The organism is Pseudomonas sp. A125 (genome assembly GCF_055409485.1).
On sequence record NZ_JBUZVP010000003.1, the window covers coordinates 168,556 to 362,207 of the forward strand.

The window sequence follows — 193,652 nt, forward strand, 5'->3', positions numbered from 1 at the left end:
CGCCTGGCAATGCCTCAAGGGCGTCGAGCAAGGCCTGTGCGACACCGACCGCTGCCACTACTACAAGATCGCCGACCAGCTGTACCTGTTTGTGTGGCGCGAAAAAATCATCCCCACCCTCGGCCTGGTGCTGATCGACCTGCAACAGCACCGCAGCGACGGCAAGATCTTTGGTTATGCCGACGCGTCCTTCGATGAGCTGTCTAACTTCCCTATCAGCTCCTACTGCCAGGTGCTCAACCGCACGGAGCATCCCGATGACTGAGCCGCGCACGATTGTGATCACCGGGGCGGGCACGGGCATCGGTGCTGCGTGCGCCCGGCTGTACGCCGCCGACGGTGCGCAATTGGTCCTGATCGGCCGTCGTCGCGACCCGCTGGAACAGGTTGCCCGGGACACCGGCGGCCTCGTGTTGGTAGGTGATGCGGCCTGCCCGCAGACGTGGGAGGGTTTTGTCACGCAGATTCGCCAACGCTATGGGCGGATCGATGTGCTGCTGGCCTGCGCGGGCGGGCATGGCGTTGGCAGCGCCACCGACACCAGCCCGCAGACCTGGGAGGCGGCGCTGCGCAGCAACCTCGACAGCGCCTTTTACAGTGCCCGGGCGTGTTTGCCGCTGCTGCTGGAAAGCGCCGGGAATATTGTGCTGATGGGCTCGATTGCCTCCCTGGGCGCCGGGCCTGAAGTGTGCGGCTACACCACGGCCAAGCATGCCTTGCTCGGACTCAATCGCTCACTGGCCCGGGATTACGGCCCGCACGGCGTTCGGGTGAACGCCGTGTGCCCCGGCTGGGTCCGCACACCGATGGCGGATGAGGAAATGCAGCCGCTGATGGATTTTCATGGCGAGACGCTGCAGCACGCCTATGACCGGGTGTGCGCCGACGTGCCGTTGCGCCGGCCGGCCAGCGCTGAAGAAATCGCCAGGGTGTGCCGCTTCCTGGCGTCCAGTGACGCGTCGATTATTACCGGGGCAACGTTGGTGGCGGACGGAGGCTCAAGCATTGTCGATGTGCCAACGCTGGCCTATGCGCGTATGGAGCTTTCTGATGGTTGAAGATCTGGATTTCAGCGGTCGCAGCGTATTGGTCACCGGCGGCGCCCAGGGCATTGGGCGGGCCATTGTCGAGGCCTTTGCCCTGCGAGGTGCGCGGGTAATGATCGCTGATCTGCAACTGGCCCAGGCACTTGCGCAAGCGCTATGCGGGCGCGGCTGCCAGGTGGAAGCAGTGGCTGTGGACCTCGCAGATGCAGCTGCGGTATTCGGGCTGGTTGAAGGGCTGGAACAACGTTGGGGGCGGCTGGATATTCTGGTGCATAACGCCGGGTATTTTCCGCTGACGCCGTTTGGCGAAATCACCCCGGCGATTCTCGAGCGTACTTTGGCGGTGAATCTCTCGGCGTTGTTCTGGCTGACCCAGGCGGCGCTGCCGATGTTTCGTCGCCAGGGCCGGGGCTGCGTGCTGGTCACGTCTTCAGTCACCGGGCCCCGGGTCGCGTTTGCGGGGTTGAGTCACTATGCGGCGTCGAAGGCCGGGGTCAACGGCTTCATTCGCAATGCGGCGCTGGAGCTGGCCGGTTTGAATGTGCGAGTCAACGGTGTGGAACCCGGCATGATCGCAACCCCGGCTATGGGCAATCTGGGGGATGACCAGTTGAACGCACAGATTGCCAGCCGGGTGCCGCTGGGACGGCTGGGTGCGCCGGCAGATATCGCCGGGGCGATGCTGTTCCTGGCATCGGACCTGGCGGGCTACATCACTGGGCAAACGCTGGTGGTGGATGGCGGCTCGACCTTGCCGGAGGTTTAACGAAACATCCTACCGAACTGCCGGATAACCTCTACTCCCCCGCCCTGAGAATGTCTGCAAAGTCCCTCGCCTGATCACACAGCGCGAGGGAACGCCGATGTTTTTTTCGATTAACGCCCTGCCCGATGGGGCTGCTTCTTGAATCCCGCCATTGGCTTTCTGGTCATGGCGGCGATGGACCCGAAGACGCGCGACGTCGATGCGGTTCTCAACGACTTCACGCATTGCCTGAACACCTACGACGCCTGGGCCGAGAGCTTCTGGAGCTTTTCGGCACTGGACGTCGAGCAGGTGTTCAAGGTCGGCGACGAGGTTTCGCTGGTCGCACCCATCACCCGTTCCTTGTATCCCAGCAGCACCGTCGCGACCTGCAAGGCCAACGCGCCGTTAACCCTGGTGCATATGTTCCAGAGCACGCGGTTCGTGCCCATCGGCAATACACCGGTGATGCTCCAGGAAATCGCACCAGACGGTGGCCCGCTCGGCGCCCCCCTCCATAAAACCATCGGCCCCAGCGGCATGCTCGAAGTCACCGAGTGCACCGTCGACAAGCAGTACCGGGTCAGCTTTTATCCCAACGTTTCCCGGGACCATGTCAAGGCGCTGTATGCCTCCTATCAGTCCGAGATCAGCTCGCTGGAAGGCCGCTTGCGTGGCGAGTGGACGAGCACGTTCAAGCCGATATGGGAGAGCTATTCCAAGGCCGGCTTTGTCGAGCGCTACACCTCGCTGCAAATGGCGTACGCGCAAGGGTTTGGCAACGTGCTTTACGGTCTCTGGGACGGTATTGCGCAGCTGTACCAGTGGTTGGCAGACATCAAGCCCAACAGCGAAAAGCTTCTGCAGTACCTCTCCCAGGCCGAGCTTGCGGCGCTGCTGAAGCTCAGTAATGAGGCGATTGCCAAAGGATTGTTGATTCTCAGCGACGAGCCGCTGCTGTTCGTCTACCTGTCCGCGATGGTCAGTTGGCTGCGCATGCTGCCGCCGCATTACATGCTTGAGTTGCTGGGGGAAATCACTACCGAGGTGCTGCTCAACCTGCTGTTGCTGTGGGCCACCGGCGGTATGGGTGTGGCGGTACGGCTGGGCGCGCAGGTGCTGGGCAAGGTCAAGTCCGAGCGTGCACGGGAATGGCTGGAGCAGATTGCCAAGTTGGGCGGTACGGCTCGGATGGATGGGCATGCCGAGGTGCTTAAGCCGGTAGCGCTTCAGAGCCATGCAGTGCCGGTGAAAGCGGCGGCGGTGCCGTTGAAGGTGGGTCCAGATCAGGTTTCGAATCCGGCACCGATGGTGCGGGAGCCCAAGACAGCGCGTACGACGCTGGTGAAGCAGGAGCCTGTGGATGATGCGCCGGCTTCAGCGAAAAACCCTGGCGGTGATTCAGCGGCCAGTGCGGACAAGACCGCAACCAATGGCTGCCCGGTATCGATGGTTACCGGTGAGGAACTGCTGACCCTCACGGACGGCTCGTTGGAGGGTGTGCTGCCATTTGCCTGGACGCGGCTGTATCGCAGCAGTGCGGTTGAGGTGGATTGCGGGCTGGGGTTTGGCTGGAGTCATTCGCTGGCGCAGCGGTTGGTGGTTAGCGGTGAATCGGTGGTGTGGACCGATCACGAGAACCGCAGCACCACCTTTCCCCTGCCCTCTGCTGCACGACCGGCCATCACCAACAGCCTGGCGGAGGCGGCGATTTATCTGGGCGCTTTGCCTGATGAGTTGGTGCTGGCTCAGACGGCCCTTTTCTACCACTTTCGCGACGGTGTGCTGACGTCGATCAGTGACGCGTACGACAACCGGCTGCGCATTTCCCGCGATTATTCAGGGCGCATTCAGCGGATCGATAACGGCGTTGGTCATGGATTGATGCTGCGGTATGACCGCGGGCATATCGTTGCGGTCGACTATCAGGTGCAGCGGGAGCTGGACTGGATTACCGAACAGAACGTTGTTTCCTACAAGTATGACGACGCTTGGCGGTTGATTGAGGCGACCAATGCTGTCGGCGAAAGCGAGCGTTATCGGTACGACGATCAGCAGGTGATCCTGGAGCGGGAACTGGCTGGTGGGGCGAGTTTCTTTTGGGAGTGGGAACGGTCTGGCAAGGCTGCAAGGTGTGTCCGGCACTGGGCCAGTTTCTCGCAGATGGACACGCGGTATGTGTGGGATGACAACGGCAGTGTCACCGTGCACAACGCCGATGGCAGCCAGGAAGTGTACGTGCACGACCAGCGCGCACGGCTGGTGCAACGGATTGATCCAGACGGCGCGCAGCACTTCAAATCCTACGATGAAAAAGGCCGGCTGACGGTCGAGCAGGATCCGCTGGGGGCGGTGACAGCGTATCAATACGACGAAGCCGGTCGGTTGATTGCACTGTTTCCCGGGGACGATGCGCCCACGTCCTACGAGCATGACAACGGGTTCGTACGGGTTGTACGCCGTGGTGACGCGGTGTGGAAATACCAGCGTAACGACCAGGGCGATATCACCCGCAAGACGGATCCGGATGGTAACTACACCGAATACACCTACACCAAACACGGAAAACTCTCCGGCGTCTGGTATCCGGACAACAGCAGCCAGCGGCTGACCTGGAACGAGCGTGGTCAGCTCACCGAGGAAAAACTGGCCAATGGCGGTGTGCGGCGTTATCGCTATGACGACCTGGGGCGGCAGGTTGCCTGCGAGGATGAGCATGGCGCACTGACCCAGTACCAATGGGACGCTGTGGGCCGTTTGCTGAAGGTGATTCAGCCCGACGGTGGCACTCGCGAATTCAGCTACAACCCGTACGGAAAAATCACCGCCGAGCGCGATGAACTGGGTCGCGTAACTCGCTATGAGTATGCGGACGGCCTGCACCTGATCAGTCTCCGGGTAAATCCCGACGGCACCCAGCTCAAATACCGTTACGACAATGTCCGGTTGTTACTCACCGAGATTGAAAACGAGGTTGGGGAAACCTATCGGCTTGAGTACCACGCCAACGGCCTGATCCAGCAGGAAACCGGGTTTGATGGCCGCCGTACCGCCTACGTTTATGACCTCGCCGGGCACCTGCTGGAAAAGACCGAATACGGTGATGACGGCAGCCAACTCGTTACCGGTTATCAGCGAGACAGCTCCGGTCGCCTTGTACGAAAAACTCTGCCGGACCGCAGCATGGTCGATTACACCTACGACCGCCTCGGCAATCTCCTCAGCGTCGATGACGGCCACTGGCCGCTGCACTACGAATACGACCAGCAAGACCGCCTCACCGCCGAACACCAGGGCTGGGGCACCCTGCGTTATGGATACGACGAATGCGGCCAACTCGAAAAACTACGCCTGCCCGATAACAACCGCCTCACCTTCTTGCACGACAAGGGTGGCGACCTCGCCACCGTCGAGCTGAATGGCAAACCGCTCACCTCGCACCTGTTCAAATCCGGTCGCGAACACCAGCGCCAGCAAGGCCAGCTCCTCAGCCACTACCACTACGACGACCAGGGCCGCCTGCACGCCCACGCCATCACCCAACAGGAACAACGCCACCAGCGCCGCCAGTACGACTACGACAAACGCGGCAACCTGACCCGCATCCTCGACACCCGTAAAGGCCAGCACGACTACCACTACGACCCGCTCGACCGCCTGACCCGCGCCAACCACTCGCACGACCGGCAGGAACGCTTCGTCCACGACCCGGCGGGCAACCTGCTGATGCAAGACCGCGTCGGCCCGAGCGTGATCAAAGGCAACCGCCTGTTGATGCAAGGCGACCGCCATTACGACTACGACGCCTTCGGCAATCTCCTGCGCGAACGTCGGGGCCGCGCGCAACAACTGGTCACCGAGTACCGCTACGACTGCCAACACCGACTGATTGCTGTCATCCAGCCGGACGGTACCCACGCCAGCTACCGCTACGATCCCTTCGGGCGGCGAATCGCCAAAACCCTAAAAGGCCAGACCACCGAGTTCTTCTGGCAAGGCGACACCCTGATCGCCGAACACAGCGCCGATCACCACCAAAGCTACATTTACGAACCCAACAGTTTTCGCCCGTTAGCGCTGCTGAAAGGCTACGGCCCGGAAGCCGTAAAACCCTTCCACTACCAACTCGACCACCTTGGCACGCCACAAGAACTCACCGCGCCCGATGGCGAAATAGTGTGGTCAGCGCATTACCGCGCCTATGGCCAAATCGCGAAGCTGGACGTCAATACCGTCACCAACCCGCTGCGCTTCCAGGGCCAATACTTCGACCCGGAAAGCGGGCTGCACTACAACCGCCATCGCTACTACAATCCGGACGTTGGTCGCTACCTGACGCCTGATCCCGTGAAACTGGCGGGTGGACTGAACGGCTACCAGTACGTGCCTAACCCTACGGGGTGGGTGGATCCGCTGGGGCTGAATACCTGTCCGGGTGCGAACGGTTGTAAACCGGATGTCGGGGTTGGGGATCCGCCCGAAAAAGCTACGGTTAACGAAGGGCAGCCTGCTTTACCTCGTCTGACACAGGCCGAACGACGCGCACGAATTGATGAGCTTGGCGAGGCGAATGCGTACCGCCGTCTTGATGAACTTGAACAAACAACACCCGGAGCGCATTTTCTGGAAAAGCATGGCGCACAGACTACGCTGGCCTCTCAACTCGAAAGGGTAACGACGGGTAGAAATCCTACCACCGGGATAGTTGAGATACACGATAGAGGAAGGAGAGTTGGACAACCAAGACCGCCTTCTGCCGCCACCCATTTCCTTAGCCATCGAGATCAATTAAATGCTATTTATCGGGCGCAACTTATACTCAAGCGAACAAACATAGGTACATCTCGCGAACCAATGGACATGGGGAAAATCATCGGAGAAGGATACAAGAGAGATGGCTCTGAATACGGCCAACAAAGGAAAGCCATCGTCATACTAGATACAAATGGAAATCCTAAAACCGCTTACACGGACTTTTAAAAATGAAATTAAAACCCAAACTTTCGATCATTAGAAGCCTGCTATTCACCTACAATATCGAAAACACTAAAGACCTTGAGCGGGAGGATATAATAGTCTCCAAAGACGTCAATGACGACAAACAACTTGCGGAGTTATTTGACGAGCTTACCAAACCTGAATACATCCTATATAACAATGAAGAACGGCAATGGTATATCGACACACTCGATCACTTCCTGAGCACTGGCGAAACTTTCGACTCCGTATTCTACCTACTTGACACATACTTCGATGACGAAATTTCCGATCAGCGCCAGTTTATGAGAGTTTTACTCGGGTGTTTGATCCGATATCAGACAGAAGCCACGGAAAGTATTAAATAGTCAGAAACCATTAACGCGGACAACACCAAAGGGGGGACTTTCATAAAGCACTCCCTTCCTCTCTCGCACACCTCCAGTAAAACTTCACCCCACCTGCTGCAACCGCCCAGCCCGAAAATCCTTCGGCGACACTTCAAACTGCTTCTTGAACGACCGACTAAAGTGCGCCGAATCCGTAAACCCCCACTTATACGCAATCGACGTAATCGACTCGCTGCGCAAAAACGGGTTGGTCAGATCATCCGCACTGCGCTTCAACCGCGCCCGCTGGATATACCGGCACACGCTGTCATCCTGTTCCTCAAACAACCGGTATAAATGCCGCACCGAGATATTCAACCGACTCGCCAACCCCACCGGGCTCAGTCCGGGCTGGGTCAGTGATTCATCAATGACCTTCTGCACATAGCTGCGCAGATTACTGCCCTGCAATCCACCACAATCATCCCGCTCGTCATCTTCCTGCTCAAACGCCGACCCCAGCAGCGAGACAAACGCCGCCTGCAACGCCTGCCCCTCGCCGACCGCACCTTCGCCGTTCAGCGCGTCTTTGCACAGTTGGTCCATCAGCACGTGCAACATGCGTCCGCAGGCTTTGCTTGAGGAGATCTTGCCGAAGGTCTTGGGCTGGCTGCCGAATTGTTTGCACACCTCTGCGCGGGACAACGACAGGGATGCGTGTTCGATCAGCCCGAAGGGGGTGATGTCGATGGAGCCCACCGAGTCCATTAGTAACAATTCGCCGGGGGCCAGTTGTACGCTCTGGCCGTCTTGGGTGATCTGGCAGTAGCCGCTGCGCTGGCTGACCAAAAAGCAGTTCTGGTCGTCATCGTGGTCGGCGCGGGCTTTGGGGCGTTTGATCAGGCCGGCGTTGGTGCGCAGGTTGGCCAGGGGTAAACCGCCGCGGGAAAAGGTGCTGATGTTGCCGATGAACAGCGAACGGTTGAAGGCCAGTTCTGTGTCGAAGTGACCGCAAACCGCGCGCAGATCCCGGGTCCAGAGGTCCAGCCCGTCTTGCCCAATCTGTTGCATGCTCATGGTTGTTTCCACCTTGGCTTTTTGTTTTTGTCGGGCAATAGTTAACATGTTATCTATATGCGCGCAACAAGTACGTGTCTGCCAAAGTGGTTGCACTATTGATGCCAAACCTGGCGGTCAGTGGAGCTGTAAAGCGCGCTGAAAACCGCTCAAGGCGTCCAGCAGCCAGGCCCGTTGAACGCTGCTCACGGCGATATAGCGCCGAAACGCCGGCATGCGATTGACCACCTCGCTGCCGCCCATATGCTCAAGCCGTACGCACCACTGCTGATCCACCAGGTCGATGCGCAGGCGCTTGAAGTCCAGCGGCATCAAGGCGCGATGCAGCGCGCTGCCCTCCTGCAGTTGGGCTTGCAGAATGCCTGAAACTTCCTTGTCTCCCGAGCGCTGCCGACAGCGGATTCCGGTGCGTCGAACGGCCCCGGTGTGGTGCAGTTCGAAGCTCGCCGTGCCCTGCTGCGAGGCAGGGATGCGCAGTACGAATTCGGTCATCACCAGGTGCATCAACAGTTGCGACTCGGTGCGCTCGACGATCTCCAGATGTAACCCGAGACCGTCCAGGGCAACCCGCGCCGTCGTCGGTCCACACACCTCATAACCGGCCAGGCCGAGGTTACGTCGCAGATGTTCCAGCGTAACGCCGGGCCGATACCCGGCAGGCGCCCGCCGGGCACTAAACAGTTCAGAGAGTTTTTGCAGCATGGCTGATATACCCGTTGTGTGGCTGCGGCTCATGGGCGAACTCCTTGGCCAACACCTCTTCCACCGAGGCGGGCTTGAATGGATTGACCTTCTGCACAACAAGCGTCCAGAACAGCGCGTACGCCGCCGTGCACCCGAGCATCACGCCAAAGGGAATGTAGATGTCGGCGGGGTTCATGCCGGGCGGGGTGATAAACCACATGCCCAGCAGGATGCCGATGCTCGACAGAATCTGCGGCAGCGGAAACAACGGCGAACGGTAGGCGCGGGGCAGATCCGGACGGCGAATCCGCAGGATCACCACCGACAGCGTCACCAGCAGATAAGCAAAGCTCCAGGCACACACGGCCGCCAGCACCAAGTGCATGATGTTGTCGGTGTTGCCGCCCAGGTACAGCGCGTGCAGGCACGGGATCAGCATCGCCACCAGGATGCACAGCAGCGGTGTCTTGAAGCGCGGGTGCAGGTAGGTGAAAACCTTGGGCAACGCGCCGTCGACGGCCATGCCATACAGGATCCGTGGCACACCGGCCATCAAGGTATTGATGGTCGCAGCACCGGCAAACAGGAAGCCGATGCCCAGCCACATCGGGCCGATGCTGCCCATCACCTGCTCGGCGAATTTCGGGATGGCCATCGGCGTGTCCAGCAAGTGCACGCCGCCAGCGGCATCAATCAATACGTTTTCCACCTGGCGCTTCATCGCCGCGCCATAGATAAACATGCAGGTAGCCACGCCCAGCAACCCCAGCACCATCGCCTTGGGCATGACCTTGGCCGAGTTGCGCAGGTCCGGCGCCAGCGGCGTGACAAATTCGCAGCCGACGAACATGAACATCGCCATGCCCACCAGCGACAGGATGGTCATCAGGTCGGTACCGACCAGGGACTCACCGAACCAGCCGTCCAGCTGTACCGCCGGGGCCGCGACCAGGCCCAGCACGCCAAACACCATCAAGGTGGTCCACATGCCGAAGGTCAGGATGATCTCGGCCCGGCCAAACGCGCTGACGCCAAACGCATTCAGTACCCCGAACACCACCACAAAACCCACTCCCAGCAACCACGAGCCGCCGGCGGATTCCGCCAGGGTGTTGAGGTGTTCGAAGTTCACCAGCGCCATTACCCCGGACAAGATGGTTTCGGCGGTGCCGGCAAACACATGCACGATCAGGTAGGCCGACAAGGTGCCGGTGATCGCAAAGAACCGGCCCATGCCGCAGTTGATGTAGTCGTAGACCGAGCCGGTGGTGGGCAGGATCGAGGCGGCTTCGGCGAAGGTGGTCGCCTGGGCCAGCATCATCACCACCGCGATCAACATCGCCACCGCGAAGGCGCTGCCGCCGATGCCAAAACCCATGGTCGCGGTGAGGATCACCGGGCTGGCCATGATCAAGCCAATGGTGCTCGCAAGCGCCGTGGGAAAGCCCACCGTGCCGCGTTTCAAGTGTGCGGTGAGCCGGTCGTTGATCGACATGGTGCAGATCCTCAAGAAGCGGATTTTTAGAAGTGCTGGCACTCTGCGCCCCGCCCTGGCTGATCGTCTTGCTCCTGGCTGCCGCCGGTTTTGTTGCTGCCTGCCACCGCTGCGCCGCTGGCGGCCTGGGTCAATTTCCTGGCACGCAGGGGAAAGACTTGGCCCGGTGGCGCTCGCCCTAATGCTCCCTCAATTCACCTTGTTGGGGACTATAACAATGCAGCACTCACAACAAACCCGTCGCCTGTACAGGGCCGTCAGCCTGGGCATCGCGCTGATCATCAGCGACTCATCGGCCCAGGCGTTCGAGCTGTATGCCGATGACGACACCCAGGTCACCGGTAACTTCCTGGCGGTGTACGGGATGTTCAACAGCCGCAAGAACTACGACGGCACCACCGGCGGTTCTACCTGGCGCGAAGGTTTTATCAAGTACGGTTTGAGCATCGACCAACGCTTCGGCGCCCTGGGCAGCGTATATGGCACGGCCAACCTGGTCAGCTCCGGCACCTGGGGCGATGGCGATGCATCCGGCGTGACCACCGGCAGCGAGCGCACCACCAAGTTCGACGAGGCCTTCGCCGGCTGGCGCTCGGGCGAGCTGTTTGCGGGGCTGGGCAAGGATGGCGTCGACCTGTCATTCGGCCGCCAGGTCATCATGCTCGGCGACGGTTTCATCATCAACGACGACGGCCCGAACCTGGGCAAGGGTGTGGGCGACGGCCAGTTCAACCGGGGCGGCGCCTACTACATCGCCGCGCGCCATGCCTTTGATCAAACCGCCGTGTTGCGCCTGGGAGGCAAGGACGGTGTGCACGGCAGCGTGATGTGGATCAAGTCCGACAACCGGGCCCAGGCCAACACCGAAATGGCCGCCGGTACCCTGGACTACACCGCCGCACCCGGCACCCTGGGGTTGACCTATATCCATGGCATCAGCGTCGACGACCGTTATGCCAATGAGCTGCAAAAACAGCGCGCCGGGATGAACATCTACAGCCTGCGGGGCGCCGGTAATGCCGGGATCGAGAACGCGCACTTTTCCTTTGAGTACGCCTGGCAGGACAAGGACGCCGGCCCGGAAAAAGCCTGGTACACCGAGGGCGGTTATACCTTCGCCGCGCTGCCGTGGGCGCCGGACCTGACTTACCGCTACAGCCGCTATTCAAAAAACTGGGATGCGATGTTTTCGGGCTTCAACCGTGGCTACGGTACGTGGGTGCAGGGCGAAGTGGCCGGCAACTACTCGGGGCCGTTCAATACCAACACCGAGGTGCAACACGTGGCATTGAAGGTCAAGCCGCTGGACAGCGTGACTGTCGGCGCGCTGTTCTTCGACTACAAGACGTTGAGCAAGGGCGGCATGCTCAACCTGGACGGCCGCGAACTGGACCTGTACGCCGAATGGGCGGTGAGTGAGCACCTGATCGTCACGCCGCTGCTGGGCCTGTACAAGCCCAACAAGGATGAGCGCAACGGCGGCAACCAGGTGGGCGGCAACGGCACCAATGTCTACAGCCAAGTCACCGTGGCCGTGCCGTTCTAGCGCAAATCCAACGAGCTGATGAAGATCAAATGTGGGAGCTGGCTTGCTGTGGTGAGCGGGCTTGCCCCGCGTTGGGCTGCGAAGCAGCCCCATCAATCTGTGGTGAACCCGACGGGGGGCAAGCCCCCTCACCACAGCAAGCCAGCTCCCACATTCAAGCGGCGTCAATCCTCAAGAGAGGTGTTCGCCCTACGGTTGCCGCTCCTCGATCCGCGCATACGCCCCCTGGTGATAGAGCAACGGCGCACGACCAAAATCATCGAAGGCCACGACCTTGCCGATCATGATCCAGTGATCGCCACCATCCAATTGCTGATATTTCTCGCAGTGAAACCGCGCCGAGCAATCGGCGAAGACCGGAGAACCGCCCTCCCCCGGTTCGAACTCAATTTCAGCGAAGCGGTCATCCCTGGGCCGGGCGAAGTTGTTCGACAGGTGGATCTGGTCGGCCGCCAGCACGTTGACCGCAAAATGGCTGGCCTGCTCGAACACCTCGTGGCTGTTGGAGCGTTTGTCGATGCTCCACAGCACCAGCGGCGGGTCCAGGGACACCGAGTTGAAGCTGTTGGCGGTGACGCCCACCTTGCGCCCGCTGGCATCAGCCGCGGTGACCACCGTGACACCGGTGGCAAAGTTGCCCAGGGCCCGGCGAAAGGCCCGTGGGTCGAAACTGTTATCAGACATGCAAGACTCCCGGACTGCATCAACGCGCAGTCCTGATTGGTGTGATGGCCGGGTCGGCGTCAAATCATGCTCGGATCAGGCTCGAGCCCCATCAGCTCACGCCCCAGGATCTGCGCGCACACGTCGTAGTCGGTGTACGCGTGGGCGCCGGTCATATGGGAATCACGGAACAGGCGCTGCATTTCGTTGTGCTCAAACCACGCATTGCCACCGGCTGCCTCAAACAGGCGGTCCACTGCCTGGATGCACATTTTGGTGGCATACGCCTGGTTGGTGCGCCAGAACGCCAGGGTTTCGCGGCTGGGGTAACGGTGCTGTTCACTGTGTTCGGCATGTTCCTGCCAGGTTTTTTCCAAAAACGCCCGGGCAGCCGCCACCTGGTGCGTCGACTCGGCCAGGCGCATCAGCGCCGGGGTCGCGGCGCCTACCGCCGCACCGGTGTAGGCACGGACGCGGGTCCTGGTTTTCTCGCAGAACACCTCAAGCATGCGCTCGGCCACGCCCAGGCTCACGGTGGAGAAACCACTGGCGAAATACGGCCGGTACGGCGAGTAGAAAATCTTGCTGTCGGGGTACAGACCGAAGCCTGCGGACTTGCCTTCCATCATGTCGCGGGCTTTCTGGATGCGATGTTCAGGCACCCGCACGTTGTCGATGATCAGGGTCTTGGTACCGCTGCCTTTCATGCCGGCGGCGAACCAGTCATCGCGAATCTGATAGTCGCTGCGCGGTAGCACCGCGAAGCAATAATCCTGGGTGCCCTCGGCGTTTTTACGGCGGAAGCCGACAATTGCCCATTCAGCATGATCGCAACCACTGCTCCAGCCCATTTCGCCGCTGAACAGCACGCCGCCTTCAACCTCTTCGGTGCGGCCAAACGGCGCGATGCTGCTGCTGGCCGTGGCATTCGGGTTATCGCCCCAGACTTCCTGCTGCAGCTTGGCGCAAAAAAGCCCCAATTGATGGCTGTGGGTGCACAACAGGCTCATGGCCCAGGCGGTGCTGGCACAGGCGCCGGCGAGCAACGCGATGCAGTCGGCGAATTGCGGCAGGGAGATTTCCATGCCGCCAAACGGTTTGGGTTGGAAGGCACGGTGCATGCCGATGCTCTTGAGTAGCGCAATATTCTCGTCGGGGACTTTGCGGTCCTGCTCGGCCTGGAAGGCGTTGGCAGCGATGGTCGGCAGAATCGACTTGAGGTCTTCGAGGAGCGGGTTTGGCTTTTTCATGGACGGCCCTGCTTATTATTGGAAGTCCGGCTGGCGTTCAACATCAACGAACGGCGCTGGATGCGAGGCCAGTATGGAACGCAGGACAACCCCGGCAAATGCACCTTCCACAGCCAAGATTGCACTTTCCACAGGCCTGGCAGCCACAGACATGCCGCCCGGCAGGCACAGACAAGCCTGGGCCGCCCATGCTGGTTAACCTCGGGCTTTTGCGAGCAGGAAAACCCCATGAGCGATATTGCGCTGCTGCCTGAAGTCCAGGCGTTCCTCCGTCGAAACCACGCCTTGTTTATCGACGGCGGTTACGTCCAGAGCCATTCCAGCCAGACTTTGGAGTTGATCAACCCGGCCACCGGCGAGGTGATCGCCCAGGTTGCCGATGCTGACTTGGCTGATATCGATACGGCGGTGGAATCGTCCCGCCGGGGCTTCGGGCAGTGGTCCCAGGCGGCGCCGGCAACGCGCGGCAACGTGCTGCTCAAACTCGCTGACCTGCTGGAGCAACACCGCGAAGAACTGGCGCAGATCGAAACCTGCCAGTCGGGCAAGATCATCCAGATTTCCCGAGCCTTTGAAGTGGACCAGGCGGCGCACTTCCTGCGCTACTACGCCGGCTGGGCCACCAAGATCAGCGGCCAGACCATCACCCCGTCACTGCCCTCCTTCGCCGGCGAACGCTACACCGCGTTCACCCTGCGCGAGCCGGTGGGCGTAGTGGTGGGCATCGTGCCGTGGAATTTCTCGACCATGATCGCCATCTGGAAGCTCGCCTCGGCGCTGGTGACCGGGTGCAGCATCATCATCAAGCCCAGCGAGTTCACCCCGCTGACCATCCTGCGCATCGCCGAACTGGCCATCGCGGCAGGCCTGCCGGCGGGCGTGCTGAACGTGTTGACCGGCGGCGGGCATGTGGGTAAAGGCCTGGTGGAGCACCCGGGCACCGACAAGGTCTCGTTTACCGGCTCGGTGCCCACCGGCATCGCCGTGGGCCGCAGCGCCATGGGCGCCGGGTTAACCCGGGCAACCCTGGAACTGGGGGGCAAAAACTGCGCCGGGTTTCTGCGGGATGTGGACCTGGACAAGGCGGTCAACGGCATCATCGAAGCCGGCTTCCTGCACTCCGGCCAGATCTGCGCGGCCGCCGAACGCTTCTTCGCCCACCGCTCGCAGATCGAGCCGATCATGGACAAGCTGGCGCAACGCCTGGGCCGGTTGAACATCGGCTCGCCGCTGGACGAGCGCACCGAATTCGGCCCGGTGACCAACCGCCAGCATCAAAAGAAACTCGAATGGTTCTTTGCCAAGGCCCGTGCCGAAAACAATACGATCGTCCACGGCGGCAAGCTGATCGACGGGCCGGGCTGCTATGTAGAGCCCACCGTGATTCTCGCCAACACGATCAACGACACCCTGCTCAACGAAGAAACCTTCGGCCCGATCGCCACATTCTTCCCCTACGACACCGAGGAAGAACTGCTCGAACTGATGAACAACACCCCGTACGGCCTGAGTGCCAGCCTCTGGACCAACGATTTGAGCAAGGCCCTGCGCATGGTGCCGGCGATCAATGCGGGCACGGTGTGGGTGAACATGCACACGATGCTCGACCCGGCGGTGCCGTTTGGCGGCAACAAGTCTTCGGGGGTGGGACGTGAATTTGGCGCAGCCTTTATCGAGGACTACACAGAGCTCAAGTCGGTGATGATTCGCTACTGATCATCGCGTTCAGGGTGTGGGTGCTGGTGCGCTCGGTCGATACCCCACGCTTGAAAAGTGGGCACGGCCCACTGTAGGCGCTGGCTTGCCGGCGATGGCATCAGTTGGGTGTAGCTGATGCACCGAGTTGTCTGCATCGCCGGCAAGCCAGCTCCTACAGAAAAGCAGCTTGGTGTTGGCTCTGGCTTCTTCCACTCGAGCTGCTGTGTGCTTGATCTAAAGGCCCCGTCAACCATGACGGCCAAAAGTAACCGCGACGGGCCCGGGGGCCAAATGGGCAGACCGCCAGGCGGGAACACTCTGGCACCTCTCTAAATACCTGTACAAATTTATTATTTTGTACAAGTATCAGTCACATCAAACCCTCTCCGGGAGTAACGCAATGACCCGTCTATTGGTTTCGCTGGCCCTGGTGCTTGGTTTGGCCAGCTGTGGCAGCGTCGATGTCAAACACTACGCCGACCAGCAACCGCCACTGGACCTGGTGCGTTTCTTCAGCAAGCCCGTCAAGGCATGGGGGATATTCGAAAAACGCTCGGGTGAAGTCGCCAAGCGCTTCGAAGTCAATATCGCCAGCCATCGCGACGGTGAGAACCTGATTCTCGACGAACGCTTTCTCTACAGCGACGGCACTCGCCAACGACGTGTCTGGACCCTGACTCCCGACGGCCCGGGCCACTGGCGCGGCCGCGCCGACGACGTGGTCGGTGAGGCCAAGGGCGAAGTGGCCGGCAACGCGTTGCGCTGGCGCTACGTCCTGAACCTGCCGGTTGATGGCTCTGTGTACGAAGTGAGCCTCGACGACTGGATGTACCTGATGGACGAGGACACGTTGATCAATCGTTCCAGCATGTCCAAGTTGGGTGTCGAGGTGGGCCAGGTGACGTTGTTCTTCCGTCGCCAGTCTTCGGCAAGCTCCGACTGAAGCAATCCTGATAAGCAAGGAGTGAACCATGAACCTGCAAGCCCTGACCCAACTGGCCACCCAAGGCGATGTACGTGAAATGGAGTTGCTGTCGCTGGAAGGCGGCTTCTATCTGGCACGCGTGCGGCTGGACCACGGCCAGTTCACGCTGCTGGACGCCGCGGCAAAGCCCCTGCACTTTCGCTCCGTCAATCACCTGCGTGAGGTGTTGCAGTCGGTCCCTGCATTCCCCTGCACCCTGGTGCATCAGTGCGCCCATGATGAAATGTGCGGCCGGCGTGAAGGGCCTGTTGAGCCACTGCGCACGCCGTTTTCCCTGGCGGCGCCCTGGTGATGCCGGCCGTTCGCAACCTGTGCCTGGTGCTGGGCGACCAGTTGTCGTTTGACCTGGCCTCATTGGAAGGCTTGGATACCCCGCTTGATGCAGTCTTGATGGTCGAGGTGATGGAGGAAGCGAGCCATGTGCCCCACCATCCGCAAAAAATCGCGCTGATCTTCAGCGCCATGCGCCATTTTGCCGAGGCGTTGCGCGAGCGTGGCGTTCGGGTGCAGTACGTCAGCCTGGATGACCCGCAAAACACCGGTTCGGTACCCGGCGAATTAGGCCGCTGGCAATCGCTGATGCAAGCACATGAACTGCACCTGACCGAATGCGGCGACTGGCGCCTGGAACAATCGCTGAAGGACAGCGGTTTACCGATCCAGTGGCACGCCGACGGCCGCTTCCTGTGCAGCCGTGACGAATTCGCCGGCTGGGCTAACGGCAAAAAACAGCTGCGCATGGAGTACTTCTACCGGGAGATGCGCCGCAAGAGCGGGCTGTTGCTCAACGGCGACGGCACGCCGGTCGGCGGCGCCTGGAACTTTGATGCAGACAACCGCAAGGCGCTGCCCAAGGGCACCAAGGCGCCCTACCCGTTACGTTTTGGCTCGGATTCAATCACCCAGGACGTGCTCGTGCTGGTGGCAAAACACTTCAGCAGCCACTACGGTGCCCTGGACACCTTCGATTACCCGGTGACCCACGCCGACGCCCAGGCACTGTGGGACTATTTCCTGGAGTACGGCCTGGCCGGGTTCGGCGACTACCAGGACGCCATGGCCAGCGACGAGCCCTTCCTGTTTCATGCCCGCATCAGTGCGGCGCTGAACATCGGCCTGCTGGACCTGCGCCAGCTGTGCAGCGACGTGGAAGCGGCCTATTGGTCGGGCAGCATCGCGCTGAATGCCGCCGAAGGTTTTATCCGCCAACTGATTGGCTGGCGTGAATACGTACGCGGTGTCTATTGGCTGAAAATGCCGGACTACGCCGCGGGCAATGCATTCGGCAACACCCGCCCGCTGCCGGAGTTTTACTGGACGGGCGAGACGCAGATGAACTGCATGCGCCAAGCGATCGGCCAAAGCCTTGAACATGCCTACGCCCATCATATCCAGCGGCTGATGGTCACCGGCAATTTCGCCTTGCTGGCCGGGATCGTGCCCAGCCAGATATGCGAGTGGTACCTGGCGATCTACATGGACGCGTTCGACTGGGTTGAACTGCCCAATACATTGGGCATGGTCATGCACGCCGACGGTGGCTACCTGGGTTCCAAGCCTTATTGCGCGAGCGGCCAATACATAAAGCGCATGTCGGACTATTGCCGCGGCTGTGCTTACAAAGTCACTGAAAGCACCACCGAGAATGCCTGCCCGTTTAATGCGCTTTACTGGCACTTCCTGATGCGCCACGGCGACCTGTTGCGGGGCAATCAGCGCATGACCCTGCTGTATAAAAATCTCGACCGCATGCCTGAAGCCAAGCAGGACGCCCTGTGGGAGCGGGGCCAGAGGCTGCTGGAAAAGCTGGATGCGGGTGAAACGCTGTGAAATTTTCCGGCCGCTGCGAATTGTTGTGAAGCCGGCGATAAATGGCCAATTGCCCATGCTAACGTCGGCCTCGATGTCATCCAATCCATTGAGGGAGCAGCGCCGATGTCTACTACCGTAACACCCGCCGGTGGCGGACCGACCACTCAAAAAGCCTCAACATCGGTGTTCAACGACAAGTTGAACATTGCCAAGTCGAGCAAGGTGGTCGCCGATTACATGCGTCAAACGGGCAAGTCGGCCATTACCAAGCAAGAGCTTTCACAACTGGCCAGCAATGCCTCGGGCAAGGTTCCTGCCGATGTGAGCGCTGCGGCCCAGTACATGGAGCGCCATCCCGACGTGTTCACCGCGATCGAAACCCATGACGTGGCCGGTGCCGATAACCTGTCCGGGGTGTGGAACTTCGATTGGGCAGCCAACGGTGGGCTGAACGGCACGGCCACCGATGCCATTGCCAAGATGCAGGACACCTTCGACTTTGCGATCGCCAAGTCGGCGCAGATCACCGAGATCTCTACCGGCAAAAAAGCCGAGCTGGATTCGACCAAGCAGCGGCCGCAGAACTGAATCTCCAGCAGCAACAAAAACCAACGCAGGCGCTGGCTTGCCGGCGATGCAGGCAACTCGGTATTTCTGTCACACCGAGGTGATGCAATCGCAGGCAAGCCAGCTTCCACAGTTGTCAGAAATGAAACGCAACCCCCGTGGTCACGTTGAACGCATCCCCCACATAGAAGTTGGCCGAGTCCTGGCCCTTGGCGTCGTACGCGGTGTTGGTGGCCGTGGCGTAGCGTTTGTTGGTCAGGTTGCGCGCGTCGACGAACACTTCCCACTTCTTGCTGGGGGCCTCGTAGCCCACCTTGGCCCCCCATAACGTATAAGACGGCGCACTCAGTGAGTTGGCAAAATCTACGTAATAGCTGGACGCCGCCCGGGCGTTGAGCTGCGCGTAGAAACCGCTGCCCTGGCGATATTCCAGCTCGGCCTGGTAGACCTGGCGTGGCAGGCCCGGCAATTGGTTATCGCCAAACACCGAGTCGTTGCGGTAGTGGAAGTCGTTGAAAGTGTAAGCCTGGCGCAGGGTCACGGTGTCGCCATTGCCGCCGTCCCACAACTGCGCATTCAAGCCCGCTTCGATGCCCTGGTGAATCGTCGCGCTGCCGTTGGAGGTGGCGATGAGTTGATCCTGGGTAGCGGTTGCCTGGCGCACCACCACCGACAACAGTTCTTTCTGCACCCACGAGCGATAGACCGTCAGGCTGCCGTCGAAAATGCCGTGGCCGCCGCGAATACCAAACTCCACGGTGTTGGCTTTTTGTGGCCGCACATCGCGAATGTAAGGGGTGCCGGTGCTACCCAACTGCCAGGTAACCGGTGGGTCGACCGAGCGGCTGACGTTGCCGAACACTTCGAACTCCGGGGTCAACTGGTAGCGCAAGCCGATCCGCGGGGCGAGGTCGGTCTCGTCGTACTCAACCCCACTGGGGAATGCACTGGTATTGGTGCTGGTGCTGTATTCGATCTGCGCCTTGCGCTTGATATCAATCAGCGACAGCCCGGTGGACAGCCACGTACGGTCGTTCAGTTGCAGTTCGTTGCCGAGGGAAAACACCGTGTCGCGTGAACCGGTGTAGTTGGTTTTCTGCTGGGTGATACCGGTGGCCTTGCTGTGGGACTTCACGTCGGCCAGGTACGCCAGGGTATTGCTGAACGTCACACTGCTGTCGCTGCGCAGGCCAAAGAAGGTGTCGGCGGTGCGCAGGTAGCGCAGTGTCAGGTTGACGTCCTGGGAGCGCCATTCCTGGGGGGTTGGCGAGTAGCGCCAGCCGTTGTCCAGCGGGTAATCGTTGTAGCCCAGGCCGACTTCGAGCTTGGCATTATCGTCGAAGGTATAGGTGGTGGTGCTGCCCAGCAGGGTCGAGCCGTCCTTCTTGCGCCCGATGGGCACGAGGTTGCTCGTGGGGTCGTGCTTGAGTTGGTATTTGGTCAGGGTATTGCCCTGGCTCAGGGTTTCTTCCTTGTAGCGAATGTAGAAGCGCGTCTCCAGTTGCGGGCTGAACACGTGGCCGAAGTTGGCGACGATGCCTTGGCCCTTGTTCGGCGTGTTGTCCTGGTAACCGTCTCGCTCGTTGTGCTGGATGCTGACGTAGTAGTCGTTGTCACCGTCCACGCCACCGGTGCTCAGTTGCTGCTTGCGATAGCCGAAGCTGCCGGCTTCAAAGCGTGCGTAATTGCCGGGGTCGGTGCGGCCGGTCTTGCTCACGAAGTTGATCGCGCCGCCCAATGACAAGGCCGAATAGCGGAAGGCATTGGCGCCGTAGAGCACCTCGGTGTGGTCCACCGAGGCCATGTCCAGCATGTCTTCCTGGGTGCCGCCCGGGCCGGTCAAGGGCAGGCCGTCGTAGAGGAATTTGATCCCCAGCACGTAGCCTTGGTAGAAGGTATTGAGGCCCGAACCACGGATCGAAATCTTGTTGGCGCCCGAACCGCTGGTGGCCTGGGCGAATACCCCCGGCTGCAACGCCAGCACATCCTCGGCATTCGCCGCCCGGCCCTGCTCGATTTTGCGGTTGTCGATCACTGCGGTTTTGCCGGGCACCCTGGCCAGCTGTTTTTCGGCCTTTTGCGCTTCGCTGGCTTGCGCGCCGGTGACCACCACCGTAGCCAGGGTAGGGTCGGCCTCGGCGGCAAAAGCCGTGCCCTGTACCAGCATCAATAGCACGCCAAGGCTGGAAGCGGTGGCCAATGACTCAAAAAAACGAGCGCGTGGTTTAAACAGTTGCCGCATGAATTAAATACTCCTGGGTTCTCTATTGAGTGGGAGCATCTATTCGTATAGTCGCGCTCTGGTTTCAACTTTGCAGAGTTCGTGCCACGTCAAAACTTCAATAAATAAAGGCCCGTCGACTTCGTTATCCGCCCCGTGTTCAACACTTTGCTGCGGGCCTGTTCATTTTCCAACACGCGCGAAAAAGCACTATTAATTATATAGTTAAGCGATAACGGCATAACGCGCGCGCCCCCCGCTAGAACTGTGCAACGCCAAACACCTGTTCAACAAACTATGCACTTTTGACACGCGCCGCTCTTAGACAGGCATCAAAAAACCCAGGTTATCCGCCTCTCGTTACGTGGTACGTCTCTTGCTCTATTAACGGCGCTTGAAACACATTAATCCGAACACTATCGGGTCGAACTTTTATTGATAGGGATCGCCATGCAACTGCTGACCTTACCTCCCTCGCCCGCCCTCGCCACCTCCATCCGCGCCACCGCACAGGTATTCGAAGACCCCAGGTCCAAGGCCCTGCTCAGGCATGTAGAACAAGTGGCGCCGAGCGAAGCCAGCGTGCTGATCATTGGCGACACCGGCACCGGCAAGGAGCTGGTGGCGCGCCATATCCACAACCTCAGTGGCCGCAAGACGCAACCCTTCGTGGCGGTGAATTGCGGCGCGTTCTCCGAATCGCTGGTGGAAGCCGAACTGTTCGGCCACGAGAAAGGCGCGTTCACCGGCGCCCTCAGCGCCAAGGCCGGCTGGTTTGAAGAAGCCAACGGCGGCACGCTGTTCCTGGATGAAATCGGCGACTTGCCGATGTCGATCCAGGTCAAGCTGCTGCGGGTACTACAGGAGCGCGAAGTGGTGCGCCTGGGGTCGCGCAAAAGCATTCCGATCAATGTGCGGGTGCTGGCGGCGACCAACGTGCAGCTGGAAAAAGCTATCAATGCCGGGCATTTTCGCGAGGACCTGTTCTACCGCCTGAACGTGGTCAACCTCGAACTCAGCCCGCTGCGGGATCGCCCCGGCGATATCCTGCCGCTGGTGCAGTACTTCATCGACACTTACACCCGCCGCCTGGGGTATAGCGAGGTCATCTTGAGCAAGGAAGCCGAGCAACGGCTGGCCACCTACAGTTGGCCGGGGAATATCCGCGAGCTGGAAAACGTCATCCACCACACCTTGCTGATCTGCCGCGATGGCGTGATCCAGGCCGATGACTTGCGCATGTCCAACCTGCGCATCGAACGCCAGGAAGACAGCACCACCGCCCATGACTTGCTCGACCAGGCCTTCCAGCGTCTGTTCGAAGAGCAGATCGACAACCTCCATGAACAGGTCGAGCGCAGCCTGCTGACCGCCGCCTACCGGCTGTGCCACCACAACCAGGTGCACACCGCCGAGTTGCTGGGGCTGAGTCGCAACGTGACCCGTACCCTGCTGATCAACCTCGGTGAGCTGAAGGTCAACAAACGACGACCGTTGGCCAGTGCCAAGGATGATCGGGTGCTACACCTGTCGATCTGAACCTCAACACGCGGCGTACCCGATGCGCCGCGTGATCACAGCGCCACTTCATCCAGCGCATCGCTGAACTGGCGACTCCACAACCGCGCATATTGCCCGCCCTGGCGCAGCAGCTGTTCATGGCTGCCGTCCTCGATCACCCGGCCATTGTCGAACACCAGGATCCGGTCCAGATGGGCCACGGTGGACAGCCGGTGCGCCACCACCAGCACGGTCTTGTCCTCCATGATTTCGTCGAGCTTGTCCTGGATAAAGCGCTCGGTGATCGAGTCCAGGCTGGAAGTGGCTTCATCCATCACCAAAATCGGCGCGTTTTTCAGCAACACCCGGGCGATCGCAATGCGCTGGCGCTGGCCACCGGACAACTTGACCCCACGCTCACCCACCAGCGACTCGTAGCCGTGTTCCATGCTGTCGATAAACTCACTGGCGCCGGCGCGGTGAATGGCCTCGGCGACTTCGTCCATCGAGGCGTCCAGGCGGCCGTAATGGATGTTTTCGCGAATGCTGCGGTGGAACAGGCCGGGCTCCTGGGGAATCAGGCCGATCTGCTGGTGCAGCGAATGCTGGGTAACGTCGCGTACGTCCTTGCCGTCCACCAGCACCTGGCCTTGTTGTACGTCGTAGAGGCGCAGCAGCAGGCTCAACAGTGTCGACTTGCCGGAACCCGAAGCGCCCACCAGGCCGACTTTCTGGCCGGCGGGGATGACGATATTCAGCTGCTCGAAAATCGGCCGGCCGGCGCCGTAGCTGAAGCCTACGTCGCGAAATTCGATATCCCCGCGCTTGACCAGCAGTGCCTTCGCACCGGGCTGGTCGATGACTTCATGAGGACGAATCAGGGTACGCACGCCGTTGGCGATATTGCCGGTGGCCTCGAAGAACTCGAGAAAGCGCCGCGACAGGTTGCCCACGTCGCTGATGATCAACAGCGACAGGCTGGTGGACATCACAAACGCGGCGATGTCGATGCGGTGACTGCGCCACAGGTAGAGGGCAAGCAGCAACAGGCCCAGCTTGAGCACCACGCCACAGCTGGTCTGGAACCAGCGGATGCGCTCCATGTAGCCGAGGGAGCGATAGGCCGCCGTCACCTCCTTGTCGAGGAAGGTGCCCAGGTAACTGTGCTCGAACGCATGCCGGGCGAACAGGCGGATATTGGCCAGGTTGGACACGGCGTCCACGACCTTGCCGGTACTGGTGCTGCGCGCTGCCGAATACTGCTGCGCAAGGGGATGACTGCGCCGCGCAAGCAGGTAACAGATGCCGATAAACACCACGGACCAGCCGGCCATGAACAAGGCCAACAGCGGTGATGCCGTCCACAGCAACGCCGTGGCCAGGCTCAGCGTTACCAGCAGCGGGATCAGGTCGAACAGCAGGATGCTCAACGTCTGGTTCACCCCAAGGGTCACTTCGGACACCCGGTGCGCCAGCGCGCCGGCAAACTCATTGCTGATAAAACGGTGGGAGTGCTGTTGCAGGTAGGCGAATACCACATGAGTCACCGTGCGCCGCTGCAACGGCAACACATGGATATGGCAGCCCGCCGCCGCGCGGGTGAACACCACCTCGCACACCAACAGCACGGCGAACAGGGTCAAGGGCCAGCGCAGCACCTCAAACGCACGCTCTGCCTCCAGCCCGTTGCTGACCGTACGGGTGATTTGGCCCAAGCCCCAGGGAATCAGAATCGAGCACACCACGGCGGCAATCTGCAGCAGCAAAATAGCCAGGTACCAGCCTTTGAAATGACCAATGAAATGTCGCACAAAGGCTGCCGGGGTCGACGGCAAGTGCTGGACATTCCAGGTGCGAAACAATGAGAAAGACGAGCTCATGGCCAATGACATTCCTGAATGACGCCTGTGGCCGCGCAGCTTTCAGGCAAAAAATGGCACCGTTGGTGCCTGATGGTCAGCAAATGGAACAGACAACCGATCACTTGTGGCAGGACGCTGCTGTGGCAGGGAGCTTGCTGTGGCGAGGGAGCTTGCTCCCGCTGGGCTGCGCAGCGGCCCCAAAATCCTGGGAGCGCTTCGCACTCCAGCGGGAGCAAGCTCCCTCGCCACAGCAAGCTCCCTCTCCACAGCAAGCTCCCTCGCCACAGCAAGCTCCATCGCCACAGCAGCTCCCTCTCCACAGCAAGCTCCCTCGCCACAGGTTCAGTGTTACGTTCGGGATTGGTAGCGAACTTCTTCCAGCTCACGACCGCCACGCGTGAGGGTGCGGCTTGATTCGGCCTGTGCTACCCATCCGGCGTTTTGGTAAAAACGTATGGCCCGCCGGTTTCCGGCAAGCACCCACAACGTCGCCGTCTCCAGGCCCTGGCTGGCGAGATGTTCCAGGCCTTTGAGCCACAGCGCCCTGCCCACTCCGGTTCCCCAATGCTCGGCAAGCACATACAACGCTTGCACTTCGCCAGTGTCGTCGGGATCAGCATCCTCGTCACGGCTCGGGCTCACGACAATCCAGCCCACCACACGCTCCTCCACCAGCGCGACAAACACCGCTTCGCTTCCCTGTTCAAGCGACTGCCGCCAAAAGGCTTCGCGCCTGGGCTGTGTCGCCTCCAGCGAAGCCAGGTAGCCCGCCGGCATCAGCTCATGGTAAGCCTGTTGCCAACTGCGGATATGCACCCAGGCGATGTCACCCGCGTCCTCGATACGTGCCGTACGAATCATCCGACATCCTCTGCGCGTCTTGCATAGATCGCCGAGCCTGCCTGCGGCGACAACCTACGGTAGACCAACCCCGACAACGCACACAACAACCCGGCACTCGCCATGATCCAGGCGATATCGCTCTGCTCGACCGTGGCATGCCCACGCACGGCCATGATCAAGCCGAGCAACGCCGCCGCGACGCCCACCGACAAACTCAAGGTCAGTTGAATGGTCATGGCTGACAGGCTACTGGCACGGCTGGATTGCTCCGGCGGCACGTCGGCGTAGGTCAACGCCCCCAGCGTGCTGAATTGCAGCGAGCGAATGATCCCGCTGCCAAACAGCACCAGCACCACGATCCAGTACGGCGTGGACACCTCGAACAGGCTGCACGCCAGGATGGTCAGGCCGGTGAGTACGGCATTGCTGATCAAGGTACGCCGAAAGCCGAAGCGGCTGACGATCCGTACCGCCAGCATCTTCATCAGGAACGCGCCCACACCACCGGCCACGCTCAGCAGCCCGGCCTGCAGCGGGTTAAGCCCGAAGCACAGCTGAAATAGCAGCACCAGCAAAAACGGCTGTGACGCACTGCCGATGCGCATCAGGTTGCCGCCCCAGAAACTCACCGCAAACGTCGGGATTTTCAGCAGTGAAAAATCGATCAACGGGTGCGCCGTGCGCCGGGCATGCAGAACATACAGCCAGGCACTCGACAGCCCACCGCCAATCAGCAGCAACGCCCATTGGCGCGGCAACAGGCCGTGGCCCAGCACCTCGAAACCGAACACCAGCCCGCCCAGCGCCACACCACTGAGCAACAGACCGGGAATATCCAATGGCTGGCCGGGCACCCCGGAGTAATCCGGGATGTAGCGCAACACCAGGATCACCCCGAGCACGCCGATCGGCAGGTTGATCAGGAAGATCCAGTGCCATGACAACACCGTCACCAGCAGCCCGCCCAACGGCGGCCCCAGCAATGGCCCCACCAGCGCCGCCACCGTCAGGTAGGACATGGCGCGCAGCAGGTTTTCCCGCGCCGACCAGCGCAGCAAAATCACCTGCCCCACCGGCACCATCATTGCCCCCGATGCACCCTGGGCCAACCGCGCCAGGGACAATTGCAGCAGCGAACCCGAACAGGCACACGCCACCGACGCCAGGGTGAACAGCACGATCGCGCTGATAAATACCCGACGCGGCCCAAAACGGTCGGCCGCCCAGCCGCTGACCGGCACGAACAGCGCCACCGCCAGCAGGTACAGCGACACCACCAGGTTCATGCGTACACTGGGTTCGCCAAAGTCCCGCGCCATCTGCGGCAGCGCCGTCAGCACCGCAGTGGCGTCGATCAGCTCCATGAACAGCGCACAGCCGATGATCATCGGCACCCGGCGAGAATGACCGCCGGCCACCTCGCCCAGAGCCTGTGAAACATTACGGTCGAGGGCTGTGTTCAAAACAGCCCCGATGTCGGTGGCGGCGTGCCCTTGAGTTGCCAGGCGCCCACGGCCGCGGCTTTCCAGTGCCGGGGGTTGTGGTTGGCCACGGTGCGCGCGTTGCGCCAGTGCCGGTCCAGGTTGTGGGCACGGCCAGTGGTGGAAGCGCCACCCACGTCGAACACCAACTCGGCGGCCTTGAGTGCCGATTCCGCCGCGATGTATTGCGCTTGGGCCACATCCACTGCCGCCTGGTCCACGGCCACCGAATCAAGATCCGCAGCCCAGGCGCGGTCGATGGAGTCGGCCGCGTGCAGCACCACCGCTTCGGCGGTAAAGGCCCGGGCCGAAACGTCGCCCACACTCAGTTCCACATACGGGTCATCCACCGAGCGCGTGGCGCTGCTGTGCTTGATCGGCCGCGCATGTTCCTTCGCAAAAATCACCGCATCATTCAGCGCATTACGCGCAATACCGGCCTGCACCGCCGCGAGGAACACTTGCAGGAACGGCGTGACAATCGTGCGCTTGCCTTCCTCGACGGTGCGCGTGCGGATCTCGCTGGCCAACACCTGCACATCATGCAAATGGGTGGTGCCGCTGGCGGTCAGGCGCTGGCCCATGGCGTCGAAATCATCCAGCAGCTCCAGGCCCTGGCGGTCGCGGGGCAGGATAAACGACACCGGTTGGTCATTCTCGTCCAGGGCCACGGCGCTGACCCAATCGGCATACAACGAACCGGTGCTGTAGTACTTGCTGCCCGAGGCACGAAAGTGTTCACCGTCGGCCACGATGCGCGCGCTGATCGAACCGTTGGCGCCGCCGACTTCCCAGCCGGCATTGCCAATCACGGCGCCTTGCAGATAACGCTCGAACCAACGCTCACGCTCCTCCTGCGCGCCCTCTGCACGGGAGGCCAACAGGCCTTCGACAAACCCGAAACCGGGGCGCAGGGCCTGGGCCACGTTGGAGTCGGCTGAGGCGATGCGAATCAGCAAGGCTATCGCGTCCTTGACCGAACCACCGGCGCCGCCAAAACGCTTGGGAATCCGCACGGTAAACAGCCCGGCCTGGGCCACCTGCGCCACGGCCTCGTACGGCAGTTGCCGGTCGCGCTCGCGTTGCGCAGCGCCGGCGGCAATCTGCGGCAGGATGCGGTCGGCGCGGGCATTCAATTCAGCCACCGTCACAATCGACGGTGTGGGTACAGCAGACAACTTGCTCATGGCACTTCCTTGATTCAGGTCTAGATGGCGATTTTCCACAGGCGCGATTCATCAAACAGCCAGCCGGGGTTTTCCGGCTCCAGGGCCGGCACCACCAGTTGCGTACCGCTGCCAGGCAGGCGCGGCACTGCGCCCAGCAGGCGCCGGGTGTATTCGTGTTGGGGCGATTCGAACAACGTTTCAACGCTGGCGCTTTCCACCACCTGGCCGTGGCGCATCACCAGTACCTCGTCGCTGACGTGACGGATAACCCCCAGGTCGTGGGAGATAAACAGGTACGCCAGCCCCAGCGAGGCTTGCAGGTCGGCCAGCAGATCCAGGACCTGGGCCTGCACCGACACGTCCAGCGCCGACACCGGCTCGTCACAGATAATCACTTTGGGATTACTGGCAATCGCCCGGGCAATCGCCACACGCTGGCGTTGCCCGCCCGACAGTTGCAGCGGCCGGCGCTCGGCCACCTGCGGCGCCAGGCGTACCTGGTCGAGTAACTGCGTCACCCGTTGTGGCTGTTGCTCGGCGGCGATCCCGGCAACGTCCAGCGCATCACTGAGGATCTGCCCGACGGTCCAGCGCGGGTCGAACGAACTCAGCGGGTCCTGGTAGATCACGCTGATGTCGCGGCGGTGCAAACGTCGAGTCTTCTCCTCCACCCGCCCAGGCCCGGCCGCCGCCCATGGCTGGTTGAGAAAACGCACCTCGCCGGCATCCGGTTGCAGCAGCCCGAGGGCGATGCGCGCCACGGTGGTCTTGCCCGAGCCGGACTCACCGACGATGCCCAGGGTACGGCCGGCACGCAGTTCGAAGCTGACGTCGTCCACCACCTGGCGCGACTGTTGATCGGGCCCGATATAACGTTTGCCCAGGCCCGATGCCCGCAGCAACACCGGCGAATCCGGGCCCGGCCGAGGTTGCGCAGCAGTGGTGCTGCGTTCCGGCGACAGGCGTGTGCCACGGGCATGCTCGGCGGGCACCGCATCCAGCAGCGAGCGTGTGTAGGCGTGGCGTGGGTTGAGCAGCACCTGGTCCATCGGGCCCTGTTCCACCACTTCACCATGGCGCAGCACCAGCACCTCATCCGCCAATTGCGCGACCACCGCCAGGTCATGGCTGATGATCAGCAGCGAATCGCCACGGGCCTTGATCTGCTGCAACACGTGCAGGATCTGCGCCTGCACCGTGGCATCCAGCGCGGTGGTGGGTTCATCGGCAATCACCAGGCCCGGGTTCAATGCCAGTGCACTGGCAATCAGCGCGCGCTGGCGCAGGCCGCCAGAGAGTTGATCGGGACGCTGGCGCGCTCGCAGGTGGGGTTCGGGTACGCCCACCAGGTCCAGCAGTTCGATCACGCGTTGGCCACGGCTGCGACGGTCGCCCCAGCGATGCGTCTCAAGCACCTCAAGAATTTCCTTGCCCACTGGCCGCAACGGGTCGAGTGACACCAATGCGTCCTGCAAGACGAAGCCAATGCCGTTGCCACGCAAACGGCGCCAACCGCGCTCGGACAGCCTGAGCAGATCCACACCGGCATAGCTCAAGGTGCGCGCCGTGACCTTGGCGCCCGCGCCGGCGAGACCAATCAGGCTGCGGGCGGTGACGCTTTTACCGGAGCCGGACTCGCCCACCAGCGCCAGGGTCTTGCCCGGTTCCAGGGTAAACGACAAATTGCGCACCACCGACTGCCCGGCAAACTCGATGGACAGCCCTTCGACGATCAAGCGTTTCTGGTCGCTCATGAAAGACGGCCCTCCAGGCGTTGTTGCAGGTAACGGCCCGTGACCGTGGTCGACAGGGTGGTGAGTACGATGAACAGGCCCGGGAAGAATGTGAGCCACCAGGCGTTGGCGATAAAGTCGCGGCCCATGGACAACATGGTCCCCCACTCCGGCGCGGGCGGGCGGGCGCCAAGGCCGAGAAAACTCAAGGCCGAAGCCCAGACAATCGCCTGGCCCACGCCCATGGTCAGTGTCACGATCAAGGGGCGCATGGCGTTCGGCAGCAATTGGCGCAGGATGATGCGCGACGGCGGATGCCCAAGGGCGCGGGCCGCCTCGATGTAGCCCGCGTTGCGCACCGCCAGCACCTGGCCTCGGACCATGCGCGCGTAACCGGGTGCACTGCCAAGCCCGGTGGCGACAATCAGCGGGCCGATGCCGCTGCCGAAGATCGCCACGAACAGCAGTGCCAGGATCAGGCTCGGGAACGCAAACAGCACTTCCAGCAGCCAGCCCACGCCCCGGTCCAGCCGCGTGCCGCCAAGCCCGCCCAACAGGCCGAGCACGATGGCGATACTCATGGCAATCGCGGTGGCTGCCAGGCCGATAAACAGCGACTGACGGGTGCCGTAGATCACCCGTGAAAAGATATCTCGCCCCGACTGATCGGTGCCGAACCAGTGGGCCCAACTGGGCGAATGAAACGCATCGCGAGGCACGATGGCCAGCGGGTCGCTGTAGGCGAACAGCTGCGGCACCAGCGCCGCGACAATCACCAGCAGCAGAAAGGTAATCGCCAACAGCGGGCCAGGCCGCAGCGTGCGGGGGGTGCGCTGAATCCGCAGCGCGGGCAGCGGAGTTTCCAGGGTCAAGCCGCTCATGCTGGAAGCTCCTGTTGGCGAGGGTCGACCCACAGGTACAGCAGGTCGACCACTATGTTGGCGAGCACGTAGCCGGCGGCAACCACCAGGCTGATGCCGATGGTCAGCGGCAGGTCCTGTGCCTGCACCGCCTGGTACAACTGGCGGCCGAGGCCCTTGCGGGAAAAAATCACTTCGATCACCACCGCGCCGCTGATCAGCGCGCCGATGGCCCAGCCCGACAGCGAAATGCCCGGCAGTACGGCGTGGCGCAACGCATGTTTGAAGCGCACGTTGAAATCACTCAGGCCACGGGTTCGGGCGGTCAGGATGAAGGGTTCGTCGAGGGTCAGATCGAGGGATTCGCGGGTGATCTGGGCGATAAACCCGGCCAGCGGAATCGCCAGGGCGAACGACGGCAGCACCAACGTGCGCCAGCCGTCGCTGCCCGCCGGCGGGAACAGCCGCAGGCCGAACGCAAACACCGCCAGCAGCAGGATCCCCAGCCAGAAATGCGGCAATGCGGCAGCCAGGGTTTCGGCCAGCGAGGCCAGGCTGGCCACCCAGCGGCGGCGCCCGGCCGTCAGCACTGTCAGCGCCAGCACCAGAATCCAGGCCAGTGCTAGAGAGGCCAGGGTCAGCTCCAGGGTCGGCCAGGATTGCTCGGCAAGCACTCGAGTCACCGGCAGATGCTGGGAATAGGAAACCCCCAGGTCACCCTGCACCAGGCGCCCAAGGTACAACGCGTATTGCACCGCCAATGGCTTGTCCAGGCCGTACTCGCGGGTGGCTTCGGCGATGGTCTCGGGGGTGGGGTTGCCGCTTGGGCCGCCAAGGATCGCCTGCACCGGATCGCCGGGCATCAGGCGCAAGGCAAAGAAGGTCAGCGTGGCCACCGCCCAGAGCACCAGCACGCCGCCGGCAAGGCGCCACAGCGCCCGTTTGCCGAGCCGGGCCAGGCGCTCGCGCCGGGGGTTGGCAAGTGATGTGCTGCTCATTTGTTCACCCATGCGTCATAGAGACAGGTCACCGCCAGCGACGGCTCCAGCCGCACGCCCTGGGTGGTCTTGTAGATACCCAGCCGCGTGCTTTGCGGGTAGGTGGTCAGTTGCAGGTACTGGCTGGAAGCGATCTTCTGCGCCTGGTAATACAGGGCCCGGCGCTGCTCGCTGTCCTGGGTGGTGAGGGCCTGCTGGATCAGCGAGTCGAAGGCCGGGTCACTGAAGCCTGCGGTGTTCTGGTGGTAACCCCCCACGCCTGCCGGGCGAATGAACTCACTGCCGAAGATGATCCGCAGCACGTCGGCGGTGTTGGTGTTCCAGTAGCCGAGACGGATGTCGTAATCCCAATCAGCCTGGCGTTTGGTGGCCTGCACGTCACTCATTTGGTCGACGATCAGCTCGAAGCCGGCCTGCCGGGTGGTGGCTTGTACCTGCTCCCACAGGGTGTATTCCGAGGGTGGTGTGCGGTTGCCCATCACCACGTGGACTTGCAGGCGCTTGCCGTCCTTGGTGCGGTAGCCCTCGCTGTCGCGTTGGGTCCAGCCGGCTTGATCCAGCAACTGCGCGGCGCGGGCCGGCTCGTAGTCCTGGGCATGCTCGAACTCCGGGCTGTAGAAGCGCGTGGCCGGGCTCAACGGGCCGCCGGCGCGCGGGAATTCGTTGAAGTACACACTCTTCAACGCGCCCTCGATGTCGGCACTGCGCACAAAGGCTTCGCGCACCCGCAGGTCATCGAACGGCGCACGGGTGATGTTCAGCGTGCCGTTGGTGGGGTTGCCGGGGCGTTGGGCGACCACCAGGGTCAGGTCCGGATTACGCCGGGCGGCCTCGTGGGATTCGGGCGGCAACGCTTCAATCACATCGACCTCGCCGGCCTGCAACGACGCGAAGCGCACCGAAGGCTCCTGGATGAACTTCCAGACAATCCGGTCCAGCCACGCCGGGCCCTGGTGTTTGGCGGTCGGTGGTGCCCAGTTGTAATCTGGATTGCGTACCAGTTCGACCTGGCTCTGGCGGTCCCAACGTACGACCTTGAACGGGCCGCTGCCCACCGGGCTTTCGCAGTTTACGTCGCGCGAGCGTAGTAGCGCCGTGGGGGACTCGATGCCCAGGAACCCTTGGGCGAGCACTTCAAGAAACGCGGCGTAAGGTGTGGCCAGGTGGACCACGGCGGTGTATTCGTCGAGCACGTCGGTGCTGCGGTATTGGCGAATGTAGCCGCCTGCGGTGCTGGACTGGGTCTTGGGGTTGGCCATGTGGTCGAGGTTGGCCTTGACGGCTGCGGCGTTGAACGGGGTGCCGTCGGTGAAGTGCACGTCGGTGCGCAGGTGGAAGGTGTAGGTCAGGCCGTCCGGGGACACTTCCCAGGTCTTGGCGAGCCAGGGGCCGATGCGGCCGTCGGCGTCCATCGAGACCAGGGAGTCCAGGTACTGCTGGGCGACGAACACCTGGGGCATGTCGCCGGCCACGTGGGGGTCGAGGCAGGTGGGTTCGCGGTCGGTGGCGTAGACCAGCGTGCCGCCTTTTACCGGTTGGTCACTGCGGGTGACGGTCGAGCCGCTTTGGCCGCAGCCCAGGAGCAGGCCACAGAGTGTGGCGGTGCCGATAAGGAGCAGCGGGCTGGATCGTCGCGGGTAATTGGCGGGTTCTAGCATGATGAGTGAGGCCTGAAGTCCGGGGATTGGGTCATTGCACAAGGCATGCCGGGTTTTCTGGCCTGTAAACAGGGGGGGTTGGGGGTTCCGGCGATTGCGGAAAACGACAATGTGTGTGGGAAGTGTTGGTCAGCCAACAGCCAGGCCTTGGGGGGGATTTTTGGCGGGCCGGCTTGAGCGGTGTGAAGCAAAGGCAAAATCAAAAGCCAGAGCCAGAGCGGGCACGGTCAAATGTGGGAGCTGGCGTGTCGGGCCGTCGCATCGCTGCGATGGCATCGCCTCGGTGTACCTGAAAAATCGAGGTGTCTGCATCGCAGGCAAGCCAGCTCGCACAGAAAAGCAGAGCTGCCCCATCAGCGGGGGTACTCAACCCTCACCCCACAGAAATTACCAAAGGCACCCGATAACGCACCAACGGCAACGGCTCATCATGTTCCACCACCGTCTTTTCAGTATGTGGCTCAGTCACAAACCCAAGCGCCCGGTAGAAACCCAGGGCACGCCGATTCCCCTGCACCACCCAAACGGTCGCACTGGCATACCCAGCCTCAACCAACTGCTCCCGAACCCGCCCCCAAAGCTGCGTGCCAATCCCCTGCCCCCAAATCCCGGGCAACAGATTGAGCGCACGCAACTCTCCAGTGGCCGGCGACGCATCCACATCCCGACTGCTGCCAAAGGACGCCCACGCCACCAACTCCCCCTCCAGCTCCACCACCCACACCGACAATGTGCCGTCGGCTATGGCCTGGGCCAGAAAGACCGTGCGCTGGGACACGCCGTTGTTCAGGTCAGCAAGAAAACGCTCGGACAGAATCTCCCGATAGGCCGCCTGCCACGTCTGCAAATGAATGAGCGCCAACTGCGGCGCGTCTTCTACCCGCGCCGGTCTGAAATGCAGGGGTTCCTGCAGCCCTCCACTCACGACGAAAACCGCAACGGCAACGCCGGCTGAAGCAACGCCGCCGGATCCCGATAACGCGCGCCAAAATGATCATGCGGCAACCGCGCCTGCCCAGCCCCGAACAACCGCTCCCGCAACGTCTCGCCTTCGTTATACCGCTCACGAAACCGCCCACGACGACGCAACTCCGGCACCACCAACTCAATGAAATCCCGCGCCGTTTCAAACGACAGGTACTGCCGCAAATTGATCCCGTCGATCCCATCCTCATCCAGCCACTTCTCAATGGCGTCCGCCACCACCGTCGGCGTACCCGCCACAAAAAACCACTCTCGATTAAAACCGCCCAGTTGCGCCAATACCGCGCCCACCGTGGAGTCCAGCTTGTACCGACTCAAACTCTCCCACCCCTTGACCTGACGGCTGACCAGATCACTGATCAAGGTATCGCGCGGATACGCCGTCAAGTCGATCGCCGACTGCCCATGCGCCAGCGACGCCTCGACACTCACCAGCTTGCGGTAGCTATCAAGCTTGGCACTGACCTCCTCATCGGTACGCCCAACGATCACCCCAGCCATCACGATAAACTTCAAACCCGCCGGATCGCGATCATGCTCAACCGCCTTCTGCCGCATCGCCTGGATATTCGCCCGCACCGCCGGCGCATCGTTGCCGCCCGTAAACACCACCTCAGCGTGCCGCCCGGCAAACTCGATACCCGCCGGTGAACCCGTGGCCTGGAACAGCACCGGCGTACGCTGCCGCGAGGGCTGGCACAAGTGCGGCCCGGCAACCTTGAAGTGCTCACCGACATGGTTGATGTAGCGCACCTTATCCGGGTCGGTGTAGATCCGCCGCTCGCGGTCGACGATCACCGCGTCGTCGTCCCACGAGCCCTCCCAGAGCTTGTACAGCACGTCGAGATATTCGTCGGCGATCTCGTAGCGGTGATCGTGAACCACCTCAGTGTCGTGCCCAAAGTTGCGCGCGGCATTCGGCAGGTACGAGGTGACGATGTTCCAGCCCACCCGGCCCTTGGTCAGGTGATCGAGGGTACTCATGCGCCGCGCAAAGGCGAAAGGCGGCTCGTAGGTGGTGGAAAAGGTCGCACCAAAACCAAGATTCCTGGTTACCCCGGCCATCGCCGGAATCACCAGCAGCGGGTCGTTGCTGGGGATCTGCATGCCTTCACGCAGCGAGGTTTCGGGGCCGTCGCGAAAACGGTCGTAGGTGCCGATCACGTCGGCCAGGAACACCCCGTCGAAGGTGCCGTATTCCAGCAATTGCGCAAGCTCGGTCCAGTAGTCCAGGTCGTTGAAGCGGTGCCGGTTGTTGTCCGGGTGTACCCATAAACCATGGACGATGTGGCTGACGCAGTTCATCTCAAACAAATTCACGTGCAGTTGCTTGGGCACCAGGAGCACTCCTTTCGTAGGTACTTTTTCCAACACGTCAGATCGCGACGTTCAGGTAGAACGGGATTGGCGTGTAGTCGGTTTCAAGGGTCGGGATCGCGTCGATCAGCGCGCGGGTATAGGCATGGGCCGGGCGGTCGAACACCGCGCGTACCGAGCCGGACTCCACCACTTCGCCGGCCTTCATCACCAGCACGCGCTCGCTGACGTGGTTGATTACGCCAAGATCATGGGAGATGAACAGGCAGGCCAGGCCGAGGCGGCGCTTGAGGTCATCGAGCAGCTCCAGTATCTGTGCCTGTACCGACACATCCAGCGCCGATACCGGCTCATCGCAGATAAGGATTTGCGGCTCGCAAGCCAACGCCCGGGCTATCGCGATGCGCTGGCGCTGGCCGCCGGAGAGTTCGATGGGGCGGCGCGATAATGCGCTGGCATCGAGGCGTACCAGTTCCAGCAGTTCCAGAGCACGGGTGCGCCGGGCATGGCGCGGTACACCGGCCACTACCAGCGCTTCGTACAGCACACGCTGCACGGTGTAGCGCGGGTCGAAGGAGTTGAGCGGGTCCTGGAACACCACCTGGACCGCACGCCGGGCCTCGCGTTTTTGTTTAGCACCGAGGTCGGACCAGCGCTGGTTCTTGATCCATACCTCGCCGGCATCGGCGGTTTCCAGGCCGAGTATCAGGCGGGTCAAGGTGGTCTTGCCGCAACCCGATTCGCCCACCACGCCCAGCGTCTCGCCACGCCGCAGTTGCAACGATACCTGGTTCAGCACCGTGCGGGTTTTGCCGTCGGGGCCTACAAAGGTCTTGCACAGTTCCCGTGCTTCCAGCAGGACTTCACCCTGTGGTTCAGGCTCGGCTTCAACCACCGCAAGCAACCGGCGCGGGGGCTGGAAGTGCACAGCCTTGGCCGCCCGCAGCAGCAGTTGGGTATATGGATGACGCGGGTCTTGCAAGACCTGTTCGGTGCTGCCCTCCTCCACAATCACCCCATGGCGCATCACCGCCACACGGTCGGCCAGGCGCGAAACCACGGACAGGTCATGGCTGACCATCAGCAGTGCATTGTCTTCACCACGCAGGCTTTCCAGCAGCGCAATGACTTGGGCCTGCACCGTGGCGTCCAGTGCAGTCGTCGGCTCATCGGCAATGATCAGCCGTGGATTGCAGGCAATGGCCGAGGCGATCAGCGCACGCTGGCGCAAACCACCGGAGAGTTGCCACGGGTATTGGCTGGCACGCAGCTCCGGCTCCGGCACGCCCACATCCCGCAGCAGCTCCAGTACTCGCAGGCGGCGCGCTTCCAGCCCCAATGCGGTGTGCAGGTGCAACGGTTCCTCGATTTCGGCACCGACGCGGCGCAGCGGGTCCAGTGCGCCGAGTGCGTCCTGCATCACAAAACCAATGCTCGCGCCCCGCAGTTGCCGCCAGGCCCGCTCATTGAGCTGGCGAAGGTCGATACCCTGGAACGCCAACTTGGCGGCCTGGACACGGGCGTCCTTGCCGGTGAGGCCGGCCAGGGTGCGGGCGGTGACGCTTTTGCCCGAGCCAGACTCCCCGACAAGCGCCAGGCATTCACCGCGGTGCAATTGCAGACTGACGCCGTGCAACACCGGCTCGGCCTGGCCAAAACGTACCGTCAGGTCGCGAATGTCGACCAGCGGGCCGAGGGTATGGATGTTCATCGTCATAGGGGCTTTCCTTCGCTGCGGCGCAACAGTTCGCGGCCGATGGCACTGATGGAAACAACGGTTAGCGTGATGATCAGAGCAGGCCAGGCGACCAGCCACGGCGCGTTAGCCAGGAAGCTGCGCCCGATGGACATCATCGCCCCCCACTCCGGCGCAGGTGGCGGTGCGCCAAAACCGAGGAAGCTCAAGGCGGCGCCGGCGGTGATCGCACCGCCGATGCCGATGGTGGCGAGGATCAGCACCGGTTTGAATGCATTTGGCAGGATGTGCCGCAGCACCACTGCCAGGTGCGATTGGCCGAGGGTAACGGCGGACTCGACGTAACCTGCGTTGCGCACATTCAGCGTTTGCGCCCGTACCAGTCGCGCATAACGCGGTACGCCAGCGATGCCTATCGCGAGAATCAGGTTGGCCGTGCCCTGGCCGAAAAGCGTGATGATCACCAGCGCCAGCAACAGGTCGGGAAACGACAGCAGCACGTCGATCCCGCGCATCAAGGCGCCATCCAGCCAGCGCGGTCCAAGGCCGGCGATCAACCCCAGCAAGGTGCCCCAGGCCAGTCCCAGCGCGGTGGCCGCAAGCCCCATAAACAGCGACGAGCGCACGCCATAGAGCAACCGGCTGAGTACGTCCCGCCCATTCTCATCGGTGCCCAGCCAATGCACGTTGCTGGGTGCCTCAAAGGCCATGCGCGCCGAAGCATCCAGCGGGTCATATGGGGCCAGCCATTGCGGAACAATAGCGGCCAACAGCAGCAGCGCAACAAACACCCCGGCGAGCAACAGGCCCGGCCGCAGCTGGGTCAGCCCGGCAAGACCCGGCGCACGATGGGCGCTCAACGTTTGAATGGTTTGCGTCATGCCAGGCTCCTCGTTCTAGGGCGCGGGGTTGGGAATGCGCTGGTGGATGGCCTGCACCTGCGCCTTGATCTCGTCGCTCAAGGTCAGGTCCAACGCGCCGAGGTTGTCGCGCAATTGCGCCAGGCTGGTTTGCCCGGTGAGCGCGCTGGTGACGAAGGGTTTGTCGATGATGAACGCCAGCGCCAGCTGGGCCGGGGTCCAGCCATGCTGCCGGGCAATGTCCACGTAGCTGCTGATGGCGTCCTGGGCCGAAGCGCTGTCATAGCGATTGAAGGTGCGGTACACCGCCGACAGCCGCGAACCCTCGGGGCGTGCACCGCCCAGGTACTTGCCGGTGAGCGCGCCGAAGGCCAGCGGCGAGTACGCCAGCAGGCCGACGCCTTCGCGATGGGTGAACTCCGAGAGGCCGCCCTCGTACAGGCGATTAAGCAAGCTGTAGGGGTTTTGTACGCTGGCAATTCGCGGCAGACCGAGGCGCTCGCTTTGCTTGAGAAATTGCGCCACGCCCCACGGGGTTTCGTTGGAAACCCCGATGTGCCGTACCTTGCCGGCCTTGACCTGATCGGCAAGCACCGCCAGGGTTTCCTCGATGGCGACGCTCTGGGTGTCGGCCTGATACGGGTATTCGCGCTGGCCGAAGATGTTGGTGGTGCGGTCGGGCCAGTGCAGTTGGTAGAGGTCCAGGTAGTCGGTGTTCAGGCGTTTGAGGCTGCCGTCCAGCGCCTCGACAATGTTGCGCCGGTCGTGGTGGCTGAGGCCATCGCGGATGTGCTGCTGGCTGTTGGGGTCTCGTGCCGGGCCGGCGATTTTGCTCGCCAGGATCACCTCGTCACGTCGACCACTGGCCGCCAGCCAACTGCCGATATAGCGCTCGGTGGTGCGCCAAGTTTCAGCCTTGGTTGGTGTGGGGTACATCTCGGCGGTGTCGATAAAATTGATGCCCTCAGCCAGCGCCAGGTCAATCTGCTGATGGGCGTCGTGTTCAGTGTTCTGGTGGCCCCAGGTCATGGTGCCCAGGCCCAGCACGCTGACCTGAATGTCGCTGCTGCCCAGTTGGCGGTAACGCATGGGTAATCCTTTTGTGTTCAAGGGTTGAAGGCTCATACCGCGCTCGCTTCGTCGCGGGCGGCCTGCTGCTCGGCGTCGGCGGCTTGCAGGCTGCGCCAGGCGGCATTGGGGGTGACGTCGTTGAGGTAGTAATTGCCCAGGGCCCGCTCGCGAAAAATCGCCGGGTTGTGGGAGGCCAGGGTTCGCGCGTTGCGCCAATGCCGGTCGAAGCGCCGCGACTCGCTGGTGGCAGAGGCGCCGCCGACTTCGAACAGCAACGTGGTGGCTTCCAGCACCTGTTCCAGCACGATCTGTTGCGCCTGGAAGGCGCGAATCTCGGCCTCGGTGTAATGCTGTTCGTTGGCGTAGCCGCCCTGCTCCGCTTCGTGCGCTTGCTGCAGCACCTCGGCGACGGCCAGCACCTGAGTGCGGGCGGCATAGGCCAGGCTCGACAGCCGGCCGATCACCCGCTGTACCAGCGGATCGTCCTTGGGACTGGATTGCCCCGGTACGCCAAACGCACGGGTGCGACCCTTGACGAATTCGGTGGCGTCGCGCAGCACCGCGTTGGCGATACCGGCGAGGGTCGCCAGGTGGAACAGCTGGTAGAACGCACTCAGGTAGGACTCGGCGCGCAGCTCGTCTTTCTTGAAGCGCCGCACGATGTGCTGCGCCGGTACGTCGACCGCCTTGAAGCGCGTGGTGCCGCTGCCGGTGAGGCGTTGGCCGAAGCCGTCCCAGTCGTCCTCGACGGTGACACCCGGTGCATCGGTACGTACCGCGAGGCTGACAAAATCCTCGCCATCCAGCGCGACGGCGGCGATCCAGTTGGCGTACAGCGTGCCGGTGCAGTAGTACTTCTCGCCATCCAGTTGCCAGCCGGAGTCGACTGCGCTGAGAGTTACCGAGTTACGGGTGGTGTCGGTGCGCTCGGCCATCGCGGCACCCCACAGTTCGCCGTCGACGACTTTGGCGAACCAGTAGTCCTGGGAAGCGCTGTCGCGGCTGGAAAGCCGGCCTTCGACGAAACCGAAATGCGCGCGCACGATCTGTGGCAGGTTTGAGTCGGCCTCGCCCAGCTCGATCAACAGGCGGAACAACTGCGGCAGGCTCGCACCCAGGCCACCCAAGGCCTGCGGCACGCGCAGGGCTCCAAAGCCGGCCTCGCGCAGCCATGCCACCGCGTCATGCGCCAGCTCGCGCTGCTGTTCACGGGCGACGGCGGTGTCGGCTATCCGGGCAAATACGTCAGCGAAACGCTGGTGCAAGTCGGCATAACTCACTTCAGTGGAGATCGAAGCACTCATGGTTTTTCCTTCTTCAAAGGCACTCACGCTGGATTGGCCCGGGGGTCAATCCAGCGGTTGATCAAATCAACGGCCAGGTTCACCAGCACGTACACCGTGGCCGCGAGCAGGGTCACGCCCAGCACCATCGGCACGTCCTTGTTGCTGGTGGCGTCGAGCATCAAGCGCCCGATGCCCTGGCGTGCAAACAGCAATTCCACCACCACCGCGCCGCCCAGCAGGCTGGCGAACACAAAGCCGGCCAGGGTCACCAACGGCACCAGCGCGTGGCGCAAGGCATGGCGCAGGCGCACGGCGGTTTCAGACAAGCCGCGTGCTCGGGCCATGGCGATAAAGGGTTGCTCCAGGGTGTCTTCCAGGGACTGACGCAACAGCTGGGTCAGCACCGCCGCTACCGGCAATGCCAGCGACACGGTAGGCAGAATCAACGAGCGCCAGCCCACGGAACCGGACGGCGGTAGCCAGTGCCAGTGAAACGAGAACACCAGCAACAGCAGCATGCCGATCACGAACGAAGGCGCGGAAGACAGCACCAGCTCGGTGCCTGAGACGGCTGAGCGAACCCAGCGCGAACGGTTGGCGGTGAGGATCGCGCAGACCAGTGCCAGCACCACTGCGAGCAACGCAGCGCTCAGAGACAGCTGAATGGTTGAGCCGATCTGCTCGGCAATCGCCTGTTGCACCGGGATGCGCAGACGGTAGGACTCGCCCAGGTCGCCATGGGCCAGGCGCATCAGATAATGGCCGTATTGCACAATCAGCGGTTGGTCCAGGCCATATTCAGCACGCACCCTGGCCAACAACTCCGGCGTAGGCAGCGCTCCGGGGCCACCAAGGACTGCCAGGGCAGTGTCACCGCCGCTGAAGTTGACAGCCAGAAAGGTCAGCGTCGCCGCGCCCCACAGCACACCAACACCTGCCAGCAGGCGCCAGCCAATGGATTTGAACAGGCTCATGGTTGCCCCCGGTCCAGCCAGACGCTGGTGAAAAATGGCACGTTGTGGGAGGTATCAAAAATCACGCCCTGCACTTGGCGACCATAGGCGCTGAGTACTTGGGCCTCAAGGGAGGGCACCGAGGGCACGGTCTCGGTCAGGCGCTTTTGCGCTTCACCGTAAAGCGCCTGCAACTCGACCGGATCGCGGGACCGACGCGCAGCGCTGAGTACTCGATCCAGCTCGGCGTCGCGAAAATGCCCGACGTTCTGGCCGATTCTTTTGTCGGTACTGATGGAGTCGCTGTGATAGAGCACGAACAGGCCATCGGGTGTGTTGGTGTGCCAGTAACCGTCCGCCAGTGCCTGGAATTGCCCGGCGTAGCGCCTTTCGATTACGCGCGTCAGCGGCAGTAGCTCGATGGGCATTTCGAAGCCGATTTTTTTCAGGTCGGCCTGGATAGCCACCGAGACACTGGGGGGAAAGGCCGGGTTACTGAAGGTCAACAGGGTCGCCTTCAGGCGCTCCCCGCCTTTAGTGCGATAGCCCCCGGCATCGCGCCCGGTCCAGCCGGCATCGTCAAGCAAGGCATTGGCCGCCTTGACGTCGTAGGCCAACGCCTCTTTGTTGGGTTGATAAAACTGCGTGTTCGCCGCCAGAAAGTCGGCTTTGGCGATGTATTCGCCGAAGCCGGAAATCCATGCCAACCCTTCGCTGTCTATAGCCTTGGCCACCGCACGGCGTACCCGCACATCATCAAAGGGTGGCTGCTCGACGTTGAACACCATGCTGCGGCTCGGGTTGCCTTTGCGAATCCGGCTGCGCATCACCAGGTCGGGGCTGGCGCGAATCGCGGCAGCATTCTGGGCCGGCGCGTCGATGGCGAAATCCGACTGGCCGGACTCAAGTGCCGTGAAGCGAATCATGGCTTCGGGGACATAGCTCAACTCGATACGGTCCAGGTACGCCTCCCCCTTATGGCGCGTCACCGGCGGTGCCCAGTGGTAGCCGGGGCGCTTGATGAACACCGCGCCCTGGTCACGGGTATAGCTCTGCAAGATGAAGGGACCGCTGCCGATGGGGTGTTCGGCGATGGTCTTGGGCGCTTCACGGATCTGCTTGGGCGAAATCATGCTCAACCAGGACTGCGCCAGCACGTCGAGAAATGGCGTGTAGGGTTCGCGCAAATGGGCTTCGAAGGTGAAGTCGTCGATGACCTTGCCATCCAGATACGGCGCGATATACGCCGCTGCCAGCGGGGACTTGGTCGCCGGATCGCGCATGTGTTCCAGGTTGGTTTGCAGCGCCTGGGCGTTGAATTTTTCGCCGTCGCTGAAGGTCACGTCGTCGCGCAGGTGAAAGGTGTAGGTCTTGCCGTCTTCGGAAATGTCCCAGGAGCGGGCCAGCCAGGGGCTGATATTGCCCTGCTCATCCTGATACACCAGGCAATCGAAGAGGATTCGGCCCATCCACTGGATGTTGCCGTTGGACAGTGCGTGAACATCGAAACTGTCGGCGTCGGAAGCGGCTGATACACGCAAAGTTCCCCCGCGACGCCCCGATGACAACTCATGAAAGTCCGCCTCAGAATAAGTCACCACACCATTGGTGACGATGCCGTCGGCCGCCGAAGTTTCATGTTTGGGTGCCGCAGCCGGCGAACAGGCAGTGATCGCCAGGCACAGTGAAATAACCGCCGAAAGTTTCAGGATGGTTGTCAATTACGCTTCCTTAGAGAAACTCTATAAACACCGAAAGTTTGCAACTACAGGGTGTAATGCAGCGAGCATGCCAGTCTTCAACAAATGCGATCCCGACGACAAAACAAGCCAAAAACCCTTACAAACAAAGGCCATACAACCAAACACTTATATCGTTATACCCGATAGACAGCCTTGAATTGTTGGCAGCCTTACACACTGCTTATCAACTGTCTGGTTCGCGACAGTTGTAGCAAAACCGAGCCACCAAGTTGGCTGTTTAGAATCAAACAGTGGTTCAAAACAAAGTACCGCGCAGAACACTTCGACCTCACTAAGCCACCGTAATTCTTGATAAATAGCGTTGGCACAGAAACTGCTCAGAGCGAAACAGGCATGACTATTCGAATAGAAAGCTGGGGCTCATTTATCTATTCACAAGGAACACGCTTAATGGATCAAATCTTTCGGGGAGAGTTGCAAAAGTTGACACTTGCCGTGCGGCAAGCAACTTGGCTGGCGATGCTGGGACTGGGTTCAGCCGTGGTATTTTCAGCCGGCGTACAAGCCGATGACGAAGTCGCGCCATCCACCGGGACGCGGCTGAAAACAGTCACGGTAGAGGCACAAAAAATCACGCCCGTTGAGGCGGCGAAGAGTCAGTTGTCCGAAGTGCCAGGGGGCACCAGCGTGGTGGACAGTGAACAGGTGGGCAAGGGGCGGACCGCTACCTTGCAGGACACCCTCGCCTATCAGCCGGGCGTGTTTGTGCAGTCCACCGGCGGTAATGACGCGGCCAAGATTTCCATCCGTGGATCGGGCGCCAACACCTCGCCGGGGTATTTCCGCGAGGGCATCAAGTTCCTGTTCGACGGCCTGCCGATCACCGGCCCAGGCGGCACACCCTACGAATTCCTCAACGGCTCGGGGGTGAACTACACCGAAATCCTGCGCGGCGCCAACGCCTTCCAGTACGGCGCGTTGAGCCTTGGCGGCGCCATCAACTTCGTCAACCAGACCGGCTACACCGCGCCCGGCCTGCGGGTGCGCGCGGAAACAGGGAGCTACGGCTACAACAAACAAAGCCTGAGTGTCGGCGGCGTCGAGGGTGCTTTTGATTACTATCTCAATGCCGACAACTACCGCAGTGATGGCTACCGCGACTACAGCCTGTCGAAAAGCCAGGGCGTGGTGGCCAACTTTGGCTACCGCTTCAGCCCGCAACTCGAAACCCGGGTGATGCTGCGTTACCGCGACGAGTTCCACAACGACCCAAGCGCCACCACCCTGGACGCGGTCAAGCATCACTCCGACCGCGCCAGCGCCACCGCCGAAAGCAGCGGCGCCGGCAGCCGCCGACCCGGCAGCGTATGGGCCGGCAGCAAGACCACCTACACCTTCGACGACGACGCCACCCTATCGGTGGGTTTCGTCTACTACCAGTACGCCCACAACAACAGCCCGAACAGCCCAAGCAACCCCAGCTACTGGGACTGGCATGACCTGAGCGCCGTGATCAACTACGACCGCCGCGACACGCTGTTCGGCCACGAAAGCCGCTCCAGCCTGGCCTTCACCTCCACCGAACACCTCAAGGGCCAGGTCGACTCCACCTTCGCCAACAAACAGACGCGCAAGTTCGTCGACTATAGCTCCTCGTTCGACCACGTGTTCTCCCTGGGCAACGACCTCGAACTGGTCGACGGCCTATGGCTGACCAGCGGCGTCTCGGCGATCAACGTGCGCCGCCATGCCGACGTCAAGGAGTCGCTGGTTGCCAACACCACCACTTACCCGAGCGACGTGACCTACGACAACTGGAGCCTTGCTCCACGAGTCGGTGTGCGCTACGAGTTCAACCCACAACTGCAAGTGTTCGCCAACGTCAGCCGCTCCGTCGACCCACCGGCGTCGTGGGAATACTCCGGCTCCGGGCCGACTTCGCCGTATGTACGGCCACTGGTGGAACAGAAAGCCAACACCGTGGAAGTCGGGATCAAGGGCTCATCAGGCATCTTCGACGGCAGCCTGGCGCTGTACCGTTCGTGGGTGCAAAACGAATTACTCAACGTGCAGATCATTCCGGCGACGTCCAGCGCTGCGGCGGTGACCGGCGCGTTCAACGCCACACCGACGATCCACCAAGGGATCGAGGCCGGGTTGAATACGCGCCTGTGGGAAAACACCTCGGGTGAAAAAATCACCCTGCGCCAGGTGTATACCTACAACGACTTCTACTACCGGCACGACCCGACCTTCGGCGACAACCAATTGCCGGGGATTCCGAAACATATCTACCAGGGCGAAGTGCAGTATCAGCATCCGGCAGGCTTCTATACCGGAGTGAATGTGCAGTCGGCCTCGCGCACAGCGGTGGACTATGCCAACAGCTTCTACGCGCCCTCCTACACGATCTTCGGGGCGAACGTGGGGTATGAAACGCCGAGTAAGGACTGGAAGGTGTCGCTGGATTTGAAGAACCTGACCAATCAGAAATACGTGACGGCGGTGCAGCCGTTGTATGACGCGAAGGGGCAGGATACGGCGTCGTTGTATCCGGGGGATGGGATTGGGGCTTATGTGGCGGTGGAAATGCGCTACTAGCAGGCCTTTATGAACCATCGATGGTTGAGCTTACGGCGTAGCCTCAGCCATCGTGCATCAGCGTTGATCACTGAAAAAAGGACGCCACCGTGAGAGGCGTTGTATAAAGCTGACCTTCAACCCATGGAAGGCCATACCAGGATGCTCGAAAAAAGCTTGACGACCGCAATCGTGCTTGGCGTCTTCAGCCTGTCTGCGACTGCGGACAGCTTTACAGAACTCAATACGCCAGACAAGTCGGGGTACATGTGGGGACAGCTATACAAAAACACCAAAGCGGCGTGCGGAACACTGCCTCAGGATCTTGAGGATGATTATGCAAAATCCATTCAGCTGCTTTCAGAGGCGAGCCCGGAATTTGAATCCACCTATCAGGATGGCCTGAAGCCCGGTATCAAAAAGCCGCCGTCTCGCTCTGCTGAAGAACGGGAAAGCGATTGCAATACGGGCCGGTCAGCCATGAGAACCCAGGTCAAGCTGGCACGGTTCTGGTTTATGGGGAGTTGGTGAGTCGCGGCATAATCCCGGGACGCAAAAAAGCCGGACTGGCGACAGTTCGGCTCAATTACTGAAAAATATGGTCGGGACGGAGTGATTCGAACACTCGACCCCTAGCACCCCATGCTAGTGCGCTACCGGACTGCGCTACGCCCCGACTAGGCGTGTTACTGGGTTCGCTTCGCAACGAAGCGATCAGGAATATACCGCAAGCTTTTGAAATGTGGAAGTATTTTAAAAGCCGGAATTATTTCTTTAAAACCACCAGCACATCTTCCAGTTCGGAGATCATCTGGCGGATCATTTGCTTGTATTGGGTGGTGTCATCTTTTGCTTCATCACCGGACATACGCTGGCGCGCACCACTGATGGTAAACCCCTGGTCGTACAGCAACGCGCGGATCTGTCGGATCATCAGCACATCCTGGCGCTGATAATACCGACGGTTCCCAGTGCGTTTGACGGGGTTGAGTTGAGGAAACTCCTGCTCCCAATAGCGCAGCACGTGCGGCTTTACCGCACAAAGCTCGCTGACTTCACCAATGGTGAAGTAGCGTTTGCCAGGGATGACGGGCAGTTCGTCGTTATGACTTGGTTCCAGCATAAGCCTCAACTCGGGCCTTCAACTTCTGCCCTGGACGAAAGGTGACCACACGGCGAGCCGTGATCGGGATTTCTTCTCCCGTTTTTGGATTGCGGCCAGGCCGCTGGCGTTTGTCCCGCAGGTCAAAATTGCCGAAACCGGACAATTTGACCTGTTCGTTGTCTTCAAGAGCGTGCCTGATTTCTTCAAAGAAGAGCTCGACCAATTCCTTGGCCTCGCGCTTGTTCAGGCCCAGCTCTTCATACAGACGTTCCGCCATCTCAGCTTTCGTCAAAGCCCCCATACGTCACTTCCTTAACGTGGCGTTCAACCTTTGTTCGAGCGAGGTGAGGATATTTTGCGTCGTGGTATTCACCTCATCGTCATTAAGAGTGCGCGATGGATGCTGCCAGGTCAAGCCAACTGCAAGGCTTTTTCTATGCGGATCAATGCCTTTACCCTGATAAACGTCAAATAGCCTGAGGTCTGTCAGCCATTCCCCTGCATTTTCACGGATTACGTCCAAAACAGCACTGGCCGCAATACCTTGATCGGCGATCAGCGCCAAGTCACGTCGTACTTCAGGGAAACGCGACAACTCGCTGAATTTAGGCATTTTGCCCGAGGCGACTTCAGCCAAGACTAGCTCAAAAACGAAGACTGGACGGTCCAGCCCCAGGGTTTTCGACAGTTCTGGGTGAATTGCACCCACGAAGCCCACCAGGCGACCTTCACGTTCGATACGTGCTGTCTGGCCCGGGTGCAACGCCGGGTGGCTGCCCGGGGTGAACGTGAAGGCATCCAGTGCACCGGCAAAACCCAAAACCGCTTCCACATCAGCCTTGACGTCGAAGAAGTCGACGGTGTCGCGACCTTGCGCCCAGCCTTCCGGCAGACGGCTGCCACAGACTACGCCAGCCAGCATCGGCTCTTGCTTCAGGCCATCGAGTTGGCCAACAAAACGCAGGCCGCTTTCGAACATGCGCACGCGGTCTTGCTGGCGGTTCAGGTTGTGGGACAGCGCTTTAACCAGGCCCGGCCACAGCGACGAGCGCATGGCGGCCATGTCGTTGGAAATCGGGTTGGCCAACAACAGCGGTTCGACACCCGGGTTGAACAGTTCGAATTGCTTTGGATCGATGAAGCTGTAGGTCACCGCTTCCTGATAACCACGAGCTACCAGCAGCCGGCGCAGTTCCGGGAGGTGCGCACGGGCTTCGGCCTTCGGTTGTGGCGCCAGGCGCGCTTGCGGGTAACGAACCGGCAGGCGGTTGTAGCCGTACAGGCGGGCCAGTTCTTCGATCAGGTCGACTTCCAGGCTGATATCGAAACGATGGCTTGGCACTTCGACGTGCCACTGCCCTGCTTCACCCGCGCAGATACCGAGGCCGAGTGCCGACAGCAGGCGCTCGATTTCTACCGGGTCAATCACCAAGCCGAGCATTTGCTCAACGGCCCTGGCGCGCAGGATGATCGGTGCAACCGACGGCAGGTGCTGCTCGCTGACGGTTTCGATGATCGGGCCGGCTTCGCCGCCAGTGATTTCCAGCAGCAGGCCAGTGGCGCGCTCCATGGCTTCACGGGCCAGTTGCCAGTCCACGCCACGCTCGTAGCGGTGCGAGGCATCGGTGTGCAGGCCGTAGGAACGGGCCTTGCCGGCGATGGCGATCTGATCGAAAAACGCGCTTTCGAGGAATATGTCACGAGTGGTTGCGGACACGCCGCTGTGCTCGCCACCCATCACGCCGGCAATCGCCAGGGCGCGGGAATGGTCAGCGATCACCAGGGTGTCGGCACGCAGGCTGACTTCCTGGCCGTCGAGCAGCACCAGCTTCTCGCCTTCCTCGGCCATGCGAACGCGGATGCCACCGTTGATTTCGGCGAGGTCGAATGCGTGCAGCGGCTGGCCCAGCTCCAGCATCACGTAGTTGGTGATGTCGACGGCAGCATCGATGCTGCGCACTTCGGAACGGCGCAGACGCTCAACCATCCACAGCGGGGTTGGCTTGGACAGGTCGACGTTACGGATCACGCGCCCCAGGTAACGTGGGCAGGCGTTGGGTGCCAGCACTTCGATGGAACGCACTTCGTCGTGCACCGCAGGAACGGCAGCAACCACTGGGCGGGTGACGGGCGCGGCGTACAGCGCGCCGACTTCACGCGCCAGGCCAGCGAGGGACAGGCAGTCGCCGCGGTTCGGGGTCAGGTCGACCTCGATGCTGGCGTCTTCCAGTTCCAGGTAAACACGGATGTCCTGGCCCACTGGCGCGTCGGCCGGTAGTTCCATCAGGCCATCGTTGCCTTCACCCACTTGCAGCTCTGCCTGGGAGCACAGCATGCCGTTGGACTCGACACCGCGCAGCTTGGCCTTCTTGATCTTGAAGTCGCCCGGCAGTTCGGCACCAATCATGGCGAACGGGATTTTCAGGCCCGGGCGCACGTTTGGCGCGCCGCACACGACCTGGAAGGTTTGCGCGCCATTACTGACCTGGCACACACGCAATTTGTCGGCATCCGGGTGTTGCTCGGTGCTCAACACCTCGCCCACTACCACGCCGCTGAAAACACCGGCGGCCGGCGTAACGCTATCGACCTCAAGGCCGGCCATCGACAGACGGGCAACCAGCTCGTCGCGACTTACCTGCGGGCTTACCCAGCCACGCAGCCATTGTTCACTGAATTTCATCCTGCTCTCCTAAAGATCCGTTACGACTAGCGAAATTGCGCGAGGAACCGCAAGTCGTTGTCGAAGAACAGACGCAAGTCGTTCACGCCGTAACGCAGCATGGCCAGACGCTCAACGCCCATGCCGAAGGCAAAGCCCGAGAATTCTTCCGGGTCGATCCCGGACATACGCAGCACGTTGGGGTGAACCATGCCGCAACCCATCACTTCCAGCCAGCCGGTCTGTTTGCAGACGCGGCAGCCTTTACCGCTGCACATCACGCATTCCATGTCGACTTCAGCGGACGGCTCGGTGAACGGGAAGAACGAGGGACGAAAACGCACCGCCAGCTCTTTCTCGAAGAACACCCGCAGGAACTCTTCGATGGTGCCTTTGAGGTCGGCGAAGTTGATGTCGCGATCAACCAGCAGGCCTTCGACCTGGTGGAACATCGGCGAGTGGGTGATATCGGAGTCGCTGCGGTACACACGGCCTGGGCAGACGATGCGGATAGGCGGCTTCTGCGATTCCATGGTGCGGACCTGTACCGGAGAGGTATGGGTGCGCAGCAGCATGTTCGCATTGAAATAGAAGGTGTCATGCATCGACCGGGCCGGGTGATGGCCTGGGATGTTGAGCGCCTCGAAGTTGTGATAGTCGTCTTCGACCTCAGGGCCTTCGGCAATGCCGTAGCCAATGTGGGTGAAGAACTGCTCGATACGTTCCAGAGTCCGGGTAATCGGATGCAGGCCGCCCGAGGTCTGGCCACGGCCAGGCAGGGTCACGTCAATGGACTCGGCGGCGAGCTTGGCCGCAAGATCGGCCTCCTCGAGCGACGCCTTGCGCGCATTGAGAACCTCTGTAACACGCTCCTTGGCCACGTTGATCAGCGCACCGACTTGCGGACGCTCTTCAGCCGGCAAATTCCCCAGGGTCTTCATCACCTGAGTCAATTCACCCTTTTTGCCAAGGTAGTGAACCCGGATTTGCTCCAGGGCATTGATATCTTCTGCGCTTTGCACAGCCTCTAGTGCTTGAGAGACCAGCGCATCCAGGTTTTCCATGTACAGACTCCAGATACAAAATAGGGGAAGAGCTTGAAGGCTCTTCCCCTATTTAAGACGTTTAACACCGTGGGCCGCGGAAGCGACCCACAGTGACTGTCGGGGGTACTTAAGCCAAGGTGGCTTTAGCTTTCTCGACAATCGCAGCAAACGCCGCTTTTTCGTTCACTGCCAGATCAGCCAGAACCTTACGGTCGATCTCGATGGACGCTTTTTTCAGGCCAGCGATGAAACGGCTGTAGGACAGACCGTTAACACGTGCACCAGCGTTGATACGAGCGATCCACAGAGCGCGGAACTGACGTTTTTTCTGACGACGGTCACGGTAGGCGTATTGGCCAGCCTTGATAACCGCTTGCTTGGCAACACGGAATACGCGTGAACGCGCGCCGTAGTAGCCTTTAGCAAGTTTCAGAATTTTCTTGTGGCGCTTACGCGCCATGACGCCACGCTTTACACGAGCCATGAGTTACTTCCTCTATTCTTGACTAAAATTAACGAAGGCGCAGCATGCGCTCGACTTTTGCAACGTCAGACGGATGCAGCAAGCTGCTACCGCGCAGTTGACGCTTACGCTTGGTCGACATTTTAGTCAGGATGTGGCTCTTGAAAGCGTGCTTGTGCTTGATACCGTTAGCAGTTTTCAGAAACCGCTTAGCAGCACCACTTTTAGTTTTCATCTTTGGCATGTTCGGTACTCCGCATTCAGTTGATAAACATAATCAGAAGGCCTGCCGTGCCCTATTGATTACTTCTTCTTTTTCGGGGCGATGACCATAATAAGCTGGCGTCCTTCCATCTTAGGATGCTGTTCGACCGAACCGTACTCGAGCAGGTCACCTTCAACCCGCTTGAGGAGTTCCATCCCCAGCTCCTGGTGGGCCATCTCACGGCCGCGGAATCGCAAGGATACCTTGGCCCTGTCCCCATCACTCAGGAAACGTACCAGGTTGCGCAGTTTTACCTGGTAATCCCCTTCCTCCGTCCCTGGACGAAACTTGATTTCTTTTACTTGAATCTGCTTCTGGTTCTTCTTCGCCGCGGCAATCTGCTTCTTCTTTTCGAAGATCGACTTGCCGTAGTCCATCACCCGGCAAACGGGCGGGATTGCATCGGCGGAGATTTCCACCAGGTCCAATTTGGACTCTTCAGCAATACGAAGCGCTTCATCAATCGAGACGATGCCAATCTGCTCGCCGTCAGCGCCAATTAACCGAACCTCGCGTGCCGAGATATTCTCGTTGATCGGGGCTTTCGGTGCAGCTCGTTTATCTTGTCTCATTTCACGCTTAATAATAATTACTCCGAATCTGGGCGACCACGCCGGGAAACCGCTTGCGCGAGGAACTCAGCGAACTGGGCGACGGGCATCGAGCCCAGGTCAGCACCTTCACGAGTACGCACAGCGACAGTCTGCATCTCGACTTCCCGATCTCCGATAACCAAAAGATAGGGAACCTTGAGCAAAGTATGCTCGCGGATTTTAAAGCCGATCTTTTCATTTCTCAAGTCGGACTTGGCACGAAATCCGCTTTCATTGAGAGTTTTTTCAACTTCAGCGGCAAAATCTGCCTGTTTATCAGTGATATTCATGATCACTGCCTGGGTCGGAGCCAGCCACGCAGGGAACGCACCCTCGTAGTGCTCGATCAGGATCCCGACGAACCGCTCGAACGAACCAAGAATCGCCCGGTGCAGCATAACCGGGTGTTTACGGCTGTTATCTTCGGAGACGTATTCGGCTCCAAGACGGATCGGCAGGTTAAAATCGAGCTGCAGGGTACCACACTGCCAGACGCGACCAAGGCAATCTTTCAGCGAGAATTCGATCTTCGGACCGTAGAACGCGCCCTCGCCCGGCTGCAGGTCGTACGCAAGCCCCGCACTGTCCAGTGCTGCGGCCAGTGCAGCTTCTGCGCGATCCCACAGCTCGTCGGAGCCAACGCGTTTTTCCGGACGAGTGGACAGCTTCATCTCGACTTCGGTGAAGCCGAAATCGCGGTACACGTCCATGGTCAGCTTGATGAACGCAGCGGATTCGGCCTGCATCTGCTCTTCGGTGCAGAAGATGTGCGCGTCATCCTGAGTGAAGCCACGCACACGCATGATGCCGTGCAGTGCACCCGATGGCTCGTTACGGTGGCAGGCACCGAACTCGGCCAGGCGCATCGGCAACTCGCGGTAGCTTTTCAGGCCCTGGTTGAACACCTGTACATGGCACGGGCAGTTCATCGGCTTGATGGCGTAGTCGCGGTTTTCCGACTGAGTGGTGAACATGTTGTCGGCGTAGTTGGCCCAGTGCCCGGATTTCTCCCACAGGCTGCGGTCAACGACTTGCGGCGTCTTGATCTCCAGGTAGCCGTTGTCGCGCTGAACTTTGCGCATGTACTGTTCAAGCACCTGGTACAGGGTCCAGCCGTTTGGGTGCCAGAACACCATGCCCGGCGCTTCCTCCTGGAGGTGAAACAGGTTCAGGCGCTTGCCGATCTTGCGATGGTCGCGTTTTTCGGCTTCTTCGATGCGCTGGATATAGGCCGCCAGTTGCTTCTTGTCAGCCCAGGCAGTGCCGTAGATCCGCTGCAGTTGTTCATTCTTGGCGTCACCGCGCCAGTAGGCACCGGACAGCTTCGTCAACTTGAACGACTTGAGGAAGCGCGTGTTCGGCACGTGCGGGCCACGGCACATGTCGACGTATTCTTCGTGGTAATACAGGCCCATGGCCTGCTCGTCTGGCATGTCTTCCACCAGGCGCAGCTTGTAGTCTTCGCCGCGAGCGGTAAACACGTCGATCACTTCGGCGCGCGGAGTGACTTTCTTGATGACGTCGTAATCTTTCTCGATCAGCGCGTGCATGCGCTGCTCGATGGCCGCCAGGTCGTCGGGCGTAAAAGGACGCTCGTAGGCGATGTCGTAATAGAAGCCTTCATCGATGACCGGGCCGATCACCATTTTCGCCGTCGGGTACAGCTGCTTGACCGCATGGCCAATCAGGTGCGCGCAAGAGTGGCGAATGATCTCCAGCCCCTCTTGATCCTTGGGCGTGATGATTTGCAGGCTGGCATCGGCGGTGATCAGGTCGCTGGCATCAACCAGCTTGCCGTCGACCTTGCCGGCCACGGTGGCCTTGGCCAGGCCTGCACCAATGGATGCGGCGACCTCGGCTACGGAAACCGAATGATCGAATGAACGTTGACTGCCGTCGGGAAGAGTAATAGTTGGCATGGCGCCTCCTCTCCTAGTGGTGACCCCTACCAAAGGTCACGTGGGTTGGGATGAGCCAGTACAAGATCCAACACCAGGCCGTTCAATGATGAACGCCTGCCTTACAGCGGCAGGAGCCTTTCGGCCAACCGATAATCGAACCAGAGTGACTGGAGTTAAACAAAAAGAACCTGGCAGGCGGCAAAGGGCACACCGGGAAATAGCCAGGCGAAAGATGCTAGCACAGATGAACGGTCATGACGCCCGCCCGGCCTCAGGAAACGCAAATTCCCGGCTTTATATGGGCAAAAGTGAACTTGAACTGTACGGCGGGCCTCAAACACACCGAGAATCACCGTTCGTCCACGACTCCAGGAGCATTTAATCATGCGTTTTACCTCGACTTTCGCCCTTGCCGCATCCCTGACCCTCATTTCCCTGGGCGCACACGCCGCTGCGCCTTCGAACTGGCCTGCCGGTGCGCGGGAAAGCTTCGTCAAGGATTGCAGCGCAGCTGCCAGTCAGAACGTTGATGCCAAGACAGCCAAAGACCACTGCGAATGCGGTGCCGACAAAATCAATGCCGAATTGAGTACTGCCGAGATCAAGGAACTGATGACCAATCAGAACGCGTCGCCGGAACTGAAAAACAAGGCCGTTGGCGCCATTTCGTCGTGCAAGGTCGTCAAGAAAAAGTAAACCTGGCGCCTCGGCAGCCCCCGTAAAACACCAAAAAACGCCCCAAAAACTGCCATTTCTCACAAATTACGCAGCTTTTACGGCTTTTTTTAACAGCTGGTATTTCATGCGAAAGCCCCGTAGTTCGGGGCTTTCAGCCAACCAAGGCATGAAACACAACGCGATTGACTAGCAAACAATGCCTTGGGGGGGCTCCCAAGCCGAACATTTCGACTATGATAGCTCGGTGTGCCCAGTTGGCCTGAGCAGCACAGCACTACTGAAAATATATGTTTCTTGGAGATACACCATGTCTAATCGCCAAACCGGCACCGTTAAATGGTTCAACGATGAAAAAGGCTTCGGCTTCATCACTCCTCAAGGTGGCGGTGACGACCTGTTCGTACACTTCAAAGCTATCGAAAGCGACGGTTTCAAAAGCCTGAAAGAAGGCCAAACCGTTTCCTTCGTGGCTGAGAAAGGCCAAAAGGGTATGCAAGCTGCACAGGTTCGCGGCGAGTAATTCTCTGCTGAGCCAAAAAACCCCGTCCATGTGACGGGGTTTTTTATGGGCGCTATAAAAGCCTTGGGCTAATCAGCCGCAATTGACCCGATTGATCACCAGGTTGTCGTCGGTGTTGAGGTTCAGGCGATCAGAACGGTATTCCAGAGTGACCATGTCATCGGGCTTGAGAATGCGTGCATTCTGCGCACCGGCGCGGCTGCGGGCCTGCTCCAGCAGTTGTGGCGAAGCCTTCTGGCCAACCGCGAATTCGGCAGCCTTTGCCTCACAGCGGCTGTGACCAGCATCGGCCGCGGCCGTGTCTTTGGCTGGCTCAGAGGTACCCGGGGTGCTGCAACCCGACAACACAAGCGCAGCCAACAAAGTACCGAATGATGCGAGCTTCCCAGGCATGAAGCCTCCTTTGAGAAAAAATGGACAGAGATCGTGCGACCGTGGTTTGGCCGATTGGTTTCAGAATTGTCACAATGGGCCATGGGCCAGTCTGCCTGACTCGACACGCGCCACAGGCGAATCAATCGTCACCAGATATGAATGCAGTCAGTAGATGTCGATGTAGTCAAACGGCGGCTTCGGCCAGTTTTGCTTGAGCGCGTTGAAAATCTGCATCACCCACACCTCATCGCTGGCTGCCACGTTGCCGACATAACCGGAACCCGCAGCCCAGGTTTCGAGGCGGAACAGCAGGCCGTCGATATCAACACCGCCCACCACGCCCGAAGAGATGTAGGCAATGCCCGCCCTGGTGACACGCAATTGGGTGTGAACGTTGTCGCTGGCAGACGCAAGCATCTGGCGAACAGCCCCCAGCGTGAGGTTATCGGGGTTGGTCAAATCAATCTGCACGCGGTTTGCCCTGGCAATTAAACAGGCGGGCAGTGTCGCACAGCCCTGCCCTCATGCCTAAGTAGCAGTGCCAAACGTCGCGCAAAATGGTTAACTCCACACGCCAGATAACGCACCAACAGCCTTTCAGCCTCGCGAGACATCCATGACCACCGTGACGATCCATGCCGACATCAAAGCCAAGTGGCCCCATGGGCAGGGCTCCTACAGCCCCGGAAGCCCGGAAGAGTTGGCAATCATCGGTATTGATCTGCTGGTGAAGGCATTGGGCACCCAGGCCGCACAGGCATTTATCGGCCAGGTATTCGAGAAATACCCAGCCGATCACCCGGGGGCGCACGACCCCGAACGCGAGTAAGAACCAGCCGGCGAACGCCGACCGGCAAACCGCTTTACTTCAGGCGGCCGAGGCGCTCGGTCAACAGGTCGAAGAAGCCTTGGGCATCGCCGTTTTCAACCCAGAACGCATTCTTGGGCTGTTTCAAACCGTCATACCAATCAACGATGGTCTGGCCAAAGGTTGGACCTTCACGGCTGTCCACCACCACATTGACCTCACGGCCGCTGAACAGCGAAGGCTTGAGCAGATAGGCAATGACGGTAGCGTCATGCACCGGGCCACCCGGGATGCCGTAGTGCTCCATGTCGCCCTTGACGTATTCATTGAGAATATCGCCCACCACTTTGCTCGCGTTGTTGTTCAGTGCAGCGATTTGCTTCAGGCGCGCTTCGCTGGTCAGCACCTTGTGGGTCACGTCCAGCGGCAGGTAAGTCAGCTTGACGCCACTTTTAAGCACGATTTCGGCCGCGATTGGGTCTGCGAACAGGTTGAACTCGGCCACTGGCGTGATATTGCCACCGTTGAAGTGCGCGCCGCCCATCACCACCACTTCCTTGATGCCTTGAGTAATCTCCGGCGCTTGGGTCAATGCCAGCGCCAGGTTGGTCTGCGGGCCGAGCATGGCGAGGGTAATGCTGTGGGGCTTGGCGGTGCTGAGAGTCTTGATCAGGTAATCAACGGCGTTGCCTTCGGCCAGGCCTTTTTTCGGCTCATGCACGGTGACACCGGAGATACCTTCCTTGCCGTGGATGTTTTCGGCATAGATCGGCGTGCGCAGCATGGGTTTCGGGGCACCGGCGTATACCGGAATATCCTCGCGCCCCGCCCACTCCCGGGCCAGCCGTGCATTGCGCGAGGTCTTGTCCAGGCGCACGTTGCCAGCCACGGTGGTCAGCGCGCGGATCTGCAGCTCATCGGGCGAGGCCATGGCAAACAGCAAGGCAACTACGTCATCGGCACCCGGGTCGGTGTCGATGATCAGGTCGATTTTTTCCGCCGCGTGGGCGCTTGCAGCGGTCAGCACGGACAAAAGCAGCACACTCCGGAACAGGTGTCGCAGGGTTTGGGTACCACGTTGCATGACGCACTCCTTGTCGTTGAGAAATTCTAGAACGTTACGCCGGAGACCAGCGCAATATTGCAATAAGGCTGGCACTCGCCGGTGCGCACCACCGCCCTCGCCTTGCGGCTGAGATGTTTGAACTCTTCATGGCTGACCAGGCGGCGCTCGCCGAGGGCGGCCTGCTCGGTCAGGGTGTTGAGGTCCGTCAGGGCCGGCGGTTGCTTGAGCAGGATTTCTTCCGCGAGCACGTGGCTTTCCACCTGCATTTCGCTGAGCACGATGCGCAAGGTGCTGACGAAATCCGGGATGCCTTTGGTCAGTGCCAAGTCGATCAGTTCGACGCCCGGCGGCACCGGCAGGCCGGCATCACCGATCACCAGAATGTCGCCATGGCCGAGGGACGCGATCAGCCGCGACAGCGCAATATTGAGCAGAGGAGTCTTTTTCATGAGGGCACAAAACCTTGGACGTCGTGCGATGTGGGAATAGAGGGTTGTGCACCGGCGCGGGTCACCGACAATGCGGCCGCCACCTGGCCAAAACGAATGGCTTCAGCCTCGCTCTTGCCGTTGGCCAGCGCCGCCGCAAAACCACCTACGAAGGTGTCGCCGGCAGCCGTGGTATCGACCGCCTTGACCTTGGGCGCCACCAGGTGCTCAAAGCCTTTGCCATCGGCAAACAACGCGCCCTCGGAACCCAGGGTAATGATTACTTTGCCGGCGCCGGCCTTGATCAACCGCGTTGCGGCGACCTTGGCGCTGTCCAGGGAGTCGACCACCACGCCGCTCAAGGCCGAGGCCTCGCTTTCGTTGGGGATCAGGTAATCGATGGCGGCGTACCAATCTGCAGGCAGCGGGCCACTGGCCGGTGCCGGATTCAGGATCACTGTCTTGCCCAGTTCGCGACCGCGCTTGAGGGCATGCCCCACTGTGTCCATCGGTGTTTCAAGCTGGCAGACGATGACGTCGGCGGCCTGCAGCACACTGTCAAATGTCTGCAGCTTGGCTGGCGTGAGCTCGCCATTGCCGCCGGCGACGATCACGATCGCATTCTGGCTGCTGTCATCCACCACAATCAGCGCCACGCCACTGGAACCGTCGACGCTGCTGACGGCCTGGCAGTCAATCCCCTCCACCAACAGCGCATCGCGCAATTGCGCGCCATAGGCATCCGTGCCCACGCAGCCGACCATTGCCACCTGCGCACCCAGCCGCGCCGAAGCGACCGCCTGGTTCGCGCCCTTGCCGCCCGGGACGGTGGAAAACGATTGGCCGATCAGGGTTTCACCGGCGCGGGGCAGCCGGCTGGCCCGGGTGACCAGGTCCATGTTCAGGCTGCCTATTACCACTACTTTTGCTGGCATACATCAGTACTCATCAATTCGGTTCAGCGGTATTGGGCAAACACGCCGGCCAACGGCGCCGTCGACTCGCGCAAGACAATACTCGGCGTCACGATGCGTTGATCGATCGGCAATTGGGGTGTCGCAATTCGTCGCAATAAAAGCTCGGCCGCCATCTCTCCCAACTGCAGGATCGACTGGCCCACCGTGGTCAGCGCCGGGTACACGTACTGGCTCATCTGGATATCATCAAACCCGATCACCGACAGCTCGCCGGGCACCCGGATATTGCGCTCGGCAGCCGCGCGCAATACACCGAAACCGATCATGTCGTTGCCGGCAAAAATCGCGCTGGGCGGGTTATCCGCCAGCAATTGGGCGGCAGCAGCGTAACCACCGGTGCTGGTGAAATCACTTTCCAGCACACGGCCCGCAAGGGCTTCAAGGCCCGCCTCGGCCAGGGCGCGGTAATAACCCGCCATACGCATCTGCGCGACTCGGGTATGGCCCGGACCACCAATGCAGGCTATGTCGCGGTGCCCCAGGTCCAGCAAGTGTCGGGTCGCCAGGTAGGCGCCCTGTTCGTGGTCGATACGCACCAGGTCCACATCGATCCCGTCAAGCGCACGGTCGACGATGACCATGGGCGTGCGCACCGCTTTGAGGCCCGTCGCCAGGCCGCTGTCGTCGCCGCCTACCGAGGTCACGATCAAGCCGTCGATGCGTTTTTCCAGCAGCACCCTCAGGTAGCTGCGCTGCTTTTCGGCATTATCGTCGGAGTTGCAGAGGATCACGCAATAGCCGTTCCGTTCGCAGTAATCCTCGATGCCCCGGGCCAATTCCGCAAAATACGGGTTGAGGCTGTTGGGCACCAGCAGGCCGATGGTCGCCGTGGTCTTGGCCTTCAGCGATCGCGCGACCGCACTGGGCACGTAGTCGAGCTGCTTGATGGCAGCCTCGACCTTGATCCGTACGTGCTCACTGACCGGGCGCGTCTTGTTTACCACATGGGACACGGTGGTGTAGGAAATCCCTGCAAGCGCGGCCACATCCTTGATCGTTGCCATGGCTCAGGCTCGCCGACTGGCGCGCTGGCTGCGGTAAGTATCCAGCACCACCGCGATCACGATCACGGCACCGGTGATGATACGTTTGGTCGGTTCGGTGGCGCCAATTTGCGCCAGCCCTGCCGCCAGTACCGAGATAATCAGCACGCCGAAGAAGGTACTGATCACCGAGCCACGCCCGCCCATCAGGCTGGTGCCGCCGATTACCACCGCAGCGATGACTTGCAGCTCAAGGCCGGAACCGGCGTTTGGATCCGCCGCTTCAAGGCGCGAAATCTGAAACAGTGCCGCCACGCCGGCCAACAGGCCCATCAGGCTGAACACCAGGATTTTGTACGGCTTGGGATTGATCCCAGCGAGGCGCACGGCCTCCTCGTTGGTGCCGATGCCGATCAGGTATCGACCAAACACAGTACGCGTCAACACCAGTTGCGCGGCGATGATCACCAGCAACGCAATGATGAACGAAGGTGAGATGCCGAAGGCCACCGGGTTGGACAACCAGGCAAATGAATCACCGATGTAGGCGGTGCGCGAGCCGGTCATCTGGTACGCCACGCCGCGGGCCATTTCCAGCACGCCGAGTGACACGATGAACGACGGGATGCGCCACGCCACCGTAATAGAGCCGGTAATGGTCCCGGCCAACGCCGCGCAGCCCATGCCCAGTATGGCGGCCGGTAACACACTCCAGCCCCAGCCGAGAATCGCCACGCTGACGGCCGAAGCGGCCAGCGCCAACACGGAACCTACCGACAAGTCGATGCCACCGATGATCAGCACGAAGGTCATGCCAACCGCCAACACCATCAGGTCGGGAATCTGGTTGGCCAGGGTGCTGAAGGTGTCGTACGAGAGGAAGTGGTCGCTCAGGAACGAGAACAACGCAATCATCGCCAGCAAGGCACCGGCCAGGCCCAGGTAGGTGCCCAGGCCATAGAAGTTGCCGCCACGTTTTGCGGGAGAGGAAGTGGTTTTCATGGGGTATTCCTAGGCGCTGCGTCGTTGAGCAGCGCATCACGTTTCTGATAGCCGGCAAATGCGGCCGCAAGCAATTCGTCCTGGGTCCAGCTGTCGCGCTCGAAGGTCTCGATCAGGCGCCCGGCGGAGAGCACGCCGATACGGTCGCAGATCAGCATCAGCTCACGCAGGTCGCTGGACACCACCACCAGCGCTTTACCCTGGCGGGTCAAGTCGCCGAGCAAGGCGTAAATATCGAATTTGGCGCCGACGTCGATTCCCCGGGTGGGCTCATCGAACAGCATCACCGCGCAATCGCGCTCCAGCCAGCGGCCAATCACCACCTTCTGCTGGTTGCCGCCCGACAACTCCGACACCAACTGCGCCGTGCTGGAACTGCGGATGCGCATGGCGTCGACCTGGCGCTTGGCCAAGGCCGTTTCGTCACGACTATTGACCAGCCCACCGCTGGAGACCTTAGGCATGTTGCCCAATGCGATATTGGCGCCGATCGATTGGGTCAGCAGCAGGCCTTCGCCCTTGCGGTCCTCGGTGATCAGGGCGATGCCGTGACCTACCGCGTCGACGGGCGAACGAATGCTGACAACTTGCGCGGGTGTGCCCAGTGCCACCGTGCCGCTGTCGGCGATATCGGCGCCGAAGATCAGGCGCAACAACTCCGTACGGCCAGCCCCGATCAGGCCGGAGATGCCGTAGATTTCACCGGCACGCACTTCAAAGGACACATCGCGGACCTTGTCCGAGCGGGTCAGGCCTTTTACCGTCAACAGCGGCGCGCCAATGGTGCGCGGGCCCAGGTCGATTTTCTCGCCCAGTTCGCGGCCCACCATCAGCGTGACCAGTTGCTCACTGTTGTAATTGGCCATCGGCTCGACACACACCAGCTTGCCGTCACGCAATACCGCAATGCGCTGGGCGACACGGGCCAGTTCTTCGAGCCGGTGGGAAATATAGATGATCGACACGCCCCGGGCTTGCAGGCGGGTAATTTGTTCAAACAGCATCTCGACTTCACGGGCAGTCAACATCGCCGTGGGTTCGTCAAGGATCAGTACGTGGCAATCGCCAATCAGGTTGCGGGCGATCTCGACCATTTGTTGGTGGCCGATACCGAGGCTGCCGACCAGGGTGTCCGGGTCGATGGCGTCCAGGCCAACCTGGGCCATGGCTTCGATGGCGGCCTTGCGCAGTTGCTTGCGGCTGATCCAGCCACCGTGGCTGGGCAGGTTGTCGAGGAACAGGTTTTCGGCGACGGTCAGGGTCGGCAGCAGGTTGAGTTCCTGCATGACCATGCGGATGCCCTGCTCTTCAGCCTGGGTCCGGCTGCCCGGCGTGTAGGCCTGGCCATTGAACTGCATCTGGCCGTCGGTCGGTGTAACCAGCCCGCCGATAATCTTCGACAGGGTACTTTTACCTGCGCCATTCTCACCGGTAAGCGCCAACACTTCCCCACGATTGAGCGTCAGGGTGATGTCGGATAGAACCGGTTGGGCATAGGTCTTGCCGATACCGCTGACCGAGAGGACAGCGTTCGGTGCGGAAGATGACATAGGAACGTCTCCAGGCGTCCGCTCGGGGTGAGCGGACGCTGTTTGGTGCTGCCGGGAATTACTTCTTGAGGATGAGTTCGACCGGGGTTTCGATCATGCCATCCACGGCATCGACTTTTTCACCCTTGACCAGCTTCAGGGCGTTCTGGATACCGAAAACGGCTTGCTGGGCAGCCGCCTGGTCGGCGGTGGCCAGGACACGGCCGTCCTGCAGCATCGGCTTGATGGCCTCGATGTTGTCGTAGCCCACCACGAGCACTTTGCCGGCCTTGCCAGCGCCACGCACGGCGGAGACTGCGCCCAGGGCCATGTTGTCGTTACCGGCCAACAGTGCCTTGATGTTCGGGTTTGCCTGGAGCATTGCAGCGGCAATCGCGTTGCCCTTGTCGATTTCCCACTCACCGGACTGGGTGGAGACGATCTTCATGCCGGCGGCATCCATCGCGTCCTTGAAGCCCGCGGTACGCTGCTGGGCGTTGGTGGTGGTGGACACGCCTTCGATGATGCCAACCTGGTCACCTTTGGTGAGGTGCTTGGCCAGTTCTTCACCGACCAGGCGAGCGCCCTTGCGGTTGTCGGGGCCCACAAACGGAATATCCAGGGATTTGCTTTTCAGCACGTCCACGTCAAGACGGTTGTCGATGTTGACGATCTTGATGCCCTTATCCGAGGCTTTTTTCAGCACGGTAACCAAGGCTTTCGAGTCGGCGGGAGCAATGACAATCGCGTCAACCTTGGACAGGATCATCTGATTGACGATATCAATCTGCGCGGAGGTATCGGTTTCGTTCTTGATCCCGTTGGTGATCATGTCGAAATCAGCGGAGTGCGCCTTCTGGTATTCCTTGGCACCGTCTTGCATGGTGACGAAGAATTCGTTGGCGAGGGACTTCATGACCAGGCCGACCTTGGGTTTGGCGGCGGTCTCGGCAGCAAATACAGAGGAAAGAGGCAGGGCGGCGGATGCGGCAGCAAGCACAGCGACAGCAAGAAGACGTCCAGCAAATGGCAGCTTCATGGGTTCACTCCGATCTTATGATTATTGTGAGCAACGCTTGCACCGAAGAACGCTTCGGCAGCCATCCCACCCGGGCGACTGATACGAGCTTTCACGACACTCAAGGAGCATCCCGTGAAACATCTCGCAAACGTTTGCGTTAGGTCAAACTATGAGAAGCTTGTGGGGATTTGTCAACGGAAGAAAACAGCCTTTTGATGAATTCGCTCTACGCCCTGCCCTCGCGGCCATTGGCTGTCCTGCGTTAAACATTGGTACGGGTTGATCGTTCTCTGAAACGACAGGTCCCGGTGTGCCTGCTACGTATTACCCCATCACTTTTCCGTCATCCTTTTCGGACAACCGAACAGTACCCTTGGATTTATTCGGAAAGCCGGACGCAAAACCCAAAACCTCGGCTGAAACTCAAACAAAAACCCATATAAATCAATACGTTAAATTCTATCAAATAACAAAATACCGCTGGTACAAATCCTGCTCTTACTCAGCACCTCGTGGCGTTCAGAACCGCCCGGGTGTTTATAGATGAACCTGCATCGGCACTCATCAAAAACTAGAGAGAAGAATAATGAAATCTGCTTTGAAAACTTTCGTACCGGGCGCGTTAGCCCTCCTGCTGCTGTTCCCTGTTGCCGCTCAGGCAAAAGAAGCTGAAACCAAGCAAAAACTGGCCAACGTGGTGATCCTCGCTACCGGCGGCACTATCGCCGGCGCTGGTGCCAGCGCTGCCAACAGTGCCACCTACCAGGCCGCCAAAGTCGGCATCGAACAATTGATCGCCGGTGTTCCTGAGCTTAGCCAGATCGCCAACGTTCGCGGCGAGCAAGTATTGCAAATTGCCTCTGAAAGCATCACCAACGAAAACCTGTTGCAACTGGGTCGTCGCGTGGCCGAACTGGCCGACAGCAAGGACGTCGATGGCATCGTGATCACCCACGGCACCGACACCCTGGAGGAGACCGCCTACTTCCTCAACCTGGTGGAGAAGACCGACAAGCCCATCGTCGTGGTCGGCTCGATGCGCCCGGGCACCGCGATGTCGGCTGACGGCATGCTCAACCTGTACAACGCCGTTGCCGTAGCCGGCAGCCAGGACGCCCGCGGCAAAGGCGTACTGGTGACCATGAACGACGAGATCCAGTCGGGTCGCGACGTGAGCAAGATGGTCAACATCAAGACCGAAGCGTTCAAGAGCCCCTGGGGCCCGTTGGGCATGGTCGTAGAAGGCAAATCCTACTGGTTCCGCCTGCCGGCCAAGCGCCACACCATGAACTCGGAATTCGACATCAAGACCATCAAGAGTCTGCCAGACGTCGAGATCGCCTATTCCTACGGCAACGTAAGCGACACGGCCTACAAAGCCCTGGCCCAGGCCGGCGCCAAAGCCATCATCCACGCCGGTACCGGCAATGGCTCGGTGTCTTCCAAGGTCGTGCCAGCCCTGCAGGAACTGCGCAAGCAAGGCGTACAGATCATTCGCTCTTCCCACGTGAATGCTGGCGGCTTCGTTCTGCGTAATGCGGAACAGCCTGACGACAAATACGACTGGGTGGTTGCACACGACCTGAACCCGCAGAAAGCCCGCATCCTGGCCATGGTCGCCCTGACCAAGACCCAGGACAGCAAGGAACTGCAACGGATGTTCTGGGAATATTGATCGCTCCCAGGCCCGGCCGGCAACGGTTGGGCCATCCCGCTCGTGGTACGCCACGAGCGGGTTCAACTGACTGCGCTTTAACTGCGCACAAAAAATCCTTTATAAACAATGCCCTCCTACATCAACTCGACAAAAATATTGTCTGAAGAACTTCTTGGATTTTAAGCAGTTGCGAAATTGCCTACAGTTAAATACTGTATGCACGTACAGCCCAATAAGGAATCTTCCGTGGCAAAGCCCTCTTCCGCAGCACCGACACCTCCTGACGCGTACCAACGCCTGGCTGTTCGCGTGCAAAAAATCATCAACTCCACCAATGCCCAGAAAAACAAGGCCGCGTTGATTTTCCGTTTGCCGCAGGAACCGGAAGACGAGTGGGCACGACTACTGGAGGAAATTGCAGAGAACGATAACGTCACCCTCGCTTATCGCGATGATGGCGGCGTGCAGATTTTCTGGGTTGTGCCGAAGGAAGATTGAGTCAATGAGTGTCCGTTTTATCAGTGTGTTGTTTGTATTTTTTGCTGTCACCGCCCAGGCGCAAGCCCCCAAGACATTCAGCGAAGCCAAGAAAATCGCCTGGAAGCTGTATGAGCCGCAATCCACCGAGTTTTATTGCGGCTGCAAATACAACGGTAACCGGGTAGACCTGAAAGCCTGCGGCTACATCCCGCGCAAAAACGCCAACCGAGCGGCGCGCATTGAATGGGAACACATTGTTCCGGCCTGGCAGATCGGCCATCAGCGCCAGTGCTGGCAGGACGGCGGGCGCAAGAACTGCACCCGCAAGGATGCGGTATACCAGCGCGCCGAAGCAGACCTGCACAACCTGGTGCCGAGCATCGGCGAGGTCAATGGTGACCGCAATAACTTCAGCTTTGGCTGGTTGCCGGTACAAAGCGGGCAATATGGCTCGTGCCTGACCCAGGTGGATTTCAAGGCCAAGAAGGTCATGCCCCGCCCTTCCATTCGCGGGATGATCGCCCGTACGTACTTTTATATGAGCAAGCAGTATGGGCTGCGCCTGTCGAAACAGGACCGTCAGCTCTACGAAGCCTGGAACAAGACCTACCCGGTACAACCCTGGGAACGCCAGCGCAATCAAACCGTGGCCTGCGTGATGGGGCGCGGCAATGAATTTGTCGGCCCGGTGAACTTGAAAGCCTGCGGCTGAAGGTAAAAAAAGCGGGGGCGCCATGGCCTCCCGCTTACCGGTTGGTTACTGCGCAACCTTGTGTTCGATGACCTCGGACACGGTGTCATTTTTCTTCGCAGTCGCCAGTTTTTCAGTCAACTGCACCTGCTTCGCCTCGGCCTCGGCCTTGGTGCTGAACGGGCCCATCAGTACCTGGTCCTTACCGTCTTCCTTCGCCAGATAGAAACTGAAACCGTGTTCGAGCAGCCACGCCGTCAGGTCAGTGATCGCCTGCAGCTTGTGATCCGGCGGTCCCACCCATACATCCCATTCCTGGGACGCGATCGCACCGACCGCAGGTTGGGCCTGGGCAGGCGCCTCGACAACGGCAGGACTGGCCTTGGGGGTATCGACGCTTTTACCTTCACCGCAACCGGCCAGTGCCAACACCGCAATTGCCATCGCTACTTTACGCACTACCCTGCTCCTTAGAGGATCAAAGAGGCGACTTTATCATTCACTGGCTATTCTGGCCGTCATAAACGTTGGCTTAAACAATGCGAATGATGTATCGCAGACCTGTATGATGGCGCCATGGGAATTAATGCCGCCTCTATGCGTCCTAAAAGAGGCAGCCACAGGGAAGCGCTTCGCAGTAAGCTACACACATCCGACATCTGCCCTGTCTGAAACATGTGTCCTTCAAAGCAATCAAGGAGAAGTCCATGCTGATACTCACCCGCAAAGTCGGTGAAAGCATAAACATCGGTGATGACATTACGATCACCATTCTGGGCGTTAGCGGCCAGCAAGTAAGAATCGGCATCAATGCTCCAAAGGACGTTGCCGTGCATCGCGAGGAGATCTACCAACGTATCCAGGCGGGTCTGACAGCTCCGGACAAAAACCAGACACCTTGAAGCGCCTCCAGTAGCCAGCCCTTTCGTTCACTGTAACGGCTGGCGAAAACCTCTTTTGGCCTGTTCGCGGCTTACCGTGACCAGCGCGTCATATGCCCTGCTCCCCGTGCCAGGCTATCGTCAGCCCAGGCCGACGCCGCGCGCCATGCCGCTCGCCGCAACCATCATCAACACAATCATCAGTGCCTGGATATGGCTGATGCGCGCAAATAACCCCGCCCGGTTTAAATCAAGCGGTGTGCCACGCGCCAACCTGACTCGCCAATGGACCAACCGGATCATCGGCGCAACTTCCAGCAGCAAAATAATCAGCAGCAACGCCATCTTCACGTGAAACAACGGCTGGTGCAGGTAATATTCAGTGCCCTTCTCGTAACCGCCAAAGGCTCGAAGGCCGCCGGTTACCAATAACGCCAGGGCGCTGACTCCCCAAATATTGTCTGAGATCAACACGCGGCGTACGGTAGAAGGCTGATTATCCGCCAGGCATCGCAAAGCTTTGCCCCGGGCCAGCACTGCCGACAATGCCATGGCGAATGCCAGCAAATGGATGGCTGCCAAAAACCACTTAACGAACATAGGGCGTACTCCTCTTGTGTAATAGGCAGGAACACTTCTCAGTAATAGCCGCAAGCAGCCTTCTACGCAGGCAAGCACTCACCAGCACGCGGAACTTGTCGGGGATTGGAGAGCCAAATTGCGTAATCAATACCCTTCGGTCTGCGGTGCACTCAGGAGCACGCTGATGAGACGAGTGGGCAAACAGCCTTATATATCCAAGTCCTGGCTGATCGTCGTGCTGATCAGCCTGGCGTTTATCGGGGTCGAGTATGGCCTGAGGTTTGAGTTCGAAGACAACCGCCACGCCCACTCCTGGCTGGACCTGGTGCTGTTTTTGGGTGCTTACCTGTTTATTTTCTGCGTCAAGCCGATTCATGCCGTCATTCATCGAAAGCTGGACCGACGTGCCCCGCAAGATCGCCACAACGCCTCGCCTTGATGTTTGCGCCAGCGGCAAAGGCCGGCCCGGGTAACCGGGCCGGCCTTTTTCACATCAGGCGCCCAGGCGCTGTAAATGCAGAAGGCCGGTTTCGTCTCGCCAGGCCTGCAGGTGCTCATACCCGGCAATCGAGGCATGGTCTGTGGCCATGGGTGTGAGGTGCGTCGAGGTCACCACCATCACATCCGCCCCCGCCGCTTCGCCGGCACGAATCCCGACGCTGGCATCTTCAAATACCAGGCAATCCTGCACCGGTACTCCCAGCCGCTGCGCACCCAGCACATAACAGGCCGGGTCAGGCTTGCCGCTGGCGACATCCTCTGCCGTTACCATCACCGCCGGCGGCTCAATACCGGCCGCCTGCATACGCCGTAGAGCCAAGGCCTTGGGCGCAGAGGTGACCAGCGCCCATTGATCGCCGGGCAGCGCGTTGAGAAATTTCACCGCACCGGCAATCGCCACCACGCCTTCCACATCCTCGAGTTCGGCCTCGGTGATCCACTGTGCCTCCGCCTGAGGGTCGACCCCGGGCAACGCCTGGCGGGTGATGGTATCGATGGCCCGGGCGCCATGGATGGTCTTAAGGAAGGCTGCGACGTCCAGCCCATGGCGTTCAGCCCAGGTGGCCCATACACGCTCGGCGGCGGCAATGGAGTTCAGGAGTGTGCCATCCATATCGAACAGGAAGGCGCGGTAACGATTGGCGAATACAGCTGAATCGCGGGTGGACACTGCTCGGCTTCCTCTTGCTTTCGTCACCCGGTGTTGGGTGCTGACGAACCACTTGCCTGGTGCAATCTACGGATCGGTCCAAACGCTGTAAACCTTCCCGTGGTTTTGTATCGGACTGTATGGAAACCCTGCCCGGATACGCGAACCTGCAGTTCACCACGCCCGGGCACACATGGCGGATACACCCCGGGGATTAACTACGACCACCAGCCAGCCCGGCTGACTTACTCGCAGGAGCACCCCCATGTTTAAACTCTCGAAAGCATCTTCCCTGATATTCGGCCTGGCTGTAATCGCAGGCCTGGGGCTCTCGTCCATGGCGTCGGCCAGCAGCCATGCCGCCGTAGCCAAGGCCCAGCCATCCCACTTGCTCGCCGAGGGCGGCGCCGACCGCCTGCATGAGCGTGGCCTGGCAGAAGGTGGCGCCGAGCGCCTGCGGGAAGCCCGCATGGCCTGATGCGTCACCGACCACCCTTGAACCGGGGCGGCCTTGCAACTGCCCCTTGCATTACAAACTTGTCATTAAGCTGTAAGTGTTGCCAGCACTCTCACTTCATACAGTGAAGTCGTCAGTCACCCACACCGGGTGGCCCAACTTCCCACTGATAGAAGCGAGCCCGCCCCATGAAACCTGCAAGCAAACTCTGCCTGATCGCCGCCAGCCTGTTGATGCTGGGTGCCGGCGCCGCCGTGGCTGGCCCGATTGCACCGGTAAAAGCCAACAACGTGGTGCTGGTACACGGCTCCTGGGCTGACGGCTCAAGCTGGTCCGAGGTGATCACCCGCCTGCAGGCCGCCGGCTTGCACGTGACCGCCGTGCAAAACCCGCTGACCTCGGTGGCAGATGACGTCGCCGCGACCAACCGCGTACTTGATCAACAGGACGGTCCTACCGTGCTGGTCGGCCATTCCTACGCCGGCACCGTGGTCAGCGACGCCGGAGTCAACCCTAAGGTCAGCTCCCTGGTGTACGTCGCCGCCCGCGCCCCCGACGCCAATGAAGACTTCGTCGCCCTGTCCGCCAAATACCCGAGCACACCCGTACGTGCGGGTGTGGTGGAGCACGACGGTTACCTGACGCTGAATCAGGACGCCTTCCTCAAATACTTCGCCGCCGACGTGCCCCGCGCCAAGGCCATGGAGCTCTTCGCCGTCCAGCAACCCATCGCCAAGACCCTGTTCAGCGGTCGCACCGTCAACGCCGCGTGGCACACCAAGCCGTCCTGGTATGCCGTGTCCAGCAACGACCAGACCATCAACCCGGACCTGGAGCGCTTCCTCGCCAAGCGCATGAACGCCACCACCATCGAAGTGCCGTCGAGCCACTTGTCGCTGGTGTCCCACGCCAAGGAGATCAGCGACCTGATCCTTGAAGCGTCTGGCCGCCAGCCTTAAGCCCTTCATTACGAACTTGTCATCATCCTGTTGGCTGGCTGTTTGTGTCGCCTGGTTACTGTGAACTCACTGCCGGATACCGGCAGCCAACCCTTAAAGAGAGATACCGCCATGAAACTGTTTATCCTCGGCTTTGCTGCCCTTGTCGCCACCGGTTCGGCCTTCGCCGGTACCACTGCCGCCACCTCGATCATCCATGACAAAGCCGGCTTCTTCATGCACATGGACGTGGCCAAGGTGCTCTCCAGCACCGACACCTACGGCCAGTGCGGCATTGTCCCGGCCCGCCTCGACTACCTCGACAGCCAGGGCCGCGAACACGTGCTGGACTACCAGGTACAGGGCATCGGTTGCCCCAATGACAATTGATCGGGCTACACTTGCGCCACGCACAACCGGCACATCACCAGGGCAACTCCCATGAATATCCTCGTAGTCGAAGACGAGCCCAAGGCGGGCAACTACCTGCTAAATGGCCTTCAGGAACTGGGTTACTCCGTGAGCCTCGCCCGCGACGGTGTGGACGGTTTGCACCTGGCCCTGCAAACCCCGTTCGACGTAATCGTGCTGGACGTAATGATGCCGAAGATGGACGGTTGGGAAGTGCTGCGCCGCCTGCGCAAGGAAGCCGACACCCCGGTGCTGTTCCTGACCGCCCGGGACGACATTGCCGACCGCATCAAGGGCCTGGAACTGGGCGCTGACGATTACCTGATCAAGCCATTTTCCTTCGCCGAACTGGTGGCGCGCCTGCGCACCCTGACCCGGCGCGGGCCTAGCCGTGAAGAAGAACAACTGCAGATCGCCGACCTGCAGATCGATGTACTCAAGCGCCGCGTCACTCGCGGCGGCGTGCGCATCACCCTGACCAACAAGGAATTCGCCTTGTTGCACTTATTCGCTACCCACCAGGACCAGGTGCTGTCGCGCTCACTGATCGCATCAAGAGTGTGGGACATGAATTTCGACAGCGACACCAACGTGGTCGACGTGGCCGTGCGCCGCCTGCGCCTGAAAATCGACGACCCGTTCCAGCTCAAGCTGATCCACAGCGTGCGCGGCATCGGCTACCGCTTCGACACGCAACCATGAGCAAGCCCCGGCATTACTCCCTGACGCTGCGCCTGGCGCTGATCTTCGCCTTGCTGGCGTTTGCCCTGCTGGCGACCCTCGGCGTGGCGCTGTACCGCGAGCTTGAGCGCGAGCTGATCCACCGTGACGACGCCGCGCTGATTTACCGGGTCGACCAACTGCGCAACCTGCTGAACGACAGCAACACCCTGGACCTGATCAAGACCAAGCCGGAGCTGTTCCAGAACATGCTGGGCAACCGCGAGTCGGTACTGAGCATCGCCGCACCAGGTCAGAAGCCGTTGCTGGAAGTGAACCCCGGCAACATTGACATGCCCGACGTTGCCCCGGTACCCAAGGACCACACCCTGGAGTTCGCCGACGTGCAACACTTGCCCGGCATCAACGGCGTGCCTTTCTCCACGCTGGCCGCCACCATCGACTCCGGCGACCTGGGCAGCCTGCAAGTCACCACCGGGCGGCTGATGACCGAGCGCACTGCCGTGCTCGCCAGCTATAGGCTGAGTGTCTACATCCTCGCCAGCCTCGCCGCGATGGTGCTCGCGGTGATCGGCTACTTGCTGGTGCATCGCGGCCTGCTGCCGCTGCGGCGCCTGGCGGTGCATGCCCAGGGCATCGGCGTCGGCAACCTCGCCGCACGCCTCGACAGCCACGGCGCACCCAAAGAGCTGCTGCCGATGATTGACTCCTTCAACACCATGCTTGAGCGGCTGGCCAAGGGTTTTGTGCAATTGGGCCAGGTGTCCACCGACATGGCCCACGAACTGCGCACGCCCATCAACAATTTGCTCGGCGAAACCCAGGTGGCGTTGCAGCAACACCGCAGCGTCGAGGCCTACCAGCAACTGCTGGCCTCCAACGTGGAAGAACTCGAACGCCTGGCGCGCATGCTCGACAACATGTTGTTCCTGGCCCGCACCGACCCCGCCAGCGCGCTGCGCCAACGCCAGGAACTGGATGCGGCCGACGAAGTGGAACGCATGGCCGACTACTTCGAAGGCCTGGCGGGCGACGTCGACATCAGCATCCTCGCCCAGGGCGACGGCGTGATCTGGGCCGAACCGATGCTGCTGCGCCGCGCCTTGGCCAACCTGTGCGCCAACGCCATTAAATATGGGGCGCCGAGTTCCGAACTGTTGATCCAGGCCACGCCCAATGCACAAGGCATCAACCTGAAAGTCAGCAACCTGGGCACGACCATCCCGGCGGAGCATTTGCCGAGGTTGTTCGAGCGGTTTTATCGCGTGGATGAATCCCGGGAGCGCTCGGCGCACTCCAATGGGTTGGGGCTGTCCATCGTCGCGACCATCATGCAGTTGCACAACGGGCGCTACAGCGTCAGCAGCGAGGACGGCGTGACGTGCTTCGAGTTGTTTTTTCCAAGGCGCGAAACCGACAACCTCAGCTGACTTGCCCACCCGTTTCAGTAATATCCACCGGGGTATTCCAGGCCGCCAGCACTGCAATCCGCAACCCTTCAACCTGAGCCGCCAACGCCATCGAGGGCGGCTCCGGCAGGCGTCCCGCCACCTGTTCGGGCAGCCACGGCACATGGATGAAACCGCTGCGCACCGCCGACCCGGCAAGCGCATGCTGCAACAGGTAGAACACCTGATTGCACACGAAGGTACCGGCGGTTTGCGAGACACAAGCCCCAATGCCGGCCTCACGCACAGCCTTCACCATGGCCTTGGCGGGCAAAGTGCTGAAGTAGGCTGCGGGGCCACCGGGCACCACATCTGTGTCGATAGGCTGCTCGCCCCGGTTGTCCGGGATCCGTGCGTCGTTGAGATTGATCGCGACCCGTTCGATGGAAATATCACTGCGCCCGGGGCCCAACCCGGTCGCAATCACCATCTGCGGGCGATGCTCGGCCAGCAGTTCAGCCAGGCGCTCGCCCGCAGTGGCAAAGGCGCAGGGCAACTGCCCCGCGACAATCCGCACATCGGTGTCCAACTGCACACCGTCCAACAGGCGGACTGCCTCCCAGGACGGGTTGATCAGGTCATGGTCAAACGGTTCGAAACCCGTCAGCAATACAGTACGCATCACAGCCTCACATCAGCAGGTAGAGCAGGACAATATTGACCACCAGCATCATCAATGCGGTCGGCATCTGCGCCTTGATAACCGCGTTTTTATCCGGCAGCTCAAGCAACGCCGCCGGGACAATGTTGAAGTTCGCCGCCATCGGTGTCAGCAGCGTACCGCAGTAGCCGGAGAACATCCCGATCGCAGCCATCACCGCCGGGTTGCCGCCGTAGATACCCACCAGCACCGGCACGCCGACGCCGCCGGTCATCACCGGGAAGGCGGCAAAGCCATTGCCCATGATCACGGTAAACAGCGCCATGCCGAGCACATAGACCATCACCGCTACCAGCTTGTAATCCAGGTTGATGTAGGTGGTGGTGACGTGCGCCACGGCCGTACCAACCCCTGCTTCGTTGAACAACAGCCCGAGCATCGCGAGCATCTGCGGCAGCACCATCGCCCAACCCAGCGCTTCGGTCAGGCGGCGGGACTCGCGAAGGGCTTGTACCGGGGTGTCACGTGTCAGCCAGCACGCCAGCGCCAGCGCAATCAGGCAGCCAATGCCCAGGGACACAAAGGTGGTGTTTTTCGGGTCCAGCAGCGGTACACCGCCAATCTCGGTGTGTTTGAGCAGCACCGAGCCGATCACCGTAGTCAACGGGATGGCCAATGCCGGAATAAATAATTTATGCCCCAGGCGGCCAGCGCTGGCCCGCGCAGCCTTGTCATGCAACTGGGCGTGTGCACCGCGGCCTACGCCGCCCAGGCCCGCGATGAGCGCCATCACCACTACACCCACGCCGACCACCACCGAGGGCAGACGCTCCCCGACTAAAAACGGTATGGCAAACAGCAGCCAGAACAACGAACTCGACCAGCGCTTGGGGTGGGTTCGGTCCATCAGGATCATCCCGGCGGTGATCACCAGCAGAACGCCGGCCAGCCAGTACAGGTATTCAATGGAGATAATCATTGCACCACCTCCGTCGGCCTGGCCGAGGGCAGCGCTCGGGTCAGCATTCGGTCGAAACGGTGCAAGCGGATGGCGTGGATAATGAACGCGCAGATGGCCGTCGGGATGCCCCAGACCGCAATGTGCAAAGGCTCGACGTCAATCCCCGAACCCAGCAGGAAGGTGTGCATCAGCGCAATCGCACCAAAGGCCACGAAGATGTCCTCGCCAAAAAACAGCCCTACGTTGTCGGTCGCCGCGCACATGGCCAGGACCTTGTGGCGAAGCTTGTCGGGAAGTTTGCCGTAGCGTTTTTCTGCCGCGCCTTCCGCCATCGGCGCCAGCAACGGCCGCACCATCTGCGGGTGACCGCCCAGGCTGGTCAGGCCCATGGCCGCTGTGGTTTCACGCACAAACAGGTAGATGATCAACAAGCGCCCGACGGTGGCCCGTTCAAAACGCGCGATCCAGTTTTGTGCATGCAGCCGTAATCCATGGCGCTCCAGCAAGCCAATCACGGCCAGGGGCAATAAAAGGATCAGTTGCAAGGCCCGGGTCTGGAGGAAACCGTCACCCATGGTGGCGAGGATCTTTTCCAGCGGGAAGTGGGCGGCAAACCCGGTGGCAATCGCCGCTGCCGTAACGACCAACAGCGGGTTGATGCGCAACACAAAGCCAACCACGATGACGAGTACGCCAATCAGCGGCCATAGGTTCACAACAGTTTGCATGGCGGTGAGGTCCTTAAGTGCGCGCTGCGGCGCCAGTAAAGCAGGGAGTGAACAAAGGGGTTCACTGCAAGAAAACGGCGCGCAGCCCGGCTCGGTTTTTTATTGTTGACCTGGAAGGTCGAGCGTCAGTGGCGGCATCTTTGCTGCTCGGGGCGGGAGGTGTCCAACAAGAAAAACTGTTGCTGCAAACCAATAAAGTTTGTGGGTGTTAGAGGGCATTTGGCAGTCATCGCTTGCCAGACGGCAAGCGGTTCAAGCATCGTAGCCGCCCCACCCGATGGGGTGGCCCGCCCTTTCTCAATTGTTGTGGATACGCAAATTCAATGAAAACCTCCAAGGCGCTCTACGCCCTGTCGTTCGCTGTTGCCCTCTCGATGCTGGGTGGCTGCGCAGCCAAGGTAAAAAGCGGCGGTACAGACGCGCTGGCCATTGCGGAACCGGCCAAACAAAACCTGGTAGTAAGCTTCAAAGGCAATGCCACCGTCGAGCAAAACCAGGACTGGCCACTGCTCAAGCAACAATGGGGCGCGGCCCTGCAAACCGAAGCGCAGCAGGCCGGTTATAGCCTCAAGGAAACGCCAACCATCAACACCGGCAGCACCGATGGCGTGGGCATCACCATCAACGTCAGCAAGTTTCGCTACCTGACTGCTGGCAGCCGCTACGCGGCAGGTGCCTTGGTGGGTAACGCGTGGGTCTTCTCGAAGGCTGACTTTTGCGACTTGAAGTCCGGCGCACCCCTGGGCGCACGAACCTATGAAACCGAATCTTCGGCCTGGGAAGGCGTGGCGTCGGCCATGACCCAGAAGCAGGTCCAGGCGATTGCCAAACAGGTCATCCGTGATATCAAGAACGCCAAGGCGCAGTAATCGCCTGGCGGGCATCCATATGTTTTGTGTACCTGTGACGGCGCCGGGCTGAAAACGCCCGGCGTTGGCATTGCTCTCTGAAGAGGCTCAGGTACTTGAAGTCTGACCAGGGCTGGACGGCCTGGTCACCCTATAACGCTCAGAGGCGCGTTCAAGAGTTTTTCGCAATGGGCCAGACTTGCGATAGCTCTTTTTATTCCGGCTTGAGCAACGCCTCATAGTCCGGGCTGATCTCCGCCAGAATCATCAATGCTGCAGCGCCCAGCGCCACGGCGTCGTGCCCGGCGGTGCCCATTTGAATGCGGGGGTGCAGGCGATCGGAGCGGCTGCTGATGGAGCGGCTCAAAGGCTCGAGGCGGGCGATCAGCCGGACCAGGATCGGTTGCGGCAGGAAACCACTGATGAGGATGGTTTGCGGGTCGAGTACCGATTCAAGGATGTTGATGGCCTGCTTCAACGCGGGTGCCGCTTCGTCGAGCCAGGCATCGACGCCCTCATTGAATTCCTGGTCATTCATGTCCCACGCCGCCAGGTCCTGCTCGGCCGGGTGCCCCAAATGCTCCAGCAGCGCAGCAATGGAAATATAGCGCTCCAGGCAGCCGTGATTACCGCAATAACAGGCCTTGCCGTCAGGCACCACGGTCATGTGGCCGATCTCGCCGGCGTTGTGCCAATGCCCGGAATACAGGCGGTTATCCAGGTACAGGCCAGCCCCCAGGCCGCTGCCGATGAACAGATGCACGAAGTTATGCAGGCCGCTGGCGATTCCATACAGACGCTCGCCCATGGTCGCCGCGGTGGCATCGTTTTCAATCAGCACCGGCAAGCCGATGTCGCGCTGCAACCGCAGCGGGATACCCGGGTCGTCCCAGCCGGACATTGCCGTGGGGCCCACGCAGGTCATGCCTTCAACGCTGAAAGGCCCTGGCAAGGCAATGCCAACACCGAGGAAACGCCCGCCCGGGCGTTGCCGGCAGAAGTCTTCTACGCAACCCACGATCAGCGGCAAGGCCTGTTCGAACGTCGGGTAGCTGACCGTCAACGTCACTTGCGCCACCGTTTCGCCGAGCAGGTCGAGCAGCACGCCAATGATGCGATGCTGCTCAACGTGAAACCCGATCGAATAACCGCCCTCGGGGTTCAGCGACAGCGGCACGGGTGGCTGGCCACGTCCGCCCTTCTCTGCCGCGTGCGCCAGCAAAACACCTTCTTCCTGCAGCTCGGTGACGATGTTCGACACCGTCTGCGCCGTCAGCGAGGTCAACCGTGTGAGGTCGGCACGGGTCAGGCGGCCGCTCTGTCGAATGGCTTCCAGGATCACCCGGCGGTTGTGCTGCCGGGCATGTTCGGCGTTGGTGCCGGTGGTCACCGCACGTTTGAGCTTGGGATTTTTCATGGGGTGATAATCCGCCGCCCCGATTAATTAAATCAAGTTGAATTAATACTCGAGCCGTGCTTTTCTTAGCACCTCGCACGATTGCACCTACAGCAATCTCCGATTACGCCCCATAAAAACAATGACGGGTCGATAGAAGCCCTTGATGGCACGCAACCTCTTTGCAACTGCCCCCAACCCCTTCTGTCATCCGATTAAGAGGTCGTTCCCCCATGAGCACGTTGACACCCGTCGATCCGGACTTGCCCAACGGCAAACGCAAAATCGGTCTGTTCCCCGCCATCACCCTGAACATGAGCCAGATGTGCGGCGTGGGTCCGTTTATCACCATCCCCACCATGATCGTGATCATGGGCGGCCCCCAGGCTTACCTCGGCTGGATCCTCGGCGCCTTGCTGGCCCTGTGTGACGGCCTGGTGTGGGCCGAACTCGGCGCCTCCCTGCCCGGCGCGGGCGGTACCTATAACTACTTGCGGGAAGCCTTCGGCAAGCGCACAGGTAAGCTGCTGCCGTTCCTGTTCGTGTGGACGGCCATGTTGTTTATCCCGCTGATCATGTCCACCGGCATCATCGGCTTCGTGCAGTACCTGACGTGGTTCTGGCCGAACATGAGCCAGACCGCCGGCAACCTGATTGGCCTGGCGGTGATCTGGCTGGTGATCGTGATGCTGTGGCGCAAGATCGAGTCCATCGCCAAATTGAGCATCGTGCTGTGGGTGATCATGCTGATCAGCATCGGTGCATTGATCGCCGCGGCCTTCACCAACTTCCATGCAGACCTAGCCTTCAGCTTCCCCGAGGGCGCATTCAACCTCGGCGACAGCAGCTTCTGGCTGGGCATGGCCGGCGGCTTGACCATCGGTATTTATGACTACCTGGGCTACAACACTTCGGCGTACCTGGCCGGTGAAGTCGAGCAACCAGGCCGGGTGATTCCCAAGTCGATCGTGTTTTCGATCCTCGGCATCCTCGCGGTCTACCTGTTGATGCAAGTGGGCGTCCTGGGCGTGGTGGACTGGCACCGCATGCTCGACCCCGAATCCCCCGCCTATAAATCGGTGGCCTCGGTGGTGCTCAGTGAAACCTGGGGCAGCACCGCCGCCGGGATCGTCACCGTATTGATCCTGATCACCGCCGTGGCCTCGGTGTTTGCCGGGCTGCTGGGCGGCTCCCGGGTGCCGTTCGAAGCGGCGAAAGACAAGGTGTTCTTCAACGCCTTCAGCAAGGTCCACCCCAAGCACGAATTCCCGACCTACGGCATCCTGAGCATGGGCCTGCTGACGTCCGTAGGGTTCATGATTGGACGCCTGACCGACCTGAACACGCTGATTCAGCTGCTGACCACGGTGATGATCCTGGTGCAGTCAGTGGCGCAGATCATCTCGCTGCTGGTGCTGCGCAAGACCAAGCCGCACCTGGCCCGGCCGTACAAAATGTGGCTGTACCCGGTACCGGCGATTATCGCGCTGCTGGGTTGGGTTTATATCTATATGGCGTCCAACCATAACGCCCCCGGCGCCTACCCTATCCAGTGGTCGCTGGTGTGGGTAGCGGCCGGCAGCGTGGCCTATCTGCTGTGGGCGCGCGTGCAAAAACTGTGGCCTTTCGATAAGTGATGAGCGTTATGCACGAACCATTGGAAACAACGGGCGCTGCGGCGCCCCCGCAAGGGCTGCTGCTGGCGATTGATGTCGGCGGTACCAAGACTCAAGTGGCTTGCTACGACATTGCAAGCCGGCGCATGAACACGCGGATCCTCGCCACCCATGCCGACGGTTTGTCCGGCGCGCCGGCACTGCAACGCATCCTGGATGCTGCGCAGGCCTGCGTGGCCGAGTTCGACAGCCTGCCGGTGTTGAGCGTGGCGGCGGTGTTCCCCGGCGTGGTGCGCGGGCCCACCTTACTGATGGCGCCCAACACACCGGGCTTCGAGCACCTCGACCTGCAAGGGTTGATCGCCCGGGCGTTTGGCAATGCGCCCGTGGCCCTCGATAACGATGTGAAGGCCGGCGCCCTGGCGGAAGTGCGCTGGGGTTCGCTGGCCGGGGTCGACAACGCGATCTACCTCAATCTGGGAACCGGCCTTTCGGCGGCGGCGATTGCCAACGGCAAACTGATTCGCGGGCACAACGGCGCCGCCATGGAAATCGCCTACCTGTTGTCACCGTTTCTCGACCCGACGCAGCCTGATCAGTGGCGCACCTACGAGCACGGCGGCGCACCGCTCGAAGAACTGTTTTCCGGTAATGCCTTAAGCGAGTTGGCGGTGCAGATGCTCGGGCACGGGCATCAGGCGCTGGACCTGTTTTCCAGCATTGATCCGCAGGTACGCCAGGCACTGGAGCTGCGCATCGCTGCCTGTGCCGTGCAAGTGGCCAACCTGGCGGTGGCGCTGGATGTGGAGCGCATCGCGATTGGGGGCGGCCTGTACCGCCAGGCCTCGACACTGGCGCCGATTCTCGAACAACTGATCCGCCGCGTAGTGCCCTTCCCGCCCACCATTGCCGCCGCGCATTTCACCCACGACGCGCCGCTGTGGGGAGCCCTGAGCATGGCCATGGAGGCCGTCGGCCTGAACGCCATCGCGCAGCAGGTACTCAATGCCGGCAACACCCTTTATCAGGAGCTGAGTCATGTCATTGATGCAGAGTGAAACCGCGTCGATCCCGGCGATCCTGCAACGCATGCTCGATGATGACCGCGCTGTGCGCACACTGGCCGCGCAGTTGGACAGCGACTTACCCGAACTGATCATCACCGTCGCGCGCGGCAGTTCGGACCACGCCGCCGCCTATTTCAGCTACGCGATGATGAGCGTGGTGGGTATTCCCAGCCTGTCGATCCCGCTGTCGTTGGTGAGCCTGCAACACCCGCCGCTGCGTCTGAAAAAATCCTGGGTGGCCGCCTTTTCCCAGTCCGGCAAAAGCCCGGACTTGATCGACAGCGTGAAGTATCTGCAACAACGGGGTGCGGCCTCGGTCGCACTGGTCAACACCGCAGACTCGCCACTGGCGGCCATCACCGGGCATGAAATCCTCTTGCCCGCCGGCCTGGAGCAAAGCGTGGCGGCGACCAAAAGCTATGTAGCGATGTTAATGGCAAGCGCTCAAATCGTGGCCCGCCTGGCCGCCGATAACACCTTGGGCCAAGCGCTACTCTCGCTGCCACAGCAGATGAATGAAGCCGCGAGCGAGGACTGGTCACCGGTGCTCAACGTACTGCAAAGCGCCGACAAGATGATCGTGATCGGTCGCGGTGCTGCCCTGCCGATTGCCCAGGAAGCCGCGCTCAAACTCAAGGAAACCTCAGGTATTCAGGCCGAAGCGTTTTCCAGCGCCGAGGTCCGGCACGGGCCGATGGAAATCATTGAAGAAGGTTATCCCGTGCTGGTGTTCGCCCCTTCGGGGCCCGAGCAAGCAGGCACCCTGGCGTTCGCCGACGACATGCGCGCACGCGGCGCCAAGGTGATGGTCGTGGCGCCACGGGGCACCGCTTGTGCGGGGTTGCTGCCCAGCGTTCCAACCGCGCATCAATTGCTGGAGCCGTTCACCATGATCCAGGGGTTTTACTTGATCGCGGCGCAACTGGCCGTGGCGCGCGGGCGTAATCCGGATCAGCCGAGGTTTTTGCAGAAGGTCACGCAGACGCATTGAGCCAAGGCGGGTATTCACCCGGCATCCATGGAAATAGCCCGGCATTAGAGGCCGGGCAATCCATCGTCCATCAGAGTTTCTTGAGGGTTGCCTGGGAGACTTCCTGAAGCCCTGCCTCAGTGATTTTCTTCCAGTCGCTTTCAGTCACCGCCTGCATGCTTTCCTTCTTGCGAGTGATCACCTCCAGCGTGTTGGGCGCTGAGGTTTCGATTCGCAGATGAGATTTGTTGTTCACGTCCACCGAAAAGAAGCCTGGCGTGAACCACGACCAGAACTCTACGATATGTACCTTCACGGGCTCTGCACCGCTGCCATTGGCTTCAGTTACCACTTCATAGCCGGCCTGCTTGTAAGCCAGGGCTACGGACTCACTGACCAGTTGCGACACCGTACGACCTGACGGCAACAATACATCGCCAAGGCCTTTTCCATAGCTGTTGCGCTTGCGGGCGATGGCGCGCTCGGTGATGGATTTATCCGTGACTTCGTCGTTTTTCAGCGAAGGAATGTCGGCTTCGGGAGGGTCAATCTGGAACACGCGCTCGTCCACAGCGCTGATCAGCACCTTTTTGCCATTGCTGGCTGCCGCGACATGACCGGCGCTCAACGGCGCAACAGTCACATCGACTTCCGAACGGCTTGTGGCGCAGCCCGCCAACACCATCAGTGCCACCATCCCCAACGCTACCCGAACACTCATCTGAATCACCTATTCCATATCGCCGTCATTGGCTAGGCCGGGATCGGCCGCTGGGGATTGTATCCGAGTAATGGCAATTCAGCATCACCGTGCATATTGGTATTAACTGCTGGTTGCCTGCCGATACTGGCGCGGCGTAAACCCGGTCAACGCCTTGAACTGCCGGGTGAACGCGCTGTGGTCGGTATACCCACATTGCAGCGCCATTTCGGTGATCGGCATCTCGGTATGCAGCAGCCGGTGCGCATGTTCCAGGCGCACCTTCTGGATCATCTGGCGGGGCGTCAGGTGGAACACGCGCTTGCAGTAGCGCTCCAGCTGCGCCACTGAAATCCCGGCGATCCGCGTCAGTTCACCCAGCGTGACCCGCCGATTGAAATTCGCCCGAATGTACTCATCCACCGCCGCCAGCCGTTGATACGCCGGGTGGGTTTCACTGGCGGTTTGCAGGTCGACCGAGATGCCCGCCAGGCCGATGATTGCGCCGTCGCGGCTATACAGCGGCGATTTGTGCGTCAGGCACCAACCCGGCTCGCGGGTCCCGTACAGGTGCAATTCCAGTTGGTCTTCCAACACAAATCCCTGCTCCAGAACCCGGCGATCCTGTTCGGTATAGCCGGGCCCCGGTCAAGGCCGGCGAATTCGACCGTCCCCGCCAACCGCAGGCCTTCGGTCACGCCCGCCCAACATGCAGCGCGCGTGGCAGTTGCATCGGTTGAGCCAGGGGTTGTTCCGACGTGATTTGAATGCTGAAGACGCGACACCGTGGATGGGGTTTCGGCCCTCCATGCCGGATTCGCTGCCGATTATCGACAAGGTGTGCAAGGGCAAAGTGTTGCTTGCGTTTGGGCATCAGCACCTGGGGCTGACACAGGCGGCGGTGACGGCGGAGTTGATTGCACGGCTGGTGTCGCCTGTGGCGGCAATGTCCAATGGGCTGCCGGCACTCGAACCCTACCGGCTGGACCGTTTTTGAGGTCATAAGAAACGTCTTGCTACTGTTTGGCACTATCGGCGATACCTGGCAGGTAACTATCGTGCATGACCTTACGGTGATGCCCCGCTGAGAACCTGCCTTGAACAACACACCTTTTATGCAGCCCTGCCAATTGATGCGCAAAACGCTCTGGAGCGTCACTTGCGCCATCCTTGCGCTTTTGCTTGGCAACGCCGCGTTCGCTGACCAGGGCATGCCGCTGGGCCAGAAGTCATTCGAAGCGTACCGCCTCGATACCCTGCAATGGCTGCGCGAGCATCGTGATTTCCAGGGCTGCGACAAGGAAGCCGAACTCAACTGGAATGCGCCCCAGGAGTGGCGGCCGGCTGGCGCGCCCAAGCGCGGTATCATTCTTGTGCATGGCCTGGGCGATTCCCCTTGGTCCTTCCACGATATCGGCAGGGCACTGGCCGCACGCGGCTTTCTGGTAAGGACCGTGCTGCTGCCCGGACACGGCACACAACCGGCCGACATGCTGCAAGTGCGCATGGAAGACTGGCGCCGGGTGGTAGACGAACAGGCGGCGATACTGCGCGCAGAAGTCGGCGAGATTTACCTCGGTGGCTTCTCCACTGGCGCCAACCTGGTGCTCGACTACGCCTACAAACACGACGACGTCGCCGGGCTGTTGCTGTTCTCCCCCGCTTTCCAGTCCAGCATGACCTACGATTGGCTGACACCGTTTATCAGTTGGGCACGCCCCTGGCTGCTGGCGCCCGACGCGAGCCGGCCACAACAGAGCCTGGTGCGCTACATGACCGTGCCCACCAATGGCTTCGCCCAGTTCTACCGCAGCAGCCGAGTGGCTCGCCAGGACCTGGCGCATCGTACCTACGACAAGCCGGTGTTCATTGCCGTCGCCGCCCACGACTCAGTGCTGGACACCCACTATGTGCTGGAAACCTTTCAGCAGCGCTTCAGTAACCCTCACAGCCGCCTCGCCTGGTACGGCACCCTGCCCGCGGATGCCTGGGACACCTCGCGCGTAAAAGCACGCACCGACTACCTGCCGGAGCTGCGGATCAGCCAGTTCTCCCACATGGGGTTGCTGTTCTCATCCGACAACGCGCTTTACGGCGAACATGGCAGCCTGCGTTTTTGCTGGAACGGCCAGGCGCAAGAAGCCACCCGGGCGTGCGAACAGGGGGCAGATGTGTGGTACTCGGACTGGGGTTACCGTGAGCCGGGCAAGATGCATGCACGGTTGACGTTCAATCCGTACTTCAACTGGCAGCTTGGGTTGATTGATGAGGTGTTGGGCAATCTTGCGCTGGCGGGGGAGAAAACCGTGCGTTGAAACCCTTTCACATCCCTTTCACAATTAAACGCCTATGGTTTATCTGCTCCTGGTGAAACCCTAAAGCCCGCGCTCCCCATCGCGGGCTTTTCTTTGCCTGTGATTTACCCAGCGTCAGCCCGCAACACCCAGAAACGGTAGCGCCAGATACAACTTGATCACGATCGCGTTAGTGATATCGATGAAAAACGCCCCAACCATCGGCACCACCAAAAATGCAATCTGCGACGGTCCGAAGCGTTGGGTTACTGCCTGCATGTTCGCAATCGCCGTTGGCGTAGCGCCGAGCCCGAAACCGCAGTGCCCCGCAGCCAGCACCGCCGCATCGTAGTTGCTCCCCATGACCCGGAACGTCACGAAAATCGCAAACAGAGCCATCATCAACGCCTGGGCAGCCAACAGGATGAAAATCGGCAGAGCCAGCGCGGCCAGGTCCCAGAGCTTGAGCGACATCAACGCAATCGCCAGGAACAACGACAGGCTGACGTTCCCCAGCACCGACACTTCGCGCTCAAACACTTGGTGCCAGCCCAGTGCCGACAGGCCATTACGCAGCACCACACCGACAAACAAGACACACACGAACGTCGGCAGCTCAAATGCCGTGCCCTGGATAAACCCACTCAGGAATGTGCCCACTTGCAGGCTGATCGCGAGCAGCGCCAGGGTCTCGATAAACGAGAACGAGGTGATCATGCGTTCTTGATTCGGTTGCTCAAAACCCTTTGGCCCAATCGGTTGTACCGGCCCCACGCCCGGCACCTGGACCCGCTTGATCAGTAAACGAGCGACGGGGCCACCAATCAGGCCGCCGAGCACCAGGCCAAAGGTCGCGGAAGCAATCGCCAGCTCGGACGCCGAGGCCACCCCATACTTGTCGCTGAACACCGCGCCCCAGGCCGCACCCGTGCCGTGCCCGCCCGACAGCGTAATGGAGCCCGCCAACAACCCCATCAGCGGGTCGAGCCCCAGCGCCGTGGCCAACGCGATCCCCATCGCGTTCTGGACCACCAGCAGCGTCGTTACCACCAGCAGGAAAATCCCCAACACCCGCCCGCCCTTCTTCAGGCTGGCGAAATCCGCGTTCAAGCCAATGGTGGCAAAGAACGCCAGCATTAGTGGTGTCTGCAGTGAAGCGTCAAACCGGACCTCGATGTCAGCGAGCATACGCAAAGCCAGGAGCAGCACCGCCACCACCAAACCACCGGCCACCGGCTCTGGAATATTGTAAGTGCGCAGGAAACCAATTCGAGCGACCAACCCGCGCCCGAGTAAAAGCACCAGGGAGGCGGCGACCAGCGTGGAATAAAAGTCGAGTTGAAGCATGGGGCAGCTCTCTGTAGTTATTTAGGGGAATCAGGCCCGGACTATCGATCCTTCGGGACAACGCGGTAAGAGTAGTAGTACGACGCCGTATCTAACCTCGGAAAGGTCTTAATTTGGCGGAACAAAATCCGTGGTGTGCTTCTGAAGGGGCACGACGCAGAAATCGAGTGCATGAGGATGGCGCCGAACTGGCGTTTGAATGGGCACGTCACAAATTCCGGGCAACAAAAAAGGGCCCACCTTTCGGTGAGCCCTTCTAGACCGCCCAGCAGAGCGGATTTTGTTTGGTAGGCGCGATTGGACTCGAACCAACGACCCCCACCATGTCAAGGTGGTGCTCTAACCAACTGAGCTACGTGCCTGCTGTGAGGCGGCATTCTACGGAATTCCCAAGGGGTGTCAACACCTTTTTTGCACCTAAGCCTATGAATATGCGAATTTTTTATTTTCGGCCGGTACAACCGGATTTTTCCGGCAGCTGGCAGCGGATTTTCAACTCAGGTAGGATCGGCGCACTCGTAAAAAATATAAAACAGAGGTTCCAGGATGGCGAACACCCCCTACCCCCAGTCGTATTACGCCGCGTCTGCGAATGCGGTACCTCCCCGCCCTGAGCTGCAAGGTGAAGTCGAAACTGATGTGTGCGTGATTGGTGCGGGCTATACCGGGCTTTCCAGCGCACTGTTTCTGCTCGAGAACGGTTTTCGCGTGACGGTATTGGAAGCTGCCAAGGTGGGTTTTGGCGCCTCGGGCCGCAACGGTGGGCAGATTGTTAACAGCTATAGCCGTGATATCGATGTGATCGAGCGCAGTGTCGGCCCCAAGCAGGCGCAATTGCTGGGTGAGATGGCGTTTGAAGGCGGCAGGATTATTCGCGATCGCGTAGCCAGGTATCAGATCCAGTGCGACCTGAAAAACGGCGGTGTATTCGCCGCCCTGAACAGCAAGCACATGGGCCATCTGGAATCGCAGAAGCGCCTGTGGGAGCGCTACGGCCACACTCAGCTGGAGCTGCTGGACGAGCGGCGCATTCGTGAAGTGGTCGCCTGTGACAACTATGTGGGCGGCCTGCTGGACATGAGCGGGGGGCACATTCACCCGCTGAACCTGGCGCTGGGTGAAGCGGCAGCAGTGGAATCCCTGGGCGGCACCCTCTACGAGCAGTCGGCGGCGATTCGCATCGAGCGCGGCGCCAATCCGGTGGTGCATACGGCACACGGCAAGGTCAGGGCCAAGTTCATTATTGTCGCGGGCAACGCTTACCTCGGGAACCTGGTGCCGGAGCTGGCTGCCAAGTCGATGCCGTGCGGCACGCAGGTCATTACGACCGCGCCGCTGGGCGATGAGCTGGCAAAGACGCTGCTGCCGCAGGATTACTGCGTCGAAGACTGTAACTACTTGCTGGATTACTACCGGCTGACCAGCGACAAGCGCCTGATCTTCGGCGGTGGCGTGGTGTATGGCGCGCGGGACCCGGCGAACATCGAGGCAATCATCCGCCCGAAGATGCTCAAGGCCTTCCCGCAGCTCAAGGATGTGAAGATCGACTACGCCTGGACCGGTAATTTCCTGCTGACCCTGTCGCGCCTGCCCCAAGTCGGTCGCCTGGGCGACAACATCTATTACTCCCAGGGCTGTAGCGGCCACGGCGTGACGTACACCCACTTGGCGGGCAAGGTACTGGCGGAAGCATTAAGAGGCCAGGCAGAGCGTTTTGATGCGTTTGCCGACCTGCCGCACTACCCGTTCCCGGGCGGCCAACTGTTGCGCACGCCGTTTGCGGCGCTGGGAGCCTGGTATTACGGGCTGCGGGACAAGCTGGGGTTCTAATCCCGGATCGCGGGGCTGGCTTGCCGGCCCCTGCGCATCCAGCAGCGAGCTAAATCGCAGACACAAAAAACCCCGGTCTTTCGACCAGGGTGTTTGCTATCGATCCAACCAAGCCAAGGGCTTGCTTTGGCGTCTCAGGGCGTTCAGTGGGCCCTGGAACAGATATGGCGCAGCGGACGGGACTCGAACCCGCGACCCCCGGCGTGACAGGCCGGTATTCTAACCGACTGAACTACCGCTGCGTATCGCTCAGACTGCCGAAGTGTCACCTTCAACCGCCTTCAAACATCTGACTGATCAGCCTTGGCTGTTCAATCTCAAATCTGAACCATCAGACCTGGAAAATATGGCGCAGCGGACGGGACTCGAACCCGCGACCCCCGGCGTGACAGGCCGGTATTCTAACCGACTGAACTACCGCTGCGCGTCGGTGCAACCTTTAACGTTGCGTCTTGCCCGAAGGCAAAACTCTCAAGAAGTGGTGGGTGATGACGGGATCGAACCGCCGACCCTCTGCTTGTAAGGCAGATGCTCTCCCAGCTGAGCTAATCACCCTTTGCTTCGTTGAGGCCGCGAAATTTACGCAGGTAGCGGACCTAAGTCAATAGCCTGCTTGAAGTTTTTCTGAAAAAGACAAAATCACTTCAGGACTGCGACCCGCCCTACTCGCTGTAAATCATCTTCTTGCTCATGCCACCGTCGACCACGAACTCCTGCCCGGTGACAAACCCGGCATTGCGCGACAGCAACCACGCCACCATCGCCGCCACGTCCTCCACAGTGCCTACCCTGCCCGCCGGGTGCTGCGCGTGATCAGCGTCCGTCAGCGGCTCGGCACGGCGTGCAGCCGGGTCTCGCGCATCGATCCAGCCCGGGCTCACGGCATTGACCCGCACTTCCGGCCCAAGACTGATGGCCAGCGCGTGGGTCAGGGCCAGCAAACCACCCTTGCTCGCCGCGTAGGCTTCGGTGTCCGGCTCCGACTGGCGGGCCCGGGTCGACGCCAGGTTGACGATGGCGCCACCATGAGCCCGCAGGTACGGCGCGCAGTGCTTGGCAAGCAACATCGGCCCACTGAGGTTCACCGCCATTACCCGGTTCCAGTAAGCCAGGTCGAGGCTTTCCAGGGTGATATTGCGCGGGTCGGCCACGGCGGCGTTACACACCAATGCATCCAGGCGTCCGAACTGGCCAAGTACTTCGGCCACGCCAAGGGCGACCTGCCGCTCATCGGCCACATCCATGGTGATAAACCAGGCGTTGTCGCCCAGCACCTTGGACACCTTCGAACCGCGCTCGCGGTCCAGGTCCGTGAGCACCACCTGCCAGCCTTCGCTGATCAACCAGGCGGCAATCCCCAGGCCAATGCCACGCGCCGCGCCGGTGACCAGCGCGACGCGCCCATTACTGGCGCCCGCGGCCTCCATGGACCACTCGATCACAGGGCCGCCAACCCACGGGCCAGATCGGCCTGCAAGTCAGCAACGTCTTCCAGGCCCACCGCGACGCGGATCAGGCTGTCACGAATACCCGCCGCTTCACGCTCTTGCGGCGCCAGGCGACCGTGGGAGGTGGTGCTTGGGTGAGTGATGGTGGTTTTGCTGTCACCCAGGTTGGCGGTAATGGAAATCAGGCGGGTTGCATCGATAAAGCGCCAGGCGCCCTCTTTGCCGCCCTTGACCTCAAAACTCACCACGGCGCCAAAACCACGCTGCTGGCGCTGGGCCAACGCGTGCTGGGGGTGGCTCTTGAGGCCGGCGTAGTGGACTTTCTCGATACCGTCCTGCTGTTCCAGCCACTCGGCTAACGCCTGGGCGTTGGCACAATGGGCCTTCATCCGCAGGCTCAGGGTTTCGAGGCCCTTGAGGAAGATCCAGGCATTGAACGGGCTCAGGGTCGGGCCGGCGGTGCGCAAGAAGCCCACCACTTCCTTCATCTGCTCGCTGCGCCCTGCAACCACGCCCCCCATGCAACGGCCCTGGCCGTCGATGAACTTGGTGGCCGAGTGCACGACGATGTCGGCGCCCAGCTTCAGCGGCTGTTGCAGCGCCGGGGTGCAGAAGCAGTTGTCGACGATCAGCATCGCGCCCTTGGCGTGCGCCACTTCGGACAATGCAGCGATGTCCACCAACTCAGCCAAAGGATTGGACGGCGACTCGACAAACAGCAATTTGGTGTTGGCCTTGATGGCCGCGTCCCAGCCGGACAGGTCCGCCAGTGGCACGTAGTCGACTTCAATGCCAAAGCGCTTGAAGTACTTTTCGAACAGGCTGATGGTCGAACCAAACACGCTGCGCGACACCAGCACGTGATCGCCGGCGCTGCACAGGCTCATGACCACCGCTAGAATCGCGGCCATGCCCGTGGCAGTCGCGACAGCTTGCTCGGCGCCTTCCAGCGCAGCGATACGCTCTTCGAACGCACGCACGGTCGGGTTGGTGTAGCGCGAATACACGTTGCCCGGCACTTCACCGGCAAAGCGCGCAGCGGCGTCGGCGGCGGTGCGGAACACGTAGCTGGAGGTAAAGAACATCGGGTCACCGTGCTCACCTTCCGGGGTGCGGTGCTGGCCGGCGCGCACAGCCAGGGTATCGAAAGCTACGCCATCGAGGTCGCTGTCCAAGCGACCGGCATCCCATTCCTGACTCATGCTCTACTCCTCAACTCGAATGCTTTATCAAAGATACAAAACCGGCCCCTCAGGGCCGGTGTCTACTCAGTTGTTGTACAGGTCGATGATCGCGCTGACCGCCTGGGTCTTGATCTTCGAGGAATCGTTACGGGCCTGCTCGATCTTGTTCAGGTAGGCCTCGTCGACATCGCCGGTGACGTACTTGCCGTCAAATACCGCGCAATCGAACTCCTCGATCTTGATCTTGCCACCACCGACGGCTTCGATCAGGTCCGGCAGGTCCTGGTAAATCAGCCAGTCGGCGCCGATCAGGTCCGCAACGTCCTGGGTCGAACGGTTGTGGGCGATCAGTTCGTGGGCGCTTGGCATGTCGATGCCGTACACGTTCGGGTAACGCACGGCTGGCGCGGCGGAACAGAAGTAAACGTTCTTTGCCCCGGCTTCGCGGGCCATCTGGATGATCTGCTTGCAGGTAGTACCACGCACGATGGAATCGTCCACCAGCATCACGTTCTTGCCGCGAAATTCCAGCTCGATCGCGTTGAGCTTCTGGCGTACCGACTTCTTGCGTGCGGCCTGGCCGGGCATGATGAAGGTACGGCCGATGTAACGGTTCTTGACGAAGCCTTCGCGGAACTTCACGCCCAGGTGGTTCGCCAGCTCCAGCGCTGCGGTGCGGCTGGTGTCCGGGATCGGGATGACCACGTCGATGTCGTGGTCCGGGCGCTCGCGCAGGATCTTGTCCGCCAGTTTCTCGCCCATGCGCAGACGCGCCTTGTACACCGAGACACCGTCGATGATCGAATCCGGACGCGCCAGGTAGACGTGTTCGAAGATGCACGGGGTGAGTTTCGGGTTCAACGCGCACTGACGGGTGTGCAGCTTGCCGTCTTCCGTGATGTAGACAGCTTCGCCCGGCGCCAGGTCGCGGATCAGGGTGAAGCCCAGCACGTCCAGGGACACGCTTTCGGAAGCGATCATGTACTCGACGCCTTCGTCGGTATGACGCTGGCCGAACACGATCGGACGGATACCGTGGGGGTCGCGGAAACCGACGATGCCGTAGCCGGTCACCATCGCCACGACGGCGTAACCACCCACGCAACGGTTGTGCACGTCAGTCACGGCGGCGAACACGTCTTCTTCGGTCGGCTGCAGCTTGCCGCGCTGGGCCAGCTCGTGAGCGAACACGTTCAGCAGGACTTCGGAGTCCGAATTGGTGTTGACGTGGCGCAGGTCAGATTCGTAAATCTCCTTGGCCAGTTGTTCAACGTTGGTCAAGTTGCCGTTGTGCGCCAGGGTGATGCCATACGGCGAGTTGACGTAAAACGGCTGGGCTTCGGCCGAGGTCGAGCTGCCCGCAGTCGGGTAGCGCACGTGGCCAATGCCCATGTGCCCGACCAGGCGCTGCATGTGGCGCTGATGGAACACGTCACGCACCAGGCCATTGTCCTTGCGCAGGAATAACCGGCCGTCGTGGCTGGTCACAATACCGGCAGCATCCTGGCCGCGGTGCTGGAGGACGGTTAGCGCGTCATACAGCGCCTGATTCACGTTCGACTTACCGACGATACCGACGATGCCACACATGCGACGCAACCCCTACTTAATGAATCTTGACTGAACACAACTTACTGAGGCGTTTTGGCCGGTAAGAGGTGTTCCTTGAACGGAAGATCAGCGGGTATGCTGATCCCGCTGGCCAGCCACTGACTGCTCCACCCCAAAATGAGGTTTTTGGACCAATCTGCAACCAATAGAAATTTTGGCACGAGTACAGACTCTTGCCACCACGAATCCTGCTGTACCGGCCCCAGGCTCAACAGCCCGACCGCCACAACCACCAGCAAGCCGCCACGCGCGGCGCCGAAGGCCATGCCGAGAAATCGATCGGTCCCGGAGAGGCCTGTGACGCGTATCAATTCGCCGATAAGATAATTGACCATTGCCCCCACCAACAACGTGGCGATGAACATGATGGCGCAGCCCGCGATGACGCGAGCCGAAGGTGTCTCGATGTATCCGGCCAGGTAGACAGACAATGAACCGCCGAACATCCAGGCTACAACTCCTGCGATGATCCATGTCAGCAGCGACAGTGCTTCTTTAACGAAGCCGCGGCTCAGACTGATCAACGCGGAGATGGCGACGATTGCAACGATCGCCCAATCAACCCAGGTAAATGGCACAGTTCAGCCTACAGACGGATAAGGCGGCGCATTTTAGCAGAGCGCCGGGCTATCGGTAAGCTGTGATTAGCAGTGCATTTGAAATCAATGAGTTGCGCCAGATAAATGCAGGAGCCGGCTTGCCGGCGATAGCGTCCTCGAGGCCGCCATCGCCGGCAAGCCGGCTCCTACAGCTTTAACCGCGCTCTGGCTGGAAGCGAACCACAAAACCCTTGAGGTTCTGCTGGCGGTCCAGCAGGTCCCGCAGGCGATCGGCTTCGGCACGCTCGATCAACGGCCCGATAAAGACCCGGTTCTTGCCATCGGCACTGCGGATATAAGCGTTGTACCCCTGAGTGCGCAGCTTTTTCTGCAAGGCGTCAGCGCTTTCGCGGTTAGCCAGGCTGGCCAGCTGGATCGACCAACTGATCGGCAGGCCATTGGGGTCAATGCGGCTCTGACCCACGTCCGGCTTGCCCGGTGCAGCGGGTTGCGGTGCTACCGGCTTGGGTGCAGGCGCTGGCGCCGCTGGCTTGGCCGCGGCCGCAGGAGCCGCAGGCGCTGGCTTCACCACCGGGACGCTCGCCTGAACCGGCATCGAAGGTGCCTGCTGCGCAGCCACCTCGTCATCGCCGGGCACTGGCTCTTCCTGCGGTAGCGCTTGCGGCTCGGGCACCACCACCGGTTCAACCTGAACCTGAGGCACCGCAGGCGCCTGGGGCGCAGCCGGCGCTTCGACAGTCACCTGGCGCTGTTCGTCCTGACGGGAAAACAGCATTGGCAGAAAAATCACCGCCAACGCCACCAGAACCAGGGCCCCAACCATTCGCTGCTTGTATGCGCTATCCAGTAATGCCATGTGCAGCTTCCTCCGTGGAGCGCCGGGCCAACCATTCGAGCGCCTCGGCAACACAATAAAATGATCCGAACAACAGAATCTCATCCTCAGGCGTCGCAATCGCGCACTGGGCTTCCAGGGCGGCTGTCACGCTTGCATGGGACGTCACCGACGCCCCAAGGTTCTGCAGTGCAATCTGCAACTCGGTAGCAGGACGACTGCGCGGCGTATCCAGCGGCGCAACGGCCCAGGCCTGGACGTTGCCCAGCAAGGGTGCAACCACACCGTCCAGGTCCTTGTCGGACAACAGCCCGAACACCGCGAGGCGGCGACCGGCAGGTGCAGTGCGCGCCAGGCGCTTGGCCAGGTATTCGGCTGCGTGAGGGTTATGCCCTACATCCAGCAGCAGGTTCAGACGCTTGCCATTCCAGTCGAAGCTGCGCCGATCAAGGCGCCCCACCACACGAGTAGCCTGCAACGTAGCGGCAATCTGCTCGGCATGCCAGGGCAAATCCAGCAACAGGTAGGCTTGCAGCGCGAGCGCGGCGTTTTCCATCGGCAGGTTCAGCAGCGGCAGGTCGCGCAACTCAACGGTTTGACCGCGCGCATCAAGCCCGCGCCATTGCCAGGACCGGTCGCCAATCTCGAGATTGAAATCACGCCCACGCAGGAAGAACGGGCAACCCAGCTCGCGCACCTTGTCCAGCAAGGTATGCGGCGGGTCCAGGTCACCACACAGTGCAGGCTTGCCCTGGCGGAAGATCCCGGCCTTTTCATAGGCCACGGATTCACGGGTATTACCAAGGTAGTCGGCATGATCGACACCAATGCTGGTGATCAGCGCCAGGTCGGCATCCACCACGTTGACCGTGTCCAGGCGCCCGCCCAGGCCGACTTCCAACACCACCACATCCAGTTGCGCACGCTCGAACAGCCAGAACGCCGCCAGGGTGCCCATCTCGAAATACGTCAGGGAAATTTCGCCACGCCCGGCATCGAGTGCGGCGAAGGCTTCGCACAGCTGCTCGTCAGTGGCTTCAACGCCATTGAGTTGCACCCGCTCGTTGTAGCGCAGCAGGTGCGGTGAGTTGTACACGCCGACCTTCAGGCCCTGGGCTTGCAGCAAGGCTGCAACAAAGGCGCAGGTAGAACCCTTGCCATTGGTGCCGGTCACCGTGATCACACGCGGCGCCGGCCGGCCCAACCCGAGGCGGGCCGCTACCTGTTGCGAGCGCTCCAGGCCCATGTCGATGGCTGACGGATGCAACTGCTCAAGGTAGGCGAGCCATTCGCCCAGGGTACGTTGGGTCATATGTTTGCAGGCACCGGTGGCACGATGATTGGTTCTACTTTAGGCGCGACGTACACCGGTGTCGGCAGGCCCATCATTTGCGCCAGCAGGCTACCCAGGCGCGGGCGCAGTTCGCCACGCGCAATGATCAGGTCGATCGCGCCGTGCTCCAGCAGGAACTCGCTGCGCTGGAAACCTTCTGGCAGTTTTTCGCGAACCGTCTGCTCGATAACCCGTGGGCCGGCGAAGCCGATCAGGGCTTTGGGCTCACCGACGATCACATCACCCAGCATGGCCAGGCTGGCGGAAACGCCACCGTAGACCGGGTCGGTCAGCACGGAGATGAACGGGATACCTTCTTCACGCAGACGCGCCAGTACCGCAGAGGTCTTGGCCATTTGCATCAGGGAAATCAGCGCTTCCTGCATCCGCGCACCGCCAGAGGCCGCGAAGCAGATCATCGGGCAGCGGTTTTCCAGGGCGTAGTTGGCGGCACGTACAAAACGCTCGCCAACGATGGCGCCCATGGAGCCACCCATGAAAGAGAATTCGAACGCGCAAACCACTACCGGCATGCCCAGCAGCTTGCCGCTGACGGAAATCAGCGCGTCTTTTTCACCGGTCTGCTTCTGGGCTGCGGTGAGGCGGTCTTTGTATTTCTTGCCGTCGCGGAATTTCAGACGGTCAACCGGCTCCAGGTCAGCGCCCAGTTCGGAGCGACCATCGGCGTCGAGGAAGATATCAATGCGGGCGCGGGCGCCGATACGCATGTGGTGGTTGCACTTGGGGCAAACATCCAGGGTCTTTTCCAGCTCCGGGCGGTACAGCACCGCGTCGCAGGATGGGCACTTGTGCCAAAGACCTTCAGGAACCGAGCTTTTCTTCACCTCGGAACGCATGATCGAGGGGATCAGTTTGTCTACTAACCAGTTGCTCATGCTTTCTTTCTCCAGTACCGGTGGCTAGAACACAGCCCCGCGTATGCCCTTGAGCTAAATTCATATGTGGCGATGACACAAGCTGGACGGGGTCAGACCTTCGACCTGCCATTTCCTGCCTGTGCCCTCAGCCTTCCAGACAACCTGCAGTGCAGGGTTGCCACTTCATTTCCGGGCCTCCCACAGGCGGCGCCGGGCTGTTTTACACAGTGGTAGTTATGGACGGCGGCAGACTGCCAGCCGTCACATCGTCCCACTGCTGTCGCGCACGGCCTGCATGAATGCGCGAATCTTTGCGTGATCCTTGATGCCCTTGGCCTGCTCCACCCCACCGCTGACGTCCACGGCATACGGCCGAACCTGCTCAATAGCGCGTCCAACGTTGCCCGGGTTCAGACCGCCCGCGAGGATGATCGGCTTGCTCAAGCCTTCAGGGATCAACGACCAGTCAAACGCCTCGCCGGTACCGCCTGGAACGCCTTCGACGTAGGTGTCGAGGAGAATCCCGCGAGCCCCGGTGTAGGCAGCGCACGCCGCAGCGATATCGTCGCCGGCCTTGACCCGCAACGCTTTGATATACGGACGCTGATAGCTTTCGCACTCTTCAGCGCTTTCATCGCCATGGAACTGCAACATGTCGAGTTGTACGGCATCGAGGGTTTCATTGAGTTCGCAACGGCTGGCGTTGACGAACAACCCGACCGTGGTCACGAATGGCGGCAGCGCGGCAATGATCGCCCGCGCCTGCAATACATTCACCGCCCGTGGGCTCTTGGCATAAAACACGAAACCGATGGCATCGGCGCCCGCCTCGACCGCCGCCAACGCGTCTTCTATGCGGGTAATCCCGCAAATCTTGCTGCGAACGGCAGACATGTCGATGAAACCTCAGGGCGTGTCCGGGAAAGTCCCGGATGGTAACAAATGCTTTTGAGGGCGTCAGCCGCCAAGTTCGCTGAAACCTGTGAGGAAGTGTGGCCCGATGAACCGCTGCGGCAGTTCGAACTCATCGCGGTACTCTACATCCACCAGGTAAAGGCCGAACGGGTGCGCAGTGACGCCGCCGGTACGGCGAATCCGGCTTTCCAGCACTTCTTTGGCCCATTCGACCGGGCGCTCGCCGGTACCGATGGTCATCAGCACCCCGGCAATATTGCGCACCATGTGGTGCAGGAAGGCGCCGGCGCGGATATCCAGCACGATCATCTTGCCGTGGCGCGTCACCCGCAGGTGATGGACTTCCTTGATCGGCGACTTGGCCTGGCACTGGCCGGCACGAAACGCGCTGAAATCATGGATACCCACCAAATGCCGGGCGGCCTCGGCCATGCGCTCGGCGTCCAGCGGGCGGTGGTTCCAGGTGATTTCTTCGTTGAGATGGGCCGGGCGGATCTGATCGTTGTAGATCACATAGCGATAACGCCGGGCGATTGCCTTGAAGCGCGCATGAAAGTCCGCCGGCATCACCTTGGCCCAACTGACGCTGACGTCGTGGGGCAAATTGATATTGGCGCCCATGACCCACGCCTTCATCGAGCGCTCGGCCTGGGTATCGAAGTGCACCACTTGCCCGCAGGCATGCACACCGGCGTCGGTGCGCCCCGCGCACATCAGCGATACCGGCGAGTCGGCGACTTTCGACAAGGCCTTCTCAAGGGTTTCCTGCACCGTCGGCACACCCGAGGCCTGGCGTTGCCAGCCGCGATAGCGTGAGCCTTTATATTCCACGCCCAGGGCGATTCTGAAAAAGCCTGCGGCCGCCATTTCGGCGGCCGCGTTATCTATATTTGCCAAGAACTGAGAGCCTGATGAGTTGCGCAAAGGCAGCCATTATAAGGCCGCGCGCCGAGCGTGGGGCTTTTTGTAGGCGCTGGCTTGCCGGCGATGGCGTCAACCGGGTGTACCAGATACACCGAGGTGCCTGCATCGCCGGCAAGCCAGCACCTACAGAGCAAGGTATCAAGCCAGGCGGCCGAGCATTTCCTTAGCTTCGCCTTGTTGGCCGTCATCGCCCTCCTTGAGCACTTCGGCAAGGATGTCCCGCGCGCCATCGGCGTCGCCCATGTCGATGTAGGCCTGGGCCAGGTCGAGCTTGGTGGCCACTTCGTCGGTACCGGAGAGGAAGTCGAACTCGGGCTCATCACCACTCAGCACCGCGTCTTCGGCGGTAAAGGACGGTTCGATCGGTGGATGCTCCAGGCTTTGCGACAGGCGATCCAGTTCGGCGTTGACGTCATCAAGCTCCGAGGCGAACGCATCCGGCTTGGCCGCTGCAGGCGCCTCGGGCTCGTCAGCCAGGGACAGGTCGAAATCTTCCGGCAGGTCGAGGTCGTCCAGGTCAGCGGGCGTCAGGGTTGGCGGTTCTACCGGCGGCAGGTCCTTCATCTGGCCTTCAAGGCCAAAGAGGAAGTCGTCGTCGGATTGGGTCGACGATGGCGGATCGAGTTGCAGGTCCAGGTCGAAGTCCGAGAGGTCTTCCTCGCCGGCCTTGGCCTCGGTCTGCTGTTGCAGCAGCGATTCAAAGCTCAGGTCCTCCGCCTGCGGGTTGACCACGGCAGGCGAAGCGGCTTCCAGGTCATCCAGGCTCAGGTCGAAGTCGGTATCGAACGCTTCCGGTTCCGCCTCGGGTGCAGGAGCAGGCGGCGCGGGTTCGTCCTTGAGCAAGTCTTTGACGTACTGGGCGTCCAAGGCCGCCGCCGCGACGGCAGCGCTGACGCCCGCCGCCAGCACGGCCATGGCCGGGAAACGGCTTTTCAGCTGTTCAACCTGGGCGTGATTCTCACCCGTGGCGACCAGTTGGCGCTCTTGAGCCACAAACCCTTCTTTGTTGCCCTGCAAGCCGTGGACTTCCATCAGCTTGAGACGCAGGTCGCTGCGCGTTGGCTCTTGCTTGATCGCATCTTCAAGTACTTCAGCGGCCTGGTTCAGGTGACCACGGTCGATGTGCGACTGGGCTTGCGCCAGGACGTCGGCTGGGCGTGGCGCAACAACAGGGGCTACAAGCGGCGCAATCACCGGAGCTGGGGCTGGAGCTGGAGCTGGAGCTGGAGCCAGCTTGACGTTCGGCGGCGGCACATCAAGGCCTTCGAAACTGTCGGACGGCAGATCATGATCAATGTTCGGTGCAAACTCCGGCTCTTCCGCCAGGGCCCGCGCCATGCGCAGGTGCTTCTCTTCTTCCAGGCGCGCATTGCGATGACGCGCCCACAGCAGCAGGAGCAACAGCACAAGCAAACCCGCTGCGCCGCCGATCACGCCGAGCACAATCGGGTTGGTCAGCAGGTCGTTGAATTTACCTTCGGTGGTAGCAGGCGCCGCATCGGCCTTGACCGGCGCGTCGACTGGCGCAGCCACCGGGGTTGCAGCAGGTGCCGCAGCCGGCGCGGCGGGCTGTGCAGCCAGCTCGGCCGGCATCGCGGCGGTTGCAGCAGGCTGCGCCGCGGCGGCGCCCGGGGTCTGCAACTTGGCCAGTTGATTGTTCTTGAGTTCGATCAGCCGCTGCAGCTTGTCCAGCTGACTTTGCAGGTCAGCCATGCGGCTTTTCAGTTCTTCATTCTCGCGACGGGTCGAATCCAGGCTTTCCTGGGTTACCGCCAGCTTGTTGTTCAAGGCCCGGCTGTCGCCAGCGCCACCCTTCACGCCTTTCTTGGCGGCTTCGGCAGAAACCAGACTCAAGTTATCCTGGGTATTGGTCTGCGACGGCGCATTACCCGCCTGGGTACGTTTCGTGGCGTCCAGTTGCGCTTTGCCGGCAAGCGGGTTGCCACCGCGACGGCCCTCGCGCCACGCGGCGTTTTGCGCGCTGACTTCAGCAATCGCCTGGTTCTGCGGCAGGCTGGTGCTTTGGCCCGAATCCGGCAGGCGCAGGACCTGGCCGGTTTTCATGCGGTTGATGTTGCCGTCGATAAAGGCGTCAGGGTTCAGTGCCTGGATGGCCAGCATGGTCTGCTGCACCGAGGCGCCATTGCGGTTCTTCGCGGCGATTTCCCACAGGGTGTCGCGCGAGGTGGTGGTGTGTTCCCGGGCCTTGGTGACTGCCGGAGCCGCGGTCGCAGGCGACGTCAGGCGCGGTGCAGGCGCGGGCGCACCGGCGGCGGGAGTCGACGGGTCGAACTTGGCCGGGTCCAGCAATACGCTGTAGTCGCGCATCAGGCGGCCGTTGGGCCACTGCACTTGCAACAGGAAACGCACATAGGAATCAGGCAGCGGCTTAGTGGAGGTGACACGCACCACACTGCGGCCGTTGGGATTGACCACCGGGGTAAAGGTCAGGTCATTCAGGAACGCCTGGCGATCGACGCCCGCATCCACAAAGGCCTGGGACGAAGCCAGGCTGGGGGTGATCTCGGAGGCGCTCAGGCCACCGACGTCAAGCAACTCGATTTCCACCGACAGCGGCTGGTTCAGCTTCGACTTGAGGGTCATCTCCCCAAGTTGCAGCGCTTGCGCCATACCGGAGGACAGCGCCGAGGCGGCCGCTATTGCTAACACCAGTTTGCGAACTTGAACCATAGCCTCATCCTTTTTGAACACTCCCCGGCCTGCGAGAAGGTGGGTAACCGCTGCCATAAGGCATGGCGAGCCGATAGGTCACCGACGCGCAATTTTTCCAGCTTGGGGCCAAGCATAGCGCTTGGCTAGAATCAATCTACAAATTGCCGCCAAGTATCTTTTACACAAGGCCTTTTATCAACAACTGCGCCAGCTGTACGGCGTTAAGTGCGGCCCCTTTGCGTACGTTATCTGACGCCAACCACACATTTAGTTCCGCAGGGTCATCGACGCCGGCGCGAACCCGGCCCACGTAGACCACGTCTTGACCGACCGCATCGCCAACAGCGGTGGGGTAATCACCCTCTTCCACCAACTCGACTCCGGGCGCGGAATCCAAAGCCTGGTTGACGGCAGCGAGGTCGACCGCTGCACCCAATTGCAAAGACACAGTCAGGCTATCGCCAAAAAACACCGGGGCTTGAACGCACGTGACGGAAATCTTTAGCAAAGGCATTTCCAGCACGGCGCGCAATTCGTGCACCAGGCGTTTTTCCAGGGCGGTGTGGCCTTGGGCGTCAGGCTTGCCGACTTGTGCCAGCAGGTTGAACGCCATCTGGCGATCGAAAAACTTCGGCTCCAGCGGGCGCACGTTCAGCAACTCGGCGGTCTGGCGGGCAAGCTCACTGACGGCCTCGCGGCCTTGGGCGGACACGGCCAGGTTGGCGGTGATGGTGACGCGCTGGATATCCAGCAAGCCGCGCAGTGGCGCCAACACCACGGCCAAGGCGGTGGCTGATGGGCTTGGGCTGCTGACCTGGAATGGCTTTTTCAAGCTATCCAACACGTGGGCGTTGGCTTCCGGAACCACTTGCGGCGCCTGATCGGCCGGCAAGGCGCCAGACAGGTCGATCAGCGTGCAGCCAGCAGCGGTGGCGCGCGGCGCGAAACTCAAGGTGACCGCAGGGCCGGCGGCGAAGAACACCAGCTGGACTTTGCTGAAGTCAAATTCGTCGACTTCCCGCACCCGCACGTTCTTGCCGCGAAACGGCACCGAATGCCCGGCCGACTCACTGCTGGCCAGCAGGTGCAGGTTACCCACCGGGAAGTCCTGCTCTTCGAGGATCTGCACCAGGGTTTCGCCGACGGTGCCGGTGGCGCCGATCACGGCAATATCAAAGGTCTGGGTCATGGGGGCTGCCTCGGGCATGGCGGGGGGAGCGGCACTTTACCGGGTGGTTGGGGGTGAGGCAATTAGCCTGGGCTCGGTGGTGTGGCTGATGGCCCCATCGCGGGCAAGCCCGGCTCCCACAGTTGACCGAATAGTTCAGGCAAACACCGTTCAATGTGGGAGCCGGGCTTGCCCGCGATGAGGCCCAAAAGCGCAATAAAAAACCCGCGCCTGTCACCAGAACGCGGGTTTCTCATTACACGCAGCGATTAACGCTCCAGCAAAATCCGCAACATGCGACGCAACGGTTCAGCCGCGCCCCACAGCAGTTGGTCGCCTACGGTGAACGCGCCCAGGTACTGAGTACCCATGTTCAGCTTGCGCAGACGGCCAACCGGCACATTCAGGGTACCGGTGACCTTGTTCGGGCTCAGTTCCTGGATGCTGATATCACGGCTGTTCGGCACCAGCTTGACCCAAGGGTTGTGCTGGCTGATCAACCCTTCGATATCGGCGATCGGCACGTCTTTGTTCAGCTTGATGGTCAGCGCCTGGCTGTGGCAACGCATGGCGCCGATGCGCACGCAGATACCGTCCACCGGGATCGGGCTCTTGAAGCGACCCAGAATCTTGTTGGTCTCGGCCTGGGCCTTCCACTCTTCACGGCTCTGGCCGTTCGGCAGCTCCTTGTCGATCCACGGGATCAGGCTACCGGCCAATGGCACACCGAAATTCTCGGTCGGGTAGGCCTCACTGCGCATCGCTTCGGCCACACGGCGGTCGATGTCGAGGATCGCGCTGGCCGGGTCAGCCAGTTGATCGGCCACCGCAGCGTGGGTCGCGCCCATTTGCTTGATCAGTTCACGCATGTTCTGCGCGCCGGCCCCGGAGGCCGCCTGATAGGTCATGGCGCTCATCCATTCCACCAGGCCGGCTTCGAACAAGCCGCCCAGGCCCATCAGCATCAGGCTGACGGTGCAGTTGCCGCCGATGTAGTTCTTGGTGCCCGCGTCCAGTTGCTGGTCGATGACCTTGCGGTTCACCGGGTCCAGGACGATCACCGCGTCATCCTGCATGCGCAGGCTGGAAGCGGCGTCGATCCAGTAACCCTGCCAGCCGGCTTCACGCAGCTTGGGGAAGACTTCGCTGGTGTAGTCGCCGCCCTGGCAGGTCAGAATGACGTCGAGGGTCTTCAGTTCTTCAATGTTGTAGGCGTCCTTGAGCGGAGCAATGTCCTTGCCCACAGACGGCCCTTGACCACCCACATTGGAAGTGGTGAAAAACACCGGCTCAATAAGATCGAAATCCTGCTCTTCCAGCATCCGCTGCATGAGCACGGAACCGACCATACCGCGCCAACCGATCAGACCTACACGTTTCATCGCAACTACACCTTGTTCAAAAGTGGGCCGCCTTGCAGCAACATCTGCAAGCGGGCCCGAGAGATTACAGATTCCGCAGCGCGGCGACTACTGCGTCGCCCATTTCTTGCGTACCGACCTTGGCGCAACCCTGCGACCAGATGTCGCCGGTGCGCAGGCCCTGGTCCAGCACCAGGCTCACAGCCTTCTCGATGGCATCCGCCGCATCGGTCAGGTTGAAGCTGTAGCGCAGCATCATCGACACCGACAAAATGGTCGCCAACGGGTTGGCAATGCCCTGCCCGGCAATGTCCGGCGCCGAACCGTGGCACGGCTCGTACATGCCTTTGTTGTTGGCATCCAGGGAGGCCGACGGCAGCATGCCGATGGAGCCGGTGAGCATCGAGGCCTGGTCGGACAGGATGTCGCCGAACAGGTTGTCGGTGACGATCACGTCGAATTGCTTCGGTGCACGCACCAGTTGCATGGCGGCGTTGTCGACGTACATGTGGCTCAGTTCGACGTCCGGGTAGTCCTTGGCGACTTCTTCGACGATTTCACGCCACAGCTGGCTGGACGCCAATACGTTGGCCTTGTCCACCGAGCAGACCTTCTTGCCACGCACGCGAGCCATGTCGAAACCGACGCGGGCGATACGGCGGATTTCGCTTTCGCTGTACGGCAGGGTGTCGTAGGCCTGGCGTTCGCCATTTTCCAACTCGCGCACGCCTCGTGGCGAGCCGAAGTAGATACCGCCGGTCAGTTCGCGGACGATCAGGATGTCCAGGCCGGCGACGATTTCAGGCTTGAGGCTCGAAGCATCAGCCAGTTGCGGGTAGAGAATCGCCGGGCGCAGGTTGCCGAACAGGCCCAATTGCGCACGGATTTTCAGCAGGCCGCGCTCTGGGCGGATGTCACGCTCGATCTTGTCCCATTTCGGGCCACCCACGGCGCCCAGCAATACCGCGTCGGCCGCACGGGCACGCTCCAGGGTTTCGTCGGCCAGGGGCACGCCGTGTTTGTCGATGGCCGCGCCGCCGATCACGTCGTGGCTCAATTCGAAGCCCAGGCTGTATTTGGTGTTCGCTACTTCCAGGACCTTGACCGCCTCGGCCATGATTTCCGGACCAATACCGTCGCCAGGGAGAATCAGAATCTGCTTGCTCATGCGTTCCTCATTTCATCAAGCGACCCACCCGTGGGCAGGTCGGGAAAAATTAATCAGCGTTCGGCAAAGACCACCAGCACATCGGTGCTGAAGGTGCCGTCGGCTTGAATCTCGAAATAATCGCGCACTTCCTGGCCCATCGCCGTTTGCAGTTCCAGGATGGCGGCGCGCAATACCTCTGGGGTGCGCATGCGCTCAACCCACGAGGTGTATTCAAGACGCAGGCGCTGGCGGCTGCTGTTGCGCACCTGCAAACCGGCTTCGTTGAGCTGGCGCATCCACTCGCCGGCGGAGTAATCGCGCACGTGGCTGGTGTCGCGCAGCACTTCGACGGTTTGCAGGTAAGTGTCCAACAGCGGGCTACCCGGTGACAATACGTCAACAAACGCCGCCACGCCGCCCGGCTTCAGCACCCGGCGCACTTCGCGCAGGGCCAGGCCGAGGTCGCTCCAGTGGTGGGCCGAGTAGCGGCTGAACACGAAGTCGAACTCGCCATCGGCAAACGGCAGGCGCTCGGCGGCGCCGTGCACGGTGCGGATGTTGCCCAGGCCACGGTCTACGGCAGCAGCGGCGACCACCTCGAGCATCTGCTGGGACAGGTCGTAGGCCACCACTTCGTTAACCAGCGGCGCAACGTTGAAGCTCACATGCCCGGCGCCGCACCCCAGGTCCAGCAGTCGCGCACTGCCCTGCCCGGCCAGTTCGGCTTGCAGCAGCGCAAATTCGGTGCCTTGAGCGTGGACAGCGCTGCTCAGGTAGGCCGCGGCCTGTTCGCCGAATTGTTTTTGCACGACTTGGGTGTGGGCGGTGCTGGTCATGGTGGTTTTCCTTGGGTTTTGGGGTGTTTGTACGGGCGCTATCGCAGGCAAGCCAGCTCCCACACTCGACCGTGTTCACAGGTCAACATGTGGGAGCCGGGCTTGCCCGCGACGGGGCCCGCACGGCCTACCTCAAATCAAGCGTCGCGAAACAGCCAAGGCTGGCTCGCCCGGTGCTTGGTTTCAAACGCCGCAATCGCATCACCGTCCTGCAAAGTCAGGCCGATGTCGTCCAGGCCATTGATCAGGCAATGCTTGCGGAAGGCGTCCACTTCAAAGTGATACACCTTGCCGTCCGGACGGGTCACGGTCTGCGCCGCCAGGTCGACGGTCAACTGGTAGCCCACATCGGCGTCCACTTGCTGGAACAACTCATCCACTTCAGCGTCGCTCAAGATGATCGGCAGCAAGCCGTTCTTGAAGCTGTTGTTGAAGAAGATGTCGGCGTAGCTCGGCGCGATGATGCTGCGAAAGCCATATTCTTCCAGGGCCCACGGCGCGTGTTCACGGCTGGAGCCGCAACCGAAGTTTTCCCGGGCCAGCAACACGCTGGCGCCCTGGTAACGCTCGGCGTTGAGCACGAAGTCCTTGTTCAGCGGGCGCTTGGAGTTGTCCTGGTAGGCGTAGCCCACGTCCAGGTAGCGCCACTCGTCGAACAGGTTCGGGCCAAAGCCGGTGCGCTTGATCGATTTCAAGAACTGCTTGGGAATGATCTGGTCGGTGTCCACGTTGGCACGGTCCAACGGCGCGACTAAACCGGTGTGTTGGGTAAAAGCTCTCATCGGGTATTCCTCAGATCAATTCGCGAACGTCGATGAAACGACCGTTGACGGCAGCGGCGGCGGCCATGGCCGGGCTAACGAGGTGCGTACGGCCACCGGCGCCCTGACGCCCTTCGAAGTTCCGGTTGGAGGTAGACGCGCAATGCTCGCCCGACTCCAAACGGTCCGGGTTCATCGCCAGGCACATCGAGCAGCCCGGCTCGCGCCATTCAAAACCGGCTTCGAGGAAGATCTTGTCCAGGCCTTCCGCCTCGGCTTGCGCTTTAACCAAGCCCGAACCTGGCACCACGATCGCTTGCTTGATGGTCGAGGCGACTTTGCGGCCCTTGGCGATAACCGCCGCAGCGCGCAAGTCTTCGATCCGCGAGTTGGTGCAGGAACCGATAAACACACGGTCCAACTGGATGTCGGTGATCGCCTGGTTGGCTTTCAAGCCCATGTACTTCAAGGCGCGCTCGATGGAGCCGCGCTTGACCAGGTCGGTTTCCTTGGCCGGGTCCGGCACGTTCTGGTCAACGGCCAGCACCATTTCCGGCGAAGTGCCCCAGCTGACTTGCGGCTTGATCTGGGTAGCATCGAGTTCAACCACGGTGTCGAACACCGCGTCGGTGTCGGACACAAGGTCTTTCCAGGCTTCTACAGCGGCGTCCCAATCGGCACCGGCCGGTGCGAATGGACGACCCTTGACGTAGGCAATGGTCTTTTCGTCCGCCGCCACCATGCCCACACGGGCACCGGCCTCGATGGACATGTTGCAGATGGTCATGCGGCCTTCGATGGACAGGTCGCGAATCGCGCTGCCGGCAAATTCGATGGCATGGCCGTTACCGCCGGCGGTGCCGATCTTGCCGATGACGGCGAGCACGATGTCTTTGGCGGTGACGCCGAAAGGCAATTCGCCTTCCACCGACACCAGCATGTTCTTCATTTTCTTGGCGACGAGGCACTGGGTGGCGAAGACGTGCTCCACCTCGGACGTACCAATACCGTGAGCCAGGGCGCCAAACGCACCGTGGGTAGAGGTGTGGGAGTCGCCGCAGACCACGGTCATGCCGGGCAACGTGGCGCCCTGCTCCGGGCCGATCACGTGGACGATGCCCTGGCGCACGTCATTCATCTTGAATTCGGTGATGCCATATTCGTCGCAGTAGTCATCGAGGGTCTGCACCTGGAGGCGCGACACGGTGTCGACGATGGCGTCGATCCCGCCTTTACGCTCCGGCGTGGTCGGCACGTTGTGGTCCGGGGTGGCGATGATCGAGTCGACGCGCCAAGGCTTGCGCCCGGCCAGTCGCAGGCCTTCGAACGCTTGGGGCGAGGTCACTTCATGGATGATGTGACGGTCGATGTAGATCAGCGACGACCCATCATCGCGCCGTTTCACTTCATGGGAATCCCAAAGCTTGTCGTAAAGCGTTTTGCCGGCCATCACGCGGTCCTCATCAGGTGTTTCTATGCCCCGGGCCTTGAACGATTCAATAACCCTTTGGCTTGTGAGGCTGATGGTATGGCGCTACATTAAATAACTCAAATTCATATTTTTTATGCTTTGGATTACCAACTGGAATAGCACAATGGATCTGGCCAACCTCAATGCCTTTATCGCCATCGCCGAGACCGGTAGCTTCTCCGGCGCCGGTGAACGCCTGCACCTGACCCAACCAGCCATCAGCAAGCGCATCGCCGGCCTGGAGCAGCAATTAAAGGTGCGACTATTCGACCGCCTGGGGCGCGAAGTCGGCCTCACCGAAGCCGGGCGAGCATTACTGCCGCGGGCTTATCAGATTCTCAACGTGCTGGACGACACCCGTCGCGCCCTGACCAACCTCACCGGCGAGGTCAGCGGGCGCCTCACTCTGGCCACCAGCCATCACATCGGCCTGCATCGCCTGCCGCCAGTGCTGCGTACATTTACCCGGGAATACCCGAACGTCGCGCTGGACATTCAGTTTCTCGATTCAGAAGTGGCCTACGAAGAAATCCTCCATGGCCGCGCCGAAGTGGCCGTGATCACCCTGGCGCCGGAGCCCCACACGTTGGTGCGCGCTACCCCGGTGTGGGACGACCCGCTGGATTTCGTGGTGGCGCCGGAACACAGCCTGATCAGTAACGGCAGCGTCAGCCTGGCGGACATCGCCCGGCACCCAGCGGTGTTTCCCGGTGGCAATACCTTTACCCACCATATTGTGCAGCGGCTGTTCGAGGCCCAGGGCCTGACGCCGAACATCGCCATGAGCACCAACTACCTGGAAACCATCAAGATGATGGTCTCCATTGGCCTGGCCTGGAGCGTGCTGCCGCGCACCATGCTCGATGAGCAGGTGGCACGCATCGCTTTACCGGGCATACAGCTCAGTCGCCAGCTAGGCTACATCGTGCACACCGAAAGGACGCTGTCGAACGCTGCGCGGGCTTTCATGAGCCTATTGGATGCACAGGTCGATCTGCCAGGGAACCCGGCATGAAACCGTGCGGAACTTAGACTGTGAACCCCGCGCCGAATGCCCATTGAGCCAAGGCCTCTGATTAATGCGCAACCCCGTCGATTCCGTGCCACCCCTGCCCCGCATCTACGCCCTGGACCCACAGGAGGCGGAACAAAGCTGGGACAGCGCGCCGCAACTGCTGGCGGCGCTTAACGCAGCCCGGCTGGGCGCCTGGAGCTGGGAAATCGATACCGGCCGGATAAGCTGGTCCCGGGGCACCCAGGCGCTGTTCGGTTTTGACCCGCGCCAGCCGCTGCCCGCAGACCTTGAGTACCTGGACCTGCTGGCCGCCGAGGACCGCGCCAAGGTGGTGCGGGCCTTTCATGCCGTGCTGGCCGGCGAGCCCTTTGCCCAGGCCATGCACCATCGCATCCAATGGCCCGACGGCAGCCTGCACTGGCTGGAGATCAATGGCAGCCTGCTGCCGGACAAGGCCGGGCGCCGGCGAATGATCGGGGTAATCCGCGAGATCACTCACCAGCGCGAGCGCGAACACGCCCTCGGCCATTCGGAAAAACGCTTCGCCACCTTGTTTCACCTGTGCCCGCTGATGGTCTTGCTGACCCGTCAGGCCGACGGTTTGATCAGCGAAGCCAACCAGTATTTCGAGAGCCTGTTCGGCTGGCCGCTGGTCGATGCCATTGGCCGCAGCACGCTGGACCTGGGCCTCTGGGTGCACCCCGAGCAACGCGCGCTGCTGGTCAAGGCCACCCAGCGCAAAGGCGCGCCCATCAGCATGGACGTGCAGTTTCGCGCCAGCAACGGCCAGGTCCACGACGGTACCCTCAGCGCCCAAAAAGTCGAGCTGGACGGCGAGGACTACCTGATCAGCACCTTCCTCGACACCACCGAGCGCAAAAACGCCGAACAAGCCCTGAAGGACAGCCAGGAGCGCCTGGACCTGGCCCTGGACTCGGCACAGCTGGGCACCTGGGACTGGCACATTCCCAGCGGCATGCTCTACGGCTCGGCCCGGGCCGCCCAATTGCACGGGCTGGAGCCCCAACCGTTCCACGAATCCTTCGAGGCGTTTTTTGAAGGCATGCCCAATGAAGAGCGCGAGAGCATGCGCAATGCCTACCGCACCCTGCGCGAAGGCCCGGCGGGCAACTATCAACTGACCTATCGCGTGCAACTGGAAGACGGCAGCTCGCGCTACCTGGAAAGCCGCGCCCGCCTGTATCGCGATGACCTGGGCGTGCCATTGCGCATGGCCGGCACGTTGCTTGACATCACCGACCAGGTTGAGCGCGAACAACGCTTGATCGCGTCCGAAGAAAAATTTGCCAGCCTGTTCCTCGCCAGCCCCGACCCGATCTGCGTGACGCGCCTGGAGACTGGCCAGTTTATCGAGATCAACCCGGCCTTCACCCAGACGTTTGGCTGGACAGCCGCCGAGGTGCTCAACAACAACGCCGAGCAAATCGGCTTGTGGGATGAGTCCACAAAGCGCCTGCAACGCATCGAACAGGTGATTCGCGAACAATCCCTGAGCAATGTGGCAATCATCGTTCATCACAAGAGCGGCCACACCCTGACCTGTATGATTTCCAGCCGCCTGATCCAGGTTGGCGACCAGCCCTGCATCGTCACCACGTTGCGCGACATCACCCAGCAGCAGCGCTCGGAAGCAGCACTCAAGGCCAGCGAAGAAAAATTCGCCAAGGCTTTTCATTCCAGCCCCGACGCGGTGTCGATCACCGAGCGCGATACCGGGCGCTACGTGGAAGTGAATGACGGTTTCTGCCGTCTGACCGGCTATCGCGCCGAAGAGGCCATTGGCCTGACGCTGTACCAGATCGGCATCTGGGCCGACGAAAACCAGCGCGCGGCATTGCTCGCCGAGTTGCAGATCAAGGGCCGCATTCACCACCTGGAAATGCTCTGGCACAACAAGCGCGGTGAAGTGCTGGCGGTTGAAGTGTCGGTGGAGCCCATTACCCTCAATGAAACCCCGTGCCTGCTGCTGACCGCCCGGGACGTCAGCCTGCTGAAGAACGCCCAGGCGCAGATTCGCCACCTGGCCTATCACGACCCGCTGACCAACCTGCCCAACCGCGCCCTGTTGATGGATCGCCTGAGCCAGCAGATCGCCCTGCTCAAGCGCCACAACTTGCGGGGCGCCCTGCTGTTCCTCGATCTGGACCACTTCAAGCACATCAACGACTCCCTCGGCCACCCGGTGGGCGACACCGTGCTAAAAATCGTCACCGCCCGCCTCGAAGCCAGTGTGCGCATGGAAGACACCGTGGCGCGCCTGGGCGGCGATGAATTTGTCGTGCTACTAAGCGGGCTGGAAGGCTCACGCCCGCAAGTCAGCACCCAGGTCCAGGAGCTGGCCGATACCCTGCGCGAACTATTGTCTGAACCGATGTTTCTCGACGGCCACCGCTTGCAAGTCACGCCCAGCATCGGCGTGGCACTGATTCCTGATCACGGCTCAACCCCGGCAGACTTGCTCAAGCGCGCCGACATCGCCCTGTACCGAGCCAAGGATTCGGGGCGCAACACGATCCAGATGTTCCACAACAGCATGCAAAAAACCGCCAGCGAGCGCCTGCGCATGGAAACCGATTTGCGCCTGGCCCTGTCCCGCGGCGAGTTCAGCGTGCATTACCAACCCCAGGTGGATGCGCGTGGCAACCAGATTGTGGGCGCCGAAGCCTTGGTGCGCTGGCAACATCCGCAACTGGGTGCGCAATCCCCAACGGAGTTCATCAAGGTGCTGGAAGACAGCGGCCTGATCCTTGAAGTCGGCACCTGGATCCTTGACGAAGCGTGCGCCGCCTTCCAACAATTGATCGCAGAGGGCCTGGTGGACCCGTTGAATTTCAGCCTGTGCGTGAACATCAGCCCCCGGCAGTTTCGCCAGAACGACTTTGTAGAACGGGTAGAGCGCAGCCTCAAGCACCATCAACTGCCCTACAGCCTGCTGAAACTGGAAATCACCGAAGGCATCGTGATCCAGAATTTGGACGACACCATCAGCAAAATGCGCCGCCTGAAAAAGCTCGGCGTGAGCTTTGCCATGGATGACTTCGGTACCGGCTATTCGTCACTGACCTACCTCAAGCGCCTGCCGGTGGATGCGCTGAAGATCGACCAGTCGTTTGTGCGCGATGCCACCCATGACCCGAACGATGCGGAGATCATCCGCGCAATCGTGGCCATGGCACGCAGCCTTAACCTGGAGGTGATTGCCGAAGGTGTGGAAACCCCCGAGCAACTGGTGTTTTTGCAAGGGCTTGGGTGCCATCTGTACCAGGGCTACCTGCACAGCCGGCCGTTGCCGGTGGAGGGGTTCAGGCAGATCCTGAAGCGCACCACCCAAGCCAGGTCATCGGAGTAAGGCACACAGCATGACGAGCAACGGGTCACGGTAGTTGATGCCCCACCTGCCATCGAGACCTTCAAAACTCTGTGCTTTTAACCTACACCAACATTAGCGCGTCGCCGTCGTCGCGCATCCAGCTTGAAGCTTTCAGTGGGATTTTAGACCCGTAATAATCAAAAAAACCCTCCTTGACGACAACCGAGTGCCCGAAGTTCGCCAACGTACCGGTTGCACCGTTTGCCAGCGCCTGAACGCTGACGCGTCGGGTAAAGGCGTACAGGCCCAGACGTCGCAATGCATCGCCAGGCACCTCGCCATCGTTAAGCGTGCTCATGGCCACTTCAAAGCTCTCGCCGGCACGAAACTCGTGGTTTTCCATTTGCGCACGCTTGGCGCTGACGGCGTACAGAAAGTTCGCATCCTTGAGCAGGCCGGCGTCAGGGCCTTTGAGATTCGAGCCTTCCCGGGCCTGTTTCAGTTCTGCGTGCGTCAGGTTCACTTTGCTGGAGTCGCGCAGAGTCACGGTATAGCCTTCGCGGGTTTCGGTGATGTTTTTATAGATGCCTCGCGGACTTTGCCCATAGCGCAGCATCGCCGCCTTGATCGCCGAAACCGTGACACAGTTCCCCTCTACGCCTTGATAGAACCCACTCCAGATGTTGGCCGGCGGGATGCCGACTGCCACACCGGAAAGGGCAGAGCTTCGCGCGCCTGAATCAATGGGTTGCCCTTCAGGTATAGCTTCGGCAAGCATGTAGCCGTAGGACGTGCCCACCGATCGTTTATTACCCGGGCTGTGCTGTATGCCATCCAGCACTAACGCACTGGAATACCCGGAAGTACTGACCACCGCCACCGCGCCCGGCTCCTGCATCCTGGCGGGTGAGACGATGCGCAAAAAGCCCGTCATGCCCATTCCCTTCAACACGTTGTATTGCGTATCGCCTTTGAGCGTGCTCGATAAAACCTGTTCGAACGAGGTGCCCGGCGTCAGGTCGGCGCGCGTCATCTGTTTGCGCTTGGTATAAGCCGCCAGCATAAAGTCGGCTTGCTGCACCATGTCGCGGTTACTACCAGCGAACCGCGATGCGCCAGTCATCTGTTGCAACTCCTGCCCGGAAAGATGAAGTTCGAAACCGTCCTTCATCGTGATGTCAAAGCCGGCGCCTGCGGGAATGACACTTTCGAACATATCCGTAGCGCCTTGGCCAAACCTCATCATCATCAGTTTTATGACCGAGGCATGGCTGCTGACATCAAACACCTCATTGAACCCTCGCTCAACGGCGTTAAACCCGTCGAGAATCTCAGCCCGCTTCTCTCCTCGCCCATTGGAAGGCGTATCTACGAGCGGAATATTGACCGGGGCCACCGGCACATTCTGCACACGGTGTTTGAGCTGAGGGAGCACGCTGGAGCGTGGTTCAACCGTCTCCAGCACGTAGACATACGGGCGGCTGGGTGTGTATTCACGGCCAAAACGATGCGCCACCCCGTTGCGGATCAATGAGGCGCCGAAGTCATGAACGGCCATGACACCAACCGTCCCCTTGCCTGCGAGCTCGTCCGTGGGGAGCTGCCGTACAAACGGGTTCATTCCCATGCCTTTGAGCAGGTTAAACACGGTTTCACCCTGTAAAGACGTGGACAACGCTGTGTCAAAGTGCGTGTTGATGCGGCTATCGGTGCTGGATAATTGTTTGCGCTTGATAAAGACCGCCAACGCAAAATTCGCAGTTTCCATTGCACCGGGATTATTACCGACAAACTTCGACGCTACGGCGGTACGGTGCAACTCTTGATCAGAAACATGCAGTTTATAGCCGTCTTTCAATGTAACGTCATGCCCCGAGCCGGCACGCCTTACTTCGCTGAATAGATCGGCCAGCGCCGCGCCGAACGTCATCATCATCATTTGGATAACGGCAGCGTGGCTGCTCGTATCGGCGTGCTCACCAAACTGTCGCTCGGTGGCATTGAATGCCTTTACAACATCTAACGGCGCTTTACTCCTGCCCCTTACTTGCAAGAACTGATGGGCCGCCACACCCGTGGCAACCCGCGTATTCATACCCATCATAAACATCCCTTTTTAAAAACAAACACACAACAAAAAAGTGCATAAACACGGCATACAGAGCCTGCTGTACGGACGTGATATGCACCCGTTTTTCCGTGGTTTTTTGAGCGACCTGTTAACGCTTTGAATCAACCAACGCGACAGCCTGTCCAAAGCGTGGCCTGCCGGTTTTGCGACCGTACAACTCTTCACAGCCATCAACCACCGCCACCGAATGCGCGCCCCGGTTGACCATTCCGATCAACGATTTATCAGCAAACGCACTGACCGGTACTCTTTTCATGTGGTCGCGCAGGCCCAGGCGCTTGAAACCTTCCCCGGGGCCCGTTTCATCTTCACCGTTGTTGAGGCTCTTTATTGCGGCTTCGATACTCTTTCCTGCCGTCCCGTCGTTGTTTTCCAACATTGCCCGCTTGGCACTGCAGGCAAACAGGAAGTGCGCATCCTTGAGCATCCCGGAATCGCGCATCGGGACAAACCTGGAACCCCGTTTCGCTTTATCCAACTCGGTCTTTTTCAAATCCAGGGTGTACCCATCACGCATGACGACGTGATAGCCCTCAGCCGTGGGCTGAACAGATTTAAAGATACCGGTCGGGCTTTGACCGAACTTCGCCATCGCCGCCTTGATCGCCGAAATGGTCACGCAATTACCGTCGGGGCCTTGGCGAAAGCCGTTCCATATATTCTCGGGCTTGGCACCACTGCGCTTATCGGAAAGGTCGGGAAGCACCTGTGGGCCGGGCCCCGGAGACGGTGCATCCGGCTTGGGCAGCACCGTAGGCGCAGGCGTTACTGGCGTCGGAACGGTGTTCACCAGCGCCTTGCCTGCCAGCAAGCTTTGCAACTGGGTAAAAAACTGGTTGAACAGTTCTACGAGCTTCGCCAATACCGGGCCGTCGCTGGCTGTATCACCAACGCCACCTGGCGCGTTATTACCGAATGACAAGGGCACCTGCGCCGATACCTGCTCCGTAATCGGCCGCCGCCGTATCGAGCAAGACTGCGAGTGTGGGTGGTAGCTTCCAGTGATGCCCGCGCTACCAATCTCTGTACAAGACATACAGCCATCCTTCATCGCGCGCTTCCCGATGTGTATTAACCGGAAAGCGCCTTGTTGATAAAAAACACAGAAGTTGCTGACTTACCTGTTTACTCGGCGGCCCGGGTTAAAACGCCAGTGGTTGTCATAGGCACGTCGCCTGTCGTGGCTGGAGACCTCAGACCCGTCATCTTCGGCGGGCCCGGGAGCTGTTACGTCTGGCGTCGGTACGTCTGGCGTAGGCGCATCAGGCTTTGGTGCGTCGGGCGTCGGTGCATCCGGCTTCGGTGCATCCGGCTTCGGTGCGTCGGACTTCGGTACGACGGGCATCGGTGCGTCCGGCCTCGGTGCATCCGGCTTCGATGCGTCGGACTTCGGTACGACGGGCTTCGGTGCATCCGGCTTCGGTACATCCGGCTTCGGTACGTCGGGCATCGGTACGACGGGCTTCGGTGCGTCCGGCTTCGGTGCATCCGGTTTCGGTGCGTCGGGCTTCGGTGCGTCCGGCCTTATCACGTCTGCCTTCGGTGTATCAGCGTGAGGGCAATAGCAATTCTTCACCTGAACCGTAACGTTTACATCGGCACTGCTGCGGTTATTCGTCAGCGGGTCTTTGCTCAATAACGTTTGAAACTCAGACGGTACGCTGAACCCTGGACGCGGAACCGCCGGGGTATTCCCGGCCTTGTCTGCGGGCACAGCGTTCGGCGCATCGGTACTCCCACCAAGCTTGTTCTTCACCGCGCAATCGCCACTTTTCTCAGGCCTTGGCAGTGGAGCAGCATCGGGGACCACCGTAGGAAGCGCCTTCGGCCCAGACAGCATGCTGCGCATCGCCCTTAACACATACTCAAACATCTCAACTAACTTTTCGAATGCGTCCTTGTTGAGCGCTACGTTTCCTTGCGCAGGAACAGCAGTGGAATTTTTCAATAGCGTGCGGGCTGAATTCGCTGAAATATCGGCAGCCTTGTGATCGACTGCCTTGGGCAGTTCCGCTCCCTGCTGATTGAAGTCAGTAGTCAAGCGAGGGAAGTTATTGAGCGACACGTTAGACATACATAAATCCTTATTCAGTGATTGCCAAAACACCGTCAGCGGCCTGAAAACAGATCGTCTTGGTTCTGGACTGGAAATAAACCCGAGTGCTGCACACTCCCTACTTTCGTGGGAGTTACGAGGATCAAGTTCCGAAAGTCAGCCTTCACATAAGGACATTAAATTGGAATCCGCACATTATCCTATGGACGCCCGGCGAAAAATCGTGCACTGACTGGTTCTCGCCATGCGCAAAACGGATATATCAGGCAACACTCAGCCCTTGAAGCAAATCAATGAAATCACTTGTTCATACCCGCAACTCAAACCTGTGTTATCGCGCGCACCCTGATATTCCAACGACAAACCTTAAAAGTTCCTGGCTTTAAAACTGCAAGAGCTTGTAGCAAACAAAAAACCAGCTCACATATATAAAGCAACTAAAAACCCGAGATACAACTCAACAAAAGATGGCGTTCCAGCGATCAACACCTTATTTCAAGCAAAAAAAAGGGCGCCCACGGCGCCCTCGACTACTGGATAGAAACGTTTATATATCCAAACTCAATTTTGCAGCGCCACCGAATCGGGCATGCCCAACAATCGCCCTACCTGCTCCAGGTCGGTTTCCCGACGCATCTTGGTAAATAATTCGACCGCTTCAGGATAGTTGCGCGTGAGCATTGCCAGCCATTGCTTCAAACGTCCCGGCGCCTGGCGCTCGGTCAATTGCTCGACGGATTGGCGCCAAAACTCCTGGAGCATTGGCTGCATCTGCGCCCATGTCATCTGCACCACCTCTTCACCCGCCCGTGCAGCTGCGATCTGACGCGCCAGGTCGGGGCGGGCCACCAGGCCACGGCCAAGCATGATGTCCTCCACGCCACTGATTTCCCGACAGCGCCGCCAATCCTCGACGCTCCAGATATCGCCGTTGGCGAACACCGGCACCTTGACCACGTCCTGCACCCTCGGGATCCACTCCCAGTGCGCCGGCGGCTTGTAACCGTCGGCCTTGGTGCGCGCATGCACCACGATATGCGCCGCGCCGCCCTCAGCCAGGGCCGTGGCACATACCAGCGCACCGTCGGGGCTGTCGAAGCCCAGGCGCATCTTGGCGGTGACGGGAATGTGCGCCGGCACCGCACGCCGAACGTGTTCGACGATCTGGTTGAGCAGCTCCGGCTCCTTGAGCAGCACCGCGCCACCGCGCGACTTGTTGACGGTCTTGGCCGGGCAACCAAAGTTGAGGTCAATTACCTGCGAGCCCAGCTCACACGCCAGCGCCGCGTTTTCCGCCAGGCACACCGGGTCGGAACCAAGCAATTGCACGCGCAGCGGCACACCCGCGGCGGTATGGGCACCGTGCAGCAGTTCAGGAGCGAGCTTGTGGAAATAGGCCGGGGTTAGCAGGCGGTCATTGACGCGGATGAATTCGGTCACGCACCAGTCGATACCGCCCACACGGGTCAACACGTCCCGCAGGATGTTGTCGACCAACCCCTCCATGGGCGCCAAAGCAATTTGCATGGAAAACACTCAACGAAAAACGTGGCGCAGTTTACGGGTTTCAGGCGCCGGAGGGTAACTCGCCTTGCAGCGCCGGGCCGTAACCCTCAAGAAATTCCGACGGCATGCGCTTGGGCTTGCCGCTGGACAGCTCGATACAGACAAAGGTGGTTTGCGCACGCAGCAAGGTGGCGCCGTCACGTGGGCGTACCAGTTGGAAGCGGCGGGTCATTTTCAGGCGCTGGTCCCAATCGACGATCCAGGTCGCCAACTGCAGCTCGTCGCCTTCGTAGCCGGCGGCGAGGTAGTCGATCTCGTGCCGCACCACGGCCATGGCGCGATCGAGCCGGCGGTACTCGGTGAGGTCCAGGCCCAGGCGCTGGGAATGGCGCCAGGCGCAGCGCTCCAGCCAGGACACGTACACGGCGTTATTGGCGTGCCCAAGGCCGTCGATGTCTTCGGTACCGACCTGAAGATCGATGATAAACGGCGTTGCCAAATCCCAGCCCATGCGCTGCTCCCGGTCGATTAATGTCGGCGGCGAGCAGTGTAACCCATGGTTCAGGCGGTTTGGCGCTCAGGCACGTGGCGGCCGGCCAGCAGCGCCAGTACGCCTTCGATCACGCGCGGGTCCGCCAGCACTTTCTGGTGCCCGCCCTGCTCCAGGCGCAGCAGGCGGCTGTCGAACCAGGCGTCATGGATGACCTGGCAGGCTTTGACCGAGACGAAGGTATCGTCTTCGGCATGCACGATCAGGCCCGGGATATTCATTTGATAGTGGGCCACGTCGAGGTGCTTGAGGGGCATGCCCATCGTCAGTTCGACTTCCTGGATAAACGCCGAACGCGCTCGGGCCGGCAGGCCGACCATGCCGGCAAAGCCGCGCAGTACATCGAGAAACCGCGACGGTGCGGCAATGCTGACCAAAGACTCGGTGCGCAACCCCAACTGCACCGCGAGCATCGCACTGGCGCCACCCATCGAGTGACCGACCACCGCGTGCAGCGGCGGCAACTCGGCGGCAGCCTCCAGCATGGCGCGGGCGAACAGCAGCACATGGGCTTCGCGCCCCGGCGAGTGACCGTGAGCCGGGCCATCCAGCGCAATCACCGAATACCCCGCCTCCACCAACGCCGTGATCAGGCTGGCAAACTGCGTAGGGCGCCCTTCCCAGCCGTGCATCAGCAACACCGCAGGGCCTTGGCCCCACTTCAGCGCCGACAGGCCGAAACGCAAGGTGATGCGCTCTGATTGCGCCAGCAACGGCAGCTCCCAGTCACGAGGCGGCAGATCCCGGGGCGTCATGAACACCCGACGCATCTTGCTGGCCACGGTTTGCGGCGCGAGACGGCCCAGGGTGCCATTGACGCCACGAATCCATTTCAATGTACCCATCGCTCATTCCTCAGGCCCGAAGCCGTTCTTAACGTACTGCGGACTTGGCCGCACGCAACACACGGTCCGACAGCTCACCCGGGCCCAGGGCGCGAGCCAGCGACAAGCCGCCGATCATCAGCGCCATGTCAGCCAGGGCTTTGTCGGTGTCTTCAGGGGTGGCGGCCAGCTGGGCAGCCATCAGTTCACAGTGTTCATTCAAGGCCTGACGGAATTCATCCGGCAAGCGGCTCATCTCGCCTACCGTGGCCGGAATCGGGCACGCCTGAGAGGTGGAGTCGCGGTGCTTGCGCGACAGGTAAAACGCGGCAACCAGAGCGCGACGCTCCTCGCCGGTCAGCGTCGAGTCCATGTCTTCAACAGCGGCGCGGCGCCGGGCCAGCAAATCGGTGAAGGCCTCCAGCATCAGTGCATCTTTACTCTCAAAGTGCGCGTAAAAACCACCGACGGTGAGCCCTGCCGCGCCCATCACTTCGCCGACACTCGGCTCGGCCGGGCCACGCTGGATCAAGGCGGCGCCAGCAGCTTGCAGAATGCGTTCGCGGGTTTGTGCTTTTTTATCGTTCATCGTTGCCTCCGAATCTCATGCCTCGAATATTATTACCATAATAATATTTCGCAAGCCACCGGCATGACCATTGGTCAGAAGAACAAGTTGGGGAAGAGGCAGGAGGATTGGCTGAACGCCAGACAAACAAAAGGGCCATTCAATAATTGAATGACCCTTAAAAATCCCGCAGAGCGGGTAATCGTGGCGTCCCCTAGGGGACTCGAACCCCTGTTACCGCCGTGAAAGGGCGGTGTCCTAGGCCACTAGACGAAGGGGACACAAACCTTCTATACAACTGATCAGAGCTGAGACCTGATCGATTCAAGGACGGTGTGGCCAGACCTTGAACCTGTAAATTGGTGGAGCTAAACGGGATCGAACCGTTGACCTCTTGCATGCCATGCAAGCGCTCTCCCAGCTGAGCTATAGCCCCTCGTCGGTGAGGACGGGGCGAATCTTAATGGCGTATTGGAAAGCTGTCAAATTTATTTTCAACAATTTCCAAAATTTTCTGCCGAGATAACAATCACTTACCGACTAAACCCCGGAAAACCGGGGTTTGGCCGTTACAACAGCGGGCTTAAGCGATAGCGCCCAGCAGCTTTTCCCATTCCTTGTTTTCTTTCTTCGACACACCACCAAGCAAATCAAGGGCTTGGCGCAGACGGAAACGGGTCAGGTCCGGGCCGAGGATTTCCATCGCGTCGAGTACCGACACCGAACTGGCGTGCCCGGTGATCGCGGCAAACATCAGCGGCATGGCATCACGCAGTTTCAGTTCCAGGGACTCGACCACCGCCTGGATGGTCGCGGTGATCGCATCCTTCTCCCACTGACGCAGGCTTTCGAGCTTCCACAGGATCAGCTGCATCAACTGGCGAACCTGGTCGCCCGAGAGCTTTTTCGACTCAAACAGCTTGGCATCCGGGTTCACCCCGCCGGCAAAGAAGAAACTTGCCAACGGTGCGACCTGGCTGAACGTCTCTACCCTGCCCTGCACCAACGGCGCGATCTTCATCATGTACTCGGGGTTCAACGCCCACTGCTGCACGCGACTGGCGAACTCTTCCACCGGCAGGTCGCGCAGCCACTGGCCGTTGAGCCACGAGAGTTTCTCGATGTCGAAGATCGGCCCGCCAAGGGACACGCGAGACAGGTCGAAGTTATCGACCATTTCCTGCAGCGAGAACTTCTCGCGTTCGTCCGGCATCGACCAACCCATGCGGCCCAGGTAGTTGAGCATCGCTTCCGGCATGAAGCCCATGCGCTCGTAGAAGGTCACCGAGGTCGGGTTCTTGCGCTTGGACAGCTTGCTCTTGTCCGGGTTACGCAGCAGCGGCATGTAGCACAGCTGCGGTTGTTCCCAACCGAAGTATTCGTACAGCAGGATCAGTTTCGGCGCCGAGGGCAGCCATTCTTCGCCACGCAGTACGTGGGTGATGCCCATCAGGTGGTCGTCCACCACGTTGGCCAGGAAGTACGTCGGCAGGCCGTCGGTCTTCATCAGCACTTGCATGTCCATGCGGTCCCACGGGATCTCGACGTCACCGCGCAGCATGTCCGGCACCACGCACACGCCTTCGCTCGGCACTTTCATGCGGATAACGTGGGGCTCACCGGCGGCCAGGCGCTGGGCCACTTCTTCTTTCGACAGCAGCAATGCACGGCCGTCATAGCGCGGGGTTTCACCCTTGGCCATTTGCTCGGCGCGCATCTGGTCCAGCTCTTGCGCAGTGCAGAAGCACGGGAAGGCGTGGCCCATGTCCACCAGTTGCTGGGTGTATTTTTTGTAGATGTCGCTGCGTTCGCTCTGGCGATACGGGCCGTGGGGGCCGCCGACATCCGGGCCTTCAGCCCAGGTAATGCCCAACCAGCGCAGGGCGTCGAAAATCTGCTGTTCCGACTCTCGGGTGGAACGCACTTGATCGGTGTCTTCGATCCGCAGGATGAATTCACCGCCATGCTGCTTGGCAAAGCAGTAGTTGAACAAGGCGATGTAAGCAGTACCTACGTGGGGATCCCCAGTAGGCGATGGCGCGATGCGCGTGCGGACGGTGGTCATGGCGGGTCTCGAATTGGCGATAAAACTGAAAATGAAACAAGGGGCGAATGGTAACAGCCCCAAGCCCTTGGGCTCCAGCGTGGGGAGGCGAACAAAGGGCATATGAGACAAGCTCCGGTCGCAAGGCTCGTTATGGCTATTTGCCAGACCGTTCGCTGGCTATATTCCATTACCTTTTGTTACCGACATGATCGCCATGCCTGCCCCGCTCAAGCGCCGCCTGTTTATCTTCCTGTTTATCGTGGTCCTGATCGCCGCGGGCTTTTTTGCCCAGTGGTTCTTCAAGGGCCGCTTTTATGAAAGCACCGACAACGCCTACGTCCAGGGCGAAATCACCCGCGTCTCCAGCCAACTGGGTGCGCGCATCGTCGAGGTGCTGGTCGGCGACAACGAACACGTGGAAAAAGGCCAGCTATTGGTCAAGCTCGAAGGCGACGACTTCCACCTCGCCGTCGACCGCGCCAACGCCGCCCTGGCCATGCGCGAAGCCGAGCGCGTGCAGGCGCAGAGCAAACTGACCCAGCAAGCCAGCCTGATCGCCGCCGGTGCAGCCAAGGTTTCGTCCAGCCAGGCCACCCTCGGCCGCTCGCAGATCGACCTGAACCGCGCACAAACCTTGCGCAAACCCGGCTACGTCTCGGAAGAGCGCGTGACCACCCTCGACGCCGACAACCATATCGCCCGCTCCCAGGTGACCATGGCCCAGGCCGACCTGCAGGGCCAGCGCCAGCAGGTCAACGCCCTGAACGCCGAGATCAAGCGCCTCGACGCGATGATCGCCAACGCCAAAACCGACCTGGCCCAGGCCGAACTGAACCTGACCCGCAGCGAAATCCACGCGCCCATCAGCGGCCTGATCGGCCAGCGTGCCGCGCGCAACGGCCAATACGTACAGGCCGGCGCCTACCTGCTGTCGATCGTCCCCGACCAGGATATCTGGGTGCAGGCCAACTTCAAGGAAACCCAGATCGGCCACATGCAGGCCGGGCAAAAGGCCGAGCTGACGTTTGATGCCTACGCAGACACACCGATCGAAGGCCGCGTCGCCAACCTGTTCGGCGCCTCCGGTGCGCAGTTCAGCCTGCTGCCACCGGACAATGCCACGGGCAACTTCACCAAGGTCGTACAACGGATTCCGGTCAAACTGACCTTCGCCGCCGACAACCCGCTGCAGGGCAAAATCCGTCCGGGCATGTCGGTGACCGTCAAAGTGAACATCCAAGACCCACACGATGGCCGGTGATCAACTGCTGGCCCCGATCGGCGAACCGAGCCGGCGCGACTGGATCGCGGTGATGAGCGTGATGCTCGGCGCCTTTATGGCGGTGCTCGATATCCAGATCACCAACTCTTCCCTCAAGGACATCCAGGGCGCGCTGTCGGCCACCCTGGAAGAAGGCTCGTGGATTTCCACCTCCTACCTTGTGGCCGAAATCATCATGATCCCCCTCACTGCCTGGCTGGTGCAGCTGTTGTCGGCGCGCCGGCTGGCAGTGTGGGTGTCCGGCGGGTTCCTGATCGCCTCGTTGATGTGCTCCATGGCCTGGAGCCTGGAAAGCATGATCGTGTTCCGCGCCTTGCAGGGTTTCACCGGCGGCGCGCTGATCCCGCTGGCGTTCACCCTCACCTTGATCAAACTGCCCGAACACCACCGCGCCAAAGGCATGGCGATGTTCGCGATGACCGCCACCTTCGCGCCGTCCATCGGGCCGACCATTGGCGGTTGGCTGACCGAGAACTGGGGCTGGGAATACATCTTCTACATCAACATCCCGCCGGGCCTGATCATGATCGCCGGGCTGCTGTACGGGCTGGAGAAAAAGGACTCCAACTGGGACCTGCTCAAAAGCACCGACTACCTCGGCATCCTTACCATGGCCGTGGGCCTTGGGTGTTTGCAGGTATTTCTGGAGGAAGGCCATCGCAAGGACTGGCTGGAATCAAGTCTGATCGTCAGCCTGGGCACCGTGGCCCTGTTGAGCCTGATCACCTTTGTGATCGTGCAGATGTCCAAACCCAACCCGCTGATCAACCTGCGCATCCTCGGCAATCGCAATTTCGGGCTGTCGAGCATTTCGAGCCTGGGGATGGGTGTGGGGTTGTATGGCTCGATTTATCTGCTGCCGCTGTACCTGGCGCAGATCCAGAACTACAACGCGCTGCAAATCGGCGAAGTGATCATGTGGATGGGCGTTCCGCAGCTGGTTTTGATTCCGCTGGTGCCCAAGCTGATGAAATACGTGTCGCCCAAGTGGCTGTGCACGCTGGGGTTCGGGCTGTTTGGGTTGGCGAGCTTTTCTTCAGGGGTGCTGAACCCGGACTTTGCCGGCGACCAGTTCAACCGGATCCAGATCATCCGCGCGCTGGGGCAGCCGTTGATCATGGTGACGATTTCGTTGATTGCCACCGCGTACATCATGCCGAAGGACGCGGGGTCGGCGTCGAGCTTGTTCAATATCCTGCGCAACCTGGGTGGGGCGATCGGGATTGCGCTACTGGCGACGCTGCTGGATGCGCGCACCAAGACGTACTTTGATTACTTGCGGGAGGCGATTGTGCCAACCAACCCGCAGGTGGCGGAGCGGATGGCCAGGCTGACGGAGACGTTTGGCAGTGAGACGGCGGCGTTGGGCAAGTTGAGTGAGATTGCGCACCAACAGGCGCAGATCATGGCCTACAACGATGCGTTTCACTTTGTGGGGTTGGCGCTGGGGATCAGCATGCTGGCGATCTTGCTGACCAAGGCGTTGCCGGCGGGGCTTAAGGCTGGGGAATCTCATTAGACCGAGGTGCCGCCATCGCAGGCAAGCCAGCTCCCACAGTAGACCGAGTTGTTCAGGAGAACACCGATCAATGTAGGAGCTGGCTTGACTGCGATGAGGCCAGACCCGTCACCGCAAATCAGACAGCCAACAGACGCTCGCGCAACTTGCCAATCTCATCGCGCATCTGCGCCGCCGCTTCAAACTCCAGGTCCCGCGCCAACTGGTACATCTTCTCTTCCAACTGACGGATACGCTTGGTGATCTCGCTCGGCGAACGCAGTTGCGCTTCGTACTTGGCGTTCTCCTCGGCAGCCTTGGCCATGCCCTTGCGCTTCTTGCTGCGCGAGCCCGGCACGGTCGCGCCTTCCATGATATCGGCCACGTCCTTGAACACGCCCTTGGGCGTGATGCCATGTTCCAGGTTGTAGGCAATCTGCTTGTCGCGACGACGCTCGGTCTCGCCAATCGCGCGCTCCATGGAACCGGTAATGCGGTCTGCATACAGAATCGCCCGGCCATTGAGGTTGCGCGCGGCCCGGCCAATCGTCTGGATCAACGAACGCTCGGAACGCAGGAAGCCTTCCTTGTCGGCATCCAGAATCGCCACCAGCGACACTTCCGGCATATCCAAACCTTCGCGCAGCAGGTTGATCCCCACCAGCACATCGAAAGCGCCCAGGCGCAGGTCGCGGATGATTTCCACGCGCTCCACGGTGTCGATGTCCGAGTGCAAATACCGCACGCGCACGCCGTGGTCGGCCAGGTAGTCGGTCAAGTCTTCGGACATGCGCTTGGTCAGCGTGGTGACCAGCACCCGCTCTTCCAGCGCCACGCGTTTGCCGATCTCCGACAGCAGGTCGTCGACCTGGGTCAGCGCCGGGCGGATTTCAATTTGCGGGTCTACCAGGCCGGTCGGGCGCACCAGCTGCTCAACCACACGCCCGGCATGTTCAGCCTCATAGTTACCGGGCGTGGCCGAGACAAAAATCGTCTGTGGGCTGATGCCTTCGAACTCGTCGAAACGCATCGGCCGGTTATCCAGCGCCGACGGCAGGCGGAAGCCATATTCCACCAAGGTTTCTTTACGTGAACGGTCACCTTTGTACATCGCGCCTACTTGCGGCACGCTGACGTGGGACTCGTCGATCACCAGCAAGGCGTCATCCGGCAGGTAGTCAAACAAGGTAGGCGGCGCCTGCCCGGATTCGCGACCCGAGAGGTAGCGCGAGTAGTTTTCGATGCCGTTGCAGTAGCCCAGCTCAAGGATCATCTCCAGGTCGAAGCGGGTGCGCTGCTCCAGGCGCTGGGCTTCCACCAGTTTGTTGTTGGAACGCAGGTATTCCAGGCGCTCTACCAACTCGCCCTTGATGCCCTCGATGGCGCCCATCAGGGTTTCACGCGGGGTCACATAGTGGCTTTTCGGGTAGAAGGTGAAGCGCGGCAGCTTGCGGATCACCTCGCCGGTCAACGGGTCGAAGGCCGACAGGCTCTCGACTTCATCGTCGAACAGTTCGATGCGGATCGCTTCCAGGTCCGATTCCGCCGGGTAGATGTCGATCACATCGCCACGCACGCGGAAACTCGCCCGGGCAAAGTCCATGTCGTTGCGGGTGTATTGCAGGCTGGTCAGGCGGCGCAGCAGTTCGCGCTGGTCGAGTTTGTCGCCGCGGTCGACGTGCAGCACCATCTTCAAATAGGTTTCCGGGCTACCCAGGCCGTAGATGCACGACACTGTGGTGACGATAATCGCGTCCTTGCGCTCCAGCAGCGCCTTGGTCGCCGACAGTCGCATCTGCTCGATGTGGTCGTTGATCGAGGCGTCTTTCTCGATAAAGGTGTCGGACGACGGTACGTACGCTTCCGGCTGGTAGTAGTCGTAGTAGGAAACGAAATACTCCACCGCGTTGTTCGGGAAGAACGCCTTGAACTCGCCATACAACTGCGCGGCCAGGGTCTTGTTCGGCGCCAGCACCAGGGTTGGGCGGTTCACCTGGGCGATCACGTTGGCAATGCTGAAAGTCTTGCCGGAGCCGGTCACGCCGAGCAAGGTCTGGTGCGCCAGGCCGGCCTCGATGCCTTCGACCATCAGGCGGATGGCTTCCGGTTGATCGCCGGCGGGCTCAAAGCGGGTGACTAGCTGGAAATCCGACATAACGTACCTCTTGAGTCACCCCGGGGCCGGAAAAAGCGACGGGGACGAAAAGACCGCGACCCGCGACGGTTCGGCGCAGGCTGCAGGAAAAAACCATGATAGCTGTAGAAGTGGAGGCGAATGTGATGGGTTTCAAGGCAATCGTCCTACATGCCGTTGGTCACCCATGTTGCAATAAGACTAACGGTCGCTAAATAAACCGAAAAACTTGGCCGAAAAGCCGTTTCGGCTGTCGCAGTGCGCACTGATGGCCTCTATACTAGCTCCCCGTTTGTGCACCGCTCTAGTGCATTCGGCTGGAGCGCGACACGTCCCTCCACTCTCTATAGAGCTGCCGCAAAAATGAGCCTGTTCTCCGCTGTCGAAATGGCACCACGCGATCCAATCCTGGGCCTCAACGAAGCATTCAACGCCGATACCCGAACCACCAAGGTCAACCTTGGCGTGGGCGTTTACTGCAACGAAGAGGGGAAGATTCCACTCTTGCGTGCCGTTGCCGAAGCGGAAGCCATTCGAGTGGCGCAACACGCCGCCCGTGGCTACTTGCCGATCGACGGTATCGTCGCCTACGACCAGGCCGTGCAAAAGCTGCTGTTTGGCGCTGAGTCGCCACTGATCAGCTCCGGCCGCGTGATCACCGCCCAAGCCGTCGGCGGCACCGGCGCCCTGAAAATCGGCGCAGACTTCCTCAAGCAACTGCTGCCCAACGCCGTCGTCGCCATCAGCGACCCGAGCTGGGAAAACCACCAGGCACTGTTTGAAAAAGCCGGTTTCCCGGTACAAACCTATCGTTACTACGACGCGGCCACCCACGACGTCAACCGCGCCGGCCTGCTGGAAGACCTCAACGCCCTGCCGCCACAGTCCATCGTGGTGCTGCACGCGTGCTGCCACAACCCGACCGGCGTCGACCTGAGCCCGGCGGACTGGCAACAAGTGCTGGACGTGGTCAAGGCGAAAAACCTCGTACCGTTCCTCGACATGGCCTACCAGGGCTTTGGCGACGGCATCGACGAAGACGCCGCTGCGGTGCGCCTGTTCGCCGAGTCGGGCCTGACCTTCTTTGTGTCCAGCTCGTTCTCCAAGTCGTTCTCGCTGTATGGCGAGCGTGTTGGCGCCCTGTCCATCGTCACCGACGCCAAGGAAGAAAGCGCGCGCATCCTGTCCCAGGTCAAGCGTGTGATCCGCACCAACTACTCCAACCCGCCAACCCATGGCGCGGCGATTGTGGCAGCGGTGCTGAACAACCCTGAGCTGCGCGCCCAGTGGGAAGCAGAACTCGCCCAAATGCGCCTGCGCATTCGCGGCATGCGCGAGCAGATGGTGGCTGAACTGGCCAAGGCAGCTCCCGGCCACGACTTCAGCTTCGTCGGGCGCCAGCGCGGGATGTTCTCCTACTCCGGCCTGAGCGTTGAGCAAGTGACCCGCCTGCGCAACGAGTTTGGCATCTACGCGCTGGACACTGGCCGCATCTGTGTGGCGGCGTTGAACCAGGCGAACATCGGTGCGGTGACCAAGGCCATCGTTCAGGTGCTGTAAGCCTGTTGTGATACAAAAAAGGGGAAGCCGGTGGCTTCCCCTTTTTGTTGCTGAAACACTCTTTTGTGAACACCGAACCTGTGGTGAGGGGGCTTGTCCCCCGTTGGGTGCGCAGCGGCCAGAAAAACCTGCCACCGTGAACTTTCTGAATGAATGCGGTGCCTGAATCAGGGCCGCTTCGCAGCCCAACGGGGGACAAGCCCCCTCACCACAGGGTAAGTGGGTTGCCTTAACAAATAGGGCATGGCCCCTAAAAATTCGCTGCTTTCAGTCCGCTACCCCTAGACTGACAGCAAGACAGTCCCTTCCCCTTGAGTAGCCTATGAGAAACGACGACCTGGACCTGCGTGCCGACCGCGACGAGCTGGACCACTTCACCCCGCGCCCACCACCGGCCAAGCGTCAGAAAAGCCTGGTGCTGCAAGTCGCCCTCGGCGTATTCCTCGGCGGTTTGGCCCTGTGGCTGGTGCAACTGGGTGCCGGCGCACTGATGGCCAAACTGGCCATGGGCACCCTGCAATTTGGCGGCTGACCAAGACCACATGTGGGAGCCGTCGAGCCTTAGCGAGGCCACGATAGCGGTGGGTCAGGCACCCTCACTGTCGCCTGTGCCGACGTCATCGCAGCCTCGCTAAAGCTCGACAGCTCCCACAGAAAACCTGTGTGACTGAAACACCTGGGTGCTGGCGCACTGATCGCCAAACTGGCCATGGGCACCCTGCAATTTGGCGGCTGACCAAGACCACATGTGGTTTAGCGAGGCCGCGATAGCGGTGGGTCAGGCACCCTCACTGTCGCCTGTGCCGACGTCATCGCAGCCTCGCTAAAGCTCGACAGCTCCCACAGGGGGCCTATTTCGCCTTCAGTCCGCTCTCTTCCGGCAACTACGGTTTGTGCAACTCGGTGCAAGCAGACACCCTGCAATTTGGCGATTAACTCCCTGAGTTGAACTTCCCGTAGCAGCTGTCGAGCCCCAGCGAGGCTGCGTCAGGCGCGACTCGGTTTGAGTGTATGACTCGATAGCGGCAGCGCGGCCAACGCAGCCTCGCTGGGGCTCGACAGCTGCTACGGCTACGATGCCAGGGCCAGGCCGCGCTCTTCCAGCAACCGCACAAAACTGTTCAAACTCTGCGACACCGTGCCCCGCCGCCAGATCAGCCAGGTGTTCAAAACCCGGAACGTATCCGTCAGCGGCCACACACTCACCGCCGTAAACCCCGGCATGCTCTCCAGCATGCTGCGCGGCATCAGCGCCAACCCGGCACCGGCGCTCACGCACGCCAGCATCCCGTGGTAAGACTCCATCTCGAAGATCTTCCCCGGCACCGCCCCGTCCTGGGAAAACCAACGCTCAAAATGATGCCGGTACGAACAGTTCGAGCGAAAGGTATAGATGCTCTCCCCGCTCACATCCCGCCCCCGGGTGATCGGCGCGTGGTGCAACGGCGCAATTACCACCATCTCTTCCTCAAACACCGCCACGCCTTCCAGCGTTGCGTGCAACACCGGCCCATCGACAAACGCCGCCGCCAGCCGCCCCGACAACACGCCCTCTATCATCGTCCCGGACGGCCCGGTGGTCAGGTCCAGCTCAACCTTGGCGTGCTTCTGGTTATACGCCGCGAGCAATGCCGGGATCCGCACCGCCGCCGTACTCTCCAGCGAGCCCAACGCAAACGCGCCCTGGGGCTCCTCCCCCGCCACCGTTGCCCGGGCCTCTTGCACTAGGTCGAGGATGCGCCGGGCATAGCCGAGGAAATTCCACCCGGCCGGCGATAACCGCAGCCGGCTCTTCTCGCGAATAAACAAATCCACGCCCAGGTCCTGCTCCAACTGCTTGATCCGCGTGGTCAGGTTCGACGGCACCCGATGGATCAACTGCGCCGCGGCGCTGATGCTGCCTTGCTCGGCAACGGCTTTGAAAATTTCCAGCTGGACCAGATCCAAGTCATTCTCCAAACGTGAATGTATTGCTTAATATTATTCAGTTTCCGAAAAAGATACAGCCCCGTACGCTGGCCTCCATCCCATTCACTGCGCAGGACGGTGCCATGAACTCCATTTCTTCCCAGACCCATGCCTTGTCGATCAACCCCGCCAACGGTGAAACGGTCGCCAGCTACCCGTACGAAACCGAGGCGCAGCTGGACGCCGCCCTCACCCGCTCCGTCAATGCCTTCCGCCATGGGCGCAACACGCCCGTCGCCCAGCGCGCCGAACTGCTGCTGGCCCTGGCCAGCACCCTGCGCGACCAGGCCGAAGAAATGGCCCAAATGATCACCCTGGAAATGGGCAAACCCATCGCCCAGGCCCGTGGCGAAATCGAAAAATGCGCGCAACTGGCCGAGTGGTACGCCGCACACGGCCCGGCTATGCTCGCCCCGGAAGCCACCCTGGTGGACAACGGCACCGCGCAAATCGAATACCGCCCATTGGGCCCAATCCTCGCCGTGATGCCGTGGAACTTCCCGGTGTGGCAAGTGCTGCGGGGCGCTGTACCGACCATGCTCAGCGGCAACACCTACGTGCTCAAACACGCGCCTAACGTGATGGGCAGCGCGTACCTGATGAAACATGCCTTCCAACGCGCCGGTTTCGCCGATGGCCTGTTCGAAGTGATCAACGTCACCGCGGACGGCGTGTCCAAAGCCATCGCCGACCCACGCATCGCCGCCGTGACCCTCACCGGCAGCGTGCGTGCCGGCATGGCCATCGGCTCACAGGCCGGTGCCGCGCTGAAGAAATGCGTACTGGAACTGGGCGGCTCCGACCCGTTCATCGTGCTCAACGACGCCAACCTCGACGAAGCCGTGCAAGCCGCCCTGATCGGCCGCTTCCAGAACTCCGGCCAGGTGTGCGCCGCCGCCAAGCGCCTGATCATCGAAGAAGGTGTAGTTGAAGCCTTCACCGCCAAATTCCTCGAAGCCAGCCGCAACCTGGTGATGGGCGACCCGACCGCCGCCGAGACCTACATCGGCCCGATGGCCCGTTTCGACCTGCGGGACGAACTCGACGGCCAGGTCCAGGCCACCCTGGCCGAAGGCGCCACCTTGCTGCTGGGCGGCAACAAAGTCGAGGGCGCGGGCAACTACTACGCCCCCACCGTGCTGGCCAACGTCACCGACCAGATGACCTCGTTCAAACAGGAACTGTTCGGGCCGGTCGCCTCCATCATCACCGCCCGCGATGCGGACCACGCCGTGGCACTGGCCAACGACAGTGAATTCGGCCTCACCGCAAGTGTGTTCACCACCGACCCGGAGAAGGCGCGCCACATCGCCAATCAACTGGAAACCGGCGGGATCTTCATCAACGCCTACAGCGTATCCGACCCTCGGGTCTCGTTTGGCGGTGTGAAAAAGAGTGGATTTGGGCGGGAGTTGTCGCACTTTGGTGTGCGGGAATTCTGCAACGCGCAGACCGTGTGGCTGAACCGCCGTTAAGGCAAGCGCTTCAAACGATGGCCCGCCCTGCGGGTCATCGTGCTGTCTGGTTCAGCACTCTCACGTAAGCGCTGAACATATCCGCCATCGCGTCCGCGTAGGCGGTAATTTGCGCCTCGGTGCGCGGGCTTCCCGAGAATTCCTTGCCCACCGAACTGAAGGTGGTGACGATCAAGTCGCACGCCAGGGCGCGAGTCGCCTCAGGCACCTGCGGCAGCAATTCAAGCATGAACGTCTGGAAGATCTGTTGCCCTCCCGCCCGCACCTCATGGGCTTCAGGCGCGTCTCGGTACAGCGGCGCGGCGTCGCTCAGGGCGACCCGCATCTGCGCCTCCTCACACTCCGAACGAATAAACGCATGCACCAGGGTGCGCAGTCGCTCAAGAGGCGGACGGCTCACGTCCTCCAGGATCCGACTGAGCATTTGCGAGGTTTGCTGCCATTCATCCGTCTGCAGCCGGAACAGGATGGCCGCCTTGTTGGGGAAGTATTGGTACACCGAGCCCACACTCACGCCGGCCCTTTGCGCGACCCGGGCGGTGGTGAAACGGCTGGCGCCTTCCTTGGCCAAAACCTGAATAGCCGCTTCGAGAATGGCCGACACCAACTCGGTGGATCGCGCCTGTTTGGGCTCTTTGCGTGAGGAAATCTGCGAGGTCTGGCGGTCGGTCATGGGGCATGCCTGCTGCGGTTCGAATGCGAATAGCGAATGTGACGAATTGTTCGCATACTTTAAATGCGACGAATCATTCGCATACTAGCCCGGCGCCTCACGGTGCTCAACCTGCAACAGGACATCCCCATGAATACGCTTACCTCGGCCCCGATGGCGGCCCTGATTGAACGGCTGTACGCACAGGCGAATGCCGTCACCAGCCCCATCCTCAATACTGTGACACCTGAAGAACGCGATCGCCTGATGCGCAGCAAAACCGACTACCTGGAACTCTACGGCCTGCTGAAAGACCTGTGGCTGCCAGTCTCCCGCGACACCGGCACCCTGCTGTACATGCTGGCACGCAGCGCAAAAGCCCGGGCCATTGTCGAGTTCGGCACCTCGTTCGGCCTGTCCACCCTGCACCTGGCGGCCGCCCTGCGGGACAACGGCGGCGGCGCGCTGATCACCAGTGAGTTCGAGCCTTCGAAGATCGCCCTGGCGCGCCAACACCTGGAGCAAGGCGGCGTGAGCGACCTCGTCGATATCCGCCATGGCGATGCCTTGGTCACCCTGGCCAGCGGCCTGCCCGCCAGCGTCGACCTGCTGCTGCTCGACGGCGCCAAAGCCTTGTATGGCGATGTACTGAACCTGGTGGAAAGCCGCCTCAAGCCCGGCGCGTTGATCGTCGCCGACAACACCGACTACTGCCCCGACTACCTGGCCCGTGTGCGCTCGCCGGCAAACGGCTACCTGTCGGTGCCGATTGGCGACGACGTCGAGTTGTCCGTACGCCTGGGCTGATGCTCTTCATTGGAGGATTCGAGGCGCCAGTGGGAGAGCGCCGGGTTTATACTCGGCGCCTCGCATTTAACCCACACGAACCGAGATACCCGATGAGCCTTTCCCTCTCCACAACCCCTGCGCGCAAGCCGGTCGCGCCACTGCTGGCATTCGCCATCCTGGTGCTGGGCGCCGCCTTCCTGCAAAACAGCGTGGGCTCGCGCCAGGTGCTGTTGCTGGTGGTCGGCGCCGCGCTGGGCCTCACGCTGTACCACGCCGCTTTCGGCTTTACCTCGGCCTGGCGGGTGTTCATCACCGACCGGCGTGGCGCGGGTTTGCGCGCGCAGATGGTGATGCTGGCGATTGCCGTGGTGCTGTTCTTCCCTGCGCTGGGAGCCGGCACGTTGTTCGGCCAACCCGTGGTCGGGCTGGTGGCGCCGGCCGGGGTTTCGGTGGTGTTCGGGGCATTTATCTTCGGCATCGGCATGCAACTGGGCGGCGGTTGTGCGTCCGGCACCCTGTTCACTGTGGGCGGCGGTAACGCGCGCATGCTGGTGACGCTGTTCTTCTTTATCTGTGGTTCGTTGATTGCCACCCACCACGTCGACTGGTGGTTCTCGTTGCCGTCGTTCCCGGCGGTGTCCATCGTCAAAAGCTTCGGCGTAGTACCGGCCTTGCTGTTGAGCCTGGCGGTGTTCGCGATCATCGCGGCAGTCACCGTGCGCCTCGAAAAAGGCCGTCACGGGCAACTCGAAGCCGGCGTGACCAGCGAACACCAGGGCCTGCGCCGTTTCCTACGTGGGCCATGGCCATTGGTGTGGGGCGCGATTGGCTTGGCCCTGCTCAACTACGCCACCCTGGCACTGGCCGGGCGGCCGTGGGGCATTACTTCGGCGTTCGCGCTGTGGGGCGCCAAGGTCGCCAGCGGGTTGGGTGTGGACGTGGGCAGCTGGGTGTTCTGGCAGATGCCGGGCAATGCCAAAGCATTGGCAGCGCCGGTGTGGGAAGACGTCACCAGCGTGATGGACATCGGCATCATCCTGGGTGCGCTGTTGGCGGCGGGCCTCGCAGGACGTTTTGCCCCAAGCCTGAAGATTCCGGCACGCTCGCTGTTCGCCGCGGTGATCGGTGGCTTGCTGTTGGGTTACGGCTCGCGACTGGCGTACGGCTGCAATATCGGCGCGTATTTCAGCGGGATTGCGTCGGGCAGCCTGCATGGCTGGGTATGGTTGGTGGCGGCGTTTATCGGTAACAGCGTAGGTGTGAGGTTGCGGCCGTTTTTCTTTGCGGGCGAGCGTCCGCAGGTGGCGTTGAGCGGGTGCTAAGGCACGACTAACAGGATCACGAAGACATGCCCACCCCATCCTCCAATGCCGACTTCATGCGCCTCGCACTCGCCCAGGGCCGCCTGGCGCTGCCCAAGTGCCTGCCAAACCCACCAGTGGGTTGCGTGTTGGTGAGGGGTAACGCGGTGATCAGCCAAGGCTATACACAACCGCCGGGGCTGCATCACGCGGAGGCAATGGCGCTGGGCAACGTGTCCGGTGATTGCTCCGGGGTCACTGCATTCGTGACGTTGGAGCCCTGCTCCTTTCACGGCCGCACGCCGTCCTGTGCGCTGGCCTTGATCAACAGCGGTGTCGAGAAAGTGTTTGTTGCGATGCTGGATCCCGACCCGCGTAACTCGGGAGCGGGCATAAAAATGCTGCAGGACGCGGGGATTACCGTGGAGGTGGGCTTGCTGGCAGAGGACGCGGTCAAGGACCTGGCCGAGTTTCTGGTGCGCAAGTAGGAGCCGGCTCGCCGGCGATGGTCGCCAACGATGACGCTGGTACGCTGGATGAACGCAGCGCTCTCGGATTTTTCGCCGGCAAGCCGGCTCCTACAGGGGAAGCCCCGCCCTCGCGAAAAGCCTTGGAGAGCCCCAACACCTGCCGCGAGACACTCCTCTCAACATCATCGGCTTTTTGAAATCACTCCACTCATGTACTCGTTCAAATCGCGAAAGTCCTGAACCTTCCAGGTGAACGGCGACAGCTTTACACCGTTCTCCCGCAACGTTCTTGGAATTAGGTCGCCATTTGGACGAAGGATGATGGATGACACAATAACGCCCGGATAATCATTCAGGCGTTTCTTGAAACTGGCCGTTGTCAGGTCAGGCGTAGGCGGATTGCTTTTATTCGCCAAGGGTCCCGTCCCTTTGATATCCGCGCCGTGGCACATGGCGCATCGCTGCAGATAAATGTTTTTGCCGTTAGCATTATCCGCAAAGGTCAGTGAAGTTTGAGCCAGCAACAATATTCCCAATGAAACGATGAATGATATTTTTGTTTTCATTCTTCCCTGCGGCCTTGTTGTATCCAGAGGTTTTTACTTTCCCTGCTCTTACTGTACTGAAGCTAGCTGCTTAGAATTCTCTTCAACTCTGCTCCAAAAGCCTCACCGTCAGACATCACACCTAACACCAAAGCACCGACGCCGTGGGTAGATCGATAAGTAGCACTTTCTAAAGCAGCAACCGCCCCGCCACGCGGAATCAGCAAGAGCGAGGCATCAGGCTTGCGACCTTCCCAACGCAGGCTGTCGTGGTACAGGTGAGCCGACGCCATGGCATCCAGCACTCCGTATCGACTGCTGCGGTACTTGGCATCAAAGACTATAAATCGACGTGAGGTTGCGGACCTAAAGGTGACAACGATGTCTGGAAATCGGAGCCTGGATAGACTTGAGAACCCGTGATACGCCCTGCGATCAAAGGGTGGACAGCGTAGCTGAAACCATACGTCGAGGACGGAGTCGGCCCCCGTTCCACGCCATAGAATTCGACCAGCTTTCATGGATGAACAGCGACGCTTCCAGGTGAAATCCGGATAGTCCTTTTTCAACTGCTCCACAGCCATTACAAAACACCAACGTTCGTAAATCTCCCACGTCGGGCTGAGCCAGAGCGTTTCATCGCCTTCCTGACCCAAGACTCCCGAGCGTAGTGCATACCATCCAAACCGATAAGCCCGTGCATAAATCGGGTGAGCGGAAATAGCGTTAAGCCCCGCAGCAGACAGGCGCGTGTGGCTAAGGTCTCGAAATGGTGAGGCGCGCTGAATACGTACCAACTTACTCAGTAGGGACTCAACGAAGGCAATACGCCGCACTAATCTTGGGCTTAGTTGCGAACGGGTTTCGCTGAGAGATTCCTTGGCTCCGATTTCCTGCAAAGACCGGCGCACCTGTCGGCACCGTCTTATAACTTCCGACACGACGAGTCCAAGCGATTGATTAGCAGGATTATCCTGCTCTTCGTAGACGCTTGAGACATCAAACCGGACAGTGTTCAACGCAGGCTTGTTCGGGCTCCCCGGATGCAATAGCGCAAGGCCTGCCGGGCTCATCAGAGCCTTTCTGACGCCAGTTGAGTCCAGGCGTTTCACGTTATGAGCACCAACACTGGTCCGCTCCCTGCGCAATAATGTCAGGGGCTTTTGAATCACGCTTTGAAGCGCGCCAAGCAGTCGGTCACCATACCTACGAAGGCGCGCGTATTGGAGATGCGGATTAGTGAAGGCGCCTTCGTTTCCAATTCCAAGTTGAGCATCTTCAGTACCGAATAACAGCGACGGATCGAAATCAAGAATTGTGCTGACCATCTCGGAATACGAAGCTCCGACAAGCTTCGTACCGTCCGCGGACACGTCCAGGCGATAGGTTGCGACGGTTTCCTCGGCGCCGTTCAAAAGTTCGGCCACGACCTCCCCGGCGAAGTAGCCGGGCGACCAGCACCATACCTTCCTATCCTGATAACGGGTTTCCTCAAGGCGAACGTCGTCGACATAAAACGAATGCCCCTCCACCTTTGTAAATCGGTAAGTACCTCTCTCCATAAATCCCGTAGTCCGCGATCCGGGCGTTGCCTCAAAAAGCGTCTCGCCACACTCCACACGCAAGATGACTGCCATTGTCAGCGCCAAAACCTGGTCGAGCCCGAGTGGTTCAACTCTTCAAGCATCTCGGTAGCCTTGCGCAACGATGAAACCATCTGCGAACCAGCCAATGCAGCTTTGAGCGATGCCAGAACCCGCTGAAAACGAGGGCTGTCTTCTCCTCGAAGTTTAGGAAGAATTTTGGAATAAATTGCCTGATCCAGCGCGCGTGAAAACTCGATTACTTCTCCCTTCTGGGTTTGGTGGAGATAACCAAGGACGTCATGCAGAGTCCGCCATCCAAAATGCAGCCTAGCAGGGCGCAGAATGTCCATCAGCGCCACCATCAGGTCTTTCACCTGCAATGTTTGCTCCGATGTAAGGGAACTGCTATTCCATCCAGGGAACACCTCAACATCGATATCCCAAAACTCAATAACGGAAGCGCGGTCGAGCACCTTGTCGCTCAGTCCATGGGTCGTTTCATCCATGTTAACTGTGCCGATGATCACAAGATTATTCGGATACGGAATTCCGGGAGGAACGCCGTCAATATCATCAGACTGGCCGTGGAATACGATCGTCTCCCCCGTCTCCATTGCTGAAAGCAAAGGTGCCAGATACTGCTCCGGGTGAGACAGATTCATTTCATCCAAAACCAACGTGTATGGCTTAGAGGGATTGGAGCTTGCTTGAAGCAGAAAGTCCAACACGCCTGTACGTACGTATGAGTCCGAGTCGAGGGGGTTAACGTAGCCCAGGAGGCTTGAGTAATCGTGCCATCCAGGTTGAACAGGGATGATAAGCAGCCCTTCGGATGGCGTCGGATCTTCCTGCCACAAACTCAGAGCGTAGCCGCGAGCCAGCTGGGTTTTACCCGCCCCGCTCAACCCGGTAAGGACGGCAAAATGCCGTCTCGGATGACTCCAGAGCCCAGCATCCAATTGCCCAACCATTTCATCAGGAAACGGAAATCCCGAACTGAAGCCGCCAATTATGGCCTTTAGGGAAGGCCGCTCAACTTCGACGGTAGCACGCGATACCGTATCGGTCTGTGCGACGACAGGATCCAGTCCATCGCGAACAGTCAGCGCTTTTGGAATCCAGTGGATTCTTTCAGCCCACTGTCTACCCCTGTCAGTGAGTTCCAACATCTTGTTATTCAGGATCACAAGATCCAGGTTTCGCAGCCAACTAATAAGACTCGAAGGAGCGAAATCAGTCGTCCATCCTGGGTTGACCTTTCGAAGCTCAAGGATCGCATCGCGACTAGCTAATGGTGTCCCCCTTAACGCATCCAGCAGGTAGTCAAACCCCAGAATGCGGGTGATCATCCAATCGATGACTTCATCGGGCTCCCCTGACTCTAAAAAAGCCTCTCCCCGTAGCGTCAACTGCAGGTCGCTGCCAGTAGCACGGAGCACGCCCCACTCTGCGATCAACGCGTTCAATTGAGTGTTGAAGGTAGCTTTTTTGGACTGGGGGTTGATCGACTGCAGATGCTGCATAAAGTCTTCGCGTGTGCAGCCATCTGCCGCAAACTCGATCATGGTTTGTATCGTGCCCGTGCCCCCACCGATTGCCAGCATCCCTCGCCGGCGGCGTTCAGGAGGTAGCGGATTGAGTACCTCCTCTCCAGTGAGGGGATCGGATTTTTCGGTGGCTTCCGCCTCAGGATTTTGAACATAGGTGACGAATAGCAGCCACGGCAGTGTCAACCTGGATGTTCCCTCTCGCGAGAGGTAGTCGGGGGTCGGGCCTAATACCTCGGTCAGACGATTAAGCACAAGCCGGTGTAAATGTCGGCGCACGCCTCGCAATGGCAGTCCCATTGCGTAGGCTAATTCACGGAGTTTACGAAAGTGCGCGATGGTGGTGAACGAGCCCGGGCATAACAAGGCAAAAACCCGATACATCTTGAGCTTTGGGTTGCGCTTGGTGATGCGTGCAACGTCGGCAGCAATCAGCTGCCAAGCTTCGGAGATGAGTAGTTCACTTTCTGTCGCATCCTCGGTCGTCGCATACTTCTGTTTGAGCTGCCATAAGCTCTCAGCAATGGCTGCGTTTTTGACTACGCCGCTAACATCAACATGCCCCATGCCCGTTGCAGAGACTGCCTCGGAGTTCCACAGAGATTGTTGAAAGTCTTCGTGTATGAACTCGTCATGCGAAACCTCATGAACCCGCACTAGCCACTGTTGAAACTCTGTGATCCATCGTTGATTTCCGGGCAACGACAGAACTTGCTCAACCAAATTGACACACGCACTTTTTAGCGCCTCTGAATCCTTTAAATCCGGCAATTCGTACCCTCCGCTGGCGTGATAATTATATGGCGCGATGATGGCACCGATCACATAGCTATTTCCATCTGTAACTGAGATTTCCAGCGGTACGTAAACGCTTAGGGTAATTACTCACGGAGGAATTCTCGCTGACCGAACTGCCGCAATGCTTCGTATTACTAGCCGCGACTGCTCGGAGCAAACTGCTTAACCCCATCTCTAACAGCTTTTGGCGCTGAACAATCGTCAGCCTTAGAGGCTCCGCTGCGCAATTCGCTCCGATATCCACTCGCGGCTGTAAGCCAGCACCCTGCAGGACATCGCCGTCGGAAAATGAATAAACCCATGGGCGGCCTGCGGGAGCAGAAACACCTCGGACCCAGCCCATCGCTCGGCCATCTGTATCGTGTCGTCGAGCAACGGGTCCAGCTCCCCCACAAACATCAGCGCCGGCGGCAGCCCGGCAAGGTCGCCGTACAGCGGTGACAACGCCGGTTCCCTGCGCTGCTCATCACTCAACCCCGGCGTCAGCAGGCGCAACGCCTCAACCATCCCGGGCCCGTCCAGCAGCAGCGTTTCGCGTCCTGCCGTGCGTACGCTCGGTGTACCGGTCAAATCGTAGACGCCGTAATACAGCACCGCCCCGCTCACCCGCGCCAGCAACTCGGGCCATTGCTTCAGCGCCAGCAATGTGGCCGCCGCCAGGTGCCCACCGGCAGATTCGCCGACGACGATCACCGGCAGGCCGGCAAACTCCTCACACTCCCCGAGCAACCAGCGCGCCGTGGCCAGGCAGTCTTCCAGAATCCCCACAACCGGTGTATTCACCGCCAGCCGGTAATCCACCGACACCACCGCCACGTCGCACGCGTTCACCATGGCAACGTTGAGGTCGTCATTCATCTGCGCATTGCCGATCACCCAGCCGCCGCCATGGATGTCCAACACCACTCCCTTGACCTTGCCCTTCGGCCGAATGATGCGCACCGGCACCGAGCCCACGTGCCGGCTTTCGGCTTGCAGGCCATGCTTGAGCAACTTGTTGCCGGCCACCATCTGGCCTGAGCGCAACAGCGCCTGGATCACCCGGGGCGTCACGCGGTTGCGGATGCGAAAACGCGGCAACCACGCCAGTTTCTGGTTGAAGCGCTGCATTTGCGCCACTTCATGTTCGTTGGCAGGCCACAGCGTATGAGTTCCCAATTCGATATTCCCTCTATCTCTAAAAGAGATGGCACCCTCTGAAATCAGCACTACACGTGTTGACCCCCGTCTGCCTAAGATAAGCAATAACTCCCCAAAATGCCGCCCTCATGCGGCGCACAAAAAAAGGAGACTGCTCGATGACCGTTCCTGCCGCCCCTGCACACCCGCCGCTGCCACAATCGCTGCTGGATGAACTGAGCCAGTTGCTCGGCAACCGGTTTTCCACTTCGGCCAGTGTGCGCGAACACCATGGCAGTGATATTTCCGCCCTCGACCCCATGCCGCCGGATGCCGTGGCCTACGCCAACAGCCTGGACGATATCGTCGCCATCAGCACCGCCTGTTATCGCCACGACGTGCCGATGATTGCCTACGGCAGCGGCACATCCCTGGAAGGCTGGCTGCAAGCGTCCCACGGCGGCATCAGCATTGACGTGTCGGGCATGGACCAGATTGTGCAGATCCGCGTCGACGACATGGACGTCACCGTGCAACCCGGCGTAACCCGCAAACAACTGAATGCCGCCCTGCACTGCACCGGGCTGTTCTTCCCGATAGACCCGGGCGCCGATGCGTCCCTGGGCGGCATGGCGGCCACCCGCGCCTCCGGCACCAACGCCGTGCGCTACGGCACCATGCGCGAAAACGTGATGGGCATGACCGCCGTGCTCGCCGACGGCCGTGTGATCCATACCGGCGGCCGGGCCCGCAAATCTTCCGCCGGCTACGACTTGACTCATTTGCTGGTGGGCTCCGGCGGCACCCTGGCAACCATCGCCGAACTGACCGTAAAGCTGCACCCGATTCCCGAGGCGATTTCGGCGGCGGTGTGCCGCTTCCCCACGGTGGACCACGCCGTACGCGCAGTGATTCAAACCATCCAGCTCGGCGTGCCCATCGCCCGCATCGAACTGCTCGACGCGCTGACCATGCAAGCCCTCAACGCCTACAGCAAAACCCAACTGCGCGAGGCGCCGTCGTTGTTCTTTGAACTGCATGGCTCCGAGGCCAGCGTGAAGGAACAGATCGAAACCGTGCGCCTGGTGGCCGACGAACAACAGGGCCTGGATTTTGAATGGGCCGTGCACCCGGAAGACCGCAGCCGTTTGTGGCAGGCGCGGCACGATGCGTACTTCGCCGCCCTCGCCCTGCGCCCCGGTTGCCGCTCGCTGACCACCGACGCCGTGGTGCCGATTTCGCGCCTGGCCGAATGCATCGAAACCACCGCCGCCGACCTCGCCGAAAATGGCTTTCTGGCACCGATTTTCGGCCATGTGGGCGACGGCAATTTTCACGCACTGATCCTGGTAGACCCGCATAACCCGGACGAAGTCGAACGCGCCGAAGCCGTGGCCCATCGCCTGGCCGAGCGCGCCATTGCCATGGGCGGCAGTTGCACTGGCGAACACGGTATCGGCCTCACCAAGCAGCACTTCATGCCGGTGGAACACGGGGCAAACGCCGTGGACGTGATGCAAGCGATCAAGGCCGCCCTGGACCCGAAACAACTGATGAACCCCGGGAAGATTTTCCCTCGCGGGCACTCGGCCGGTTAGCGCGGTACCCTCATTGGCCCCATCGGTTTGCAGGAAGCGCCCATATGGAAATCCGCCAGATCAAATACTTTGTCGTCGTGATCGATTGCGGCAGCCTGTCCCAGGCCGCGCGCCAGGTGCATGTGGCGCAATCGGCCTTGAGCAAGCAGATGTCGGCGCTGGAGCAGGAGCTGGAGGTGCAACTGTTCCATCGCAGCCACAGCGGCGTGGTGGCCAGCGAGGCCGGCAAGGTCTTCTACGAATACGCCCAAGGCATGCTCAAACACCTGACCGACGCCCGCGCCGCCGTGCGCAGCAGCCCCAACGATGTCAGCGGCTCGATCGTCGTCGCCTTGCCGCAAAGTGTCGCCACCATCCTCGCCATGCCGTTGATGCGCGCCGTGGCCGCGCGTTATCCGCAGGTGGCGTTCCACCTCAACGAAGAACTCACCGGCAACGTCATGGACCAACTGATCCATGGCCGCGTCGACCTCGCCCTGTTCACCTCCCGCGAGCTGCCGCCGCAAGTGGTGTTCGACGCACTGATCGAAGAAGACTTCTACCTGATCCACCGCGCCAACGCCCCCGACGCGCCGCCGGCCGGCGAGGTAACGCTGCAACAGGCCCTCGCCCGCCCGCTGGTATTCCCCAGCCAGGCCCATGGCCACAGCACCCGCACCCTGGTGGAACACGGGGTGAAACAGCGCGGGCTGGCGGCGGGCGAGATCGCCATGGAAGTGAACTCGGTGCACATCCTCAAAAGCGCGGTGGAGGCCGGCATTGGCTACACCATCATGCCGCTGAACCTGGCCATGCGCGAAATCGAAGACGGGCGCCTGGTGGCCCACCGCATTGCCGACGCCGAGCTGACCCGCACCCTGGGCATTTGCAGCTGCGCCTCGATGGCCGCCAGCCACCTTAAAACCCTGATCAGCGAGTTGATCCGCGAAGTCGTCCACGGCATGTGCCAGAGCGGCGACTGGCCGGGAGGCCGCGCCCGCTGACCAAGCGCCACAGCGCAAAACAATCGCCCCTACAACAACAAAAAAGAGGCCCACCATGAAGCCATTAACGGCGCCCCCCGGCGACCTGCCCGACCAGGCCCTGCACTCGGCCTACCGCAAGACCGCCTGGCGGATCATCCCGCTGCTGATGGTGTGCTACCTGGTGGCCTACCTCGACCGGGTCAACGTCGGCTTCGCCAAATTGCAGATGCTCGATGACTTAAAGTTCAGCGACGCGGTATACGGCTTCGGCGCCGGGGTATTTTTTGTCGGCTACCTGATGTTCGAGATCCCCAGCAACATCGCCCTGCACCGCTTCGGCGCCCGGCGCTGGATCGCCCGCATCATGATGACCTGGGGCCTGCTGTCGGCCGCCATGATGTTCATCGAAACCCCCATGAGCTTCTACCTGCTGCGCTTTCTGATCGGCATCGCCGAAGCGGGCTTCTTCCCGGGGATCATTTTCTACCTCACCACCTGGTTCCCCAGCCATCGCCGGGGCGTGATGATCTCCCTGTTCATCGCCGCCCTGCCGATCTCCAGCATGCTCGGCTCGCTGATCTCCGGCTTGATCATGCACACCCTCGACGGCGTGGCGGGCTACGCCGGCTGGCAGTGGCTGTTCGTGATCGAAGGCCTGCCCGCCGTGGCACTCGGTGCCGCCGTGTTCTTCCTGCTGCGCGACCGCATCGCCGATGCCCACTGGCTAAACCCCGACGAAAAGCGCGGCATGCAAGCCGCCCTCGACCGCGAAGCCCGGGAAAAGCCCCGCCATTCGGTACGCGAAGGTTTGTTGAACCCGACCATCTGGCTGCTGGGGGCGGTGTATTTCTGCCTGGTGCTGGGCCAATACGTGATCAGCTTCTGGATGCCCACCATCATCCGCAACAACGGCGTGGCCGAGCCCTGGGCCATCGGCGTGCTCAGCGCGATTCCCTACTCCGTGGCCGCCGTGAGCATGGTGCTGGTGGGCCGCAGTAGCGACCGCCACCGCGAATACCGCTGGCACCTGGCGATCTGCGCCGTGGTCGGCGCCGGGGGCGTGGTGTTCGGCACCTTGTTTGGCGACAGCCTGTGGCTGTCGATGCTCGGCCTCACCCTCGGCACCGCCGCGATGATCAGCGGCCTGCCGGTGTTCTGGGGCATGCCCACCGCCGTAGTCGGCGGTGCCGCAGCGGCGGCGGGCATTGCGCTGATCAACTCGCTGGGCAATGTGGCGGGCTTTTTCAGCACCATCGTGGTGGGCTGGTTGACCCAACTCACCGGCAACACCCAGGCGGCCATGTACTTCATGGCCGGGGCATTGGTGGTCGGCGGGTTGCTGGGCTTGAGCGTGGCACGCAAGCCCGGCCCGGCCTCAGCGGTTATTGCGCAGGATGGAAAAATTCAGCGCAGCCGCAACGCTTAACCACACGAGGTACGGAAACAGGATGAGCCCGGTGATCAGGTCCAGCCGCACGGTCAGCAACACCATGGCGGCGACCACCAGCCACAGCAGCGTGATGATCACCATCCCGGCGAAAATCCGGTGGGCGCCAAAGAACACGGGCGTCCACAGCGTGTTGAGCGCGATCTGCGCAGCCCATAGAGCCAGCACGATTTCGCTGCCGGGGATCAGGGTCAGGCGGTAGCCGGCCCAAGCCAGCAGCATGTAGATGATCGTCCAGGCGACCGGGAACAGCCAGTTGGGCGGAGTGAAGCCGGGTTTGACGAGGGTGGCGTACCACTCGCCCGGTTTGAAGATAATGCCGGTGCTTGCGGCGGCGGCGCAGGCCAGAAGAAAAATGAAGAGCGTCAGCATAATCGGTCCTTAGCTGGGAGCAGCTGCCTGGAGATGAAAGCCTTGACGGCGGTTTCAGGGTTGGACGCCCCGCGCAGCAAAAAGTGTATTTTTCTTTCCTCCGTGCCTCGTCACAGATGCCCTAGCTGAACGCGATGTAAACAGGCTCCTGCTCCACCGCCGACTGCTCACAAGCACGCACCAGATCCCGCACGCAATAAAGCCGCCAGCCCTTGCCCGCGCCCCACTTGGCAGCCACATCCTCAAGCGATGCCGTTTCATCGCGCGCGGCCCGCTCCCAATCATCGTGCCCGATCTCGGCGATCAAGCGTGTTTGGTAGTCCTTCAAAAAGGGAAGCAAGCCCTGCGCATGATCAACCTCCAACAGCACAACGTCAGCCGAATCGAGTTGCTGCCTGGCCGCCTCAACCCAGTCCCGCGCCTGCAACGGAAGCGCGTCCAACACCGCCTCAAAGGCCGACCCCGACTTGTCGCTGCCCTGAAACGAACCACACCCAATCTCGCCACCCGCCATGCCCTTCTCCTTAACCGTTATTCATACCCGCCCGGTTACTGGCTTAACCCCAGGCGCTTTTTCGCCTTGTAGCAATCATTGATCGCGATTGCCTGCTGGTAATACTCCGTACGCTGCGCACGGTTACTGTCCCCCAGCAGCCGGTACATTTCAGCCTGATAATCCCGACTGCTGCCCCACTGCAACGCCATGCCCTGAGGCATCTCGGCCCTGCATTCAAGCTTCACCGCAGGCTGCGGAAAATACTGCTCATACGCGGGCGTGCTGGTTGCAATGGCCTTCAGCGTTGTCTGGAATTCGGGTGTGTTCGTCAATTCATAGCAAAAGGAGGAAAGCTGCAGGGCTGGTGGTGCAAAGCCTTGCAGGAAGCTGCGTTCCAACAGCGGGCAAGCCTTTTCCTTGATGACGTCGATTGGGTAGAACAACACGTAGATCATCGCCAGGCGATGCTGCGCCACTGGGTGGTCCAGCGCGGCAGCCTGTTCAAGCAACTTGATCGCCGGTTTGAGTGATTCACCCGCCTCCTCCACCAGCGCCTGGGAACGCTTTTTCTCGTCTGCGCTGGCGGTGGGAAAGTTCGCAGGCACCGCTTCCAGTTTGGTGTTGGCTCGCTGGAGATACGGCAACGCCTGCTGATAAAGGCGCTCGGCGTGAGGGTCGATGGGCGGCGTGTTGGCCGTGCACAGTTGCGGTAACAGGCAGCCCAGAAACAGGGGAATAAAGCGGCAAATATTCATAAACAGGCTTCCATGCGTCGGGGGATTCAGGTGCCGCTCATGCGGTAGTGTCCCAATAGAAATGGATGAACTCATCCTCGTATTCCGCGACCAGCGAAACGATAAACTCGGTCTTCATGGAATACATCATCAGCGCACCGACAAAGCCCGTTGGCTCGTGCAGTGGCAGTTTGAGCGGCGCGACCAACTCATTCGCCTGGTCGGCAACCATTTGGTTGAATTCGGCTTCCGATATGTTCTCAAACTTGGCATCGGATACGTATCCGGCGAAGTATTCCTGCCTTCTGCACCAGTCGTGCTGGCGTTCTGCGTAAAGCCAGAAGCGCAAACCGTTGTCATTTTGCGGGTTGGGCGCGCGGGTGACCCTGATGCACGCCTCTGCGTCGGGAGTCCGAAAGGCATCCTGTGGATAGGTGACGTAATAGATACCGGGGTACGGACGGCCCGAACCGTAGTGAAACAATTGCTCACGGTGAATCTGGTCAAAGTCGTTTTTATCGAACACGAAGAGGTCCTTTATTCATGCCGAGCGGACGGGTGATGGGGGTGCTCGTTGTCACGGGCTCATTCCTTTGAAAGCTGCGCAGGTTCTGTCACATTCTACGACAAGCATCTCACGGCGAAGCACGCCCTTTCACCCTATCGATGATCCCTTATGGAAATACAGATTTCGGAAAGGTCCGACTGGCAATTGTTCGCGACCATCGCCGAAACGCTGGAGCACGGTTTGAGCGGCGAATGGACCGTAAAGGCCGACGGGCTGGATCAGCGCTATTGGGATTTGCGCGTCGAAGGCCAGACCCTCACCCTGCACCTGGAGCATTATTTGGGGATCAGCCTGCTCATGCCTGGCCAGGGCGAGAGCTTGGAGGGTTTGAGTGATTTGGGGTTGAGGGCGTATCGGCTGGTGGTACCTTTTGTGGGGTAACGGAGCCGTTGCATTGACCGCAGCACCTTGCTCCATTGCCTACGCTTGCGTCAGAATCCGCCGGCTTGTGCACCTGGGTGGTCATCTCTAAGGTTGCTCGGTCGCTGAAAACTCAGTGATCGGGTTTAGTAGCCCTGCTTTGAATACTTACGTGCATGAACTTCATCTTCCAGACGTCCTGTCTGTGCTTGATGGTGGCTGTGCGTAGGGCGCCTTCGGGCGCGCCGGCTTTAGGTATTCACCGGTCTACTAACCTGCGCACAGCTGCCACCCTATCGTTTAGTAGCGACGAGGTGGCGGCCCGACTCAGGAATACTTATATGTTCAAAATAACGCCGAATCCGCCAAACACGCCGGATCTAAAACTCCAACAGGCCGCCCAGCGTGCGCTTGATCACTACCTCAATCCCGGCACTGATGCCGAGACAGCCCCAGAGGCAACCGCCCTCTTCAGCGTCACCTCCGGCGTCAGCAGCGAAATCCTGCTCGCCAACAGCTACGAAACCGTTTCCTCCGTCAGCGCCCTGCTGCTCTACCTGTCCGACGAACTGACCGGCAAAGACCGCGACGTGGCATTGGCCATACACCAACTGAGCGAATTGAGCGTACTGCTGATCGGCAAACTAATGGACCGCGAAACACCTCGGGCATAAAGCCCAACGCGGTCCTGCGGGACTAGCCCTTCAACTCACTGAGCCGATTACTCGCCGCGTCGTCGTATGCCACATACAGCGACTCGGCGATTTGGCTTTTGATGGCCTTGGCGCTTTCCAGACCCAATACAAAACCTTCAGCCTTGCCGCCTGCGCGGTTCAGGTCTTCTTTGGTGTCAGCACCGGTGATGGCGTCGAGGAGTTTGATGGCCTGCGGGCCTACGCCTTTTGGGAGGCTGATTTGGTCGATGCTCATTGGGAGGCCTCGGATGAGGTGCGGGATGGGGTGGTGCGGGGTGAAGAGGTCATGGGCGATACCTTGAGATTGAGGTCGGTAGCGCGTGGAACCACTGCCGGAGGTGAGCATGGTAGACCGGTATGGGAATTAAAGGGCCGGTTTCGGCCAGAAGCGGTCACTCCGCATCACATCCCCGGCCTGAAAGCCTGGATAGCCGAGTTGACCGTTCACGATGCAGTGCAGCAGCATGTGATCAATCATTAAGTGCTTCCAGGAAACCTATGCATAGCCCTGTAGATCTTCATGAGTTGTTGGCGCACGTCAGAGATGAACCGTCGTTCATACGATTTATCGAAGCCCTCGGTGTAGATTTCGCCAGCGGGCGTTTAATTGAAAAGACATCGCCTTCATCGGTCTATGGGCCAAGTGCTCTTGGCTGGGAAAATATGTCCGTTGACGCGTTTTTTGATGCGGCAGCTTCGTGGGCAGACGCCAGTTCCCGACTTGCCCAAGAGGATAGGTCGATACCCAATGTTTGGCATCGCTGTGCGGCCATTTTGCTGGCTGGGAAGTATTATGAGTGACACGGGTACGACATCCGCAACGTGGAAGGGAACCGTGGACGGGAGGTTGCCAAAGAACCAACGCAATAAGCTATTGGTTGAAGCCGAAGCCTACGGTTTAACGTTGAATGATCTTGCTGCCACCTGCGAGGAATTCGGCGTGGCCCCCCGCAATCTGCTGAACGAGCTATCCATAGCGGTTGCTGAAGACTACTTGGCAGGGGCTTTGACTTACGAGTTCTGCGATGGCGTCATGAACGGGCTCATCGCTGCCATCGTTGATGTGGGCATGACCAATGACATGCCGCAGCCTGCTTTCTCGCTTTATCAGGCCTTTGATCAGGGGGAGTGGGGGCGCCATGATGATCCGCCGGAGATTGATACCATTGAGAAATATGTGAAGCCGCTGGTTGTGCAGATAGTGCGTGAGTTTCAGGGTGGTCGCGGATATCGGCCAGAAGCAGATCTTTAAGCCGGAAAAATAAATCCTTCGAATTTCTTCCCGCTTTGAGAGTTTGTCTACGCACTTTTACGCTCTCTGGGCTGGTAAGCAGAGTTGGGAAATCAACTCGTCCCCTCTTCAAAAGTTGGTGCAAATGATGGCTCCCTTCGTTCTTCAGGACTTTGACGTTGGATGGGTCGCTACCGACGCCCTCGGCCAGGTTGCGCTCTTCACTACAGGTGGCCCCGGACCAGTTCCTGATTCCGCGATACCCTCCGTCGAAAACTCCGAAGAATTTGTCCTTTCCTTGCCGAAAGTGTCCGATGTAGATCGGGCCACTGTTGGGGCTGGTGCAAACGCTTTCGTTGAATTTGCTAAACGTGGGTTCTTTGCTTACGACTGGTCGGACGTTCATCGCGATTCACGCCAGGCGTTGAGGGGGTATGAGCTGCAATACCGTCCCCAGAATCCACTGAAACTATTCGATTTGCCTGCCCCATTACGGGCATTGACTGAGGTTACCCGGCTATCTCACGTAATCTTCGGAGCATCCATCATAGTGATAGGTGATCAGGTTTCTTAGCCTTTATTCGGCGATTAGGGACCGCTTTTTTGGAGCGGAAGCGTTCAGTTGCGTACGGTAGCTATCGGCCAAAAGCAGTCATTCAATGCTCTAAAGAATCAGGAGTTATTCAACATATTCATCGTTCTTAGTGACTAGTTCATAAACTATTCATGCAGTACTTAAAAGCTAGCCCTAAAGTTTCGTTGGACTCTGCCGATAGCGAGGTGGAGTGTTAACCTGGAGAAAGCGTCATGGATGTTAATGTTTATAAAATTGAAGATGTGGCTAATGATTTTGTCTTAAATAAAATAAAGTCACATGAGAGTTTTGTTCTTGAGTGCGGCGAATTCAGCAGGTACTCAAACACTCTGACGTGGCTGGAGAACGCTATTGAATCAGAAGGCATGTCTGTCAGGATTTATATGATAGCTCGCAACCTCTCGATGGGGAGCTTTGCAGGTTTTGCCGGAGCGAGCATTGTCGGTGCACCAGTGGCGCTAGGAGCGCTTGCCGTAGGTCTGGTGGCCGGTGTTGGCATCGCCGCTCACAACCTCGCGACACTGAATCCCGATTACGAGATCGGCAAAAATCCACTCTCAACTACCCTGTACGTAGACTACAAAAAGTGAGAGTTCTGGTATGTGTTCTCTGCCGGACTGAATCGCCCCAAGTTTAGTAGACTTTTTATATTCTGCTTCTGGCCGATTTCTGCCTGTCGTAGCGAGCAGCAATCGGCCAAAAGCTGACGATCTCTGCCAAGTTAGACATTAAAATGGGCGACTACGTAGGGTCGATTCAATTCGACTTACCCAAGTTGAGTTGAAGGGAAGTCGCATCAGGTAAGCGGCTACCTTGTCAGTGGATGCCGGCTTGAGGAGAGTTTACGAAATATGGATTTTGAGGGTGGCGAATCTGACGGGGTTGAGCCTATTGAACAGGCTTCGGACAACCGATTGAGTGTGGTGGTGACAAGCGGAGATCTTGGCCGCACAGAAGTGCGGCGCCGGCTGGTTGAAAACCGGATGCGCGTCTTATTTGATCAGGTGGAAGTGGAGGATACGTTCAGCTTCTTCAAAAAAATATCCGGGGATGGCCATCGATCCTACTGGGAACAAGTGATCCCGCCGGTAATCGGCAAATTCGATCTGAAGCCTAGTGCTTTTCTCACGAAAGCCAGAGCCATGAGGCCCGAAAAGCCGGACGCAACCGTGTCTGCTTTTGCAAACTGGGTGTATAGCCTATACGGCCGACCTGGTGAGGATGACGATGCTTTGAAACGGGGGCTTGAAGCCGAAAAAGTAATTTTCGAGTTCTGTCAGAACAGTCATGTGGGTCCTAAGGAAGCATGGACAATCGCTTCGCCCTTGATGTTAAGCAGGCGCCCAGACGGCTGGAAGCTGGTGCATCAGGGCATCCATCTGAACGACAAACATGTTCCCTATTTTGCGCTGGAGGAACTGACAGTTAGAGGAGAGCCCTTGAGAGCATCTCCGGACTTGCTTTTTCGCAACTCTCAAACCGGCCATGTGCTTATCGTTGAGATTAAGCTATCCAGGCAGTCTATCCCATCGAATCTATGGCCAAACATTTGGGCTCAGTTGTGGTGTTACTCCCAAATCCCCACGGTTATGCAGGCACCGTCAGTGACCGTCACCGGTGAGGTATGGGCTGAGGGCTCGCTCAAGCCATATCGCCGCTCGCCTTCGATACCTGCGCTCTACCTGCGCGCGATGGCTCGCCGCGACCCGCGCGATGCGGCATACGATCGGTTTTTTCGCGAGCTGTTTGAAATCTACCGTGGTGGTTAGTTTCTAGTGCAGCGCTTACTCGATAGACCGCTTGTGGCCGAAAGCGGTCTTTCGCGAACAGCCGTTCCCGACCATCACGAATTATTCAACTTATCTCCATATTGTCGGGACAAAAGCGATCTATTCCAAATCAATAAATCGATCCCTTTCCGACCTAGTTGCCGAAAACACGCTGGGACGCTTCCGCCAAAAGACTCATACGATCTCCTTCTAACGACCAGCTGAATTAGAGCTATCCGTCCCAGGCCCGGCTCCCCCTATGAACTTCGGTGGAAGCCTCTTCAGTAGGCACTCTTAGCCAACGTAACTAAAACAACCCCTTGCCCCCTCCCACCAAACACGCTACAAATCCCACCACCAAGTTGTACGACAACCTAAAAATAATCCCCCATCCCCGACGATGGCGCCAACTCCCCGAGCCCCCACCATGACTCCCCCTGCCCCCACCCAATTCCCCCGCCACATCGCCGTCCTGATCCTCCTCTGCATGGGCTGCGCCTTCGCCGGCAACCACATCGCCGCCCGCGTGGCCTTCGACGACGGCGCCGGAGTCCTGCTGGCCATCCTGATGCGCTCCGGCGGTACCCTGTTAGTGCTGGCGATACTGGTCCTATACCAACGCCAAAACCTGCGCCTCCCCCCAGGCGCATGGCGCTGGCAAGTGCTCCTGGGCCTGCTCATCGCCACCCAAAGCCTCTGCCTCTACTCCGCCGTCGCCCGTGTGCCGGTAGCGCTGGCCTTGCTGGTCGCCAACGTGTTCCCCATCCTGCTGGCCCTGCTCACCTGGGCACTCGGCGGTCCACGCCCCACCGCGCGCACGGCGTTGCTGATGGGCCTGATTCTGGTGGGCCTGGTGTTCGTGCTGGACGTACCCGGCCGCCTCTCCGCCAACACCACCCTCGGCCCGGAATGGCTGCTCGGCATCTCTCTGGCCTTTTGCGCGGCGTTAGTGTTCGCCTGTGCGCTGTGGATCACCGACCACAAGTTGTCTCAGGTGCGCGGTTCGGTGCGCAGTCTGCTGACGATCCTTATCGTATTCAGCAGCGTCAACCTCGCGGGTTTGAGCGGTGCACTTGTCGATGGCCTGAACCTACCGGCCACCAGTACCGGCTGGCTGGCATTGGCCACGTTGGTGGTGCTGTATGGCACGGGGTTTATCGTGCTGTTCATTTCGGTGCCGCGCCTGGATATGCCGCGTAATGCGCCGGTGATGAACATTGAGCCGCTGGCGACGTTGTTGATGGGCTGGATCGTGCTCGACCAGATGCTCAACGCCGGGCAGGTGGTGGGCGGGATGATTGTGGTGACAGGGATTGTGCTGCTGACGTATCGCAAGGCTGCCGCGCCTCCCGCCAAGACGCAGGTCGCGTAAGTCGAGAGGTGGGATGAAAAAGGGACGGATCCATTTTTAAATGAAGCCGTCCCCTTTATTTACGTTCCAGACTTTCGCGCATGGCGACAAGATCGTCCAGGTCGCTTTGTTGAGCGCGGACTAACGTCAATGGGGCGTTTTGATTGGGTTTGATGGGCATAGGTTGCGCTCTGCGTACCGTCCTGGGATGGCCAGTGTAGGAGGATTGGGATCCGGTCACACGCCGCTATTTTCTATCGTGGTCTGACTCCATATTTTTTCAGGATCGTTAATTTAATTTCTCGCCAAAAAAAATAGCAGCCATTTGAAAAACAAAGCAAGAAAGAAGACTTCCCGCTATTACATTAATGTATGTTGCTTTTTCACGACGCTTATCATAGCAGGCTAAAGCCAATACTAAAGAACCAATAAAGGTCATTATAAATGACAATACAGGAAGGATAATTGCCATGCCTGTAAATTCATATGATGCGCTGTACCCCCGCCCCCTATAGGTAATTATAGCGTGTTGAAAATAAATCGAGTTGATTGATAGCATCAGGAAACGTAAAGAAATAGCGACAAGTGTTACCGGCACTAAAAATGATATTTTATTATCGGGAATTTCCTCATGATCTATTTTTCTGCACGTATAGCAGCGTCCATTTTTTATTTTAACTAATGAAGAACTACTTATCACTTGGCAACTTTTGCAAATTTTTTCTTTAGACTTCATTCCTTGAAAATTTCCATTGTTCGGCTTATAGGTAATGAACTTATAGAGCAAGTACAAAATTTGAGAAGATAGGGTTAGACCACGCTCCGCTGTTTCCTATAGTGATCTGACCCCATTTTTTTGGCCCCATTTTTCTGTTGCTTTCCAGACGGGAGAGTCCAGCTTGTGACAGTCGACAATGCGGCGCTTAGAAACGCGGTTTAAACCCTGGCAATCCATTAGCCTCTCGCCACTCTTTGACAGTCTTGGTAATGCCCTCAGGAGTGCATTGAGACTCATCTTCCGGCCAATAAATTAGATCAGAACCGTCGGGGTGTCCCGTAACCGCCCTAAATTGGTCCAGAAGCTCATCCAGGACTTCATCTGGAGTGCCGTTCCTGTTGGCAGTGAATATTTCCTGCACAAGGCGGGTGAATTGGGTTTCTGTGTACTCTGAGATGCTCTTTCCCAAGGGGGTCACCGGTGATTGTCTATATGGTTTTTAGGGGTATTGACTCGTAAATTATCAACGTCGTAGACCTCGCCGCCTTTAGATACCCATTCAACATGGTGTAACTCAAAGCTGGCCCTTTTCCCCACGATGTCTCGCTGCCGGGCTTTGGGTGCGTTGCCTTCTCGCATACGATTAATGTTCTGCTCAGTAAACTCGTTAGCCAACTCCGGATCATCTGCCACAGCCTCCCAGAATGCCCCTCGGAAGCTGTCAAAACTTGAAAATGTGCGATCTCTAAGCTTATCCGCAATGCGCGTCGGGATAGGTACGCCAAGACCTGAACTGGCACCAGCCAACCAGACACCGAAAACGTTCTCACCGGCTCCTGTGACCACGCCGGAAGCATGCCGTACACTTAGTGATAGGTAAATCGGCGCAATATTAGGCTGACTCGGAAACCAGATGATTGCGTCTTGATAATCTGGAGGATGCTCCGGGTTGACCAGAATACGATTGACCTGTTCAGTCGGCGGGTAAACCCATGCAGCGGGCAACGGTGCAACACCTTCCAGCGCTGGAATCCCCAGCACCTCGTTAGGATCGGCGGCCGGTGTCCAGATGAGCTCAAACCCGTTTCCGATGTTCGCAACGAGTTGTTCGCCGCGTGCCTCTGCTTTGATCACTGGCACGCGCTGCCATTCTGTCTTTGTCCCGGTATAAAACCCGTACACGCTCACAGATCCATCTGCCAAGTGTTTTACATTGATCCGTGCTCGGGTGTTCGCTGCACTCAACTCCGCGTATTGCTCGGACGTATAGAAGGCGCTATCAGGCGAAGTTGTGTCAGGAATCAACAATGCGACGAAGCCCACAGCCGCTGGAGCTGCGAGGCCCGCTGATGCATTTCCAAGACCCAGCGCCCAGGTGCCACCCCAGTGATTCGCAAGGGCCGCTGCGCTACCGGAGCCGCCGACCCACTTCAGCGCAGTGCCACCTGCCACCATCGCTGAACCAGTGCCCAGCACTGCAAAGGTGCCGTATTGCTTAAGCGACTCAACCGGTACAAAACCACCAGGATTGCTATGGTTAATCACCCCATCCGGCAATGCACAGGACTTGGCGAAGACACTGCCCTTAAGCGGTGGTAGCGGTGGACTTTCAGGGATCGGTAGTGGCTCTTCAGGATGGGGAGATGGCTCTTTAATCTCTGGTCGTTGTTCATCTCGCAAAAGCCTATTGAGCCTCGCTTTTTCCTGCATTGCTTGGCCATAGCAGACTTTGCAATGGTGGCCATTCCAGTTCCCTGCGGTCATACAGCTATCATCCGGTGATAATTTAGCCAGTCAATTTCGGCGCCATAGCGCAGCCCAAACTCCGTCCCATCCTGCGTGAAGGTATCCAAAGGCGCCTTGACCTGCTGAACAACCTCCATCAACTGCGCGTCCTGATAAGTACAGGACGTTTTCCGGATCGCTCGGACGATCATCGAGCGTGCTTTAACGTCGTTCAGGTCAAGGTTGAGCGCCCAGAACTCGCTCAGTACAACCAAAACGCGCTCGGGAAAAAGATGCTGCTGAAAAGCCCAAAACTTAACAACTGACCGTTCGGCTAGGCTTCACAAAAAACGAATCGTCAGACAAGCCATCCGGAATTGCCTGTAGGAAAGTCGCCAGACGCCCCCTCCCCTATCGCAATCCTGTCGAATACTTGCCCAATCCTCCGACCTTCCCCTCTGCGCATAGCAACCCTCTGACCTACGGTCTAGAGTCAATCCAGTATCCCTCTACACTACTCAAACTACGTGCGTTCGAACCAACCGGGCCAACGATGCCCAGCGGCGCAGCCCCACCTCGCCGCCTGAAAAATACTAAAAAAATGCAACACCAACCGATGATCAGCGGGTGAGCCATGGAATTACGAATTAACCAGCAGACCCACCAAGTCGATGCAGAACCCGACACGCCTCTGCTCTGGGTCATCCGCGACAACCTGGGCATGACCGGCACCAAATACGGCTGCGGCCTGGCGCAATGCGGTGCGTGTTCCGTGCTGGTGGACGGCAACGTGGTGCGCTCGTGCGTCACGCCCGTCTCCGGTGTGGTTGGCCGGGAGATCACCACTATTGAGGCCATCGAGTCGGATGATGTCGGCAAGCGGGTCGTTGCCACGTGGGTCGAGTATCAGGTCGCTCAGTGCGGTTACTGCCAGTCCGGCCAGGTGATGGCGGCCACCGCGCTGCTCAAGCAAACGCCCAAGCCGAGCGATGCGCAGATCAAGGCGGCGATGGTCAACCTCTGCCGCTGTGGCACCTATAACGCGATTCATGCGGCGGTGCATGACCTTGCGAAGGGAGAGGCCTGATGAACGTTCGCATTGATCCCGCTGCCCTACCTTTGGTCGCGGCGTTGAATGACCCGGTGAACCTGTCCCGCCGTCGCTTCCTGGCCAGTACGGCCGTGGGTGCGTTGGTGATTGGTTTTGGTCTGCCGTTGGGTTCTGGCCGGGTGCAGGCGGCCACTGCTGCGGCGGCTGGTGAGCGCGGTACGCAGGTGCCGGCGTTCCTGGAGATTCGCCCGGACAACACGATTCGTTTGCTCAGCCCCTTTATTGAAGGCGGCCAGGGCACGTTCACGGCGATGGCGCAGATTGTCGGCGAGGAGTTGGACGCCGACCCGGCCACGTTCCTGGTTGAGTGCGCCCCGCCCGGCGAAGCCTTTGTGGTGATGGAAAATGGCATGCGTATCACCGGCGGCAGTATGTCGGTGCGCATGAGTTACCCGACGATGCGCCGGCTGGGCGCGCTGGCCCGGGCGATGTTGCTGGAGGCTGGGGCACAGGCGTTGAAGGTGCCGGTGGGTGAGCTGTCGACCGAGCCAGGCAAGGTGGTGCACGCGGCGTCTGGGCGTTCCCTTACGTATGGCGAGCTGGCCGGGCGGGCGATGGATTTGCCGGTGCCGGACGTTGCCAGTGTGAAGCTGCGCGACCCAAGCCAGTTCCGTTGGATCGGCAAGCCGGTGAAGCGTCTGGATGCGTATGACAAGTCCACCGGCAAGGCGCTGTACAGCATTGATATGAAGGTGGACGGCATGCTCCACGCGGCGGTGCAGCATGCGCCCCGCTTGGGTATGACGGTGGGCAGCCTGCGCAATGAGGACCAGGTCAAGGCCATGCCGGGAGTGCATTCGGTGCATCGCCTGCCGGGTGCGGTGGCGGTGGTGGCTGAACGTTGGTGGCATGCCAAGCGTGCGGTGGAGTCGATTCAGGTGGACTGGCTGGAGCCCACTGCGGATTCGAAGCTGCGCGGGATGCCGAAGGACTTTTCCAGCGACGAGCATTTCAAGCGCCTGGCCGCAGAAACCGGCCCCGCCCGGGATGATGAGAACGAGGGTGATGTGGCCGGCACGCTGGCGAATGCCAAAACCAAGGTCGAGGCCACGTACCACAACCAGTATCTGCACCATGCGCAGCTGGAGCCGCCGTCGGCGCTGGCGAGTTTCAACGCTGACGGTTCGCTGGAGATCTGGTTGCCGAATCAGGCGCAGGATATGTTCCTGGCCGATATCGCCAAGCGCACCGGTCTCGACCCGTCGCGGATTACCCTGCACTCGCCGTTGTTGGGTGGGTTTTTCGGCCGGCATTTTCTGTATGACTCGGCCAGCCCGTATCCACAGGCCATTGAGTTGGCCAAGGCGGTCGGGCGCCCGGTGAAGATGATCTGGAGCCGTGAAGAAGAATTCCTGCGGGACGTGCTACGCCCGGTGGCGGCGGTAAATTTCCGTGGGGCGCTGGACGGTGACGGCTGGCCGGTGGCGATTGAGGCGGTGAGTGCCACCGAGGGGCCGACCGAGGCCCTGGCCGGCAAGCAGGGCGAGAAGCTCGACCCGACGGCGCTGGAGGGGTTGTCTGGGAAGTCGTACGCGATTCCCAACAAGCGCATCGCGCAGATTTATGTAAAGGGCCCGGTGATGCTGGGCTACTGGCGTTCGGTGGGTAACTCGCTGAATGACTTTTTCTACGAGTCGTTTCTGGATGAACTGGCCGACAAGGGCGGCAAAGACCCGTTCGAGTTGCGCCTGCATTTGCTGCGGGATAACCAGCGGCTGACCACGCTGTTGAAGGCGGTGGGTGAGTTGTCGGGCGGCTGGAAACGTGGCCCGTTTGTCGCCGAAGACGGCAGCAAGCGTGCGCGTGGGGTGGCGATGGCGTCGCCGTTCGGCACGCAGACGGCGGTGATTGCCGAGGTGTCGATCGAGAACGGGCAGGTCAAGGTGCATGACATTTGGCAGGCGATCGACCCGGGCAGCATCGTCAACCCGGCGATTGTCGAGGCGCAGGTGAACGGGGCGGTGTCACTGGGCTTGTCCCAGGTGCTGTTGGAAGAGGCGGTGTATGTGGACGGCTTGCCTCGGGCGCGTAACTACGATTTGTACCCGGTGCTGCCGCCTTCGCGGATGGCGCGGGTGCATGTGCGCGTGATCGAGAGCGGGGAAAAAATGGGCGGCATTGGCGAACCGCCGCTGCCCGCCGTGGCGCCCGCCGTGGCCAACGCCGTCGCGGCGTTGACGGGGCAGCGCGTGCGCAGCATGCCGTTAAGCCGCCACTCCTTCACCTGACCGGGGCCTGAGCACTTATGAACAACCGTCGATTCGCAAGAACCGCTGGCTGGCTGGCGCTGCCGTGCCTGGTCGCGGCAGGCCTGCTGGCCTGGTATGTCACCCGTGAGCCTGCTTCGTCGCTGGGTGCCGAGCCTGTCGCCATGGAGCCGGCGCTGGTCGCCCGAGGCGAGTACGTCGCCCGGGTCAGCGACTGCGTGGCGTGCCACAGCGTGCCCAACAGCGCACCGTTTTCCGGTGGCCTGGAGATGGCCACGCCGCTGGGTTCGATCCATGCCACCAACGTCACGCCAGACCCGGAAACCGGGATTGGTCGCTACAGCCTCGCCGATTTCGACCGCGCGGTGCGCCACGGTGTCGCGCCGGGTGGGCGCCGGCTGTACCCGGCGATGCCGTATCCGTCTTATGCCAAGCTCAGTGACGATGATGTGAAGGCGTTGTATGCGTTCTTCATGAAGGGCGTGGCGCCGGTGCGGCAGGCCAATGTGCCCAGCTCGATCCCGTGGCCACTGAACATGCGTTGGCCGATCGCGCTGTGGAATGGCGTGTTTACCGACAGCAAGCCCTACGTAGCGAAGGCCGGGAAGGATGAGCTGTGGAACCGCGGCGCCTACATCGTGCAGGGGCCGGGGCATTGCGGCAGTTGCCACACGCCTCGGGGTTTGGCCTTTAACGAGAAAGCGCTGGATGAGGGCGGCAAGCCGTACCTGGCCGGTGGCTTGCTGGATGGCTGGTACGCACCGAGCCTGCGGGACGATCACAACACGGGCCTGGGGCGCTGGAGTGAGCCGGAGGTGGTGCAGTTCCTGAAGACCGGTCGCAATAAACATGCGGTGGTTTATGGCTCGATGACCGAGGCGTTCAACAACTCCACGCAGTTTATGAACGACGATGACCTGGCGGCGATTGCGCGGTATCTGCGTTCGCTGCCGGGGGATGAGCAGCGGGATGGGCCGGCTTGGCAGTATCAGGCGGTGTCGGCTGCGGAACATCAGGATGTGCCCGGCGCCCATACTTATGTGACCCGCTGCGCTTCGTGTCACGGGCTGGAAGGCAAAGGGCAACCGGACTGGATGCCGCCGCTGGCGGGGGCCACCTCTGCGCTGATCAAGGAGAGTGCCTCGGCGATCAACATCACCTTGAATGGCTCGCAGCGCGTGGTAGCGGCGAATGTGGCGGACGCTTATCGCATGCCGGCGTTTCGCGAGCAGTTGTCGGACCAGGAGATTGCTGAAGTGCTGACGTTTGTGCGCGGCACCTGGGGCAATCAGGGCGGTACGGTGGATGCGAAGGCGGTGGGCAAGTTGCGTGAGCACACGGGCCCGGCGAGCAGCAGCCCGATTATTCTGCAGATGCGTTGAGGGGTGTAGTGAGCGCCCCTGTGATGAGCGGGCTGTAGTGAGTGGGTTGTGGTGAGCGGGCTTGCCCCGCGCTGGGCTGCGAAGCGGCCCTAAAAACCAGCCACCGCATGGTGCCTGACACTCTGTGGTGGCCTTATTGGGGCCGCTTCGCAGCCCAGCGCGGGGCAAGCCCGCTCACCACCACAACCCACTCACCACAATCCGCTCACCACAAAGGGCTTTGTGTCAGCTTGCAAGCGTTGTGTAGATACCTGTGTTCATCAGGTACGCCCGCCCCCACATTTTTAACCGCGTTTGGGCAGCTTCCAGTTCGGCCGAATAAAGTGGCAGGTGTAGCCGTTGGGAATCCGCTCCAGGTAATCCTGATGCTCCGGCTCTGCTTCCCAGAACGGTCCCGCCGGTTCGATTTCGGTCACCACACGGCCTGGCCACAGCCCCGAGGCATCCACGTCCGCTGCGGTGTCTTCTGCCACGTCGCGTTGCTGTTCGCTCAGGTAATAAATCGCCGAACGGTAGCCGGGGCCCAGGTCATTACCCTGGCGGTTGGGCGTGCTGGGGTCGTGGATCTGGAAAAAGAACTCGAGGATCTGCCGGTACGTGATCACCGCCGGGTCGAAGACGATCTCGATGGCTTCGGCATGGTTGCCGTGGTTGCGGTAGGTGGCATTCGGCACCTCGCCGCCGGTATAGCCGACGCGCGTTTGCAGCACGCCGGGGTAGCGTCGCAACAGGTCTTGCATGCCCCAGAAGCAGCCGCCGGCGAGGATGGCGGTTTCAGTTTGGTTGGTCATGGTGTTCTTCCCCTGGATGGATACAGCCCTAGTTATGGGGCCGGGTTGAGTAATACCAAGGTTGAACCGCGGGTTACCAGCGCCGCCCGTCGATAGGCCCCGCCTTATCTGGCCTAAATCCTGCGTACTCCAACCCCGACCAAGTCGCTGCTGACTATGCGGACGACTCTTTTGAGCCCCGCCGCCCAACCCCCGCCCCCGATAATCAAGCATCCCCTACCACCGCCGAGGCCTTCCCCCATGACGAGCCCATCCACCGAACAGGTCAGCCCGCAAACCCTGCGCAGAGTGATCATCGCCGCCGGCATCGGTAACTTCGTGGAGTGGTTCGACTTCGCCGTCTACGGTTTTCTCGCCACCACCATCGCCCAACAATTCTTCCCCAGCGGTGACGCCAGCGCGGCGCTGCTCAAGACCTTCGCGGTGTTCGCGGTGGCCTTCGCGTTTCGGCCCCTGGGCGGGATTTTCTTCGGCATGCTCGGCGACCGGATCGGGCGCAAACGCACGCTGGCCATGACGATTTTGCTGATGGCCGGCGCCACCACGCTGATCGGCCTGCTGCCCACCTACGCCGCCATCGGCGTGGCGGCGCCGATTCTGTTGTCGCTGATCCGCTGCGCCCAGGGCTTCTCCGCCGGCGGTGAATACGCGGGCGCCTGTGCCTATCTGATGGAACACGCGCCGAGTGACAAACGCGCGTGGTACGGCAGCTTTGTGCCGGTATCGACTTTTTCCGCCTTTGCCGCAGCAGCGGTGGTGGCGTATGCGCTTGAAGCGTCGTTGTCGGCCGAGGCGATGGGCAGTTGGGGCTGGCGCTTGCCGTTCCTGATCGCCGCGCCGCTGGGCCTGGTGGGGCTTTACCTGCGCTGGAAGCTGGATGAGACGCCGGCCTTCCAGGCGGTGAAGCAGGAACACGCAGTCGCCCACTCCCCGCTCAAGGAAACGCTGCGCAACCATGGTGCGGCGATCTGCTGCCTGGGCGCTTTTGTGTCGCTCACGGCGCTGTCGTTTTACATGTTCACCACCTACTTCGCGACGTACCTGCAAGTGGCCGGTGGGTTGAGCCGGGCGATGGCGTTGCTGGTGTCGCTGATTGCACTGATTTTCGCGGCGGCAATTTGCCCGCTGGCGGGGTTGTATTCGGATCGCGTGGGGCGGCGGGTCACAGTAATGACCGCGTGTGTGTTGTTGATCGTGGTGGTGTACCCGTCGTTCCTGATGGCCAGTTCGGGCTCGTTCGCGGCGTCGATTGTCGGGGTGATGTTGCTGGCGGTGGGTGCAGTGTTGTGTGGGGTGGTGACGGCGGCGTTGCTGTCGGAGACTTTTCCGACGCGCACGCGGTATACCGCTTCGGCGATTACTTACAACATGGCGTATACGATCTTCGGCGGTACGGCGCCGTTGATGGCAACATGGTTGATCAGCACCACGGGCAGCAACCTGTCGCCGGCGTTTTATCTGATTGCGGTGGCGTTGCTGGCATTGGCGGGTGGGTTGGCGCTGCCGGAGACGTCGCGGATCTCGCTGCATGACGTGGGCGCGGAGGAAAAAGGCGCGGCGCCGGTGCTGTCGAGTCAAAGTCGGCGGGTGTTCAAAAGCGCCGGAGACCTGAGCCATGCGGATTACCTGCCTTCATACCGCCGCACCACTCCTCAACCCCGGTGAAACCGTGGTGTTGTTCGACGGTGTGTGCAAGCTGTGCAACGGCTGGGCAAGGTTCCTCATTCGCCATGACCACGACCGGCGTGTGCGGTTGGCGGCCGTTCAGTCGCCCGAAGGTCAGGCGCTATTGGCCTGGGCGGGGTTGCCGCTGGATCAGTTCGACACCCTCGCAGTGATCCGCGACCGGCACTACTGGGAGCGTTCGGAGGCGGTGCTCGAAATCATTGCGCAACTGCCTGCCCGCTGGCGCCCATTGCTACTCCTGCGCGCCATCCCGCGTGTCCTTCGGGATTGGGCTTACGACCGCATCGCGCGTAATCGCTATCGGCTCTTCGGGAAGTACGACACCTGCCTGTTGCCGGATCCGGATCATGAGCAGCGTTTTTTGAAAGACACAACAACTGACCGCAACTATTAATCGCCTTCCTCGACCCGTTGTTTTTCCAGCGCTTGCTCTCTCAACAGAGCCTGTGTGACCTGCTCAATGTAATCAAATACTTCAGCCTGAACCGAATATTGATACTGCTTACGACGGTTCCTGGGGACGGCGCCGTTATTGGTGTGCGCGAGCCCCGCGCCAATGAACGGCCCCACCGCGTAACCAATGTTGATCACGGTGTAGCGCACCGAAAACACTTTGCCGCGTTCGGCTTCCGGCAGCAGTTTGCCAAACGCGGCCTTGACCACGATATCGATCACTGAATAGGCAAAATTGAACGACACCAGAAACAGGAAAAACAGCCACAGGTGCGACGTGAGGCACATACCAATGAAGCCCACGGTGAAAAAACCCGTGAAGCTGAGGATCAATCGATAGCTGGAGATTTTGTCAGTCAGGTAGCCGCCGTAAAGGCTTAACAACGAGCCGACAAGCATTGCACCGCCTACCACCAGACCGATCTCGCTGATGCCCAACGTGAAGTTGGATGACAGGTAAATCACCATATACGGCAGGGTAATGGCGCGCCCCAGTGTCAGAAACAACGCAGACGACAGCAGCAGATTGACCGAAAACGGGTAGTGTCTGAAGGCTGCGAGCATCCGAATTGATTCCTGTAGTGGGCAGTATCAAAGGCTGGGTCACATATCGTTACACACCCACCTTTCAGCCTGCGTAATTATTTAACCTCTTCCCCAATCGCCTGCGCCGCCTGAGCCAAACGCTGCGTGGCGGTGCGGATCTCCTCCGAATCAAGCGAGGCGAATCCCAAACGCAAGGCATTCTCCGGATGGTCAAAGGGCGAAAACAAGCGACCGCTGCGCACCACCAAGTCCAGCTCCAGCGCCTTTTCAGCCAGTTGGTCGACGTCGATTGAGTCGGCGAACCTGACCCACAGCGCCAGCCCGCCTTCGGGTTCCTGCACGGTTATCTGCTCGCCAAACGCCTCCAGCAGGCAACTGAGCAGCGTCTCCCGGCGCCGGCGGTATTCCCTGGACACCCGGCGCAGGTGCTTCTTCAGCTCGCCATCGTTGATCAAGTCCGCCAGCACCCGCTGCATGACGGCATCACCCTGGCCCAGGCTCACCGCCGCCGTGCGCTCGAGCGCTTCGATGAGATTCGACGGTGCAACGATGTAGCTGCAACGGAAGGTGCTGCCCAGGGACTTGGACAGCGAGCCGATGTAGATCACATGGCGCTGCGCACTGTCGCTGGCCAGGGGCAAATAGGGCCGACCGGCAAAGTGATACTCGTGGTCGTAATCTTCCTCGATGATGCAGAAGTCATGCAGCCGGGCCAGTTCCAGAAGTTGCTGGCGACGTGCGGCGTGCAAACTGACGGTGCTCGGAAACTGATGATGGGGGGTGACATACATCATCCGCACGTTGTGCACGCGGCACAGTTCAGCGAGCTGATCGACCCGGCAACCTTCATCGTCCAGGTCCACGGTGACCAGTTGCGCACCCAACTGGCGGAAAATCTCCCAGGCCGGTGGGTAACTCAGGCGCTCGACCACCACAACATCCCCGGGTTTGAGCAGCACGCTGGCAGTCAGGTACAGCGACATCTGCACGCCTTGGGTCAGGCAAATCTGCTGCGCATCGACATTCAGGCCTCGATTATGGCGCAACATTTCGGCCAAGGCGTTGCGCAGGTATTGGCCGCTGCCTTCGCTGCCATGGCGCACGGTGTTGGTGGTGAAGCTGTTGCGCAAGGCATTGCGGTAATAGCGATGCAGCACGGCTTGCGGCAGCAGACGATGGTCACTGGCGCCATTATCGAAAAACAGCGCACCCGCCCGATGGTGCAGCGCTGTTACCTGCTCGCCTGGGGTGAAGTAGGCAACCGCCGGGGCCTCCCGCAACGCCGGGGCAAACGACTTCGGCGCGCTGGGCTCGGCGACCGCTCCTGTCGCCAGTTGCGTACTGACGAAGGTACCGCGGCGCTGAATGCTGACCAGCCAGCCTTTGGTCACCGCCTCCTCGTAGGCAAGGATCACCGTCTTGCGGTTGACGTCCAGCAGTTGCGCCATTTCCCGCGTGCCGGGCAACAGCGTTCCGGGGCGCAGGCGGCCCTCGACAATCGCGCTCACCAGACCCTCGATGATCTTTCTGTACGACGCCTGCGGCTGCGCCCCATCGAGTTTGAGCAACGGGCGCCATTTGCGAAGCTGGACCATATGAATTATCCAAAACTGGAGGTTCTTCTGGTCCTAGTCTAACGCAACAATCGAGCCTCAATTGCCCCGAGGTGTTTATGCACAACCGCCATGTCGTTGAACTGTCGCCCTCGGGCAAATCCTTCGAAGCCGCCGATCAATTGCTGCTCGACGCGATGCTTGCCAGCGGCCTGGCCGTACCGTTTTCCTGCCGGCGCGGCGCCTGCGGGTCGTGCAAGGTAAAAGTGGTGTCAGGCCAGTACCGAGACAAGTTGCGCACACCAGACAGCCCTGCCCCCTCCTATCCACTCGCGGCTGACGAGATGTTGCTGTGCCAGAGCCATGCCTGTAGCGACATGCGCCTGGAAATTCCCGGCTGGTCACTGGACACGCCAGCGCTGGAGGTCACCGCCCAGGTGATCGGCAAACGCGCGTTGAGCGCCGATATCATCGAGCTGGTGTTGCTGCCAGCGCAGCCACTCGACGTTCGGGCCGGCCAGTACCTCAGGTTTCGCCTCGACGATGGCGACAGCCGCTGTTTCTCTGTCGCCAACCTGCCCGCACAGGATCAGGGCCAGCTGGTGTTTCATATTCGCCAAGTCAGCGGTGGCCTGTTTTCCGAACGCATTCTGCCGACCCTGCAAGTGGGTGACGCGCTGAAACTCGAAGGCCCCGTGGGCGCCTGCACCTGGCAACACGACGATGGCCGCCCGGTTGTGCTGTTCGCCACCGGCACCGGTTACGCAGGCATCAAGCCCTTGTTGCTGACGGCCCTGGCCCGCCACGCCAAGGTCTGCCTGTACTGGGGTAACTCAGCGCCGGCGGACTTCTACGACGCTGAGTTTCTTGAGCAGGCCAGCCAGGCACATCCGCGCTTTCACTGGCATCGCGTCCAGTCGGCAGATGCCCGCGTGCAACAGGTTGCGCTGGCACAGCCGCACAACTGGGCCGAGAGCCAAATCTACGCCTGCGGCAATAGCACGATGATCAAACAAGTGCGCGAAACCTGCCTGGCGGCGGGCGCGCAGGCTCATCGTTTTGTCGCAGAAGCCTTCGTTTCCAGCGGTGCATTGCCGCAGGCGTCGTCCCTCAAGGCGCTGGACCCGGTGCTGGAAAAAGTCGGCCCGCGCTACTCATTGGACGGCATGCTTGCCGCCCGCGAGCAAACGGTTAGAGCCCTGGCCGCCATCGCCGACCAGTTGAAGGTGGGCATGACCACGGCACAAGCCCTACAAATGGCCAGTCAAACATTGCAAAACATGGGCGCGTCTCACACCTGGCACCCCACCTATATACGCTTTGGCGACGACACCGTCCGCACACCGCGCCAAGGCGTCGACCTGTCGCGCACGCTGCGCGCCACCGATATCGCCGTGGTCGACCTAGGCCCGGTGTGGGATGGCTACGAAGGCGATTACGGCGACACCTTTGTATTCGGCGAGCGCCCGCTGCATGACGCCTGCGTGAAAGCACTGCATGAAGTGTTCGACGAAACCCGCCATGCCTGGCACCGCGGGCTGACCGGGCGCCAGCTCTATGATTTCGCTGAACGAAGTGCCCACTCCAAAGGCTGGCGCCTGGAGCGCAACCTGGCAGGCCACCGCATCGCTGACTTCCCGCATGCGCTGTTCGGGCAGGACAAGCTGGCCGAAGTCGAGATTGTGCCGAGTGAGATGGTGTGGGTTTTGGAAATTCAGCTGTGCCACCCCACACTACCGATCGGGGCGTTCTTCGAGGACATCCTCGTTGGCGAGGCCAACCGGCTCAAACCACGCTATGTGTTGCAAAGTTGACTCAGCCTTGGTTCAACAGTTCTCTACGGACGATGTCTGCGCCAGCACTTAAGGCATTAAGCTTGCCTCTGGCTACGCCACGCGATAACGGGGCCATGCCACAGTTAGTGCAAGGGTAAAGCTTGTCGGCCTCTACAAACTGAAGGGCTTTGCGCAAGGTATTGGCGACTTCCTCTGGCGTCTCAATGATATTGGACGCCACGTCAATGGCCCCTACCATCACTTTTTTGCCTCGAATGAGTTCTATCAGCTCCATCGGAACATGAGAGTTGTGGCATTCCAGCGAGACTATATCGATGCTGGATTTTTGCAGCTTCGGGAAAGCCTCCTCATATTGACGCCACTCTGAGCCCAGTGTCTTCTTCCAGTCCGTATTGGCTTTGATGCCGTAGCCATAGCAAATATGCACGGCCGTTTCACAGTTGAGGCCTTCAATGGCCCTTTCCAGAGTGGCCACGCCCCAGTCATTCACCTCATCAAAAAAGACATTAAAGGCGGGCTCGTCAAACTGGATAATATCAACCCCCGCCGCCTCTAACTCCCTGGCTTCCTGATTGAGAATCTTGGCGAACTCCCACGCCAGTTTTTCGCGACTTTTATAATGGTTGTCATAAAGCGTGTCGATCATCGTCATGGGCCCCGGCAACGCCCACTTTATCGGTTGCCTGGTTTGTTGACGTAAAAACTTGGCCTCTTCGACAAACACTGGTCGTTGGCGAGTAACCGCCCCCACCACCGTTGGTACACTCGCGTCGTAGCGATCGCGAATTCTAACGGTCTCACGCTTTTCAAAATCAACGCCGCTGAGGTGCTCAATAAAGGTAGTGACAAAGTGTTGGCGCGTCTGTTCACCATCACTGACAATATCGATACCGGCCTGTTGTTGCTCTTGCAATGACAAACGTAAAGCGTCTTGCTTGCCCTCAATTAACTCCTCACCTTGCAATTTCCAAGGTGACCAAAGTGTCTCAGGCTGTGCCAGCCAGGCGGGTTTAGGCAAGCTGCCCGCAGTTGACGTGGGTAATAATTTTTTCATAACGGATAACCTTGTATTTTTAACCAGTCAAAAAGCGCAATTGGCGGACCACTGTTCAAGCACAGCCTGGTAGGGTTTGATAAAGTTTTCTTCGACAAACTTCCCCTGTTCAATGGCCAGCCGGCCACGTTCCTCTCGATCATAAACAATGAGGGTCAATGAGTAGTCTTGATGCTTCAGGCTTGGCTGATAGGATTTTCCTGCTGCTGAGTTCGCATTGTAAATCTCAGGTCGGTATATTTTTTGGAACGTGTCCATCGTGCTGATGGTACTGATCAGTTCAAGGTTGGTGTAATCACCGAGCAAATCCCCGGAAAAATAGAAAGCCAAAGGCGCAACGCTATTTGAAGGCATGAAGTAGCGAACCTTCAGCCCCATTTTCTGGAAATATTCATCCGTTAACGAGTACTGGTCTTGCTGATATTCAACGCCCAATACCGGATGCTGGTTTTCAGTCCGATGGTAGGTCCTGGTATTCGAAACACTTAGGCATATGACAGGAAGCTTATTGAAATGGTCCTGGTAGGCGCTTGAATTCACAAAGCATTTAAATAGCTTTCCATGCAGTGCCCCAAAATTATCGGGGATGCTGAATCCAGGCTGCCCCTTATTGTGCCCGGACAACAACACACTGAAGTCATAATCCCGTACATAGGAGGAAAAATTATTGCCTACGATACCGGCAAAGCGCTCGTTGGTTTGTTGATCAACAATATTTGTTTTCAGTATTTCAATCAGCGGAATGGCAATGCCGCTGCCTTCAAGACCAATGCCCATCTCGACCGAAATAATTTCAAGTTCGAGCGTATAACGATCGCCCTTGGGGTTATCCCAGTGCGCCAAGGCATTGAAGCGGTTGTTAATCATCCTCAAGGTGTTGCGCAAGTTCTCTTGGCGGCTGGCCCCTCTGGCCAAATTAGCAAAGTTTGTGGTGATGCGCGTATTTTCAGAGGGGTGATAATTCTCGTCAAAACAAATGCTTTTAATAGAAAATGAAAATTCATTATTCATTGCCGTCTGACACCCTAATTATCCGAGATAACACCCGAGTGCATTGCCTTGCCTGGCGACATCTCAGTAGTCTTCATAGTATCTATATTTAAGGTGTATTTTAGGCTGAACTATTGACCGAGCAAAAATGAATTGATTTCACTAAACCTTTAGCCATCTTCATGATGTGTAAACAGCCAATTGCAGAAGTCCCTGCCCCGCAGCACTCACTGAATTGTCCTGGCTTTTGATCCCGCCCCTGAATTGCACAAACAGCGGGCGCCACGGCACCAAATTCGGGCACAAAGGTAACAAGTAACACCTCAAGCTTATGCCCCGAAGCGCGTCTGAATTTCTAAAACCCTCTAAAGCCAAGGCTCTGCGCCCGTTTGCAAAAAAATGGCATAGCCCTTGCTTCACTCTGAAAATCATCTGATATATCAGATGATTTTCAGGAGTGGATATGTCCGAACCGACCAACCTCAAACGCCATCACCAACCCCCGATGGCTCCCACAAAAAGCGCAGCGCAACTGCGTGAGCTGGCCTACGCCCAAATCAAGCAGCGAATTATCAGCTGCGAGTATCGTCCTGGCGATGCGATCAACGAGGCGCAACTGACCGCTGCGCTGGGCATTGGCCGAACCCCCATCCATCAAGCGCTGCACCGCCTGGAAGTGGAAGGCATGGTCACGATCATGCCGCGCAAAGGCGTGATGGTGACCGCCCTGTCACTCAACGATGTACTCGACATGATCGAAGTGCGCGTGAGCAACGAACAGTTGTGCGTCAAGCTCGCGGTAGAGCGCGCCAAGGACACCGACATCCAGGCCATGCGCGACATCCTCGAGCGCACCCCTGCCCTTTTAGCCAGGCACGACGTGGCCGGGCTGATGTCGCTGGACCTGGAGTTTCACATGTCCATATCAGCCGCCGCCCACAACCGCGTGCTGGCCGAGTTGCTGCGCAACCTGCACGAAAAACAGGCGCGTTTCTGGTACCTGACCCTGTCGGAAAACCATCACAGCGAACGCATCTACCACGAACACCTGCAAATCCTTGAAGCGGTGGAGCAGCGCGACGGCACCGCCGCCATCGCCGCGATCCATCACCACATTGACGATTTCCGCCGCGCAATCATGCGCACGCTTTGATCACTCACTACGAGCACTTTTCATGACTCAAATGACTTTCCATGTCGTCGGCCAAGGCGAACACCACGCCAGCATCAAACACCTGATCATCGCAGGCTGGGCGGGGCGTAACAGCGAAGCGGTGGAACACCACATTGCCGAACTGGAAGCGCTGGGTGTACGCCGGCCCACCCAGGTGCCGTGCTTCTATCGCGTGTCCGCCAGCCTGTTGAACAACGCCGAGACGATTCAGGTGCCGGGCAAGGACTCCTCCGGCGAGACCGAGTTCGTGCTGATCCCAAGCGAGCAAGGCCTGTTGATCGGCCTGGGCTCGGACCACACCGACCGCAAGGTCGAAAGCTATGACGTCACCGTGTCCAAGCAGATGTGCGACAAACCCATCGCCCAGCAGGTGTGGCGCTACACCGAGGTACAGGAACACTGGGACCACCTGGTGATGCGCACCTGGCGTGTGCGTGATGGCGTGCGAGCGCTGTATCAACAAGGGCCGGTGACCAACCTGCTGGCGCCGGAAACGTTGCTGGCGAAACTTAATAACGACGCCGCGCTGCCTGCCGATACAGCAATGTTCTGCGGCACGCAGTCGGTGATCGGCGAACTGGGTTATGGCGAAGCCTTCGAAATGGAACTGTTCGACCCCATCCTCAACCGCAGCCTGCGCCACCAGTACGGTGTCGAGCCGCTGCCTGTCGCTGAGTAAACCCACGATGACCACGATTGCAGAACTCGCCCGCAAGCTTGCCGAGGGCCGCACCAGCAGTGAGGCATTGGTCAATGACGCGTTAACGCGTATTGAAGCGCATCGCACAGCAGGCGGCACGGCCTATATCAGCGTCGACGCCGACAGCGCCCTGAGCGCTGCGCGGGCCAGCGACCTGGCGCGCGCCTCCGGCTACGTGCCGTCGGCGCTGGCCGGGCTGCCCGTGTCGATCAAAGACTTGTTCGATGTGGCCGGGCAGGTCACGGCGGCCGGCTCGCAATTACTCGCCGATGCGCCGCCCGCCCGCCACGATGCCGTGGTCGTCGAGCGCCTGAGGGCGGCCGGCGCGATCTTGCTCGGCCGCACCAACATGAGCGAGTTTGCCTTTTCCGGGCTGGGGTGGAACCCCCACTACGGCACGCCGCTCACACCGTGTGCAGAGGGGCGCATCGCTGGCGGCTCCAGTTCCGGCGCCGCCGTGAGCGTGGCGCTGGGCATGGCGGTAGCGGGCTTGGGCACTGACACCGGTGGCTCGATCCGTATCCCCGCAGCCTTCTGCAACCTCGTCGGTTTCAAACCCAGCGCCAGCCGTGTGCCGATGACTGGCACCTTCCCGTTGGCCGCCAGCCTGGACTCGGTCGGCGCACTGTCAAACAGCGTCGCCGACTGCATCCTGCTCGACCAGATACTCAGCGGCCAATCGCTGGATACCCGCGCCGCGCCGTTGGCCGGGCTGCGCCTGGCGGTCACCCGTGACGTGGTGCTCGATCAACTGGATGCCACCGTGGCGGCAGCGTTCGAACGCAGCCTGGACCTGCTCGCCAAGGCCGGTGCAAGTATCCGCTGGTTCAACTTCCCTGAGCTGCACCAACTGCCGCGCATCAATGCTGCCGGCGGGCTCACGGCCGCCGAAGCCTGGCAGGGCCATCGCCAGTGGCTCGAGGGCGACCGCAGCGAGGCTTACGACCCACGCGTTGCACAACGCATACGCCGTGGCGCGGCCATCAGCGCAGCCGATTACCTGGACATCCAGGCCGAACGCCAACGCCTGATCAGCGTGGCGCGTGAACGCCTGGGTGACGCCGATGCATGGTTGCTGCCGAGTGTCGCGATAGTGCCGCCCAAGCTTGCCGACCTGGCGGATGACGCGGCTTTTTTTGCCACCAACGGCCTGGTATTGCGCAATACCAGCGTGCTCAACTTTCTGGACGGCTGCGCCCTGAGCCTGCCTTGCCAGCGCGGCGACGAACTGCCGGTAGGCTTGTCGATTGCCGGCCTGCAGGGTCAGGACGCACGGGTGCTGCAAGTGTCTCGCTCAATCGAGGCGCTGTTACGCCAGGGCACGTAACGCACTGGCGTTGAACCAACGGCAGGCTCCACCTGCCCTTGGTTCAATTATTGACTCACCGCAAAAATTCCACGGCGGCCGCCCGTGCGCCCGCACTCGCCTGCCAATCGGCTTGCGTACCCATGCGCAACGAATTGACGAGACAACTTATGAACCCAAGTAACGCAACCTCACCGCTGGAACTGGACCACTCGCCGATGTCCGACGAAGTGGCTGTTGTGTACCGCAAGATCGCCTGGCGGTTGCTTCCGTTCCTGGTATTCCTCTTCGTACTGGCCTGGATCGACCGGGTCAACGTCGGCTTCGCCAAACTGGCGATGCTGCAGGACCTGGGATTCAGCGAGGCCGTCTACGGCCTGGGCGCCGGGATTTTCTTCATTGGTTACTTCTTCTTCGAAGTGCCCAGCAACCTGCTGCTGGAAAAAATCGGCGCGCGGCGCACACTGGCCCGCATCACGATAATGTGGGGCCTGACGTCCATCGCCATGGCCTACGTCGAAAGTGCCTGGTCGTTCTACGTGCTGCGGTTTCTGCTCGGTGCGTTTGAAGCGGGCTTTTTCCCGGGTGTGGTGCTGTACCTGACCTACTGGTTTCCGGCGGCGCAGCGCGCAAAGATCAACGGCATGTTCATGACCTCGTTCGCCATCGCTGGCGTGGTCGGCGGCCCACTGGCGGGGTTTATCATGAGCCACATGGTCGGCGTCGGCAGCCTGGCCAACTGGCAATGGCTGTTCATTCTCGAAGGCATTCCCTCGGTGATCGCAGGTTTCCTGGTATTGCGCTACCTGCCGGAAAAACCCATCAATGCCAAATGGTTGAGCCCGGCACAACGCACGATGGTCAGCGACACAATCGCCCGCGAAGAACAGGCGCCCGGCAAACACAGCGACCTGCGTTCGCTGATTCGTTATCCCAAGCTGTGGCTGTGTGCCCTGGTGTATTTCTGCCTGGTCAGCGGCAACGCGACCATTGCGTTCTGGACCCCGTCCGTCATCAAGGCGTTGGGGGTGGATGACACCATGCGCATCGGCCTGCTCTCCTCGATACCGTTCATATTGGGCACCGTGGCGATGCTGTGGAACGGTTTTCACTCCGACAAGACCTCTGAGCGCCGCGTGCATTGCGCCATGGCTGCGCTGCTCGCCGGGCTCGGGCTGATTGGCACCGGATTGTTTATTGGGAACGCCGTCCTGGCATTGATCGCCCTGACCATTGCGGCCATGGGCATCCTCGCAGCGTTCCCGGTGTTCTGGTCGATTCCCGGGGCCTTTTTGGCCGGTACCGCAGCCGCCGGAGGCATTGCGTTGATCAACTGCATCGGCAACCTGGCGGGGTTCGTGGCGCCCTACATGATTGGCTGGCTGAAAACCCTGACCGGCAGTTTGGCTGCCGGCCTGTATATGGTGGCCGCCTTTGAAATACTCGCAGGCGTGTTGCTGCTGGTGCTGTTCAAAGGGATCAAAGTCAGCAAATCACCGGTTCAGTGAGCAGGGATGATGACTGGAATTAACACGCACACTTCACCGGCGATTCCGCCCAGGCCTTTGTAGGCCGAGACATAGACGGAGGAGAAACCTTCGGCAATTTCGGCGTAGGAGCGCGGGTAAAAGCGCCCGGGTTTCCCACAGGCGTACGCCGTCGGTATGCCGCGATGTATCCGAGGCCGCAGCCGTGGCTCCAGATGTTGACCGCGATCAATGGCGCCATCACCCCGCTGGGCATGAACACCGCAGCGGGTTTGCCCAGCAGGTCGGCAACCTTGGCTTCAAGGCCTTCGATCAACGCACCGCAGTGCTTGGTGTCACGCGAGAGCACCTGTGCAGGAGAAAGTACGTTGAGGAATGTCCAGCCTGGTGAACGTATCAATCCTTGACTAGCCTGGCCATGCGCAGCTTGAAAAGATCATGCCCACTCACCACCACAATCCCGATCAGCACCAACAGCGAGCCCACAATGAACGATGACTGTAGCGTTTCGTCCAGCAACCAGACGCCGAATACCACGCCAAACAGTGGCGTCATGAACGACAACACCCCCAGCCGCGACCCCAGGTAACGCCCCAGCATCCAGAACCACACCAACAGGCTCAGGAATGAGAACACCACCGTCTGGAAAGCCAGGCTGGCCACGGTAATGGCCGAGAACTGCACACGGGTTTGCCCGGTCGCCCATGCCAGCGCAGCCAGAATCACACAAGCCCCGGCGAGCTGATAGAACAGCGTCAATGGCGCTGGCGCCTCGGCCAGTCGAGAGCAGCGAATGGTGACCGTGGTGGCGCCCCAGGCCGCAGCGCCCAATAAGCCCAGCGCATCGCCAATGCGTTGATCTGCCATCGAGGCCGTGGTTTCACCCGGAGCAAAAAACGCCACGATCACGCCCGCAAACGCCAACAATATTCCGCCCCACTGCACCGCCGTCAGCCGTTCACTGGGAAACCGAACGTGCAAACCGATGGCCGCAAAGATCGGCGCCGTGTACAGGAAAATCACCATGTGCGCGGCGGACGTGTAGCGCAAGCCTTCGCCGACGGCCACGTACTCCAGGGCAAACAGCGTGCCCACCAGCAGCCCGCCGCGCCAGGTGTCGATGTTCAACGTCATCTTGTTCCGGCGCAGGATCAGGATCAGGCCCACCAGCACCGCGGCAATACCCGAGCGCAGGGCGATCTGCAGGATCGGCGCGATGTCCGGCGCAGCGACCTTGATCGCCACTTGCTGAAGGCCCCAGATGGCACACATCACCGTCATAATGACCGCAGCGGGCCCATCAATAGGCTGACGCTTATCCACGACACTCTCCATCTCTGTTTGCAGGGGTGGAGTCTGCGATGTGCGGAACTGCTGGATATAGCGCCAAACCGACAAGCGATAGCGCACAATAGCCATTCGACCAACACCTGCGGTGTGACCCTCATGAACAAGCCATTTGCCCACCGGGTCGTTGCGCCGTTCACCGACGAGCTGCCGGCGCCGCTGTACTTTCGCGCCGCGCAGATGCAGGCCTTGACGACTTACCCGTGGCATCGACATCCCTGGGGCGAATTTGTGTATTCGTTCAGTGGGGTGATGGAGATCAAACTGGCGGATGAGCACTTCATTGTCCCGCCGCAATTTGGCCTGTGGCTGCCCCCCGAGGCCGAGCACCTGGCGCTCAATCGCCAGGAGGCCTATCACTCCTCGCTGTATATCGCCCAGCCTTTGTGTGAACGCCTGCCGGACACCGCGTGTGCCTTGACGATTACCCCGTTGATCCGCGCACTGCTGGACGACTTGCGGGCCTCACCGCCCGCCCCGGTTCAAACCGAGGAAGACAGCCGCCTGCTCTACGTGCTGCTGGACAAGCTGAATCAAACGTCCCGCGTCGGCTCCTACCTTCCCGGCTCCAATGACCCGGTACTGTCGCCCATCCTTGAAGCCCTGGAACAGAACCCGGCAGACGCCCGCTCGCTGGCTGACTGGGCGCGGCTGGTCAACGCTACCGAACGCACCCTTTTGCGTCGGTGCCAGCGTGACCTTGGGATGTCGCTGAACCACTGGAAACAACGGCTCAAGGTGATGCACTCACTCAACCTGTTGAGAAGCGGCGCCACCGTCGAGACCATCGCACTCGACCTTGGGTACAGCAGCTCTTCGGCCTTTATCGGCATGTTCCGCAAGCTCACGGGCGAGACACCCGATGAGTATCGCAAGGCAAAATTGGGACCGGTAAAGGACCGTTGACGCTGGGTTTTATGACAAAAAATTCATACAGCTAAACTGTACAGTTTTTCTGCACGCATGCTAATGTCCGGGCATGAATACACCTTCCATCACCTGCGAAACCCAATCCGCCGCCCTGGCTGCCGAGCTGCGCATCTCCCTGGGCAAGCTGATGCGCCGGCTGCGGGAACAAACCCATCCGAACGATTTTACCTCGGCCCAGAAGTCGGTGCTGCTGCGCCTGGACCGTGACGGGCCCAGCACCGTCTCGGCCCTGGCCCGGGCGGAGAGCGTGCGCCCGCAGTCCATGCGCATCACCGTGGCCGGGCTTGAGACGATGAAAGCAATCCGGGGCAAACCCGACCCCAGCGATGGGCGTCAAACCCTGATCGAGCTGACTCCCGGCTTTCGTAAACACCTGATCGCCAGCCGGGCAGCCAAGGACGATTGGCTGCTGCGGGCGCTGCAGGAGCAACTGTCTGCCAAAGAGCAAGCCGAACTCGCAGCGGCGGTAAAGCTGCTGGAGCGCCTTGCCGATTTTTGAGCTGCACCCTACCCGCTCGAGGACATCCCATGGCCGTCACCTCGCTGGATCCGAATACCGCACTGATCATCGTGGACTTGCAAAAAGGCATCGCCGAATACCCGTTCATCCACCCCCTCGGCAGCGTAGTGGAGCGCTCCCGTGCACTGCTGGACGCGTTCCGTGAGAGCGAGATGCCGGTGGTGCTGGTCAACGTCACAGGCTTCGCGCCCGGGCGCACCGAGCGGCCACGGCGCAGCGACGTGTTCCCACCGGGCTGGGCCGACCTGTTGCCCGCACTCGGTCAGCAACCTGGCGACATTGTGGTGACCAAACGCACCTGGGGCGCGTTCGCCAGCACCGATCTCGAGGCGCAGTTGAAGGCACTCGGCGTGACCCAAGTGGTGATCACCGGGGTTGCCACCGGCACCGGCGTGGAGTCCACCGCTCGCCAGGCCTACGAGGCCGGTTTCAACGTAACCCTGGCCATCGACGCCATGACCGACGCGAACCCCGAGGCCCACCACTACAGCCTGCATCAGGTATTCCCGAAGCTGGGCGAAACCGGTACTGCGCAAGACATCCTCGGTTTGCTTGAAACGCACACCTCGCGAACGGTGTGAGTTCGATGGGCATTTTCCGCTCGCTGCGCAGCGTCAACTACCGCATCTGGGCTGTCGGCGCCCTGGTGTCGAATATCGGCACGTGGATGCAACGCACCGCCCAGGACTGGCTGGTGCTGACTCAGCTCACGCCGCATAACGCCTCGGCCGTCGGCATCGTCATGGCGTTGCAGTTCGGGCCGCAATTGCTGTTGCTGCCCTGGACAGGTTTCGCCGCCGACCACTACGACAAGCGCAAGCTGCTGATCGTTACCCAAGGCGTGATGGGCTTGCTGGCGCTGACGCTGGGGGTGTTTACCCTGACCGGCATCGTCCAGCTGTGGCATGTGTATGTGTTCGCGCTTTTGTCGGGCTGCGCCTCGGCGTTCGACGCGCCCGTGCGGCAGATTTTCGTGGCGGACCTGGTGGGCGAGGCAGACTTGTCCAACGCCATCGCGCTCAATTCCACCTCGTTCAATATGGCCCGCATGATTGGCCCGGCGGTGGCCGGCGTGACCATCGCGTCGGTGGGCACCGGCTGGGCTTTCCTGCTCAATGGCGCGAGCTTTTTCGCGGTGCTGGCCTCGCTGTTCCTGCTGCGGGTTTGCGGCCTGCACACCAGCCTGCGGGCGCTGCGCACCAAGGGCAGCCTGACGGAAGGCTTGCGCTATGTGTGGGCGCGGCCGGACCTGATGGCGATCCTGATCATGCTGTTTTTGATCGGTACATTCGGCATGAATTTTCCGATTTTCATTTCGACCATGGCCGTCACCGTGTTCCACGCCGATGCCCGTGGCTATGGCTTGCTGTCGTCGATCCTGGCCATCGGCACCATCGCCGGGGCACTGCTCGCGGCCGGTCGGGAGCGGCCGCAGTTCAAGTCGCTGCTGATCGGCGCACTGGTGTTCGGGGTGGGTTGCACGCTGGCGGCGATTGCCCCGAACTATTGGCTGTTTGCCGGCGCGCTGGTGATCATCGGCGTGGGCGCCCTGACCTTCAGCAACACCACCAACAGCCTGATGCAACTCACCACCGAGCCCGCCATGCGCGGCCGGGTGATCGCCCTGCGGGTGGGCGTGGCCCTTGGCGGCACACCGATTGGCGCGCCGATTGTCGGTTGGGTGGCCGACCACCTGGGCCCACGCTGGGCGCTGGCGGTCGGTGCGGCTTCGGGCATCCTGGCCGCCGGGGTGGCGATCTACACCATGACGCGCAAGCTGGATCGGCCCAAAGAGACCTGATAGCTGTCGAGCTTCAGCGAGGCTGCGAAGAGGGCCTGTCAGGCGATAAAGATTTCAAGTCTCGCTAAATCCCACAGTAGCGCTCTCGCGTATCATCACCCTCCTCGCTCCTCAAGGAATCGCCATGTCTTCAACCAAACGCGACGGCGCACGCATAGAGCGTCGCCTGGTCGCGACCCTGACCGAAGCCTGTGAAGTCGCCAAGGCCGAAATCCAGGGCTTCGACTGGCTGACCCACGAAGTCGACTACCAGGCCTTTGCACAGAGCCTGGTCGTGATCTGGGTATTCGATACGCGGGCGAACCAGGAGCTGGCCGTTTCAAACGGACTGGACCGGCGCATGCGTGAGCTGACGGCCACGGCGCTGGCGGATGCCTGCGTGGATCAACCCGCTACAGACCGCTACATTCGGTTCGACTCCGAGGAGGAATGTCAGCGCCAGCATGGCGGCAACTGGCGCCTGCGCCTGGCCAAACTGTATGCGGGAAAGGGGTGAAGCCTTGGCTAAAGATATCGAGAATCCGTGCGTCTCAACCTGCCAGCTCAATGGTGAGCTGTGCGTGAGTTGTGGACGCACCAAGGACGATATTCGCAAATGGAAAAAGATGAAGCGGCCAGAGAAGATGGCCGCTGTACAGCGAGCAACGCTGCGGTTGAAAACGTTGAAGAAGGGCAAATGACGCCGCCAGCTTCAAGCCATCAAGTGCGCCCAACCGAACCGGTAACCGGCAAGTTCCCCAGCAGTTTGAGCCCGGTAGTCTTCACAAACGTCGCGTAGTCCATCGGCTTCTCGATGCGGGTTTCAGCGTTGGGCAATACATAGGCCCAGGCACGCTTGGACGATACGTCGTACACCAGCTTGAACAGGCGGGTCGGCACCCACACCTTGTTGTCGCCGATGGTGCTGTAGCCCTGGTCAAACAACGGGCCAGTGAACACGAACACATTGCCGTCGGCACGCTTGGCGAACTTGCGCACGTCCGCTTCGACCTTGCTCCAGATCTTGCGGTTGTTGGTGGGGTCTTGCGGCACCATGTTCGACAACGCGAAGGATTGGGCCATGGCGTTGGTGCTCGGCGCATCGGCGGCCGGCGATTGATGGCCACGGTCCACGGCCGGGTGTTGGCCACGGTAGTCACTCAACTCGGCGCGCGCGCCTTTGGGAATGCGCGGGTCCGGGTAGAACTGGTTGGTGCGCTCCTCGCCTTTGGCGTCCTGCAGTTGGCCTGCATTAAGGCGCTCAACCACCACCAGCGGAGTCTTGCTGGTTTGCGAGTACAGCACTGCAAAGTTATCGGAACACAGCGCCAGGGGTTTCATGCTGGCCGGCACGGTGGCGGTGTTGATCGGTTGCCTGGCCGGGAACAGGTCGGCGCAACTGTCGAACGACGGGTTTTTCTGTTGGCTTGAATACAGATCCAGGGCCGCACCCTGGCTGATGGAGCCCGAACGGGAAGTATGTGATTGAGGCGGTGTAATGAGGTCCAGCAGGCCACGGGCTTGCGCCCCGGTGGAGAGCAAAACAAGGGCCGACAGCCCAACTGCAATTTTGCGAAGGTGCATGGGTTAAATCTTCAAATGGGAGGGAGGAAAAAACGTACCGCGAGGCTCTATTGCGAGCCACACGACCGCTGACAGTCGTGCGGGGGTTATTGACCGCCACCCATCACATTAGTTGCCGGGCACCGTCACTTCACCGGTATATACGAATACCCGCGCACCATGGTTTTCCCTTCGTTCGCCTCCCACTTGCGAATCTTCTCGAACATGTTTTCCTGGGTGTACTCAACGAAGTATTCCTTACCCGGCTCGACCGAGAGCATCAGGAATACGTTCCGGGCATTCGGATGTTGCCCGGCAGACACCTTGTGCACGCCCGGGCTGACCAGCACCCAGGAATAAGTCTCGCTACTCAGCCCCACGATTGCGCTGTCATCGATACTGAACACGCTGTCATAGAAGCTGCCCTGGATAACCTGGGTCCGCATCATGTAAACCAGCGCCTTGCCCGCAGGCGGCGCCGGAGGTTCGAAGTAAGGTTGGCTGGTGCTGGTATGACCACACCCGGTCAGCAGCATGAGCAACAGGACCGCGGTACTTTTGATGAATCTGTTCACTTGGCCTGCCCCAATAGCTGGTCGATCACCGGTGCCATTTTTTCCTCGACCGTCTTGTATTTCGACAAGTCGAAGCCCCCCTCGCCCGCCAGGTTGTAGTGCGCAACGCCAATGGACTGCTCGCCTTTGTAGAGCGCAATGCTGGCGTCGGACAGGTAGGCAGAGAAGTCCCAGGAACGAATGGCGGTGTAGGTCAGCCGGTATTCACAGTTGCCCGGAACCGGCGCGGCATACAACCGGCTTTCAATGTGGTGCTTGCGCAACAGCGTTTGCAGGCCATCGACAAAATCCCCCACCACCACTTTGGGGTTCTCTTCGATGCATAGCTGGGAGATTTTGTATTGCGGCGCGACAGGGTCAACCTTGACGTTTGTACACCCGGCCAAAGCCAGTAGGAGGCCTGCCGTGAGGGCTCTGGACAGCATGTTCAATCCCTGAATCAGAAATGATATCAAAATAATGGCCACATGCTAGCTTGACGCCCTTTAGCGGTCAATTGGCCGTGACTGATAGGTTTGAAGATAAGCCCGCAGTAGCCGAATCACCTGTTGTTCCAGGCCGGCTTCATAGGCTGGCGTTGCATTGCCTTCAAGCAGTGACCGCACCGGGCCCACCACCGCGCTGATCGAAATGGCGGCGGTCAACAAGGGGTCTTCAAAACGAGCATCCGCTGCCGTCGCCAACATCGCCGCAATCGCGGCTACCATCCGCTTGTTGATACGCGCGACCAGCTCCGCACCGCCCCGCTCGCCCGCAATGGCGTAGAGGGCCTTGGACGCCGTCGGATCCATCAGCTTCACGGCGAGAAAAGCCGTGACAAACCCGGATGCCATTTCAGCGACCGTGGCGCCCTGGTATTGATCGCAAGCCTGCTCGACGGTCTCGGCCACGTGCACCAGGTGCTTTTCCAGGACCGCCGCAAGCAGTGCATCGCGATTCGGATAGTACTGGTAGAGACTGCCCACCGACATGCCCGCACGTTCGGCCACGCGGGTGGTGGTGCACCGGACCAACCCCTGCGCCGTCAAAACCTGAAGGGTCGCCGTGTGCAGCGCCTCGACAGTCGCCGCCGACCGGGCCTGAACCGCTGATTTTCTTGGCTTTAGTGACGCTTTTGGAGTGCTCATGGAATGCGAATTCAAAACCTGAAGGATCCTTCATATTATAGGCTTCCTCCCTTCAAGCAAGAGCCACAGCCATGAACCACAGCACCTTCACTCTCGGCGATCGCGCCGTCAACCGCATCGGTTACGGCGCCATGCAACTGGCCGGCCCTGGGGTATTTGGCCCACCAAAGGACCGTGAAGCGGCGCTGGCTGTATTGCGCGAGGCCGTCGCAGCAGGCGTGAACCATATCGACACCAGCGATTTCTACGGGCCGCATATCACCAATCAGATTATTCGTGAGGCGCTGCATCCGTATAAGGACGATCTCACGATTGTCACCAAGGTGGGCGCCCTTCGAGGCGCCGACGGTTCCTGGCTCAACGCTTCGTCAAAGGCCGAGCTGACGCAGGCCGTGCATGACAACCTGCGCAACCTGGGCCTGGACGTGCTGGACGTGGTCAACGTGCGGGCCATGCATGGCGTGATGGGCACTGCCGAAGGCTCGATCGAAGAGCCCCTGAGTGCCATCGCCGAGTTGCAACAACAGGGACTGGTGCGCCATATCGGCATCAGCAACGTCACGCCGACGCAGGTGGCGGAGGCGCGAAAACTCGTGCGTTTCGTGTGTGTGCAGAACCTGTACAACATCGCCCATCAACACGATAACGCGATGATCGACGCGCTGGCCCAGGACGGCATTGCCTATGTGCCGTACTTCCCGCTGGGCGGATTTACCCCGGTGCAGTCCTCGGTGTTGTCGAGCGTTGCACAGCGCCTTGGCGTCACACCGATGCAGTTGGCGCTGGCATGGTTGCTGCGCCGTTCACCCAATATCTTGCTGATTCCTGGTACTTCGTCGGTCACCCATTTGCGTGAAAATATAGCGGTGGGCGAACTGGATCTTTCGGATCAAGTGCTGGCAGAGCTGAATACCATCGCGGGCTGACCCTCACGCCAGCAGTTGGGTAATCCACCGGGCCTGTTGGGCGACCTCTTGCACCTTGTGGTCGGGCACCGCCTGCCGCGCCTGGGCGAAATCGTTCAGGGTCTGTTGTTTGTGGCGCAGGATGCGCTGCCACTTGAGCAGGAACTCGGGGCTGCGCGCCTGCATTTGCAGCGGGCCGAAGTACAGCTCCTCTTCGGTGTAGATAACAGTCTCAGCGCGCTCGGCGACGATGATTTCGTAGAAGAAGCGGTTTTCCCGCAGCAGCTCTTCGCACACGATGCGATAGCCGTTGTCCATCAGCCATTGACGCAACGGCTGCTCGCCGCCGTTGGGTTGCAGCACCAGACGCTCCTGGCCGTTGAGGCGCGCCTTGTCGCTGTCGAGGATGTCGCGAATCGTCTCGCCGCCCATGCCGCAGATGCTGATCGCGGTGATCCCGTCTGCCGGCTCGATCGCCGCCAAACCACTGGCCAGGCGCACCGTGATGTGGTGCTCCAGCGCGTTCTCGCGCACCGTACGCTCGGCTGCGCGAAACGGCGTCAAGGCCACCTCGCCGGCCACCGCCGCCACGATGGCGCCGCGACGCATCAACGCCACCGGCAGGTAACCGTGATCGGAGCCGATATCCGCCAGGCGCGCCCCGGCGGGTATATGAGCCGCCACGCGTTCCAGGCGCATGGACAATGTGTGTTCGTTCAACTGCAGTTCCTTTTTGCCGCGATTGGGCTGATCGGTTCAGGATAACTGATGGGGTATGCTTGCTCACCGCACAATTGCCAGGAAGAGGTGATCAATGACGTCATTTCGCGTTCGCGAGCTGAGCAGTACGGACACTGAAGCATTGCTGGCCTTCGAAGCCCTCAACCGTGAGTGGTTCGAGTCGCATATCGAAGCGCGCGACCCTTCGTTCTACTCAACGCAGGGCGTCGCCGAGCATATTGACGGTTATTTATCCGGCCTTGCCACCGGCGCCTGGCACCCGTTCGTGATCGAAGACGCCAGCGGCGAAATCGTCGGTCGCGCCAATCTGAAAAGCATCGATTCACCGAAGGGCTCTGCCGAAGTCGGTTACCGCGTGGGCGAGCGCTCGTGCGGGCAAGGGCTGGCAACCCTGGCGCTGAACCATCTTATCCACGAGGCAAAGGTGCGCTGGGCACTCAAGCAATTGGTGGCGTACGTGTACCCCGAGAATGTGGGCTCACAAAAAGTCCTGAGCCGTTGCGGGTTCGTGCCTGAACAGCCCGCACCGGACGGCACGCCCCAAAGCGAAAGCCGTTTCATCCTGACCCTTCAGGCCTGACGGCGCAGCACCCCGGCGAACCTTTACCCGGTAAACACCGTCCGAGCTAGGGCATTGATGCTCACCGCTCGCCGCGAGGTTTCCGTTTGAAAGCTGCCATCGTCAAAAAATACCGCTTGATCATCAAGACCATGGGCTATGTGGGCTGGGCGCTGTTCTGGCTGCTGCTGTGGGATATCGCCGTCACCGTGGACTTCATGCTGTTCCTCAACAGCAAGATCAACCTGCCGCTGATGCCGCTCACACTGCTCGGTTCGGCGCTGGTGGTGCTGATCAGTTTCCGCAACAGCAGCGCCTACAACCGCTGGTGGGAAGCGCGCACGTTGTGGGGGGCGATGGTCAACAATTCCCGCAGCTTTGCCCGGCAAGTGCTGACGCTGCTGGATGACCCGCACCACGAGGTCAACCCGATGAAGGCGACCCTGCTGCGCCGTCACGTGGCGTATGTGAACTGCCTGGCAGCCCACCTGCGGGGCCAGCCGTGCCCGGATGAGATTCGCGCGTTTCTGCCGGCGGAAGAGTTCACCCGCAGTACCACCACCAACAACTTTTCCAACGACATCCTCAATGGTTCCGCGGCGCTGCTGGCCCAGGAATACAAGGCCGGGCGCCTGGACAGTATTCGCCTGGCGCGGCTGGAATCGACCCTGGTGGACTTGTCCAACAGCCAGGGCGGCATGGAGCGCATCGCCAACACGCCGCTGCCCTACCCGTACGTGTATTTCCCACGGCTGTTCATTTCGCTGTTCTGCCTGATCGTGCCGGTGGGCCTGGTGGAATCCCTGGGTTGGTTCACTCCGTTGGCCTCCACCGTGGTGGGTTTTATGCTGCTGGCCATCGAGCGCATCGGCACCGATTTGCAAAGCCCGTTTCGTGACAGCGAGCACCAGATCCAGATGGAAGCCCTCTGCGAAACCATCGAGAAAAACCTGCAGTCGATGCAGCGTGATTCCTTGGGCGGCGATCGAATCATCTGACCGCTCCAGCGCCGCTAACAAAAAAAACCAGCCATTGGTGAATTATTCAGTGTCCGCATGTATCTGACCCAATAAGCGCATGCCACCAAAACAGTGGCATCGAAATGGACCTGCGGCTGAGTAACTCCCATGAAATCACGCAAGAAAACCGTCAATCCGATTGGATTGGATGACATCACCATTGTCGACGACGCCAAGATGCGCAAGGCGATCACCGCCGCTGCGCTGGGCAACGCCATGGAGTGGTTCGACTTCGGGGTGTATGGCTTCGTCGCCTATGTGCTCGGCAAGGTGTTTTTCCCCGAGGCGTCCCCCAGCGTACAAATGATCGCTGCCCTGGCGACCTTCTCGGTGCCGTTCCTGATCCGCCCGCTGGGCGGCTTGTTCTTCGGCAGGTTGGGCGACAAATACGGCAGGCAGAAGGTCCTGGCGGCGACGATCGTGATCATGTCCCTGAGCACCTTTGCCATCGGGCTGATCCCCTCCTACGACTCGATCGGCATCTGGGCACCGATCCTGTTGCTGCTGGCCAAGATGGCCCAGGGCTTCTCGGTTGGCGGCGAATACACCGGCGCCTCGATCTTCGTCGCCGAATACGCCCCGGACCGCAAGCGCGGCTTCCTCGGCAGTTGGCTGGACTTCGGCTCCATCGCCGGCTTCGTCCTCGGCGCAGGTGTGGTGGTGCTGATTTCTGCGGTGATCGGCGAAGACGCGTTCCAGTCCTGGGGCTGGCGCCTGCCGTTCTTCCTCGCCCTGCCGTTGGGCATGATCGGGCTGTACTTGCGCCACGCCCTGGAAGAGACACCGGCCTTCCAACAGCACGTGGAACAGCTCGAACAAGGCGATCGCGAAGGCTTGGCGGGCGGCCCGAAAGTGTCGTTCAAGGAAGTTGCCACCAAACACTGGCGCAGCCTGATGACGTGCGTCGGCGTGGTGGTGGTGACCAACGTCACGTACTACATGCTGCTCACCTACATGCCGAGCTACCTGTCGCACAACCTGCACTACAGCGAAAACCATGGCGTGCTGATCATCATCGCGATCATGGTCGGCATGTTGTTCGTGCAGCCGCTGATTGGCTTTGTCAGCGACAAAGTCGGGCGTAAACCCTTCATCCTCATCGGCAGCATCGCCCTGTTCTTCCTCGCCATTCCGGCGTTCATGCTGATCAACAGCGGCAAACTCGGGCTGATTTTCTCGGGGCTGCTGATCATTGCAGTGGTGCTCAACTTCTTTATCGGCGTGATGGCGTCCACCCTGCCGGCGATGTTCCCTACGCACATTCGCTACAGCGCGTTGGCTAGTGCCTTCAATATTTCGATCCTGGTCGCGGGCCTGACGCCGACCGCCATGGCCTGGCTGGTAGAAACCACCAACAACCTGTACATGCCGGCCTACTACCTGATGGTGTTCGCCGTGCTGGGCCTTTTCACTGCGCTGACCATGAAAGAAACCGCCAACAAACCCCTGCGCGGCGCGGCACCGGCGGCTTCGGATCTGGAGGAAGCCAAAGAGCTGCTGCAGGAGCATGAAGACAATATCGAACAGAAGATCGAAGACATCGACGCGCAAATCGCCGAGCTGGAAGCCAAGCGCGAGAACCTGGTGCAGCAGCATCCACGCATCAATTGACGCAACATATTTAGAAACGAATACCCGGTGAACTAACGCGCAAGCATCACGCTCCTTCCTTAAGCGCAGTCAGCGCGGCCCTGATGAGCCTCATCAGGGCCGCTCAACGATAAGGAGCCGCCCGTGACCGTCACCACCGCCCTCACCTACCGCTGCACGCCTGGCCCGCTTCACGCGACCTTGCTTGCCGGTACCGTCCCACTGTTTCTCGGCGCCTTGCTGAGTGACATTGCCTACACCCAGACCTACCAGATTCAATGGAGCAACTTCGCCGCCTGGCTGATCGCTGGCGCCCTGGTGTTCTGTGGGCTGGCGGGGTTGTTTGCATTGGTCAACCTGGTGCGCGCCGACCGCAAGGCCGGGCGCCCCACGCTGTACTTGCTGCTGTTGCTGGTGACCTGGGCGCTGGGGTTGGTCAACGCCTTCGAACATGCGAAAGATGCATGGGCCGTGATGCCGTCGGGCCTGGTGCTGTCCGCGATTGTGACCCTGCTGGCCTGCGTGACCACGTGGGTCGGGCTGACCAGCCTGCGTTCCGGAGGTGGCCAATGAAGCATTCCGGCGCACTGACCGTTTTAAGCATGGCGATGTTATTGAGCGCCTGCGGTGGCGAAGCCGACAGCACCCAAGCTCGCGGCCCAGACCCCAAGCTGCCGGAACCCCAGCGCAGCCTTCTGCCCAGCATGAAGATCGCCGAACCGGTGGCCTGGGGCGAGCAGAAACCCACGGTGCCCGAGGGTTACAGCGTCACGGCCATCGCCACCGACCTGCGGATCCCGCGCCAGACCCTGGTGCTGCCCAACGGCGACATCCTCGTCGCGGAAGGCCGGGGCGGCAGCGCGGCGAAACTCAAGCCCAAGGACGTGATCGCCAGCGTGATCAAGGCCGAGGGCAACACCAAGGTCAAGGGCGGCAACCGCCTGACCCTGCTGCGCGATGCCGACGGCGACGGCACCTATGAGTTGAAAACCGTGTTCGCCGACAACCTCAACGCGCCGTATGGGTTGGCATTTGCCGACGGCAAGCTGTACGTGGCCAACCAGGATGCACTGGTGCGCTTCGACTACGAGGATGGCCAGACCAAAGCCGGCGGCCCGCCTACCACCGTCACCGACCTGCCCGCCGCGATCAATCATCACTGGACCAAATCCCTGGCGATCAGCCCCGATGGCCGCTCGCTGTACGTGGGCATCGGCTCCAACAGCAACATCACCGAGCGCGGCATGGAGGTCGAGATTGACCGGGCGATGGTCTGGCAGATCGACGCTGCCACCGGCGCCCACAAGCCTTACGCCACCGGCTTGCGCAACCCGACCGCCCTGACCATTCAGCCAGGCTCCGGGCAAGTGTGGGCAGTGGTGAACGAGCGGGATGAGTTGGGGCCGGACCTGGTGCCGGATTACTTGACCTCGGTACGCGAAGGCAAGTTCTACGGCTGGCCCTACAGCTATTGGGGCCAGAACGTCGACACCCGCGCCCAACCACAGAACCCGGCCAAGGTCGCCGCCGCGATCAAACCGGATTACAGCCTGGGTTCTCACGTCGCGGCACTGGGCGTCGATTTCTCCATCCCGGCCATGGGCGAGAAGTTCGCCGACGGTGTATTCGTGGGCGAGCACGGCAGCTGGAACCGCGATAACCCGGTGGGCTACAAGGTGATCTTCGTGCCGTTCCGCGACGGGCGGCCAGCGGGTGAACCGCTGGACTTCGCCACGGGCTTTCGTGGTGAAGACGGCAAGACGCGTGGGCGGCCGGTGGGTGTGACTGTTGACCCACGGGGTGCGCTGATCATTGCCGATGACCTGGCCAACACCGTGTGGCGGGTGACGCGCAATAAATGAGGCCCGAACCTGCCAACGTGGTTGCCTTCCCGTGGGGCGCGGCGGTACCTTCGCCGCACTCACGAACAGGAAGGTAACCGCAATGCCAGACACCACCGACAACGGCTTCTACGATCGCGCCGACGCGCACATCGAGCTGTCGAACGAGCAGTTCCGGGAATTCGCCGACCTGGGCAAAGTCAGCGCCTCGATGATGTTCGGCACCACCCGCTTCAATGCCTGGGTCAGCGCCCGCAGCTTTAAATCCGGCGAAGAAATGGCCCAGGCGCGTGAGGCAATGCTCAAGTATTTCTGTGACCAGTACCGGATGATGCTTGAGGACAACCTCGACGATCACATCAAAAACTTCAACCAGTACATGCTCGTTAAAGGCAGTTGACCTGCCCGGCTGCCACACTCAGTGTGCGGCGGCTGCGGGTTTGCCGTGCGCCCTGTGCCCCGGCGTAAAGCCATGGAGTCGCGCACGCCACACCATTGCAAAACCCACCGCCAGCAACACCAGCATCGCCCACGGGAATGACGCCACGCCCCAGGTATCGAGCAACACCCCGCCCACCACACCACTGCCCGCAATCGCGCAGTTCCACGCCACCACATTCAGCGACAGCGCCACGTCTGCCCCCTCTCCAGCGGCATCCGCCAATGCGGTTTGCAGCAGCGTCGCCGCGCCGCCAAAACTCAAGCCCCATACCGCCACACCGATATAAATCACCCCGGGCACGTCCGCCAGAAAACCGAACGCCAGGCACGTCGCCGCAAAGCCCGCCAGGCTGGTCAACACGGTGGTGCGCAATGCCGTTTCGACTAATTTGGCGGTCAGCCAAATCCCCACCAGCGCTGCCACACCAAACACCAACAGCACCAGGTCCACGCGGTCTACCAACCCCGCAGGCATCACAAACGGCGCGATGTACGTGTAGAGAATGTTGTGGGCAAGCATCCACGCAATCACCACCGCCAGCACCGGCCGCACACCCGGAGTGGTCAACACCTTGCGCAGCGGCATGCGCTGATGGGCCGACTGGCCGGGGTAATCCGGCACCTTCACCAGCACCCAGGCAATCAACACCAACGTCAGCGCCGACATGATGCCAAACGTCGTGCGCCAGCCCACCAACCCACCCAGCCATGTACCCAACGGCACCCCGAGAGACAGCGCGATCGGTGTGCCCACCATCGCGAGCGCCAGTGCCTTGCCCTGTTGATGCGGCGCCACCATGCGCCGCGCATACCCGGCCAACAAGCTCCATGCGAGCCCGGCCGCCATCCCGGCGAGAAACCGCGCCAGCAGTGTCAGCCCGTAGTGGGACGACAACGCCGTGATTGAATTGAACAGCAAAAAACCGATGATGGTCAGCAACAGCACATTGCGCCGGCGCCAGCCGCGGGTGGCGATGGTCAGCGGGATCACCGCCAGCACCGAGCCCAGGGCGTAGGCGGTCACCATCTGCCCGGCCATCGACGGCGAAATCGCCAGGCCTTCGCTGATCAGCGGCAACAAGCCCGCCGGCAGGGTTTCGGTGACGATGCAGATGAAACCGGTCATGGCCAGGGCGAGCAAGGCGCCGATGGGTAAACGGTCGGGAACGGCGCCTGCCGATAAGGTACTTGAGGGGGTCACAGGGAAACTCCTTGAACATGGGATATCGAGTTAAATACCGATCGATATAAATGTTGGGCGAGTCATCCAGCGTTGTCAACGACTTATGTATCGACTAGTATTTATCTAATCACCCGAGAGGATTTCCACATGGCGCAGATGGGCCGCCCCCGCACCTTCGACCGCGAACAGGCCGTGGAACAGGCCATGCACCTGTTCTGGCAGCACGGTTACGACGCGACGTCCCTGAGCCAGTTGAAAGCCGGATTGGGCGGCGGCATCTCCGCGCCGAGTTTCTATGCGGCGTTCGGCTCCAAGGACGCGCTGTTCCAGGAATGCGTGCAGCGTTATCTGGCGACATACGCCCAGGTCACCGAATGCCTGTGGGATGACAGCCTGCCACCGCGCCAGGCCATCGAGACCGCGCTGCGCCAATCGGCGCGCATGCAGTGTGAAGACGGCCACCCCAAGGGCTGCATGGTGGCCTTGGGCGTGATGAGCGCGCCCTCCCCCGAGAACACGCAAGTGACTCATGCCCTGACCCATTCCCGCGAACGCACAAGGGCGGGCATCGTGCATTGCGTAGAGCGTGGCATCAGCGCTGGCCAGTTACCGGCCGAGACCAACGCCCGCGCCATGGCTACGGTCTACGACAGTTTCTTGCAGGGCGTGTCGATCCTCGCTCGCGATGGCGTGGATGCCAACGCCATCGACAACGCGATTGGCCAACTGATGCTGACCTGGGATTTATCTGCCGCTACTGCGCCGCCCACTCGGCACGGTGCTCCAGCAGAAAGTCGACAAACGCGCGCACCCGATGCGGCACGTAGCGACCGTGGGGATACAGCAAGGTAAACGGCCGCGAACGCCCGCCGTAAGGTTGCAAGACCTCCACCAGGCTAACGTTGGCCAACTCTTGCTCCACAATGAATTTGTAGGTCTGGAACAACCCCGCGCCGTGCTTGGCCAGGGTCACGCCACCCAGCACATCGTCGGAACAGCTGTATCCCGCCTCCCCGGCAAACTCCCGCTCCTTGCCATCCGCCTGGAACAACCAGGCAATGCGCCGCCCGTTGCTTGGCAATTCGTACTGGATGCACTCATGGGCCGGCAAGTCCTCCAGGGCCAGGGGCGTGCCGGCGCGTTGCAGATACGCCGGTGCCGCGACCACCACCAGCCTGGCGTCTTCGAGCAACCGCGCGATCAGCGTCGAGTCCGGCTGGGCACGTACGCGGATGGCCAGGTCATAGCCTTCAGCGACGAAATCGATGTTGCGGTTGCTGATGTGGATGTCCACGGTGACTTGCGGGTACAGCGCACGAAACTTCGGCAGCAGCGGCAGGATACGGTGATGGCCATAGGTGGTCGGGATACTGATGCGCAACAGCCCGGACGGCACCGATTGCGCGCCCATCATTTCCTGCTGGGCTTCCACCAGTTGCGTCAGGGCCTGGCGGCATTGCTCGAAAAAGGTCCGGCCGCCATCGGTCAGGCGGATGCTGCGGGTGGTTCGCACAAACAGCCGGGAACCCAGGCGCTCCTCCAGCCGCGAGATGCTGCGGCTCACCGCCGCCGGGGTCACCCCGGCCACCTGGGCGGCGGCGGTAAAGCTGCTGGCCTCGGCGGCCAGGCAGAACAGCTCGATGCTGCCCAGCTGCAGGTCTTCGAAATGGCGCTTCATGATTGATTACACCGGGTATCTACTTATGGATTCACCTGCTCTGTTTATCAGCACAGGCCGCATAAATATAGAGCGCTTCCCGGCCCACGCTTGCTTTCGTTCCATGCACACCGCTAATCTTGCGAATAATTCTTATCCGCAGACACTCCCGCCATGTCCGCCAGCGACCTTCCCTTGAACCAGGCCGTCCATATGCTCTACGCCGAGCACCATGGCTGGTTGTTCGGCTGGCTGCGCAAAAAGCTCGGTTGCCCGCAAAACGCGGCCGACCTGTCCCATGACACCTTCGTACGCATCCTCGCGTCCCGCGATGCCCTGGGCGGCATGCGCGAGCCCCGGGCGTTCCTCACGACCACGGCGCGCCACCTGATCATCGACCGCGCCCGCCGCCGCCAGATCGAGGACGCCTACCTGCGGGAACTGGCATTGACCATCGATATGCTGGAAAGCTGCCAGCAATCGCCGGAACAGATCCTGCTGACCCTCGAAGCCCTGGAGCAAATTGCGTTCGTGCTCGATGGCCTGGGGCTGAATGCCCGGCAGGCGTTCCTGATGCACTTCCTGGAAGGGCTGCGCCAGGCTGAAATCGCCAGCCGCCTGGGGATTTCCGAGCGCATGGTGCGCAAACACCTGATGAACGCCCTGGTGCACTGCCACCACGCGCTGGATGTTTAAGCCCATGCTCGACGCCCCACAGAGCCTTGACGAGCAAGCCGCCAGTTGGGTGATGCGCCTGCATGACGGCAACCTCAGCGAGCGCGAGCGCCAGCAGTTCGAGCAGTGGAAGGCCCAGGACCCGCAACATGGCGCCGCGATAGAACGCCTGCAAGGTTTCGTCGGCCGCTTGCAGGCGCTGCGCCCGCAACATGCGCCGGTGCATGCCGCACTGGATGCGGCGCTGGTAAAACGCCGGCGCGCCCCGGCCGGCAGGGTCGTGCTGGGCCTGATGCTGGCCCTGCCCCTGGCATTGTTGCTGCGCAGTTACCCTGCGAGTTATTTGCTGGCAGACCAGCGCACCGCGCCGGCCCAATGGCAACGCATCGACCTGGACGACGGCTCGCAGTTGACCCTCAGCGGCAACAGCGCGGTGGACCTGTCCTTCAACCCGCAACAACGCCAGGTGAAACTGCTGCGCGGGGAAATCCTCGTGCAAGTGGCCCACGACGCCACGCGGCCATTTATCGTGGTGACCGAAGACGGGCAAATGCGTGCCCTTGGTACCCGCTTCACGGTCAAGCGTGAAGGGGCCGGCACGCTGCTGACCATGCTCGAATCGAAGGTCGCGGCCCAGGATGCCGGCCAGCATCCGGCTGTCGATGTCAGTGCCGGTGAACAGGCGCGTATCACCCCGCAAGCGGTCACGCGGCTGGGCCGTGTCGACACCCGGGCAACCAACGACGCCTGGCAATACCACCAGTTGGTGGTACAGGACCGGCCACTGCCGGAAGTGCTCGATGAACTCGCCCGCCAGTACGGCGGCCACCTGCAATTCGACCGCGAGCAACTGGCCGACTTGCGGGTGTCGGCCGTGCTGCCGCTGGATGAGCCCAGGCGTGCGCTGCAATTGATCAGCGACGCGTTCCCGGTGCGGGTGCGCTCGTTCAGCCCGCTGTGGTTGAAGATCGAGCGCGAAAAATAAATCCACGCGCCGGGTTCCGCTTTTTGCAATCGCCCCGTCAAGGAAGAAAGCACCTCATCACAGGAACCTCTTCCATGCCACCGGACTTCAACGTTTCGCGCCACCCCAAGCGTTCTTTCGTGCCCCTTGCCCTGGCGATCAACCTGGCCACGTTCTCGCTGCTCGGCCCAGGCTTCAGCATGCCGGTGGCGGCGCAGAGCGAGGTGCAGCGCTACGCCATTGCCCCCGGTGCGCTGGGCCCGGCCCTGAACCTGTTCGCCCAGCAGGCGCGCGTGGCGTTGCTGTTTGATGCGCGCAGCGTTGCCGGCCTGAGCACCGCGGGGTTGCGAGGTGAGTTCGCGGTCAACCAGGGTTTTGCCCGGCTGCTCCAGGGCAGTGGGTTCCAGGCGGTGCAAGGTGGCAACGGGTTTGTGCTAACGCCGGTCAGCAACGCTACCGGCGCACTGGAACTGGCGCCCACTGCCGTTACCGGGCTAACTGAAGAAGCCTCCACCGAACACGTCAAAGGCTATGTAGCCACCCGCAACCTGAGCGCCACCAAGACCGACACGCCGATCATCGAAACCCCGCAATCACTGTCGGTAGTCACCAGTGACGAGATTCGCGATCGCCAATCGGAAACCCTGTCCCAAACCCTTGACCTGACGCCCGGCTTCACCAGCCAGCCCACCAGTTTCAACCGCACCTCGGACCGCTTCCGCATCCGTGGTTTCGACGTCGAGTCGGCCACCGGCGGCTCCCTGCGCGACGGCCTGCGCCTGCAAAACAATTCCTACGACGGCGTACAGGAACCCTACGGCCTGGAGCGCGCCGAAGTGATTCGTGGCGCGGCCTCGGTGCTCTACGGCCAACTGTCGCCGGGCGGGCTGATCAATACCGTGAGCAAGCGTCCGAGCCAGACGCCGTATCACGAGGTGAACGTGCAGGCCGGGCAGAACGAGCGCAAGCAATTGTCCGCCGATTTCACCGGCCCGCTGGGCGACAGCGAGACCCTGAGCTACCGCCTGACCCTGCTGGACCGCAAGAGCGACACCAGCGCCGACCACATCGACAACGACAAGGTCTACGTCGCCCCCGCCCTGACCTGGCGCCCGGATGACGACACTTCGCTGACCCTGCTGTCGTTCTACCAAAAGACCGAGACCGGTTTCTCCGCGCCCCTGCCCTATCAGTTGGTCAAGGGCGTCGGTGACGGCAAGTTCCAGATCGGCCGCCATGACTTTATCGGCGACCCGAACTACGACGAAATGAACGGCGAGATGTCGGCGCTGGGTTATGAGTTCGAGCACCGTTTCGACGAGCACACCCGCATCAGCAACAAGCTGCGCTATTACCAGTCGCAGGTGACCTGGCGCTACCTGCAAGTGAACGCCACGCCCGCCTTCATCACGACGGCGCAAAACACCGGGATTCTGCGTCGCCAATACAGCGACCGCGTCGAACGCTCCCGTGGTTTGGCCAGCGATACCAACATCGAAAGCAAATGGCAGTTCGGCGATTGGCAGCACACCTTCCTGCTGGGCTTCGACGGCTATGACACCAGCTACGACTCCCACAACTTCCGGGGCAATGCGCCGTCGCTGAACCTGGCGAACTACATCAACAACCAGCCGGTGGTGGTCAACCGCGCACCGAATACCGACCGTGGCTCGCAGATCGACACCTTGCAAAAAGGCGTGTACTTCCAGGACCAGATCAAATTCGACGAACACTGGATTGCCGTGTTGGGCGGCCGCCACGACTGGGCCGACCAGGACACCGAACTGTTCCGTAACTCAGCCAAAACCAGCCAGAGCGACGAGTCCACCACCTGGCGCGCGGGGCTGGTGTACAAGGCTGACAACGGCCTGGCGCCGTACCTGAGCTACAGCGAATCGTTCTTCCCGGTTGCAGGCGTGGGCAAGGCCGGGCAGGCGTTTGTGCCCACCGAAGGCAAGCAATACGAAATCGGCATCCGCTACCAGCCCGAAGGCAGCGCCACCTTGCTGAGTGCCGCCGTGTACCAGTTGGTGCAGAAAAACGTGCTGACCCAGGACCCCACCGACCTCACCCAAACATACTCGGTGCAAACCGGCGAGGTGCGTTCCCGTGGCCTGGAGCTGGAGGCCAAGACCGAAGTCACCCCCAACCTCAGCCTGATCAGCTCGTACGCCTACATCGACGCGCGCATCACCAAAAGCAACATCGCCAGCGAAGTCGGCCAGCGTAGCGAAGACACGCCCTATCACCAGGCGGCACTCTGGGCCGATTACCGCCTGGCAGAACTGGGCGTGCCGCAGCTGCGCATCGGTGGCGGGGCGCGTTACAAGGGCACGACCCAAGCCTCCGGGATTCCGTCAGCGATGCCCGCCTACACACTGTATGACGCCCGCGCCAGCTACGAGATCGACCCGCATTGGGAGGTCGCGCTCAACGCCAACAACGTCACCAACAAACGCTACACCTACTGCGAGTTCGCGATTTGCCGGTATGGCGATGAGCGGCAGTTGGTCAGTTCGGTGACATATCGCTGGTGAGCTTGAGGGGTTGGGGTTGGGGTTGGGGGCATATCCGTTATTTGAGTGATGGCTTGTATTGGTTCCGCTCTTACAGCCACCCCTTTCAAGGTCTTGGTTTAAAATCCCCCAACCGATTCAGTCAGGACGACGAGACTATGTGGGAAAAGGTTTTAGAGCGATTTGAAAAACAA

179 protein-coding genes, 7 tRNA genes and 5 pseudogenes (1 of these 191 running past the window's edge) are annotated in these 193,652 nt (G+C 60.5%); 81 read left to right on the top strand and 110 right to left on the bottom strand.

Annotated features, from left to right (window positions below; all coding sequences use genetic code 11):
* The 5 genes from ACZRN6_RS05840 to ACZRN6_RS05860 form a co-directional block, all read left to right on the top strand.
* Window positions 1–265, top strand: partial view of a molybdenum cofactor biosynthesis F family protein gene (locus ACZRN6_RS05840; protein WP_322144473.1) — the final stretch only. Its footprint begins 557 nt before the window's first position; 265 of the gene's 822 nt are visible here — the last part of the coding sequence; its start codon lies beyond the left edge, outside the window; the stop codon is at window positions 263–265.
* Window positions 258–1,058 (top strand): SDR family NAD(P)-dependent oxidoreductase, encoded by an 801-nt coding sequence (locus ACZRN6_RS05845; RefSeq protein WP_464007427.1) that lies wholly within the window; start codon window positions 258–260, stop codon window positions 1,056–1,058. The genes ACZRN6_RS05840 and ACZRN6_RS05845 overlap by 8 nt, the downstream gene beginning before the upstream one ends.
* Window positions 1,051–1,812, top strand: coding sequence for an SDR family oxidoreductase (locus ACZRN6_RS05850; protein ID WP_322144471.1), 762 nt, complete (start codon window positions 1,051–1,053; stop codon window positions 1,810–1,812). Before ACZRN6_RS05845 ends, ACZRN6_RS05850 begins: the two co-directional genes overlap by 8 nt.
* A gap of 174 nt (window positions 1,813–1,986) precedes the next feature.
* Window positions 1,987–6,771 (top strand): RHS repeat-associated core domain-containing protein, encoded by a 4,785-nt coding sequence (locus tag ACZRN6_RS05855; RefSeq protein WP_464007527.1) that lies wholly within the window; start codon window positions 1,987–1,989, stop codon window positions 6,769–6,771.
* Window positions 6,772–6,773: 2 nt separating this feature from the next.
* Entirely contained in the window at window positions 6,774–7,136 is a 363-nt protein-coding gene (locus tag ACZRN6_RS05860; RefSeq protein WP_464007428.1) for a hypothetical protein, read from the top strand.
* An 84-nt stretch (window positions 7,137–7,220) separates the two neighbouring features.
* On the opposite strand, the gene feaR is transcribed toward ACZRN6_RS05860, so the two are convergent.
* From feaR to ACZRN6_RS05875, 3 genes are all read right to left on the bottom strand, one after another.
* Window positions 7,221–8,174 (bottom strand): transcriptional regulator FeaR, encoded by a 954-nt coding sequence (gene feaR / locus ACZRN6_RS05865; RefSeq protein WP_464007429.1) that lies wholly within the window; start codon window positions 8,172–8,174, stop codon window positions 7,221–7,223.
* Window positions 8,175–8,291: 117 nt separating this feature from the next.
* Window positions 8,292–8,876: a DUF3156 family protein gene (locus ACZRN6_RS05870; protein WP_322144468.1), complete on the bottom strand. Its 585-nt coding sequence runs from the start codon at window positions 8,874–8,876 to the stop codon at window positions 8,292–8,294.
* On the bottom strand, window positions 8,857–10,353 hold the full coding sequence (locus ACZRN6_RS05875; RefSeq protein ID WP_464007430.1) for an APC family permease: 1,497 nt from the start codon (window positions 10,351–10,353) through the stop codon (window positions 8,857–8,859). The genes ACZRN6_RS05870 and ACZRN6_RS05875 overlap by 20 nt, the downstream gene beginning before the upstream one ends.
* Window positions 10,354–10,570: 217 nt before the next feature.
* On the opposite strand from ACZRN6_RS05875, the gene ACZRN6_RS05880 reads away from it, so the two are divergent.
* Window positions 10,571–11,899 (top strand): alginate export family protein, encoded by a 1,329-nt coding sequence (locus tag ACZRN6_RS05880; RefSeq protein WP_464007431.1) that lies wholly within the window; start codon window positions 10,571–10,573, stop codon window positions 11,897–11,899.
* Between the two features lie 207 nt (window positions 11,900–12,106).
* Here ACZRN6_RS05880 and ACZRN6_RS05885 read toward each other — a convergent pair.
* Both ACZRN6_RS05885 and ACZRN6_RS05890 read right to left on the bottom strand, forming a co-directional pair.
* Window positions 12,107–12,583 (bottom strand): annotated as a pseudogene (locus tag ACZRN6_RS05885) (flavin reductase family protein); the annotation flags it as partial.
* A 59-nt stretch (window positions 12,584–12,642) separates the two neighbouring features.
* Entirely contained in the window at window positions 12,643–13,812 is a 1,170-nt protein-coding gene (locus tag ACZRN6_RS05890) for a p-hydroxyphenylacetate 3-hydroxylase oxygenase component (protein WP_322144465.1), read from the bottom strand.
* A gap of 228 nt (window positions 13,813–14,040) precedes the next feature.
* Here ACZRN6_RS05890 and ACZRN6_RS05895 point away from each other — a divergent pair, with 228 nt between their 5' ends.
* The 5 genes from ACZRN6_RS05895 to ACZRN6_RS05915 all read left to right on the top strand — a co-directional run bounded on the left by ACZRN6_RS05895 (window position 14,041) and on the right by ACZRN6_RS05915 (window position 18,895).
* Window positions 14,041–15,528 (top strand): aldehyde dehydrogenase family protein, encoded by a 1,488-nt coding sequence (locus tag ACZRN6_RS05895; protein ID WP_464007432.1) that lies wholly within the window; start codon window positions 14,041–14,043, stop codon window positions 15,526–15,528.
* Window positions 15,529–15,910: 382 nt separating this feature from the next.
* Window positions 15,911–16,453 (top strand): DUF3833 domain-containing protein, encoded by a 543-nt coding sequence (locus ACZRN6_RS05900; RefSeq protein WP_464007433.1) that lies wholly within the window; start codon window positions 15,911–15,913, stop codon window positions 16,451–16,453.
* A gap of 28 nt (window positions 16,454–16,481) precedes the next feature.
* Entirely contained in the window at window positions 16,482–16,787 is a 306-nt protein-coding gene (locus ACZRN6_RS05905; RefSeq protein WP_464007434.1) for a DUF6482 family protein, read from the top strand.
* A complete protein-coding gene (locus ACZRN6_RS05910; protein WP_464007435.1) occupies window positions 16,787–18,325 on the top strand; it encodes a cryptochrome/photolyase family protein in 1,539 nt (512 codons plus the stop codon). Before ACZRN6_RS05905 ends, ACZRN6_RS05910 begins: the two co-directional genes overlap by 1 nt.
* 105 nt (window positions 18,326–18,430) lie before the next feature.
* Window positions 18,431–18,895 carry a hypothetical protein gene (locus tag ACZRN6_RS05915; protein WP_464007535.1) on the top strand — a complete coding sequence of 155 codons (465 nt, stop codon included), beginning with the start codon at window positions 18,431–18,433 and terminating at the stop codon, window positions 18,893–18,895.
* Window positions 18,896–19,010: 115 nt separating this feature from the next.
* Here ACZRN6_RS05915 and ACZRN6_RS05920 read toward each other — a convergent pair whose 3' ends face one another.
* Window positions 19,011–21,116, bottom strand: coding sequence for a TonB-dependent receptor family protein (locus ACZRN6_RS05920; protein WP_464007436.1), 2,106 nt, complete (start codon window positions 21,114–21,116; stop codon window positions 19,011–19,013).
* Window positions 21,117–21,545: 429 nt separating this feature from the next.
* Between ACZRN6_RS05920 and ACZRN6_RS05925 the strand changes: the two genes are divergently transcribed.
* Complete coding sequence (locus ACZRN6_RS05925; protein WP_464007437.1) at window positions 21,546–22,634, top strand: sigma-54 interaction domain-containing protein; 1,089 nt, start codon at window positions 21,546–21,548, stop codon at window positions 22,632–22,634.
* A gap of 35 nt (window positions 22,635–22,669) precedes the next feature.
* Here ACZRN6_RS05925 and ACZRN6_RS05930 read toward each other — a convergent pair whose 3' ends face one another.
* From ACZRN6_RS05930 to ACZRN6_RS06005, 16 genes are all read right to left on the bottom strand, one after another.
* Window positions 22,670–24,475 carry an ABC transporter ATP-binding protein gene (locus tag ACZRN6_RS05930; RefSeq protein ID WP_464007438.1) on the bottom strand — a complete coding sequence of 602 codons (1,806 nt, stop codon included), beginning with the start codon at window positions 24,473–24,475 and terminating at the stop codon, window positions 22,670–22,672.
* A 330-nt stretch (window positions 24,476–24,805) separates the two neighbouring features.
* Entirely contained in the window at window positions 24,806–25,318 is a 513-nt protein-coding gene (locus tag ACZRN6_RS05935) for an N-acetyltransferase family protein (RefSeq protein WP_464007439.1), read from the bottom strand.
* Entirely contained in the window at window positions 25,315–26,763 is a 1,449-nt protein-coding gene (locus ACZRN6_RS05940) for an MFS transporter (RefSeq protein WP_464007440.1), read from the bottom strand. Before ACZRN6_RS05940 ends, ACZRN6_RS05935 begins: the two co-directional genes overlap by 4 nt.
* Window positions 26,760–27,968 carry an acyl-CoA dehydrogenase family protein gene (locus tag ACZRN6_RS05945; RefSeq protein ID WP_464007441.1) on the bottom strand — a complete coding sequence of 403 codons (1,209 nt, stop codon included), beginning with the start codon at window positions 27,966–27,968 and terminating at the stop codon, window positions 26,760–26,762. Before ACZRN6_RS05945 ends, ACZRN6_RS05940 begins: the two co-directional genes overlap by 4 nt.
* 20 nt (window positions 27,969–27,988) lie before the next feature.
* Window positions 27,989–29,704, bottom strand: a complete 1,716-nt coding sequence (locus tag ACZRN6_RS05950; RefSeq protein ID WP_464007442.1) for a dipeptide ABC transporter ATP-binding protein — start codon at window positions 29,702–29,704, stop codon at window positions 27,989–27,991.
* Window positions 29,701–30,564: an ABC transporter permease gene (locus ACZRN6_RS05955; protein ID WP_322144453.1), complete on the bottom strand. Its 864-nt coding sequence runs from the start codon at window positions 30,562–30,564 to the stop codon at window positions 29,701–29,703. Before ACZRN6_RS05955 ends, ACZRN6_RS05950 begins: the two co-directional genes overlap by 4 nt.
* Window positions 30,561–31,541, bottom strand: a complete 981-nt coding sequence (locus ACZRN6_RS05960) for an ABC transporter permease (RefSeq protein WP_464007443.1) — start codon at window positions 31,539–31,541, stop codon at window positions 30,561–30,563. The genes ACZRN6_RS05955 and ACZRN6_RS05960 overlap by 4 nt, the downstream gene beginning before the upstream one ends.
* Window positions 31,538–33,199 carry an ABC transporter substrate-binding protein gene (locus tag ACZRN6_RS05965; protein WP_464007444.1) on the bottom strand — a complete coding sequence of 554 codons (1,662 nt, stop codon included), beginning with the start codon at window positions 33,197–33,199 and terminating at the stop codon, window positions 31,538–31,540. Before ACZRN6_RS05965 ends, ACZRN6_RS05960 begins: the two co-directional genes overlap by 4 nt.
* A 373-nt stretch (window positions 33,200–33,572) precedes the next feature.
* The gene (locus ACZRN6_RS05970) at window positions 33,573–34,124 is read right to left on the bottom strand and encodes an N-acetyltransferase family protein (protein WP_464007445.1); all 552 of its coding nucleotides are present in this window, start codon (window positions 34,122–34,124) and stop codon (window positions 33,573–33,575) included.
* A complete protein-coding gene (locus ACZRN6_RS05975; RefSeq protein WP_464007446.1) occupies window positions 34,121–35,521 on the bottom strand; it encodes an LLM class flavin-dependent oxidoreductase in 1,401 nt (466 codons plus the stop codon). Before ACZRN6_RS05975 ends, ACZRN6_RS05970 begins: the two co-directional genes overlap by 4 nt.
* Before the next feature lie 37 nt (window positions 35,522–35,558).
* On the bottom strand, window positions 35,559–37,217 hold the full coding sequence (locus ACZRN6_RS05980; RefSeq protein WP_464007447.1) for a dipeptide ABC transporter ATP-binding protein: 1,659 nt from the start codon (window positions 37,215–37,217) through the stop codon (window positions 35,559–35,561).
* Window positions 37,214–38,077, bottom strand: a complete 864-nt coding sequence (locus tag ACZRN6_RS05985; RefSeq protein WP_464007448.1) for an ABC transporter permease — start codon at window positions 38,075–38,077, stop codon at window positions 37,214–37,216. The genes ACZRN6_RS05980 and ACZRN6_RS05985 overlap by 4 nt, the downstream gene beginning before the upstream one ends.
* Before the next feature lie 15 nt (window positions 38,078–38,092).
* The gene (locus ACZRN6_RS05990) at window positions 38,093–39,145 is read right to left on the bottom strand and encodes an NADP(H)-dependent aldo-keto reductase (RefSeq protein ID WP_464007449.1); all 1,053 of its coding nucleotides are present in this window, start codon (window positions 39,143–39,145) and stop codon (window positions 38,093–38,095) included.
* A gap of 32 nt (window positions 39,146–39,177) precedes the next feature.
* Window positions 39,178–40,431 (bottom strand): acyl-CoA dehydrogenase family protein, encoded by a 1,254-nt coding sequence (locus ACZRN6_RS05995; protein WP_464007450.1) that lies wholly within the window; start codon window positions 40,429–40,431, stop codon window positions 39,178–39,180.
* A gap of 23 nt (window positions 40,432–40,454) precedes the next feature.
* Complete coding sequence (locus ACZRN6_RS06000; RefSeq protein ID WP_322144444.1) at window positions 40,455–41,387, bottom strand: ABC transporter permease; 933 nt, start codon at window positions 41,385–41,387, stop codon at window positions 40,455–40,457.
* Window positions 41,384–43,087, bottom strand: coding sequence for an ABC transporter substrate-binding protein (locus ACZRN6_RS06005; protein WP_464007451.1), 1,704 nt, complete (start codon window positions 43,085–43,087; stop codon window positions 41,384–41,386). Before ACZRN6_RS06005 ends, ACZRN6_RS06000 begins: the two co-directional genes overlap by 4 nt.
* Before the next feature lie 432 nt (window positions 43,088–43,519).
* Between ACZRN6_RS06005 and ACZRN6_RS06010 the strand changes: the two genes are divergently transcribed.
* Complete coding sequence (locus tag ACZRN6_RS06010) at window positions 43,520–45,670, top strand: TonB-dependent receptor family protein (protein ID WP_464007452.1); 2,151 nt, start codon at window positions 43,520–43,522, stop codon at window positions 45,668–45,670.
* Between the two features lie 141 nt (window positions 45,671–45,811).
* Window positions 45,812–46,180, top strand: a complete 369-nt coding sequence (locus ACZRN6_RS06015) for a hypothetical protein (protein WP_464007453.1) — start codon at window positions 45,812–45,814, stop codon at window positions 46,178–46,180.
* A gap of 68 nt (window positions 46,181–46,248) precedes the next feature.
* Here ACZRN6_RS06015 and ACZRN6_RS06020 read toward each other — a convergent pair.
* The 9 genes from ACZRN6_RS06020 to thrS all read right to left on the bottom strand — a co-directional run bounded on the left by ACZRN6_RS06020 (window position 46,249) and on the right by thrS (window position 53,702).
* Window positions 46,249–46,325, bottom strand: a tRNA-Pro gene (locus ACZRN6_RS06020).
* Between the two features lie 90 nt (window positions 46,326–46,415).
* On the bottom strand, window positions 46,416–46,772 hold the full coding sequence (locus tag ACZRN6_RS06025) for a MerR family transcriptional regulator (protein WP_003219935.1): 357 nt from the start codon (window positions 46,770–46,772) through the stop codon (window positions 46,416–46,418).
* Window positions 46,753–47,055, bottom strand: a complete 303-nt coding sequence (gene ihfA / locus ACZRN6_RS06030) for an integration host factor subunit alpha (protein WP_002553164.1) — start codon at window positions 47,053–47,055, stop codon at window positions 46,753–46,755. The genes ACZRN6_RS06025 and ihfA overlap by 20 nt, the downstream gene beginning before the upstream one ends.
* 3 nt (window positions 47,056–47,058) lie before the next feature.
* Entirely contained in the window at window positions 47,059–49,437 is a 2,379-nt protein-coding gene (pheT, locus tag ACZRN6_RS06035; protein ID WP_464007454.1) for a phenylalanine--tRNA ligase subunit beta, read from the bottom strand.
* Window positions 49,438–49,463: 26 nt separating this feature from the next.
* Entirely contained in the window at window positions 49,464–50,480 is a 1,017-nt protein-coding gene (pheS, locus tag ACZRN6_RS06040) for a phenylalanine--tRNA ligase subunit alpha (RefSeq protein ID WP_003219939.1), read from the bottom strand.
* A gap of 109 nt (window positions 50,481–50,589) precedes the next feature.
* Window positions 50,590–50,946, bottom strand: coding sequence for a 50S ribosomal protein L20 (gene rplT, locus ACZRN6_RS06045; protein ID WP_003219940.1), 357 nt, complete (start codon window positions 50,944–50,946; stop codon window positions 50,590–50,592).
* Window positions 50,947–50,974: 28 nt separating this feature from the next.
* Entirely contained in the window at window positions 50,975–51,169 is a 195-nt protein-coding gene (rpmI, locus tag ACZRN6_RS06050; RefSeq protein WP_002553160.1) for a 50S ribosomal protein L35, read from the bottom strand.
* A 59-nt stretch (window positions 51,170–51,228) separates the two neighbouring features.
* A complete protein-coding gene (gene infC / locus ACZRN6_RS06055; RefSeq protein WP_205900002.1) occupies window positions 51,229–51,780 on the bottom strand; it encodes a translation initiation factor IF-3 in 552 nt (183 codons plus the stop codon).
* On the bottom strand, window positions 51,780–53,702 hold the full coding sequence (gene thrS, locus ACZRN6_RS06060) for a threonine--tRNA ligase (protein ID WP_236411112.1): 1,923 nt from the start codon (window positions 53,700–53,702) through the stop codon (window positions 51,780–51,782). Before thrS ends, infC begins: the two co-directional genes overlap by 1 nt.
* 363 nt (window positions 53,703–54,065) lie before the next feature.
* Between thrS and ACZRN6_RS06065 the strand changes: the two genes are divergently transcribed.
* Both ACZRN6_RS06065 and ACZRN6_RS06070 read left to right on the top strand, forming a co-directional pair.
* A complete protein-coding gene (locus tag ACZRN6_RS06065) occupies window positions 54,066–54,380 on the top strand; it encodes a hypothetical protein (RefSeq protein WP_464007528.1) in 315 nt (104 codons plus the stop codon).
* A gap of 289 nt (window positions 54,381–54,669) precedes the next feature.
* Window positions 54,670–54,882 carry a cold-shock protein gene (locus ACZRN6_RS06070; RefSeq protein WP_003234260.1) on the top strand — a complete coding sequence of 71 codons (213 nt, stop codon included), beginning with the start codon at window positions 54,670–54,672 and terminating at the stop codon, window positions 54,880–54,882.
* A gap of 72 nt (window positions 54,883–54,954) precedes the next feature.
* Here ACZRN6_RS06070 and ACZRN6_RS06075 read toward each other — a convergent pair whose 3' ends face one another.
* Together ACZRN6_RS06075 and ACZRN6_RS06080 are read right to left on the bottom strand one after the other, a co-directional pair.
* Complete coding sequence (locus ACZRN6_RS06075) at window positions 54,955–55,275, bottom strand: I78 family peptidase inhibitor (protein ID WP_464007455.1); 321 nt, start codon at window positions 55,273–55,275, stop codon at window positions 54,955–54,957.
* A 147-nt stretch (window positions 55,276–55,422) separates the two neighbouring features.
* Window positions 55,423–55,728 (bottom strand): hypothetical protein, encoded by a 306-nt coding sequence (locus tag ACZRN6_RS06080; protein WP_322144312.1) that lies wholly within the window; start codon window positions 55,726–55,728, stop codon window positions 55,423–55,425.
* 145 nt (window positions 55,729–55,873) lie between these two features.
* Here ACZRN6_RS06080 and ACZRN6_RS06085 point away from each other — a divergent pair, with 145 nt between their 5' ends.
* Complete coding sequence (locus tag ACZRN6_RS06085) at window positions 55,874–56,086, top strand: hypothetical protein (RefSeq protein WP_464007456.1); 213 nt, start codon at window positions 55,874–55,876, stop codon at window positions 56,084–56,086.
* Window positions 56,087–56,120: 34 nt separating this feature from the next.
* Here the strand turns inward: ACZRN6_RS06085 and ACZRN6_RS06090 are convergent, their stop codons facing one another.
* The 7 genes from ACZRN6_RS06090 to ACZRN6_RS06120 are packed head-to-tail and all read right to left on the bottom strand — an operon-like array spanning window position 56,121 to window position 63,089.
* Window positions 56,121–57,149 (bottom strand): nucleoside hydrolase, encoded by a 1,029-nt coding sequence (locus ACZRN6_RS06090; RefSeq protein WP_322144310.1) that lies wholly within the window; start codon window positions 57,147–57,149, stop codon window positions 56,121–56,123.
* A 26-nt stretch (window positions 57,150–57,175) separates the two neighbouring features.
* On the bottom strand, window positions 57,176–57,580 hold the full coding sequence (gene rbsD / locus ACZRN6_RS06095) for a D-ribose pyranase (RefSeq protein ID WP_322144309.1): 405 nt from the start codon (window positions 57,578–57,580) through the stop codon (window positions 57,176–57,178).
* Window positions 57,577–58,494: a ribokinase gene (gene rbsK, locus ACZRN6_RS06100; protein ID WP_464007457.1), complete on the bottom strand. Its 918-nt coding sequence runs from the start codon at window positions 58,492–58,494 to the stop codon at window positions 57,577–57,579. The genes rbsD and rbsK overlap by 4 nt, the downstream gene beginning before the upstream one ends.
* 23 nt (window positions 58,495–58,517) lie before the next feature.
* Window positions 58,518–59,540 (bottom strand): LacI family DNA-binding transcriptional regulator, encoded by a 1,023-nt coding sequence (locus ACZRN6_RS06105; protein ID WP_322144307.1) that lies wholly within the window; start codon window positions 59,538–59,540, stop codon window positions 58,518–58,520.
* A 3-nt stretch (window positions 59,541–59,543) separates the two neighbouring features.
* The gene (locus tag ACZRN6_RS06110) at window positions 59,544–60,521 is read right to left on the bottom strand and encodes an ABC transporter permease (RefSeq protein ID WP_076014612.1); all 978 of its coding nucleotides are present in this window, start codon (window positions 60,519–60,521) and stop codon (window positions 59,544–59,546) included.
* On the bottom strand, window positions 60,518–62,071 hold the full coding sequence (locus tag ACZRN6_RS06115) for a sugar ABC transporter ATP-binding protein (protein WP_322144306.1): 1,554 nt from the start codon (window positions 62,069–62,071) through the stop codon (window positions 60,518–60,520). Before ACZRN6_RS06115 ends, ACZRN6_RS06110 begins: the two co-directional genes overlap by 4 nt.
* 58 nt (window positions 62,072–62,129) lie before the next feature.
* The gene (locus ACZRN6_RS06120) at window positions 62,130–63,089 is read right to left on the bottom strand and encodes a substrate-binding domain-containing protein (protein WP_464007458.1); all 960 of its coding nucleotides are present in this window, start codon (window positions 63,087–63,089) and stop codon (window positions 62,130–62,132) included.
* 568 nt (window positions 63,090–63,657) lie between these two features.
* On the opposite strand from ACZRN6_RS06120, the gene ACZRN6_RS06125 reads away from it, so the two are divergent.
* The 3 genes from ACZRN6_RS06125 (at window position 63,658) to ACZRN6_RS06135 (ending at window position 65,920) form a co-directional block, all read left to right on the top strand.
* The gene (locus ACZRN6_RS06125) at window positions 63,658–64,746 is read left to right on the top strand and encodes an asparaginase (protein WP_322144304.1); all 1,089 of its coding nucleotides are present in this window, start codon (window positions 63,658–63,660) and stop codon (window positions 64,744–64,746) included.
* Window positions 64,747–64,974: 228 nt separating this feature from the next.
* Window positions 64,975–65,226: a DUF1654 domain-containing protein gene (locus ACZRN6_RS06130; protein ID WP_322144303.1), complete on the top strand. Its 252-nt coding sequence runs from the start codon at window positions 64,975–64,977 to the stop codon at window positions 65,224–65,226.
* A gap of 4 nt (window positions 65,227–65,230) precedes the next feature.
* The gene (locus ACZRN6_RS06135) at window positions 65,231–65,920 is read left to right on the top strand and encodes an endonuclease (RefSeq protein WP_464007459.1); all 690 of its coding nucleotides are present in this window, start codon (window positions 65,231–65,233) and stop codon (window positions 65,918–65,920) included.
* A gap of 45 nt (window positions 65,921–65,965) precedes the next feature.
* Here the strand turns inward: ACZRN6_RS06135 and ACZRN6_RS06140 are convergent, their stop codons facing one another.
* Window positions 65,966–66,343: an SPOR domain-containing protein gene (locus ACZRN6_RS06140; RefSeq protein ID WP_322148656.1), complete on the bottom strand. Its 378-nt coding sequence runs from the start codon at window positions 66,341–66,343 to the stop codon at window positions 65,966–65,968.
* A 263-nt stretch (window positions 66,344–66,606) separates the two neighbouring features.
* Between ACZRN6_RS06140 and csrA the strand changes: the two genes are divergently transcribed.
* Window positions 66,607–66,801, top strand: a complete 195-nt coding sequence (gene csrA / locus ACZRN6_RS06145; protein ID WP_003192511.1) for a carbon storage regulator CsrA — start codon at window positions 66,607–66,609, stop codon at window positions 66,799–66,801.
* Window positions 66,802–66,921: 120 nt separating this feature from the next.
* Here csrA and ACZRN6_RS06150 read toward each other — a convergent pair whose 3' ends face one another.
* Complete coding sequence (locus tag ACZRN6_RS06150) at window positions 66,922–67,380, bottom strand: DUF2214 family protein (RefSeq protein ID WP_322144301.1); 459 nt, start codon at window positions 67,378–67,380, stop codon at window positions 66,922–66,924.
* A gap of 166 nt (window positions 67,381–67,546) precedes the next feature.
* Between ACZRN6_RS06150 and ACZRN6_RS06155 the strand changes: the two genes are divergently transcribed.
* A complete protein-coding gene (locus ACZRN6_RS06155; RefSeq protein ID WP_322144300.1) occupies window positions 67,547–67,801 on the top strand; it encodes a hypothetical protein in 255 nt (84 codons plus the stop codon).
* Between the two features lie 54 nt (window positions 67,802–67,855).
* Here ACZRN6_RS06155 and ACZRN6_RS06160 read toward each other — a convergent pair whose 3' ends face one another.
* Window positions 67,856–68,533, bottom strand: a complete 678-nt coding sequence (locus ACZRN6_RS06160) for an HAD family hydrolase (protein WP_322144299.1) — start codon at window positions 68,531–68,533, stop codon at window positions 67,856–67,858.
* Window positions 68,534–68,777: 244 nt separating this feature from the next.
* On the opposite strand from ACZRN6_RS06160, the gene ACZRN6_RS06165 reads away from it, so the two are divergent.
* The 5 genes from ACZRN6_RS06165 to ACZRN6_RS06185 all read left to right on the top strand — a co-directional run bounded on the left by ACZRN6_RS06165 (window position 68,778) and on the right by ACZRN6_RS06185 (window position 72,429).
* Window positions 68,778–68,990: a phage infection protein gene (locus ACZRN6_RS06165; protein ID WP_322144298.1), complete on the top strand. Its 213-nt coding sequence runs from the start codon at window positions 68,778–68,780 to the stop codon at window positions 68,988–68,990.
* Window positions 68,991–69,157: 167 nt separating this feature from the next.
* Entirely contained in the window at window positions 69,158–69,928 is a 771-nt protein-coding gene (locus ACZRN6_RS06170; protein WP_322144297.1) for an alpha/beta fold hydrolase, read from the top strand.
* A 111-nt stretch (window positions 69,929–70,039) separates the two neighbouring features.
* On the top strand, window positions 70,040–70,297 hold the full coding sequence (locus ACZRN6_RS06175) for a DUF2790 domain-containing protein (RefSeq protein WP_322144296.1): 258 nt from the start codon (window positions 70,040–70,042) through the stop codon (window positions 70,295–70,297).
* 51 nt (window positions 70,298–70,348) lie between these two features.
* On the top strand, window positions 70,349–71,020 hold the full coding sequence (locus ACZRN6_RS06180) for a heavy metal response regulator transcription factor (protein WP_322144295.1): 672 nt from the start codon (window positions 70,349–70,351) through the stop codon (window positions 71,018–71,020).
* Complete coding sequence (locus ACZRN6_RS06185) at window positions 71,017–72,429, top strand: heavy metal sensor histidine kinase (RefSeq protein ID WP_464007460.1); 1,413 nt, start codon at window positions 71,017–71,019, stop codon at window positions 72,427–72,429. Before ACZRN6_RS06180 ends, ACZRN6_RS06185 begins: the two co-directional genes overlap by 4 nt.
* Here the strand turns inward: ACZRN6_RS06185 and pcp are convergent.
* Genes pcp through ACZRN6_RS06200 form a run of 3 tightly spaced genes read right to left on the bottom strand, consistent with a single transcriptional unit; the run spans window position 72,422 to window position 74,737 of the window.
* A complete protein-coding gene (gene pcp, locus ACZRN6_RS06190; RefSeq protein WP_464007461.1) occupies window positions 72,422–73,069 on the bottom strand; it encodes a pyroglutamyl-peptidase I in 648 nt (215 codons plus the stop codon). The genes ACZRN6_RS06185 and pcp overlap by 8 nt on opposite strands.
* A gap of 7 nt (window positions 73,070–73,076) precedes the next feature.
* Window positions 73,077–74,027, bottom strand: coding sequence for a DUF979 domain-containing protein (locus ACZRN6_RS06195; RefSeq protein WP_322144292.1), 951 nt, complete (start codon window positions 74,025–74,027; stop codon window positions 73,077–73,079).
* Window positions 74,024–74,737, bottom strand: a complete 714-nt coding sequence (locus ACZRN6_RS06200) for a DUF969 domain-containing protein (protein ID WP_464007462.1) — start codon at window positions 74,735–74,737, stop codon at window positions 74,024–74,026. The genes ACZRN6_RS06195 and ACZRN6_RS06200 overlap by 4 nt, the downstream gene beginning before the upstream one ends.
* Before the next feature lie 323 nt (window positions 74,738–75,060).
* On the opposite strand from ACZRN6_RS06200, the gene ACZRN6_RS06205 reads away from it, so the two are divergent.
* Window positions 75,061–75,606 carry a hypothetical protein gene (locus ACZRN6_RS06205; protein ID WP_464007463.1) on the top strand — a complete coding sequence of 182 codons (546 nt, stop codon included), beginning with the start codon at window positions 75,061–75,063 and terminating at the stop codon, window positions 75,604–75,606.
* A 193-nt stretch (window positions 75,607–75,799) separates the two neighbouring features.
* On the opposite strand, the gene ACZRN6_RS06210 is transcribed toward ACZRN6_RS06205, so the two are convergent.
* Window positions 75,800–77,002, bottom strand: a complete 1,203-nt coding sequence (locus ACZRN6_RS06210; RefSeq protein WP_464007464.1) for an ROK family transcriptional regulator — start codon at window positions 77,000–77,002, stop codon at window positions 75,800–75,802.
* Between the two features lie 212 nt (window positions 77,003–77,214).
* Here ACZRN6_RS06210 and ACZRN6_RS06215 point away from each other — a divergent pair, with 212 nt between their 5' ends.
* Genes ACZRN6_RS06215 through ACZRN6_RS06225 form a run of 3 tightly spaced genes read left to right on the top strand, consistent with a single transcriptional unit; the run spans window position 77,215 to window position 80,655 of the window.
* Complete coding sequence (locus ACZRN6_RS06215; RefSeq protein ID WP_322144288.1) at window positions 77,215–78,618, top strand: APC family permease; 1,404 nt, start codon at window positions 77,215–77,217, stop codon at window positions 78,616–78,618.
* Between the two features lie 8 nt (window positions 78,619–78,626).
* The gene (locus tag ACZRN6_RS06220; RefSeq protein ID WP_464007465.1) at window positions 78,627–79,655 is read left to right on the top strand and encodes an ROK family protein; all 1,029 of its coding nucleotides are present in this window, start codon (window positions 78,627–78,629) and stop codon (window positions 79,653–79,655) included.
* Window positions 79,636–80,655 carry an SIS domain-containing protein gene (locus ACZRN6_RS06225; RefSeq protein WP_464007466.1) on the top strand — a complete coding sequence of 340 codons (1,020 nt, stop codon included), beginning with the start codon at window positions 79,636–79,638 and terminating at the stop codon, window positions 80,653–80,655. The genes ACZRN6_RS06220 and ACZRN6_RS06225 overlap by 20 nt, the downstream gene beginning before the upstream one ends.
* 70 nt (window positions 80,656–80,725) lie before the next feature.
* Here the strand turns inward: ACZRN6_RS06225 and ACZRN6_RS06230 are convergent, their stop codons facing one another.
* A complete protein-coding gene (locus tag ACZRN6_RS06230; protein ID WP_322144285.1) occupies window positions 80,726–81,355 on the bottom strand; it encodes a YajG family lipoprotein in 630 nt (209 codons plus the stop codon).
* 102 nt (window positions 81,356–81,457) lie between these two features.
* A pseudogene (locus ACZRN6_RS06235) lies at window positions 81,458–81,979 on the bottom strand (helix-turn-helix domain-containing protein); the annotation flags it as partial.
* Window positions 81,980–82,013: 34 nt separating this feature from the next.
* On the opposite strand from ACZRN6_RS06235, the pseudogene ACZRN6_RS06240 reads away from it, so the two are divergent.
* Window positions 82,014–82,331: pseudogene (locus ACZRN6_RS06240) on the top strand (FAD-dependent oxidoreductase); the annotation flags it as partial.
* 214 nt (window positions 82,332–82,545) lie between these two features.
* Entirely contained in the window at window positions 82,546–83,649 is a 1,104-nt protein-coding gene (locus tag ACZRN6_RS06245; RefSeq protein ID WP_464007529.1) for an alpha/beta hydrolase, read from the top strand.
* Window positions 83,650–83,763: 114 nt separating this feature from the next.
* Here ACZRN6_RS06245 and gltS read toward each other — a convergent pair whose 3' ends face one another.
* Window positions 83,764–84,975 (bottom strand): sodium/glutamate symporter, encoded by a 1,212-nt coding sequence (gltS, locus tag ACZRN6_RS06250; RefSeq protein ID WP_464007467.1) that lies wholly within the window; start codon window positions 84,973–84,975, stop codon window positions 83,764–83,766.
* A gap of 285 nt (window positions 84,976–85,260) precedes the next feature.
* Window positions 85,261–85,337: transfer RNA gene (locus tag ACZRN6_RS06255), tRNA-Val, on the bottom strand.
* Between the two features lie 184 nt (window positions 85,338–85,521).
* Here ACZRN6_RS06255 and ACZRN6_RS06260 point away from each other — a divergent pair.
* Entirely contained in the window at window positions 85,522–86,805 is a 1,284-nt protein-coding gene (locus ACZRN6_RS06260; RefSeq protein WP_464007468.1) for an NAD(P)/FAD-dependent oxidoreductase, read from the top strand.
* A 165-nt stretch (window positions 86,806–86,970) separates the two neighbouring features.
* On the opposite strand, the gene ACZRN6_RS06265 is transcribed toward ACZRN6_RS06260, so the two are convergent.
* The 19 genes from ACZRN6_RS06265 to leuC all read right to left on the bottom strand — a co-directional run bounded on the left by ACZRN6_RS06265 (window position 86,971) and on the right by leuC (window position 105,892).
* Window positions 86,971–87,047 (bottom strand) — tRNA-Asp (locus ACZRN6_RS06265).
* Between the two features lie 105 nt (window positions 87,048–87,152).
* Window positions 87,153–87,229: transfer RNA gene (locus ACZRN6_RS06270), tRNA-Asp, on the bottom strand.
* A gap of 55 nt (window positions 87,230–87,284) precedes the next feature.
* Window positions 87,285–87,360, bottom strand: a tRNA-Val gene (locus tag ACZRN6_RS06275).
* 107 nt (window positions 87,361–87,467) lie between these two features.
* A complete protein-coding gene (locus ACZRN6_RS06280; protein WP_322144282.1) occupies window positions 87,468–88,232 on the bottom strand; it encodes an SDR family oxidoreductase in 765 nt (254 codons plus the stop codon).
* A gap of 11 nt (window positions 88,233–88,243) precedes the next feature.
* Window positions 88,244–89,455 (bottom strand): O-succinylhomoserine sulfhydrylase, encoded by a 1,212-nt coding sequence (locus ACZRN6_RS06285; protein ID WP_322144281.1) that lies wholly within the window; start codon window positions 89,453–89,455, stop codon window positions 88,244–88,246.
* A gap of 66 nt (window positions 89,456–89,521) precedes the next feature.
* Window positions 89,522–91,027 carry an amidophosphoribosyltransferase gene (purF, locus tag ACZRN6_RS06290; protein WP_003212683.1) on the bottom strand — a complete coding sequence of 502 codons (1,506 nt, stop codon included), beginning with the start codon at window positions 91,025–91,027 and terminating at the stop codon, window positions 89,522–89,524.
* Between the two features lie 41 nt (window positions 91,028–91,068).
* Window positions 91,069–91,626 (bottom strand): CvpA family protein, encoded by a 558-nt coding sequence (locus ACZRN6_RS06295; protein ID WP_088422526.1) that lies wholly within the window; start codon window positions 91,624–91,626, stop codon window positions 91,069–91,071.
* A 175-nt stretch (window positions 91,627–91,801) separates the two neighbouring features.
* A complete protein-coding gene (locus tag ACZRN6_RS06300) occupies window positions 91,802–92,464 on the bottom strand; it encodes an SPOR domain-containing protein (RefSeq protein WP_464007469.1) in 663 nt (220 codons plus the stop codon).
* Complete coding sequence (gene folC, locus ACZRN6_RS06305; protein WP_464007470.1) at window positions 92,448–93,755, bottom strand: bifunctional tetrahydrofolate synthase/dihydrofolate synthase; 1,308 nt, start codon at window positions 93,753–93,755, stop codon at window positions 92,448–92,450. Before folC ends, ACZRN6_RS06300 begins: the two co-directional genes overlap by 17 nt.
* A complete protein-coding gene (accD, locus tag ACZRN6_RS06310) occupies window positions 93,752–94,672 on the bottom strand; it encodes an acetyl-CoA carboxylase, carboxyltransferase subunit beta (protein ID WP_322144278.1) in 921 nt (306 codons plus the stop codon). Before accD ends, folC begins: the two co-directional genes overlap by 4 nt.
* A gap of 243 nt (window positions 94,673–94,915) precedes the next feature.
* Window positions 94,916–95,548: a phosphoribosylanthranilate isomerase gene (locus ACZRN6_RS06315; RefSeq protein ID WP_322144277.1), complete on the bottom strand. Its 633-nt coding sequence runs from the start codon at window positions 95,546–95,548 to the stop codon at window positions 94,916–94,918.
* Window positions 95,549–95,611: 63 nt separating this feature from the next.
* Window positions 95,612–96,436 carry a tRNA pseudouridine(38-40) synthase TruA gene (gene truA, locus ACZRN6_RS06320; protein ID WP_464007530.1) on the bottom strand — a complete coding sequence of 275 codons (825 nt, stop codon included), beginning with the start codon at window positions 96,434–96,436 and terminating at the stop codon, window positions 95,612–95,614.
* A 195-nt stretch (window positions 96,437–96,631) separates the two neighbouring features.
* Window positions 96,632–99,184, bottom strand: coding sequence for a motility hub landmark protein FimV (locus ACZRN6_RS06325; RefSeq protein ID WP_464007471.1), 2,553 nt, complete (start codon window positions 99,182–99,184; stop codon window positions 96,632–96,634).
* 160 nt (window positions 99,185–99,344) lie between these two features.
* The gene (locus ACZRN6_RS06330) at window positions 99,345–100,355 is read right to left on the bottom strand and encodes an aspartate-semialdehyde dehydrogenase (protein ID WP_322144275.1); all 1,011 of its coding nucleotides are present in this window, start codon (window positions 100,353–100,355) and stop codon (window positions 99,345–99,347) included.
* A gap of 248 nt (window positions 100,356–100,603) precedes the next feature.
* A complete protein-coding gene (asd, locus tag ACZRN6_RS06335) occupies window positions 100,604–101,716 on the bottom strand; it encodes an aspartate-semialdehyde dehydrogenase (RefSeq protein ID WP_322144274.1) in 1,113 nt (370 codons plus the stop codon).
* Window positions 101,717–101,780: 64 nt separating this feature from the next.
* Complete coding sequence (gene leuB / locus ACZRN6_RS06340) at window positions 101,781–102,863, bottom strand: 3-isopropylmalate dehydrogenase (protein ID WP_464007472.1); 1,083 nt, start codon at window positions 102,861–102,863, stop codon at window positions 101,781–101,783.
* Between the two features lie 53 nt (window positions 102,864–102,916).
* Window positions 102,917–103,681, bottom strand: a complete 765-nt coding sequence (locus ACZRN6_RS06345; protein ID WP_322144272.1) for a class I SAM-dependent methyltransferase — start codon at window positions 103,679–103,681, stop codon at window positions 102,917–102,919.
* 137 nt (window positions 103,682–103,818) lie between these two features.
* Entirely contained in the window at window positions 103,819–104,463 is a 645-nt protein-coding gene (gene leuD, locus ACZRN6_RS06350; RefSeq protein WP_322144271.1) for a 3-isopropylmalate dehydratase small subunit, read from the bottom strand.
* 10 nt (window positions 104,464–104,473) lie between these two features.
* Window positions 104,474–105,892 carry a 3-isopropylmalate dehydratase large subunit gene (leuC, locus tag ACZRN6_RS06355; RefSeq protein WP_464007473.1) on the bottom strand — a complete coding sequence of 473 codons (1,419 nt, stop codon included), beginning with the start codon at window positions 105,890–105,892 and terminating at the stop codon, window positions 104,474–104,476.
* Window positions 105,893–106,037: 145 nt separating this feature from the next.
* Here leuC and ACZRN6_RS06360 point away from each other — a divergent pair, with 145 nt between their 5' ends.
* Window positions 106,038–106,928 carry a LysR family transcriptional regulator gene (locus tag ACZRN6_RS06360; protein ID WP_464007474.1) on the top strand — a complete coding sequence of 297 codons (891 nt, stop codon included), beginning with the start codon at window positions 106,038–106,040 and terminating at the stop codon, window positions 106,926–106,928.
* Between the two features lie 64 nt (window positions 106,929–106,992).
* On the top strand, window positions 106,993–110,298 hold the full coding sequence (locus ACZRN6_RS06365) for an EAL domain-containing protein (RefSeq protein WP_464007475.1): 3,306 nt from the start codon (window positions 106,993–106,995) through the stop codon (window positions 110,296–110,298).
* An 82-nt stretch (window positions 110,299–110,380) separates the two neighbouring features.
* On the opposite strand, the gene ACZRN6_RS06370 is transcribed toward ACZRN6_RS06365, so the two are convergent.
* The 10 genes from ACZRN6_RS06370 to gltX all read right to left on the bottom strand — a co-directional run bounded on the left by ACZRN6_RS06370 (window position 110,381) and on the right by gltX (window position 119,959).
* Entirely contained in the window at window positions 110,381–112,363 is a 1,983-nt protein-coding gene (locus tag ACZRN6_RS06370; protein WP_464007476.1) for a hypothetical protein, read from the bottom strand.
* A 115-nt stretch (window positions 112,364–112,478) separates the two neighbouring features.
* Window positions 112,479–113,426: a hypothetical protein gene (locus ACZRN6_RS06375; RefSeq protein ID WP_464007477.1), complete on the bottom strand. Its 948-nt coding sequence runs from the start codon at window positions 113,424–113,426 to the stop codon at window positions 112,479–112,481.
* Between the two features lie 81 nt (window positions 113,427–113,507).
* Complete coding sequence (locus tag ACZRN6_RS06380) at window positions 113,508–114,464, bottom strand: adhesin (RefSeq protein ID WP_464007478.1); 957 nt, start codon at window positions 114,462–114,464, stop codon at window positions 113,508–113,510.
* A gap of 543 nt (window positions 114,465–115,007) precedes the next feature.
* The gene (locus ACZRN6_RS06385) at window positions 115,008–115,973 is read right to left on the bottom strand and encodes a tRNA dihydrouridine synthase (protein ID WP_322144264.1); all 966 of its coding nucleotides are present in this window, start codon (window positions 115,971–115,973) and stop codon (window positions 115,008–115,010) included.
* 40 nt (window positions 115,974–116,013) lie between these two features.
* Window positions 116,014–116,463 (bottom strand): acyl-CoA thioesterase, encoded by a 450-nt coding sequence (locus tag ACZRN6_RS06390; protein WP_169387636.1) that lies wholly within the window; start codon window positions 116,461–116,463, stop codon window positions 116,014–116,016.
* 50 nt (window positions 116,464–116,513) lie between these two features.
* Complete coding sequence (locus tag ACZRN6_RS06395; protein ID WP_322144263.1) at window positions 116,514–117,347, bottom strand: alpha/beta hydrolase; 834 nt, start codon at window positions 117,345–117,347, stop codon at window positions 116,514–116,516.
* Between the two features lie 28 nt (window positions 117,348–117,375).
* On the bottom strand, window positions 117,376–117,915 hold the full coding sequence (locus ACZRN6_RS06400) for a TetR/AcrR family transcriptional regulator (RefSeq protein ID WP_464007479.1): 540 nt from the start codon (window positions 117,913–117,915) through the stop codon (window positions 117,376–117,378).
* A gap of 184 nt (window positions 117,916–118,099) precedes the next feature.
* A tRNA-Glu gene (locus ACZRN6_RS06405) sits at window positions 118,100–118,175 on the bottom strand.
* A 79-nt stretch (window positions 118,176–118,254) separates the two neighbouring features.
* Window positions 118,255–118,330 (bottom strand) — tRNA-Ala (locus tag ACZRN6_RS06410).
* 147 nt (window positions 118,331–118,477) lie between these two features.
* Window positions 118,478–119,959, bottom strand: a complete 1,482-nt coding sequence (gene gltX, locus ACZRN6_RS06415; RefSeq protein ID WP_322144261.1) for a glutamate--tRNA ligase — start codon at window positions 119,957–119,959, stop codon at window positions 118,478–118,480.
* Between the two features lie 196 nt (window positions 119,960–120,155).
* Here gltX and ACZRN6_RS06420 point away from each other — a divergent pair, with 196 nt between their 5' ends.
* Together ACZRN6_RS06420 and ACZRN6_RS06425 are read left to right on the top strand one after the other, a co-directional pair.
* The gene (locus ACZRN6_RS06420; protein WP_464007480.1) at window positions 120,156–121,202 is read left to right on the top strand and encodes an HlyD family secretion protein; all 1,047 of its coding nucleotides are present in this window, start codon (window positions 120,156–120,158) and stop codon (window positions 121,200–121,202) included.
* Window positions 121,192–122,742: an MDR family MFS transporter gene (locus ACZRN6_RS06425; RefSeq protein ID WP_464007481.1), complete on the top strand. Its 1,551-nt coding sequence runs from the start codon at window positions 121,192–121,194 to the stop codon at window positions 122,740–122,742. The genes ACZRN6_RS06420 and ACZRN6_RS06425 overlap by 11 nt, the downstream gene beginning before the upstream one ends.
* 118 nt (window positions 122,743–122,860) lie before the next feature.
* On the opposite strand, the gene uvrB is transcribed toward ACZRN6_RS06425, so the two are convergent.
* Window positions 122,861–124,876 (bottom strand): excinuclease ABC subunit UvrB, encoded by a 2,016-nt coding sequence (gene uvrB, locus ACZRN6_RS06430; protein WP_322144259.1) that lies wholly within the window; start codon window positions 124,874–124,876, stop codon window positions 122,861–122,863.
* A 342-nt stretch (window positions 124,877–125,218) separates the two neighbouring features.
* Here uvrB and ACZRN6_RS06435 point away from each other — a divergent pair, with 342 nt between their 5' ends.
* Together ACZRN6_RS06435 and ACZRN6_RS06440 are read left to right on the top strand one after the other, a co-directional pair.
* A complete protein-coding gene (locus ACZRN6_RS06435) occupies window positions 125,219–126,415 on the top strand; it encodes an amino acid aminotransferase (RefSeq protein WP_464007482.1) in 1,197 nt (398 codons plus the stop codon).
* 322 nt (window positions 126,416–126,737) lie between these two features.
* A complete protein-coding gene (locus ACZRN6_RS06440) occupies window positions 126,738–126,947 on the top strand; it encodes a hypothetical protein (protein ID WP_177078994.1) in 210 nt (69 codons plus the stop codon).
* Window positions 126,948–127,486: 539 nt separating this feature from the next.
* Here ACZRN6_RS06440 and ptrR read toward each other — a convergent pair.
* Window positions 127,487–128,362, bottom strand: a complete 876-nt coding sequence (gene ptrR, locus ACZRN6_RS06445) for a putrescine utilization regulator PtrR (protein WP_322144256.1) — start codon at window positions 128,360–128,362, stop codon at window positions 127,487–127,489.
* Window positions 128,363–128,466: 104 nt separating this feature from the next.
* Between ptrR and ACZRN6_RS06450 the strand changes: the two genes are divergently transcribed.
* On the top strand, window positions 128,467–129,858 hold the full coding sequence (locus ACZRN6_RS06450) for an aldehyde dehydrogenase family protein (RefSeq protein ID WP_464007483.1): 1,392 nt from the start codon (window positions 128,467–128,469) through the stop codon (window positions 129,856–129,858).
* Window positions 129,859–129,892: 34 nt separating this feature from the next.
* Here ACZRN6_RS06450 and ACZRN6_RS06455 read toward each other — a convergent pair whose 3' ends face one another.
* The gene (locus ACZRN6_RS06455; protein WP_464007484.1) at window positions 129,893–130,531 is read right to left on the bottom strand and encodes a TetR/AcrR family transcriptional regulator; all 639 of its coding nucleotides are present in this window, start codon (window positions 130,529–130,531) and stop codon (window positions 129,893–129,895) included.
* Window positions 130,532–130,660: 129 nt separating this feature from the next.
* On the opposite strand from ACZRN6_RS06455, the gene ACZRN6_RS06460 reads away from it, so the two are divergent.
* The 3 genes from ACZRN6_RS06460 to ACZRN6_RS06470 all read left to right on the top strand — a co-directional run bounded on the left by ACZRN6_RS06460 (window position 130,661) and on the right by ACZRN6_RS06470 (window position 133,088).
* The gene (locus tag ACZRN6_RS06460; protein WP_464007485.1) at window positions 130,661–131,317 is read left to right on the top strand and encodes an O-methyltransferase; all 657 of its coding nucleotides are present in this window, start codon (window positions 130,661–130,663) and stop codon (window positions 131,315–131,317) included.
* A gap of 92 nt (window positions 131,318–131,409) precedes the next feature.
* Window positions 131,410–132,621 (top strand): YeeE/YedE family protein, encoded by a 1,212-nt coding sequence (locus ACZRN6_RS06465; protein WP_322144252.1) that lies wholly within the window; start codon window positions 131,410–131,412, stop codon window positions 132,619–132,621.
* 26 nt (window positions 132,622–132,647) lie between these two features.
* Window positions 132,648–133,088: a bifunctional diaminohydroxyphosphoribosylaminopyrimidine deaminase/5-amino-6-(5-phosphoribosylamino)uracil reductase RibD gene (locus ACZRN6_RS06470; protein ID WP_464007486.1), complete on the top strand. Its 441-nt coding sequence runs from the start codon at window positions 132,648–132,650 to the stop codon at window positions 133,086–133,088.
* A 164-nt stretch (window positions 133,089–133,252) separates the two neighbouring features.
* Here ACZRN6_RS06470 and ACZRN6_RS06475 read toward each other — a convergent pair whose 3' ends face one another.
* The 4 genes from ACZRN6_RS06475 to ACZRN6_RS06490 form a co-directional block, all read right to left on the bottom strand.
* Window positions 133,253–133,636 carry a c-type cytochrome gene (locus ACZRN6_RS06475; RefSeq protein ID WP_464007487.1) on the bottom strand — a complete coding sequence of 128 codons (384 nt, stop codon included), beginning with the start codon at window positions 133,634–133,636 and terminating at the stop codon, window positions 133,253–133,255.
* A 62-nt stretch (window positions 133,637–133,698) separates the two neighbouring features.
* Window positions 133,699–135,042: a hypothetical protein gene (locus ACZRN6_RS06480; RefSeq protein WP_464007488.1), complete on the bottom strand. Its 1,344-nt coding sequence runs from the start codon at window positions 135,040–135,042 to the stop codon at window positions 133,699–133,701.
* Between the two features lie 212 nt (window positions 135,043–135,254).
* The gene (locus ACZRN6_RS06485) at window positions 135,255–137,573 is read right to left on the bottom strand and encodes an McrB family protein (protein WP_464007489.1); all 2,319 of its coding nucleotides are present in this window, start codon (window positions 137,571–137,573) and stop codon (window positions 135,255–135,257) included.
* 180 nt (window positions 137,574–137,753) lie between these two features.
* On the bottom strand, window positions 137,754–138,656 hold the full coding sequence (locus ACZRN6_RS06490; RefSeq protein WP_464007531.1) for an alpha/beta hydrolase: 903 nt from the start codon (window positions 138,654–138,656) through the stop codon (window positions 137,754–137,756).
* Between the two features lie 188 nt (window positions 138,657–138,844).
* On the opposite strand from ACZRN6_RS06490, the gene ACZRN6_RS06495 reads away from it, so the two are divergent.
* Genes ACZRN6_RS06495 through ACZRN6_RS06505 form a run of 3 tightly spaced genes read left to right on the top strand, consistent with a single transcriptional unit; the run spans window position 138,845 to window position 142,654 of the window.
* Complete coding sequence (locus ACZRN6_RS06495) at window positions 138,845–140,263, top strand: FAD-binding oxidoreductase (protein ID WP_464007490.1); 1,419 nt, start codon at window positions 138,845–138,847, stop codon at window positions 140,261–140,263.
* Window positions 140,264–140,307: 44 nt separating this feature from the next.
* Entirely contained in the window at window positions 140,308–141,246 is a 939-nt protein-coding gene (locus tag ACZRN6_RS06500; protein WP_464007491.1) for a LysR family transcriptional regulator, read from the top strand.
* 55 nt (window positions 141,247–141,301) lie between these two features.
* Window positions 141,302–142,654, top strand: a complete 1,353-nt coding sequence (locus tag ACZRN6_RS06505) for an MFS transporter (protein WP_464007492.1) — start codon at window positions 141,302–141,304, stop codon at window positions 142,652–142,654.
* Here the strand turns inward: ACZRN6_RS06505 and tspO are convergent.
* The 4 genes from tspO to ACZRN6_RS06525 form a co-directional block, all read right to left on the bottom strand.
* On the bottom strand, window positions 142,604–143,044 hold the full coding sequence (gene tspO, locus ACZRN6_RS06510; RefSeq protein ID WP_464007532.1) for a tryptophan-rich sensory protein TspO: 441 nt from the start codon (window positions 143,042–143,044) through the stop codon (window positions 142,604–142,606). The two genes, ACZRN6_RS06505 and tspO, sit on opposite strands and share 51 nt — an antisense overlap.
* 124 nt (window positions 143,045–143,168) lie before the next feature.
* Entirely contained in the window at window positions 143,169–143,561 is a 393-nt protein-coding gene (locus tag ACZRN6_RS06515) for a hypothetical protein (RefSeq protein WP_464007493.1), read from the bottom strand.
* A gap of 35 nt (window positions 143,562–143,596) precedes the next feature.
* Window positions 143,597–144,298 (bottom strand): hypothetical protein, encoded by a 702-nt coding sequence (locus tag ACZRN6_RS06520; RefSeq protein WP_322144245.1) that lies wholly within the window; start codon window positions 144,296–144,298, stop codon window positions 143,597–143,599.
* Window positions 144,299–144,335: 37 nt separating this feature from the next.
* Window positions 144,336–144,803 carry a hypothetical protein gene (locus tag ACZRN6_RS06525; protein ID WP_322144244.1) on the bottom strand — a complete coding sequence of 156 codons (468 nt, stop codon included), beginning with the start codon at window positions 144,801–144,803 and terminating at the stop codon, window positions 144,336–144,338.
* A gap of 150 nt (window positions 144,804–144,953) precedes the next feature.
* Here ACZRN6_RS06525 and ACZRN6_RS06530 point away from each other — a divergent pair, with 150 nt between their 5' ends.
* Window positions 144,954–145,226 (top strand): DUF3630 family protein, encoded by a 273-nt coding sequence (locus ACZRN6_RS06530; protein ID WP_464007494.1) that lies wholly within the window; start codon window positions 144,954–144,956, stop codon window positions 145,224–145,226.
* A gap of 320 nt (window positions 145,227–145,546) precedes the next feature.
* The gene (locus ACZRN6_RS06535) at window positions 145,547–145,879 is read left to right on the top strand and encodes a DUF6124 family protein (RefSeq protein WP_464007495.1); all 333 of its coding nucleotides are present in this window, start codon (window positions 145,547–145,549) and stop codon (window positions 145,877–145,879) included.
* A 22-nt stretch (window positions 145,880–145,901) separates the two neighbouring features.
* Here the strand turns inward: ACZRN6_RS06535 and ACZRN6_RS06540 are convergent, their stop codons facing one another.
* On the bottom strand, window positions 145,902–146,135 hold the full coding sequence (locus ACZRN6_RS06540) for a hypothetical protein (RefSeq protein WP_178903370.1): 234 nt from the start codon (window positions 146,133–146,135) through the stop codon (window positions 145,902–145,904).
* Window positions 146,136–146,398: 263 nt separating this feature from the next.
* On the opposite strand from ACZRN6_RS06540, the gene ACZRN6_RS06545 reads away from it, so the two are divergent.
* The 5 genes from ACZRN6_RS06545 (at window position 146,399) to ACZRN6_RS06565 (ending at window position 150,867) form a co-directional block, all read left to right on the top strand.
* Complete coding sequence (locus ACZRN6_RS06545; protein WP_464007496.1) at window positions 146,399–146,701, top strand: DUF7660 family protein; 303 nt, start codon at window positions 146,399–146,401, stop codon at window positions 146,699–146,701.
* Window positions 146,694–147,152, top strand: a complete 459-nt coding sequence (locus ACZRN6_RS06550; protein WP_464007497.1) for a hypothetical protein — start codon at window positions 146,694–146,696, stop codon at window positions 147,150–147,152. The genes ACZRN6_RS06545 and ACZRN6_RS06550 overlap by 8 nt, the downstream gene beginning before the upstream one ends.
* 786 nt (window positions 147,153–147,938) lie before the next feature.
* Entirely contained in the window at window positions 147,939–148,316 is a 378-nt protein-coding gene (locus ACZRN6_RS06555; protein WP_464007498.1) for a hypothetical protein, read from the top strand.
* Window positions 148,317–148,577: 261 nt separating this feature from the next.
* Window positions 148,578–149,495, top strand: coding sequence for a hypothetical protein (locus tag ACZRN6_RS06560; RefSeq protein WP_322144240.1), 918 nt, complete (start codon window positions 148,578–148,580; stop codon window positions 149,493–149,495).
* A 427-nt stretch (window positions 149,496–149,922) separates the two neighbouring features.
* Entirely contained in the window at window positions 149,923–150,867 is a 945-nt protein-coding gene (locus ACZRN6_RS06565; protein WP_464007499.1) for an EamA family transporter, read from the top strand.
* Window positions 150,868–151,135: 268 nt separating this feature from the next.
* Here ACZRN6_RS06565 and ACZRN6_RS06570 read toward each other — a convergent pair whose 3' ends face one another.
* The 4 genes from ACZRN6_RS06570 to ACZRN6_RS06585 all read right to left on the bottom strand — a co-directional run bounded on the left by ACZRN6_RS06570 (window position 151,136) and on the right by ACZRN6_RS06585 (window position 153,564).
* Window positions 151,136–151,582: a hypothetical protein gene (locus tag ACZRN6_RS06570; RefSeq protein WP_464007500.1), complete on the bottom strand. Its 447-nt coding sequence runs from the start codon at window positions 151,580–151,582 to the stop codon at window positions 151,136–151,138.
* Between the two features lie 187 nt (window positions 151,583–151,769).
* On the bottom strand, window positions 151,770–152,033 hold the full coding sequence (locus tag ACZRN6_RS06575) for a bacteriocin immunity protein (RefSeq protein ID WP_464007501.1): 264 nt from the start codon (window positions 152,031–152,033) through the stop codon (window positions 151,770–151,772).
* A gap of 5 nt (window positions 152,034–152,038) precedes the next feature.
* On the bottom strand, window positions 152,039–153,328 hold the full coding sequence (locus ACZRN6_RS06580) for an S-type pyocin domain-containing protein (RefSeq protein ID WP_464007502.1): 1,290 nt from the start codon (window positions 153,326–153,328) through the stop codon (window positions 152,039–152,041).
* Window positions 153,325–153,564: a hypothetical protein gene (locus ACZRN6_RS06585; RefSeq protein WP_464007503.1), complete on the bottom strand. Its 240-nt coding sequence runs from the start codon at window positions 153,562–153,564 to the stop codon at window positions 153,325–153,327. The genes ACZRN6_RS06580 and ACZRN6_RS06585 overlap by 4 nt, the downstream gene beginning before the upstream one ends.
* Before the next feature lie 359 nt (window positions 153,565–153,923).
* Between ACZRN6_RS06585 and ACZRN6_RS06590 the strand changes: the two genes are divergently transcribed.
* From ACZRN6_RS06590 to ACZRN6_RS06600, 3 genes are read left to right on the top strand one after another with little or no spacing between them, the layout of a single operon-like run.
* Window positions 153,924–154,376: a (2Fe-2S)-binding protein gene (locus tag ACZRN6_RS06590; RefSeq protein ID WP_322144228.1), complete on the top strand. Its 453-nt coding sequence runs from the start codon at window positions 153,924–153,926 to the stop codon at window positions 154,374–154,376.
* Window positions 154,376–156,628: a xanthine dehydrogenase family protein molybdopterin-binding subunit gene (locus ACZRN6_RS06595; RefSeq protein ID WP_464007504.1), complete on the top strand. Its 2,253-nt coding sequence runs from the start codon at window positions 154,376–154,378 to the stop codon at window positions 156,626–156,628. Before ACZRN6_RS06590 ends, ACZRN6_RS06595 begins: the two co-directional genes overlap by 1 nt.
* Before the next feature lie 17 nt (window positions 156,629–156,645).
* Window positions 156,646–157,989, top strand: coding sequence for a c-type cytochrome (locus ACZRN6_RS06600; RefSeq protein WP_322144226.1), 1,344 nt, complete (start codon window positions 156,646–156,648; stop codon window positions 157,987–157,989).
* A 284-nt stretch (window positions 157,990–158,273) separates the two neighbouring features.
* On the opposite strand, the gene msrA is transcribed toward ACZRN6_RS06600, so the two are convergent.
* The gene (msrA, locus tag ACZRN6_RS06605; protein ID WP_322144225.1) at window positions 158,274–158,780 is read right to left on the bottom strand and encodes a peptide-methionine (S)-S-oxide reductase MsrA; all 507 of its coding nucleotides are present in this window, start codon (window positions 158,778–158,780) and stop codon (window positions 158,274–158,276) included.
* Between the two features lie 240 nt (window positions 158,781–159,020).
* On the opposite strand from msrA, the pseudogene ACZRN6_RS06610 reads away from it, so the two are divergent.
* Together ACZRN6_RS06610 and ACZRN6_RS06615 are read left to right on the top strand one after the other, a co-directional pair.
* Window positions 159,021–160,352: pseudogene (locus ACZRN6_RS06610) on the top strand (MFS transporter); the annotation flags it as partial.
* Window positions 160,353–160,395: 43 nt separating this feature from the next.
* Window positions 160,396–160,860 carry a thiol-disulfide oxidoreductase DCC family protein gene (locus ACZRN6_RS06615; RefSeq protein WP_464007505.1) on the top strand — a complete coding sequence of 155 codons (465 nt, stop codon included), beginning with the start codon at window positions 160,396–160,398 and terminating at the stop codon, window positions 160,858–160,860.
* Between the two features lie 143 nt (window positions 160,861–161,003).
* On the opposite strand, the pseudogene ACZRN6_RS06620 reads toward ACZRN6_RS06615, so the two are convergent.
* Window positions 161,004–161,483 (bottom strand): annotated as a pseudogene (locus ACZRN6_RS06620) (MFS transporter); the annotation flags it as partial.
* A gap of 77 nt (window positions 161,484–161,560) precedes the next feature.
* Window positions 161,561–163,060, bottom strand: a complete 1,500-nt coding sequence (gene pdxR, locus ACZRN6_RS06625) for a MocR-like pyridoxine biosynthesis transcription factor PdxR (protein ID WP_464007506.1) — start codon at window positions 163,058–163,060, stop codon at window positions 161,561–161,563.
* Between the two features lie 77 nt (window positions 163,061–163,137).
* Here pdxR and ACZRN6_RS06630 point away from each other — a divergent pair, with 77 nt between their 5' ends.
* The gene (locus ACZRN6_RS06630) at window positions 163,138–164,832 is read left to right on the top strand and encodes a M24 family metallopeptidase (RefSeq protein ID WP_464007507.1); all 1,695 of its coding nucleotides are present in this window, start codon (window positions 163,138–163,140) and stop codon (window positions 164,830–164,832) included.
* A 1-nt stretch (window position 164,833) separates the two neighbouring features.
* Here the strand turns inward: ACZRN6_RS06630 and ACZRN6_RS06635 are convergent, their stop codons facing one another.
* Entirely contained in the window at window positions 164,834–165,868 is a 1,035-nt protein-coding gene (locus ACZRN6_RS06635) for a methionine synthase (RefSeq protein ID WP_322144220.1), read from the bottom strand.
* Between the two features lie 27 nt (window positions 165,869–165,895).
* Window positions 165,896–166,879 (bottom strand): DUF1852 domain-containing protein, encoded by a 984-nt coding sequence (locus ACZRN6_RS06640; protein ID WP_464007508.1) that lies wholly within the window; start codon window positions 166,877–166,879, stop codon window positions 165,896–165,898.
* Window positions 166,880–167,321: 442 nt separating this feature from the next.
* Between ACZRN6_RS06640 and ACZRN6_RS06645 the strand changes: the two genes are divergently transcribed.
* The 4 genes from ACZRN6_RS06645 (at window position 167,322) to ACZRN6_RS06660 (ending at window position 171,546) form a co-directional block, all read left to right on the top strand.
* Window positions 167,322–168,011, top strand: coding sequence for a GntR family transcriptional regulator (locus tag ACZRN6_RS06645; RefSeq protein WP_464007509.1), 690 nt, complete (start codon window positions 167,322–167,324; stop codon window positions 168,009–168,011).
* Between the two features lie 22 nt (window positions 168,012–168,033).
* Window positions 168,034–168,711, top strand: a complete 678-nt coding sequence (locus tag ACZRN6_RS06650) for a DUF2848 domain-containing protein (RefSeq protein WP_464007510.1) — start codon at window positions 168,034–168,036, stop codon at window positions 168,709–168,711.
* 7 nt (window positions 168,712–168,718) lie between these two features.
* Window positions 168,719–170,059, top strand: coding sequence for an amidase (locus ACZRN6_RS06655; RefSeq protein WP_464007511.1), 1,341 nt, complete (start codon window positions 168,719–168,721; stop codon window positions 170,057–170,059).
* Between the two features lie 149 nt (window positions 170,060–170,208).
* Window positions 170,209–171,546, top strand: coding sequence for an MFS transporter (locus ACZRN6_RS06660; RefSeq protein ID WP_464007512.1), 1,338 nt, complete (start codon window positions 170,209–170,211; stop codon window positions 171,544–171,546).
* Between the two features lie 19 nt (window positions 171,547–171,565).
* Here ACZRN6_RS06660 and ACZRN6_RS06665 read toward each other — a convergent pair whose 3' ends face one another.
* Both ACZRN6_RS06665 and ACZRN6_RS06670 read right to left on the bottom strand, forming a co-directional pair.
* A complete protein-coding gene (locus ACZRN6_RS06665) occupies window positions 171,566–171,925 on the bottom strand; it encodes a hypothetical protein (RefSeq protein WP_464007513.1) in 360 nt (119 codons plus the stop codon).
* Window positions 171,922–172,848 (bottom strand): DMT family transporter, encoded by a 927-nt coding sequence (locus tag ACZRN6_RS06670; RefSeq protein WP_464007514.1) that lies wholly within the window; start codon window positions 172,846–172,848, stop codon window positions 171,922–171,924. Before ACZRN6_RS06670 ends, ACZRN6_RS06665 begins: the two co-directional genes overlap by 4 nt.
* Before the next feature lie 123 nt (window positions 172,849–172,971).
* Between ACZRN6_RS06670 and ACZRN6_RS06675 the strand changes: the two genes are divergently transcribed.
* The 6 genes from ACZRN6_RS06675 (at window position 172,972) to ACZRN6_RS06700 (ending at window position 176,803) form a co-directional block, all read left to right on the top strand.
* A complete protein-coding gene (locus tag ACZRN6_RS06675) occupies window positions 172,972–173,778 on the top strand; it encodes an AraC family transcriptional regulator (RefSeq protein ID WP_322144213.1) in 807 nt (268 codons plus the stop codon).
* Between the two features lie 73 nt (window positions 173,779–173,851).
* Entirely contained in the window at window positions 173,852–174,301 is a 450-nt protein-coding gene (locus tag ACZRN6_RS06680) for a MarR family winged helix-turn-helix transcriptional regulator (protein ID WP_322144212.1), read from the top strand.
* Between the two features lie 29 nt (window positions 174,302–174,330).
* On the top strand, window positions 174,331–174,903 hold the full coding sequence (locus ACZRN6_RS06685) for an isochorismatase family protein (protein ID WP_322144211.1): 573 nt from the start codon (window positions 174,331–174,333) through the stop codon (window positions 174,901–174,903).
* Window positions 174,904–174,908: 5 nt separating this feature from the next.
* Window positions 174,909–176,123: an MFS transporter gene (locus tag ACZRN6_RS06690; RefSeq protein WP_464007515.1), complete on the top strand. Its 1,215-nt coding sequence runs from the start codon at window positions 174,909–174,911 to the stop codon at window positions 176,121–176,123.
* A 124-nt stretch (window positions 176,124–176,247) separates the two neighbouring features.
* Complete coding sequence (locus tag ACZRN6_RS06695; protein ID WP_322144209.1) at window positions 176,248–176,619, top strand: hypothetical protein; 372 nt, start codon at window positions 176,248–176,250, stop codon at window positions 176,617–176,619.
* 4 nt (window positions 176,620–176,623) lie between these two features.
* Window positions 176,624–176,803, top strand: coding sequence for a DUF1289 domain-containing protein (locus ACZRN6_RS06700; protein WP_464007516.1), 180 nt, complete (start codon window positions 176,624–176,626; stop codon window positions 176,801–176,803).
* A 19-nt stretch (window positions 176,804–176,822) separates the two neighbouring features.
* On the opposite strand, the gene ACZRN6_RS06705 is transcribed toward ACZRN6_RS06700, so the two are convergent.
* The 4 genes from ACZRN6_RS06705 to ACZRN6_RS06720 form a co-directional block, all read right to left on the bottom strand.
* Entirely contained in the window at window positions 176,823–177,686 is an 864-nt protein-coding gene (locus ACZRN6_RS06705) for a DNA/RNA non-specific endonuclease (protein WP_464007517.1), read from the bottom strand.
* A 125-nt stretch (window positions 177,687–177,811) separates the two neighbouring features.
* Window positions 177,812–178,228: a DUF2846 domain-containing protein gene (locus ACZRN6_RS06710; protein WP_464007533.1), complete on the bottom strand. Its 417-nt coding sequence runs from the start codon at window positions 178,226–178,228 to the stop codon at window positions 177,812–177,814.
* Window positions 178,229–178,236: 8 nt separating this feature from the next.
* The gene (locus tag ACZRN6_RS06715; protein ID WP_322144206.1) at window positions 178,237–178,665 is read right to left on the bottom strand and encodes an Sbal_3080 family lipoprotein; all 429 of its coding nucleotides are present in this window, start codon (window positions 178,663–178,665) and stop codon (window positions 178,237–178,239) included.
* Window positions 178,666–178,725: 60 nt separating this feature from the next.
* Window positions 178,726–179,367 carry a TetR/AcrR family transcriptional regulator gene (locus tag ACZRN6_RS06720; protein WP_322144205.1) on the bottom strand — a complete coding sequence of 214 codons (642 nt, stop codon included), beginning with the start codon at window positions 179,365–179,367 and terminating at the stop codon, window positions 178,726–178,728.
* Between the two features lie 71 nt (window positions 179,368–179,438).
* On the opposite strand from ACZRN6_RS06720, the gene ACZRN6_RS06725 reads away from it, so the two are divergent.
* Window positions 179,439–180,293, top strand: coding sequence for an aldo/keto reductase family oxidoreductase (locus ACZRN6_RS06725; RefSeq protein WP_464007518.1), 855 nt, complete (start codon window positions 179,439–179,441; stop codon window positions 180,291–180,293).
* Between the two features lie 3 nt (window positions 180,294–180,296).
* Here ACZRN6_RS06725 and ACZRN6_RS06730 read toward each other — a convergent pair whose 3' ends face one another.
* Window positions 180,297–180,992 carry a tRNA (adenine(22)-N(1))-methyltransferase gene (locus tag ACZRN6_RS06730; protein WP_464007519.1) on the bottom strand — a complete coding sequence of 232 codons (696 nt, stop codon included), beginning with the start codon at window positions 180,990–180,992 and terminating at the stop codon, window positions 180,297–180,299.
* Between the two features lie 94 nt (window positions 180,993–181,086).
* On the opposite strand from ACZRN6_RS06730, the gene ACZRN6_RS06735 reads away from it, so the two are divergent.
* The 6 genes from ACZRN6_RS06735 (at window position 181,087) to ACZRN6_RS06760 (ending at window position 186,422) form a co-directional block, all read left to right on the top strand.
* Window positions 181,087–181,593, top strand: coding sequence for a GNAT family N-acetyltransferase (locus ACZRN6_RS06735; RefSeq protein ID WP_464007520.1), 507 nt, complete (start codon window positions 181,087–181,089; stop codon window positions 181,591–181,593).
* Window positions 181,594–181,679: 86 nt separating this feature from the next.
* The gene (locus tag ACZRN6_RS06740) at window positions 181,680–182,570 is read left to right on the top strand and encodes a bestrophin family protein (protein ID WP_322144201.1); all 891 of its coding nucleotides are present in this window, start codon (window positions 181,680–181,682) and stop codon (window positions 182,568–182,570) included.
* A gap of 129 nt (window positions 182,571–182,699) precedes the next feature.
* Window positions 182,700–184,202 (top strand): glycine betaine/L-proline transporter ProP, encoded by a 1,503-nt coding sequence (gene proP / locus ACZRN6_RS06745; RefSeq protein ID WP_322144200.1) that lies wholly within the window; start codon window positions 182,700–182,702, stop codon window positions 184,200–184,202.
* A gap of 123 nt (window positions 184,203–184,325) precedes the next feature.
* The gene (locus ACZRN6_RS06750; RefSeq protein WP_322144199.1) at window positions 184,326–184,754 is read left to right on the top strand and encodes a DUF2231 domain-containing protein; all 429 of its coding nucleotides are present in this window, start codon (window positions 184,326–184,328) and stop codon (window positions 184,752–184,754) included.
* Window positions 184,751–186,043: a PQQ-dependent sugar dehydrogenase gene (locus ACZRN6_RS06755; protein ID WP_322144198.1), complete on the top strand. Its 1,293-nt coding sequence runs from the start codon at window positions 184,751–184,753 to the stop codon at window positions 186,041–186,043. The genes ACZRN6_RS06750 and ACZRN6_RS06755 overlap by 4 nt, the downstream gene beginning before the upstream one ends.
* Window positions 186,044–186,125: 82 nt before the next feature.
* Window positions 186,126–186,422, top strand: a complete 297-nt coding sequence (locus ACZRN6_RS06760) for a DUF3144 domain-containing protein (RefSeq protein ID WP_322144197.1) — start codon at window positions 186,126–186,128, stop codon at window positions 186,420–186,422.
* 18 nt (window positions 186,423–186,440) lie between these two features.
* Here the strand turns inward: ACZRN6_RS06760 and ACZRN6_RS06765 are convergent, their stop codons facing one another.
* Complete coding sequence (locus tag ACZRN6_RS06765; RefSeq protein WP_322144196.1) at window positions 186,441–187,664, bottom strand: MFS transporter; 1,224 nt, start codon at window positions 187,662–187,664, stop codon at window positions 186,441–186,443.
* A gap of 129 nt (window positions 187,665–187,793) precedes the next feature.
* Between ACZRN6_RS06765 and ACZRN6_RS06770 the strand changes: the two genes are divergently transcribed.
* Window positions 187,794–188,498: a TetR/AcrR family transcriptional regulator gene (locus tag ACZRN6_RS06770; RefSeq protein WP_464007521.1), complete on the top strand. Its 705-nt coding sequence runs from the start codon at window positions 187,794–187,796 to the stop codon at window positions 188,496–188,498.
* On the opposite strand, the gene ACZRN6_RS06775 is transcribed toward ACZRN6_RS06770, so the two are convergent.
* Window positions 188,401–189,324 carry a LysR family transcriptional regulator gene (locus ACZRN6_RS06775; protein WP_464007522.1) on the bottom strand — a complete coding sequence of 308 codons (924 nt, stop codon included), beginning with the start codon at window positions 189,322–189,324 and terminating at the stop codon, window positions 188,401–188,403. The two genes, ACZRN6_RS06770 and ACZRN6_RS06775, sit on opposite strands and share 98 nt — an antisense overlap.
* Window positions 189,325–189,477: 153 nt before the next feature.
* Here ACZRN6_RS06775 and ACZRN6_RS06780 point away from each other — a divergent pair, with 153 nt between their 5' ends.
* From ACZRN6_RS06780 to ACZRN6_RS06790, 3 genes are all read left to right on the top strand, one after another.
* Window positions 189,478–189,999 carry a sigma-70 family RNA polymerase sigma factor gene (locus ACZRN6_RS06780; protein ID WP_322144193.1) on the top strand — a complete coding sequence of 174 codons (522 nt, stop codon included), beginning with the start codon at window positions 189,478–189,480 and terminating at the stop codon, window positions 189,997–189,999.
* 4 nt (window positions 190,000–190,003) lie between these two features.
* Entirely contained in the window at window positions 190,004–190,963 is a 960-nt protein-coding gene (locus ACZRN6_RS06785) for a FecR family protein (RefSeq protein WP_464007523.1), read from the top strand.
* 74 nt (window positions 190,964–191,037) lie between these two features.
* Window positions 191,038–193,479, top strand: coding sequence for a TonB-dependent siderophore receptor (locus ACZRN6_RS06790; RefSeq protein WP_464007524.1), 2,442 nt, complete (start codon window positions 191,038–191,040; stop codon window positions 193,477–193,479).
* The last annotated feature ends 173 nt before the right edge of the window (window positions 193,480–193,652 follow it).

Bases quoted from the DNA above. Each gene is read 5' to 3' on its own strand.
- ACZRN6_RS06120 (WP_464007458.1), bottom strand. From the start codon at position 63,089: ATGAAGCTGCCATTTGCTGGACGTCTTCTTGCTGTCGCTGTGCTTGCT.
- rbsK (WP_464007457.1), bottom strand. From the start codon at position 58,494: ATGCCAGCAAAAGTAGTGGTAATAGGCAGCCTGAACATGGACCTGGTC.
- folC (WP_464007470.1), bottom strand. From the start codon at position 93,755: ATGACCCAACGTACCCTGGGCGAATGGCTCGCCTACCTTGAGCAGTTG.
- ACZRN6_RS06140 (WP_322148656.1), bottom strand. From the start codon at position 66,343: ATGGCAATTGCGGTGTTGGCACTGGCCGGTTGCGGTGAAGGTAAAAGC.
- ACZRN6_RS06555 (WP_464007498.1), top strand. From the start codon at position 147,939: ATGGATGTTAATGTTTATAAAATTGAAGATGTGGCTAATGATTTTGTC.
- ACZRN6_RS06125 (WP_322144304.1), top strand. From the start codon at position 63,658: ATGAAATCTGCTTTGAAAACTTTCGTACCGGGCGCGTTAGCCCTCCTG.
- ACZRN6_RS05850 (WP_322144471.1), top strand. From the start codon at position 1,051: ATGGTTGAAGATCTGGATTTCAGCGGTCGCAGCGTATTGGTCACCGGC.
- ACZRN6_RS06725 (WP_464007518.1), top strand. From the start codon at position 179,439: ATGAACCACAGCACCTTCACTCTCGGCGATCGCGCCGTCAACCGCATC.
- ACZRN6_RS06470 (WP_464007486.1), top strand. From the start codon at position 132,648: ATGCCCACCCCATCCTCCAATGCCGACTTCATGCGCCTCGCACTCGCC.
- csrA (WP_003192511.1), top strand. From the start codon at position 66,607: ATGCTGATACTCACCCGCAAAGTCGGTGAAAGCATAAACATCGGTGAT.
- thrS (WP_236411112.1), bottom strand. From the start codon at position 53,702: ATGCCAACTATTACTCTTCCCGACGGCAGTCAACGTTCATTCGATCAT.
- ACZRN6_RS06500 (WP_464007491.1), top strand. From the start codon at position 140,308: ATGGAAATCCGCCAGATCAAATACTTTGTCGTCGTGATCGATTGCGGC.
- ACZRN6_RS06640 (WP_464007508.1), bottom strand. From the start codon at position 166,879: ATGAATAATGAATTTTCATTTTCTATTAAAAGCATTTGTTTTGACGAG.
- ACZRN6_RS06370 (WP_464007476.1), bottom strand. From the start codon at position 112,363: ATGATGGGTATGAATACGCGGGTTGCCACGGGTGTGGCGGCCCATCAG.
- ACZRN6_RS06790 (WP_464007524.1), top strand. From the start codon at position 191,038: ATGCCACCGGACTTCAACGTTTCGCGCCACCCCAAGCGTTCTTTCGTG.
- ACZRN6_RS06735 (WP_464007520.1), top strand. From the start codon at position 181,087: ATGACGTCATTTCGCGTTCGCGAGCTGAGCAGTACGGACACTGAAGCA.
- ACZRN6_RS06195 (WP_322144292.1), bottom strand. From the start codon at position 74,027: ATGATTATCTCCATTGAATACCTGTACTGGCTGGCCGGCGTTCTGCTG.
- ACZRN6_RS06025 (WP_003219935.1), bottom strand. From the start codon at position 46,772: ATGCTGGAACCAAGTCATAACGACGAACTGCCCGTCATCCCTGGCAAA.
- rbsD (WP_322144309.1), bottom strand. From the start codon at position 57,580: ATGAAAAAGACTCCTCTGCTCAATATTGCGCTGTCGCGGCTGATCGCG.
- ACZRN6_RS06170 (WP_322144297.1), top strand. From the start codon at position 69,158: ATGAAACCTGCAAGCAAACTCTGCCTGATCGCCGCCAGCCTGTTGATG.
- ACZRN6_RS06460 (WP_464007485.1), top strand. From the start codon at position 130,661: ATGAATACGCTTACCTCGGCCCCGATGGCGGCCCTGATTGAACGGCTG.
- ACZRN6_RS06545 (WP_464007496.1), top strand. From the start codon at position 146,399: ATGCATAGCCCTGTAGATCTTCATGAGTTGTTGGCGCACGTCAGAGAT.
- ACZRN6_RS06675 (WP_322144213.1), top strand. From the start codon at position 172,972: ATGAACAAGCCATTTGCCCACCGGGTCGTTGCGCCGTTCACCGACGAG.
- ACZRN6_RS06400 (WP_464007479.1), bottom strand. From the start codon at position 117,915: ATGAACGATAAAAAAGCACAAACCCGCGAACGCATTCTGCAAGCTGCT.
- ACZRN6_RS05870 (WP_322144468.1), bottom strand. From the start codon at position 8,876: ATGCTGCAAAAACTCTCTGAACTGTTTAGTGCCCGGCGGGCGCCTGCC.
- gltS (WP_464007467.1), bottom strand. From the start codon at position 84,975: ATGCTTCAACTCGACTTTTATTCCACGCTGGTCGCCGCCTCCCTGGTG.
- ACZRN6_RS06535 (WP_464007495.1), top strand. From the start codon at position 145,547: ATGTTCAAAATAACGCCGAATCCGCCAAACACGCCGGATCTAAAACTC.
- ACZRN6_RS05845 (WP_464007427.1), top strand. From the start codon at position 258: ATGACTGAGCCGCGCACGATTGTGATCACCGGGGCGGGCACGGGCATC.
- ACZRN6_RS06220 (WP_464007465.1), top strand. From the start codon at position 78,627: ATGCACGAACCATTGGAAACAACGGGCGCTGCGGCGCCCCCGCAAGGG.
- ACZRN6_RS06450 (WP_464007483.1), top strand. From the start codon at position 128,467: ATGAACTCCATTTCTTCCCAGACCCATGCCTTGTCGATCAACCCCGCC.
- leuC (WP_464007473.1), bottom strand. From the start codon at position 105,892: ATGGCCGGCAAAACGCTTTACGACAAGCTTTGGGATTCCCATGAAGTG.
- ACZRN6_RS06385 (WP_322144264.1), bottom strand. From the start codon at position 115,973: ATGCAAATTGCTTTGGCGCCCATGGAGGGGTTGGTCGACAACATCCTG.
- ACZRN6_RS05895 (WP_464007432.1), top strand. From the start codon at position 14,041: ATGAGCGATATTGCGCTGCTGCCTGAAGTCCAGGCGTTCCTCCGTCGA.
- ACZRN6_RS06230 (WP_322144285.1), bottom strand. From the start codon at position 81,355: ATGAGTGTTCGGGTAGCGTTGGGGATGGTGGCACTGATGGTGTTGGCG.
- ACZRN6_RS06185 (WP_464007460.1), top strand. From the start codon at position 71,017: ATGAGCAAGCCCCGGCATTACTCCCTGACGCTGCGCCTGGCGCTGATC.
- rpmI (WP_002553160.1), bottom strand. From the start codon at position 51,169: ATGCCAAAGATGAAAACTAAAAGTGGTGCTGCTAAGCGGTTTCTGAAA.
- ACZRN6_RS06180 (WP_322144295.1), top strand. From the start codon at position 70,349: ATGAATATCCTCGTAGTCGAAGACGAGCCCAAGGCGGGCAACTACCTG.
- feaR (WP_464007429.1), bottom strand. From the start codon at position 8,174: ATGAGCATGCAACAGATTGGGCAAGACGGGCTGGACCTCTGGACCCGG.
- ACZRN6_RS05995 (WP_464007450.1), bottom strand. From the start codon at position 40,431: ATGAGTGCTTCGATCTCCACTGAAGTGAGTTATGCCGACTTGCACCAG.
- ACZRN6_RS06495 (WP_464007490.1), top strand. From the start codon at position 138,845: ATGACCGTTCCTGCCGCCCCTGCACACCCGCCGCTGCCACAATCGCTG.
- ACZRN6_RS06580 (WP_464007502.1), bottom strand. From the start codon at position 153,328: ATGACCGCAGGGAACTGGAATGGCCACCATTGCAAAGTCTGCTATGGC.
- ACZRN6_RS06175 (WP_322144296.1), top strand. From the start codon at position 70,040: ATGAAACTGTTTATCCTCGGCTTTGCTGCCCTTGTCGCCACCGGTTCG.
- ACZRN6_RS06110 (WP_076014612.1), bottom strand. From the start codon at position 60,521: ATGAAAACCACTTCCTCTCCCGCAAAACGTGGCGGCAACTTCTATGGC.
- msrA (WP_322144225.1), bottom strand. From the start codon at position 158,780: ATGACCAACCAAACTGAAACCGCCATCCTCGCCGGCGGCTGCTTCTGG.
- ACZRN6_RS06540 (WP_178903370.1), bottom strand. From the start codon at position 146,135: ATGAGCATCGACCAAATCAGCCTCCCAAAAGGCGTAGGCCCGCAGGCC.
- ACZRN6_RS05985 (WP_464007448.1), bottom strand. From the start codon at position 38,077: ATGACGCAAACCATTCAAACGTTGAGCGCCCATCGTGCGCCGGGTCTT.
- ACZRN6_RS06345 (WP_322144272.1), bottom strand. From the start codon at position 103,681: ATGACCAGCACCGCCCACACCCAAGTCGTGCAAAAACAATTCGGCGAA.
- ACZRN6_RS05930 (WP_464007438.1), bottom strand. From the start codon at position 24,475: ATGAGCTCGTCTTTCTCATTGTTTCGCACCTGGAATGTCCAGCACTTG.
- ACZRN6_RS06085 (WP_464007456.1), top strand. From the start codon at position 55,874: ATGACCACCGTGACGATCCATGCCGACATCAAAGCCAAGTGGCCCCAT.
- ACZRN6_RS05925 (WP_464007437.1), top strand. From the start codon at position 21,546: ATGCAACTGCTGACCTTACCTCCCTCGCCCGCCCTCGCCACCTCCATC.
- ACZRN6_RS06715 (WP_322144206.1), bottom strand. From the start codon at position 178,665: ATGCTGTCCAGAGCCCTCACGGCAGGCCTCCTACTGGCTTTGGCCGGG.
- ACZRN6_RS06260 (WP_464007468.1), top strand. From the start codon at position 85,522: ATGGCGAACACCCCCTACCCCCAGTCGTATTACGCCGCGTCTGCGAAT.
- ACZRN6_RS05915 (WP_464007535.1), top strand. From the start codon at position 18,431: ATGTCTACTACCGTAACACCCGCCGGTGGCGGACCGACCACTCAAAAA.
- ACZRN6_RS06000 (WP_322144444.1), bottom strand. From the start codon at position 41,387: ATGAGCCTGTTCAAATCCATTGGCTGGCGCCTGCTGGCAGGTGTTGGT.
- ACZRN6_RS06465 (WP_322144252.1), top strand. From the start codon at position 131,410: ATGAGCCTTTCCCTCTCCACAACCCCTGCGCGCAAGCCGGTCGCGCCA.
- ACZRN6_RS05950 (WP_464007442.1), bottom strand. From the start codon at position 29,704: ATGAGCGACCAGAAACGCTTGATCGTCGAAGGGCTGTCCATCGAGTTT.
- ACZRN6_RS05875 (WP_464007430.1), bottom strand. From the start codon at position 10,353: ATGTCGATCAACGACCGGCTCACCGCACACTTGAAACGCGGCACGGTG.
- ACZRN6_RS05945 (WP_464007441.1), bottom strand. From the start codon at position 27,968: ATGAGCAAGTTGTCTGCTGTACCCACACCGTCGATTGTGACGGTGGCT.
- ACZRN6_RS06210 (WP_464007464.1), bottom strand. From the start codon at position 77,002: ATGAAAAATCCCAAGCTCAAACGTGCGGTGACCACCGGCACCAACGCC.
- ACZRN6_RS06705 (WP_464007517.1), bottom strand. From the start codon at position 177,686: ATGCACCTTCGCAAAATTGCAGTTGGGCTGTCGGCCCTTGTTTTGCTC.
- ACZRN6_RS06115 (WP_322144306.1), bottom strand. From the start codon at position 62,071: ATGTCATCTTCCGCACCGAACGCTGTCCTCTCGGTCAGCGGTATCGGC.
- ACZRN6_RS06420 (WP_464007480.1), top strand. From the start codon at position 120,156: ATGCCTGCCCCGCTCAAGCGCCGCCTGTTTATCTTCCTGTTTATCGTG.
- ACZRN6_RS05855 (WP_464007527.1), top strand. From the start codon at position 1,987: ATGGACCCGAAGACGCGCGACGTCGATGCGGTTCTCAACGACTTCACG.
- ACZRN6_RS06155 (WP_322144300.1), top strand. From the start codon at position 67,547: ATGAGACGAGTGGGCAAACAGCCTTATATATCCAAGTCCTGGCTGATC.
- ACZRN6_RS06600 (WP_322144226.1), top strand. From the start codon at position 156,646: ATGAACAACCGTCGATTCGCAAGAACCGCTGGCTGGCTGGCGCTGCCG.
- ACZRN6_RS06760 (WP_322144197.1), top strand. From the start codon at position 186,126: ATGCCAGACACCACCGACAACGGCTTCTACGATCGCGCCGACGCGCAC.
- ACZRN6_RS06650 (WP_464007510.1), top strand. From the start codon at position 168,034: ATGACTCAAATGACTTTCCATGTCGTCGGCCAAGGCGAACACCACGCC.
- ACZRN6_RS06365 (WP_464007475.1), top strand. From the start codon at position 106,993: ATGCGCAACCCCGTCGATTCCGTGCCACCCCTGCCCCGCATCTACGCC.
- ACZRN6_RS06360 (WP_464007474.1), top strand. From the start codon at position 106,038: ATGGATCTGGCCAACCTCAATGCCTTTATCGCCATCGCCGAGACCGGT.
- ACZRN6_RS06690 (WP_464007515.1), top strand. From the start codon at position 174,909: ATGGGCATTTTCCGCTCGCTGCGCAGCGTCAACTACCGCATCTGGGCT.
- ACZRN6_RS06300 (WP_464007469.1), bottom strand. From the start codon at position 92,464: ATGGCATTACTGGATAGCGCATACAAGCAGCGAATGGTTGGGGCCCTG.
- purF (WP_003212683.1), bottom strand. From the start codon at position 91,027: ATGTGTGGCATCGTCGGTATCGTCGGTAAGTCGAACGTGAATCAGGCG.
- ACZRN6_RS06070 (WP_003234260.1), top strand. From the start codon at position 54,670: ATGTCTAATCGCCAAACCGGCACCGTTAAATGGTTCAACGATGAAAAA.
- ACZRN6_RS06595 (WP_464007504.1), top strand. From the start codon at position 154,376: ATGAACGTTCGCATTGATCCCGCTGCCCTACCTTTGGTCGCGGCGTTG.
- ACZRN6_RS06680 (WP_322144212.1), top strand. From the start codon at position 173,852: ATGAATACACCTTCCATCACCTGCGAAACCCAATCCGCCGCCCTGGCT.
- ACZRN6_RS05880 (WP_464007431.1), top strand. From the start codon at position 10,571: ATGCAGCACTCACAACAAACCCGTCGCCTGTACAGGGCCGTCAGCCTG.
- ACZRN6_RS05990 (WP_464007449.1), bottom strand. From the start codon at position 39,145: ATGCGTTACCGCCAACTGGGCAGCAGCGACATTCAGGTCAGCGTGCTG.
- ACZRN6_RS06280 (WP_322144282.1), bottom strand. From the start codon at position 88,232: ATGGAGGCCGCGGGCGCCAGTAATGGGCGCGTCGCGCTGGTCACCGGC.
- ACZRN6_RS06285 (WP_322144281.1), bottom strand. From the start codon at position 89,455: ATGAGTCAGGAATGGGATGCCGGTCGCTTGGACAGCGACCTCGATGGC.
- ACZRN6_RS06645 (WP_464007509.1), top strand. From the start codon at position 167,322: ATGTCCGAACCGACCAACCTCAAACGCCATCACCAACCCCCGATGGCT.
- ACZRN6_RS06325 (WP_464007471.1), bottom strand. From the start codon at position 99,184: ATGGTTCAAGTTCGCAAACTGGTGTTAGCAATAGCGGCCGCCTCGGCG.
- ACZRN6_RS05960 (WP_464007443.1), bottom strand. From the start codon at position 31,541: ATGAGCAGCACATCACTTGCCAACCCCCGGCGCGAGCGCCTGGCCCGG.
- ACZRN6_RS06390 (WP_169387636.1), bottom strand. From the start codon at position 116,463: ATGGGCTGGGATTTGGCAACGCCGTTTATCATCGATCTTCAGGTCGGT.
- leuB (WP_464007472.1), bottom strand. From the start codon at position 102,863: ATGAGCAAGCAGATTCTGATTCTCCCTGGCGACGGTATTGGTCCGGAA.
- ACZRN6_RS06530 (WP_464007494.1), top strand. From the start codon at position 144,954: ATGGAAATACAGATTTCGGAAAGGTCCGACTGGCAATTGTTCGCGACC.
- ACZRN6_RS06435 (WP_464007482.1), top strand. From the start codon at position 125,219: ATGAGCCTGTTCTCCGCTGTCGAAATGGCACCACGCGATCCAATCCTG.
- ACZRN6_RS06550 (WP_464007497.1), top strand. From the start codon at position 146,694: ATGAGTGACACGGGTACGACATCCGCAACGTGGAAGGGAACCGTGGAC.
- ACZRN6_RS06515 (WP_464007493.1), bottom strand. From the start codon at position 143,561: ATGGCGGGTGGCGAGATTGGGTGTGGTTCGTTTCAGGGCAGCGACAAG.
- ACZRN6_RS06165 (WP_322144298.1), top strand. From the start codon at position 68,778: ATGTTTAAACTCTCGAAAGCATCTTCCCTGATATTCGGCCTGGCTGTA.
- ACZRN6_RS06635 (WP_322144220.1), bottom strand. From the start codon at position 165,868: ATGAAAAAATTATTACCCACGTCAACTGCGGGCAGCTTGCCTAAACCC.
- ACZRN6_RS06505 (WP_464007492.1), top strand. From the start codon at position 141,302: ATGAAGCCATTAACGGCGCCCCCCGGCGACCTGCCCGACCAGGCCCTG.
- accD (WP_322144278.1), bottom strand. From the start codon at position 94,672: ATGAGCAACTGGTTAGTAGACAAACTGATCCCCTCGATCATGCGTTCC.
- pheT (WP_464007454.1), bottom strand. From the start codon at position 49,437: ATGAAATTCAGTGAACAATGGCTGCGTGGCTGGGTAAGCCCGCAGGTA.
- ACZRN6_RS06660 (WP_464007512.1), top strand. From the start codon at position 170,209: ATGAACCCAAGTAACGCAACCTCACCGCTGGAACTGGACCACTCGCCG.
- ACZRN6_RS06395 (WP_322144263.1), bottom strand. From the start codon at position 117,347: ATGGGTACATTGAAATGGATTCGTGGCGTCAATGGCACCCTGGGCCGT.
- ACZRN6_RS06330 (WP_322144275.1), bottom strand. From the start codon at position 100,355: ATGACCCAGACCTTTGATATTGCCGTGATCGGCGCCACCGGCACCGTC.
- pcp (WP_464007461.1), bottom strand. From the start codon at position 73,069: ATGCGTACTGTATTGCTGACGGGTTTCGAACCGTTTGACCATGACCTG.
- ACZRN6_RS06570 (WP_464007500.1), bottom strand. From the start codon at position 151,582: ATGAAGTCTAAAGAAAAAATTTGCAAAAGTTGCCAAGTGATAAGTAGT.
- ACZRN6_RS06685 (WP_322144211.1), top strand. From the start codon at position 174,331: ATGGCCGTCACCTCGCTGGATCCGAATACCGCACTGATCATCGTGGAC.
- ACZRN6_RS05905 (WP_464007434.1), top strand. From the start codon at position 16,482: ATGAACCTGCAAGCCCTGACCCAACTGGCCACCCAAGGCGATGTACGT.
- ACZRN6_RS05980 (WP_464007447.1), bottom strand. From the start codon at position 37,217: ATGACGATGAACATCCATACCCTCGGCCCGCTGGTCGACATTCGCGAC.
- ACZRN6_RS06520 (WP_322144245.1), bottom strand. From the start codon at position 144,298: ATGAATATTTGCCGCTTTATTCCCCTGTTTCTGGGCTGCCTGTTACCG.
- ACZRN6_RS06015 (WP_464007453.1), top strand. From the start codon at position 45,812: ATGCTCGAAAAAAGCTTGACGACCGCAATCGTGCTTGGCGTCTTCAGC.
- ACZRN6_RS06075 (WP_464007455.1), bottom strand. From the start codon at position 55,275: ATGCCTGGGAAGCTCGCATCATTCGGTACTTTGTTGGCTGCGCTTGTG.
- ACZRN6_RS05920 (WP_464007436.1), bottom strand. From the start codon at position 21,116: ATGCGGCAACTGTTTAAACCACGCGCTCGTTTTTTTGAGTCATTGGCC.
- ACZRN6_RS06315 (WP_322144277.1), bottom strand. From the start codon at position 95,548: ATGTCTGCCGTTCGCAGCAAGATTTGCGGGATTACCCGCATAGAAGAC.
- pheS (WP_003219939.1), bottom strand. From the start codon at position 50,480: ATGGAAAACCTGGATGCGCTGGTCTCTCAAGCACTAGAGGCTGTGCAA.
- ACZRN6_RS05955 (WP_322144453.1), bottom strand. From the start codon at position 30,564: ATGAGCGGCTTGACCCTGGAAACTCCGCTGCCCGCGCTGCGGATTCAG.
- proP (WP_322144200.1), top strand. From the start codon at position 182,700: ATGAAATCACGCAAGAAAACCGTCAATCCGATTGGATTGGATGACATC.
- ACZRN6_RS05890 (WP_322144465.1), bottom strand. From the start codon at position 13,812: ATGAAAAAGCCAAACCCGCTCCTCGAAGACCTCAAGTCGATTCTGCCG.
- ACZRN6_RS05910 (WP_464007435.1), top strand. From the start codon at position 16,787: ATGCCGGCCGTTCGCAACCTGTGCCTGGTGCTGGGCGACCAGTTGTCG.
- ACZRN6_RS06780 (WP_322144193.1), top strand. From the start codon at position 189,478: ATGTCCGCCAGCGACCTTCCCTTGAACCAGGCCGTCCATATGCTCTAC.
- ACZRN6_RS06200 (WP_464007462.1), bottom strand. From the start codon at position 74,737: ATGCAAACTGTTGTGAACCTATGGCCGCTGATTGGCGTACTCGTCATC.
- uvrB (WP_322144259.1), bottom strand. From the start codon at position 124,876: ATGTCGGATTTCCAGCTAGTCACCCGCTTTGAGCCCGCCGGCGATCAA.
- ACZRN6_RS06135 (WP_464007459.1), top strand. From the start codon at position 65,231: ATGAGTGTCCGTTTTATCAGTGTGTTGTTTGTATTTTTTGCTGTCACC.
- gltX (WP_322144261.1), bottom strand. From the start codon at position 119,959: ATGACCACCGTCCGCACGCGCATCGCGCCATCGCCTACTGGGGATCCC.
- ACZRN6_RS06560 (WP_322144240.1), top strand. From the start codon at position 148,578: ATGGATTTTGAGGGTGGCGAATCTGACGGGGTTGAGCCTATTGAACAG.
- ACZRN6_RS06205 (WP_464007463.1), top strand. From the start codon at position 75,061: ATGAAAACCTCCAAGGCGCTCTACGCCCTGTCGTTCGCTGTTGCCCTC.
- ACZRN6_RS06425 (WP_464007481.1), top strand. From the start codon at position 121,192: ATGGCCGGTGATCAACTGCTGGCCCCGATCGGCGAACCGAGCCGGCGC.
- ACZRN6_RS06720 (WP_322144205.1), bottom strand. From the start codon at position 179,367: ATGAGCACTCCAAAAGCGTCACTAAAGCCAAGAAAATCAGCGGTTCAG.
- ACZRN6_RS06770 (WP_464007521.1), top strand. From the start codon at position 187,794: ATGGCGCAGATGGGCCGCCCCCGCACCTTCGACCGCGAACAGGCCGTG.
- ACZRN6_RS06380 (WP_464007478.1), bottom strand. From the start codon at position 114,464: ATGTCTAACGTGTCGCTCAATAACTTCCCTCGCTTGACTACTGACTTC.
- ACZRN6_RS06440 (WP_177078994.1), top strand. From the start codon at position 126,738: ATGAGAAACGACGACCTGGACCTGCGTGCCGACCGCGACGAGCTGGAC.
- ACZRN6_RS06615 (WP_464007505.1), top strand. From the start codon at position 160,396: ATGCGGATTACCTGCCTTCATACCGCCGCACCACTCCTCAACCCCGGT.
- ACZRN6_RS06475 (WP_464007487.1), bottom strand. From the start codon at position 133,636: ATGAAAACAAAAATATCATTCATCGTTTCATTGGGAATATTGTTGCTG.
- ACZRN6_RS06225 (WP_464007466.1), top strand. From the start codon at position 79,636: ATGTCATTGATGCAGAGTGAAACCGCGTCGATCCCGGCGATCCTGCAA.
- ACZRN6_RS06775 (WP_464007522.1), bottom strand. From the start codon at position 189,324: ATGAAGCGCCATTTCGAAGACCTGCAGCTGGGCAGCATCGAGCTGTTC.
- ACZRN6_RS06010 (WP_464007452.1), top strand. From the start codon at position 43,520: ATGGATCAAATCTTTCGGGGAGAGTTGCAAAAGTTGACACTTGCCGTG.
- asd (WP_322144274.1), bottom strand. From the start codon at position 101,716: ATGAAACGTGTAGGTCTGATCGGTTGGCGCGGTATGGTCGGTTCCGTG.
- ACZRN6_RS05935 (WP_464007439.1), bottom strand. From the start codon at position 25,318: ATGATTCGTACGGCACGTATCGAGGACGCGGGTGACATCGCCTGGGTG.
- ACZRN6_RS05900 (WP_464007433.1), top strand. From the start codon at position 15,911: ATGACCCGTCTATTGGTTTCGCTGGCCCTGGTGCTTGGTTTGGCCAGC.
- ACZRN6_RS06755 (WP_322144198.1), top strand. From the start codon at position 184,751: ATGAAGCATTCCGGCGCACTGACCGTTTTAAGCATGGCGATGTTATTG.
- ACZRN6_RS06455 (WP_464007484.1), bottom strand. From the start codon at position 130,531: ATGACCGACCGCCAGACCTCGCAGATTTCCTCACGCAAAGAGCCCAAA.
- ACZRN6_RS06655 (WP_464007511.1), top strand. From the start codon at position 168,719: ATGACCACGATTGCAGAACTCGCCCGCAAGCTTGCCGAGGGCCGCACC.
- rplT (WP_003219940.1), bottom strand. From the start codon at position 50,946: ATGGCTCGTGTAAAGCGTGGCGTCATGGCGCGTAAGCGCCACAAGAAA.
- ACZRN6_RS06105 (WP_322144307.1), bottom strand. From the start codon at position 59,540: ATGGCAACGATCAAGGATGTGGCCGCGCTTGCAGGGATTTCCTACACC.
- ACZRN6_RS06215 (WP_322144288.1), top strand. From the start codon at position 77,215: ATGAGCACGTTGACACCCGTCGATCCGGACTTGCCCAACGGCAAACGC.
- ACZRN6_RS05860 (WP_464007428.1), top strand. From the start codon at position 6,774: ATGAAATTAAAACCCAAACTTTCGATCATTAGAAGCCTGCTATTCACC.
- leuD (WP_322144271.1), bottom strand. From the start codon at position 104,463: ATGAGAGCTTTTACCCAACACACCGGTTTAGTCGCGCCGTTGGACCGT.
- ACZRN6_RS06490 (WP_464007531.1), bottom strand. From the start codon at position 138,656: ATGCAGCGCTTCAACCAGAAACTGGCGTGGTTGCCGCGTTTTCGCATC.
- ihfA (WP_002553164.1), bottom strand. From the start codon at position 47,055: ATGGGGGCTTTGACGAAAGCTGAGATGGCGGAACGTCTGTATGAAGAG.
- ACZRN6_RS06150 (WP_322144301.1), bottom strand. From the start codon at position 67,380: ATGTTCGTTAAGTGGTTTTTGGCAGCCATCCATTTGCTGGCATTCGCC.
- ACZRN6_RS06590 (WP_322144228.1), top strand. From the start codon at position 153,924: ATGGAATTACGAATTAACCAGCAGACCCACCAAGTCGATGCAGAACCC.
- ACZRN6_RS05965 (WP_464007444.1), bottom strand. From the start codon at position 33,199: ATGCTAGAACCCGCCAATTACCCGCGACGATCCAGCCCGCTGCTCCTT.
- ACZRN6_RS06565 (WP_464007499.1), top strand. From the start codon at position 149,923: ATGACTCCCCCTGCCCCCACCCAATTCCCCCGCCACATCGCCGTCCTG.
- ACZRN6_RS06785 (WP_464007523.1), top strand. From the start codon at position 190,004: ATGCTCGACGCCCCACAGAGCCTTGACGAGCAAGCCGCCAGTTGGGTG.
- pdxR (WP_464007506.1), bottom strand. From the start codon at position 163,060: ATGGTCCAGCTTCGCAAATGGCGCCCGTTGCTCAAACTCGATGGGGCG.
- ACZRN6_RS06375 (WP_464007477.1), bottom strand. From the start codon at position 113,426: ATGTCTTGTACAGAGATTGGTAGCGCGGGCATCACTGGAAGCTACCAC.
- ACZRN6_RS06630 (WP_464007507.1), top strand. From the start codon at position 163,138: ATGCACAACCGCCATGTCGTTGAACTGTCGCCCTCGGGCAAATCCTTC.
- truA (WP_464007530.1), bottom strand. From the start codon at position 96,436: ATGGCGGCCGCAGGCTTTTTCAGAATCGCCCTGGGCGTGGAATATAAA.
- ACZRN6_RS06695 (WP_322144209.1), top strand. From the start codon at position 176,248: ATGTCTTCAACCAAACGCGACGGCGCACGCATAGAGCGTCGCCTGGTC.
- ACZRN6_RS06245 (WP_464007529.1), top strand. From the start codon at position 82,546: ATGCCGCTGGGCCAGAAGTCATTCGAAGCGTACCGCCTCGATACCCTG.
- ACZRN6_RS06090 (WP_322144310.1), bottom strand. From the start codon at position 57,149: ATGCAACGTGGTACCCAAACCCTGCGACACCTGTTCCGGAGTGTGCTG.